Below are 225234 nucleotides of genomic sequence, written 5' to 3'. Positions count from 1 at the left end.
GTTCGCGTCCACGACCGGGCTGATCGGGTCCTCGCGGCCGGGCCGCTTGAAGGTCGTCGTGGTCAGCAGCCACTGGAGCAGGTAGATGGCGACGTAGTTGAGCATGATCGTGACGATCACCTCGTGCGCGCCGGTCCGGGCCTTGAGCAACCCGACCACGCCACCCCACAGCGCGCCACCGAGCAGGCCGGCCAGGATCGCCACGATCAGGTGGATCCCCGGCGGCAGGTGCCAGGCGAAGCCGACCCAGCCGGCCAGGATCGCGCCGATGATCAGCTGCCCTTGGGCGCCGATGTTGAAAAGTCCGGTCCGGAAGGCCAGCGAGACCGCCAGGCCGCCGCAGATGAGCGGGGTTGCCTGGGTCAACGATTCGCTGATCGGGTCGATGCCACCCAGCGCGCCGGTGGCCAGCGCCCGGTAGGAGTCTCCGACGGCGCTGAACGCCGCCGAGAAGGTGTCGCCGGGCGCAGCCCCGAAGTACGAGACCGCCGTCTTCACCCCGTCGTCGCCGATGATGATCAAGATGGCGCCGACCAGCAGCGCCAGCACGATCGCGCTCAGCGAGACCAGGCCCTGGACCGCCCAGCCCGGCAGCGGCCGGCGCTGCGAAGGCACCGGCTTGGGTGCGGTTTCCGGCACCTCGGTCGTTGTTTCGTTGCTCATCTAGATTGTTCCCAACGTGGTGGGGTTCTCGATCGCGACTTCATGCGCTTCGGTCCTGGAGGCGCCGGCCATCATCAGGCCGAGCTCGTCGCGAGGCGTGTCGGACGGGACCACGCCGACCACCTTGCCGCGGTACATCACCGCGACCCGGTCGGACAGCGCGGCGATCTCGTCGAGTTCGGTGGAGACGATCAGTACGGCGGTGCCGTGATCGCGCTCCTCGACGATCCGGGTGTGCAGGAACTCGATCGAGCCGACGTCCACACCGCGGGTGGGCTGCGAGGCGACCAGCAGCTTCAGCGGCCTGGACAGCTCGCGCGCCAGTACCACCTTCTGCTGGTTGCCGCCGGACAGCGACGAGACGGGCTGGTCGGCGCTCTGGGTGCGGATGTCGAACTCCTCGATCCGCGCGGTCGCGTTCCTCTCGATCTCGTCGGTGCGCAGCATCAGGCCCTTGCCGAACGGCGCGGACCGGAACAGGTCGAGGACCAGGTTCTCGGCGACGCTGAACGGGCCGACGAAACCGTCGTGGCCGCGGTCCTCGGGGACGTACCCGATGCCGGCGTCGAGGCGTTCGCGGGTGGAGACCCCGGTGAGGTTCTTGCCGTCCAGCGAGATGGTGCCGGCGGCGATCGGGATCAGCCCGAGCAGCGCCTCGGCGAGCTCGGTCTGGCCGTTGCCCTGGACCCCTGCCACCGCGAGGATCTCGCCGCTGCGGACCTCGAGGTCGACGTTGTCGACAGCGGTGAAGCCACGCTCGTCGATCACCGTCAGGCCCTTGATCTGCAGGACCGTGTCGCCCGGCTGGGCCGGTTCCTTGTCGACCACGAGGTCGACCGCGCGGCCGACCATCATCTCGGCCAGGCCTTCCTCGGACTCGGCCGGATCGGCCTGGCCGACCACCTTGCCGCGGCGGATCACGGTGATCTTGTCCGCGATCGCCTTGACCTCCTTGAGCTTGTGGGTGATGAAGACGATCGAGGTGCCGTTGTCCTTGAGCTGGCGCATCACCGTGATCAGCTCGTCGATCTCGGCCGGGGTGAGCACCGCGGTCGGCTCGTCCAGGATCAGCACCTTGGCGTCGTTGGTGAGCGCCTTGATGATCTCCACCCGCTGCTGGACGCCGACCGGGATGTCCTCGACCAGCGCCTCGGGGTCGACCTCGAAGCCGTACCGCTCGGACAGCTCGGTGACCAGGGCGTCGGCCTTCTTGCGGTCCAGGATGCCGCCGGGGTGGGTGTTCTCCCGGCCGAGCATGATGTTCTCCGCGACGGTGAAGACCGGGATCAGCATGAAGTGCTGGTGGACCATCCCGATGCCGTGCTGGATCGCGTCGCTCGGCGAGGTGATCCTGACCTTCTCGCCGTCGATCAGGATCTCGCCGGAGTCGGGCTGGAGCAGGCCGTACAGCATGTTCATCAGGGTGGACTTGCCCGCGCCGTTCTCGCCGAGCAGGCAGTGGATCTCACCCGGCTCGATCACCAGGTCGATGTGGTCGTTGGCGACCAGGGAACCGAAACTCTTGGTCAGACCTGAGAGCTCTAGATGCATGCGGGCATGCCCCCTTCGAAATGACTTTCAGCATTCAGACGGCGAGCCAGGAAGGGCGGCCCCGTTCGGGGCCGTCTTCCTGGCTCGCACCGTACTACGCGTTGTCGCCGGGGCTCAGGAGGCCTTCGGCTGCGCCTTGGACTCGAGGGTGATCTTGCCGCTGATGATGTCGGCCTTGATCTGGTCCAGCTCGGTCTTCAGCTCGGCCGGGACCTTGCTGTCGAAGTCGTGGAACGGCGCCAGCGCGGTGCCGCCGTTCTCCAGCGTGCCGATGAACTGCTTGTTGTCGAACTTGTTGTCGACCACTGAGGTGATCGCGTCCTGGACGGCGACGTCCATGCCCTTCTTGACGCTGGAGATCAGCACCGAGCAGTACTCCGCGGCGCTGACGCAGCCGTCGGTGTCGACCCAGATCGCGTTCACCTTGCCGTTGGTCGCCTGGGCCGCCTGCAGTCCGCCCAGACCGGACGGGCCGGCCACCGGGAAGATGATGTCGGCGCCCTGGGTGATCAGGTTCTGGCCGGTGTTCTTGCCCTTGGCCTTGTCCTCGAAGTCACCGGTGAACAGACCGGCCTGCTTGGCGTCGTCCCAGCCGAGCACCTGGACGTTCTTCGACTTCTGCTTGTTGTAGTAGCGCACGCCCTCGGCGAAACCGTCCATGAAGATGGTCACCGGCGGGATCTTGACGCCACCGAAGGTGCCGACCTTGCCGCTCTTGGACATCCCGGCGGCCAGGTAACCGGCCTGGAAGCTGGACTGGGCGGTGTTGAAGCCCAGCGGCTTGACGTTCTCGATCGGCTTGGCCGGGGCCGAGTCGACGATCGCGAACTTGATGCTCGGGTTCGCGGTGGCCGCCTTGTCGGTGGCGTCCTCCAGCTTGAAGCCGACGGCGACGATCACGTTGCACTTGGCGGCGACCATCGCGGTCATGTTGGTCGGGTAGTCGTTGTCCGACTTCGACTCGGCCTTGACCGGGGTCAGCCCCTTCGCCTTGACGGCGGCCTGGAAACCTTCGTACGACGTCTGGTTGAACGACTTGTCGTCGAACCCACCCGAGTCGGAGACCATGCAGGCCTTGAAGTCCTTGTTGGCGTCGCCGCCAGCCGTGTTCTCAGCCGGCTTGCTGCCACAAGCGGCGACGGCGAGCGTCAGCACGCCCACGATCGCCAGTCCCCGCACGTACTTCTTCACCGGATGTCTCCTTTGTCGACCAAGATCTGTCACCGGCACGCCTTCCCAGGTGCCGCATCCGCAGACTATAGGTGCGAGCCCGCCTTTCTTAGAACGGCAAAAGGGCCTCGATACCGGAAAGTGACCGGCGCGATGGGCATTGCAACGAAACTTCTGCTGACCGCCTCGGCTTCGTCACGCAGAGTGATCAAACCTGAGGGGTGAGCCATGGGTAGCGAGACGGTGATCTACAGCGGCGTCGGCGCGGATGCCGATCCGTGGCATGACTTGCCGCGGACCAGCGCGCGGCTGGCGGACGTGCTCGGTGACGCCGGGGCCTTACAGATCGTGAGCAGCGCGGATGCGTTGGCTGCGCTGCTCGACCAGGTGGGGGTGCTGGTCGTCAATGCCAGCGCGAATCGAGGTGGGCCGACGCCTGCCGATCAGCAGTTCGGGCGGCTGGTGGAGCGGTTCCTGGCCGGTGGTGGCGGGTTGCTTGCGGTGCACAGTTCGACGATCGCGTTTCCGGGGCTGCAGAGCTGGCATCAGACGGTCGGGGCGAGCTGGGAACAGGGCAGGACGTTCCATCCGCCACTCGAGCGCACGCTGGTACGGCGTACCGAAGTCAAGCACCCGATCGCCGACGGGATGGGCGACTTCTGGGTCGAGGACGAGCGGTACACGGATCTCCTGCTCGTGGATGGGATCGAGGCGCTCTACGAGCACACCCATGACGGCGTGACGCACCCGTTGCTGTGGGCGCGGGAGGTCGGCGGAGGGCGGGTCGTGTACGACGCGCTGGGTCACGACGAGCGCTCGTACGACGCCCCGGAACGGGTCGAGTTGCTGCGACGCAGTGCCGGATGGTTGCGGGGATGATGCAAGGATTGTGGGATGACGACTTCGCACAGCCTGCGGCTCGCCGACCTGAAGGCACGCGTCGACGAGGTGCGGAAAGAGGCAGTCGCGGTACGCCGTGACCTGCACGCCCACCCCGAGCTCGGCTGGCACGAAGTCCGTACGACGGAGCTGCTCACGCGGCGACTCACCGAGGCCGGGCTCTCGCCACGCGTGCTGCCGACCGGCACCGGACTGATCTGCGACATCGGCTCCGGCGACAGCTGTACCGCGCTGCGGGCCGACATCGACGCGTTGCCGGTGCCGGATGCGGTCGACGCTCCGTGGCGGTCCACGATCGACGGAGCGGCGCACGCGTGCGGGCACGACGTCCACACGGCTGCTCTGCTCGGGGCTGCCCTGGTGCTCGCCGGGATGGCCCGCGATGGAGTACTCGACCGGCGGGTCCGCCTGATCTTCCAGCCCGCTGAGGAGGTCATGCCGGGTGGTGCGCTGGGGGTGATCGCGGCGGGCGGGCTGGACGGCGTACGGCGGATCTACGGCCTGCACTGCGATCCCCGGCTCGACGTCGGGCAGGTCGGCCTGCGTACAGGCGCACTGACCGCCGCTGCCGACCGGATCCTCGTCCGGCTCACCGGTCCGGGCGGGCACACCTCCAGGCCGCATCTGACCGCAGATCTCGTGTACGCGTTGTCCACGCTCGTCACCGAGCTGCCGGCTGCGCTCTCCCGGCGGGTCGATCCCCGGGCCGGCATGTCGCTCGTGTGGGGGCGGATCACCGCGGGATCGGCAGCCAACGCGATCCCGTCCCGCGGTGAGGTGGAAGGCACGCTGCGGTGCCTGGACGTCAGTGCCTGGCGGCTCGCGGCCGAGTTGGTTCCGACGCTCGCGGAGCAGCTGGTCGCGCCGTTCGGGGTGGAGGTGGACACCGAGGTGACGCATGGCGTGCCGCCGGTGATGAACGACGCCGCCGCGATCGACGTGTTCCGTACGGCCGTCGAGCAGACGATGGGTTCCGGGGCGATCGCGCCGACGGATCAGAGCCTGGGTGGCGAGGACTTCGCCTGGTACCTCGAACACGTGCCCGGCGCGATGGCCCGCCTCGGCGTCCGGCCGGTCGGCGTCGAGACGGCCGCCGACCTGCACACACCGGGCTTCAACCCGTCGGAGGAAGCCATCGCCCTCGGCACCGGCATACTGACCGCTGCCGCCCTGCTGGACTAGCCCTCTGCTGGGCTAGCTAGAAGGTGTCGGCGGGGACGTAGACGCCCCAGACGGCGCGCAGCGCGTTGCTGACCTCGCCGACCGTGGCGCGGGCCTTGAGGGCTTCCTTCATCGGGTACAGGCAGTTGTCGTTGCCCCGGGCAGCGTTCTGGAGGTCGCTGAGGGCCTTGTCGACGGCTGCCTGGTCGCGTTCGGCGCGGAGCCGGGCGAGGCGTTCCACCTGTTGGGCCTCGATCAGCGGGTTCACCCGCAGCGGCTCGTAGGGCTCCTCCTCGGCGACGCGGTACTTGTTCAGCCCAACGACCACCCGCTCGGCGCTGTCGATCTCCTGCGCGATCCGGTACGCCGACCGCTCGATCTCCTGCTTCTGGAAGCCCTTCTCGATCGCCGCGACCGCGCCACCGAACTCCTCGACCTGGTCCATCAGCTCGCGGGCGGCTGCTTCGACCTCGTCGGTCAGCGACTCCACGACGTACGAACCGGCGAACGGATCCACCGTCGCGGTGATGTCGGTCTCGTACGCGAGCACCTGCTGGGTGCGCAGGGCGAGCCGGGCGGCCTTCTCGGTCGGCAGCGCGATCGCCTCGTCGTACGAGTTGGTGTGCAGCGACTGGGTGCCGCCGAGCACGGCCGCGAGGCCCTGGATGGCGACCCGGACCAGGTTGACCTCGGGCTGCTGCGCGGTCAGCTGGACGCCGGCCGTCTGGGTGTGGAAGCGCAGCATCAGCGACTTGGGGTTCTTCGCGCCGAACTCGTCACGCATCACCTGCGCCCAGATCCGGCGGGCCGCACGGAACTTGGCGACCTCCTCCAGCAGGGTCGTCCGGGAGACGAAGAAGAAGCTCAAGCGCGGGGCGAAGGTGTCGACGTCGAGGCCGGCCGCGACCGCCGTACGGACGTACTCGATGCCGTCGGCCAGCGTGAAGGCGATCTCCTGCGCGGGCGTCGCACCCGCCTCGGCCATGTGGTAGCCGGAGATCGAGATCGTGTTCCAGCGCGGCAGCTCGGTCTGGCAGTACGCGAAGATGTCGCTGATCAGCCGCAGCGACTCCTTCGGCGGATAGATGTAGGTGCCGCGGGCGATGTACTCCTTCAGCACGTCGTTCTGGATCGTGCCGGTGAGCTTGTCACCGGAGACGCCCTGCTCCTCCGCGACGAGCTGGTAGAGCAGCAACAGCACCGAGCCGGGCGCGTTGATCGTCATCGAGGTGGAGACCTGGTCCAGCGGGATCCCGTCGAACAGCACCCGCATGTCGTCGATCGAGTCGATCGCCACGCCAACCTTGCCGACCTCGCCGTGCGCGATCTCCGCGTCGGAGTCGTAGCCCATCTGGGTCGGCAGGTCGAAGGCGACCGACAGTCCCATCGTGCCGGCGTCGATCAGCTGGTGGTACCGCTGGTTCGACTCGGCGGCGGTCCCGAATCCGGCGTACTGCCGCATGGTCCACGGCCGCTGGGTGTACATGGTCGGGTAGACGCCCCGGGTGAACGGGTACTCCCCCGGCGCGCCCAGCTTCTGCGCTGCGTCGAACCCTTCGAGCTTCTCCGGCCCGTAGACCGCCTCGAAGTCCCATCCCGACTCGGTCTGATGACTCATCCCACAACCGTAGGCCGAACCACCCGGCCACTGGTACACACCATGCTGGTGACATCCAGCACCCCTGCGTGACCGATGTCTCGGGTAGAATCCAACTCGTCGGATTCTTACTGAGAGGAGCGGGCATGCGGCTCAGATCCAAGGGACAGCTGACGGTGCCGGTCGAGGTCCGCGAGCACCTCGGCTTGCACGAGGGCGACGAAGTGGAGTTCGTCATCCAGGGCAACACCGTGCACATCGTCCGGGCGAAGAACAACACCTCCCACGGCAGCCGGGTCGCTACCCGCCTCCGCGGTCGCGGCTCCAGCGGGATGAGCACCGACGAGATCATGGACTTGCTTCGTGGCGAGGACTGACCTGTCGCTGGTCCGGCCGCAGGCGACCCTCGTGGACGCCTGCGTCATCCTCGACCTGACGACGGATGACCCGAAGTGGGCCGACTGGTCCGCCGACGCGATCGCCGAGGCCGCCGATGCGGGACCACTCGTCATCAACCCGATCATCTACGCCGAGATCTCGGTCGACTTCACCTCCATCGAGGAGCTCGACGAACTGGTCGACGAAGCCGACCTCCGCCGTGAACCCCTGCCGTTCGAGGCCGGTTTCCTGGCAGGCAAGGCCTATCTCTCCTACCGGCGGCGAGGCGGCACCCGCCGCTCGCCACTCGCCGACTTCTACATCGGCGCCCATGCGGCAATAGCCGGTCACCGCCTCCTCACCCGAGACACCGACCGCTACCGCAGCTACTTCCCCGCCCTGGAACTGATCAGCCCCAACTAGCGGGCCTTGAACGGGTCGCTAGGGTTGATGGCCGCTTGCGGGGTGGCCCCTGGTGTTTGGGTGGTGGTTGCTGGGCGGTACCAGGCGGTTGCTTGGTGGTCATTTGCTGGTCGGTGACGCTTCGGCTGGGAATCGACGCGGTGTCACGGGAGTGTCGCCCAGGGTTCATGCGGGGTCGGGACTCTCACAGTGTGCGCATAGTGATGGTCGCCGAGTCCTTCCTGCCGCAGATCAATGGGGTGGCGAACACAGCTCGCCACGTCGCCGATCGGTTGCTGGCCCACGGGCATCAGCTGCTGATCATCGCCGCCGGGCCTGGGCCCGACACGTATCAGGGCGTCCGGGTGATCCGGGCGCGGAGCTTCGGGATCCCTGGCTACAAGGAGTTCCCGGTCGGGCTGCCCGATCCGGCGATCGAGCGGGCGATGGCGGACTTCAAGCCGGATCTTGTTCACCTGGCGTCTCCCTTCATCATCGGCGCGTACGGGCTGCGCAGCGCGCGCCGGCTCGGGCTGCCGACGGTGGCGATCTTCCAGACCGACCTGGCCGCGTTCGCCCGGCAGTACCCGTGGTTCGCCAAGGCGGACCGGGGCATCACGGCCTGGATCCGGCGGGTGCACTCGCGGGCGGACCGCACCCTCGCGCCGTCGTCTGCGTCCGTGGCTCAGCTGGTGCAGGCGGGGGTACCGCGCGTGCACACCTGGGGGCGCGGGGTGAATCTGGACCTGTTCGACCCGGCCAACCGCGACGAGCGCTGGCGCCGGGAGATCTCGCCGGACGGCAAGCCCATCGTCGGGTACGTCGGCCGGCTGGCCGCGGAGAAGAAGGTCAAGCGGCTGGCCGAGCTGGCCGAGCTCGACTGCCACCTGGTGGTCGTCGGCGACGGGCCGGACCGGGCGAGCCTGGAGCACACGTTGCCGAACGCAACGTTCCTTGGGATGCGCCGCGGTACCGACCTGGCCTCGATCTTCGCCGGCCTCGACCTCTTCGTGCACACCGGTGAACACGAGACGTTCTGCCAGACGATCCAGGAGGCACAGGCCTCGGGCGTGGCGACGATCGGGCCGGCGGCGGGTGGACCGCTCGACCTGATCCGGCCCGGCGTGACGGGATTGCTCTTCGAGCCTGGTCAGCCGGGGTCGTTGCGGCAGGCTGTCGCGCAACTGCTGGATGACCCGGTACGACGGCAGGCGATGGCTGAGGCTGGACAACGACGAGTACAGACGAGGACTTGGCCTGCTGTGGTTGACGACCTGGTGAACAAGCACTACGCCGAGGTGCTCCAGGAGGCGGCAGCCCGCGCCTCCCAGGCTCGTACGTCGCGGCGGGCCGCATGAACCTGCGGATCGCCCAGCTGGCCAACTTCGTCGGGCCGACCTCCGGCGGAATGCGGACGGCGATCGAGCATCTCGGGCAGGGCTACTGCGAGGCCGGCGCCGAGCGGATCCTGATCACGCCCGGCGAGCGAGACACCGTGATCGAGACCGAGGTCGGCACGATCGTCCGGATGAAGGCGCCGAAGGTCGGCGGCGGCTACCGGCTCATCACCGACCCATGGAAGGTGATCGAGACGCTGGAACGCTTCCGGCCGACCACCGTCGAGATCTCCGACAAGTCCACTTTGTTGCCGGTGGCAAGGTGGGCGCGCCGGAACGAGATCGGCTCGGTGCTGTTCAGCCACGAGCGACTCGACGCGATGCTGTCGCTGCGAACCGGCCGCCAGCTCGGGGTCGCGGCCGGCGTCGGTGCGCTCTATCGGCTGCTCAGCCGGACGTACGACGCGGTCGTGGTCACCTCGAGATATGCCGCGGCCGAGTTCGACGAGGTCACCACGCCACTCGTCCGGATCCCGCTCGGCGTCGACCTGGAGACCTTTCACCCGTCACTGGCCACCCCGGCCGACGACGGCGTACTCAAGCTCGTCCACGCCGGCCGGCTGTCCCGCGAGAAGAGCCCGCACCTGGCAGTCGCCACCGCGGCCGAGTTGCACAAGCGAGGCGTCAAGCTGCGGATGGACGTCTACGGGTCCGGTCCGCACCTCGACGAGTTGGTCGCGATCGCCGGGCGCGCCCCGATCACCTTCCACGGGTACGTCGACGGCCGGACCACCCTCGCCACCCACCTCGCCGAGGCCGACATCGCCCTCTCCGTCTGCCCCGGCGAAACCTTCGGCCTGGCAGTCCTGGAAGCCCTGGCCGCCGGCACCCCGGTAGTCACCGCCAACACAGGCGGCGCCCGAGAACTAGTCGACGAAACCTGCGGCCGCTGGGCACCCCCAACCCCCGCAGCCCTCGCGGACGCAGTACTGGACCTGGCAAAGGTCCCCGGCCGGAGAGCCGCGGCCCGTCAACGGGCCGAGCTCTACGACTGGGACTCCTGCATCCAGCACATGCTCAACCTGCACACCCGCCTGGCCTTGAAACGCCTGGCGGCCTGATACCGGCAGGGTCCCGGACTGCACAAAGCTGCAACCCAGTTGCGGCCAGAGGCTCCCACGTTGTAATCCTGATCCCCTCTGTCCGGCCTTCGGGGGTCTGCCGGAATCATCTGCTCTGGAGACTCGATGCGCCGCGCCCGCAAGACCGTCCTGCTCCGCTCCGCCCTGGCCGCAGCTCTCGCGGCCATCACTGTTCCGTTCATCGCCCATGCGGCCTTCGGTGGCACAGTCGCCGTCCCGGTCGTCGAGATCTTCCCCACGAGCACCGGCCTCGGGCTCACCTGGAGCTCCGTCGACGCCTCCTCCTACCGGGTCGAACGCAAGCAGGACACCGAGTGGCAAGACGTCAGCGGCTCCCTCGCCACCGCGACCACCACCTGGATCGACAAGTCCGTCGCCGCCGGCGCGACCGCGGAGTACCGCGTTGTCGCCGCGTCCGGCAGTGAGTCCGTCCCAAGCCCCACGGTCACAGCGACCCGAGTCACGGAATCACCAGCGACCGGCGACATCGACGTACTGGCTCTGGACGCCAACCGTGGCGCCGGCAGCACCTGGCTGCAAGACGAGACCGCCGCTCCGGTCACCGCCTCGCTGCCGGCCGACGGCACGCGTACTCTGGCGGCCGGGCAACTCAAGCTCAGGCTGCCGGCCTTTTTCGCCGGACCGGGCTACTACAACCTTCCCTCGCAATCAGCGGTGACGCTGACCCAGGGTGACCGCAGTTGCGAGTCAGCCGCCACGGTCCGGGTCTCGGCCGTCACGTACACCGCGGACCTCGAGCTCGAGACCTTCGCCGCTTCGCTGGCGGCGGGTACGTGTGCCGGTGCCGCTCCGGTGGCGTGGTTCGAGATCCGTTACCGCAGTGCAGTCGGCTACCAGGCTCTGTCCGTCTCCCCGGACATCATCGACTTCGGCCGAGTGATGGTCGGCAGCCACAAGGATGCCGCCCTGACGCTGAAGAACACCGGTACCGATCCGGTCCGGCTCGGCAACATGACGCTCACCAGCTCAGTCTCGTGGACAATCACCAACCACTGCGACCCGGTACTCGCCCCCAACGAATCCTGTCAGGTCACCCTGAGATTCGAGCCGGCCTCGGTCAACGGGTGGCAGTCGCGGCTGACGATCGGAGACTCCACCGCGTTGTCGTCGCACCAGGTTCTGGTGTCCGGAACCGGTACCTCCCTGCCGCCGGCGCCGCAGGCCCCTGGAACCTCGCGAACGTACCAAGGCGTCACGCTCACATGGCCCACCTGGAAGAGCGCGGGCGGCACCCCGGTCCGCGGCTACTACGTTCACCGGTATCTCGACGGCGCGGAGACCACGAAGTGGGTCGACGCCGATCCGGACCAGGCCACGACGAGTTACGACGAGCTCGACCCCGCGCCCGGAACCGGGTACGCGTTGTCCATCGTCAGTGAACTCGGCGAGGGACCGACCAGTGCCCGCAGCCCGCTGACTCGGGCCACTGAACAGGTCGTCCTCACCGACACCATGTCGACGGGCCTGATGGCAGCCGGCGTCGACGGCTACGTCGTACCGCAGAACTCCGGCAGCGCGGTCGCGCCGAAGGGATCGGTCGCCGCCGCGCCGGACGGGCGGACGCTTGCCTTCGTGGAGACGACCGGCGACAAAGCGTTGTGGACCCAGCGGGTCGAGCCGGGCGGTACCGGTACGCCGGTGAAGTTGTGGACACCCCAGGCGGTGATCACGCACCTGTCGTGGTCGCCCGACGGCGCCCGGATCGCGTTCCAGGCCCCGGAGAACGGGACGCCGTGCGTGTACGTGATCCCAGCCACCGGTGGTGCCCCGGAGAAGGTCGAGTGCGACCTGAGCAGTCCGAGCTGGATGCCGGACGCCCGGACCCTCGTCGTGGTCGACCGCCGGTTCGACGGAGACGACCGGTTCGCCCGCGTCCAGGCGGCGGCGGGCGGCGCGCGGGTCGCGATCTTGCCGGTTCCGGACGCGGCCGCCGACGGGATGCCGGTCCGGGTCTCGCCCAACGGCAAGCAGGTGGCCTTCGGCGCCGGGAACGTGGTGAAGCTCGTCGATTTCAGCACTGACAAGGTGATCTCGAGCCTGCCGCTGGACGCCGCGGTCCGCTCGCTCAGCTGGAATCCGGACGGCGGGCTGCTGTTCGCCGTGACGGCCGGAGGTCAGCTGGTCCGTCTCGACAGTGAGCTCCCGAATCTCAATCCGGTAGTCCGACCGACCGGCGCAATCCGCGGCGGGCAACTCGATCTCGCCTGGCAGCGGCTCGGCCTGGCGATCGCCCCGACGCCGGCTGTCGTGGGGACCCGGACGCCGATCGTCTTCGACGCCTCCGCGCTGCTCGCCGGAACGAAGTTCACCTGTGCCGTGGGGTGGTCCGCGGCGGTCGCGTGCACCTCGCCATACACCGCGACAAACCTGTCCTCGGGCGAAAACCTCGTGGTGGTCACGGCCACCGAGCCGGACGGCCGGGTATCGACGGCCTATCGGACGATCACCGCTGACGCGACCGGGCCGGTAGCTCGTGTGACCGGCCCCGCGTACCAGTCCGCCGTGGCGGCCACGGCGAAGGTGACCGTGGCGGCCACCGACACCAGCGGCGTGGCGTGGTACGACGTGCGGTACCGGCGGGCCTCCTTCGCAGGGCCGTACAGCAGTTACATCCAGCCGTGGACGAGGACGACGGCGACCTCGATGACCCTGGCGGTCGCGGCCGGTTACGAGTACTGCGTGTCGGTCCGGGCCACGGACAAGTTCGCGAACGTCGGCGGATGGAGTGCTGAGCGGTGCTTCTCGCGACCGTTGGACGACCGGTCGTTGACCATGGCAACGAGCGGCTGGGCACGGGTTTCGTCGTCGAGGTTCTACTTGGGGACCGGCACGCAGACCAAGGCCTCCGGGGCGGCGCTGACGCGGACCGTGCAAGGCAAGCGGTTCTTCCTGATCGCCACCCGGTGCTCCACCTGTGGTTCGGTCGCGGTCTATGCCGGCAACAGGTACCTGACCACCGTCAACCTTGCCTATCCGACAACTCACTACCAGGTGGTGCTCGGGCTGCCGGTGCAGAGCACCCTCTTCAACGGCACGCTGACCCTTCGCACGGTCTCCACCGGCAAGCTTGTGCAGATCGACGGACTCGCGGTCGGCCGTACCTGACCGGGCACGCCGGACGCCCTCGCACCAGGGAGGGCGTCCGGTCGAATATCAGGTCAGGTGGTCGTAGTCGCCGCGGGCCCAGGCTGCGTGGCGGTCGGCTGAGAAGCGGACGACTGCTCGGGCACTGACTGGGATCGAGGCGCCGAAGTTGCCGTAGAGGCGGTCGTAGTCGAAGACGTCCAGGGCCTTGGCGACCCGGTCGACGACGGCGCCGGACAGCGGGATGCGGTTCGGGTAGCTGCGCATGAAGCTCACGGACGTACGGTCCGGGTTGGCGAAGAGGGTGTCGCCGGCCAGGATCACTCCCTTGCCCTCGGCCCCTTCCGCCCAGTGCACGACCGCGCTGCCCGGGAAGTGCCCGCCCGGCTGGATCAGCGTGACGCCGGGCAGCAGGTCGAGCGTGCCCGACCAGGTCTTGATCGCCTCGTCGTCGCGCGCCACCCACTGCTTGTCGGCCTCCGAGACATACACCGGTACGCCGCCGAGCCGCTTGCTCCACTCGACCTGTACGCCGTACATGTGCGGGTGACTCGCAATGATCGCCTTCACCTGGCCCAGCGCTCGTACCTGCTCGACCGCCTCGTCATCGAGGTACCCGATCGGGTCCCAGAGCAGGTTGCCCTCGGCCGTCCGGACGAGCATCGACTGCTGCCCGATCCCCGCGCTGGGCGTCGAGGTCACGCCATGCAGACCGGGCTCGACCTCCTTGACGTCCACCTTGTACCCGGCGGCGGACAGCGCCTCGAGCGTGGTCCAGTGCTGCCCGTCGGCGGGCACCCACTGCCGCTCGTCCGCGCAGATGGCGCACACCTCGACCTGCTCGGAGTGTTCTACCGCACAGGTCTCACAAATCCAGAAACTCACTGTCGTCCCCTCTCCTGTTGTCACCGATGCCCACGCTAGGCCCGGAAAGGCTCGTCAGCACGGGCCAATGTGCCTCCGGGGGCGCGGTCCACTGGATCGTCCGGCTTCAACCGCGCTTGAGGTCAACCGGTCTGAGATCGCGGTGAGTGATCGCTCACGATCCGTCATCCCGCACCGTCCCGAGAGCGATGTCACACGGGAGCGGCACTGTGGCGGGGCGGGCCGGGGATAACATCAAGAACGGCCTGGTTCCCTGCCGGGCCGAGCCGATCGCGGCCCCTTTTGCTGAACTGACGCCCCGGAGTCGCCGCGCCACCGGCTCTGGTCTGTCGTCCGATCGGAGGATCGGTTTGCCCAGCAAGCCAGTCGGCACCCTGTACCGCGGCCACGAGGGCATGTGGTCGTGGGTGGCGCACCGGATCACCGGCGTCGGGATCTTCTTCTTCCTCCTCGTGCACGTGCTCGACACCGCCCTGGTCCGGGTCTCCCCCGAGGCCTACAACGAGGTGATCGGCACCTACAAGAACCCGGTCGTCGGCCTGATGGAGGTCGGCCTGGTCGGGGCGATCCTGTTCCACGCCTTCAACGGCATCCGGCTGATCCTGATCGACTTCTGGGCCAAGGGCCCGCGGCACCAGCGCAAGCTGATGATCGGCGTCGGCGTCGTCTGGGTGCTGCTGTTCGTGCCGTTCGTGATCCGGCACCTGAGCCACGTCTTCGGCGGGGAGTGACCATGTCAGAGATCGCAGCCCCGCGCTCGTCGAGCCGGTCCCGCACGCTCAAGGGCGGCGGCCGCAACCGCTCCGGCCAGACCAACTTCGAGCTCTACAGCTGGCTGTTCATGCGGCTGTCCGGCATCGCCCTGGTCGTCTTGGTGCTCGGCCACCTGTTCACCAACCTGATGCTCGGCGGCGGCATCACCGCGCTCGACTTCGGCTTCGTGGCCGGCAAGTGGGCCAACCCGCTGTGGCAGGTCTGGGACCTGCTGATGCTCTGGCTGGCGATGCTGCACGGCACCAACGGGCTGCGCACGATCATCAACGACTACGCCGAGAAGGACCAGACCAGGTTCTGGCTCAAGGCGCTGCTGATCACCGCGGCGATCGTGATCGTCGTGCTCGGCACCCTGGTCATCTTCACCTTCGATCCCTGCCTCGACCCCAGCTCCACGCTGACGGTCTGCAAGTAAGGACAGTTCAAGATGCAGCGGCATCAGTACGACGTAGTGATCGTGGGCGCGGGTGGCGCGGGCATGCGCGCGGCGCTGGAGTCCAGCAAGCGCACCCGGACCGCGGTGCTCACCAAGCTCTACCCGACCCGGTCGCACACCGGCGCGGCCCAGGGCGGCATGTGCGCCGCGCTGGCCAACGTCGAGGAGGACAACTGGGAGTGGCACACCTTCGACACGGTCAAGGGCGGTGACTTCCTGGTCGACCAGGACGCCGCCGAGGTGATGTGCCGCGAGGCCGTCGACGCGGTCCTCGACCTGGAGAAGATGGGCCTGCCGTTCAACCGGACGGCCGAGGGCAAGATCGACCAGCGCTTCTTCGGCGGGCACACCCGCAACCACGGCGAGGCGGTCGTCCGCCGGTCCTGCTTCGCCGCGGACCGGACCGGCCACATGATCCTGCAGACGCTGTACCAGCAGTGCATCAAGCAGAACGTGGAGTTCTTCAACGAGTTCTACGTGCTCGACCTGCTGATGGTGGCCGGCAAGGCGACCGGCGTGGTCGCGTACGAGCTGGCCACCGGTGAGCTGCACATCTTCAGCGCCAAGTCGATCGTGTTCGCCTCCGGCGGCTTCGGTAAGGTCTTCCGGACCACCTCGAACGCGCACACGCTGACCGGCGACGGGATGGGCATCGTCTGGCGCAAGGGCCTGCCGCTGGAGGACATGGAGTTCTTCCAGTTCCACCCGACCGGCCTGGCCGGACTCGGTGTGCTGCTGTCGGAGGCTGCTCGCGGTGAGGGCGGAATCCTGCGCAACAGCGACAACGAACGCTTCATGGAGCGGTACGCGCCGACGGTGAAGGACCTCGCGCCGCGCGACATGGTGGCCCGCGCGATGGCGAACGAAGTACGGGAAGGCCGTGGTTGTGGGCCCGACAAGGCCTATGTGATGCTCGACCTGACCCACCTCGAGCCGGCCCACATCGACGCGAAGCTGCCGGACATCACCGAGTTCGCCCGGACGTACCTGGGCGTGGAGCCGTACACCGAGCAGATCCCGGTGTTCCCGACCGCCCACTACGCAATGGGCGGCATCCCGACCAACATCAAGGGCGAGGCGCTGGCCAACAACGAGGACGTCATCCCCGGCCTGTACGCCGCGGGCGAGGTCGCCTGCGTCTCGGTGCACGGCGCCAACCGGCTCGGCACCAACTCGCTGCTGGACATCAACGTGTTCGGCCGGCGAGCGGGGATCGCGGCCGCGGAGTACGCCGAGACCGTCGACTACGAAGAGCTGCCGGACGGCCCCGAGACCTTCGTGGTCGAGCTGATCGAAGGCATGCGGAACGCGACCGGCACCGAGCGGGTGGCGGCGATCCGGACCGACCTGCAGGCGACGATGGACATCAACGCGCAGGTGTACCGGACCGAGGGCTCGCTCAAGCAGGCTTTGACCGACATCGAGGGCCTCAAGCAACGATTTGCCCAGGTTTCCGTGCAGGACAAGGGCAAACGGTTCAACACCGACCTGCTGGAGGCCGTCGAGCTGGGCTTCCTGCTCGACCTGGCCGAGGTGCTGGTGGTGTCGGCGCTGGCCCGCAAGGAGTCCCGCGGCGGGCACTTCCGCGAGGACTACGACAAGCGTGACGACGTGAACTTCATGCGGCACACGATGGCCTACCGGCAGATCGATGCCGAAGGCAACGTCAATATCCGATTGGACTACAAGCCGGTCGTGCAGACCCGCTACAAGCCGATGGAGCGGAAGTACTGATGGACGTCAAGGTCAAGATCCTTCGGTACAACCCCGAGGTGCTCGACGAGTCCGAGTGGGTCACCTATGCGGTCACCCTTCAGCCGGGCGACCGGGTGCTCGACGCGCTGCACAAGATCAAGTGGGAGCAGGACGGCACGCTGACGTTCCGCCGGTCCTGCGCGCACGGCGTCTGCGGCTCGGACGCCATGCGGATCAACGGCCGCAACCGGCTGGCCTGCAAGACGCTGATCAAGGACCTGAACCCGGACAAGGAGATCACCGTCGAGCCCATCAAGGGCCTGCCGGTGCTCAAGGACCTGGTCGTCGACATGGAGCCGTTCTTCGACGCGTACCGCTCCATCATGCCGTTCCTGGTCACCGACGGGCACGAGCCGAGCCGCGAGCGGATCCAGTCGCAGGCCGACCGGGAGCGCTTCGACGACACCACCAAGTGCATCCTCTGCGCCGCCTGCACCACGTCCTGCCCGGTCTTCTGGTCCGACGGCCAGTACTTCGGTCCGCAGGCGATCGTCGGCGCCCACCGGTTCATCTTCGACAGCCGGGACGAGGGCACCGAGCAGCGGCTGGAGATCCTGAACGACAAGGAGGGCGTCTGGCGCTGCCGGACCACCTTCAACTGCACCGAGGCCTGCCCCCGGGGCATCGAGGTCACCAAGGCCATCCAAGAGGTCAAACGAGCCCTGATCTTCCGCCGCGTCTGATCCGGTTGCAACCGAACCCGCTCCCCAGGAGTCGTGCAGGGAAAGAGCACCCAACTGGGGAGTGGTGATGGCTGACGACGAGTCGGTGCGCGAACTGTACGAAGGGTGTTACCGGCGGCTGGTCGGGCAGCTGTTCGCGGTGTGCGGGAACCGGGCTGAGGCCGAGGAGGCCGTCCAGGAGGCGTTCGTCAAGGCGGTGGAGAAGCCTCGGCGGTTCGCCCAGCTGGACAATCCGGAGGCATGGCTTCGTACGGTCGCGCTGAACGTCGTCCGCGGCCGGTACCGCCGGGCGACCCGGTTCCACGGGTTGCTCTCGCGTCAGCCCGTACCGGCGACGACCACCGCCGGCCTCTCCGCCGACCGGGTCGCGCTGGTCGAGGCGCTGCGGCAACTCCCGTACGAGATGCGCGAAGCGATCGCCCTGCACCACATCGTCGATCTTCCGATCCGTGAGATCGCGGCCCAGCTCGGCGTCGCCGAAGGGACCGTCAAAGCGCGGCTGTCCCGCGGCAGAGCCCGGCTGGCCCCGCTGGTCCACGAGTTCGCCGACGACGCCGAGGAGGAGGTCAACCATGTCTGAACTGAAGGAACTCTCCTGGGAAGTCCAGGAATCCGTCCAGCCACTCCCCTTCGAGGAGCTGGAGCGCCGCGGTGTGCGCCGCCGCCGTCGCCGCCGGCTGGCGGTGGCCGGCGTCGGAGCGATCGGTGTCGCCACTGTTGCCGTGGTGGCCGCACTGCTGCCGTTGGGAAACCCCACTGGCTCCGAGCAGCCCCCCGTCACCGGTCCGACGACGCCGATCGTCGTCGACAAAGCGGCGGAGAGCCTGGTCCGCGGGCCGGCGCGACTGCAAGAGGTCATCTTCGCCTCGCCCACCAGTTGGGTGGCGACGTGGGACGGCTCGGCGTATCCCAAGATGCGCTACGCGGCCGTACTGAGCCGCGACGGGGTCCGGACGACCACTCCGGTCCGGGACATGTGGTTCTCGGCGCTCAAGATCGGCGACGACCCGGTCGCGGTCGTGGGGCCCAAGGGCGACGGGGACCAGAAGGACCCGAGCTGGGCGCAGGCGCTGATGGTCCGGCTGACGGCCCACGGCAAGGTCGAGAAGAAGCTGCGCTGGGCCGCCCCGACGACGACGTTCGGGCCGAACGAGGTCCTCACCTACGAGGTGATCCACGAACACGTCCCGCTGATCCTCAACCCGGACGACGGCACCCTGCGCGAGCTGGAGATCCCGGGCAAGAACTTCCTGTCGGCCCCGGTCCAGGACAGCACCGGCCGGTGGTGGTTGATGGGCGACAAGCAGAACAAACAGGGCCAGATCTTCTGGACCGACGACGGCGGCCGGAACTGGAACAGGTCGGCGGCGGATCCGGACGAGGGGATCGGAGGGATCGGGGTCAGCGACAACGGCAACACCGCGATCGCCTTCGGCATCGGCGACTCCGAGAACGTGACGCTGAAACAATCGACCGACCACGGGAAAACCTGGACGACCAGTGACCCCCGGGAGCGGACCTGGAGCAGGCCTCCGGTGGCTCTGAACGATGGCAGTGTCGTTTTGCTGGACAAGGAGAAGGTCGTTCGGCTGGACGGCAGTTTGCTGGCCACCGCGCCGAAGGACAGCGTCGAGCTGCGCGGCGGTGACAGCCTGCTCTACACCACGATCCAGAACCGCGACGGTCTGACGACCGGGATCGCCACCAGCACCGATCTCGGCAAGACCTGGAAAACGTTCATGCCTCGCTAGGGGTGCATCCTCGCGCCCTTGAGGATTTTGTCCACTGCGTTCTTCGGTCCGTACAGGGCCAGCCCGACGAGGTCGAGCTGGCCCTGCTGGACTGCTTTGACGGCGGCGCGGTTGTCGCGGTCGTTGCCGGTAGCAAACAAGTCCTGGGTGAAGACGGAGATGGTCAGGCCGCGACTGAGCGCTCTTTGGTGGGCGGTAGCCATGAACTCCTTGGCCCCCTCGAAGACCAGCACCGGCTGGCGGAACATCGGCAGGTACCGGGTCCCGTCGGCATCCTCATAGGGCTCACCCACCAGCTCGGGTTGGGTGGCCGCGATGCCGCTGACCAGGAACGCGGTGACGTTCAGCCGTTGCCAGGTGGGGAGGTCGTCCCGGAGCAGCACGGCGAGCTTGGTGTCGAAGCGAATCGGTTCGTTGTCCACAGGCCCCAATCTGCCGTCGCCGGCGGGCTGGGGTCTTGTACGTTCTTAACCGAGAGCCTTGGTCAGCAGCTTCAGGAAGGTGCTCCGCTCGGCCGGTGACAGGCGGCCGATCGACCCACCCAACACGTCGTCGAGCAGGCCGGCACCTTCGGCCCGGATCCGTTCGCCTTCGTCGGTGAGGCGATGCCGGACGGCACGACCGGGGCCCTGGACACGTTCCAGCAGGCCGCGGGCGATCATCCGGGTCGCCAGGGAGCCCATCGACTGGTCGGTCTGGAAGGTCAGCTGGGCCAGGTCGTGGAGGGAAGCGTCGGGGTGCTCGTGCAGGCGGCGGAGGACGTCCCATTGGGGAAGGGAGATGCCGAGTGGCGCGAGCAGTTTGGTGGCCTCGGTGTGGTGTTGCCATTGGAGGCGTTTCACGGCTATGCCGATCTCCTGCAGAGTCACGCGCATCAGGTTACCAGGTTGTTTATATAAGGATATTGATCTAAGGTTCCTTATATGATTTCCTACACCGCTCAGGGCACCGGCCCGAACGTTCTTCTTCTGCATGGTGGGGGTGGGCCGCAGACGGTGGCCGGCTTCGCCGAGCTGCTTTCCGCCGACCATCACGTGGTCACGCCTACTCACCCTGGGTTCGGGGGAACGGTGCGGCCGGCCGGGCTGACCACCATCGCGGGGCTGGCCGCGGTCTATGCAGAGCTATTGGATGAGCTCCAGCTGACCGAGGTGACAGTTGTCGGCAACTCGATCGGTGGGTGGATTGCGGCGGAGTTGGCCTTGCTGAGGGCTGATCGGATCAAGGCCGTCGCGCTGGTCGACGCCGTAGGGATCGAGGTTGACGGGCATCCGGTGGTGGACTTCTTCGCGCTCGACTTCCCGACGATCGCGAAGCTCAGCTACTTCGACCCGGAGAAGTTCAGGATCGATCCGGCCGCGCTGCCGCCGGCGGCGCAGGAGTTGATGGCTGGGAACCGGGCCACGCTGGCCGTGTACGCGACTTCGATGACTGACCCGACGCTGCGCGAGCGGCTGGCCGGGATCAAGGTGCCGACGCATGTGATCTGGGGTGACTGCGACCAGATCGCCGATGCCGAGTACGGGCGTGCTTTTGCTGACGCGATTCCTGGTGCGACTTTTGAAGTGCTCAAGGACACCGGGCACATGCCGCAGTTGGAGAGTCCGGAGTTGCTCGCTTCAGCAGTACGGCGGGTTGCTGGTGATCGCGGTGGCGACGCGTAGGAACAGGTTGAAGAGCCGGTAGAGATTCGGCATCGGCGCCTCGACCATGATCGTGCGGTCATCGGTGCGGGTGACGCCGGGAATGGCCGGCAGGTGCGAGGCGACCGATGCGTTCTGCCAGCGCACGGCCAGCCGGTGAGCGCTCCGGCTGACCGTCGGGGTCGTCCTCGGCGTGCGGACAGCAGTCTCGACGCCGGTCTCGATCGCGGCGCGCGCCTCGGCGACCGGTACGAGCTGAGCGGCAAAGCGATCCTTGGCGAACTTCACCGGTACGACCGCCACCGACGAGTCCCACTCGGTCATCTCAGCGCAAGCACTGTCGTCGCCGGTCAGCAGTGCCACCGGTACGCCGTAGGCCGCGGCCGTCGCATGCAGCAATCCGATCTCGCCCACCGGGCGATCGTCGAGCCAGATGTCCTCGATCTCGTGGCCCATGAAGCTGTGGCTGAGCACGCCGAGGACACCCGCGCGGGCATGAAAGCCGACGCAGACCACGGCGTCGTACTCCGGCCCGATCCCCTCGATCATCCCCATCGGCTTGGGCCGGCCCTTGATCAGCGTGACCCGGGGATCGAGCTGGTCCGGCAGCAGATTGCGCATCGGCCCGTGAGCGTCGTTCACGAGAACCGACGACGCCCCACCCGCGAAGGCCCCGCGAACGGCCGCGTTCACGTCCTCCGTCATCATCACCCGGCCGCGCTCGTAGTCCCGCCCACCGGGCTGGACATCCTCCGCGTCGACGAGCCCCGTGATGCCTTCCATGTCTGCGCTGACGTAGACCCTCATAGCCCGAGCGTATGTTGGATGGCGTGACCAATGGCGCACAGGTGAAGGCCTGGCGACCCGCGATGGACGGCGTCGTCGAGGTGCTGCACGCCTACTTCCCGTCGCACGCGTACCCGAGCCACACGCACGACGCCTGGACCGTACTGATCGTCGACGAGGGCGCTGTCCGGTATGACCTGGACCACCGCGAGCACGGGCTGGCGCAGGCGCAGGTGTCGCTACTGCCGCCCAACGTCCCGCATGACGGCCGGTCGGTGCACCCGGAGGGCTTCCGTAAGCGCGTGCTCTACCTGGACCCGGATCGCCTCGGCGGAGCAGGCCTGGTCGGCGCAGCGGTCGACACCCCGGAGTACGTCGATCCCGTACTCCGCAAGCGCATCCACCAGCTCCATGGCGTGCTGGCCGACGGCCGCGAACCCCTGGAAGCGCAAAGCCGGCTCACCCTCATCGAAGAGCGTCTGCAACAGCACCTGCGCAAACAGGTCCTCGACCCACCGGACCGGAGAGATGCCGGCGTCGCCGCCAAGCTCCGGGAGGTACTCGACGGGCATCTGCCCCAAGGGATCACCCTGGATGACGCGTCGAAGCTGGTGCACGCGCACCCGGTACACCTGGTCCGCGCGTTCAGCCGGGAGTACGGGATGCCACCGCATCGCTACCTGACCGGGCGGCGGGTCGAGCTGGCCAGGCGCTACCTGCTCGAGGGACGGCCGGCCGCGGAGGTCGCCGTACTGGCCGGGTTCTACGACCAGTCGCACCTGAACCGGCACTTCCGCAAGATGCTGGGGATCAGTCCTTCGCAGTTCGCGCGCTCTTGAGCGCCGTCACGCCCCACTTGCCGAGAACGGCCGCGATCACCAGGTTCACCACGATCAGCACGCTGTGCGCGATGTAGTACCCCTTCGGCCGGCCTTCCGTGCCGGCCAGATTCTTGATGAACGTCACGTAGGTGACGACGTTCCAGACAGCGATACCGATCAGGACCAGAGCATGCTTGCGTTCTAGCTTCACCCGACTAGTGTCCCGCAAGCGCTGTAGCTCGAACGATAGCGGTGTCCAGGTGCGTGCATCGTGGTGCTTGAGCAGTGGCCTCGATGCGGAGCATCGTGGGCGCTGGGCAAGTGCCGCGAGGTGCGTGCCTGGGCGGCGATAGCGTCGAGCTACAGCGCTTGCGGGACACTTAGTGTCCGTTGCGGTCCACGGTGCGCAGCAGTTGGGTGCGGTTGGCGACGCCGAAGCGGCGGTACAGCCTGGTCAGTTGGGACTCGACCGCCTTGACGCTCAGGTAGAGCGCCGCCGCGATCTCGCGGTTGGTGGAGCCGTCGCGGACCATCGCGACGATCTGCAGTTCGTTGTCGGTCAGCTCGGACGGCTGCCGGCTCCGGCTCGGTACGTCGAGCCGCGCCAGTTCCGTCTCGGCCACCTCACGCCAGGCCGGCGCGCCGTACGCCTCGAACTGCTCGATCGCGTCCAGGAACGCCGTCCGCGCCACCGACCGGCGGCGAGCCTGCCGGGCCACCCGGCCACGGGTCAGCTCGCAGCGCGCCAGGTCGAGCGGGTAGATGTGGTCCCCCGCCGTCGTGATCGTCTTCTCCAGCAGCTCCAGCGCCGCGGCCGGGTCGCCCTGCTTGGCGATCAGCAGCGCCTCCGACCGGGCCAGCCCGATCAGCACGACCGACCGGTCGAGCGTCTCGGCCCGCTCCCGGATCTCCGCGATCAGGGCCGCCGCGTCGTCCAGCCGCCCCGCGGCGACCAGTGCCTCGGCGTAGTCCGCGTGCCACGGGATGATGGCCGGGTCGTACGGCATCGCGCCCTCACCCGAGTCCGCGATCGCATCGAAGGCTTCGACCGCGCGCTGTGGGTCGCCCATCAGTACGCCGATGATCCCGACGCCGGTGAGCGCCGGGCCGGTCCACTCCTCGTTGCCGACCAGCTTGCAGCCCTCGAGTGCCGCGTCGGCCAGCTCGCGCGCCATCGTCGCCGTGCCGCCCGCCCACTCGGCACGGCAAGCGACGACCAGCCCGACCTCGGGCTCGTCGCCCAGATCCTGCATCAGCTGGTAGCACTCGTGACCCGCGACGAGTGCGTCGGCGCCACGGCCGCTGCGCTCGTAGATGGCCGTCGCGGAGATCAGTGTCGAGGCCAGCCAGCGAACCGCGCCCGCCGCCCGCACTTCGTCGACCAGCGCGCTGATCTGCTCGATCGCCGCACTCGTCCGGCCGCCGAACAGCTCACGCATCGCCGCCATCTGCCGGGCGTTCACCACAGCCATCGACAGGGGCAGAGCGCGCGCTAACTCGGCGGCCTGCTCCAGCAGAGCATCGGACGAGCCCTGCTCGCCGCCACGCGTCATCCGGATGTTGCTGGCCGCGCTCAGAGCCTCGATCAGGACCTCGGTGTCGCCGCACTCCCGCGCCAGCCGCTCGGCCACCTCAGCATCATCCTGGGCGTCGTCGAACCGCCGCTCGAAGTACGCACTGTTGCTGCGCAGGATCCGCACCCGTGCCTCGAGCTGCGGGTCACCCACTGCCGCTTCGAAGGCTTCGGCGAGCAGTGCGATCCGCTGCTCCCGCTCCGGCCAAGCAGCGTCAACCAGGAGCAGGAGTGCCGCCACCTTGGTCTCTGGACGACTCGCAGCCTGTACTGCGAGCCGCGCCATCTCGGCCGACTCGACCAGGTGCCCAGCCGCAGCCGCCGCATCCGCCGCACTGGTCAGTCGCATGGCCCGGTCGTCTTGCTCGTCAGCGGGTGTGCGCTCAGCAGCGAGTCGCCAGAGCGTCGCCGCGGCACCCAACGCGCCACGGCCGCCCGCGACGATTGCGGCCTCCTCGATGGTCGCAGCGAGATCGGTGTCGGACTCCTGCGTCGCCAGTGCCCGGTGGGTCGCGTTCTCGACCGGCTCGTCCACTACCAGGGCCAGTTGAGCGTGCGCTTGCCTGCGGGCAGCAGAGGTCGCCTCGGCGTACACGAACTCTCTGAGCAGCGGGTGCGAGAAGCGCAGCCGCTCGGACGAGACGTCGATCAACCCGAGCGCTTCTGCCTCGGCCAGTTCGACGTCGACCGGGCGGTTGAGCGACCGGGCCAGCTGGCTGGTGGTCGGGCGCGGCGAAGAGGCCGCGTGCAACAGCAGCTCGTAGGTCGCCGGGGTGAGGTCGGCGAGCCGGTCTCCCAGCAGGGTCTTCAGCCGGCTCGACACGGGGAGCGGATCGTTGGGCGAGACGCCCTGCGGGTGACGCAGGATGGCCCGGCCCAGCTCCAGCGCCATGAACGGGTTGCCTGCGCTAGCGGTGAAGATGCGGCGCGCAGTACGGACAGGCAGTGGGCTGGAGAGCCTGTTGCGGAGCAGGGCGAGTACGTCGGGCTCGGCGAGCGGCGGGACTTCCAGCTGCAGCACGGGCTCGGGGCAGGCGTCGGCCATCACCGGGAGGTCGCCATCGGCCACCTGCTCCGTGGCGAGCATGTGGACGCCGTCGGTCAGCCTGCGCGCGCAGAAGGTCAGTACTTCGAGACTGGACGGATCCACCCACTGGATGTCGTCGACGACCAGCAGGACCGGGCCGGAGGCCGCCAGGCGACGTAGTACGTGCAGTACTGCGAGGCGCACGGCCAGCTCGTCGCGGACGGTGTCGGGGGCACTCGACTTGAGCAGTGCCACCTCCAGCGGCTGGCGGAGGTGGTCGGGCAGTACCTGCCAGGCGAGCTCCAGCTGGTTGGAGAGCAGGTCGAGGAGAGTGACGTACGGCAGGCCGGCCTCGCTCTGGGAGGGGGCGGCGCTCAGTACGCGGCAGCCGGCCCGGGCCCGTTCAGCAACCAGCGCCCGGCCGGTGGCAGACTTGCCGATACCGGTCGGGCCGTAGAGCAGCACACTGCCACTGGTCTCGAGCTGCTTCTTCGCACGCTCGACCAGTCCGGCGCGCCCGACCAGCTCGTCGTCAGTCATCGATCCACATTCTCCCCGAAGGATTACATTCGCCGACATCACAGTCGAGTGCCAATGGACACGACGAGTGTCACATCTGGAGATCGAACGGCCACCACCTCGTCATCTGGCTGTTCATCGACGATTTCAGCACACTCTTGCGCATTTCACCGGCATGTCGGGCAACATAGTCCAAAAAGGACCCCTGGCACACCAGTGCCCCGACACGACCCGGTCACTCGCGACACGCCAGCCGCCCGGCTCCCTGCGGGAACCGGGCGGCAACCAGGCGGCGATGACGTGCGGGTCAGATGGATTCGAGGTCTCGCTCGATGGCGGCGAGTTCTTCTTCGGAGCCCTGGACCTTGGGGCCGGTGAACCACTTGCGGGCGGAGACGAGCCACCAGATGCCGGCGAAGCCGAGGACGACCAGGACGGCGATCGGGGTGTAGTTGAAGGTGCCCTTGGCGACCGGGCTGACGGTCGGGAGCATGAACAAGATCGTGATGAAGACGACCCAGACGACCGCGACGATGCCTATCGGCCGGCTCCAGCGGCCCAGGTGCCACGGGCCCGGCTCGAACCGCTTGCCCTGCAGCAACCGCAGGAAGGTCGGCATCACGTAGGCGATGTAGAGGCCGATGACCGCGATCGAGGTCACCGCGGCGTACGCCGTCGCGTTCCACAGGTACGGCAGGCCGAGCAGGAAGGCACCGCCGCCGGCCAGCCAGATCGCGTTGGTGGGCGTCCGGGTCTTCGGGTTGATCTTGTGCCAGAACTTCGAGGCCGGCAGCGCGCCGTCGCGGGAGAACGCGTAGATCATCCGCGAGTTGGCCGTCATCGACGACATCCCGCAGAACAGCTGGGCGCCGACCACGACGAGCAGCAGGATCTTGCCGAGCGAGGCGCCGACCGCGTCGATGAAGATCTGCGCGGGCGGTACGCCGGTCTTGCTGCCGAGCGCGCCGTCGTAGCTCTGGATCGCGAACGTCAGGCCGATCAGCAGGACCCAGCCGGCCACCAGCGAGACCAGGATCGACATCACGATGCCGCGCGGACCGGAGCGGGCGGCGTCGTGCGTCTCCTCGGTCATGTGCGCGGACGCGTCGTACCCGGTGAAGGTGTACTGCGCGAGCAGCAGGCCGAGCAGCGCGACGTAGAAGGTCGAGCTCCAGCCGGTGTTGTTGACGAAGTGGCCGAAGACGAAGCCGGCCGACTGGTGGTGGTCGGGGACGAAGGCCAGGATCGCGACGATGAAGACGACGCCGACGATGTGCCACCAGACACTGATGTCGTTCAGCCGGGCGACCAGCTTGACGCCGACCGAGTTCAGCAGCGCGTGCACGAACAGGATGCAGCCGAACAGCAGGATCGTGTGCCCGGGCGTCGCGCTGAAGCCGAACTGCAGGTCCAGCAACGCGTTCAGGAAGAACGCCGCCCCGAAGTCGATGCCGGCGGTGACCGCGACCTGGCCGAGGAAGTTGAACCAGCCGGTGAACCACGACCAGGCGGCTCCGTTGGACGGCGCGAGCTTGGCCGACCAGTAGTACAGACCGCCTGCGGTCGGGAAGCTCGAGCAGACCTCGGCCATCGCGAGCCCGACCAGCAGCGTCATCACGCCTACGATCGGCCAGCCCCAGACGATCATCACCGGGCCGCCGGTGTTCATCCCGAAGCCGTACAGCGTCAGGCAGCCGGACAGGATCGAGATGATCGTGAACGAGACGGCGAAGTTCGAGAATCCCGACATCGTTCTGGACAGCTCCTGGGCGTACCCCAGTTGGTGCAGGCGTTTTTCGTCGTCGGTCAGGTCGTTGCTCACGAATGCCTCCCAATGGTCTTCCAACAGACCTTTGCGGACCATTGAGACATGCGCCACACCCGGTGTCAAGGAATCAGGTGAGGAAGCCGCGCAACAGTGCCGCGGTCCCGGACAGATGCTCCTGCATCGCCTGCCGGGCGGCGGCCGGATCACCGGCCAGGATCGCCTCGACGATGGCCTCGTGCTGGTGGTTGGAGTGCTCCAGATTGACCGCCAGCAAGGGGATCGCGTCGAGCAGCTCGTTCAGCCGCATCCGCACGTCGGCCGTCGCCGAGGTCAGCGACGGCGAGCCGCTGACCTCCGCGATCGCCAGGTGCAGGCGCGAATCCATCCGCCGGTAGTCGGCCAGCTTGGCCGCTGACGTCTCGGCCAGACAGCTCCGGAGATGGGCGGTCTCCGCCTCGGTCAGCGTGCGGGAGGCTGCTGCTTCGGCTGCTCCGGTCTCCAGGGCGGAGCGGAGTACCAGGGCGTCGTCGACGTCGGCGCCCTGCTCACGGGTGAGCTGTTTGACGCTGGGACGACGCGGCTTGGGCAGCCGCTCGTTGACGAAGGTCCCGCCGTACCGGCCGCGGCGGGACTCGACGTAGCCGGCGTCGGTGAGCGCCTTGATCGCCTCCCGCAGGGTCTCCCGGCTGACGTTCAGCCGGGCCGCCAGGTCGCGCTCGGCGGGCAGCCGCTCCCCCGGGCCGACCACGCCGAGTTTGATTGCCTGCAGCAACCGTTCGACGGTCTCCTCGAACGGGTTGCCGGCCCGTACCGGCCGGAACACCGCCTCGTCCGCAGTTGCCACTCCGCCACCTTCTCCCCGTTGATCCTGCCCAAGGTTAGAGCGGAGTCACGTACGAGCCCGAGATGCCTCCGTCGACCAGGAACGTGTTGGCGGTGATGAAGGACGAGTCGTCGCTGGCCAGGAAGGCGACCGCGGCCGCGATCTCCTCCGGCTCACCGAACCGGCCCATCGGTACGTGCACCAGGCGCCGGTTGGCCCGCTCCTCGTCCTTGGCGAACAGTTCCTTCAGCAGCGGCGTGTTGACCGGGCCGGGGCACAGCGCGTTGACCCGGATGCCCTGCCGGGCGAACTCGACGCCCAGTTCGCGGCTCATCGCGAGCACGCCGCCCTTCGAGGCGGAGTACGAGATCTGCGAGGTGGCCGCGCCCATCACCGCGACGAACGAGGCGGTGTTGATGATGGAGCCCTTGCCCTGGCGCTGCATGTAGGGGATGACGTGCTTGCAGCACAGGTACACCGAGGTCAGGTTGACCTCCTGCACCTTGCGCCACGCCTCCAGACCGGTCTCCAGGATCGAGCCGTCCTCGGGCGGCGAGATGCCGGCGTTGTTGAAGGCGATGTCGACGCTGCCGAAGGTGTCGCAGGCCTGCTTGAAGAGGTTCTCCACCTGCGCGTCGTCGGTCACGTCGACCTGGACGAACAGCCCGCCGACCTCGTCCGCGGTCGCCTTGCCGGCCGCCGGGTCGATGTCGGCGACGACCACCTTGGCGCCTTCGGCCGCCAGCCGCCGTACCGACGCCAGGCCGATGCCGCTCGCGCCGCCGGTGACGACCGCGACCCGGCCCTCGAGCCTGTTTGCCTTGACGTCCATTCAGTCCTCCGTGCTGATGAAGATGTTCTTGGTCTCGGTGAACGCGTCCAGCGCGTCCGGCCCGAGCTCGCGACCGAGCCCGGATTGCTTGTAGCCGCCGAACGGCGTGGCGTAGCGCACCGACGAGTGCGAGTTGACCGACAGGTTGCCCGCCTCGACCCCGCGGCCGACCCGCAGCGCCCGGCCGACGTCCCGGGTCCAGATCGACCCGGACAGCCCGTACTCCGAGTCGTTGGCGATCCGGAGCGCGTCGGCCTCGTCCTCGAACGGGATCACCGCGACGACCGGCCCGAAGATCTCCTCCCGGGCGACCCGATCACCGGGGTTCACCGGCGAGAGCACCGTCGGCGGGAACCAGTAGCCGGGGCCGCTCGGCGCGCTGCCCCGGAAGGCCACCTGCGTGTCATCGGGGACGTAGCTCGCGACTCGTTGGAGCTGCTGCGCCGAGATGAGCGGGCCCATCTCGGTCGCGGGGTCGCTGGGATCGCCGACCTTCACGCCTTGCACGGCAGGCTCAAGGAGCTCCATGAACCGGTCGTACGCCGTCCGCTCGATCAGGATCCTCGACCGTGCACAGCAGTCCTGGCCTGCGTTGTCGAACACCCCGTACGGCGCCTGGGCGGCCGCCTTGGCCAGATCCGAGTCGGCGAAGACGATGTTCGCCGACTTGCCACCCAGCTCCAGCGTCACCCGCTTCACCTGGTCGGCGCAGCCCGCCATGATCTGCTTGCCGACTCCGGTCGAGCCGGTGAACACGACCTTGCGAACGGCCGGATGCGTCACGAACCGCTGCCCGACGACTGTTCCGGCGCCCGGGACGATCTCCAGTACTCCCGGCGGCAGCCCGGCCTCCAACGCCAGCTCACCGATGCGGATGGCCGTCAAGGGAGTCAGCTCGGCCGGCTTGAGGACGACGGTGTTGCCGGCCGCCAGCGCGGGGGCGAAACCCCAGCCGGCGATCGGCATCGGGAAGTTCCACGGCACGATGATGCCGACCACGCCGAGCGGTTCATGGAAGGTGAGGTCGATGCCTCCGGCAACGGGAATCTGCTTGCCGAACAACCGCTCGGGTGCGGCCGAGTAGTAGTTGAGCACGTCCCGCACATTGCCGGCTTCCCAGCGGGCGTTGCTGATCGTGTGGCCAGCGTTCTCCACCTCGAGCTGAGCAAGGTTCTCGAGATCGGCGTCGACCGCGTCGGCGAATCTGCGCAGCAACCGGCCACGATCGGCGGGTGTCACCGCACGCCAGGTGGTGAAGGCCTCCGCGGCCCGGGCGATCGCGGCATCAGCATCCTCGAGCGAGGCGAGCTCGATGCTGCGGACAACCTTCTCGGTCGCGGGATTGATCACGTCGTGCGTCACCGGCGGGTACTCCTCTTCTTGCCTTCAGCAACGAGTGCGGCGAACAGCCGCAGGTCTTCGGGGTTCTCCTCGGGATGCCACTGGACGCCGAGCGCGAAAGTGCTGCCGTCCACCTCCGCCGCCTCGACGGTGCCGTCGCCGGCCCTCGCGGTGACCCGGAGGCCGTCGGCGACCCGATCGAGCGCTTGGTGGTGGTAGCAGTGGACGTTCGTCGTCTCGCCGAACAGGCTTGCTGCCAGGGTGTCCGGCTCGACCTTGACCTCGGTACGGCCGAAGATCGCGGGCGACGGCCGGTGCTCGTCATGGGCCACCGCGTCGGGCAGATGCTGTTGCAGCGTGCCGCCGAGCGTCACGTTGAGCATCTGCAGTCCCCGGCAGATCGCGAGCAGCGGCAGGTCCGCATCGAGTGCCGCCCTGATCAGGATGGCTTCGTGCTCATCGCGACCTGGCCGGGTGTCGACGGTCTCGGGGTGTGGCACAGCGTCGTACGAGGCTGGATCGACGTCACAACCGCCCGCGATGATCAGGCCGTCGAGGATTTCGAGGATCGACGGGTCCGTACCGACAGGTGGCAGCAACACCGGTACGCCGCCTGCCGCGACCACCGAGTCGAGGTAGACGCGCGGCAGCAGGGCGGCATCGCGGTGCCAGACTCCCCAGATGATCGGCTCGAGGTAGGTGGTGATGCCGATGCGCGGCTTAGAGTCGTTCGAAGCCACGGATCCGCTCCCAGTCGGTCACCGCCGCGTCGTAGGCATCCAGCTCGACGCGGGCCGCGTTCAGGTAGTGGTCGACGACCTCGTCACCGAAGGCCTCGCGGGCGATCTTCGAGCCACCGAAGAGCGCGGCCGCCTCGCGCAAGGTCGAGGGTACGTGCGGCTTGTCGGAGGTGTAGGCGTTGCCTTCGAGCATCGGCTCCATCTCGAGCTCGTTCTCGATCCCGTGCAGGCCGGCGGCGATCAGGGCGGCGACGGCGAGGTACGGGTTCACATCGCCACCCGGCAGGCGGTTCTCGACGCGCAAGGACTCGCCGTGGCCGACCACCCGCAGCGAGCAGGTGCGGTTGTCGATGCCCCAGGCAACGGCCGTCGGCGCGAAGCTGCCGGCCACGAACCGCTTGTACGAGTTGATGTTCGGCGCGAGCAGGTAGGTGAACTCCTCCAGGCATGCCAGTTGGCCGGCGATGAACTGCTCCATCAGGTCGGAGAAGCCGTACTCGTTGTCGCCGGCGAGGACCGCGGCGCCGTCGTTGCTGCGGAAGCTCAGGTGGATGTGGCAGGAGTTGCCCTCGCGCTCGTCGAACTTGGCCATGAAGGTCAGGCTCTTGCCGTGTTTGGCCGCGATCTCCTTGGCGCCGCTCTTGTAGATCGAGTGGTTGTCGCAGGTCGCCAGCGCCTCGTCGTACCGGAAGGCGATCTCGTGCTGGCCGAGGTTGCACTCGCCCTTGGCGGACTCGACGTACAGGCCGGCGCCTTCCATCGAGTTGCGGATGTCGCGCAGCAGCGGCTCGATCCGGGCGGTGCCGAGCAGGGAGTAGTCGACGTTGTACTGATTGGCCGGGTCGAGGTCCTTGTAGCTCTTGGACCAGGCCTGCTCGAAGGTGTCGTTGAAGACGATGAACTCGAGCTCGGTACCGACGTATGCCTTCAGCCCGCGCTCGGCGAGCCGGTCGAGCTGCTTCTTGAGGATCTGCCGCGGCGACGCGGGCATCGGGGTCTTGTCGAGCCACTGGACGTCGCAGAGCACCAGCGCGGTGCCTTCGAGCCAGGGCAGCAGCCGCAGAGTGTCGAGATCGGGCGCCATCAGCAGGTCGCCGTACCCGCGCTCCCACGACGACATCTCGTAGCCGTCGACGGTGTTCATGTCGACGTCCACGGCCAGCAGGTAGTTGCACCCCTCGGTACCGTGCGCGAGCACCTCTTCGACGAAGTACCGGGCGCCGCAGCGCTTCCCCTGCAACCGCCCCTGCATGTCGGTGATCGCGACCAGCACGGTGTCGATCTGGCCGGCTCCGACCTGGTCCCGGAGTTCCTGCACGGTCAGCCTGCCGGTCCTAGAGCTCACGGTCACTCCCGAAAGGGTTCTATTGGTCTGCTGTCAGTCCATTGACGCAAGCCAGGCGGCCGATGTCAATGTGGGATGTCAAAAGCTGCAGCTGTGCAATCGCTGACCCCACCCCACCACCCCGGTCAGGTGGAAAACTTCCCGGGCCTGCCCTCGACATCCGGCAAGATGGCCCGGTACAGGTCACGAGCTGGGGGGATCCGGCATGAAGTTGCGGTCGACGGAGGTGGACGGAGTACCCGTCCACTGGGCGCCCGGCCAGGGCAGGCTCCGAGCCAGTCTGTGGTTCCGGGCCGGCATGGTCGACGAGACACTGCCGACCCGCGGCTGGCTGCACCTGCTCGAGCATCTCGCGCTGCACGGCCGGGACTCCATCCGGACACCGGTCAACGGGCACGTCAGCCTGCTGCACACCAGCTTCGATGTCGAGGGCGAGCCCGACGAGGTCGTGGCCTTCCTCCGCGACGTCTGCCGGTGGGTCAGCGAGCCGGACCTTTCAGGCTTGGAGCACGAACGCCGGGTGCTGCGCGCCGAGGGCTCCGGCCGCGGCTTCGGCGAGGTCAGCGGTCACCTGTTCTGGCGGTACGGCGCCCGCGGTCCCGGACTGGTCGGCGACGACGAGTTCGGCCTCTACACCGCCGACGAGGATCGGCTCCGTGAGCTCGCCGCCCGGGCCTTCGCCCAGGGCAACGCGGTCCTCGCCCTGTCCGGGCCGCCGCCCGCCGGGCTCGAGTTGCCGCTGCCGCCGGGCGCGCGGATCCCGACGCCGGTGGCCGTGCCTTGCGACGCACCGCAGCAGGCGGGCATCGCCGGCCGGCCGAACAAGTTCGCCCTGTCCGGGCGGGTGGACCGGTCGTACGCCGCGACGGCCCTGCAGCGTGCGCTGGAGCGCGACCTGCAACACGGCCTGCGGCACAACTGGGGAGTCGGCTACAGCGCCTGGTCGTCCTACGAGCTGGTCGACGCCGATCACGCGATGGTGACCGCGGGGATGGAGATCGTCCCCGAGGCGGTCCGGGTCGTGGTGGGCGAGGCCACTGCCGTGGTGCGCCGGCTTCGCGACCGCGGTCCCGACCCGACGGAGCTGCGCGACGACCTCGCTCAGCACCTCCGGCGGATGAGCGAAGAGCCGGCTGAGCGATGGCTGCCGGTCCTGGCCGCGAGCGACACGCTGCTGGGCAGGCCCGCGGCGACGAGCGTGGATGAGGTGGCAGCGGAGATCGACGCGACCACGGTCGAGGACGTCAGGCGAGCCGCCTACGCCCTCTGGACAGATCTGCTGGTCTCGGTGGACCCGGACGGCGCCGGCGACCCACAGCTGGCCTGGCTGGGCGCCTCTCCGACCCCGGCCGGCAAGCCGAGCGGGCGGCAGTTCCGCTCGATCGACAGCCCGGAGAGCACGGACCTGCTGTTCGTCAGCGAGACCGAGACCCGGCTGGAGACCGCCGGCCCGTCCGCGGCGAGGTACGACGAGCTGGCCGGAGTGCTCGCCTTCGAGGACGGCGGCCGACGGCTGATTCGCCAGGACGGTTTCCAGGTGCCGGTCGAGCCGACACTGTGGCGCAAGGGCAGCGAGGCGGTCGCACTGGTCGACGCCGCGGTGCCCGAGCAGCTGCGGATCCCGCTGCCGGCCCGCTCGCGCGAGGAGATCCCCTGGAAGCGGGTCAGGCGGATCGACAACTTCAGGAACTGGGTCCAGTCCCCCAAGGTGTGGGTCCCGGCGCTGTTCGTCTGCGTCGCTCTGCCCGTGATCGTGGCACTGAGCCTCCCGGCCTTCGTCACCAAGATCCTCATCGTCGGCGGCGCGCTCGGCGTCATCAACTTCGTCAGACAGCAGCGTGGCCGCTGATGACCGATCACGAAGGAACGCGTCAATGAGTCCACTACGCCGGGGCACCGCCGGACCGGCATTGGAGATCGACCCCTGCATGGGCGATCAGCAGGCCTGGGCACTGCGCGATGCGCTGACCCGCCAGGACTGGCCGGCAGCACGGGCCGTCCTGGTGGCGGCGGAGCACCCGGATGACAAGGCGTTCCTGCTCGAGACGTGCGGGGCGGTTCCCGGCGTACAGGACTGGATCGGGACGCTGGCGGGTGACGACGTGCTGGCCCAACTGGTTCGCGGTTGCCATGCGGTGGCCTGGGCGTGGGACGCCCGTGGCGGGTATCGGGCGAAGTACACGGCTCGTGAGCGGTTCGCGCTCTTCTTCGAACGACTCCGGCTCGCCGAAGCCAGCCTGTACGACGTCGTCATGCGCACGCCGGACGAGGCGGCCGCCTGGGCCTTCCTGGTGCGGACGGCTCGGGGACTGGAGCTTCCCCTGGAGGACGGTGAGTTCCGCTTCGCGCAGGCGATCCAGCGACACCCCACGAGTCTGAAGGCGCACGCCGAGTGGCTGCAGACGCTGTGCGCGAAGTGGTCCGGCAATCACGAGTGGATGCACCAGTTCGCCCGGGACGGCGCCGCCCGCGGCGGGGACGGCAGCATGTTGCACACGCTCGTCGCGCAGGCTCACCTCGAGGTGATGATCGACCTGAAGGGTGAGGAGCGCACGCAGTACATGACGCGGGAGGACGTGCGGGCGGATCTGCGGACCGCTGCCGGACTGTCGATCTGGCACCCTGCGGCGGAGTTCCGGCCGGGCTGGCCGCTGTATCTCAACACCTTCGCGCTCGCCTTCAGCCAGAGTGGGGACCTGGCGGCCGCGGCCACGGTGTTCGAGCGGCTCGGCGACAACCCCACCGAGATGCCGTGGGGCTATCTGGCCGGCGACGAGGCCAGGTCCTTCCTCAAGGCCCGGACGACCGCCTTCGCGGGTCAACGGTAGTTGTCGGGCGGGGTTCCGGCGCAGTACTGCCGTGGCACCTATCTGACAGGGAACGGCTTTTCAGTTGGCGGGATGACGCCCAAAATCGGCTGATCCGGCCGCCCGCCCCGCGGCCAATGATCCGAGGAGCGCTTCCATGCGATCTCTCATCACCCGCCCCCGCGTACTGGCCGTCATGCTGGCCGGTACTGCCCTCGCCTTCAGCCCGCTCGGTGGCCAGGCCACCGCGAAGCTGCCGGCGGACCAGTTGACCAACCCGTGCTTCCAGCCGTCCGAAGGCCCGTCCGCGCGTGGCGGCTTCGGCGCCGACACCCGGGAGCTGTCGGTCGCCGAGCAGAAGGCGATCGACGCGAGGACCGCACAGCTGGTCGCCGCCAAGCAGGCCCGTGGACTCGCGCCGAAGGCCGGCAAACTCGCCGGCGCCAGCGTGCCGGTCTACATCCACGTGATGCGCAGCAGCACCGGCGCCGGCGACGTCACCGCCACGCAGATCAACCAGCAGATCGCCGAGCTGAACCAGGACTTCGCCGGTGGCGAGTCGTCGGCGGCCGCCAACACCGGCTTCACGTTCTACCTGGCCGGTACGGACCGGTTCAACAACAGCACCTGGCACACGGACGGCCAGAGCACGACGTACCGGGCGCAGACCCGCAAGGGCGGTAAGAACGCGCTCAACATCTGGCTGCTCGACTTCTCGTACCTGGGGATCGCGACCTTCCCCTGGGACTACGCGAGCAACCCGTCGATCGACGGCATCCGGGTGCAGTACAGCTCGCTGCCGGGCGGTTCGTCGACCAACTTCAACCTCGGCAAGACCGCTTCGCACGAGGCCGGGCACTGGTTCGGGCTGTACCACACCTTCCAGGGTGGCTGCACTAGCACGAACGACTCGGTCTCCGACACGCCGGCCCAGAGCAGCTCCAGCTCAGGCTGCCCGACCGGCCGTGACTCCTGCTCGCTGCCCGGCCTGGACCCGATCCACAACTACATGGACTACTCGTACGACTCCTGCTACAACCAGTTCACCCCGGGCCAGAGCACGCGCATCTCGAACGCGTGGACTGCCTACCGCGCGTGACTCCTGCCCCATCGGGCGTCTAGAGTGCCGCCGATGCGTGTCCTCCTGACGGCCTGCGCCACCGCGGTAGCCTCCACGGCTCTCGCGGTGGCCGGACCTCTTGCTGCGACCGCCGCCGACCAGGGTCTCAACACCCCGGTCGGCGGCGACCAGCTGACCACGGAGCCGACGGTGGTCGCCGATGGGGCGACGCCGCCGGCCGTGCAGGCGTCGGCGTACGTAATCGCCGACGTGGACACCGGCGACGTACTGGCGGCCAAGGCGCCGCATGCCAAGCTGCGGCCGGCCAGCACGCTCAAAACGCTCACTGCGCTGGTACTGCTGCCGCGGCTCAACAAGAGCGACCAGGTGATCGGCAGCGACGCGGACGCGGCGATCATCGGGAGCAAGGTCGGGGTCTACCCCGGGCTGCGCTATTCGGTCGACCTGCTGTTCCAGGGGATGTTCCTGGCGTCGGGCAACGACGCGGTCCATGCGCTGGTTTGTCATGACCAGGGCGGCGTGCCGGGGACCATTCAGAGGATGAACAAGAAGGCCGCCGAGATCGGGGCGCTCGACACTCACGTGACCGATCCGACCGGGCTGGATGCCGATGGGCAGTACTCGAGCGCGTACGATCTGGCGCTTTTCGCTCAGGCGGGGTTGAGCCGGCCGGACTTCGCGAAGTACGCGTCGACGAAGTACACGAACTTCCCGCTGGCCAAGAACGGCGGCAGCTACCAGGTCGCCAACCAGAACAAGCTGCTGTTCAACTACGACGGCGCGTTGGGCGTGAAGACCGGTTACACGACGCTGGCCCGCAACACGTTCGTCGGCGCGGCCCGGCGGGACGGGCACACGCTGGTCGTCACGATGATGAACTCACCGCACGGCATCACCCAGGACGCCTCCAACCTGCTGGACTGGGCCTTCAAGTCGTACTCCGCGCTGTCCCCGGTCGGCACCCTGGTCAAGCCGGCCGCCGCCGCGCCACCCAAGACGGCCAGCACCACCCAGGGCGAGGGCCCCAACACCTCCAAGAAGGCCTCGGCCCTCCCGCCGCTCCGCGTCCGCACTGCCCGGGTCTCAACAGCCCTGGTCCACTCGGTCGCCTACAAGATCCCCACCTGGGCCTGGGCCGCCCCGCCCTTCCTGCTGCTCCCCCTCTTCCTCCGCCGCCCCCGAGCCCTCCGCCCCAGAGCAAAAGCAGCAGCCAAAGCAAGACGGCGCTAGCGCTTGAGGCTGCGGGTGGCTCTGGCTAGTTGGACGGCTATGGCTGTGGCTGTTACGCCGAGGACTGCGCCGGCGGCTACGGCTACTGTGTCGGCCTTGCGGGCTGGGATGGGGACTACCTTGTACTTCTTGCCCGGTGGGCCCGGGAGGAGGTCGCCGGCGTCGGCTGCTGGGATCGCATCGGGGGTCAGCTCTTCGGCCTCGATGGGGTGCGGGCTGGCGTCCAGGGAGGCTTCCTTGGTCCAGGCCGCGATCAGCATGATCACCCGGGTCATCAGGTAGATCCACACCAGCAGAGCGAGCGGCAGAGCCAGCGTCCCGTACGCCGCGTTGTTGCCGATCACGTTGTTGACGTAGCCGTTGCCCAGCTTCTGCGCGAGGTAGAACAGCACGCCACCGGCGACGGCCGCGATCAGCGCGACCTTGCGGGGCAGGATGATCCGCGGCATCGCCGTCTGCAGGTACAGGAAGAGCACGGCGCCCGCCGCGATCCCGACCACGAGGCTGATCAGGTCGAGACCCCAGTTGGCGAACCAGGTGCCCTCCAGGCCGGTCCAGCCGACGATCTTGCGGGACAGCCCGGTCAGGATCGACGAGGCGCCGGTCGCGATCGCACCGATCAGGCCCAGCCCGACCAGCGCGCCCAGGTCCTCCAGCTTGAGCTTGACCATGTTGCCGGGCTGGTCGTCGAGCTCGTGCATGGACCGGATCGAGGCGCGCAACGAGTCGATCCAGCCCAGGCCGGTGAGCAGCAGCGTGACCGCCGAGATCAGCCCGATCGTGCCCGCGTTGCTGATCAGCGAGTTCAGGTCGATCTTGTCGCCGATCCCCGGCAGGTTCGTCTTCAGGCCGGTCTTCAGCCGGCTGACCGCGTCCTTGTTCAGCAGCTTCCCGGTCACCGCGGCCGCGAGCACGATCAGCGGGAACATCGACAGGAAGCCGAAGAAACTCGTTGCCCCCGCCAACCGGTTGCCGCGCCGATCGCCGTACCGCTTCCAGGCCCGCCACAACTGCGTCCGGCTGAACCGCGCCCAGACTGCCTTGGCCCGTTGCTTGATCCCCATGCGACTCCTGTACCCCTGGTAAGAAGTCCTACCCTGCCAGCGGGAATGACCGCTGCGGCCGCCACACGCCGTCGGCGCCGTGCTCGTACCGGCTGAAGGCCGACACGTCGAAGGCCACGTCGTACTCCGAGAGCGCGTCGTACGCGCGGTCCAGCGCGTCCTTGTCCAGATCGTGCGCCACCGTGACATGTGGGTGGTACGGGAACCGCAGCGCGACCTCCAGCGGGCCGGAACGCACCTGCGACTGCAGCACCTCGCAGGACGAGATCCCCTCGGCCAGCGGGACGAACACCACCGGCGAGATCGGCCGGAAGGTCGCCGTACCGCGCAGCCGGATCCGGAAGCTCGGGAACCGGGCCGCCACCGCCAGCAGGTGCTCGTCGATCACTGCCAGATCCGCGTCAGGCACCTCGGTCGGCGGCAGCAACGTCACGTGGGTCGGGATCGAGGCCGCCATCGGGTCGCCGAACTCGGCCCGGTGCTTCTGCAGCTCGGTGCCGTACGGTTCGGCGATCGGGATGGCCACGCCGATTGTCGCCATCGCGGCCTACCGGCCCAACGCAGGGCCGGGTACGAAGCCGAGCCGGTCGTAGACCCGCTGCAGCGTCGGCTCGGTGACAGCGCGAGCGCGCTCGGCGCCGGCCGCCAGGATCGCGTCCAGCTGGGCCTTGTCGTCCAGGTACTCCAGCGTCTTCGCCCGGAACGGGGTGACGAACTCGACCACCTGCTCGGCCAGGTCCTTCTTGAAGTCGCCGTAGCCGCGGCCGGCGTACTCGTCCTCGAGCTCGCTGATCTTCTTGCCGCTGAGCGCGGAGTAGATGGTCAGCAGGTTCGCGACGCCGGCCTTGTTCTCCGGGTCGAAGATCACGTCGCGGCCGGAGTCGGTGACCGCCGACCGGATCTTCTTCGCGCTCACCTTGGGGTCGTCGAGCAGCTCGATGATGCCGGCCGGCGAGGACGCCGACTTGCTCATCTTCGCGGTCGGCTCCTGCAGGTCGGAGATCTTCGCGGTCTCCTTGACGATGTACGGCTCGGGCAGCCGGAAGGTCTTGCCGAACCGGTGGTTGAAGCGCTGCGCCAGGTCGCGGGTCAGCTCCAGGTGCTGGCGCTGGTCCTCGCCGACCGGGACCCGGTCGGCCTGGTAGATCAGGATGTCCGCGGCCTGCAAGATCGGGTAGGTGAACAACCCGACGGTGGCCCGGTCCGCGCCGCCCTTGGCGGACTTGTCCTTGAACTGGGTCATCCGGCTGGCCTCGCCGAAGCCGGTGATGCAGCCGAGGACCCAGCCGAGCTGGGCGTGCTCGGGCACCTGCGACTGGACGAACAGGGTCGACCGCTCCGGGTCGATGCCGGCGGCCAGCAGCTGGGCCGCCGAGCGGCGGGTGCGCTCCCGCAGTACCTTCGGGTCGTACTCGACCGTGATCGCGTGCAGGTCGACGACGCAGTAGAACGCGTCGTGATCCTCCTGCAGCGCCACCCACTGGCGGACCGCGCCCAGGTAGTTGCCGAAGTGGAAGGAATCCGCGGTCGGCTGGATACCGGAGAGGACGCGCGGGCGTCGCTCGGATCCGGCGGCCTGCACAGGGGTGTCCCCAGGGACGGCTGCTGACATGGGCCCGATTCTGCCAGCGCCGCGGCTCTCTTCCACACCCGGGCGGCTTTCACTTGGTCATAATCCCGAAATTATGTGGTCGCCGGGTCGCCGTCGGCCGCCTTCTCGGCGAAGACCTCCAGGGCCACCTGGTAGCCCTCGAAAGCACGGGCCGCACCCGCGTAGGCCTCGAGCTGGATGAAAGCCTCGACGATCTCCTCCGGGGTGACGCCGTTGTTCAGGGCGATCCGCAACTGACCACGCAGCGGCTCGAGCGTGCCGAGGGTCGCGGCGATCGTGACCGACACCAGGGCACGGGTCCGGGTGTCGAGCACCCCCTGCCGCGGCCAGGCGTCACCGAACGCGTGCTGGGTGGCCAGCCGCTTGAAGTCCGCGCCGTTCGCGGGCTCGCCCACGCCCTGGCCGAGGAATCGTTCCAGCCGGAAGCCGAGCAACTGCTCGGCGGTGTCCAGTGCCCGGGCGTAGTCCTGCTCGGGGGTCGTCGCTGTGCTGCCGGTCATCAGAGGTCTCCTTCTCGATTAACTAACCAACCAGTTGGTGATAACTCGGGAGATCCTGAGGATATTCCGCCCGCTGGAAAACGAAACGGTGGCCGCCACCTCCGAGGAGGTTGCGGCCACCGCTGGGGTCCTGCGAGCGGCTGGCTACTTCACACTGCCCTGGGTGACGGAGACCTGGAGCTGGCGCTGGAAGACGATGTAGACGACCAGCACCGGCGCCACCGTGATCACCACGGCCGCGAACAGGGCGCCGAAGTCGACCGCGTAGCCGGCCTGTGACGCGAAGGAGGCCATGCCCTGCGAGAGCACGTAGTTCTTCGAGTCGGTGTTCAGCGCGACGGGGAGCAGGAACTGGTTCCACAACCCGAGGAAGTTGAAGATGGCCACCGAAGCCATCCCCGGCCGGGCCATCGGCAGCATCACCGAGAAGAACGTGCGCCACTCACCGGCGCCGTCGATCTGCGCCGCCTCGTAGACCTCACCCGGCAGCGCCTTGAAGAAGCTGTGCAGGAAGAAGACGGTGAACGGCAGCGCGAACGCGACGTAGGTGATGATCAACCCTGGCAGGGTGTTCAGCAACGACAGGTTCTTCAGCACGAAGAACAGCGGCACGATCGCCAGGAAGACCGGGAAGGTCAGGCCGGCCAGCATGCTGTAGTAGATCAGCCGGTTACCACGGAACGAGAACCTGGCCAGCACGTATGCGCACATGGCGCCCAGGATCATCACCAGGACCAGCGCGGAGGCCACCACGATCACCGTGTTGGTGAAGTAGCGGCCGATACCGGCGGTCGTCCAGGCGGTGGCGTAGTTGCCGAACCGCAGCTTGCCGGGCAGCGACAGCGGGTTGCCCAGCACCTCCTGCGTCGACTTGAACGAGGACAGCACCGTCCACACCAGCGGCAGGATCACCAGCAGCGACCACAGGATCAGCGCGATGTGCGCGGTGGTGGCAACGCCCCGGCCTTCCCGGGCCCGCTTCTGCGGTGCACGGGCCCCGGCCACGGCGGGCCGGTCGGCGGTGGTTGTCGTCATCGGCGTACCTTCCGTTCACGTCCGCCGGTCAGGGTGTTCACCGTGAAGACCAAGAGCGCGAACAACATCGTCACGGCGGCCAGGATCACGCCCATCGCCGTCGAGTAACCGAACTGCCCCTTGGCGAAGGCCGTGGTGAACAGTTGCTGCGGCATCACCAGGGTCGAGTTCTGCGGGCCACCACCGGGGTTCAGCGCCTGCATGTAGACGAACGCGTCGAGGGCGGCGATGCCCAGATAGATGTAGGCCGTCTGCACGTTGTCGCGGATCAGCGGCAGGGTCAGCGAGATCGCCGTCCGGAACCGGCCGGCCCCGTCGATCCGGGCCGCCTCGAACACCTCGGGGTCGATTCCCCGGATGGCGGCGATGAACAGCACCATGTAGAAGCCGACGAAGCCCCAGATCATCACGAACATCGAGGCCGGCATCGCGGTCTGGGCGTCACCGAGCCACGCGTAGTCCTCGAACCCGTGCAGCCCGATCTTCGACAACACGGCGTCCAGGATGCCGGTGGTCGGGGTGAACACCTGGGCCCAGATCAGGCCGATCACGATCGCCGGGATCACGTACGGGAAGAACGAGACGATCCGGTAGAAGCCGGAGTTCTTCAGTCCGCGCACGGTTCCGGTACCCGAGCCACCGATCGTCACCAGCGTGGCCAGCGTCAGCGCCAGCACGATCGTCACGATCGGCACCACGATCGCCAGCTCGACGTTGTTGCGGACGGCCTTCAGGAAGATGTCGTCGTGGAACAGCTTGACGTAGTTGTCGAAGCCGACGAAGTTCATCTTCGAGCTGAAGCCGGACCAGTCGGTCAGCGAGTACCACAGCGCCTGCACGAACGGCGAGACCACGAAGATCACGAAGACCGCCAGCGGCAGGCCGAGGAACACGACCATGAAGCTGACCCGGTCGAAGGTCAGCGGCCGACGGCGCCGCCGGGCGGCGGGCCGCTGGGGCCCGCCGTCCGGCACAACGTTTGGCGTCACGGTCACTTCGTGACCGGGATCTTCTTGACGGAACTGTCGTTCCGCACCTTGTCGGTGATCTGCTGCAGGCCCTTGGTCAGGCCGGCCGCGTCGGTCTGACCCGACAGGAACGAGTTCCAGACCACCAGCTGGTCGGTGTTCATGCCGTACAGGCCGAAGACCTGGTAGTCGAAGATGTTCGTACCGGCCGCGTCCAGCATCGCGGTCTGCGACTGCAGCGCGGTCGAGCCGAAGCCGTCAGCGGGCACCAGGCCCTTGACGATGGTCGGCGCGAGCCGGGTCTTGGCGAAGTTGGTCGCCGCCTCCTTGGACAGCATGGCCCGCAGCAGCTCCTTGCCGCCGGCAACGTTCTTGCCCTTGGCCGGGACGATGAACGGCTCGCCGGCCGCGCTGCGCAGCGACTCGTACGGCAGCTTCGGGCTCTCGGTGAGCGTCGGCTCCGGGACACCCTTCATCTGGAAGCCGGACTTGGTGGCCTTCTTCATCTCGTTCTCGATCCACGAGCCCGAGGGGTAGAGGAGGGCCTGCTGGTCGTTGCTCCACTTCGCCTGCGCGGCGGTGAACTGGGTGCCGGCGCCGCCGGGCACGAAGTACCCGTTCTTGACCATCGTCTCCATGGCCTTGAAGATGCCCTGGAACTGCGGCATCGACCAGCAGTTCTCCTTCAGGTTCTCCAGCGCCAGCCGGACCTCGTCGCCACCCTCCTTGATGGCGCCGTCGACGGCCATCGTGTGGTAGTAGGTAGCGGCTTCCTTGCCCCAGACGAACAGGTACTTGTTCTTGGCCTTGGCCTTGGCGCCGAGCTCGAGCAGACCGTCGTAGGTCTTCGGCGGCTCCCAGCCGTTCTCCTTGAACAGGCTCTCGGAGTACCACAGGCCGTACAGGGTGAGCACGTAGTTCATCGCGACGAACTTGCCGTCGAAGGTGCCGGGGTTCTTGGCGTTCGGGTACAGCGTGTCGGCGATCTTCTGGCCCTCGTAGTTGTTGGCCTCGAAGACGTCGTCCAGCGTCGCCAGCTGGTCCAGGATCGTGTTGAAGCCGATCTGGTTCGCGCCGGAGTTGTCGATCAGGTCCGGCGGGTTGCCACCGACGAAGCGCGGCTGCAGCTGCTGGGCGATCTGGGTCGACGGAGCGACCTTGAAGGTCGAGCCGGCGAACTTCTTCTGCGCGATGTCGGCCGCGAACGTCACGTAGTCGAAGCCGTAGCCGCCGTTGAAGATGACCGCGTCGACAGTGGCCTTGTCGGCCATACCGAACGGGTTGTCCGCGGTCTTGTCCGCGCCGCCACCGCTGGACCCGCTGTCGTCGCTACCGCTGCCGGCGCAGGCTGCCAGGAGCGTGCTGCCGCCGGTGGCCAGCAGGGTGCCGACCGCCGCGCGCTGCAGGAACAGCCGCCGCGACAGGTTGTTGGGAGTGGTCATTGGTCCCGCCTTCCGAGAGTGTTTCAAGCAGTACGACGGATCCGGCCGGCGTACTGTGCTTCAAGGGCGTGGTTGTGGTCGTCGCCGCCCGGGATGTTCGCGGACAGGTAGACCGGAGGCTTCTCGCCGGCCTCGGTCAGCCGGCGCAGAACCTCCGCGACCAGCATCTGCGCAATCAGGGCCGCGGTGATGGAAGACACGGCGCAAACCTTGCCTCCATCGGGCAGATCGAGTACGGAGTCGCCGTACGGGGCGTGGTTGTCGAGCACCACGTCGGCGAAGTCGATCAACTTCTTGCCTGACGGGTGCCGCGAGTCGACCCCACTGGTGTGCTGCAGCGAGGTGATCGCGATCAGGGGGTGGCCCTGCTCCTTCACCACTGAGGCGAGCTCGACGATCGAGCCGTTCACGCCGGAGTTGGAAGCGATCACGAACACGTCGCCCGGCCGGGCCGCGGACAGTTCGTAGAGCTTCCGGGAGTACTGCGGGTCGCGCTCCAGCTCGGCGCTGCGGAGCAGCTCCGGCGGTTCGCCACCGAGCAGGACCAGATCGCGCAGCGCGATCCGGTTGGTCGCGATCAGCCCGCCGGCGCGGCCGGCGATCTCCATCGCGAGTGCTTCGGAGTGACCCGAGCCGAAGGCCTGGATGACACCGTCGGCGCGCAGCGAGGCGGTGAACAGATCGGCCGCCTGCTGGATCGGGCCGTCGATCTGGGTGGTCACGGCGGCCATGATCGGAGTGAGCGCGTGAACAAAGGCCTGCGCGCTCAAACCGCCCTCGATACCGTTGGCAGCGTGCTTGCTGCCGTCTGCCGTGCTGGCCATCAGCGGCCCCACCCCTCGACTAAATTGATCGCCGCGACACACCTGATGCCGACAAGTGCGCAAGTTTGCGGTTTGCTGGACAGAACTTTTCTCACCTGACAGCTAAAGTCAAGGCTCATCTCACTCTTCCTCCCAGATCGGGACCGTTGCGTGACCTTGTCCATTGTTGTTCACGACTAGACTCTTTCGAGCAGTTTGGAGCATTGCTTATGTCGGTCGAACGCCCACTCGCGCAACCAAAGGAATCAGTGGTCTTGATGCCAGCATCCACACTGGTCCTGGGCGGCGACCTCGGCGGCACCTCCACCCGGATCGTGATCGCGGACCATGAGGGCAACGTAGTAGGCCGCGGGGCCGCGGCCGGCGGGAATCCGACCAGCCACCCGGCAACCGCCGCGGCCAACTTCGGCCAGGCCGTTCACGCTGCTCTGCAGGGTGTCGATCCGGCCACCGTGAAGGCCGCCGTGATCGGCACCGCCGGCGGTTCGGCGCTGGGCCGGCCGGACGTGAAGGCGCAGTTCGACGCGGCCTGGGCCGGCGCCGGGCTGACGGTGGTACCGCGGTTCATCGGCGATCTCGAGGTCGCCTTCGCCTCCGGTACGCCGGAGCCGGACGGCACCGTGCTGATCGCGGGCACCGGCAGCAACACCGGTCTGGTCCGCGACCACGAACTGGTCCGGACCGCCGGCGGCCACGGCTGGCTGCTCGGCGACGACGGCTCGGGATTCTGGCTCGGCCGGGAGGCAATGCGCAGTGTGCTGCGCGCGATCGATCTGGGCGAGCCGCTCGGCGTGCTCGGCGAGGCGGTCGTCGAGGCCGTGCTGCCGGACCGCGATCCGACCACCAGCGCGGAGCGTGAGGGCTACGATCTGCTCCGTGACGACCTGATTCGCACGGTGAACGCCCGTCCACCGGTACTGCTGGCCGAGCTGGCCCGTCCGGTCGTGGCGGCGTACGAGCAGAACGACAAGACCGCCCACGCCTTGGTGAAACGCGCAGCCGAACTGCTCATAGAAACGGTCAGCCGGCTGTGGACAACGTCGGACAACGGCCCGTTGGTGCTGGCCGGCAGTGTTGCCGGTGAATCGTCGCCGGTCGGCCGATTGCTGCGGCAAAGCATTCACGACCACTTCGACGGCGAGGTGCTGACCGCCCACGACGGCGTCGGCGGCGCGACCTGGCTGGCACTGGGCGTCCTTGACCCGGCGCTGGCGACCAACGACAACCACACACGGTTGGTCAGTTAGTCCTATCCCCCCCAGTACTACGGCCCGGTGGCTCTCCGTCACCGGGCCGTACTGCGTTTACATGGAGCCGTACCGCATTACATGGAGATCGGCCGGAGCTCGATCGCGTACTGCTGTGCCTCCGGGATCCGGGCGGCGATGTCCTCGGCGCGCTCGGGCGTGGCGACGTCGATGATGAAGACGCCGGCGAGCTGTTCCTTCGCCTCGGAGTACGGGCCGTCCGTGGTGGCGCGGACGCCCTCCCGGACCCGGACCACCTTGGTCTCGTGCGGTGCGGCCAGCGGCTCGGCCGCGATCAGCTCGCCACGCTCGCGCAACTCGTCGAGCAGGCCGTCGAGCTGTGCGGCCAGCGCATCCCGGGCCGCCTTCGGCAGCTTCCTGCCTTCTTCGGTGTGCAGGAAGGACGGATGTCCCCAGGTCACCGGGTTGCTGTGGATGAGCAACATGTACTTCATGGCTGTGTTCCCTTCCGTCGAGTGGATCCTCGCAGCACAGGTCGGAGGCTCACCGGCGTTCTCGACATTCCGGGAATGTCGAGTGATCCGGAGCCGGTACGACGTACCGGCCGACAGACCGGATCGACCCTAAGGTGAACGCCATGAACGAGACCGACCTCCAGCTGAGCGACGGCCGGACCCTGCACGTCTACGACACCGGCCGGGGCGACCTGCCGGTCTTCTGGAACCACGGCACGCCCAACCTGGGAGCCCCGCCGGAGCCGCTGTTCCCGGCCGCCGAGCGACTGGGGTTGCGGTGGATCTCGTTCGACCGGCCTGGGTACGGCGGCTCTACTCCCGCACCTGGGCGGACGACGGCGTCCGTCGCGAGGGACGTGGAGCAGGTCGCCGATGCGCTTGGGATCGACCGGTTCGCGGTCGTCGGGTACTCGGGCGGCGGGTCCTATGCCTTGGGCACCGCGGCTGTACTCCGTGAGCGGGTGCGCGCCGCCGTCACGCTGGCCGCCATCGCGCCGTACGGGGTGGATGGACTGGACTGGTTCGACGGGATGGTGCCGTCGGGGCAGGCCGCGTTGCGGGCGGCGCTTGGCGGACGCTCGGAGAAGGAGGCGTACGAGGCCTCTGGTGTCGAGTACGACCCGGAGTTCACCGCCAAGGACTTCGCATTGTTCGACGGTCCGTGGGGTTGGCTAGGCAAGGTCGCGGGCGGCGGGCTCGACGCCGGACCGTACGGGCAGATCGACGACGACATCTCCTATGTCACCCCGTGGGGCTGCGACCCGGCCACGATCGTGGCGCCGACGCTGCTCCTGCACGGAGAGAAGGACGGCATCATCCCCAACGCGCACGGCCACTGGCTCGCCGTCCACTGCCCGGCCGCCGAACTCCGCAGTTTCCCGGCCGACAGCCACTTCACCATCGTCGAGCACGCCGAATCCGGACTGGATTGGATCTATAACCTGCCGTAATCGCTTCATGACCGGTCTGGGTGGGTACGAAGCCAGGATGACGTCACCTGGAAAGCTCGGCGAGCTGGTCGCCGGGCGCTATCGGCTGGGCGATCCGGTAGGCCGCGGCGGGATGGGCGCCGTCTACCGGGCCAAGGACGAACTGCTGGGCCGCGACGTCGCCATCAAGATGTTGCTTCCGACGAGGGAAGGGCCCGAAGCCCAGGCACGGTTCCGGCGCGAGGCCCGGGCCGCGGCGATGATCTGCGATCCGTACGTGGTCGCCACGTACGACTTCGGGCCTCATCAGGACGGCTATTTCCTCGCGATGGAACTCGTCGAGGGCCACCCGCTCAGCGTGGAACTCAACTGGCGGGGTCCACTCGATCCGGACTGGGCCGTCGAGATCGTGCGGCAGGCGGCGGCCGGGCTCGCCGCCGCTCATCAGCACGGCCTGGTACATCGCGACATCAAGCCGGGCAACCTGCTGGTCACCGACGACGGCCTGGTCAAGGTGGCCGACTTCGGCGTCGTCCGGATCCTCGGCGACACGACCACCACCCTGACAGCCACCGGGCAGGTCGTCGGTACTACCCACTACCTCGCTCCCGAGCGGGCGATCGGGAAGCCGGCCGGCGCCGCGTCGGATGTGTACGCGCTCGGCTGTGTGCTCTACGAGTTGCTGACCGGCCATCCGCCGTTCCAGGCCGAGGATGCCGCGTCGATCATGTACCAGCACGTGCAGGTCACGGCGACCCCACCGAGCGAACTACGCCCTCAGTGCGCGGGTGAGCCGGAGGCGTTGCTGTTCTGGATGATGAACAAGGATCCCGCCCAGCGCCCGACGGCCGCGCAGGTGGCGGCTGGCGTGGCGGCTCCGCCCTTCGCCCCCACTGCCGTTGAGCCGCTCCTGCCGGTACGCCGCCGGCCGTACCGCAGTTTGCTCGTCGCGGCGGCGGCCGTGCTGGCGGTCGTGGCCGCTTCGACCATCGGCATCCTGATCGATACGAACACCGAGCGGCCGGCCACTGATGAGCACCAGCCGTCGGTACCGGCCCCGACCAGCTCGGTCTCCGGCGGCCCGGTCTCCCGGCCTTCGACGCGCCCGCCGACCGTGGCTTCGAAGACGACCTCCGGAGCGGGTGAACCTGTCCGGACGGCCAGTACCTCGGTCGAGGCCACCGCGGTCACGTCTTCGGTGCCGCCACCGCAGGCGACAAAACCGCAGTCGACCAAGCCGTCGTCGACCGAGCCGCAGGCGACCGAACCTCAGGCGACCAAGAAGCCGAAGCCGACCAAGCCGACGCGGACTCCCAAGCCGCGGCACACCGGCAAGCCGACCGGCTGACACTATTCCAAGCAAGGGCTTGACATCCGATTCAGGTCGGCGCATATTCCAAGCATGTCTTTGGAATCTTCGGAGGATCCTCGTCGGCGGCGGCTGCTGGACGACCCGCTGGCGATCAGAGCGATGGCTCATCCGGTGCGGCTGGACCTGTTGTCGCTGCTGGGGCGGGAGGGGCCGCTGACTGCCGCGGACGCGGCGCGGCGGCTGGGGATCAGTCAGGCCCTGGCCTCACATCACCTGCGGCAGCTGGCGAAGTACGACTTCGTGGAGCCGGCGCAGGGCAAGGACAACCGCGAGCGGCCGTGGCGAGCGGTGTCGACGTCGCAGACCTGGGCCGACGCCGACCTTTCGCCGGAGGCCGCGGCGGCTGCCGAAGTACTGGAGCAGTTGATGGCCGAGCGCGCGCTGGACGAGCTGGCGGTCTGGCAGAAGCAGCGAGCGGCCGAGGAGCCGGCCTGGCGTCAGAACGCCGGGATCGGGCGGACCGGGATCTATCTGACCCGCGACGAGTTCGTGGAGCTCGAGGAGCAGGTGCAGGCGCTGGTGATGCGGTACGTCGACGAGCGCCCGATCGACGACAAGTCCACCCGGCCGCCGGGGAGCCGGCTGGTGGAGATCACCCGGATCGTCGTCGTCCACCCGCCGGACGAGTCCGTCGCCGAGGAGGATCAATGAGGAATCTGTGGGAGGTGCTCGCGCGGCGTCGGGACTATCGGCTCGTACTGAGCGCAGGGCTGGTGTCGCTGACCGGTGACTGGATCCTGCGGATCGGGCTCGCGTTCCATGTCTATGCGTTGACCGGCTCGACGCTCGCGTCCGGCGGCCTGTTGCTGGCCTCGTTCCTGCCGTTGGTGCTGCTCGGCTCGCTGGCCGGTGTGTTCGTCGATCGGTGGGACCGGCGCCGGACGATGGTCATCACGAATCTCCTGCACGCGTTGGTGTTGCTGCCGCTGTTGCTGGTCCGGGACGGTGACACGCTCTGGCTGATCTACCTGGTGATCCTGGCGCAAAGTTGCCTTCAGCAATTTTTCCGGCCGGCCGAGCAGTCGCTGATCCCGGCACTGGTCGAGGCCCCGCAACTGGTCACCGCCAACTCGCTGAACAGCCAGGCCAACGACATCTCGCGGCTGGTGGGCGCCGGGGTCGGCGGGGTGCTGGCGGCGGCCGGCGGACTCCCCTTGCTCGCCTTGGTCGATGCGGCGACCTATCTGATCGCGATGACCTTCCTGCTTGGCGTGCGGCATCGCCCGGAGCGGGTGAAGGTCGAGCGGGTCGGTGGGTTGCGGGTCGCAGTACGAGGGATCAGGGGCGAGTGGGTGGAGGGGATCCGGGTTTGCCTGAGCGGGCCGGCGTTGCGGTTGGTGTTCGTCTTCGGGTTGGTGACCGGGGTCGGGGAGGGCGTGATGAGCACCTTGTTCGCGCCGTTCGTCTCGGCGGAGCTGGGCGGTGACGGTACGGCGTACGGGCTGATCACCTCGTCGCAGGCGGTCGGCGGGATCGCGGGCGGGCTGATCGCGGCGGCCGTCGGATCGCGATTCTCGGCGACGAAGCTCTGGGGGTTTGGGGCGGTTGCGTTCGGGCTGATCGACCTGGCGCTGTTCCTGTATCCCTTGTTCTGGAAGGGTTTGGCGCCGGCCTTCGTCTGTATGGTCAGCGTGGGTGTACCCGGGGCGTTCATGGTCGCCGGGTTGATGACGGTGATCCAGCGGCTCACCGACGACGCTTCGCGTGGACGTGTCTTCGGGGCGCTGTTCGCGACCGAAGGGCTCGCGGTGCTGGTGGGCATCGTCGGCGCGGGAGCGCTCGGCGACGTGGTCGGCATCATCCCGATGCTGGTGATCCAGGGACTCGGCTTCTCCGTGGGCGGCGTGGTCGTGCTGAGCCGGCTGCGGATCCTGACGCCCGCACCGGCCGAGCCCGAGCCTGCGGCCGTCGTCTAGTCGGTGATCGTCTGGTCGGTGGCCGGCTGCTCCGAGTCATCTGTCGCGACGCGGTGGACCCGGACGCGCGCCACCCGGCGGCCGTCCATCTCCTTGACGGTGAGTTTGTAGCCGTCGACCGAGCCCTCGTCGCCGACGGAGGGAACGCGGCCGAGCTGGGCGGCGATGAAGCCGGCCACGGTCTCGTACGGGCCGTCGGGCAACTCGACGCCGGTCTCGTCGGCGAAGTCGTCGAGGTTGAGCAGGCCGTCCACCTCGACGTCGCCGCTGCGCAACCGGGTCGTCTCCGTCGACTCCTCGTCGTACTCGTCCTTGATGTCGCCGATCAGCTCCTCGACGAGATCCTCGAGCGTGACGATGCCGGCGGTACCGCCGTACTCGTCGAGCACGATCGCCAGGTGCGTACTGCGCCGGCGCATCTCGGTCAGCGTCGGCAGCAGCTTGGCGGTGTCGGGCAGCATCAGCACCTCGCGGGCGAGATCGCCGACCCGGACCGAGCGGGTCGCGACCGCGGGGTCGAACAGGTCGCGGACGTGCACGAACCCGACGATGTCGTCGGCCGAGCCGTTCATCACCGGGTACCGCGAATGCGGCCGCTCCGCCGCGAACTTCACCGCCTTGTACGCCGGCATCTCCGCGTCGACGAAGTCCACCTCGGTCCGCGGCAGCATCAGCTCGCGCAACTGCCGGCCACCGGCCTCGAAGACGTCGTCGACGATCCGGCGCTCCTCCTCGCCGAGCGACTCGTGCGCGGAGACGATCTCGCGCAGCTCCTCGTCGCTCATCACCTCGCGGTTCGCGTTCGGGTCGCCGCCGAGCGCGCGGACCACCAGGTCGGTCGACCTGGACAGCAGCCAGATCACCGGCCGGGCGCCGGAGGCGATCTTGTCGACCAGCGGCGCCAGGCCGAGCGCGAACGTCTCGGCCCGCTGCAGCGCGAGCCGCTTGGCCGCCAGCTCGCCGATCACGATCGACACATACGAGATCGCGATGGTGATCAGGATCAGCGCGACGGTGCTCGCGACCGACTCCGGCAGGCCGAGCTGCTCCAGTCGCGGCGACAGGCTGTCGGCCAGCGTCGCGCCACCGAAGGCGGCCGACAGGAAGCCCATCAGGGTCACGCCGATCTGGACGGCGGACAGGAAGCGGTTGGGGTTCGCGGCCACCCGGGCGACCGTCTCACCGCGTTTGCCGCGCTGGGAGATCGACTTCAGCTGACTGTCCCGCAGGGAGACCAGCGCCATCTCGGCGGCGGCGAACACCCCGCCGATCAGCACGAAGACGAAGATCAGGACGATGTTGAGCAGGGTCTCGTTCATGAGCTGGGGATTCCTAGCGCCCTCTCCGAGTCGGCAGGAGAGGACGCGATGGTAGGGCGACGTCCATCGATCAAGAGTAGCGGTGGCGGGTCTCACGATGCATGTTCGAATATGTTGATATATGATGGTTCGCTATGAACACCACTCCTCGCGGCGCTCGCCGGACGGACACCACGCTGTCCGACGGCCGTCAGTTGATCTACTACGACCCGGCCGACGCGCCGGTCCGGGTGCCGCTCGAGGACAGCCGCGGACTGCCCGCGCCGAAGCCGCTGGCCGAGTTCCGGATCGATCCGCTGACCGGTGACACGATCACCTTCGCCACCCACCGCAACACCCGGACGTACCTGCCGCCGGCCGACCAGTGCCCGCTGGACGCCAGCCGGCCCGGCAACGCGACCGAGATCCCGGACCACGACTACAACGTCGCCGTCTTCGAGAACCGGTTCCCGTCGTTCTCCGGACCCGGCCGGTGCGAGGTGGTCTGCTTCACCAGCGACCACAACAAGTCCTTCACCGAGCTGTCCCAGGGCCAGGCCCGGCTGGTCGTCGAGGCCTGGGCCGACCGGACGGCCGAGCTCAGCGCGCGGCCCGACGTCGAGTACGTCTTCCCGTTCGAGAACCGCGGCCGCGAGATCGGCGTCACGCTGAGCCACCCGCACGGCCAGATCTACGCCTACCCGTTCCTGCCGCCGCGGATCAAGACGCTGATGGCGCGCGCCCGCGAGCACCAGGAAGTTGCCGGGAGCAACCTCTTCGCCGATGTCCTGGCGGCCGAGCGCAAGGACGGCCGCCGGGTGGTGGCGCAGAACGGGAACTGGACCGCCTTCGTCCCGCAGGCGGCTCGGTGGCCGGTCGAAGTACACCTGTATCCGCATCGTCAGGTCGCCGACATCTCCGACCTGACGACCGAGGAGCAGGACGACTTCACGATGCTGTACCTCGACGTGCTGCGACGGTTCGACGGACAGTACGACGACGACCTGCCGTACATCGCGGCCTGGCATCCGGCGCCGGTGCGGGTGGATCGCGAGCTGGGTTATCTGCACCTGGAGTTGTTGTCGATCCGGCGGGCGCAGGACAAGATCAAGTACCTCGCGGGATCGGAGTCGGGGATGGGCGCGTTCATCTCGGACACGCTGCCCGAGGATGTCGCCGAGACGCTGCGGAAGGTGGGCTCGTGAGCAGGTTCGTGGAGGTCTTCGGCGTCGAGGCCGACGGCGTGTGGCGCGCGCCCGGGCGGGTCAACCTGATCGGCGAGCACACCGACTACAACGACGGCCTGGTGCTGCCGATCGCGTTGCCGAACCAGATCACGATCACGGCCTCGGCCCGTACGGACGGCGTCGTCGCGGTGGCGTCGTCCGGGCAGCAGGACGTGGTCGAGTTCTCGCTGGACTCGTTGGCTCCTGGCTCGGTGAAGGACTGGGCGGCCTATCCGGCCGGGGCTGCTTGGGTGCTGCTGCAGGACAAGTACGAGATCGGTGGCGCCAACCTGCTGGTCGAGTCGGACCTGCCGACCGGTGCCGGCCTGTCGTCGTCGGCTGCTCTGCTGTGCGCGACCGCCGTTGCCCTGTTGGGATTGCATTCCGTCTCCGTTGAACCGGCCGAGGTTGCGCGGCTGGCTCAGCGGGCCGAGAACCAGTACGTCGGTGCGCCGGTCGGCCTGATGGACCAGATGGCCTCGATGTGCTGCACGGCCGGCCACGCCCTGTACTTCGACATCCGCGCGATGTCGACGGCTCAGATCCCCTTCGACCCGCCCGCCGACGGCCTCGCCCTGCTGGTCGTCGACGTGAAGGCGCCACATCGGCACGTCGACGGTGAGTACGCGGCCCGCCGCAAGTCCTGCGAACAGGCCGCGGCCGAACTCGGCGTACCGGCGCTGCGCTCGATCGCCTACGAAGACCTCGACGACGCGCTGTCCCGCCTGACCGACGAGGTCACCCGCCGCCGCGTCCGCCACGTGGTCACCGAGATCCGCCGGGTCGAAGACGCCGTGGCCCTCATGCACGCCGGCCGCCTCCGAGACGTGGGCCCCCTCTTCACCGCCTCCCACGCCTCCCTCCGCGACGACTTCGAAATCACCGTCCCCGAGCTGGACGTAGCAGTAGACACCGCCCTGGCCGCCGGAGCCCTAGGCGCCCGAATGACCGGCGGCGGCTTCGGCGGCTGCATCATCGCCCTGACCGAGGCGTCCGCCACCGGCGAAGTACTGGCTGCCATCAACAAGGCCTTCGCCGACCACGGCTTCAACCCGCCGACCTCCCTCGACGCCACCCCCTCCCCCGGCGCCTCCCGCCTCGCCCGACCCCACCTGTAACGAGCCCACATCTTGTGGGCTTGAACAGGAAGCGGTGGGTGCGAACAAGGCACACCTTGTTCAAGGTCACCGGATGGTGTTCAAGCCCACAAGATGTGGGCTCGTCACCGGCCCTGTGGGGTTAGGTGGCTATTAGTAGGTCGCAGCCGGTTTCTCGCATGGATTTTCTGGCGGATGGGGGGAGGCCGGAGTCGGTGACTACCAGGTCTAGGTCGGACCAGGTGGCGAAGGTGCTGAGGCCTATGGTGCCCCACTTGGTGTGGTCGGCTACCAGGACCACCTCGCGGCTGGCGGCGATGAAGGAGCGGTTGGTTTCGGCTTCCATCAGGTTGGGGGTGCTGAGGCCGTGTTCGGCGTCTACGCCGTGGGCTCCCAGGAACAGGAGGTCCAGGTGGAGGGACTGGAGGGCTGCGGTGGCGATGGGGCCGACCAACGCGTCTGAAGGGGTGCGGATGCCGCCGATGAGGACGACTGTGCGGTCGGAGCGGGCGTTGCCGTGGAAGACGTCGGCGATGCGAGCCGAGTTGGTGACGACGGTGAGGTTCTCGACCCGGAGCAGCTGACGGGCCAGCGCATACGTCGTCGTACCGGCGCCGATGCCGATCGCGCTGTCGGGCTGGACCCGGGCGGCGGCCTCGATCGCGATCGCCTGTTTGGCGGCGGACTCCTGGGTGAGCTTGGCGTCGAAGCCCGGCTCGTGGGCGCTGCGCAGGCCGACCGACGTCGCGCCGCCGTGCACCTTGTGCAGCAGGCCGCTGGAGTCGAGGGCGTCCAGGTCGCGCCGGATCGTCATGTCGGACACGCCGAAGCGGTCGACCAGCTCGGCGACCGTGATCGCGCCCCGGCTGTTGACCTCGGCAACGATCGTGGCCTGCCGCTGAGCGGCGAGCTGACCGCCCCGGCCGCGGGACGGTTCGGTGGGACCGGAGACGTTCACAGCAGACAGCCTAAGGTCTGGGCTGCCCGATCGCAGTCGGAAAGTGTTGATTTGCGTCGCACTCCGTGAAATACCGTTGCCGCCCGGCGCGCGGCTTGTCAGGCTGAGCCATGCGATTCCCCGAGGACGTCCCCACCCTGGCCGACGATGCCGTGACGCTGCGTGCGCACACCGTGGCGGACATCCAGCCCGCGTACGCGGTGTGCCAGGACCCGGAGATGCAGCGCTGGACGACGATCCCGGTGCCGTACGAGCTGAGCAACGCCGAGCACTACCTGACCGAGTTCGTCCCGGCCAACTGGCGCGCGGGCACCAGCTGGGCCTGGGCGATCGAGTACGACGGCCGCTACGCGGGCACCATCGACCTGCGCCCCGCGGAGGGCAACGTCGGCGACGTCGGGTTCGCGATCGCGCCGTGGGCCCGGGGCAACGGCGTGATGACCCGGGCGTTGCGGCTGGCCGTGGCCTACGCGTTCGACCAGGGCTGGGAGCGGGTGAACTGGCGGGCGTACGTCGGCAACTGGGGCTCCCGGCGGGTCGCGTGGAAGGCCGGCTTCCGGAATCTGGTGACGATTCCAGCCGGCGGGGTCCAGCGCGGCGTACGCCGGGACGAGTGGGTCGCGTCGATCGCACGCGACGACGTACCGGAGCCGCAGGGCAACTGGTGGCGCGTACCGGTCATCGAGCTGGATGGGGTGCGGCTGCGGGCGTTTGAGAGTACCGACGCCAAACGCCTGATTGAGGCCTGCAACGACGCGCGAACCCAGGAGTGGCTGGTCGGCCTCCCGAAGCCTTACCAGCTCGAGGATGCGGAGGGATTCATCGAGAGCCGGCTGGAGAATCTCGCCAATGGGGAGGGCGTCTCCTGGGCGATCGCCGACCCGGACACCGATGAACTGCTCGGCAACGTGAGCGTGTTCGACCTGAGGAACCGGATCGACAAGACGATGGGTGAGGTCGGCTACTGGGCGCACCCCGACGCGCGCGGCCGCGGCGTGATGAGCACCGCGGTCCGGGGCGCGATCGGGCACGCCTTCACCCCGGTCGAGGACGGCGGGCTCGGACGGCGCCGGCTGGTGCTGTTCGCTGCCGAGGGCAACACGGCGTCCCAGCGCGTTGCCGAGGTCAACGGGTTCGCCCGGACCGGGCGCGAGCGCGCCGCCAGCCCGGATCGTGACGGCGGGTTCCGCGATCTGCACGCCTTCGATCTGCTGAGCACCGACCAGCGGCCCGGAACGGCGTGAAAAATCGTTCACAGAGGTAACGAATCCGCCGTTCAGCGACCAGATGGTGACAGCCGACACCACTTCCCCTCGCCGTGGAACGTTTCGACTGCTTGAATCGTCGAGTGAGAGATCGTGAGGAACTCGTCCGCCGTTGGCAGGCCGGGTGGTCTGTATCGCGGGGCTGGACCACAGTCGAGGATGACAACGACGGGATCCTGACCGTCCGCGCGGGCGAGGAGAACCGCGCGATGGAGTACGTCGTACTGGACGCCGACGACAAACCCGAGCGGGTCGAGCGCGCCGCCGAGCTGGCCAGAGCCGCGGGCAGCGGCCGGGGCGCCGGCTGGGTGACGCTGGCCACCGACGACCGGGAGGCGCGGATCGAGCAGCTCGAGGATCTCGGGCTGGAGGTGCAGCCGGACCAGGACTGGCTGATGACGATCCAGCTGTCCGAGCAGCCCGCGCTCAAGCTGAACGAGCGGTACACGCTGCACACCGAGCTCGAGGACGACCTGATCATCACCCGGGCGACGCTGCACGGTGGCGTCGTCTCGAGTGGCCGGATGGCGGTGGTCGGCCAGGACGCGGTCGCCGACCGGATCGAGACCGACCCGGCGCACCGGCGGCGCGGCCTGGGCAGCGCCGTGATGGCGTCGCTCGTGGAGACCGCGGCCGCCCAGGGCGCCAAACGCGGCATCCTGATCGCCTCGATCGACGGCCTCCGGCTCTACCGCAGCCTCGGCTGGAAGGTCGTCGCCGACATCGTCATCGCCCGCTCCTAGCCGGCGTCGGCCACCCCCGCAGTCGTAAAAGGTTCGTCAATCCGGGTGGTGGCCGGCGGTAGGGGCTCGTCGTGTTACATCAAGATCCGATAACGTCCGTGCCGCACGGCCTGGGGACGACGGGGATCGACGACGAGAGGCTCGCTGGCTGCAATGAACGAAGTACCGAACGATCCCTTCTACGAGAGCAACCCCGAACCGCCCCGATCGCACGGCCGCCGCAAGCAGCGCCGTGGCGTCGCGGGGCCGATCCTGGGAGCGATGGCGGTACTCGCCCTGCTGGCCGGCGCCGGCTGGTACGTGACCCGCGACACCACCGAACCGACCAGCCAGGACCAGCCGCTGACGGTGCAGAGCAGTTCGCCGATCGAGGACGACAGCGTCCCGGTGGCCACCCCGACGCCCAAGGCCTCCGCGACGCCCGCCAGGACGCCGTCGAAGACGCCCAGCGCGACGCCGACCCCGACCCCGACGCCGACCCGCTCGTCCACCGCGCCGAGTCGGCAGGGCACCCGCTCCCCCAAGCCGACGAAGACGACGCCGCGGCCGACCCACACCGCGACGCCGAAGCCGTCGACCAAGCCGCCGATCACCAAGCCGCCGGCGCCGAGTGGTGGCGCCGAGGCGCAGGTGCTGCAGTTGACGAACCAGGAACGCGCCAAGAACGGCTGCGGTCCGCTGCGGACGAACAGCGCGCTGACCAAGGCCGCCGACCTGCACGCGACCGACATGGTCGTGCACCACTACTTCGACCACAACAGCCAGGACGGCCGGTCGCCGTTCGACCGGATGAAGGCGGCCGGATTCAAGGGCGGCGCGATGGCCGAGAACATTGCCGTCGGCTACAAAAGTGCGGCCGCCGTGGTGGACGGCTGGATGCACAGCGAGGGCCACCGCAAGAACATCCTCAACTGCGACTACACGATGATCGGCATCGGCTACGACGCCGGCCAGGTCAAGTCCGACTGGGGCAACGGTTCCTGGGTCCAGGACTTCGGTGGCTGACCTCGTAACGCCCTGAATCTAAGGGGTTCGTTAAGACCGAGCGCGGACCCGTAACAGTGACCTTGCGGGTCGGTTAAGGTCACTGTTCGGTAACCAGGGGGGCCTGGCAACGAACACGCACGGGGAACGACGGAACTTCCGGTAGTACGACGAACTGAAGAGGACTCGCCCACCCATGACGGACTCGCCTACCCCTGGGCGGCACCGCAGCAGAAGGAAAGCACCCCGACGCAGAGGCCTGATCGGCCCGATCGTCAGTGCCCTGTCCGTGCTACTCGCCATCGGACCCGTGGTCTATCTGATGTCGGCCCGCGACGGTTCGGCTGTCGCCGACGACGATGCCACCAAGGTTCTCAACGTCTCCGAGGACAACTCCGGCCCCGCCGCCGTCGAGGGTGAGAGCGCCGCCGCCGGCAAGCCGAAGGTCACCGTGACCAAGACGCTGCCGAACGGCAAGACCGTCATCTCGACCGGTACGCCGGCCCTGGGATCGGCCGAGTCGACCTCGAGCTCCGGTACGTCGGCCACGCCAGCCGCACCCACCACCGTCATCACCACCGGCCCGGCCGGCGGGATCGAGACGGTCACCGTCACGCCGACCGGACCGGTCGCGACCAAGGACGGTCAAGGCAAGCCGACCCAGAAGCCGAAGCCGTCGCGGCCGACCAAATCGGCCACCCAGCCGACGAAGACGCCGACCAAGACGGTCACCACCACCGAGCCGACCCCGGACGACCCGCCGCCACCGCCGCCGGGTGGTGGCGGCACCAGCTCGATCGAGCGCGAGGTCCTCGACCTCACCAACCAGGCCCGGCGCAGTCAGGGCTGCCGTCCGCTGCAACTGAACGACGCGCTGGTCGAGGCCGCCGGTTCGCACGCGTCCGACATGGTTCGCCGGCACTACATGGACCACACCAACCCCGACGGCCAGGACCCGGGCGACCGGATGGCCAAGGCCGGGTACCACGGCTCGGGCTGGGGCGAGAACATCGCGGCCGGCTACAGCACCGCCCAGAAGGTCTTCAACGCCTGGATGAACAGCGACGGGCACCGGGCGAACATCCTCAACTGCCGGTTCACCGTGATCGGCATCGGGTACGACCCGGGGCAGGTCAAGCCGGAATGGGGCAAGGGCAGCTGGGTGCAGGACTTCGGTCGCAACTGACCGCAGTACCGACCGTCGTCAGCATTGTCCGCTGGGCACCGTGTTTGTCACAACCACTGTGGCGAACCGACAACGGATGCCCGGTTGTCCCGCGATCAGCGCGGGTAGATCCGTCCTTGCTACACCATCGGGCGCTCCTCACAGCGCCGCGGTGAGACGAATGAGGCACGTCTTGGGGGCGCGACCGTGAAGGGAACACCTATCTAAATGTCACAGCGATCAGCCGCCGGGCGGCGACGACGCAGCAAGCCGGCGACCGCTCGGCCGGAGTCCCGCCTGAAGCGGATCACGGTAGCGATGGGGACCGTGATCCTGGTGATCACGCCGATCTCCTGGATCCTGCTCCACCAGCCACAGTCCAACGAGGCCGACGCGTCGGTGCCGTATGTCACGCGCGACGACGACACGTACGTGACCGCGTCGACCAAGCCGGTCGTGGCGCGACCATCGGCCAGCACGCCGAGCAGCACACCATCCGGTACGCCGTCCGCCGGTACGCCGTCCCCGAGCGACACCCCGTCGACCCCGGGCCAGAAGCCCACCGACGGGCCGAGCACGACGCCGACGGACGGCCCGACCAACGGCCCGACTGATGGACCGACCGACGGTCCGACGAACGGTCCGACGACGGGCGCGACCGACGGGCCGACCAGCAGCACCACCACGAAGGCGCCGGACAACCCGAACGCGACGCCGACCCACTCACCGAGCACCACCCCGTCCCCGAGCACCAGCACCCCACCACCACCCGCGGACGGCGGCAGCATGAAGCCTGAGGAGCAGGAGCTGTTCTCGCTGGTCGACAACGAACGAGTCGAGCGCGGCTGTGCACCACTGCGGCCGAACAGCAATCTCACCGGCGGCGCACGGACGGATGCGGAAACCCGGGCCGACAACGGCGACGTCTCCGACAGCTCCTCTTCGATGGTGGCCGCGGGTGGCGACGGTGTCACGGCGAAGGCGGCCTTCGACAAGCTGAAGAGCCAGAGCTCCAGCATCGTGTTCAACTGTGGTCTGCGTGAACTCGGCGTCGGCCAGGGAACCGCCGATCACAAGGTCGGCGCGCTCTGCCCGCTGGTCTGCAGCACCAGGACGCGAGTCGCTTGGGTGGTTGACTTCAAGTAGTCGGGTGGTAACCCAGGACGGCGGCTCGCGGGGTGCGGGCCGCCGTTTGGGGTCTCTGGGTGGGACGATGGGGCGAGGTGCTTGAGTCGGCCTCCCGAGCGGGGTTAGCTTGAGCCTCCACCGATGCTGCGGGGAGGCCGGATGTACGGCGAGCGCGATGATCTCGATCCGCCCCGGCCCGCGTTGTACGGCATCCCGCCGGACGCGATCGCGGACGAGCGCCCGGACCGCCGGCCGGAGGACGCCAAGCGGGTCGGGCTGAGCCGGCATACCGAGGAAGGCGCGGTCGTGCACTTCGTCGCCAACCTGGACCGGGCCAAGCCGGGCCACAAGATGATGGCCTGGATCCTGCTGGTCACCTTCGCCACGCCGGCCCTCTACACCCTGTTCTTACTGCTCTAGCCGAACTCCTGCCGGTGGCGCTGCGGCGTCGTCCCGAGCACGGAGTGGAAGTGGTGGCGCAGCGCCGCGCTGCTGCCGAAGCCGCTCGCCGTCGCGACCCGCTCGATTGACTGGTCGGTTGTCTCCAGCAACAGCCTGGCGCGATCCAGCCGCTGCTGGAGCAACCAGGCCTGCCCGCTGCTTCCCGTGCGCGCCCGGAACTGCCTGGTGAAGGTACGCCGGGACAGCGCGACCGCGGCCGCCCATTCGTCCAGCGATACCGGCTGGTCGAGGCGCGTTCGGGCCCAGACCATCGCCCGCTCGATCACGTCGTCCGTTGGGTCCGGCGGGACAGGTACCGGGATGTACTGCGCCTGCGACCCACTTCGGTGCGGCGCGACCACGATCACCCGGGCCAGTTGCTCGGCCCGCTCGACCCCGTGGTGGGTCCGGACGAGGTGGAGACAGCAGTCGAGGGAGGCCGCAGTGCCGGCCGAGGTGACCAGGTCGCCGAGGTCTGACCAGAGGACGTCGGCCCGCACATCGACCTTCGGGTACTGCGCCGCGAGGCGCTCGGCCCACCGCCAATGCGTGACCACGTCCCGTCCGTCCGCGATGCCACTGGCCGCCACCAGGAACGCGCCGATGCAGAGCCCGACCACTGTCGCCCCGCGGGCATGCGCCGCGCGAATCGCCTCCACCAGCAGGCCGGACGGCTCTCTGTCGGGATCCCAGCTCGGCAGGATGACCAGGTCGGCGTGCTCCATCACGTCGAGCCCGCGATCGACGTACAGGTCGAAGCCTGCGTTGGTGCCGAGTCGGCCAGGGTGCTCGGCACAGACCTGTACGTCGTACTCGACCTCGCCGCCGAGTCGATCGCCGAGCACGAGGCAGGGCACGGAGAGGTGGAACGGGCTCATCCCGTCGTACGCGAGAACCGCAACGGAGCGCATGGCCCGATCTTAAGGAACTATGTCCCCCGGGCCAATGGTCTAGCGCTGCTGCGGGCTGAAGGATGGGGCCATGAAGATCACACATGTGGGCGGGCCGACGGCCCTGATCAGCCTTGGCGGGCTCTCATTGCTGACCGATCCGGCGTTCGACCAGCCGCGCGAGTACCAGCTGCCCGGCCGGGTGATGACCAAGCTGACCGGTCCTGCGCTGGGTGTCGCCGAGCTGGGCCCGATCGACGCTGTGCTGCTGTCCCACGACCAGCACAAGGACAACCTCGACGAGAGCGGCCGCGAACTGCTGCCGTCCATCCCGGTGGTGCTGTCGACGCCAGATGCCGCTGAGCGAATCGAAGGCGTTCGGGGGCTGGAGAACTGGGAGTCGGTCGAGTTGCAGCGGCCGGACGGCGGCGTACTCGTCGTCACCGGACTGCCTGCCCGGCATGGACCTGAGGGCTGCGAGTCGGTCACCGGCATCGTCACCGGCTTCTTGCTGAGCGGCGACGGCATACCGACGGTCTATGTGTCGGGCGACAACGCTTCGGTAGACCTGGTTGCGGAGATCACCCAACGACTCAAGGCCGGCACGATCCCCGGCGTCACGGCTCGGACGGTCGACGTCGCCATACTGTTCGCAGGCGCGGCCCGTACCGCCCTACTGGACGGCGCGCCCCTCACCCTCACCTCGGAAGCCGCAGTCGAAGCCGCCCGCCGCCTGGCCCCAGCCGTCATCGTCCCCATCCACACCGAAGGCTGGGCCCACTTCTCCGAAGGTCCCGACATCCTGGCCAAGACGTTCGCCGACGCCGGTCTGCCGCTGCAACTCCCGCCGACGGGCGAGCCATTGTCACTCTGAGTGCTCTCACCTCTTGACGACCACGGAGGGTGACCTCTAGGTTCGACCCGCCGGGGGGAACCGGCAGTCAGCAGTTCATCGGGCCGGGGGGAATCGGCCCACAGCCGGAGGGGAAATCCGTGTTCGTACGACGCTTCAGCCTGCCCATCGCCGCCGCCGTCATCACCGCGGTGGTCGGCTTCGCCGTACCGCTGCCTGCGATGGCGGCCAGTTCGGTGGTACTGACCGGGATCCAGTACGACCCGCCTGGTACGGACTACCGGACCAACGCGCAGCTCAACCAGGAGTACTTCAGCATCCGCAACGTCAGCACGAAGGCGATCAACCTGAGCGGGTACCGGGTGAAGGACGTCGCCAACCACACCTACGTCTTCCCGCGCGGCTATGTGCTCAAGGGCCGGACGACGGCGGTCGTCCACACCGGCAAGAACCGCAACACCGCGGTCCACCTGTACTGGAACCAGGGCAACTACATCTGGAACAACACCGGCGACACCGCCCGCTTCCAGACGCCCGCCGGCAAGACCTTCGACACGTGCGCCTACAAGGCCGTCAAGGGACGCGCCCGCGTCGCCTGCTAGCTCGTCGCCAGCTGCTCGTCGGGCATCGTGAGGTGCCCGCGCGCGGCGGCGATTGCTATCCAGGGCACGGCGGACAAGGTGCCGATGCCAAGGAGGACCAGGGCCGGGCGTAGGCCGAGGGTGGCGCCGAGCAGGCCTCCGAAGAGACCGCCGAGGGGGCCGGCGCCCCACTCGACCAGGCGGATCACCGAGCCGGCTCGGCCGAGCAGTTCGGGGGCTACTGATCGTTGGAGCATGGTGGCGCGGACGATGATCAGGAAGACGACGCCGAGGCCGAGGAGCAGTTGTCCCAAACCGATGGTGGCGATCACCAGCAGGTCGGGGCCGCTCGCCAGGGGCGTGAGCAGGTTGCCACCCAGGAGGACGGCGGCGATGACCGACGTCCAGGTCGTACCGAAGCGGCGGCTCACTGGGGTGGTGATGACGCCGGCCAGCAAGGGGCCGAGAGAGCCCAGTACTGCGATGGCGCCGATCGCGGCGGCCGGCAGATGCAGTTCGCGGACGGCGTACAGGACGTAGAGGGCGATCACACCCCATTGGAAGAAGTCGAAGCTGCCCTTGCCGGCGGTGATGGCGACGATGCCTGGCTGTCCGCGGAACGCTGCGAAGCCGGCTCGGACGGACGGCAGGAATCGGGTCCTCTCCGCCATCGGCAATGGGTCGGGGCCTCGTCCGCTTGCTTGGAGCAAGGCGGCGATGAGGAAGGAGGCGCTGTCGACGGCGATGGCTACGGGAGCAGTCAATAGCTGGACGAGTAGAGCGCCGAGGCCTGGGCCGGCTACTGCGGTGACTGAATCGGTCAGCGCGATGCTGCTGTTCGCGGCAGTCAGTTGCCTGCGATCGGGTACCAGCGCTGGGATGTAGGCGGTGTGAGCCAGTCCGTAGGCCAGCGCGAGTCCACCCACCGCGAAGGTCACCACGCAGAGCTGCGCCATCGTGAGCACGTCGAAGGCGGCGGCCAAGGGCACTGTGCCGATCAGAACGCCTTGGCCGATGTTGCACCAGAACAGCAGCCGACCACGCCGGAACCGATCCACGAACACACCGAGGAACACGGCCAGAACCAAGCTGGGCAGGGCTTCCAAGGCCGTCAGGACACCCATGGCTGCCGGTCCGGCTGACAGGGTCAGCACCGCGATGAACGGGATGGCGAGTTCGCTGACCTGCGTACCGGCGTTGGACAACAGTTGCGCGACCCAGAAGAACGCGAACGGCCTGTTCCGCCGTAACGACACCCTCAGGCTCTCAGCGAGAGGATGGCGCCGGATCGGCGCCTTCCGGCAGCCATTCGTGGACCGAGATCTCGTTGCCTACAGCAACAACTCCGGGAGCCAGTACCGCGCCCTTGATGCCGAAGCTCACGCCGCCGCCGTAGTCGGGCTGCCGCCGGTACGTCGCCAGCGTGCGAGTCGGCTCCGGGCCGCGCTTCTCCCCCGTCGCCTGGTCAACGGTCGGCACCGCACACCGGATCCCCCGGGCCGAGTAGCCGAACTCGAGCGAGCCCGCCGACGCCCGCAGCAAGCGATCCTCGGTATGCGCCTCAGGCCAGCCCGTGATGACGAGGTTCGGCCGGAAGCGGTCCATCGGAATCGCGTCCCCGCCGGCCTCCATGATCCGCGCGTTGAGCCCGTCGAGCGAGGAGTACGACGTGATCATCAGCGCATGCGCGTCGCCGAACCCGGTGAGTCCCTTGTGCACACCCCACCCGGGCCGCTCGTGCTCCGGTGTGACCCGGACGAACCCGACCGGCCGCCCCAACCGCTCGGAGAACCACTCCTCGGCGGCCGCGTCCTGCACCACGCCGGCCCCGAACCACTTGCCGAACAAGCTCACGTCACGCCGCTTCCCGTCGTACGCGACCTGTACTACGAGATCCTCGGCGCCATCAGCCGACAACCGGAGCGAGTCCCCGTCGGCCAGTACCTCGACGCGCAGCGGCGCCATCGAAGGCAACACGCGCTGGCTGAGGAAGCTGCCGTCCGCCGGGTCGACCAGCATGAAGTTCCGATCGTGCCGCAGTCCGGTCGCAAGGACGTCGGCTCGCTCGACGGACACCCCGGCGAGACCCTTCACGGGGTAGTACCTCAGCTCGGCAACCCTGGCAGCAGACACCCGCCAAAGCTACCTGCCACCCGGCTCTTCCCTGCCATGGTTTTCGGCAAGGCTGACAGCGCTTTGTCCAGTTCAGCGGCCGAAGGTGCCAGCTGGAGCCGCTGGAGACGCGAACCCCTCGGCGTCCGTCAGCGGCGCCGCCTTGCCCGCGAGTTCGGCCAGTGGCAGCACCTCGTACGGCGGTTGCGCCCGCCGGCCCAGCGGCGTCAGATCCGGCAAAGGCTGGGGTGAGCCGACCAGTACGACGTTGCCGAAGCCCTTGCCCCGCAGGACCTTGCGCTCGGCCAGCACCACACCGTCGCCGAGCCCGGCCAGCAAGGTCGCGGCCACCCGGCGAACGAAGCCCAGCCCGGCGGTGCCGTCGATCAGGTTGAACACGAGCACGCCACCCGGACGGAGGGTCCGGGCACACAAAGCGATGAACTCGGCGGTGACCAGATTCGCCGGGACGGCCTCGCGGACGAAGGCATCCACGATCACCACGTCGGTCGAGTCCTCGTACAGCTCGGTGATGCCGGCCCGGCCGGTGACGCCGCGGACCTTGATCCCGGACCGCTTCGGCAGCGGGAGCGTCTCGCGGACGAACTCGGTGAGGTCCTCGTCGGGCTCCAGCACGATCTGCCGGGACCGCGGCCGGGTGACGGCGACGTACCGGGCGAGCGTCAGCCCGGCGCCGCCGATGTGCACGACCGAGATCGGCTGCTTGCGGGCGGCGACCAGGTCGAGCACGTCGCCGATCCGCCGGACGTACTCGAACGCTAGGTTCGACGGATCGGCCAGGTCGACCTGGGACTGCAACGACCCGTCGACGCGGAGCAGGAAAGTACCGTCCGGCTCCGCCTCGACCGTCGCGGTCCCGGTGCCTACCTTTCGTTCCACCCAGTCATCTAACCAGCCGCTACTACCTGGACTCCGCCTCGGCCGCGACCGCGATGTCGGCATTGTCGGAGAAGAGGCCGTCGATGCCGGCCTTGCGGTACGCCGCGATCTCACCGAACAGGTTGCCCGAGTCGGACTGCACGGCGTCGCTGTCGAAGTCGGCCGGCAGGAAGTTGTTCTCCACCCGGAAGGTGTACGGGTGGACGACCAGGCCGGCCCGGTGCGCGTCGCGAACCAGGTCGGTCGGCTTGCCGAGCTTGCCGGCGGCGTCGAGCGGGATGATCTGGTCCTTCGAGGGCCCGACCCCGTCGGCGTATGTGGCGACCTCGCGCAGCCCCGTGGCGGACACGATGTCGGCGTACGTCCGCTTGTCACCGCTGGCCACGAAGTCGTACGGCGCGCCGGCCGAGCTGGTCAGCTGGACCAGCGGCACCCGGAGCTCCTTGTCGAGCGCCTTCAGGTTGCCGACCTCGAAGGACTGGACGAAGACCTTGGCATCCGGGCGGTTCAGGTTGTTGCGGTTCAGCGTCTTGATCAGCTCCGGCTCCAGCGGGAGACAATGCTGACGGAAGTACGTCGGGTGCTTGGTCTCGGGGTAGATGCCGATCGGCCGGCCGAGCTCGCGGGACAGCCGCTTGGTCAGCTCGATCACCTCTTGGAAGGTCGGGATCTGGTACCGCCCGTCGAAGACCGTGTTGTGCTGCCGGATCGCCGGGATCCGCTCCTTCGCGCGCAGCGTCTTCAGCTCCTTGAGGGTGAAGTCCTCGGTGAACCAGCCGGTCGTCGCGACGCCGTCGAGGTTCTTGGTCTTCTTCCGGCCGGCGAACTCCGGGTGCGCGGCGACATCCGTCGTGCCGCCGATCTCCGGCTCGTGCCGGGTGACCAGGACGTGGTCCCTGGTGGTCACCAGGTCGGGCTCGATGTAGTCGGCGCCCATCCGGGCGGCCAGCTCGTACGACGCCAGCGTGTGCTCGGGCCGGTAGCCGGAGGCGCCCCGGTGGCCGACGATGACGAAGTCGTCGTGCTTGTTCGCCTCCGCGAGCCGGGCGGCCGGAGGCTGTGCGTTCGAAGCCTGGGCGGCCTGCTCCTGGACGGCGGAGCGTGGGGACGAGCTGGACAGCTGGGGAACGAACACCGAGGCACCGACGGCAACGGCCGAGGCGGCGACGGTGACGAACCGGCGGGGCACCGAGATCATCGAGCTTCTCCTTACAAGTCAGGGACTGAGCACACCCTCGGTCCATCACAAGGCGGTACGGAGTCGTGCGGATGTACGGGTGGTGTGGATCACCTGACCCACCGTCGCCTGCCGGCGCCGGACTTGCTAGCGTCCGAAGGGAGTCCGTCGTTGAATCCTTTGAGGAGCGTGTCGTGAGCAGAACCCCAGTGAAGGTCGCCATCACCGGCGGCGCCGGCCAGATCGGATACAGCCTGCTGTTCCGGATCGCGAGCGGGGCCCTGCTCGGGCCGGACACGCCGGTCGAGCTGCGGCTGCTGGAGGTGACCCCGGCGCTGAAGGCGCTCGAAGGGGTGGTGATGGAGCTCGACGACAGCGCCTTCCCGACGCTGGCCGGGGTCGAGATCGGCGACGACGCCAACAAGATCTTCGACGGCGCGAACCTGGCCCTGCTGGTCGGCGCCCGCCCCCGCACCAAGGGGATGGAGCGCGGCGACCTGCTGGAGGCCAACGGCGCGATCTTCACCGTCCAGGGCAAGGCCCTGAACGAGCACGCCGCCGACGACATCCGGATCACCGTCACCGGCAACCCGGCCAACACCAACGCGCTGATCGCCCGCAGCAACGCCCCGGACATCCCGGCCGAGCGCTTCTCCGCGCTGACCCGGCTGGACCACAACCGGGCGCTGGCCCAGCTCGCCAAGAAGACCGGCACGCACGTCACCGACCTCAAGAAGCTGACCATCTGGGGCAACCACAGCGCCACCCAGTACCCGGACATCTTCCATGCCGAGGTGGCCGGCAAGAACGCCGCCGAGATGGTCAACGACCAGGACTGGCTGGAGAACGACTTCATCCCGACCGTGCAGAAGCGCGGCGCGGCGATCATCGAGGCCCGTGGCGCGTCCTCGGCCGCATCGGCCGCAGCAGCCACCATCGACCACGTGCGGGACTGGGTCCAGGGTTCGGCCGACGGCGACTGGCTGTCGATGGCGGTCGTCTCCGACGGCTCGTACGACGTCCCGGAGGGCCTGATCTCCTCGTTCCCGGTGACCACCAAGGACGGCAACTACGAGATCGTCCAGGGGCTGGAGATCAACGAGTTCTCCCGCGCCCGGATCGACGCCAGCACCAAGGAGCTCGGCGAGGAGCGCGACGCGGTCAAGGCCCTCGGCCTGATCGGCTGACCACCCCGCAACGCAGAAGCCCCCGGACGCTCGGCGTCCGGGGGCTTCCAGGTTTTCAGGCTTTGCCGAGGAAGCTCGCCAGTGCCTCGGCCGACCGGCGGCCGTCGTGCACCTCGCTGATGTAGATCGGCCCGGCAGAGGCCGTCTTCTGGGCCTCTTCACGCTCCCCGATCAGCCGCTCGATCACGGTGCGCAGCTCGCCCGGATCCGCCTGCACGATCGGTACGTCCATCGGCAGCCGGTCCCGCACGCGCTGCGAGATCCGCCCGACCACCACGCGCCCGGCAGCCATCGCCTCGGCCGCCAGTACGCCGTACGAGCCGAACCTCAGGTCCTCGACCACGATGTCGGCGGCGCGGGCCAGCGCGAGCAGCTCGGCGCGCGAGCGGCTCTCGATCGTCTGGTACTCGATCAGCCCGAGGTCGTGCAGGTCGGTGAGCACCGGATCGACCATCCCAAGGTGCAGGACGACCGGGACCTCCCGCTCCAGCACGGGCGTGCTCGAGGCCGGGTCGGCAGAGTCGATGACGACCGGCAGCCAGACGCTGTACTCGACCGAATCCACCAGGTCGGGCGAGGTCACGAACCGCGGCCCCTCGTACTCCGCCAGCCGCTCCGCCGTGACCTGCCACCGGCGATCGCGGACATCCGCCGAGTGGAAGACGACGCCATGCGCGATCCCGGCGGACTCGAGGAACTCCAGATCCTTCGTGAACCACTGCAAAGCGGTCTGCCCGAGCAGCGCATGACCGGACTCGAACAGGACGTGACTGACCCCGTTCTCCAGCATCTGGTCGGCATGCTCGATCCGCCAGCCAACGCTCTTCTTGTACTCCGCCGAGCCCGCGACCCGGTCGACGCCGAACTCGTCGGCCACGCCACCCACCTGCAGCGACTCACCCTCGATGCCCGGCAGATGACGCTCGACGGCGCGTGCCCAGGCCCAGGCCTGACCGTCGGTGTTGGTCGGGCCGATCAGGACGCGCGACCGGTCCAGCGCGGGCGGCGGCTCAACGGTCAGCTCGCGGCCGAGCAACTCGCCGTACAGGACCCTCAGCTTGTCGGCCTGCCCACTCCACGCGGCTTCCTGCTTGAACGTCGGCGAGGCCAGCCGCTCGCGGTACTTGTTGGTGCGGCTGAGCAGCAGTTGCGCCTTCTCCGCCAGGTCTTCGGGGTTACCGGCCTCGAAGGACTCGCCGATCCCGAACTGGCCGACGAACCCCTTCATGCTGGACATGTCGCTGACCAGCACCGGCAGGCCGCCCAGGCTGTACTCGAACAGCTTGTTCGGCATCGCCATCTCGTGGTTCGGCGCCCGCAGCATCGGGATGATGCCGGCGTCCGCGGTCGAGAGGAACGCGGTCACCTCGTGCGGCGCGACCGGGTGCAGGTAGTGCATCCGGTCCTCGACGCCGAGCCGGATGGCGAGCTTGCGCAGTACTGCGACCGCGGGCTGGTCCGGCGTCGGCACAGCAACCACGGCCAGGTGCACGTCCGGCATGTTCGGCATCGCCCTGACCGCGGTCTCGACCCCGCGTACCGCCGTGATGCCACCGCTGTAGACCAGCAGCGGAGTGTCGTCGGACAGGCCAGTGACGGACCGGATGTCCTCGGCGAGCTCGATCTCCTTCGGGATGTCCGGGGTGTTGAGGATGACCTGCGGCAGGTGATCGAGGTTGTTCTCCTCCTTCAGCCGCTCCGCGATCGCCGAGCTGACCGTGATCACCCGGTCGGCCGCGCCGAGGTACTTCTTCTCGTGATCGGCCCACGCCGCGATCCACCGCGGCGTGCGGTGCCCGTACTGCGCGAGGCCGGGCACGTACTCGTGCGCGTCGTACACGACCTTGAGGTTCCGGCCACGCAGCTTCGCCCGGGCCTTGGCCCGAGCGGCCACGCCGACCAGGTGCATGTCGTGGGCGTGCAGGACGTCAGGGGCCAGTTCGTCGAGGACCTGCCCGAAGATCTGCTCGTAGTCCCAGGCCTCGGGCACGACCTCGCGCCAGGAGACCGGCCGTTCCATCCGCGCCACCCGGCCGTCGTACCAGGCCCAGCTCTTCGCGAACATCTTGTTCTGGCTCAGCATGAAGTCCCGCCGGAGCCGGACCCCGACCGAAGCGGCGCCCAGCCAGCGCTGCCGGACCACGCGGGACAGGACGCCCAGCCGGAAGCCGACCGGATTCGCGGAACCGGCCCGCTTGGCGCCGACCGCGTCGCCCGACTCGGCCTTCAGGTCGGCCAGCCGTGCGGCGATCCGGGCTTCCCGGGCAGCCGCGTCGACGGCCGATTTGTAGCCCAGCAAGGGCAACCGGCGGGCCCGGCGACGGGCGCGCCGGCGCCGGCGGTCGTCGCGGAGCGGGAAGGCGCTCGGCAGCCGGGCCATCACGGTGTTGCCGTCCAGGCACTTCATCGACAAGACACCGTCCGGAGAGACCCCGAGCAGCGTGACCCGCACCCCGGTGCGGGAGATCGCCATCGCTTCCTTCAGGACCCTGCTGTCGTTGTCGATGCCGTTCGCCACCATCATCACGACGTGTTCTGCCGTTGCCACTGAGCCTCAGTTCCAGTCGTTTTCGTCGCCTGCGCCGCGCCAACCCTATGCGGTCTTACGGGTCCAGACCGGTTGGTCATTCTGCCTTGTAGACGGGGCACCGCCGACCGGAAGTTGAGGCCCCGGACTGCAGGAACCTGCAAATTTCACCCGGAAATAACCAAGAGACCCCCGGCGGCCGCCAGGGGTCTCTCGCAGTGATCAGCTCAGTTCACTGGGTAGTGGAATTCAGCGGAACTGGTACGCCCCGATGGTGGTCTGGTCCGTCGTGTTGCCGGCGGCGTCGACCAGGTGGGCCTGCAGCGAAACCGCCCCGCCCTTGGGCGTGACGAAGATCGCTCGATACCCGGAGCCGGTCCGCACGACGGTGGCCGGCTTCCAGGTCGAGCCGCCGTCGCCGGAGACCTTCAGCTCCAGCTTCTTCACGGCCGGCAGCTTGGTACTTCCCGGCTGTGCCGTCAGCTGGATCGGCAGCACAGTCACCGGCGACCGCCTCACCGTGTTCTTGCTGTCGACCGCAGGCTGGTAGCCCACGGTCCGCAGCGGGATCGCCTGCACCTTGTCCGACTCCGCCGAGCTGAAGGTGAAGCTCAGCTCGGTCTTGCTCGACTGCTTCAGGAACGACGACCGGTCCAGCGAGGTGACGTACTTGTACGACGCCTTGCCCGCCGGCAGATCGCCGACCACGAGATCGCCGAACCACTCGGACTCACCGGCCAGTTGCCCGTTCCGGTAGAGCTTGCTGCCCTGACTGTCCGCGGCGGTCACCCCGGCGTTGCCGTCGGCGTCCGTGCTCGAGAAGATCCCGAACTCCAGCTCGTTGCCCGTCCGCGTCGTGTAGAACGGCGTCGGCGCGAAGACCGCCGCGTTGAGGCGCTGCCGGTACGACCTGCCCGCTTTGTAGGTGTTGATCGGCGAGGTCAGCCGGGTCACCGTGATCGGGAACGGATCCTGCGGGTCGGTGCTCGGCATGATCTCCGACACCTCGGTCTCCCAGCCGGCCGGCGCGGGATCGACGTAAAGCTTCGTCTTGGCCGGCAGGTCATAGGGCACGATCGGCGTCCATGCTCCACCCAGGCCGGGCGCGTGGACGTAGACCGCCCGCTCGGCCTGGCGATCGGCGGTGGCGTTGATCGACTGCGTCACCGTCGCCAGGTCCTTGGCGCGGACCGTGCGCTTGAACCCGTCGAAGAAGACGTCCGGCTTCGTGTTCACCAGCCCGTACAGGTACGGCGTGTTGGCGAACCCGCCGTCGGCGGTCAGCCGACCCCAGTCGGAGACGACGTGCGAGGCCATCTGACCGGCAGGAGCCGGCCCGCCCAGGTTGGCGGTGCGCAGTCCGTCGAAGTCGAAGGCCAGGATGCTCGAGCTCAGGCCGCCCGTCTCCTCCGTGCCTTCCCGTTCGTAGCCGATGTCGGCCAGGAACACCTTGGCGTCCTTGTTCGGAACCGTGGTGACCACGGGCTTGGTGGTCCGGGCGTCGAACACGACCGTCTTGTCGCCGGTCAACTGCAGCAGCGGCTGGACGACCGTGTAGGAGTCGTAGCCGTCCGAGTCCGGCCGCTCGACCGTCTGGTCGCCCTGCAGCAGGTAGTCGCCCTTGGGCAGCCTGACCTTCGACGTACCGCTGGGGTCGCCGTAGAAGTCGAACCAGGGCGACGTGACGCCGAAGACCAGGGCGCCGCCGTCAGCGGACGGCTTGCCGTCGAGACCGACCTGGTTGAGCGTCAGCGTGTAGCTCTCGACCTCCTTGTTCACCCCGACCGGGGAGACCACGGAAGTACCGGCCGAGGTCGCGGTGACCCGGCCCGAGTACAGGCCGTCCGGCCCGCTGTGGTTGGTTTTCGAGGTCGCCTCGACGGTCGCGGTACCACCGGCCGGCACGGTCACCGAGGACGCGCTCAACTTGAGCGCATCGGCGGGAGCCGGGGCGCCGGTCGAGTCGGCCAGCGAAGCGGACAGCGCCAGGGTCACGGCCTGGTCGCCGAGGTTGCGATAGGTGATCGTCTTGGTCACCGGAGTGTCGTCGGTGTGCGGCCACTGCGCGGTACCGAACGAGACGCTGCCCGGCTCGGCGATGACGGACTGCTTGATCGCCTTCGCCACGTCGATCCGCCCGGCGCCCTGCTCGAACGCGGACTGGCCGGCAGCAACCTTGGCCGATGCCATCAGCGCGCCCTTGAGCTCGGTCGCCTTCCAGGTCGGGTGTTGCTGCGCCAGGATCGCGGCTGCCCCGACGGTGTGCGGGGTCGCCATCGACGTACCGGACAGCCGCAGGTACTTGTCGCCGACCGGCTCGCCGATCACGCCGTCCTTGGCCCGAGCCGCGACGATGTCGACGCCAGGCGCGGTCACGTCCGGCTTGAGCCCGCCGTCACCGGTCCGCGGTCCGCGGCTGGAGAAGAAGGCCAGTTGATCCTGCTTGTCGACCGCGCCGACGGTGAGCGCGGCGTCCGCGCTGCCCGGCGACTCGATCGACCCGGCGTCCGGGCCGCTGTTGCCGGCCGCGACCACGAACAGCGTGCCGGTCTGCGCGGTCAGCCGGTTGACGGCCTCCTCGATCGGGTCGAGCTCCGGGGTGTCCCGGCCACCGAGGCTGATGTTGACGACCTTCGCCTTCACCTCGGTCGCGGCCCACTCCATCCCGGCCAGGATCGCGGAGTCGGGGCAGCCGTCCAGCCGGCACACCTTGCCGTCGTACAGCTTCGCGTCCGGCGCGACGCCCTTGTACTTGCCGGCCGACGCGGCCGCGGTACCGGCGATCGTCGAGGCGACGTGGGTGCCGTGGCCGACATCGTCACCGGCCGGGCCGTCGGTGAAGTTCTTCGCGCCCGCGACCTGGGTGGCCAGGTCCGGGTGGGTCGCGTCGATCCCGGTGTCGAGCACCGCGACCGAGACGCCCTTGCCGGTGTAGCCCGCCTTCCAGGCTTCGGGGGCGCCGATCTGCGGGACGGACTGGTCCAGTGAGATGTGCCGTTTGCCATCGAGCCAGATCTTGTCGATCCCGCCGGCCGACCGCGCCTGGGCGCCGTTTAGGAAGGTGGCGGCCTTCTTCTTGTCCACCTTGAGCGCGGCGCCGTTGATCACCGGCAGGTTCCGGCTGACGGTCGCACCGGCGGGAGCGGACCGTTTCGCCGTGCCCTGATAGGTGACGACGAGCGGGATCACCTTGCTCGACTTGTCGTCGTACCCGGCCTTGATCAGCCCGTTGACGTCGAACAGCCGGCTGTCGAGCCGGCCCGACGTCACCGCCGCACTGACGTCGGACGGAATCACCAGCAACCGGTCCTTCTGCCGGGTGGCCCGGAACGTCACGCCACGCCGCCCAGGTCCCGGCTGGATCGACGCCTTCGCGGGGTCGCCGCCTTGCAGGGTGACCTTGTCACCCGTGAGCAGGGTGACGACCCGGTCGGGCGCGGCCACCTTGCCTGTTGCCTTGGCTGCTGGCTTGGCATCTGGTGCGGTACTGCTCGCTTGTGCTTGCCCGATGGCGCTGACGCCCAGGCTCAGCACGGCCAGCGAGGCGACGGCTGTCAGCCCTAATCGCCGCGATCTGGTTCTCACCATGAGTCCCTCCCGATTCGGTTGTCCTCAACAGGTGCCGCCCGGTGACCTCACGGTGCGGATGCAGGACGACACATTGGGTGAGACGCGCAGTCGTCGTGGACCGTTGCTCGGTGACCCGGCATTGACCCGATCGGGTCAGTGCCGGGCAGACCAATGACTCAGATCGTCAGCGGCGGGACGCCGCAGGCGCGGAGTACGGGCTAGTTGGGGACGATCAGGCCGAGGATGGCGATCGCGGCGCCGACGCCGGCCAGCAGGAAGATGTCGAACATCCGGCCGCGGACCCGGAGCAGGCCGGCCGCGCTGTCGCTCAGGCTGAGCCGGAGCAGCGCGGCGAACAGGACGCCGCCGGCGAAGATCAGCACGCCGTTGCGCCAGTTGTAGAAGGTCAGGACGACCAGACCGGTCATGGCGACCAGCCCGGACATCACCAGCGGCCACTCGGAGCGCCGCTCGGCCGGGGCTGCCATCACCCGGCGCTGGCTGCCTGGGCGGCCTCCGCCGCCTCGACGACGTTGGTGAGCAGCATCGCCCGGGTCATCGGGCCGATCCCGCCCGGCATCGGCGCGATCCAGCTGGCCACCTCGCGGGCGGCGTTGTCGATGTCGCCGACGATCTTGCCCTCGGCGTTGCGGCTGGTGCCGACGTCGAGCAGGACCGCGCCCGGCTTGACCATGTCGGCGGTGATCAGCCCGGCCGAGCCGGCGGCGGCGATCACGATGTCAGCCGTCCGGACGACGGCGGCCAGGTCCTTCGTACCGGTGTGGCACTGGGTCACGGTCGCGTTCTCCGACCGCCGGGTAAAGAGCAGGCCCATCGGCCGGCCCGCCGTGACGCCGCGGCCGACGACGACCACGTGGGCGCCGGCGATCGGTACGTCGTACCGGCGGAGGATCTCCACACAGCCCTTGGGGGTGCACGGCAGCGGGCCGTCCTGGCCGAGCACGAGCTTGCCGAGGCTCATCGGGTGCAGGCCGTCGGCGTCCTTGGCCGGGTCGATCAGGCCGAGGATCTCGTTGGTGTCGACGTGCTTGGGCAGCGGGAGCTGGACGATGAAACCGGTGCAGTCCGGGTTCTCGTTGAGCTCGACCACCTTGGCCGCGATCTCGTCCTGGGTCGCCGTGTCCGGCAGCTCGACCTGGATCGAGGAGATCCCGACCGCCGCGCAGTCGCGGTGCTTGCCGGCCACGTACGCCCGGCTGCCCGGGTCGTCGCCGACCAGGATCGTGCCGAGCCCGGGCACGATGCCCTGCTCGGCGAGTTTGGCCACCCGGACCGCCAGCTCGCTCTTGATCGCCGCCGCAGTCGCTTTTCCGTCCAGAATCTCCGCCGTCACAACACCGGAGTCTGCCAGGCCCGGCCTGGCGGACGTGAACTGGAGCACAATCCTGACCGATCGGTTGAAAACTGGCCGAGCGGTCAGGATGATGGATGGCATGGCAGCTACCAGCAGCGTGCGGGACCGGACCCGGCTCGAGATCGTCCAGCAGGCGATGAGCCTGTTCCAGGAGAAGGGCTACAACGCCACCTCCCTGCAGGACATCGCGACGGCGGCCGGCTGCTCGAAGGCGACCGTGCTCTACCACTTCAGCGACAAGACGGGCGTCCTCGTCGCTGTCCTCGAGCCGTCTCACGTGGCGCTGAGCAAGCTGGTCGCGGAGGCGTCGGCACTGCCGGCCGCCGAGGCGCAGGAGCTGGCCATCGCCCGGTTCGTGGAGCTGGCGGTCGAGTTCCGCGGGCTGATCAGCGTGCTGCAGGACCTGTTCGGGTCGCTCGGCGAGATGCCCGAATTCAGTGGACTGGTCGCCGAGGGGCTCCGGCTGACCGGCCTGCTGGCCGGCGGCACCGGCAACCAGCTCGAGTTGGACGTCGCGGCGTTCGCCATCAACGGGCTGCTGGGCGAGTGCCGCCATCCCGGCGAACGGACCGACGCCGAACTGCACGAACTCTGCAACACCGCGTTGCGCCGGCTCCTCCGGCCACCGGCCTGACCACCACGCTCCGGGGCCCGCGTGACGCCCGTCCCGGTTCCATCCCCTGCCCTCCCCGCTCCAGCGAAACGGAAGCATCCTGATGGCCAATCTCCTGTACCGGCTCGGCCGGTTCTCCTACCAGCGGCGGCGGCTCGTCGCGGCGATCTGGACCTTCGTCCTGGTCCTGCTCGGCGTCGGCGCGCTGACCCTGGGCGGCGGTACCACGAACGCCTTCTCGATCCCCGGGACCGAGTCGCAGCGGGCGCTGGACGCGTTGCAGAAGGACCTGCCGGCCGCCAGCGGCGCTTCGTCGTCGGTGGTCGTCAAGGCGCCCGAGGGCAAGACGCTGATGGACCCGGCGGTGAAGGCCGCGGTCGGCGCGACGGTGGCGAAGGTCGCCAAGGTGCCCGAGGTGATCGCGGCGATCGACCCGTTCACCAGCAAGGCGATCAGCCCGGACGGTACGACGGCGTTGATCAGCGTGCAGTTCGACAAGGCCGCTGATCAGCTGTCCAAGGACAGTACGGAGGCCTACGACAACCTGGCGTCGCTCAGCTCGGGTGATCTGCAGGTCGTACCGGGTGGGCAGATCGTCGGCGGGCCGCCGGCGATCGGCTCGACGGAGGCGATCGGGGTCGCGGTCGCGGCACTGGTGCTGGTCATCACGTTCGGCTCGCTGGTCGCGGCCGGGATGACGCTGCTGACGGCGCTGCTCGGCGTACTGGCCGGGATGGCCGGGCTGTTCGTCGTCACGTCGTTCGTGGACGTCTCGTCGACGGCGCCGATCCTCGCGTTGATGCTCGGGCTGGCGGTCGGGATCGACTACGCGTTGTTCATCAGCTCGCGGCACCGGTCTCAGTTGGCGGCCGGGATGGAGATCGAGGAATCCGTTGGCAGGGCGACTGCGACGGCTGGGTCGGCGGTGATGTTCGCCGGCGCGACGGTGGTGATCGCCCTTGCTGGGTTGAGTGTTGTGGGGGTTCCGTTCCTGACGGCGATGGGGTTGGCGGCTGCTGCGACGGTGCTTACCGCAGTACTGGTTGCTCTGACTCTTGGGCCGGCCCTGCTCGGTTTCATGGGTCGTCGGGTGCTGCCACGGAAGACTCGCAAGGTCGCCGTCGCTCCGGTGGTCGAGGGCTTCGGGTTCAAGTGGGCGCGGCTGGTGACCCGGTTCCGGATCCCGATTGTTGCCGTGGGCATCATTGGGCTCGGGGTGCTGGCGATTCCGACGCAGGACATGCGGTTGGCGCTGCCGGATGGGGCGTCGGCGGCGGCCGGCACGAACCAGCGGGTCGCGTACGACCTGGCGGCGGCCGCCTTCGGGCCGGGGTCGAACGGGCCGCTTGTCGTTGTGGTGAAGAGCGACAGTGCGGCGACGTCTGCCGCGGCGGTCGATCAGGTGATGGGTAAGGCCAAGGGGTTGGCCGACGTGATCGCAGTACAGCCTGGGCCGGGGAGCAAGGACGGCTCGACACGGCTGGTGACGGTGATCCCGAAGAGCGGACCCGCGTCGGAGCAGACGGCCGACCTGGTGAAGGACCTGCGGAATGCCATCCATCCGCTGGAGGCTGGTGGCACGACGGTGTCGGTCACCGGTAACACGGCGGTCGGGGTGGATGTGTCCAACAAGCTGACGAACGCGTTGCCGGTCTATCTGCTCGTCGTGATCGGGCTGTCGTTCCTGCTGTTGCTGCTGGCGTTCCGGTCGATCCTGGTGCCGCTGAAGGCGACGCTCGGGTTCCTGCTGACGATAGGCGCGACCTTCGGCCTCACCGTCGGGGTGTTCCAGAAGGGCTGGGGCGCGTCGCTGCTCGGTGTCGACTCACCGGGACCGCTGGTCAGCTTCCTGCCGATCATCATGATGGGCATCCTGTTCGGGCTGGCCATGGACTACGAGGTGTTCATCGTGTCCCGGGTCCGGGAGGAGTTCGTCCACGGCAAGCACGCCACCGAGGCGACCATCCAGGGCGTCGGCCACGGCGCCCGCGTCGTCACCGCGGCCGCGCTCATCATGGCCGCCGTCTTCGCCGGCTTCATCCTGGTCGAGGACCCGATCATCAAAACCATCGGCTTCGGCCTCACCATCGGCGTCCTGATCGACGCCTTCGTCGTCCGGATGTCGATCGTCCCCGCCGTCCTGTCCCTCCTAGGCGACCGAGCCTGGTCCTTCCCCCGCTGGCTAGACCGAATCACCCCCAAGGTCGACATCGAAGGCGACTCCCTCAAATCCGCCAAGCCAGACGAAAAGCAGTTGGTCACCGTCGACTGACCAACCGGCTGCCCGACAGCCCCAACCTCGCCGGCACCTCCTGGCCAACTACGCCGCGCCCCTCCGGGGCGCGGCGCGGCGGGTTCAAGGCGAGGTCCCGCGAGGCTCCTCCGCACTTGATCTTCCGCACCCGCGCCCGCGCCCCGCAGGGGCGCGGGCGCGGTGCTCTGAGCCCGACGGGGCGGGTGGTTTGGGCTTGGAATGTGCTGGGGGTTGCTGGGGTTGAGTTGGATAGTTTATTCTTTAACTACCTCGACCTAGGAGACTGACATGCCCGCCGTCACCGTCAGCGACATCACTGTTCTGCCGCGCGTTCACCAGCCGGATCCGGCGGTGGCTGCTGAGCGGAAGGTTCGGTCGGTCACGTCCGCGCCCAGTGGGTACGAGGGTGAGGGGTTTCCGGTGCGGCGGGCCTTCGCGGGTGTGGACATGAAGGATCTGGATCCGTTCATCCACATGGACCAGATGGGCGAGGTGGAGTACGCGCCGGGTGAGCCCAAGGGGACGCCGTGGCACCCGCACCGTGGGTTCGAGACCGTGACCTACATGCTCGACGGGATCATGGAGCACCAGGACTCGCAGGGTGGCGGGGGTGTGATCTCCAACGGTGACACCCAGTGGATGACGGCCGGCAGCGGGCTGCTGCACATCGAGACGCCGCCGGAGCACCTGGTGCTGAGCGGTGGGCTCTTCCACGGGATCCAGCTCTGGGTAAACCTGCCGAGGGCGCAGAAGTGGGCGGCACCGAAGTACCAGGACATCCGTGGTGGCGACTCGGCGCTGCTGTCGACGGCCGACGGTGGCGCGCTGATCCGGGTGATCGCGGGCTCGGTCGACGGGCACGAGGGCCCCGGCTCGACCAACACTCCGATCACACTGGTGCACGCGACGGTCAGCCCAGGCGCCGAGCTGGTACTGCCGTGGCAGCCGGACTACAACGCGCTCGTCTACGTGCTGGCCGGCCAGGGCACCGTCGGCGCCGAGCACCGCCCGATCCGCAAGGGCCAGCTCGCGCTCTTCGGCGCCGGCGACACGATCCGTACCGCGGCCGCTCTCTCACAGCCGTCCGCGGAGCCCAACCTCGACGTCCTGATCCTGGGCGGCCGCCCGATCCGCGAGCCGATCGCGATGGCCGGCCCGTTCGTGATGAACACCCGCGAAGAGGTCATCCAGGCCTTCGAGGACTTCCAGGCCGGCAAGCTCGGCTCCATCCCGGCCGTCCACGGCCTCGGCACCGACCTGCACGAATCCAACTGACCTCGGCAAACTGACATCGGACCGGCCCGGCGCTCACAAAGCGCCGGACCGGTCCGTTTTCTTTTAGTACAGGTCGGTCAGTGCAGGTTGCGGTGCAGGGCGGTGATCAGTTCGCCGGTCGAGGTGTCGCCGTCGAGGGACCAGATCATCGCGCCGCCGAGGTTGCGGTCGGAGATGTAGCGCGCCTTGCGCTTCATCTCGATCGGGTCGTCCCAGGTCCAGAACGTCGTACCGTCGAACAGCCAGGCGAAGCCGGCCTTGGTGTCACGGTGGACCGTGAACGCGCCCGCCTTGGCCTTCAGGAGGCGGTAGTCCTCGTAGCCCGCCTCGTACGTCGCCGGCGCCGGGCCGGTGGCGGGCTGGAAGAGGCCGTCGTTCTGGTTGGTCACGCCGGTCCAGCCGCGGCTGTAGAACGGCACGCCCATCACCAGTTTGTTCCGGGACGCGCCGCGCTGCAGGTACGCGTCGATCGTCACCTGCGAGCTGAACTCCGCCGTGGACGGATCGCCCTTCGGGCCGTCGATCGCGGACTGCTGGTTCGTCACCGGGTCCCACGCGCCGTGGTAGTCGTAGCCCTGCGTCGTACCGAAGGTCAGGTCCTTGAAGATCTGCTTGACCTGGAAGCCGCGGTCGATCTGCACCGGGTCGGCGGGCAGGAACGCGGTCAGGTTGTACCGCCCCTTGAACGGCCACGAGGCGCGGTCGAGCTGCTTGCGGTACTCGTGCACGAACCCGGTGAAGTTCTCCCGGTCTTCGGGCCGGACGATGTTGCCCGGGTTGCCCTCGCTGGCCGGCCACTCCCAGTCCAGGTCGATGCCGTCGAAGATGCCCTTGGCGGCGCCGGCCGGAGCACCCGGCAGGTTGCCCTTGATCCACATGTCCAGGCAGGACTTCACGCTCGCGGCCCGGTTGGCCGGCAGCGCGGCGTCCGAGAAGTACTTCGACCCGGTCCAGCCGCCCAGCGAGATGCTGATCCGCAGCTTCGGGAACTTCTGCTTGAGCTGCTTGAGCTGGTTCAGGTTGCCGGACAGCGGCTGGCCGGCGACGTCCGCCGTGCCGTTGACACTCTGCTCGGCGGTGAACGGCCGCTGGTAGTCGGCCCACGGGTCACTGCTCACGCAGTTGCCGGCGGCGTCCAGAAAGCCGAACGCGTAGTTCAGGTGGGTGAGTTTGGCGGCCGTACCGTTCTTGACCAGGTCACTGACCAGGAAGTTGCGGTCGTAACCGCTCCACTGGGTGTAGTAACCGACAACACGCTTCTGACTGTGGGCCTCGGCAGGCACCGCGGTCAGGGCCACAGGGACCACGACCGCGGCTGCCACGAGCAGCGCGAGACTCCGACGTTTCACCGACATGCTTCTCCCCAACGGGCGGGTGGAGGGACAGTTGCCTCACCCTAGGTCGGGTCGAGTTATTTAGGCAATGTCTCTACGAAAGCAATTTCGGCTCAGTGGAAGAAGTGCCGGGTGCCGGTGAAGTACATGGTGATGCCGGCCTTGGTGGCGGCTTCGATGGCGAGGTCGTCGCGGATGGAGCCGCCGGGCTGGACTACTGCCTTCACGCCGGCTTCGAGGAGGACCTCGAGGCCGTCGGGGAAGGGGAAGAAGGCGTCGGAGGCGGCGACTGATCCGGCCGCGCGCTCGCCGGCGCGGGAGACGGCCAGCTTGCAGGAGTCGACCCGGTTGACCTGGCCCATCCCGACGCCGACCGAGGCGCCGTCGGCGGCGAGCAGGATCGCGTTGGACTTGACCGCGCGGCAGGCCTTCCAGGCGAAGGCGAGGTCGGCGAGCACCTCGTCGGAGACAGCCTCACCAGCCGCCAGCGTCCACTTCGCCGGGTTGTCGCCCTCGGCCTGGAACGTGTCCTTCGCCTGCATCAGCAGGCCGCCGCTGACCGCGCGGATCTCGACCGGCTCCGCCGAACCCTCCGGCGGGCAGACCAGCAGCCGGATGTTCTTCTTGGCCTGCAGGACCTCGACAGCGCCGTCCTCGTACGCCGGTGCGACCAGCACCTCGGTGAAGATCTCCGCGACCTGCTTGGCCAGCTCGACCGTGACCGGGCGGTTGGTGGCGATCACGCCGCCGTACGCCGAGACCGGGTCGCACTCATGGGCGCGCCGGTGCGCCTCGGCGATGTCCTTGCCGACCGCGATGCCACACGGGTTCGCGTGCTTGATGATCGCGACGGCCGGCTCGCTGAAGTCGTACGCCGTCCGCCGGGCCGCGTCCGCGTCGACGTAGTTGTTGTACGACATCTCCTTGCCGTGCAGCTGCTCGGCCGACGCCAGACCCGTGCGGCCGTTGGTGTAGAGCGCGGCCGGCTGGTGCGGGTTCTCGCCGTAACGCAGGACGGCCTTCTTGTCCCAGGCAGCGCCGATCCAGGCCGGGAAGCCCGAGCCCTCGCTGCTGTCGGTGAGCACGTTGCCCATCCAGGAGGCGACGGCCACGTCATACTCCGCCGTGTGCACGAACGCCGCGGCGGCGAGCTTCTTGCGCTCCTCCAGCGAGAAGCCGCCCTCGTCCAGCACGGTGTAGACGTCGGCGTACTGCTCCGGCGAGGTCACGACGGCGACGTTCGCGTGGTTCTTGGCCGCGCCGCGGACCATCGACGGCCCGCCGATGTCGATCTGCTCGACGCACTCGTCGACCGAGGCGCCGGACGCGACCGTCTCGCTGAACGGGTACAGGTTGCTGACCAGCAGGTCGAACGGCTCGACCCGCATCTCGGCCAGCTGCTCGACGTGGTCGGGCTTGCGGACATCGGCGAGCAGCCCGGCGTGCACCTTCGGGTGCAGCGTCTTGACCCGCCCGTCGAGGCACTCGGGGAAGCCGGTCAGGTCCTCGACCTTGGTGACCGGTACGCCGGCCGCCGCGATCCGGGAAGCGGTGGACCCTGTCGACACGATCTGGACCCCGGCGTCGGACAAGGCCTTCGCGAGCTCCTCCAGACCGGTCTTGTCGTAGACGCTGATCAGCGCCCGGCGGATCGGCCTGCGGTCGGTGCTCACTTCAGTCGAACCTTTCGTCCGGTGATGGTCCAGCCCTGACGGACCAGCCGGCCGACCCACTCCACCAACTGGCGGCGCTCGACCTCCTTGATCCGCTCGGTCAGGGTGTCTTCGGTGTCGTCGTCGGTGACCGGCACGACGACCTGGCTGATGATCGGCCCGGTGTCGACGCCGCCGTCGACGAAGAACAGGGTCGCGCCGGCCACCTTGACGCCGTACTCGAGGGCGTCCCGGGGTCCGTGGATGCCGGGGAAGGCGGGCAGCAGCGCGTTGTGGGTGTTGATGTAGCGATCCCCGAAGGCGGCCAGGAAGTCGTCGCCGACCAGCTTGAGGAACCCGGCCGAGACGACCAGGTCAGGCTTGTACTCGGCGACGGAAGCCGTCAGCGCGCGATCCCAGTCGGCCCGCTCGGCGTGGTCCTTGACCTTGTGCACGAAGGTCGGCACCCCGGCCGCCTCGGCCCGGTCGAGCCCGGCGATGCCGTCCCGGTCGGCGCCGACCGCGACCACCCTGGCGCCGTACGCCGGATCCGCGGATGCGTCCAGCAGGGCCTGCAGGTTCGAGCCGGAGCCCGAGATGAGCACGACGAGGCGTGCGGGCTCAGGCGATGGCGCAACCGGATCTGTCACTCGGCAAACCATATCGTCAGCCACCGCGCAGACCCGAATCCGGTTCAGATCAGCCCATCCGGGCGGCCGGAGCGGGGGCCAGGGGCCGGAGCAGCCGGGGTGGGGGTTACTCGGTGGGTTGCGGGCGGCGGGCTGTTACGACTGCTGCGGTGATCGCGGCGCCGATTGCCATTCCGGCGGCGAGGACGCCGGCTGCGGGGATGGCACCTGAAACGCCGACCTGGGCCATCCGGCCTGGCCCGGCAGCGCCACCGGACAGCAGCATCAGGAACATCAGCGCGATCCCGGCCAGCAGGGCAGCGATCGCGCCGCGCAGAGCGAACGCATCCCAGCCCAGCACGTCCGAGTCCTCCGCAGCCATCCCACGACGAGCAACCACGAACCCGGCCATCACTCCAGCCAGTAGCGGCACCAGAGCCGTCAGTACGAGCAGGTATGTCGGGGTGGCGCCGTCAGCCGGTACTGCGGCCAGCAACGGCAGCGCGGGCAGGTTGCCGACGTCCACCCCGGTCGGGGCGATCGTCGTACCGACTCCGAGCTGGAAGCCGGGACCTGCGAGGAACGCCACGACGTACAGGATCACGTTGGGCAGCAGCATCAAGCAGATGGCGAACAGCACCACGGAGCCGACCACACCGGCGTCGAGCAGCTCCAGCATCGAGGTGACCCGGGAGAAGTGGATCGCCAGCAGTACGGCGTACAGGAGGCTGGCGACGGCCACGATGGTCAGTACTGCGGCCGCAGCGGCAGGGATCACGTCGCGCAGGCCCTGTGGCGTGGCGTCCGCTATGTCGCTAGCAGCTCCGGACTCGACCAGTATCCCCGCAGTGCCCGCGATGATCGCCAGCGTGGCGGCACCGAGGAAGGCGGTCGCCGGGGAGACCTTCACCGTGCCGTCGGAGGTCAGGAGCGCGATGATGAGCGCACCAAGCCCGTAGGTGACGGCGAGCACTCCCGATGCGAGCGCGAGGTCCTTGGTCTCATCTGCCCCGCTGACTCGGGCAGTGAAGCGCCCACCGCGGTACAGACACCAGGCGAGGAACAGTGTCAGCCCGAGCGGGGCAACGCTGAGTCGTGCGTCACCGAAAGTCGCACCGGCCTTGTGAGCGACCAACCACACAGTGGCACCGGCCCTGACCGCACCAGCTGCTCCACCGAAGGACGCGGCCAGCCAGCCGACCACTGCGACGGCCGCGCAGGCCAGTAGTCCGGTGAGCAGGCAAGCACCTGCTCCAATCACCGCCGAGACGATCACTGGCTTGGTCGGTGCGGTGGCGTCGGGCTGGGCGGGCCCGAGCGCCTGGTGAGATCCGCCGTCACGGGCGCCCGGACGGCTCAGCATGTCGGTCATCTACCACCATCGTCACTCGCTGCCCGGACGCCGCTCGTTCTGACACGCCGGATATGGAAGACTTCGGCACTGCTCGCTCTCTGTTATTTGCTTGGACTCGGGGTGGATGACGACGGACCACCGGGTACCGTCGGGTGGAATCAGTCTGGAGGTCAAGAACTAGTGACCGGTTCCCACCGCGCCTCGCGGGGCGGCAGTCGTGCCGCCGCCCGGGAGGCACGCCGTCAGCAGACGCGCCGACGGAACCAATTGATCGGCGCCGGAGCAGCCGCGCTGCTGGTCATCGGCGGCGGCGGCATCGCGGCGGTGAACGCCTTCGGTGGCAGCGACTCCCCCGGTGACGCCAAGTCGGGCAGATCCGGCGACAACCAGGGCGGCGACGACTCGGGTCTGCTGAGTGACGCCACCAAGGCGCTGCTCGACGGGACCGCGGTCAAGCAGCTCGCGCCCGCCTCGGGCGCCTGGGCCGTCGCGAGTACCGACGACGGCAGCAACGCACCGGACAAGGCCTTCGTCTGCCAGTCGCAACGGTTCGCCGACCCGGCCGGGATCCGGACCTGGATCCGCAACTTCCAGAACCCGTCGACCAAACAGACCGCGGTCCAGTACGTCGAGGTCTCCAACGACGAGGCGGCGGCCGGCAAGGCGTACAGCACGATCACCGGCTGGCTCAGCGCCTGCAACACCCCGCAGATCCGGCTGGTCGCCAGCTACACGACCACCGGCCTCGGCAGCAAGGGCGTGGTGGCCGTCTTCGGCCAGCCCGGCGAGAAGTCGAGCAAGTACCGCACGATCAGCGTGAGCACCGCGGGCCAGGCGACGATGGTGGTCGAGTTCGACACCACCGCCAAGACCCCGCCGAAGCCGGACACCGTGATCGCGACCGCCGGCGCCGGGCTGCAGCGGATCTGCGCCGAGGCCAAGTGCACGACCGGTACGCCGACGGCCAAGCCGGGCCTGCTGCCGACCACCGAGCCGCCCGGTTTCATGGCCCCGATCGACCTGCCGGTGCTGCCGAGCATCGACAAGCCCTGGGTCAGCACCTCCGGTACGACGCCGAAGGGCACCGGCTGCGAGACCGACAAGCTCGACCTGAAGAAGGCCAAGCCCAAGTCGTCCAAGTCGCAGACGTACGTCGTACCGGAGGCCAAGGTGCCGGCCGAGTTCGGGCTGGACACGATGGTGGTCTCGTTCGCCAGCCCGGCCGCGGCGAGCAACTACGTCGCCGCGATCCGCAAGGCGGTCGACAACTGCAAGAAGACCCAGTCGAACGCGACCGTGAAGCAGACCGGCGACGTCTCGCTCGGCCAGAGCATCTCGGGTGAGAGCTGGCGCGCGTCGTACGAGACCGGCAACAACAAGACCTTCACCTACCGGATCGGGATCGCGGCGTCCGGCTCGCGCGCCGTCTACGTGCTCTACCCGGTGCTGGAGGACCTGGACATCACCAACGCCGGCTTCAACGAGGTGCTGATCCGGGCCGCCGAGCGGTCGGTCGCCTACAAGTAGAAGAGCCCCCGAGGTGATCCTCGGGGGCCCTTCTGACGTCGTGTTACTTGGTGAGCTCCTGCATGATGCCGCGCATCAGGTTGGCGGTCTCGGTCGGCGTCTTGCCGACCTTCACGCCGACGGCCTCGAGGGCCTCCTTCTTCGCGGCGGCCGTGCCCGAGGAGCCGGAGACGATGGCGCCGGCGTGGCCCATCGTCTTGCCCTCCGGGGCGGTGAAGCCGGCCACGTAGCCGACCACCGGCTTGGTGACGTTGTCCTTGATGAACGCCGCCGCCCGCTCCTCGGCGTCGCCGCCGATCTCGCCGATCATCACGATCGCGTCGGTGTCCGGGTCGTCCTGGAACGCCTGCAGGGCGTCGATGTGGGTGGTCCCGACGATCGGGTCGCCGCCGATGCCGATCGCGGTGGAGAAGCCGAAGTCGCTCAGCTCGTACATCATCTGGTACGTCAGGGTGCCCGACTTCGACACCAGACCGATCCGGCCGGCACCGGCGATGGTGGCCGGGATGATGCCGGCGTTGGACTCGCCCGGCGTGATGATGCCGGGGCAGTTCGGGCCGATGATCCGGGTGGTCCCGGCCGCCTGCGCGGCGGCGAAGAACGCGGCGGTGTCGTGCACCGGCACGCCCTCGGTGATCACCACGACCAGCGGCATACCGGCCTCGATCGCCTCCATCACCGCGTCCTTGGTGAACTTCGGCGGGACGAAGATGACCGAGACGTCGGCGCCGGTCTCCTTGATCGCGTCGGCGACGGAGCCGAAGACGGCGACCGCCTTGCCGTCGAAGTCGACCGACTGGCCCGCCTTGCGCGGGTTCACGCCGCCGACGATGTTGGTGCCGGAGGCAAGCATCCGGGTGGTGTGCTTGGTGCCTTCCGAGCCGGTCATGCCCTGGACGATGACCTTGCTGTCCTTGGTCAGGAAGATAGACATCTGCTCTTATCCCTTACTTCGCTGCCAGCTCGGCGGCCCGCTTGGCGGCGCCGTCCATCGTGTCGACCCGCTCGAGTCCGGCCAGGCCGGCCTCGTCGAGGATCCGGCGCCCCTCGTCGGCGTTGTTCCCGTCCAGCCGGACGACCAGCGGCTTGGCCACGTGCTCGCCGCGGCTCGCCAGCAACTCGAACGCCTGCACGATGCCGTTCGCGACCGCGTCACAGGCGGTGATGCCGCCGAAGACGTTGACGAAGACGCTCTCCACCTGCGGGTCGGAGATGATGATCTCCAGGCCGTTGGCCATCACCTCGGCGGACGCGCCGCCGCCGATGTCGAGGAAGTTCGCGGGCTTGACGCCACCGAACTCCTCACCGGCGTAGGCCACGACGTCGAGGGTGCTCATCACGAGCCCGGCGCCGTTGCCGATGATGCCGACCGAGCCGTCGAGCTTCACGTAGTTCAGGCCCTTGGCCTTCGCCTTGGCCTCCAGCGGGTCCTCGGCCGACGAGTCGGCGTAGTCGGCGAACTCCGGGTGCCGGAAGTCGGCGTTCTCGTCCAGCGAGACCTTGCCGTCGAGCGCCTCGACCCGGCCGTCCTTGAGCTTGACCAGCGGGTTGACCTCGACCAGCGTCGCGTCCTCGCTCAGGAAGACCTCGTACAGCTTGACGATCTCCGGCGCGACCGCGTCGATGATGTCGGCCGGGTAGCCGGCCTGGGTCGCGATCTCGCGGGCCTTGGCCTCGTCAACGCCCTGGGCCGGGTCGATCGAGATCTTGGCGACCGCGTCCGGGTTCGTGTGCGCGACCTCCTCGATCTCCATGCCGCCGGCGGCCGAGGCGATGCAGAGGTAGTTGCGGTTGGCCCGGTCGATCAGGAAGGAGAAGTAGTACTCCTCCGCGATCGCCGCGGCCGGCACAATGTTCAGCGTCTTGACGATGTGACCCTTGATGTCCAGACCAAGGATCTCGCGGGCGCGCGCCTCGGCCTCGTCCGGGTTGGCGGCGAGCTTGACGCCGCCGGCCTTGCCCCGGCCGCCGGTCAGCACCTGGGCCTTGACGACCACTGTGCCGCCGCCGAGCTTCTCGGCCGCGGCGCGGGCTTCCTCGGGCGTGTGGACGACTTCACCCACCGTCGTCCCTACACCGTGCTTGGCGAAGACAGTCTTCGCCTGGTACTCCATCAGATCCACGAGTGTGGTCCCTCTCTCGCCTGTTCGAGTTAGGCCGCGGCAGGCTGCGGTGCTAGAGAGGCACGGTCGCCGGCGCGTTCCGTCGGCCTGAGACTAGCCACCTCTTGCCCTGCCGCGACAGTCGGGGTAGGCGCTGAGACGACCGTCACAGGTTGGTTGCGCGGCCGTGAAAGGCTGGTTGCCATGACAGAACAAGCGACCAGACCAGCTGACGACTGGTGGCGTAGCGCCGTCGTCTACCAGGTTTACCCTCGGTCGTTCGCCGATGCGGACGGTGACGGAACGGGCGACGTGAACGGCATCCGGGCCCGGCTGCCGTACCTGGCCGACCTCGGCATCGACGCGATCTGGATCAGTCCGTGGTACCCGTCCCCGCTGCTCGACGGCGGGTACGACGTGTCCGACTACCGCGACATCAACCCGGAGTTCGGCACCCTCGCCGACGCCGACGCGCTGATCGCCGAGGCGCACGCGCTGGGGATGCGGATCCTGATCGACCTGGTCCCGAACCACTGTTCCTGGGAGCACCCTTGGTTCAAGGCGGCGCTGGCCGCGGGCAAGGGGTCGCCCGAGCGCGACCTGTTCTGGTTCCGCGACGGTAAGGAGGGTGGGCTGCCGCCGACGAACTGGCCGGCCGCCTTCGGTGGCGGCGCCTGGCAGCAGATCGAGGACGGCCAGTGGTACCTGCACATGTTCGACATCTCCCAGCCGGACTGGAACTGGGACCACCCCAAGGTGCTCGAGGAGTTCGACTCGATCCTGCGGTTCTGGTTCGACCGGGGCATCGACGGCTTCCGGATCGACGTGGCCGACTCGATGGCGAAGGACGCGTCGCTGCCGGACGTGTCGCTCGACGCCGACGGTCAGCCGACCCGGGAGAAGTACGTCGGCAATCCGTTCTACGACCAGCCCGGAGTGCACGCCATCCACCAGCGCTGGCGAGCGATCGCGGACGAGTATGCCGACAGTCCGCAGGGGCCGCGGGTGTTCGTCGCCGAGGCATGGCTGTCGCCGGCCGAGCGGCTCGCGCAGTACGTCCGGCCGAACGAGTTGCATTCCGCGTTCAACTTCGACGTGCTGCGGGCCGCGTGGGATGCGAAGGAGTTGCGGCAGGTCATCGACTACACGACTGAGAGCCTGTGGGCCGTCGGGGCTCCGGCCACGTGGGTGCTGAGCAATCACGACACCGTGCGGCACCGCACCCGCTATGGGAGAGACCAGCGCGATGCGTTGGAGGGTGCGGGCGTAGTACCGGTTGATCTGGCGCTGGGCTTGAGGCGAGCAAGGGCGGCTGCGCTGTTGGAGCTGGCGTTGCCTGGTGGCGCGTACATCTATCAGGGCGACGAGTTGGGGCTGCCTGAGGTGGAGGACCTGCCGGTGGAGGTGCTGGACGACCCCACCTGGGAACGCTCGGGCCACACCGTCCGTGGCCGCGACGGCTGCCGGGTCCCGATCCCGTGGAGCGGCAGCGAACCGCCGTACGGCTTCGGTACCGGCGAAGGCCAGCCCTGGCTTCCCCAACCGGCCGACTGGGCTTCCCTGACCGCAGAGGCCGAGGCAGCCGACCCGAACAGCCACCTGGCGCTCTACAAGGCAGCACTCCGCATCCGTCGCTCCGAAGAAGCCCTGGGCGAAGGCCGTCTCACCTGGGACCTGGACGCTCCCGACGGCGTCCTGTCCTTCACCCGAGACCCCGGCTTCCACTGCCTGGTCAACCTGACCGAGGCCCCGATCGATCTCCCCACAGGGGAAGTACTACTGGCCAGCGAGCCGCTCACCGACGGCCAGCTGCCGGTGGACGCCACCGTCTGGCTCAAGGTCTGAGACAAGCCGAGGGGCTGGATCCTGATCGGATCCAGCCCCTCGGTCATCGGTTGCGTTCAGCGCTTCTCGTCGCGATCCCGCCGGTCCTGCTCATCACGGGCGCGACGCTCCTGCTCTTCGCGGTCCCTGCGTTCCCGGTCCTCTTGGTCGCGCTTGTTCCGGTTGTCTCCGTAGCTCATCTGCCACCTCCAGCGGCTAGGCCTTCGACCATACGCTGGTTGGCGGTGCTTACTTCACGCCGCCGGCGGTGAGGCCTGCGACGATGCGGCGCTGGAAGATCAGGACTGCGATCACCAACGGGATGGTGACGACCACACCGGCCGCCATCTGACTGCCGAACGGCTGGTCCCGGCCGGTGGTGCCGACGAACTGCGAGATGATCACGTTCGCCGTCTGGATCGACTTCTTGTTCGTCATGCTCAGCGCGATCAGGAATTCGTTCCAGGCGGCGATGAAGGTGATGATCGCCGTGGTGAACACACCAGGGGCCGCCAGCGGGATGATCACCTTGCGGAACGCCTGGGCCGGAGTACAGCCGTCGACCATCGCCGCCTGCTCGAGCTCTCGCGGCATCTGCCGGAAGAACGCGGTCAGGTTCCACACCGCCAACGGCAGCGCGAAGGACAGGCTGGGCACGATCATCGCCTGGTAGGTGTTGATCCACTTGATGTCGATGAACAACTTCAGCAGCGGCACCACCAGCGAGATGCCGGGGAACATCGAGGTGGCGATGATGATCGCCAGCACGGCGTTCTTCCCCCGGAAGTCGAGCCGGGCCAGGGTGTAGGCCGCGACCATCCCGATGACGAGGGTCAGGATCGTCACCGTGCCGGCCACGATCAGGCTGTTCAGCAGCCCCCGGCCGAACCCGTTGCCGGCTCCGAAGACGTCCTTGAAGTTCTGGAACGAGAACGGCGCCGGGATGAGCTTGTTGGAGAACTGATCGCTGGGCCGCCGGAAGGCCGAGACCACCATCCAGTAGAACGGCGCCAGACAGTAGATGACGATCAGGGCGACGCCGAACAGTGGCGCCCACCGCCGCCACGGGCTCGCCTCGGCCGCCTTGATCGCTTCGGGCGGCAGTATCTGCTTCGACTGCACCTCGGTGGCCATCAGACCCCACCTCCTACGCCGGACATCGCGGCCTCGGGCCTGCCGGCAGCCTGCTTACGCCGCCAACGGCCCCCACCACCACCACCAGGTTTCTTCACCCGGGCCTCGCCGATCACGTCCGCGCCGAGGAGCTTCACGAACGCATAGGCCACCGCTGACACGTACAGGAACAGCACGAACGCGTACGCCGCGGCCGGCCCGTATCTGGTACTGAACGCCTCGTCGTAGCCGAGCATCGACAACGTCTCGACCGAGGACTTGTGCGGCCCGACCAGCACGAACGGCAGGTCGAAGATCCGCAGCGTGTCCAGGATCCGGAACAGCACCGCGACCAGCAGGGCCGGCTTCACCAGCGGCAGGGTGATCCGGCGGAAGGTCTGCAGCACGCTCGCGCCGTCGACCTTGGCGGCTTCGTAGACCTCCGCCGGGATCGTCTGCAGCCCGGCGAGCACCAGCAAGCCGATGAACGGCGCTGTCTTCCAGGTGTCTGCCACGATCACGGACAGCTTGGCCTGCCAGCCGTCGGTGGACCACAGGATCTCGGCCCCGAGCAGGGTGTTCGCGATGCCGTCGGCCTGGAAGATCCACTTCCACAGCAGGGCCGACACCACCGTCGGGATGGCCCACGGGACCAGGATGCTGGCCCGCACGACCGCGCGGCCCTTGAACGCCTTGTGCATGATCAGGGCCATCGCGACGCCCAGCACCGTCTCCAGCACCACGCAGACGACGGTGAAGAACGTCGTGTTGTAGAAGGCGGTCCAGAACCGGTGACCGGTGTCGCCGGAGAAGATCGCGGTGTAGTTGTCGAGTCCGACGAAGGTCGAACCCTTGACGACGAAGCCGTCCGCGTCGAGCTTGGTGCCGCTGGTGTAGAACGACTCACGCAACGCGGAGACGATCGGGTACAGCACGACCAGCGCCAGCACGATCAGCGTCGGCGACAACAGGATCGCGGCCAGCCGGCCGGTGCCCTGGTTGAACCTGCTGTGGCCCCGCTCCCGTTTGGGTACGACCACAGAGCTTTCACTCATCTCTGCCTCCTTCTGATGTCCGGGCAGTCCGGGATAGGACAGATCGGGGCCGGCGCGCAGCGGGATCGCTACACACCGGCCCCGTCCTGATCAGGTCACTGAGTGATGAGCGAACTCAGCTTGGTCTGCAGGTCGGTGAGGGCCTGCTTCGGTGGCGTCTTGTTGCTCAGGGCGCTGTACGCCGCTTCCTGGATCGCCGTCGTGACGTCGTTGTACTTGACCACCCGCGGCCGCGGCTGCGCGCCGAGGATCGAGGCCTTCAACGGAGCCAGGTACGGGAACTGGCTGGTCAGCGCCGGGTCGTCGTACAGCGACGCCCAGGTCGGTGCCTGCGAGGTGGCCTGGATGTTGGCCTTCTGCCGGGCCTCGCTGGCCATGAAGTTGATGAAGTCGACCGCGGTCGCCTTGTTCTTGGCGAAGGCGCTGATCGCGTAGTCGTGACCGCCCAGCGACGAGACACCGGGACCGGTCTTGCCGGGCAGCGCCGCGACGCCGAACTTGCCGACGATCTTCGACGAGCCGTCCGTCGCGGACGCCTTCGCGTACACGTACGGCCAGTTGCGGTGGAAGAGCAGCTTGCCTTCCTGGAAGGCGCGCCGGCCCTCCTCCTCCTTGTACGTGATCGCGGCCTTCGGGATGGCGCCCGACTGGAAGCCCTTGGTCAGCTCCTCGAGGCCGGCCAGTGCCTCCGGGGTGTCCACGTTCGGCTTGCCGTCCTTGTCGACGATGACTCCGCCGGCGGAGTTGACGGCCTCGGAGAAGTTCACCGTGAGGCCTTCGTACTTCTCGAACTGACCGGCGTAGCAGCCCATCCCCTTGGCGGCGGGGACCTTCGACTGCACGGCCAGGCAGGCCGCGAGCATCTCGTCCCAGGTCGTCGGCACCTTCGCGCCGGCCTGGTCGAGCAGGTCCTTGCGGTAGTAGAGCAGACCACCGTCGGAGGTGATCGGGACCGCGTACAGCTTGTCGCGGTACTTCGCCGTCTCAACCGTCGCGGGGACCAGCTTGTCCAGGTCCGGGAACTTGTCTTCCGGAAGCTGGAGGATCCACTTGTTCGCCGCGAACTCCGAGGTCCAGACGACGTCCATGTTCAGCACGCTGAACGCGTCGGACTGGTTCTGGGCGTTCTGCACCATCTGCTGGCGCTGGTCGTTGGCGTTCTCCGGCAGCTCCTTGACCTCGACCTTCTCGGTCGGATGGTCCGCGTTCCATGCCGCGACCTGCTTCGGCAGGAATCCCGAGGTGTCCTTGCCGGTGGCAAACGTGATCGGCCCGCGGCCTTCCAGTGCCCCCGCCGCCGCGCCGCCCGTGTCGCCCTTGCTTCCGTCGTCACCGCCACACGCGGAGGCGAGCAGCACCAGGCTGCCGGCCACGGCCAAAGCGACCGCCTTGCGCGTATGTGATCGTTCAAACCTCATCGTGTACCTGCCCTCTCCCGATGGGATGTCGTGGTCCTGCGCCGGCCGCCCGCAGACCCCCACCACGCTGCGAGCCGCCCTATCCGGACAGTAACCGAGATCGGGGGCGATGTGTCCTGAGCCACACATGTCGTCGATCCCAGCGCCATGAACGAACAAACGCATGGCTGTATGCGACCGCGATTCCACACCGTGCACAACCAGGTGTTTCTTAACGATTAGGTATTACCGATCAGTAACAAGCCGATCGGCAGCGCAGCGCTCCGGACTCGGAGCGCTCAGTGCTCAGGCGGTCGCGGAGGCGTCGCCGACGTGCGCGCGGACCCACTCGACGATCTCGGTGGTGGTGGCGCCCGGGGTGAAGATCTTGTGCACGCCCAGCTCGGCCAGCGGCGCCATGTCCGCTTCCGGGATGATCCCGCCGCCGAACACCACGATGTCGTCGGCGTCCCGCTCGGTGAGCAGCTCGCGGACCTTCTTGAACAGGGTCATGTGCGCGCCGGACAGCACCGACAGGCCGATCGCGTCGGCGTCCTCGGCGATCGCCGTCTCGACGATCTGCTCCGGTGTCTGGTGCAGGCCGGTGTAGATGACCTCCATACCGGCGTCCCGCAACGCGCGGGCGACCACCTTGGCGCCGCGGTCGTGGCCGTCCAGTCCTGGCTTGGCAACAACAACTCGCAGGGGGCTCGTGGCAGACATATGCAGAAGCTACCTCACGGATCAGACACGGAGCCGTGTGTTCCCGGCCACGCGAACTGGGAACCGGTTACCGTTGAAAGTGATCGGACCAGTTGTGCGGGGGGTCTGATTGGGAGTGAGGAGACGCGATGAGCGCCGAAGACATCCGGGGAGCTCTCGAAGGACTCAAGTACGGCGCCCGCTCGGTGCTGTCGCCCCGCGTGCTGCAGGGTGCCGCGGTCGAGCTCGGCTGGATCACCACCCACCTCGCGATGTACCCGCTCGGCCTGGTCGGCGCCTCCGGCAACCGCGCCGAGCGCCTCACGCTGAACGGCCTGACCCCGGCCCAGCGCAGCCTCCTGGTCGGAGACGTCCAGGCAGCCGGTACGCCGATCCTGCTGGCGCACGGCATCATCGACAACCACACCGTGTTCGCCCTGATGCGCCGCCAGCTGCTCCGCCGCGGCTTCACCCGGATCGAGACCTTCTCGTACTCCCCGCTGACGCTCGACGTCCGGAGTACCGCCGAGCGGATGGGCGCCGAGATCGAGCGGCTCTGCGAGGAATCCGGCTCGGACCAGATCCACATCGTCGGACACAGCCTGGGCGGCCTGATCGCCCGGTACTACGTCCAGCGGCTCGGCGGCTCCGAACGCGTCCACACCTGCGTGACGCTCGGCACCCCGCACCAGGGCACCGTCGCCGCGCGACTGCTCCCCTGGCCGCTGGTGAAGCAACTCAGGCCGGACAGCGACCTGATGACCGAGCTCGCGGAGCCGGCGCCCGACTGCCACACCCGCTTCGTCGCGTTCTACAGCGACGTCGACCAGCTGATCGTGCCGCAGCGCCGGGCCCGGATCCGGCACCCGGACCTGATCGCCCGCAACGTCCGGGTCGACGGGGTGGGGCACCTGTCCCTGCCGTTCCACGGCGACGTCGTGCACCAGATCACCGGAATGTTGTCGCATCTCGACGACGAACAGCACACAGTCGCGTGAAAGTTCTTCCTGACATAGCAGGCAACTGAGCGCTCAGGCCGATGCACGTGCAGCCGCGCATGCAAAAGTTTCGTGAAGCTCGGGCCCGAAAAGGGGTGGCAGGGTTTGTCGGCTCGTTGCGGTTCCGTTATGGTGCATGAGCCCCCGAGGGGAATAAAACCTCCCCGGGAGTGAAAGGAACGGACAGCCCCCTCCCCTGTGACCGAAAGGCCACGTTGTGTCCCAGCACCGTGCCGCGGCCAGCCGCGTCACGCCAGGCAAAGCTGCCACCGCTGCGCGCAAGACCGGCGCAGGTCGTCACAGTGGCAAGCACCGAGTCGCCAGGCGTAACACCCCGAGCAGTACGCAGGTAGTAGGACTGACCGCGGCCCTCGCGGCCGCAGCCGGAGCCGTCGGCTTCAGCCACAGCGCGCTGGCCAACCCGACCTCGGCGAACTCCGCCGTCAACATCGCCGCCCTCAGCATCGGCGACGGCCAGATGAACGCGCTGACCACCGCGCGGATCGAGCGCCGCCAGCTGGCCACCCGGGACTCCTCCCGGGTCGAGCTCGCCGGCGCCGACCTGACCAAGAAGCAGGCCGCGGCCGACCGGATCTCGAAGGCCCGCGCCGCCAAGCTCGACGCCACCCGCGCGCTGACCGCCAAGCGCGCCACCGCGCTGGCCAACGCGAAGGCCAAGGCTGAGCTGGCCGAGAAGACCGCCCGCGAGTCGGCCACCCGCTGCGAGATGATGATCTCCGGCTACCACATCACCGCCGGGTTCGGTCAGGCCGGCGGCCGCTGGGCCCGCAACCACACCGGCACCGACTTCGCCGCCCCGATCGGCACCCCGATCCGCAGCGTGATGAAGGGCGTCGTGGTCAGCGCCGAGTTCGCCGGCCCGTACGGTCGCCAGGTCCGCGTCCGGCACGAGGACGGTACCGAGACCTGGTACAACCACATGTCGAAGTTCAGCGTCTCCGTCGGCGAGACCGTGTACGCCGGTGACCAGGTCGGCGCCGTCGGCGTCACCGGCAACACCACCGGCCCGCACCTGCACTTCGAGGTCCGCCCGAACGGCGGCGACCCGATCGACCCGATGCCGTGGCTGCGCAATCACTGCGGTCTCAACCCCTGATCCAAAGGTTTGGCTCATCGCCGATCGGCGGTACTAGGCTGCCGCGCATGCGCCCGCGGCCTGGTGAGGTACTCCATTTCTCCGAGGACCCCTCGATCCGGACCTTCCGCCCGCACGTCGCCGTGACGTCGTCCAAGACCGGCGAGTACGTCTGGGCCGTCGGCCACGATCGTGCGCCCGACTACTGGTTCCCCCGGCAGTGCCCCCGCGCGATGGCGTGGGTGGGCCCCGCGACCTCGCCGGCAGACCGTGCCCGGATCATCGGCGACGGCTGCGGCACGCGGGTGCACGCGATCGAGTACGGCTGGCTGGAGGCGATCCGCACGGTCGAGCTGTACGCGTACCGGCTGCCTGCCGAGCCCTTCGTACCGGCCGAGGCGGCCTTCGTGGCGACGACCGAGGTGACGCCGCTCGGGCCGCCTGAGCGGGTGGGCGACCTCTTCGAGTTGCATGCGGAGGCTGGGATCCAGCTGCGCGTACTGCCCCGGCTGCACGAGTTCTGGGACGCAGTGGTCGCCAGCACGCTCGAGTTCAGCGGGATCCGGCTGCGCAACGCGATCGCCCGCTGATGGCCTGGTCCGCTGACTCCTATCGTGAGGTGGCCGAGGCCGCCTGGCGGTGGGTGCTCGACCAGGTGCGATGGGACGACGGGGCCTGGATCCCCGAGTCGGTGGGTGGGCCGGAGCCGGTGGAGGTACCGGAGTACCGGGACTACGGGATGCACAGTGGGCTTGGGGGGCTGGCGCATGTGCTGGCCGAGATCAAGCTCAGCCGGCCTTGGACACCCGAGGAGCAGACGCTCGCTGACGCGATGGCCGAGCAGATTCGCGCGGCGATCGCCGAGGACGACAACTGCACCTTCTTCGACGGGCTGGTCAGCCACATCGGCGTACTGACCTCGCTGGGCCTTCCGGGCTCGGATGCTGCTGTCGATCGCCTGCTGGAGCTCGCTGAGCCCGACGGGTGGCCGTCGAGCTTCGTGGACCCGGACAAGTACCTACCGGGCGCGCGGATCAACGACATGACGCTCGGTACCGCCGGGGTGCTCTTGGGTGCTCTGTGGGCCCGCCGGAGCGGCGTAGAGGGCTCTACCCGGCTCGCAGAGCAAGCAGTGGCAGTACTGCGCACTGAAGCCGTCTCGCGGCCCACTGGGCTGGACTGGCCGTTCATCCCCGAGCGCTTCCTGATCGAGCCGAGGGCCTCGATGCCGAACCTCTCGCACGGCCTCGCGGGGATCGCTGCGACGCTGGCGATCGCCGGTGTCGAGCTCGACCAGCCGGACCTGCTCGCTGCTGCCCAGAGCGGGGCAGAGCATCTGGTGACTCTTACCGTCAGCGACAAGCAAGGCCTGCTCGTCCCGCGGCTGGTACCGATCCGAGAGGACTCGGACCTCGACCCGGTCACCTACAACTGGTGCCACGGCCCGGCCGGTACGTCGCTGCTCTTCGCCGCCCTGCAGCATGCCGGTGTCAACGATGTAACCGGTGAGTCGCCGGTGACCTGGCGGCGGCGCTGCAGCCACAGTGTTCGGACGTCTGGGCTGCCGGAGCGGCTCTATCCGGGCTTCTGGGACAACGACGGGCGCTGCTGCGGTACCACCGGAGTCGCCGACGTACTGCTCGACTCGTGGCAGTCCACCGGCGACCAGGTCGACTTGGACTTCGCCCTGTCACTGGCCGACACGTTGGTCGAGCGCGCGGTCCGCGACGGGCAGTACGCCTACTGGCAGTTCATCGAGCACCGGGCCGAGGTCCCGCTACTGCCCCCTGGGGTCGGCTGGATGCAGGGGGCCGCTGGGATTGCGGCGTACCTCTTCCGGGCGGCCCGGGTGGTCGACCAGGGCCGCGCCGCTGTCCCCACGCTCCGCATGGAGAACTGGTGGGCTAGCGCCGCCACACCTCAGCAGTCGTAAGGAAGGCCGAGGAGCCGGGGCGGTCGGCTGAGCCGTCGACCTGGACGAAGCCCGGTACGGATGCGCCGCCGATCGAGACGGTGGCGGAGCGGACCGGGGCGATCACCAGGCTGAGGCTGTGAGCGCCCTCGGCCAGCTGGAAGTTGTCGGTGGCGAACAGGCGCCGGTCGAGCACGCCGCCCATCTCGATCTGGATGTCGGCCGCCTTGGCGCTCAGCCCGTCGGCGAGATTCATCGAGACCTGGACCAGGTCGCGTTCGACGGCCGGCTCGTGCCACGGCAGCCCCTGGACCTCGAGGAACGAGCGGACGAAGTACCGCTCCAGCCACGACGCCAGGTCGACGTCCTCGGAGACCACCCGGACGATCCCGTCGAACCAGAGCACGACCGCCGTACCGGACCCGCAGATCGACCAGTCGACCATCCAGATCGAGGCGAACGCGGTGACCTTGCCGTCCTTGTCGAACAGCCGCAGCCCAGGGTTGGCTCCCGCCAGGATGATCCGGCGGTTGCTCGCGTCTGCTGCCTTGGGCATGGGCTGGACCTTCGTCCGGGAGGGGCCGAACTCTGATTGTCGCAGCCAGGCCGCTTTTCGGCACGTTGTGGTCTGTTAAATCTTCTCCACCGGGGCATAGCGGAGCAGGAGGCGCTTGACTCCCTCGGAGCCGAAGTCGATGTCGGCCTGGGCCTGCTGGCCCTCGCCGCGGACCACCACGACGGTGCCCATGCCGAAGCTGTCGTGTACCACCCGGTCGCCCGGATTGAGGCTGACGATGGGCTTGTCCGAGGCCGTCCGCCGGGCCGGCTCCCACCGCGACTGCACCCCACTCGACCCGCCGGACGAAGTACCGGTACCGGACCAGCGGGTGATCGCGGACTCGTCCCGGCGCCAGTCGAGCAGCTCGGCCGGGATCTCCTCGAGGAACCGGGACGGCGGGTTGTGCTGAGGTGCGCCGTACGCACTGCGGACAGCGGCCCGGGAGATCGCCAGCCGTTGCCGTGCGCGGGTGATGCCGACGTACGCCAGCCGGCGCTCCTCCTCCAGCTCCTTCATGTCGTTCAGCGAGCGGGAGTGCGGGAAGACGCCGTCCTCCATCCCGGTCAGGAACACCACCGGGAACTCCAGGCCCTTCGCGGTGTGCAGCGTCATCAGCGTGACCACGCCGCCGTCGTTGGCCGGGTCGGGGATCTGGTCCGCGTCGGCGACCAGCGCGACCCGCTCCAGGAACGCCTGCAGGTCGGACGGTTCGGCGGCCGCAGTGCGCTCCTCGACGAACTCGCGGGCGACCGAGATGAACTCGTCCAGGTTCTCCAGCCGGGTCTCGTCCTGCGGGTCCGGCGACTTCTGCAGCTCCTCGTAGTACCCGGAGCGGTGCAGGGCGACGTCCAGGATGTCGTCCGGCGGGGCGCCGGAGTCGACCATCGCGGTCAACTCGTCGAGGATGTCGATGAAGCCCTGTACTGCGTTGGCGCTACGACTAGCCATCGCCGGCGCATCGTGGGCCCGCCGCAGGGCCGCCGAGAAGGTGATCCGGTCGCGCAGAGCCAGCGCCTCGATGGCTGCCTCGGCGCGCTCGCCGATGCCGCGCTTGGGCACGTTGAGGATCCGCCGCAGCGAGACGGTGTCCTCGGGGTTGGTCAGCACCCGCAGGTACGCGAGCGCGTCGCGGACCTCCTTGCGCTCGTAGAACCGGACCCCGCCGACGACCTTGTACGGATGGCCGGTCCGGATGAAGACCTCCTCGAACACCCGCGACTGCGCGTTGGTTCGGTAGAAGACCGCCACGTCGGACGGTTTGACCCCGTCGGCGTCGGTCAGCCGGTCGATCTCGTCGGCGACGAACTGCGCCTCGTCGTGCTCGTTGTCCGCCACGTAGACGGCGATCTGCTCGCCCTGGCCCTGGTCGGACCAGAGGTTCTTCGCCATCCGGCCCTCGTTGCGGCTGATCACCGAGTTGGCCGCGGTCAGGATGGTCTGGGTGGAGCGGTAGTTCTGCTCCAGCAGGATCGTCTCGGCACCGGCGAAGTCCTCCTCGAAAGCGAGGATGTTGCGGATCGTCGCGCCCCGGAAGGCATAGATCGACTGGTCGGAGTCGCCGACCACCATCAGCTCGGCCGGCGGGCTGACCGGGCCGTCGTTCGGGCCTGGCTCCAGCTGCGCGCAGAGCTCGCGGATCAGCGTGTACTGCGCGTGGTTGGTGTCCTGGTACTCGTCGACCAGCACGTGGCGGAACCTGCGCCGGTAGTACTCGCGAACCTCGGGGAAGGCCTGCAGCAGGTTGACCGTGGTCATCAGCAGGTCGTCGAAGTCCAGCGCGTTGGCCTGGGCCAGCCGCTCCTGGTAGATCCGGTAGCACTCGGCGTACGTCTCCTCCAGGTGGTTGGAGGTCTTCGACGCGGCCGTCTCGTGGTCGATCAGCTCGTTCTTCTGGGTGCTGATCCAGTTCAGGATCGCGCGCGGGTTGTACCGCTTGACGTCCAGGTCGAGCTCGCGGCAGACCAGCGTCATCAGCCGGCGCGAGTCGGTGTCGTCGTAGATCGAGAAGGTCGAGCTGATCCCGAACCGCTTGATGTCGCGGCGCAGGATCCGCACGCAGGAGGAGTGGAAGGTGGAGACCCACATCAGCTTGGCCCGCGGCCCGACCAGCTCGACGACCCGCTCGCGCATCTCGGCCGCGGCCTTGTTGGTGAAGGTGATCGCCAGGATCGACCCCGGGTGCGCGTCCCGGGCCGCCAGCAGGTAAGCGATCCGCCGGGTCAGCACCCGGGTCTTGCCCGACCCCGCGCCGGCCACCACCAGCAACGGCTTGCCCGCATGCACGACGGCAGCGCGCTGCTGCGGGTTCAGTCCCTCGAGCAGCGCGGCCGGATCCGCCCGGTGCTTCTTGGGCGCCTCGAGCGGTACCGGCAGTTCATCTGGAGAAAAGAGCGTCGTCATCGCCCACCACCTTAGACACCCCTCCCGACAAACCTGTACGCCAGTGAGTCGGGCTACTTGGGTGAGGTGCCCGGGCGTCGGCCGAGGAAGCCGCGGATGCGGCCGAGGAGCCCTTCCGAGGGGGCCGGCAGGCCGTGCCAGTCGCTCGGATCGTGCCGCGCCCAGCTCAGTCCCAGATCCCAGCCGGGTATCTCGAAAGCCCATCCGACCACCATGCGATGAGCATCGTGGCTGTCCTGGGCGACGGTCTCGTAGTGCCGGTGGATCGACCCCTCCTGCCGCTCCACGAGCCAGTCGCCGTGCTCGCCCAGTTTGGTCTGCACGTAGGTCAAGCCGTTCGGATCCGTCGTCCGCTCGACGATGAGGAACTCCAGTTCCCCGTCGCCGACCTGCCCGACGAGGTCGAACAGCAGGTCCTCCGACGGGTCGTCATAGCTCGATCCGTCCTCGCCGAGCGCGCGCAGTACCGGTTCCGGCATAGCGGAATTCTGGCATGTCGGCTGTCAGCAGAGCTGCTGGCAGCAGAAAGGGTGGGGTGCGGGGCGGGCGGGTGGTCATGGTGGGGGCATGGCGGATGACCAGAAGCAACCCATGTTCAACGAGCAGACCCGGCTGACGTTGTACCGGCAGCGGATCGTCGTCCTCGACGGCCAGCTGACCGACGACAACGGGACCCTGCTCGCCACCCAGCTCCTCACCCTGGCGGCAGAGGACCCGTCGACCGACATCTCGCTGTGGATCCACTCGGTCGGCGGGTCCGTGCCGTCGATGCTCGCGATCCGGGACGTGATGCGGCTCGTACCGTGTGACGTGTCGACGGTGGCGCTCGGCCTCGCCTGCAGCGCCGGCCAGTTCCTGCTGTCGGCCGGTACGCCGGGCAAGCGCTTCGCGCTCCGGCATGCGCGGGTGCTCATGCACCAGGGGTCGGCCGGGATCGGTGGCTCGGCGGTGGAGATCGAGATCCAGGCGAACGACCTGCGGCACATCCGCGACACCGTGCTCGGGCTGGTCGCGGCCGACACCGGGCAGCCGATCGAGACGGTCTTCGACGACTCTCTGCACGACCGGTGGTACACGGCCGAGGAGGCCCGGACGTACGGGTTCATCGACCACATCGTCGAGACCTTCGACCAGGTGATGCCCAGGCAGACCGTTCAGACGGGAGCGAACCGATGAGCTACATGATCCCCAACGTGATCAGCCCGCACCCGCGCGGCGAGCGGATCATGGACGTCTACTCGCACCTGCTGACCGAGCGCATCATCTACCTCGGTACTGCGATCGATGCCGGTGTCGCGAACGCGCTGATCGCCCAGCTGCTGCATCTGGAGGCGGACAAGCCGGAGAGCCCGATCAACCTCTACATCAATTGCGAGGGCGGTGACATGACGGCCATGCTCGCGATCTACGACACCATGCAGGTCATCAGCGCACCCGTCGCGACGTTCTGCGTCGGCCAGGCGATCGCAGCAGGCGCAGTACTGCTCGCCGCCGGAGCACCTGGCGAGCGGGCGATCCTGCCGCATGCGCGCGTAGTACTGCATCAGCCCGGTGCCAGCGGGCGAGGCACCATCCCCGACCTGATTCTTCAGGCTGACGAGTTGGTCCGCGTCCGGAGCCAGCAAGAGGCGATCCTGGCGGCCCATACCGGGCAGTCGATCGAACGCCTTCGTCACGACACCGATCGTGACCACGTCCTGACCGCCCAGGAGGCCTGCGACTACGGCATCGCCGACGAGGTGATCCAGCACCGAAACCTCAAGCGCACCCCGGCTCTGACCGCGTAAGGTCACCGCGTGACCGTGCCTGTTGCGAATCCCCGTCCTGACAGTGAGATCGAGCGCGTGCTGGTGGTGTCGGCGCATCCCGACGACGTCGACTTCGGCGTCGCCGGGACGGTCGCGCTGTGGACCAAGGCGGGGATCGAGGTCAGCTACTGCATGGTGACCGACGGCCAGGCCGGTGGGTTCGAGACCGACCGCGATCGCGCCGAGATCCCCCTGGTACGCAGGGCCGAGCAGACCGCGGCGGCCGCCCAGGTGGGAGTCCACGACCTGCACTTCCTCGGCTACCAGGACGGCTACCTCGAGCCCACCCAGGACGTGATCCGCGACATCACCCGGGTGATCCGCCAGGTCCGCCCGCAGCGGCTGGTCTGCCAGTCGCCCGAGCGGAACTGGTCCCGGCTGCCGGCCTCGCATCCCGACCACCTCGCCGCCGGCGAGGCCACCGTCCGCGCGTTCTTCCCGGCCACCGGCAACCCGTTCGCCTACCCCGAGCTGACCGAGGAGGCGTGGACGGTCGGCGAGCTCTGGCTGGTCGCGCACCCGGAGTTCAACCACTACGTCGACATCACCGGCACCGTCGAGCAGAAGCTCGCCGCCGTCATGGCCCACACCAGCCAGCACGCCGACCCTGACACCCTGATCCCCCGCGTCCGCACCATGCTCAACCACAACGCCGCCCGAGCCGGCTTCCCCGAATCCCACTACGCCGAGGCCTTCACCGTCATCCGCCTCGGCTGACAAGCAGCGCGCTCACGCGAGGGCTGCTGCGGTCGCGGGACGCTGAGGTAGTGGCTGTGGGCGGCATGCCGAGGTCGTGGCTGTGGTTGCGGCATGCTGCGGTAGTGGCTGTGGTTGCGGGGTAGATGCGGCAAGGGCCGTGGCTGCGGGACGCCGACGGCAGGTCGGCCGCTTCCGCGGGGTGGTGTCTGGCGCGGCGCGCGGATTTGGTTGCTGACGGCAACGGGTGGCCGCGGGCGCATACACAACTCGGCGGGTAAACGGTCAGCTCGGCACATCGGGGCGGTTCCCGGGAATCGTGCATGCATGGCGGTCCGGGCGGGGTGGCCCGGGGAGCCATATCCTTTGTGGATAAGGGACTCGGGGAGGTTTGTACCCCCGAATCGGTGCAACTTCCTCCCCGGCCCCCAACAAAATCCTCCCCAACCCCGGCCAGCCCGGCAGGACAGGCGCCTCGGCCGGGATGGTGCTGTCGCACCGCGACGAAGCACCCAAATCCGGCCGAAATGCGCCCGTTTCGAGGTCGGCTGGCGGGTTTTTGTACCGCTGGCGTGATGCTTGACGCCAGCGGCCCCAAAACCTGCCATTGGCCGACCCGACCGGCCCCGAACCGGTGGTGGCCGAGCATTCAGCGGACAACTGTGCCGTTCCGGGCCGCAAGACGAGTCCGGCGGCCCCCCGCGATACGAGAGCGCCGGGCATTGGCGGTGCCCCCGTCGATCGTTGCCGCACTTCCGAGCGGCTCCGGGACAGCTGCGTCCTTCCCTGGTCGTGGCGGTGAGTGTCAAGGGTCGAACTTGTTCGATCCCGAAGGGACGCGAAGCGCCCTTGACACCCACCACCACGACTAGGACACTCAAGCAGCCCGGCGACGCAATCCACAGTCCCCTTGTACTGGGTGAGGCGAGTGCGGGGGCCCGGCGACGCAATCCACAGCCCCTTGTACTGGATGGGGCGAGTGCGGGTGTGCCCGGCGAAGCGATCCACAGCACCCCCACGCTGGGTAGTGCGGCTGGCAGGTCCCCGCGACGCGATTCACAATCCCTCATCGCCCGGTGGACAAACCATTTGGCTGGCGACGTGCGGGGCGCGAGGATTCGGGGGTGATTTCTTGTCGGGTGGTTGGTGACGGGCCGGCGGTGCTGTTGGTGCACGCCGGGGTTTGTGATGCGCGGATGTGGGAGCGGCAGGTCGAGGATCTGCGGGTCGACCACCGGGTGATCACGGTGGATCTGCGGGGGTACGGCGAGACGCCGCTCGAGGCTGGGGCGAAGTACGCCGATGCCGCGGATGTGCTCGAGGTGCTCGATGAGCTGGGGGTGTCCAGCACCAAGGCGGTCGGGTCGTCCTATGGGGCGTACGTCGTGTTGCAGGCGGCCAGCCGGGCGCCGGAGCGGTTCGAGCGGCTGGTGCTGATGTCGCCGCCGGCCGACAACGTGGTGCCGACGGATGACTTCCGGGCATTCGCGGCGGAGGAGAACGCGCTGCTGGAGGCCGGGGATGTCGACGGCGCCACGGAGCTCAACGTGCGGACGTCGGTGGGACCGGACGCGGATGACGCGGCGCGTGAGTTGGTGCGGGTGATGCAGCGGCATGCGTTCGAGGTGCAGCTGGCGGCGGGCGATGTGGACGCCGACGAATGGGAGGTCGGTGGGATCACGGCGCCGATCAGGCTTTTCACCGGTGCGCATGAGCTGAAGTTCTTCGGCGCCTGCGCGGAGTACCTGGGGAAGCTGCTGCCTGATGTCGAGCACACCGAGCTGGCCTGGGCGGGGCATCTGCCGTCGCTGGAGCGGCCGGACGAGATGACGGCGCTGATCCGCGCATCGCTCGACGGGTGAAACGGCGAACGGCCGGCGCGTCGAGGCGCCGGCCGTTCGGAGGTACCGGAAGTACAGGTGGTGCTGGAAGTACAGGTGGTACCGGAGGTCAGTCGGCGAGGGCGCCCATCGGGTCCCAGGCCGGGAGCACGATCGGGGCCTCGTCGAAGCGCGCCTGCAGCTCGGCCGGAAGGGCCGACTTGCGGACGGCGATCTCGAAGACGTGCTCGGCGTACCAGGAGTCGTTCATCGTCCAGAAGCCGTTGTCGGCCTTCTCGTCGCCCCAGCTGTTCTCGACCCGCCAGCGGCGCGGCTTGCCGTCGACCAGGTCGACGCCGGTGAACAGCATCGCGTGCGTCATCAGCGTCTCGTGGTGCAGCAGCCGCTCGGCCTTGTCGAGGGTGAACTCGGTGTCGTAGACGGCGCCGAAGTCGTACAGCGCGGCGTCCCAGTAGCCGAGGTCGGCCGACATCTGCTTGCCGACGTCGCAGCCGAACCAGACCGGCTCGCCGGCCACGATCGCGTCCTGGGTGAGCTGCTTCATCAGGTCGATCTCGACGTTCAGGTAGACCACCGGCGGGGCGTCGATGACGTTGCCGAGGTAGTCGACGGTGAAGGTCTTGCCGGTCGGGCTGGACTCGCGCGGGTCGTGCACGATGCAGACGTACTCGTCGACCGGCAGCGTCACGTACGCCGCGGCGAACTCGGCCGGCGTCGTCCAGCCGTCGCGGTGGAAGCCCTTGTCGCTGTCCTTCCACTGCCACAGGAACTTCTGCGGCGGCGTGCCGAGGTGGATGCTCAGCACCCGGTGGATCGCCGTTAGCAACTCCTGCTTGTGCGCGCGCTGCGCCTCGGCGCCCTCGATCTTGCGCAGGTCGCGGGCGCCCTGGCGGAGCAGCTTGCGCAGCGAGTCGTTCAGCTGCGCGGTCGCCGACGAGCTCTCGGTCTCCGGCATCGCGGTCTTCGGCACCAGGCCGTGCTTGCGGACCAGTGCGACGAACATGTTCCACTGGCCGCCGTCGCCGATCGGGTCGGACAGCAGGTGCGCGACGGTCCGGTCGTCGACGTCGCGGCCGGCCGTCTCGATCATCGCCTCGAGGAAGAAGTTGGCGCGCTCGAACTTGTCCCAGAACAGCAGGTAGTTCTGGGAGAACTCGAAGTCCTTCACGCCGAGCTTGGCGGCGGTACCGACCCGGAGCAGGTTCAGGCCGGCGAACAGCCAGCACCGGCCACTCTTCTTCTGGTTCGTCACCTTCCAGTCGTCCAGCAGGTTCGACACGGAATGGTCGATCGAGGTGACGATCTGGCGATCCAGGGCGATCTTGGCGATCGGTGTCTCCGTGACGGCGTTCTGCATCACCCGGTACTGCGGGTTCGACGCGAACTCCTTCTCGAAGAGCGCGAGCTGTTCGGCTGTGAGATTCCGCTCCATGAGAGTCGACGGTATAACAGTCCCAAAGCCCGCTGCGCCCCTGTCGGGGTGGCGAATCTGTGCCCTGGCCACAACCCGCCAAGCTAGTTGAAAACGATTGTCAATAGTATGTAAGGTGTGACGATGGCACAACGTGGCAAGCCCGCCGGTCCCCGCAAACCCAAGCAGAACCCGCTGCACAAGGTCGAGTTCGTCGACTACAAGGACACCGCCCTGCTCCGCAAGTTCATCTCCGACCGCGGCAAGATCCGCTCCCGCCGCGTCACCGGCCTCACCGTCCAGCAACAGAAGCAGGTGGCCAGAGCCATCAAGAACGCCCGCGAGATGGCCCTGCTCCCCTACACCTCCATCGGCGGCCGCTGACACCAAGAACCAAAACAACTCAAAGAACAAACAAGAAGGTGCGCCACCCTGCCTGCGACCAGCAGGTTGCCGCGCCGCCACTTCGCACTGCTCAGCCAGGCGGCAGCGTGCATTGAGAGAACTCGCCTTCAGCGAGCGGGGTGCCCTGGCCAGGCCAACAGCCGACCGGGCGTTCTTGTTCTTGTTCTTGTTCCCCGGTCAGACCAGCCGGCGGTCCGTTGCCCAGCGGGTCAGTTCGTGGCGGTTGGAGAGCTGGAGTTTGCGGAGGACCGAGGAGACGTGGGTCTCGACGGTCTTGACCGAGATGAAGAGTTCGCGGGCCACTTCCTTGTAGGCGTAGCCGCGGGCGATCAGGCGGAGGACCTCGCGTTCGCGCTGGGACAGGCGGTCGAGGTCCTCGTCGACCGAGGCGATGTCGATGGCGCCGGAGAAGGCGTCCAGGACGAAGCCTGCCAGCCGCGGAGAGAAGACCGCGTCGCCGTCGGCGACCCGGCCGATCGCGTCGACCAGCTCGGTGCCGCTGATGTTCTTGGTGACGTAGCCGCGGGCGCCGGCCCGGATCACGCCGATCACGTCCTCGGCCGCGTCGGAGACCGACAGCGCCAGGAACTTGATCTCCGGGTGCCGCTGGTGCACCTGCTTCATCACCTCGATCCCACCGCCGCCGGGCAGGTGCACGTCGAGCAGCACCACGTCCGGCTCGGTCCCGGCGATCGCCTTCACCGCGGACTCCACGTCGGCGCCCTCGCCGACGATCTCCACCGAGGCGCCGATCTCGCTGCGCACGCCGGCCCGGAACATGTCGTGGTCGTCGATGACCACCACTCGCCTCTGTGTCATCTGTCCATCTCCAGTCGCACTTCGGTGCCTGTCTCCGGGTTCGACCGCACCGTTGCGCGGCCGCCGTGCCGTTCCATCCTGCCCATCACGCTGTGCCGCAGCCCGAGCCGGTCCTCCGGCACCCCTTCGGTGTCGAAGCCCTTGCCGCGGTCCCGGACGAACATCTCGGCCCGGTCCCCGTCCACCTCGACGAACACGTCGATCTTGTCAGCTCCCGAGTGCTTGGCGGCGTTCACCATCGACTCGCGCGCGGCCCGGACCATCGCCGACAGCCCTTCGGTCAGCTCGCAGTCGCCAACGGTCACCACCTCGACCGGTACGCCGTGGGAGTCCTCCACCTCGGCGGCAGCCCGCTTCGCCGCACCGGAAAGTGTCTGGTCGGTGTTGTCGTCCTCGTCGTACAGCCAGGACCGCAGGTCGCGCTCCTGCGACCGAGCAAGCCGTACTACGGCCCGCGGGTCGTTCGCCTGCTTCTGGATCAGAGCCAGCGTCTGCAGCACCGAGTCATGCAGATGCGCGGCCATGTCGGCCCGCTCCTGCGACCGCACGCGCTCAGCACGCTCGTTGTTGAGGTCACGGCTGAGCCGGTGCACCCACGGCCCCGCGATGACACCGATACCGACCACTGCGAGCAGCAGCGCGACCAGTACGTCGCCCACCATCGACAGCCGGCCGTTCTGCACCAGGAACACGGTGACCGCGGTACCGATCAGGATCAGCCCGACAGCAACCCGGATGACCGACTTCCAGCCGCCCTTGCCGAACAGCGTGTTGAGCGTCGGAGCCTTGCCGACCCACGCGTTGCGCTGCCCCTCGTCGGCCTGCCGCCAGATCAGGGCCAGACCAGTACCGGCGAACACGAGCGGCCAGAACATCTTGCCGGCCACGCCGAACCCGGCCACATTGAGCAGCAGCAGCACGCCGATGCCGACCACGACGAGCGCGGTCAGCTGGCCGCGACTCTTCTCCTTGCGACGCTCCTTGCCAGGCGACGCGAGCGGCGGCACCGGCGTCTCGGGGCGCATCCCCTTCCGTGTCGCCGCAGCCAGGCCAGGCGCGTTGGGACCGGTCGACACCTCCAGCGGCATCAAGAACCAGAGCGCTGCGTAGATCAGTACGCCGAACCCGCCGAACACGGTCGCCCCGATGAACACCAGTCGCACGACGGTGTCGGACACGTTGAGGTGGTCAGCGATGCCTCCGGCCACGCCACTCAAGACGCGGCCTTCGGCTCGCCGGTAGGCGCGGCGTACCGGTGGGGGCTCGGTGCCGGGCGGCTGCTGCGCTCCAGGACCGCCGTACTGCGGTGCCGGGGTATACGGCAACGGCGCATACGGACCACCGGCCGGACCCGAGGGCCCGCCCGTTGGCGCGGTAGGAGCTGGTTGTGTCATCCCCACGATCGTCACACGCCAGCAGGCCGCGCACCAGCAGGCTTCCCCCCGGCTGACTCCTCAACGGTCATCCGCTGCGCTCAGGGTCGGCCCGGGGAGAACCCCTAGCCGAGCGTGGCCGAGCGGCGAGCCGGGGTCGGCAAAGGGGGATCCCCGATGTTGCCGCGGCCCGGGAGGGGACACTATCGGTGCCATGGAGCAGAACTCGAGCGGGGGATTCGACCGCGACCAGCTGAAGGACGTGCAGAGCTGGCGCCGCAGTCGGTCGGACCGGATGCTCGCCGGCGTCTGCGGCGGCATGGGCCGCGCACTGAACGTCGACCCCGTGCTGATCCGGGTAGTGATGGCCGTACTGATCCTCAGCGGCCCAGGCATCATCTTCTACATCGCCGCCTGGATGCTGATGCCCGACGAGGGCAGCGACCGCTCCGCCGCGCAGGGGGTGCTCGGTGACCGGGTGCGGCCCGACCACCCGTGGCTGTGGCCGGTGGTGATCGGCGTCTGCGTGTTCTCCGCTATCGCACTGATGTCGTCCTTCAACTTCGGCAAGCTGGTCCCCGGGCCACTGGTGGTGCTCGGGCTGCTCTGGCTGTTCGTGTTCCGCCGCAAGGGCCGCAGCAACTGGGGGCATCGCAATGCTGCCTGGGGCGAGCGCACCGCGGAGCGGGCCCAGCGCACCGTCGAGCGGGCCCAGCGCCATGCCGAGCGGCACATCCACCGTGCAGGGCACCACGGCCAGTGGGCCCAGCAGGCAGCTCAGTGGAGCGCAGCCAACCGGCCTCCGACTCCGCAGGCCGGACAGACCGACCAGACCGGACAGACCGCGTCGCAGGCTCCCGCCGCGGGCCAGCCATCCGCGGCCACGCAGCGACCGCAGGACCGGGTGACCGAGCCGGTCCAGCCTGTCTGGACCGAGGACGACCCCCTCGGCCTGTACGTCGATGAGCCCCCCGCCGGCGCCACTGCGGCCACCTGGACGCCCGCTACTCCTCCGGTGAAGGGCTACCGCGGAGTGAAGCCTGTCGTGGTCCTGCTGTCCGCCGCTGCGATCGCGATCGCCTGGATGGCCGGCGTACCGACGACCACGATGCTGGTGATCGGCCTGGCCACGCTCGGTCTGGGCATGCTGGTCGGCGGATTCCTGGGCAAGACCATCGGCCTCCTGCCGCTCGGCATCCTGCTCGCGCTCGGCATCACGGCCAGCACGGTCTTCCCGACCGTCCCCCGCGACATCGCCAGCGTGAACTTCGTCGCCACGCCCAAGGACTCGATCGACGCCGTCAGTACGACGTACCGGTTCGACGCCGGCTCGGTGAAGCTGGACCTGACCAAGGCGGTCTTCAAGCCCGGCGCGAAGGTGTTCGTCGAGGGCGGGGTCGGCGAGGTCGTGGTCAAGCTCCCGCCGAACGTCGACGTGACCGGCACCGTGAAGGCCGACACCGGCCAGGTCGATGCCTTCGGCAAGGTCAAGGGCGGGCACACTGCTGACATGGCGGTGAGCGACCTGGGCGTCGACGGCAAGGTGAGCCCGCAGAGCGTGGTGCTGGACCTGCACCTCAAGCTGGGCAGCATCAAGGTGGAGCGCTGATGAGGAAGATCAAGCCGGACGTCCCGGGCATCATCGCCGGTACCGTGCTGACCGGCGGCGCCTCGATCTGGATCCTCAACGACAACGGGGTGGTCCAGACCGACGACGTCGGCCTCACCGCCGCCCTGCTCCTGGTCGCGGCCGGCATCATCGGCCTGGCCGCCTCCCACCGCGGCTGATCAGTCCACCGCGGCTGATCCACCCGCGGCGCGGACGACTCCTGGGTTAGTCTTGTTGACCGTTCGATCAACCAACAGGAGTTGTGATGGTGCGCGGCACCGTGAAGTGGTTCAACGCCGACAAGGGCTACGGCTTTCTCGCCGTGGACGGCCAGGACGACGTGTTCGTCCACTGGAGCAAGATCGTCACCGACGGGTACAAGACGCTCGAGGACGGCCAGCAGGTCGAGTTCGAGGTGGTGGACGGCCCCAAGGGCCGCGAGGCCGACGCGGTACAGACCCTCTGAGCCAGGCGCTGTGAACCGGGCGGCGCGACAGCGCTTTTCCACACCTGCGCGGAGCGTGGGCAACCGGTAACCTGACCTCTCACTGTGGGAGGGGTAGCGAAGTGACCGACGAGCCGGTGCACGTGATCCGGAAGCTCGAGCAGGCGTTGCGCGACGACGACTTCAACTGGTCGTTGATGCTGGTCGGCGAGGACCAGACCGACAAGCTCGCGACGCTGACCGGCGACCTGCGCGGACCGCACTCGGAGACCGGCGACGGCAAGCAGATCACCTCCGGCTTCTCCTACTGGGGGATCGGCCCGACGATCGCCTGGGCGAACGCGACCAACGACCCGTTCTACCTGGTGATGAAGGCGGGCGCCGAGTCGTTCCTGCGGCACTGGCGCAAGGTCCGGCCGCACACCGACAAGACCGGCTTCCATTTCGTCAGCCTCGGCGTCGGTACCGGGGTGAAGGACCGGACCATCCTGGCCGACATGTACCGGAAGAACCGGGACATGTTCTACATCCCGGTCGACATGAGCTCGGAGATGCTCCGGATGGGCACCCTGGAGCCGGTCCGCGGGCTCGGTTTCCCGATGGCGCAGGTGCTGCCGGTCCAGCTCGACTTCTCGATCGCCGACAACATGAGCGAGCTCGGCCAGATGCTCGCCCGGCTGGTCGGCGACGAGCCGATCCTGTTCACGCTGACCGGCAACACGCTGGCCAACTTCGAGAGCGATCTGGAGCTGCTCGGCACGATCACCCGGATCCTCCGTCCGCAGGACCGGCTGCTGCTCGAGGTCGCCAGCACGAGCAGTCTCGACCAGACGGCTGCGGACGCGGCGGCCGACGAGTATCAGCAGACCCGTGCTTTTGCCGAGTTCGTCACCAGCGCACTGCGCTACAACACCGACCTGCGGATCGAGGACGGGCTGATCGACTACCGCGGCGAGGTGGAGACCGACGACGCGCTGCTGGTCAAGATCGTCTGGCAGAACAACACCTCGGAGTCGATGACGATGGGGTTGCCCGACCACACCGAGGTCACCCTCAAGCCCAATGACACGATCCTGCTCTACACCACTCGCAAGTTCTCCACCGAACGCCTGAAGAAGCTGACCGCCGAGTGCGGCCTGACCGCCATCGAACACGCCCACTCCGGCTTCCGCTACACCCGCCGCCCCAGCCCCTTCGGCCTCGACCTCCTGCTCCTGGCCCCCGAAGGCGCCGAAGTCCCCAACCTCCTAGCCGAAGACATCTGGTCCCAATGACAACTGCCCCCGGTACTCCGGACCGCGCCGCTGGCGAGGTTGGCGGAGCAAACGACGGGGATGGGGTCAGCGGCAGTACTCCGAACCGCACCGGCGCGGTTCGGGGAGGGACTGCTGGCGACGGGGCTGGCCGTGGAGGTGGCGAGGGCGAGGCAGGCGGCGGAGCCGACGCCGGCCGTGGGACCGGCGGAGCCAACGCGGAGCGTGGGACTGGCGGAGCTGGCGCGGTTGGTGGAGGGACTGCTGGGGACAGGGCTGGCCGTCGAGGTGGTGACGGCGAGGTGAGCACCGGAGCCGACGCCGAGCGTGGGACCGGTGGAGGTGGCGCCGGGCGTGGGACTGGTGGAGCCGACGCCGGGCGTGGGACTGGTGGAGGTGGCGCGGATGGTGCCGAGGCGGCTGGTGATGTTCGGGAGGTGAGGCGGGCTCGGTGGGGGGTGTTGGCTCGGTTACGGGTGTTGGGTGGGGTGTTGCGGGGGGTCAGGGGGGATGCGCGGTGGGCGGGGTATCGGCGGGTGATCGTCACCTGGGTCAGTTATGGGTTGCTGGCGGTCGCGTTCGTGCTGGGGGTGATCTGGTTCTTCTGGCCGGAGAACAGCCGGTGGGAGCCGGCGGTCAACTCGTTGACGCTGGTCGCCGGGCTGACCGGCATCTTCGTCGAGCGGCTCAGCGCCGAGGCGGAGCGGCGTACCGGCGTACTTCGGGCCGTCGCCGACGAACTGCAGGAGAACACCCGTCTCCTGTCCGACGAGCGCTTCTCCCCGAAGACCCCCACCCAACGCCAGGTCTACCCCCGGCTCGTCGTCTCCGCCGTCGACCTGGCACTCGTCTCCGGCGCCCTCGGCCGGCACCGCGACGCCGAACTCGTCACCCTCCTGCACCGCTGGCGCGACACCGTCCACCTGTTCAACCGCCGCCTCGACCTGACCGAGATCAGCACCTTCTCGAACACCATCTCCGCCGCCGAGCTGGCCGCCTTCCACCGCGCCCTGACCCGCGAGAACAGCTACTTCGCCGCCACCCGCCAGATGCTCGAAACGCTGCTGGCCCGCCTCCCGACCCCGTAAGCACCTACGCTTTCGGACAGGACCGTTATTGCCCCCGCCCCACGGGAGGTCACCCCCGATGCGATCACCGCGCGCGCTCCTGATCGTCGCCGCCCTGCTCCTCGCGCCCCTCGCGACCGCCCGAGCAAGCGAGCCACCCCCACCGACCCCCGTCTCCCTGGGCATCCCGCTCTCCGACGTACTCCTGATCGGCGGCACCGTCGCCCCCGGCCCGGTCGCCGGCAAGGCAGCCATCTGGAACGTCTCCACCGGCAAACCCGGCTACCTGAACGCCATGGACCCGGCCACCGGCGCCAGCCTCGTCTCAGCCCCACTCGAAGGCGCCGACTCCGGCTACGCCGTCACCGCGACCCCCGACGGCTCGATCTACGTCGGCACCTACAGCAACGGCCACCTCTACCGCTGGCGCCCCGGCATGGGCGACACCGTCGAGGACCTCGGCCGCCCAGTCGCCAGCGAGAACTACATCTGGAGCCTGACCTCCGACGAGCAAGGCAACGTCTACGGCGGCACCTTCCCCGGCGGCAAACTCTTCCGGTACGACGCCACCACCGGCGCCGTCCGCGACTACGGCCAGGCCGTCCACGGCCAGCCCTACATCCGCAGCATTGCCTACGCCGATGGCAAGGTCTACGCCGGCACGAACCCCGACGCCCACCTCGCCGAACTCGATCCGGCCACCGGCGCAGTGACCGAAATCCCTTCCCCACCAGGGATTCCGGACATCAGGAACCTCGCCATCTACGACCTCGCCGCGCGCGCCGGCAAGCTCTACGCGCGCTTCAGTACGGCGTACCCGGCCCCGCTCTGCGTCTTCGACCTCGCCACCCGCACCTGGACCGACCAGATCCCCGCTGCTCACGGCCTCGACATCTCACCGGTCGGCGACAACGGCGAGCTGTACCTGATCCAGCAAGGCGAGCTGAAGCGCTACGACCCGGCAACGAAGGCCCTGACCGGGACCGGCCTGACCTTCACCGGCCGGATCCAGAACGCCCGCGCGATCGGCTGGGCCGAGCTCGGCCTGCCCGACTATCCGGGCAAGAGCATCGTCGGCACACTGTGGCGGGGAGAGCTCTTCCGCTACAACCCGCAGACCGGCAAGTCGAGCATCATCCAGTCCGCCGTACGCCGGGAGCCGATCGAAATCCTCTCGGTTGCCGGTGGCAAGCAGTCGGCCTACGCCGGTGGCTTCCTCAACGGCGGTGTCTCGGTCGTCAACCCGCAAACGGGCACGGCCACCTTCAACCGCTTCTCCCAGACCGAGGCCTTGCTGGAAGCCTCCGACGGCCGCGTCTGGATCGGCAACTACCCCGAGGCGCGCGTCTACTCCTACGACCCACGCCAGCCGTGGAGCAGCCCGGAGTACTCCCCCGGACCACCCGGCACGCCCGACAACCCGAGACTCGCCGTGAACCTGAAGGCCGACCAGCAGATGCGCGCCCGGGCTCTGGTCGAGGTGGACGGCAAGATCGCGATCGGTACCGTCCCCGAGGGCGACCGGCTCGGCGGCGCCCTCGCCATCCACGACCCGAAGACCGGTACCACCCACACCTTCCGCAATGTCGTCCAGGACGAGAGCATCTTCGGCCTCGCCGCCGACCACGGCATCGTGTACGGCGGCACGTCGATCACCGGCGGTCTCTCCACGACGCCGCCGACCCGGGCCGAGGGCACCGTCTTCGCCTGGGACGTCCGGCACTCCCGCAAGCTCTGGGAGACCCCGATCGCCGGCGCCGGCACGGTCAGCTCGGTCGCGATCGGCCCCGACGGACTGCTGTGGGGCGTGGCCGGCAAGACGATCTTCGCCGTCGACACCCTGCGCGGCCGGCTCAAGCGCCGCTTCGACGTGGGCAGCACCACGGCCGGCGGTGACATCGTCGCGACCCGGGACGCCCTGTACGCCGGGATCGACGGCACCAAGCTCTACAAGCTCACCCCCTGGCAACGCACTCCACCGGCCGTCTGGCTGACCGAGGCCAACCGGCGGATCGCAGTACAGGGTGACCACCAGTTACTGGTCACAACAGGAGCACAGCTGTTCAGGATCGACCTGAATCGTTGACAGCCGAAATTCACAACCAGTAGTTTCGGCCTGGACCGTTATTAGAGGGGGTCCGATGAGAACCAGCGTCAGAAGCATCCTGGCACCGCTCGCCGTGCTGGCGGTGGCGGCCTCGATCACGTCCTGCGGCGGCTCCGGCGAGCCGTCGTCGTCAGCAAGCACCGTCACCGTCTGGATGTATCCCGTGATCGGTGACCAGCAGGCCGGCGACGCCTACTGGGCGCAGGTCGAGAAGGACTTCGAGGCGGCCAACTCCGGTACGGACCTGAAGATCGAGCAGCAGCCCTGGGCCGAGCGCGACCAGAAACTCGCCACTGCCTTCTCCGGCGGCAAGGGTCCGGACGTCGTGGTGCTGAACCCGGACCAGATCCCGCAGTACGTGAAGAACGGGTCGCTGGCGCCGGTCGACAAGGTGATCGAGCCGGCGAGGAGCAACTTCCTGCCGGGCGCGCTGAACGCGCTGACCGTCGACGGCAAGATCTATGCCGCGCCGATCTACCACACGGTCACGACGACCATCTACAACAAGAAGCTGCTCGACAAGGCCGGTATCACCACTCCGCCGCAGACCTGGGACGAGATCAAGGCGGCCGCACCGAAGCTCAAGGCGGCCGGCGTCGCGACGCTGGACTACTCGGCCTCGCCGAGCGCGACGATGAACCTGAACTTCTACCCGTTGCTGTGGCAGGCCGGCGGTTCGGTCTTCTCCGAGGACGGCAAGAAGGCGACCTTCAACGAGGCGCCCGGCGTCGAGGCGCTGACCTTCCTGACCGGCCTGTACAACGACGGCGCGATCCCGAAGGGCGCGCTGACGAATGCCAACCTGGTCGCCGACGCGCCGCTCGGCAAGCAGCAGGTCGCGATGGGCTTCGCCAACACGCTCGCCGACGCCAAGACGGTGGAAACCACCTGGGGCGCGGGCAACGTGATCGTCGGCCTGCCGCTGAAGGACAAGAAGCAGGTCGGCTTCGGGCTGCCCGGCGGGCTGGGCGTCAACGCGGCGTCGAAGAACGTCGCCGGCGCGGAGAAGTTCCTGTCGTTCATGATCGACCCCAAGCAGGTGGTCAGCCTCGGCACGGCGTCCGGCTACCTGTCGCCGCGGACCGACGCGAAGGTACCGGCCAAGGACGCCGAGGCGGGCAAGTTCGCCGAAGCGCTGCAGTACGCCTTCCCAGGCCAGCCGAATCCGGCTGCCAGGCAGGTGAACGCCCTGCTCGCGGTCGAACTCCAGGCCGCGCTGACCGGTAAGAAGACTCCTCAACAGGCCTTGGACGACGCAGCGAAGCAGGCGAACGACCTGCTGTCGCGACAACGGTGAGCCCGCGGGGAGGTCGCGCGGCAATGACGGAGGGAGGCCGCGCGACCTCCCCGCAGAACCAGGCGACAGGCCCGGCCGCAGGGGCGGTGCGCCGGCGCCTGTCGCCGCGTTCGCTGGCCGGTTTGTTGTTCGTGGCACCGATGCTGGTGCTGTTCGTGGTCTTCCGGTTCGTACCGGTGGTCGGCGCGTTCCTGCTGTCGCTGACCGACTACCGGCTCAACGGCCGATGGTCGTTCATTGCCTTTGACAACTACTCGCGGCTGTTCGGCGACCAGCTCTTCCGCGACAGCCTGCTCGTCACCCTCACGTACGCGCTGATCTTCGTTCCACTCACCGTCCTGCTCTCCCTCGGTACCGCGCTGCTGCTGCACCAGGTCGTCTGGAGCCGCGGCTTCTTCCGGGGCGTCTTCTTCCTCCCGTACGTGACCAGCATCGTGCTCGCTGCCGTGCTCTGGAAGTGGATCTACAACGCCGAGGACGGCCTGCTCAACGGCGTCCTCGGGCTGGCCTCCCTCGGCCCGTACGACTTCCTCGGCAACTCCGCGTCGGTGCTGCCGTCGATCGCGGTCACGTCGGCCTGGAAGGGCTTCGGGTACTCGATGTTGATCCTGCTGGCCGGGCTACAGGCGGTCCCACAGTCCTACCTGGAGGCGGCGACGATCGACGGCGCCGGCCGCTGGCAGCGGTTCCGCTACATCACGCTGCCGCAGTTGCGGCCGATCCTGTTCTTCGTGCTGGTGATCGAGACGATCGGCGCCTTCCAGGTCTTCGACGCGATGTACGTGATGACGGCCGGCGGTCCGGTCCGGTCGAGCTACTCCCTCGTGTACTTCCTGTACGACTCGGGCTTCAAGTTCTTCGACTTCGGCTATGCGAGCGCGATCGGGCTGGTGCTGTTCTTGATCGTGCTGGTCGTCTCGCTGATCCAGCGCCGCTTCGTCGGACGGGAGGACTGATGCTGGTGCGCCCGGCTCGGCTGACCCTGCCGACTTTGCTCGCGCTGACCGCCATCGTGACGATCCTGCCGTTCGCCGCGATGGTGCTGGTCGCCTTCGCGCCGCCGAGCGGGCAGACCTTCCCGGGTGCGCTCGATCCATCCCGCTGGACCTGGCAGAACTTCTCCGACGTACTGTCCAGCTCGGACATCCCGCGCTGGACGATCAACTCGCTGGTCTACTCGCTCGTCTCGGTGCTCTTCATCCTGCTGTTCGCGGCGATGGCCGGCTATGCCTTTGCGAAGAAGCGGTTCCCGGGTCGCGAGCTGATGTTCTGGGCCTTTCTGGCGACGCTGATGGTGCCTTTCCAGGCGACCCTGATCCCGTCGTACATCCTGGTCGCGAAGCTCGGCTGGGTGGACGGGTACTGGGGCCTGATCGTGCCGACACTGGCCAACTCGCAGGCCGTGTTCCTGATGCGCCAGTTCATCAGCCAGCTGCCGGACGAGTTGTTCGAGGCGGCCGAGCTCGACGGCGCGTCGGAGTGGCGGACGTTCACCACGATCGTGCTGCCGCTGGTCCGGCCGGCCCTGGCGACGCTCGGCATCTTCGTCTTCCTCTGGCACTGGAACGACTTCCTCTGGCCGCTGGTGATCGGTCAGTCGGCGTCCATGCAGACGCTGACGGTCGGCCTGGCCAGCCTGCAGACCGAGGCCGTCCCGATCAACCAGGTGATGGCCGGCGCGACCATCACCGTCGTCCCGAGCCTGCTCGTCTTCGGCCTGCTGCAGCGGTACCTGACCGACAGCATCGCGATGTCGGGATTGAAGGCCTAGAGGTTTCCGAAGGCCTCGATCGCCTTTAGCGCATCGGCTTGCGGCATGCCGGGCGGCTGGATCCGGAGGATGATGCCGTCGGCGCCCATTTCCTCGTAGTGCTGGATTCGCTCGGCGCATTCGACCGGTGAGCCGATGATGCCGCGGGCAACGATGTCGTCCCAACCCTGGGTGTAGCGCGAGGCATCGGCCGACGTGCGCTTCCAGCCGGTGTAGGCGTCATACAGATCGCGCAACGGCTCCTCCAGGCTCTGCCGTGCTTCCTGCGAGGTCTGGGCCGCGAAGCCTTCCCGGCAGATGATCACCTCGGCGCCGAGCGTGCCTTCGCCTCTTGCGTACGACCGGTACTCCGCGATCTTGCCGGGCAGGTCCGCGTCGAGTTCGTTGAACGAGGTGGTCCAGCCGTCGCACATCCGGGCGGTGCGTTCGAGCATCGCGGAGACGCGGCCGCCGTTCCAGATCCGCGGGCGCGGGCTCTGCACCGGCCGTGGCGACAGGAACGCCTCGTGGAGGCTGGTGAACTTGCCGTCGTACGTGACCTCGTCCTCGGTCCACAGCCGGGTGATGAGGTCGAGGCACTCCTCGAACCGCGCGACCCGCTCGGCCTGCGTGACGCCGTACAGGGCGAACTCCTCCGGCCGGTAGCCGAGCACGAACCCCGCGGTCAGCCGCCCGCCCGACAGCACGTCGAGATGCGCGAGCGCCTCGGCCAGTACGACGGGCTGGTACAGCGGCGCGACGATGCCGGCGGTCGCGATGCCGATCCGCTCGGTCTTCGCCGCCAGCCAAGTCGCGGAGGTGAGGATCTCGTGATAGCCAGGACGGTGCAGGTGCCGTTCGCCGAGCACGACCCACTCGAAGCCCGCCTGCTCGGCAAGGCGAGCCTGCTCGACGCCGTCCAGCAAGGAGGGTCGATCCGCCTCGGTGCCGTACAAGTTCAGATAGAGGCCCAGCCGCATAGGTACGCCTTTCCGTCCATTGACATCAACCGTGTCAGATACTTACGGTCTTGACCGTAAGTGCTTTTCCTACGTGGCGCGACTCCAGGGGGCAGACTAGTGAGTGTTGCATCGCAGCCCATCGGTCTGCCGGCCGCCGCGGCCGCCGGTTCGATCGCGCAGATCCGTACCCGAGTGGTGCGGGCTGCCTACCGGCGGCCGTTCCGGATCAGCAGCGGGGTCAGCAACGAGCTGGTCAGCCTGGTGGTGGAGGTCGAGACGACCGACGGTGTCATCGGCATCGGCGAGACGTCACCGATGACCGCGTACACCGGCGAGACGCTCGCAGGGGTTCGTACGGCGATCGAGGAGCACCTCGCGCCGGCCCTGGTCGGCCACGACCCGCTCGACCGGGCTGGTGCTCATCTGCTGATGGACGCCGCATTGCGCGGCCAGCATGTGGCCAAGTCGGGGCTGGACATCGCCCTGCACGACTTGGCTGGTGTGCTGAGCGGCTGGCCGGTGCATGCGCTGCTTGGCGGCAGCATCCGCTCCCGGGTGGAGACTGCCTGGGTCGTGGGGCTCGGCACGCTGGACGAGATGGCGGCGGAGGCTGCGCAGTACGCAGAGCGGGGGTTCCGGCATCTGAAGGTGAAGGGTGGGGAGGACCCCGCACGGGACCTCGAATTGGTACGGGCAGTCCTTGCTGTACTTCCACCGGGTGCGGAGCTGTGCCTGGATGCCAATGAGGGGTATGACGCGGCCACTGCGCTGCCGGTGCTTTCCAAGATGGCCGCTGCGGGGCTGGCGCTGGTGGAGCAGCCGCTGCCGCGGTGGGACCTGGCTGGGCTCGTGCGGCTCAGGGAGCGGCTTGACCTGCGGCTGATGGTCGACGAGAGCATGCAGTCGCTGCAAGACGCTCTGGAGATCGTCCGGCGGGGTGCTGCCGACGTACTGAACATCAAGATCCTCAAGGTGGGTGGGCTGCACCGTGCGTTGCAGATAGCTCATCTGGCCGAGGCGGCCGGGTTGGCTGTCAAGGTGGGGTCGATGCCGGAGCTGGGGGTGGCGACACTGGCCGCAGTACACCTGGCTGCGGCTGTGCCGGGTGCTACCGTCCCGGCTGACCTGGTCGGACCGCTGCTCGTGCGGGAGGAGCCGCTGGCCCCCAAGACCTTCAGGGACGTCAATGGTTGGGTGGAAGTGCCTACTCGGCCGGGACTGGGACATGACCTCTGATGCATGCACTGGTTGATCAACTCCGCGGCACGCTGCTGCCCGCTGTCGTCACACCGATGGGTTCCGACGGGGTGGTCGCGTACGACGCGCTGGCGGCCTATGCGTCGGCCATAGCGGCCGGGCCGATCGGTGGGGTGGCGGTGTGGGCTCATACCGGGCGAGGGCTCTACCTGAGTGAGGCGGACCGGGGGAAAGTCCTGGCGACTTGGCGGGCCGCTACTACGGCGCCGCTGGTCGCGGGGGTCGGTGTCCCCCGGAGTACCGGGGTTGTGGGAGTGCGGGAGGCGGAGGACGCCACGGTGGCGATGGCCATCACCGCAGCGGGCTTCGGGGCCGATGCGGTGATGGTCTATCCGCTTGCTGCGTATGGGGAGCTGGCTGATGGAGAGGCAGCGGCGGTACGGCTGCATCAGCGGGTTGCCGCCGAGAGTGGGCTGCCGCTGGTCGGCTTCTACCTGCATGGGGAGGCTGGTGGGTATCCGTACTCGCCTTCGCTGATCAAGGAGTTGCTGTCGCTTCCCGAGATGCTCGGGGTGAAGACGGCGACGCTCGACCGGGCCGTGGAGTGTCAGGACGCGATCTGGGCGGGGCGTAGTACCGGGAAGTTGTTGATCACGGGCGAGGACCGGATGTACGGGCCGTCGATGATGTGGGGCGCCGATACCGCGTTGGTGGGCATCGCTGCGGCACAGATGGAGCTTTCGGCCGCAGTACTGCGTGCGTGGACGGCCGGGGACTCGTCAGGCTTCTTGCTTGCGTCGGAGCGGCTTGACCGCTTCGCCGCTGCCACCTTCTACGCTCCCATCGAGGGCTATGTCCAGCGCATGCTGTGGGCCGCGGTCTGGGAAGGGCTCATCCCGGAGGAAGCCGCGCACGACCCCTACGGACCCGTGCTGCCGCGGTCGGAGCGCGACCTCGTCATCCATTGTCTGCAAGGCCTTTGAACAGTCGCAGCGCATTACCCGACAGCACCTGCGTCAACTCCTGCTCGGTGAAGCCCGCGTCCCGGATCACGCCGAGCGAGATGCACGGATCGATCAACGTCGAGTCCGTCCCGAAGAGGAACTGCTCCATCGGTACGCCGGCAGCGCGCGCGAACGCGATCCGGCCGGCGTCCGTCACCGTCCGGCAGTGTTCGAGATAGATCCGATCGCACTCGACCGCCGCCTTCGCCGCCTCCCGCCACGCGTCGCCGCCCGCATGCCCTGCGATCACCTTGAGATTCGGCCTGGTCTCCAGCATTCCCGGCAACAACGCGACATCCGCGCCCCAGGTGTGCAACAACAACGGCACCCCGACCTCATCCAGCATGTCGAACGCATCCGCCATCAACGGCGACCCGATCGGTACCCCTGGATAGGTCGTATGGATCTTCGCCCCTATGAAGCGCCCGGTGCTGAGGCAGTCCTTGAGATCCTGCGCACTGCGCTCCAGCCGGTTGGCGTTGACCACCGCATACCCGAACAGCCGCGGCTGCTCCTGGAGCACCTCAGCCAACTTCGCGTTGCCCGCCACCGCGTCGTACACAACAGCCTCTGCCGCCGACACGATCTGCAGCTCGATCCCGTACCGATCCATCAACTCGAGATTGAGCGCGACGTCCCCCACGTCCAGGTGAAACGGCCACGGCCCCCAGTGCCCATGCACATCGATGATCCGCATCTACTTCACCAACTCCCGAACGTTGCCCCCAGCAATCAACGCCCGATCCTGGCTGCTGATCCGCGCATACCTCAACCGCAACGTCTGCGGCGAAACATCCATGAACGGCGTCCGCGACCCGAACACCAGATGCCGCGCCCCCACGCTGCCCACCACCCGCTCGATCCCATCCGGACTCGACAACATCCGGGTAGTCGCCCTGAACCCCGCCTCCTCCTTGGCCATCAGAATGAAGTCGGCCAGCAGATACACATGAAGATCCAGGAAGATCACGTCCGCCCCACGCCCCGCCAGCACCGCCCCGAACTTCCGCGGATCCCCATCCTGCAAAATCACCATCCCCCGCGCGATCGCCTCCCCCACCACATACCGATACGCCGGAGTCTCCCCCTGCACCCCCTGCACCCCGGTAAACAACCGCAAAAACCGAACCCCACTCCCCACCAACAAATCCAACTGCTCCGCAGCCCCCACCGCGTCCCTCAGATCCACCGTCCCCACAGGAACCAACCGCACCCCCGACCCACCGGTTTCCCCGGCCGCCAACCCAGCCGCCCCATCCGACTGACCACTTGCATCGCCCGCCAGCCCACCAGCCCCACCCAGCTGGCGATCTTCATCAGCCGGCGAGGTCGCCGAAGGCGACGAGCCCGGCAAACCACCCACCTGCCCACTGCCTCCGAGCCCCACCCGCACCTCCCCCGACTGCGAGGTCGCCGAAGGCGACGAGCCCGAGGCAGCCGCCAGCCCAGCAGCAGCACCACCCAACCGTCCACCTTGCCCACCAGCGTTCGCCGACTGTCCACCTTGCCCACTGGCGTTGGCCGACTGTCCATCTCGTCCACCAGCCCCACCCGGCTGGCGATCTTCATCAGCCGGCGAGGTCGCCGAAGGCGACGAGCCCGGCAAACCACCCACCTGCCCACTGCCTCCGAGCCCCACCCGCACTTCCCCCGACTGCGAGGTCGCCGAAGGCGACGAGCCCGAGGCAGCCGCCAGCCCAGCAGCAGCACCACCCAACCGTCCGCCTTGCCCACCAGCGTTCGCCGACTGTCCACCTTGCCCACCGGCATTGGCCGACCGTCCACCTCGTCCACCGGCCCCATCCGCCTGGCCATCGTCATCAGCCGGCGAGGTCGCCGAAGGCGACGAGCTCGGCGGGTCGCCTGGTCGACGGCTGATCTCGATGGCCTCACGCACTTGATCCAGGTGCGAGGTCGCCGGAGGCGGCGAGCTCGGTGTCTGGCGGGTGGCGGCGAGGGTTTCGAGGTTGCCTGCTCGGTCGTCGAAGAGGGCGCCTCGGGTGGAGAGGGTCAGGGCGGTTTGGATGTGGTGGTGGGCCAGGTGCTTCTTGAGCCCGGCCAGGTCCATGTCGGTGGGGTGGCTGGGCCAGCGGCCGAAGAGGACGTCGACGTCGTACTGGATGTGTTCCTCGGGTGACCGGGTCAGCCAGTCAGCCATCGGGGTTCGCCTTCCGGATCGCGCGGGCGATGTCGTCCACGTCTGTCTCGGTATACGCCTCGTTCCACGGCAGGACAACCAGCGTCTGGTCGATCAGCCGTTCGGCATTCGGGCACAGGCCGGGCGGATACTCCCTGCCCTCCAACGGATAGCGAGAGGTTCCGTAGACCGGCCCGCTGAAGACCGGGTTCGCATAGAGGGTGCGGTCGAGGTAGCCGGCTGAGGCAGGTACGCCTTCAGCAATCAGCCCGTCCGCCCACACGTGGTTATCGCCCGCAACGATCAGCGGGAACAGCCAGAAGGCATGTCCTGCCAGCGAGGGCAACGCAACCCCAGCCAACGCGCCTCCGGCCGAGCCGCCTCCGCCCGGACGAGCAGCCCCGCCGAGCGCCGGCACCACAGACCCTCCAAGCGCCGACACCAATTGCTCGGCCGATTCCCGGCGGCGCTTCACCACGTCGGCGACTTTCGCCAGTTGAGCCCGCGCGACGGCGGCGACCAGCTCGGTCATTCGGTAGTTGAGACCGAGCATCAAGTGCACCCGCCCACCGGACCGATCCCACCCCTTGTCCATGAAGAGCCGCATTCGCGTCGCCACCTCCGAGGAAGCGGTGATCGCCAGCCCGCCATCGCCGGCGGTGATGTGCTTGTACTGCTGCAGGCTGAAACAAGCGATGTCCCCGAAGGTCCCCAGCAACTCACCACCGGCAGTCGTCCCCAGCCAGGCTTGCGCGCAGTCCTCGATCAGCATCAACCCATGACGGTCAGCGATCGACCGCAGCGCCACCACATCCGCGGCCGCACCGAACAGATGCACCACGATGATCGCCCGGGTCCGCGGCGTGATGGCCGCCTCCACCGCAGCCGGGTCCAGATTCCCCGTCACCGGGTCCACGTCCGCGAACACCGGTACGCCGTTCTGCGCGAGGATCGGCGCGACTGTCCCGAAGTCGGAGATCGGCGTCGTGATCACCTCGTCCCCCGGGTCGAACCCGACGGCCGCGACGGCGAGGTGCAACGCCGCAGTACCGGAGCTGCAGGCGACCGCTTCCCGCCCGTACAGCTCCGCCATCTCCGCTTCGAGCGCCCGCGCCTCGCCGCCGAAGGTGCTGCACAGCACAGCCGAGTCGAGCACCCTCAGCACCGCCGCACGCTCCTCCGCGCCGATCGTCCGGCCGGCCGGTTCGAGCACTCCGGGCAGCGGCGTACGGCGTACTGGGTCGTCGGTCATGAGTACCTCTCCCCAGTCGGCGATAATTTAGGCCCTGACCGAAAGGTAGGAGACGGTGTCAGACGGCGTCAAGTTGCCTCACATCGCGCAAGCAGTGCGCTATTGTGCCGATTTGAGGGCCGGACCTGAATCGAAATCGGCCTCCTGAGGAGCGCAGCGCAGTGATCAGCGTCGGGATCATCGGCCCGGAGGACCTGGTCCAGCGTGTCCTCGCCGTCGGTACCGCGAACCATCCGGCGACCCTGGTCCCGCTGCCGTACCGGCACGAAACCGAGGCCGTCCAGCTGGTCGAACAGGTCCACGAGCAGGTCGACGCGATCCTTTTCACCGGCGTCGTGCCGTTCACGATCGCCACCGAGGCCGGCGTCATCGACCGGCCCGCGATGTACGTCTCGTACGACGGCGCCACCCTGCTCCGTGCGCTCGTCGAGCTGCTGCGGCTCGGCCACGACGTCACCCGGCTGTCGATCGACACGCTGCGGCGCAGCGAAGTGTTCGAGACGCTGATCGAGGCGAAGCTGCCGACGGACGACATCCAGGTACTGCCGTACCGGGCCGGCCTCACCTCCAACGACATCGTCGCGTTCCACCGCAGCGCCCGCGACCAGCACGACACCAAGATCGCGATCAGCTGCCTCGGCTCGGCCTTCCACCTGCTGGAGAACGAGATGCCGTCCGTGCGGCTCGCGCCCTCGCGGTACTCGATCCAGTCGACCCTGCAGGCGCTCGTCCTCACCACCACGGGCCAGCACGTCGGCGACGCCCAGGTCGCGCTCGGCATCATCGAACTCGCCGAGCCCGACGAGGCGCTCGCGCGCGACCTCATCACCCTCGGCGGCAGCCTCGCGATCCTCCCCGACGGCCGGAACCTGGTAGTCACCACCCGCGGCCTCCTGGAGCAGGCAACCGAGCAATTCAGCCGTATGCCCCTACTGGACGCCCTGGCCGCCCGTCACGCCACCGCCCGAGTCGGCTTCGGCGTAGGCCGTACCGCCGCCGAAGCCGAAGCCCTGGCCCGCCGGGCAGTCAGCCGAGCCGCCTCCATGGGCCCCGTCGCCGGTGTCGTCTCCATGTCCGACGACGTGGAAATAGTCATCGAACCCTCCAGCGACCAGGACCAACCGGCCCCCGACCGCGCCCCAGAGTCCCTCCCGCTGTTAGCCCGCCGGGTAGGCCTCAACACCCAAACCCTCTCCCGCATGCGCGAACTAGTCGCCACCCTCCCCGACGGCCTCACCACCCAAGACGTAGCCGAACACCTGGCAGTCCAACTCCGCACCGCCCGCCGAGTCCTCAAACGCCTGGAACGAGCAGGCCTGGCCGACCCCATAGGCAGCCAACAACACGGCCGAACCGGCCGCCCACCCACCGTCTACCTAATCCGCCTCTAACTCGCTAGATCAGGCTTGATGACTGTTACGCCGGCTGGGGTGCCGTTGCTGAGGGCAGCTAGGGCGGCTGGTGTTTCGTCGAGGGTGATTGTTCGGGTGATGAGCTTGGCGGGCGTGAGGTTGCCGGTGGCGACTAGGGCGAGCATTTCGGGGTAGGCGTGGGCGGGCATGCCGTGGCTGCCCAGCCACTCGAGCTCCTGGCCGATCAACCGGCCAACATCGAGCTGTACGCCGCCCGGTAGCAGACCTACCTGGATGTGCCGCCCTCGCGGACGCAAGGCGGTCAATGCTGATTGGACGATGGCAGCGGACCCTAGGGCGTCCATCGTGACCTGCGCTCCGCCAGAGGTCAGCTCCAGTAGCTCCGGTACTACGTCATCCGACGACAGCACCACATCGGCCGCACCGTAGGAGCGGGCCAGCTCCAGAGCCGCAGGGTTGGTGTCGACGGCGATGACCCGAGCACCAAGGGCCGCCGCGATCATCACCGCGGACAGCCCCACCCCACCGCAGCCGAAGATCACCACGTCCTCCCCAGCTCCCACCCGCCCGACCTGCCGCACAGCCCGGAACGACGTAGCGAAGCGGCACCCCAACCCAGCGGCGGTACCGAAGTCCAGCGAATCCGGCAGCCGCACCAGATTGACCGCAGCAAATGGCAAAGCGACATACTCCGCAAACGAACCCCAGTAGTTGAAGCCCGGCTGCAGCTGCCGAAGACAGACCTGCTGATTGCCTGCCAGACACTGCTCGCACGACCCACAGGCGCAGATGAACGGCGACGTCACCCGATCCCCCACCGCCCAGCCGGAAACCCCGGAACCGACAGCGGCGATCGTCCCGGCCAGCTCATGCCCGGGCACATGCGGCAGCACGATGTCCGGGTCGTGCCCCTGCCACCCGTGCCAGTCACTCCGGCACAGCCCGGTCGCCTCGACCTTCAGCACCACCCCACCCGGCTCAGCGACAGGCGGCGCGACTTCCTCGACCACGGGCAGTACGCCGTACTGGCGGATCACAACAGCGCGCATGCCGGCCATCCTATCCACCCGGTTTGCATGATCATGCAGACCAATGCATACTTATTCTCATGTCCAAGGTCATCACGTCTCTGCCCGTCGGCGAACGGGTCGGCATCGCCTTCTCCGGAGGGCTCGACACCTCGGTCGCGGTCGCGTGGATGCGCGACAAGGGCGCGGTCCCCTGCACGTACACCGCCGACATCGGGCAGTACGACGAGCCCGACATCGACTCGGTCCCCGGTCGCGCCGGCGAGTACGGCGCCGAGATCGCCCGGCTGGTCGACTGCCGCGCCGCGCTCGTCGAGGAGGGGCTGGCCGCGCTGACCTGCGGCGCGTTCCACATCCGCACCGGCGGCCGGGCGTACTTCAACACCACCCCGCTCGGCCGGGCCGTGACCGGCACGCTGCTGGTCCGGGCGATGCTCGAGGACGACGTGCAGATCTGGGGCGACGGCTCGACGTACAAGGGCAACGACATCGAGCGGTTCTACCGGTACGGCCTGCTGACCAACCCGAAGCTGCGGATCTACAAGCCGTGGCTGGACGCCGCCTTCGTCACCGAGCTCGGCGGCCGCAAGGAGATGAGCGAGTGGCTGGTCGCCCACGACCTGCCGTACCGGGACAGCACCGAGAAGGCGTACTCGACCGACGCGAACATCTGGGGCGCGACCCACGAGGCGAAGACGCTCGAGCACCTGGACACCGGGATCGAGACGGTCGAGCCGATCATGGGCGTGAAGTTCTGGGACCCCGAGGTGGAGATCGCCACCGAGGACGTCACGATCGGCTTCGTCCAGGGCCGGCCGGTGACGATCAACGGCAAGGAGTTCGGCTCGGCGGTCGACCTGGTGCTGGAGGCCAACGCGATCGGCGGCCGGCACGGGCTCGGGATGTCCGACCAGATCGAGAACCGGATCATCGAGGCCAAGAGCCGGGGCATCTACGAGGCGCCCGGGATGGCCTTGCTGCACGCGGCGTACGAGCGGCTGGTGAACGCGATCCACAACGAGGACACGGTCGCGTCGTACCACAACGAGGGCCGCAAGCTCGGCCGGCTGATGTACGAGGGCCGCTGGCTCGACCCGCAGGCGCTGATGATCCGCGAGTCGCTGCAGCGCTGGGTCGGCTCGGCGATCACCGGTGAGGTCACGCTGCGGCTGCGGCGGGGCGAGGACTACTCGATCATCGACACCACCGGCCCGGCGTTCAGCTACCACCCGGACAAGCTGTCGATGGAGCGGACCGAGGACTCCGCCTTCGGCCCGGTCGACCGGATCGGCCAGCTGACCATGCGGAACCTGGACATCGCCGACTCCCGCGCCAAGCTCGAGCAGTACGCCGGCCTGGGCCTGATCGGCACCGCCCACGCCCAGCTGCTCGGCGCGGAGACCAACCAGCTCGGCGAGACCACCCTGATCGGCGAGATGACCACCGGCGGCGCCGACGCGATCGCCTCCCGCGGCGAGCCCAACCCCGACGACGCCCTGCTCGACAGCGCCGCGATGGAGTCCGGTACCGACTGACCGGCCCGACCTCCCTGTTTGGCATGCTGGCCGTCCCGTCTCCGCCCCGAGGGAGGGCCGCATGCCCGACAGCACCGTTGCCGGCAGCACCGTTGCCGACAGCAAGCACCGGCCGGCGAGCCGACGGACCGTCGCGGCGGTCGTCGTACTCGCGGCAGCCGCTGTTCTCGGCGTCCTGACGATCGTCTTCGACTGGGGCTGGCCGGTGTGGATCGCCACGCTGGCAGTCGGCGCGATCGCGCTGGTGGTCGCGTTCCTGCGGACCCGCCCGGTACTACGCAGCGCCGCGGTACTCACCGCCGTGGCCCTGGTCGTCACCGGGATACTCGTGGTCCGTATCCCGCCGATGACCCCGTCCGGCTGGAAGGTCGAGCCGGACGTCCGCCTGATCGCGGCCGACGAGAAGCTCGCCGTCACGCTGGACCAGCAGACCGGCGAGGTGCAAGGCCGCGCGATCGACGACGGCAACCAGCTGTGGAAGAACGGTTTCGGCGGCTCGGGCAGCACCGACTGGAAACAGCTCGGCACCGATGCCGTGCTGCTGTTCGACGACAGCGGCAGCTCTCAGCGCGACAACCGGGCGGCGGTCATCTCGATCGCCGACGGCAAGACCCGGTGGAGCCAGGACGTCGGCCGGCAGGAACCGTTCACAGCGAACGACACCGTGGTGGTGTTCACCGGCGACAAGACGACGACAGGAATCGACCTCGCGACCGGCAAGAAGCTGTGGACGCACGCCGGTGAAGCAACCGCGGGGTCAGGCGGGCAAGGCTCCTACCGCCCCAACCGCTGGGTGGCTCGGTCCGACTGGATCGCCGTGCGCAACGCCTCGGGGTCGGCGCCGACCGCGGTACTCGACGTGCGTACAGGTCAGGTAGCAACCGCGGTACGGGCGACCCGAAGCGACTTCGTCATCGCGGGCCAGACGTTCGTCGAGTTCACCTACGCCAAGGATGGCCACCGGCTCGCCAAGGGCACTCCCCTCGCGGGCGGTCAACCCTGGTCGACTCCGTTCGGACGGCTCAACGGGCTGGAGACACTGGATGTGGTCGACGGACGAGCGCGGGCGGTGTACGGCACCAAAACCGTCTTCCTCGACCCTGGGACCGGCACCCTGCGTGAGGTACCCCTCGATGGCCGATGGTCGGTGGCGCTTCAAAGCCGCGTCGACGGCCGGTACGTCGCGGTCGAGCAGCGCGACCGGGACCACCACGTCGTGGCTACTGCCATCGCCGACACGACCACCGGCAAGCTGGTGGACGTGCCCGGGCGCGGCGACCAGGTCGAAGCGTCGATCGAACAGTCCTCCGACGGTACGGCGATCGCGCACACCACCGTCGTCGACGCGGTGGGAGGCAAGAGCCAGCGCTACACCCTGATCAGCGACGGCGCCGAGCACGGCCAGGTCTCCACGACGCAGGGCCGGTTCGCGTCCGCCGGGGACGTCATCAAGGTGGGCGGGCGGATCACGACCTTCCCGCGCACCGGCTGACGTCACCCGGCGGTTCGTTCAGTTGAGGAAGCTCAGCCGCCGGCGACGGCCGGGATGATCGAGACCTGGCCGCCGTCCTTGATCGTGGTCTGCAGGCCCTCGGAGAAGCGGACGTCGTCGTTGTCGACGTAGATGTTGACGAAGCGGCGGAGTTCGCCGGACTCGTCGAGCACCCGGCCCTTGATCCCCGGGTACGACGTGTCGAGGGACTCGAGCACCTCGCTCAGAGTCGCCCCCTCGACGGAGACCTCGGAGGCACCCTTGGTGTAGGGGCGCAGGATGGTCGGGACACGGACGCTGACACTCACTGCAGACCCGCCTTCACGAAGGCGTCGTACGACGCGGGGATGGTGACCTTCGGGCCGACCCGGTCGGCCACGGCGTCGAGCGTCTTGAGCCCGTCGCCGGAGTTGATGATCACCGTCTCGGCGTCGGGATCGATCTGCCCGGTCTCGATCAGCTTCTTCAGCGTCGCGACCGTCACCCCGCCCGCGGTCTCGGTGAAGATGCCCTCGGTCCGGGCGAGCAGCTGGATGCCCTCGATGACCTCTTCGTCGCTGACGTCCTCGATCACCCCACCGGTCCGCCGGGCCACGTCGAGCACGTACGGTCCGTCGGCCGGGTTGCCGATCGCCAGCGACTTGGCGATGGTGTCCGGCTTGACCGGCTTCACCACGTCATGTCCGTCGCGGAACGCCTGCGCGACCGGCGAGCACCCGGTCGCCTGGGCGCCGTAGATCTTGTAGTCGGTCGCGTCGACCAGGCCCAGCTTGCCGAGCTCGGTGAAGCCCTTGTCGATCTTGGTCAGCTGCGAACCGGACGCGACCGGGATCACCACCTGCTGCGGGATCCGCCAGCCGAGCTGCTCGGCGATCTCGAAGGCCAGCGTCTTGGAGCCCTCGGAGTAGTACGGGCGGACGTTGACGTTCACGAACGCCCAGCCCTCCTCCTCACCGGCGATCTCGGAGGCCAGCTTGTTGACGTCGTCGTAGTTGCCCTCGACGGCCACCAGCGTGCCGCCGTACACGGCCGTGGTGATGATCTTGGGACGCTCGAGGTCCTGCGGGATGAACACGACCGAGCGGATCCCGGCCCGGGCGGCGGCCGCGGCGACGGCGTTGGCCAGGTTGCCGGTGGAGGGGCAGGCGAAGACCTTCATGCCCAGCTCGCGGGTGGCGCTCAGAGCGGAGGCGACGACCCGGTCCTTGAACGAGTGCGTCGGGTTGCCCGAGTCGTCCTTCACCCACAGCTTGCGCAGGCCGAGCTCGCGGGCCAGGTTGCCGGCGTCGATCAGCCGGGTGTAGCCGGGCTCGGTGTTCGGGAAGCTGGCCACGTCGACGGGGACGGGCAGCAGCGGCTGGTACCGCCAGATGTTCTTGGGTCCGGCTTCGATCTGCTCACGCGTGATGGTCGGGAACTCGTACCCGACCTCGAGCGGGCCGAAGCACTCCATACAGGCGTAGAACGGGCCGAGCTCGGATTTGGCGCCGCAGGCGCGGCAGCTCAGATGGGTTCCGTTGCCGAAGGCACCTTCACGGATGGTGTGGGTGGTGGCGGCGGTACTCAGGCTCATGACGGAGTTTTCCCTCCTCATCTTCCCCGCACCGGATCTCGGCACAGGACGGATTTGGCACCGTTCCGCCGCCGGAGTCTCGGATCGAGCCGCCGCACGGGGAGGGTTGCCGGGACTTCAACGGGCCGTTTCCCTCAGTCCCTCTGGATGAGCCCTGCCGAGATTACCCAATCGGGTCCATATTGTGTCTTCCGTTCCCACCATGCGAGACAGTCGATCTCATCGGCCACGGCGGCGGTCGAGCATCCGCATGAGTGGGGTGGCGGCGACCCCGTGGACGGCGACGCTCAGGACGACGGTGAAGCCGACGGTGGCCCACAGCCAGGGCAGGTCGGTGCCGAAGTCGGCGCCCGCGTAGGCCAGGTAGAACACCGACCCCACCCCTCGTACTCCGAACGCCGCCGTGACCCAGCGTTCGGACCGGCGCATCGGCGTACCGGCCAGAGCGAGCCAGGCGGTGAGCGGACGTAGTACCAGCACGAGGAGCAGGCCGATCGCTGCTCCTGCCAAGGTCAGGGGTTTGAGCAGGCCACCGGTGATCGCTACGCCGAGCAGCAGCAGGATCCCCCAGGTGAGGATGTGCTCCAGCTGCTCCATGAATCCGTGCAGTTCCTCATGGAAATCGTGGCTGCGCTCGGAGGCCCTGAGCGACAGGGCAGCGACGAAGACGGCGACGAATCCGTAGCCATGCAGTACTTGGGTGAGGCCGTAGACGCCGAGCGTCGTCGCCAGTGCCAGCACGGGTTCGCGCGAATCGGCCAGCCGGAAAGTGCGCGACGGCGCGGAGAAGGCCATCTTGCCGAGCAACCAGCCGGCGCCGGCTCCGATCGCGACACCGATCACGGTCTTGCCGATCAGGTCCCAGGCGAACCACTCCAGCGCCCAGTCGCCGACCGCTCCCTTCGTCGCCGCGAACACCGCGGCGTAGATGAACGGAAACGCCAGCCCGTCGTTGAGCCCAGCCTCCGAGGTGAGCGCGAACCGCACCTCGTCATCCTCCTCGGGCTCGGCCCCCTCCCCGGTCGTCGGCCCTTGCACCTGTACGTCCGACGCGAGCACCGGGTCGGTCGGAGCCAGTACCGCGCCCAGCAGCAAAGCCGTCGCCGGCGCCAACCCGACCAGCCATCCGACTCCGGCGACAGCCGCGATACAAGCAGGCATCGCCACCAGCAGCAGCCGCCACGTCACCGCCCACCGCTTCCACCCGATCGGCCGATCGATCGCCAGCCCCACACCCATCAGCGCGATCAGGATGGTCAATTCGGCCAGATGCTCGGTCAGCCCCGACTCACTGATCGGACTGACCCGCCCTCGCTCCACGAACAGCCCCAGCAACAACCCAGCCGCCACAAACGCCATCGGCGCCGAAATCGCATACCGCCGCAACAACCGAGGCAGCACAGCCCCCACCAGCAAAGCCACGCCCGCCACCAGGTACAACCCGTCCCCGTCAATCTCCATATCCCACCCCCAGTGCCCAACCCCAGCCGGTGGAACCGCCGCTCGGTGGGTGCTGGTGCTGGGCGGGTTCTAGCGGAGGCGGTGGGTGGCGCCGGGGGTGTGGGTGGGGAGGGATTTGCGGGGGCCGTAGCGGGGGTGGTGGTGGCCGGCCAGGCTGAGGAGGGCTTGGACTCGGTAGCGGTGGCCTCGGTAGGGCTCGATCAGTTCGGCGCAGCCGTCGTCGTCGAGTTCCTCGCCGGTGAGGGCGTAGGAGACGTCGCGCGAGACGTGGTAGTCGGCGAAGGAGAAGGCGTCGGCGTCTCCGTGGGCGCGTTGCCGCACCTCGGCGGCGGTCCAGACTCCCACCCCGGGCAACGACCTGAGCCGTCGCTCGACCTCAGCCCCGTCGGTCAACTCCAGCGTCCGCTCCAACGCGGCTGCCCGCGTCGCCGCCGTGATCACCACCCGGGACCGGCGCCCCTCCACTCCGGCACGCAACCACTGCCAGGACGGAATCATCCGCCACTCCTCCGGCGACGGCGGCACCATCATCTTCCGCCCGTCCGGCGACCCCGGCCCCGGCGCCGGCTCCCCGTACTCCCGCAGCAACATCCGCCATCCGGCGAACGCCTCCTTGCCCGTCACCACCTGCTCGATCCCAGCCGCCGCCATCGCCTCGAACACAGCCCGCGTCCGCGGCACCCGAAAGTCCGCAAACCGCCGCGCCGCCTCCACCAGCGCCGGATGCTCCGCCAACGGCTCGAACCCTTCCCAGCTATCGGCCTCCCCCAACAGCTCAGGCACCCCATCCAACGCCCACGAGGCCCCCGCCCCCCACGCCTCAGCCTCGACCTCGCCCACCCCGGAGTACGGCGTAAGCCTGATCAACACCGCCCCCTCCGGCGTCCGGGTGGCCCGCCAAACGGTCCGCCGCCCAGCCTCGAACACATAAGCAGGATCCCCCGGCCCCTTCCGCAACCCCCCAATCACCACATGCGGATCCACCACCCGCCCAGCCCGCCACCGCCGCACCACCGAAGTCACCCGCCAAGTCTTACTCACCCCACCGACAACACCCGATCCGACCGGATGTCCTAAGAATTAGGACATCGGGACATCCGGGTGGGGTGAGCTGATACTGAGGGTGGAGGTGGGGCGATGTCTGGGTGGCAGGTGTTGAAGTTGGTGTGGAACACGGTGAACTTGTCGTCGATCGCCGGGGTGGTCGTGGGGGTGATCGGGCGGGCGCAGTTCAGTCGGGGGCCTCGGGGATTGTTCTATGCGACCGGGTACAAGCTGCGGTTTCCGGTGGCCGGTGCGTTCACGATCGGCAATGTGATTCTGACCAAGCATGATCGGGCGTACTTCGATGCGCGGCCGGTCCTGGTCAGGCATGAGGAGCGGCACTCGTGGCAGTACTTCTGCCTGTTCGGGCTGCCGATGCTGCCGCTGTACCTGCTAGGCGTCGCCTGGTCCTTCCTGCGAACCGGCTGCCCAGCCTCCCGCAACCCCTTCGAACGCCTGGCCAGCCTCAAAGACGGCAACTACGACGAGAAGCCACTCAAACCCCTCAGCCAAATTCTGAGCCAGACCTTCCGGCGGAGCTAGCGGTTGGTGATGGCGTCCGATAGGGCTGTCAGGACTGTTACTACGCCGTAGGGGTCGTCTACGACTATGTCGGCGGCGTCGGTGAGGGCGGTGGCGCCGGAGGAGCGGGCGGCTACGAGGACGCAGTGGAGGCCGGTGGCTCGGAGGGTGTTGAGGGCTTCGAAGGCTGCCAGGTCGCCGAGGTCGTCGCCGGCGTAGAGGACTGAGCGGGCGGCGGTGGACTCGATCAAGCGGCGGAGGGCTACGCCCTTGTCGATGCCGGGGGGTCGGAGTTCCAGGACCAGGTTGCCGGGCTCGAGGCGGAGGTCTACTGACTCGGCTAGGTCGGTCAGGGGCTGGCGTAGGGCTTCCAGGGCAGGCAAGGGCTCCGCTAGGCGGCGGGTGTGGACAGCTAGTGAGCTCCCCTTGTCTTCCACGAAGGCATCCGGGTAGCCGACGCTGGCCAGGAGCGCAGGGAGCTTCCCCCGGGCTATCTCGACACCAGGCGGCACCGGGTCGCTGGTGACGGCACCAGTGGACGCCTCCCACCGCTCAAGCCCGTAGTGACCCAGTACTACGAGACGCCCCAACCCCGGATGCCCAGTAACCCCAGACAGCTCCGTGGCAACCAACGCCGGCCGCCCGGTCACGATGGCCACCTGCCCGACCGACCGAGCCAGCCGGGCCAGCGCGTCGAGCGCGCCATCAGCTGCCCGCGACATCGACGGGTCCTCCACCAACGGCGACAGCGTGCCGTCGAAGTCCGAGGCGATGACCGCCCCGGCCGGATCCGCGACGATCGCCTCCCAGCCCTCCCGCCCGGCTGCAGTCGCCAGTACGGGAGTACTCATCCCGCGTAGTCCGTGGTGAGGATGACGGTGAGCCGGTCCTTCTTCATGTTGTCCAGGGCGTCCTTGGTCCGGCCGATGCCGAGATCCCGGGCCAGCTGGTTCGCCTCGGCCTGCATACCGGCCGGGAAGTACACCGTGCTGGCGACGATCTTGCCGTGCCAGTTGTCCTTGCCGGTGACGATCCAGCCGGCCTGCCGGGCCCGGACCGAGACGTCCTCGGCCAGGCCCTTGCGCGGGGTGTTGTTGTAGATCTCGACGGCCGGCCGCTCGGTCACTGGGATCGATGCCGGAGCGCTCGGCGGTACCGAGACCGGCTGCGAAACAGGAGCCGAGGGCGGCTCCGAGGGGGGCGCCGAGGACGGTGGTACCGAAGGCGGCTCGGACGAGACCGGCGCAGACGGCGGCTTGGACGACGAGGGCGAAGACGGCTTGGGGGTGGTCTTCGGCGCGGTCTTGTCCGCGGCGGGTTTGCCGGAGTCGGCCACCGAGTTGTTGCCCCGGGTGCCGAACAGCACCAGCAGTCCGCCGACGATCGCGACGACGGCGAGCACGGCGACCAGAGACGAGAGGACCTGGCCCTTTTCGTCCTGCGAGCGGCGGTTCAAGCTCAGACCTCGATACCCAGCCGCCGGGCTGATCGGGCCCGTTGGCGAGCGGCCCGCAGCCGGCGCAGGCGCTTGACCAGCAGCGGGTCGTGCGCGAGGGCCTCGGGCCGGTCGATCAGGGCGTTGAGCACCTGGTAGTACCGGGTCGCCGACATCTGGAACTGGTCGCGGATCGCCTGCTCCTTGGCACCGGCGTACTTCCACCAGTGCCGCTCGAAGCCGAGGATGGCACCGTCCCGGTCGGACAACCCAGCGACGGCCGGCAGGCCCGCCTCGGCGGGGCCGGAGGTGCTGGCGTTGGCGCTGTCCATCTGCTGGTGACTCCCGTGCGGTCGGTGATCGTCCGTCCGCGCTCCACCCTACGCGGAGAACGACAGGCATGTCATTCACCGCGTCACACACGGAGTGTGTGTCGCGGCAGCTTGTCGAGTGTGGGGCGGGCAGGTTGTCCAGGGCGCACCCAGGCGGACGGCCGGGCGGGTTCAACTCTGGCAGGATCGACGGTGTGAGCTCAACTCGACAGGCCCCCGGCGACGTGTCGCCCGGTCCGCGAACCGCCGTCGCGACGGTCGAGGAGCTGCAGAACCGGTACTCCGAGCTGAACCCCCTCGTGAACGCCGTCTGCACCCCCAACCCAGCCGCTCTGACCGAAGCCGTCCGACTGGACACCGAGCGTGACGACGGCCGGATCCGTGGACCGCTCCACGGCCTCCCCGTGCTGGTCAAGGACAACATCGACACCGCCGACCTCCCCACCACAGCGGGCTCACTGGCGCTGGCCGACCAGCCACCTCCCCCGCACGACGCCCCGCTGGTCCGCCGTCTGCGGGAGGCCGGCTGCATCATCCTGGGCAAGACCAACCTCAGCGAGTGGGCCAACTTCCGGGGGGCAGCCTCCTCATCCGGCTGGAGCGCGTACGGCGGTCTGACCCGCAACCCGTATGCCCTCAACCGCTCGGCCGGCGGCTCGTCGAGCGGCTCCGGCGCGGCAGTGGCCGCCGGACTGGCCGACCTTGCGATCGGTACCGAGACCAACGGCTCGATCGTCTGCCCGGCCGCCCTCAACGGGATCGTCGGGCTCAAGCCGACCGTCGGGCTGATCCCGCAGCAGGGCATCGTCCCGCTCAGCCACTCGCAGGACACGGCCGGCCCGATGACCAGGACGGTCCGTCAGGCCGCCGCGCTGCTGACCGTGATGACCGGCGGCGGCATCGACTACGAGGCGAGCTGCGCATCGGACGACCTCACCGGCGTTCGCATCGGAGTACCGCGTGGGCCTTTGTGGGGGTACTCGAACAGCCTCGACCAGATCACCGAACAGGCGCTGACCCTGCTGTCAGCAGCCGGCGCGACGATCATCGACCGGCTGTCGCTGCCGTCGCCGGGCAGTGAGGAGGACCAGCTCGCGATCCTCTCGTACGAGATGAAAGTCGACCTCGCCGCGTACCTCGCCACTCGTCACCCGGGCGGCCCACGCACCCTCGCCGACATCATCGCCTTCAACAAGGAGAACGCCGGCACCGAGCTCCGGTACTTCGGCCAAGAACTGTTCGAGCGCTCCGAGCAGACCGACGGCCTCGACTCGGCCATCTACGTGGCCGCCCGGTTGTCCGGGCTGCGGGCCGGTCGCGACAGCATCGACAACCTGCTGCGCGACAACCAGCTCGACGCGATGGTCACCCCGTCGTACTCACCGGCCTGGGCGATCGACCTGATCAACGGCGATCACGTGCTCGGCAGCTCGTCGTCCCATGCGGCGCTGGCGGGATACCCGCTGCTCGCGGTGCCGTCCGGCGTGGTCGAAGGCCTGCCGGTCGGGATCACCTTCCACGGCACCGGCCGCAGTGACGCCACCCTCATTCGCTTGGCGCACGCGTTCGAAACCGCGAGAATCAAGGCTCACGGCCCGTTCCCGACCCCGGAGTTCAGACAATGGGTGTAGCAGATCGAGTCCGCTGGGGAATTGTTGCTACTGGCAATATCTCCACGTCGTTCACCAAGGACCTCGCCGTTCTGCGCGACGAGGCGGTGGTGACCGCCGTGTCCTCCCGGTCGCTGGAGAACGCGAACAAGTTCGCCGACGAGTTCGGCATCGAGCACCGGTACGACGACTGGCGCCGGCTGATCGACGACGGCCGCGTGGAGGTCCTCTACATCGGTACTCCGCACCCGCAGCACTACGCGATCGCCCGGGCCGCCCTGCAGGCCAAGATCGCCGTACTGTGCGAGAAGCCGGTCACGCTGACCGCGAAGCAGGCCCGCGACCTGATCGCCGTCGCGGCCGAGCACAACACCCTCTTCGCCGAAGCGATGTGGATGCGCACCAACCCTGTCGTCCAGGCCTTCTTCGAGGACCTGGCGAAGGGCACCATCGGCGAACCGATGGAGGCGCTCGCGGATTTCGGCTTCCACAAGCCACAGCTGCCGGCCCGGCTACTCGACCCGGAGCAGGGTGGCGGCTCGTTGATGGACGGCGGCATCTACCCGATGACCTTCGTCTACATGGCGCTGGGCAGGCCCGCCGAGGTCAAGGCCGTCGGCTCGCTCAACGAAGACGGCATCGACCTCAACGTCGCCATGGCCTGGCGCTACGACTCAGGCGCCGTCGCTGCCCTGACCTGCGGACTCCGTTCACAGAACCCGTGGACAGCCTCGGTCAGCGGCCCCGAAGGCAGCCTGCTGCTGCCGAGCCGCTTCCATCACCCGCCGTACTACGTCCGCAGCACCGCGGCGGGCGAGGAGCGGATCGAAGTACCGGCGCATGGCCTTGGGTACCACTACGAAGCAGCCGAAGTGATGCGTGCGTTGCGTGCCGGGCAGATCGAGTGCCCGGCCCTTCCGCATGCCGCGACGATCGAGATGCTCGAGCTGCTGGACGAGACACGTAGACAGATCGGGGTCAGCTACCCCGGCGACGACGAATACCTGGGTGGATAACAACACATGCCGAGCGGACGCAGTTCCTTCGTAGTGGTGGCCAACCGGCTCCCTGTCGACCGGACCGAGATGCCCGACGGTACGACGGCCTGGCGGCGCAGCCCCGGCGGACTGGTGACCGCGCTGGCCCCGGTGATGCAGCGCCACCACGGCGCCTGGATCGGCTGGACCGGTGGCGCCGACGAGAAGCTGGACCCGTTCGACGAGGGCGGCATGCATCTGGTCCCGGTGACCCTGTCGGCCGAGGACATCCAGCTGTACTACGAAGGCTTCTCCAACGCGACGCTCTGGCCGCTCTACCACGACGTGATCGTGGCGCCCGAGTTCCATCGGGAGTGGTGGGAGTCGTACGTCGCGGTCAACCGCCGGTTCGCCGAGGCGGCCGCGGAGGCAGCCGACGACAACGCGGTGGTCTGGGTGCACGACTACCAACTGCAGCTGGTACCGGCGATGCTGCGCCGGTTGCGTCCCGACGTACGGATCGGCTTCTTCCTGCACATCCCGTTCCCGCCGACCGAGCTGTTCGCGCAGATGCCGTGGCGGCGGCAGATCCTCGACGGGCTGATGGGTGCCGACCTGGTCGGTTTCCAGCGGCCGGGGGCGGCCTCGAACTTCGCCCGGCTCGCGCGCAACCGGATGGGGCTGCGCACGCGTGGCGACCGGATTCACCTGCCGGACGATCGCGTCGTCCGGGCCAAGGCGTTCCCCATCTCGATCGACGTCGGTGAGCTGGAGCAGCTCGCCCGGCAGCCGGAGACCATCGCGCGCGCCGCGGAGATGCGCCAGGAGGTCGGCAACCCGGCGCACATCCTGCTCGGCGTCGACCGGCTCGACTACACGAAGGGCATCCGGCAGCGGCTGCGGGCGTTCGGCGAGCTGCTCGACGAGGGCCGGGTCTCGGTCGACGACGCGGTCTTCATCCAGGTGGCGACGCCGTCACGCGAGCGGGTCGAGCAGTACCGCGTACTACGGGACGAGATCGAACTGCTCGTCGGCCGGATCAACGGCGAGCACGGCCGGATCGGGACGCCCGCGATCAACTACCTGCACACGTCGTACTCGCGCACCGAGATGGCAGCCCTCTTCCGCGCCGCCGACGTCGCCGTCGTCACGCCGTTGCGGGACGGGATGAACCTGGTCGCGAAGGAGTACGTCGCCTGCCGGTACGACGACACGGGCGCGCTCGTGCTGAGCGAGTTCGCCGGTGCCGCTGACGAGTTCCGCCAGGCGTTCCTGGTCAACCCGCACGACATCAACGGCATGAAGGACACCATCGTCGACGCCATGAACACCGACGACCGCCAACTCGGCCGCCGAATGAAGGCGATGCGCAAACACCTGGCCGCCCACGACGTCAACGTCTGGGCCGCGTCCTTCCTCAAGGCCCTGCATGCAGAGGACTGACGGCCGGATCCTCGCCCTCGATCTGGGTACTTCGTCCGCGCGCGCGTTGGTGCTGTCGGCTGACGCGGTGCCGGTGCCTGGAGCGTTGGCCCGGCACAAGATCGGCGCGCTCTATGGGCCTCTTGGCGAGGCGACTCTCGAGCTGCACGACTACATCGAGGGGCTGCTCGGGTGTCTTGACGAGTTGCAGCAGAACGGGCATCTGGTCGGCATCACCGACATCGTGCTGTCTTCGCAGTGGCACTCGATCGTTGCCCTGGACAACAACGGCGTGGCACTCACACCGGTGATCCCGTGGGTCGACACCCGCTCCGTCGACCTCGCACTGGACCCGGCCTTCGACGAGCGCGCCTTCCACGCTCGCACCGGCGCGTGGCTGCACCGGCTCTACTGGACCCGCCGCATCCCGTGGCTCCGGTCGATCACCTCATCGGCCGGTTACGCCGGCCTCCCCGACCTGGTCCTCGAGCGCCTCACCGGCGAGCGCGTCACCTCGGTATCGGTGGCCTCGGGCACCGGCACGCTCAACCTCTCCACCGGCAGCTATGACGACGAAGCACTGGCCATCGCGGGCGTGAAGGCCGACCAGCTCCCGCCGATCGTGCCTACGGGGTGGACCGGCGCGCTCTCCGGTGTGTACGCCAGACGGTGGCCGGGGCTGGTCGGAGTACCGATTCACCCGCCGACCGGCGACGGCGCGGCCTCCAACGTCGGCACCGGCGCGTTCGACGCCACGACAGCAGCAGTGACGGTCGGTACGTCGGCAGCGGTGCGCGTCGTGCACCCGATCGAGGACGCACCCGAGCTGCCGTGGGAACTGTGGCGGTACCGCGTCGACGATCAGCGCGCGGTGACCGGGATGGCCTTTTCAGCCGCGGGGAATCTGCATGCCTGGCTCACCGGCGTACTGAATCTCGAAGCCCCCGAGCCCACCGGCGTGGAGATCGGCTCGTCCCGCGTGATCGCGATCCCGTTCCACGCCGGCACCCGGCCGCCCGACACCGTCCCCAGTGGTTCCGGCGTGTACTTCGGTCTGTCGTTCGACGACTCCGCCGCCGACCTGCTCGCCGCCTCCCTCCAGGGCGCCTCGCTCGAGATCGACCGCGGCCTGCGGATGCTCGACCAGCTTTTCGGCCGGCCGCTCGAGGTCGTCCTCGGTGGTGGCGGCATCGACGCGTCCGCGTGGTGGCGGCGCTGCCTGACCGCGACCTTCGACCGCCCCACCGACGTCTGCGCCGAACCCGAGGTCGGCGCCCGCGGCGCGGCCGCGGTCGCCCTCGGCCTGTCCCCAGCACCTGGCGGTGAACACCTGGAGCCGGACGCAGCCGAGGTCGAGCGGGTGAAAACCCTGCGCCCCCGGTACGAATCTCTCCGGGCTCTCGCCGTTCAGGCCACCACCGGCTGGGAGGCCGGCGCTCGATGACCGATGTCGACCGACTGCTCGGGATGGACGCCGTCGAGCTGGCCGGCGTGACATTCATGGTGATCTTCGACGGCGCCCGGCTCGGCCAGGAAGTGCCGTTCGGCAAACTGCGCAAATGCCTCACCGTGGAGTTCGGCAAGGCGACCTTCGCCGACGGTGGCAGTTTCGCCCTCGATGCGGTCGAACTGGAGATCGCGCTGATCTACGGCCAGGCCAGGGTCGCGGCCCGTCGCTCCAGCGGCCCGCTGGTACTCCTCCCTCGCGGCCTCCAGCTACTAGCCGCCCCCGACCCGGTCGCCGCTCTGCGCGAGTACCTCTGACCATTGCAGCTTGCTGCAGTCGCGTGACCCCCCCAGGGCGACCTTCCTGCGAGGTACGTTGCGGACGCACCCGTCCACTCCTCCTGGAGGTAGTTCGCCGATGCGTCTCCGTGTGGCCCTCGTCGCCACCGCCACCCTGGCTCTTGTCGCTCCCGCCGTGCCCTCCGTCGCCGCCGCCCCAGTGGTTGCTGAGGGCAAGCATTCCCAGTCGCTGGTGTTCGGCGCCTGCCCGGCCGAGATCTCGACGCGGTACCCGGCCCTCAGCTGCGCCACCCTCACCGTGCCGCTGGACTACGCCCGTCCGCACGGCGGCACGCTTTCGGTACTGGTCACCAAGCGCGCGGCCGGCAACCCGTCGAAGCGGATCGGCTCGCTGGTGGTGAACCCCGGCGGCCCGGGCGGCAGCGGCGCGGCCCTCGCCGGATCGCTGTCCAAGCCGGATGCCACCGGTTTCACCCGGCTCGACGCCGCGGTTCTGGACGCCTACGACATCATCGGGTTCGATCCGCGCGGAGTCTGGCAGAGCTCGCCCGTCAGTTGCGCAGCTCCCGATCACTTCAGCGCACCCCAGCCGGACCCGGACGCCAAGGCGAGCCGGCCCGAGTTGTGGCGGCTGTGGAGCAGCTACGCGCAGCAGTGCTACGCCAAGAACAAGGCGGTCCTCCCGCATCTCGGCACGGTCGACGTCGCCCGGGACATGGACGCGATCCGCGCGGCGCTCGGCGAGCCGAAACTCAACTACCTCGGCTATTCGTACGGCACCTACCTCGGCGCCGTCTACGGGCAGATGTTCCCGCAGCGGGTCGGCCGGATGATCCTCGACGGCAACATCGACCCCGCCCCCAAGGACATGTGGTACCAGGCCGGGCTGACCCAGTCCGCGGCGCTGCAGAAGCGGTTCGACGAGTTCTACCTGCCCTGGGTGGCGAAGTACGACAACGTCTTCCACCTGGGCAAGGACGTCGCGACCGTCCGGGCTGCCTGGACCAGGACCCTCACCGACTTCCGCACCAAGCCCCGCGGCACCGTCGGCGGCAGCGAGCTGATCGGCACGGCGTACGGCGTGATGTTCTCCGAGTCGGGCTGGATCCCGTTCACCCAGGCGATCAGCGCGTACGCCGTCGGCGGTGACGACAGCATGCTGGCCGACTTCGCCGCCCCCGATCTGAGCGCCGACAGCGAGCAGGCCAACGCGATCTTCAACTCGGTCATCTGCGTCGACTCCCAGTGGTCGCGACGCCGGTCGACCTACGAGCACGACGCGGCCAGGCTGGCCCGGACCAGCCAGTTCGCCTGGTACAACATCTGGACCAGCGGCAGCGCCTGCCAGAGCTGGGGCGTCGACAGCCCCGGCCGGGTCAAGCTCACCGGCAAGGGCCTGCCAGGCGTGCTGCTCTTCAACACCATCGGCGACCCGGCGACGCCGTACGCGGGTGCGCTCAAGATGCACAAGGCGCTGCCGACCTCGGTCCTGGTGACCGAGCAGGACTCGGGCAAGCACTGTGTCTTCAGCAACTCCCGCGCAGCGGTCAACCCGGCGGCGAACGCGATCGGTACGAAGTACCTGCTGACCGGTGAGCTGCCCACCGACGACGTCTCCGTCGCTGGTCACCCGCTCCCCGTGCCGACCCCGGCCGCCGTGGCTGCCGGCAAGACCTTCAAGCTCAGCCTCCGCGCGCCGGTCGAGTAGTAGTCCCCAGGGCGTATCCCGCGACTACTGCGCTCGCAGTAGTCGCGGGATACGGCCGTTGGAGGACGTGTTCGGTCCCTGCGGACACGTAGTGTGAGGGAATGGGTCCGGCCGCGCGGTGGTTCGCCAGATGCCAACGGCATCCCGTGCTGTGCGACGTCGCCATCGCGCTGTTCGTGCTGATCGTCAATCTGTTCCGGCCGGGCGGCGAACACGGCCAGCGGCAGATCCCGCTCACCGTCACCGGCGCGATCATCATCGTGGTGGCCTCGGCCTCGCTGGTCTGCCGCCGCCGCGCGCCACTCACCGTCCTGGTGATCACCACCCTGGCCGGGGTCGCCTACGCGATCCAGGCGCAGGTGAAGAGCCCGATCGTGCTGGCGCTGGCCTGCGCGGTCTACACCGTGGCCTTGCAGCTGGACCAGCGGACCCGGCTGATCGCGGCCGGCACAGTGACCGTCGTGACCGTCGCCGCCGTCACCGTCTTCACCGACGAGGGCTTTCTCGCGAACCTCTCGGTCGCGGTCATGGTGCTGTTCGCCTTCGCGATCGGCGAGGCGGTCCGCTACCGCCGGGCGTACCGGGCCGAGATGGAGGAGCGGGTCCGGCGGGCCGAGCACGCCCGCGAGGAGGAGATGGAACGGCGGGTGATCGAGGAGCGGCTGCGGATCGCGCACGAGCTGCACGACGTGATCGCGCATCACATCGCCTTGATGAACGTGCAGTCCGGCGTCGCTTCCCATCTGCTGCGCGATCAGCCCGCGGAGGCCGAGAAGGCGCTGGCGCTGGTCCGCGAAGGCGGCCGAACCGTACTGTCCGAGCTGACCGTGCTGCTCGGAGTGCTCCGCCGGTCCGGCGTGGGCTCGATGCCGACCGCCCCCGCGCCGTCCCTGCAGGAGCTGGGCGTCCTGATCGACTCCTTCACCGCTGCCGGGCTGGTCGTCGACTGGCGGCCGCCGGTCCCCGGACCGCTTCCCGATGTGCTCGAGCTGACCACGTACCGGATCCTGCAGGAGTCCCTCACCAACGTGGTCAAACACGCACCGGGCGCCGCCGTCCGGATCTGCTTCGAGGAGCAGCGCGGTGCGCTCACGATCGAGATCACCGACGACGGCGGCCGGCCCGGTACGCCGTACCGGAGCGCGGCGGCCACGGTCGCCCCACTCGGCTCGGGGCACGGCCTGCTGGGCATGCGTGAACGCGTCACCGCGGTCGGCGGAGAACTCGCCGCCGGGCCGCTGCCGGACGGCGGATTCCGCGTCCGGGCCGTACTTCCTCTGGAGACTGGAGCTCGATGTGCCGATCCGGGTACTGCTGGCCGACGATCAGAAGCTGATCCGGAGCGGGTTCCGGGTGCTGGTCAACTCAGCACCCGGGCTGGAAGTGGTTGCTGAGGCGGCCAACGGGCAGGAGGCGCTCGACCTGGCCCGGAGCGAACGCGCCGACGTGATCCTGATGGACATCCGGATGCCCGGCCTGGACGGTCTGGCCGCCACCCGGCTGCTCACCGCCGACGAGTCGCTGGCCGGGGTCAAGGTGCTGATCCTGACCACGTTCGAGGTGGACGAGTACGTCTTCGAAGCGATCCGGGCCGGCGCCAGCGGCTTCCTCGGCAAAGGCGCCGAGCCGGAGGAGCTGATCAGCGCGATCCACACGGTCGCCCGGGGCGACGCGCTGCTGTCCCCGAAGGCGCTGCGCGGGCTGATGAACCGCTTCCTCGCCCAGCCCGAGGTGGGTGCGGGCGCCGGCCCGGCCGACCTCGACGTGCTGACCGACCGGGAGCGCGAAGTGGTCGGCCTGGTGGCGCTCGGGCTGTCCAACGAGGAGATCGCCGATCAGCTGGTGCTCTCGCCGCTGACCGCCAAGACGCACGTGAACCGCGCGATGATGAAGCTCGACGCGCGCGACCGGGCACAGCTCGTGGTGATCGCCTATCGCTCCGGGCTGGTCCGTTCAGGAGCGGTCGAGCAGTCCGGAGTACAGCCGCTGCAGTAGGGAGTACGGCGGGCGCAGTACGGCCGAGTGACCGCAGCCATCGGACGCGGACTACACGGTCCGGACGCAACGATCGTCAGCATGGCTACCTACCTCTATCGCCTCGGCCGGTTCGCGTTCCGGCGCCGCCGACTCGTCGTGTTCATCTGGCTGGGGCTGCTTGCCGCCGGCATCACCGGTGCGGTCACGCTGTCCGGGCCGACCGCCAACGGCTTCTCCATCCCCGGCACCGAGTCGCAGCGGGCGATCGACCTGCTCGACGAGCGGTTCCCGCAAGCGGGGGCAGACGGAGGTACGGCGCGGATCGTCTTCCAGGCGCCGCCGGGCGGGAAGCTCGCCGATCCGGCCAACGCCGCGCTGGTGAAGCAGACCCTCGCACAGATCGGCACCGGTCCCCAGGTGGCCGGGGTGGTGGATCCCTTCGCTGCCAAGGCGATCTCGGCCGACGGGCGGATCGGCTACGCCCAGGTTGCCTACAAAGTGCCCGCGCAGGAGGTGACCCCGGAGGCTCAGGACGCGGTGGCCGACGCTGTCGGCCCGGCCAGGGCGGGCGGCCTCACCGTCGAGTACGGCGGCGAGGCGATGCAGGTCCAGGAGGCGCAGAGCGCAGCCGAGGTGATCGGCATCGGGGTGGCCGCGGTCGTGCTGCTGATCACCTTCGGCTCGCTGGTGGCCGCCGGGCTTCCGTTGCTCTCGGCAATCATCGGGATCGGGATCGGCGCCACCGCGATCACCGCGGCGACGGGTTTCATCGACATCGGCTCCGGTACCCCGATCCTGGCCGTGATGATCGGGCTGGCCGTCTCGATCGACTACGCGTTGTTCATCATGTCCCGGTACCGGCACGAGCTCGGCGCCGGCCTGGAGCCCGGGGAAGCGGTCGGCCGGGCAGTCGGCACCGCGGGCTCGGCCGTCGTCTTCGCCGGCCTGACGGTCGTCATCGCGCTGGGCGGCCTGTTCGTGGTGGACATCCCGTTCCTGACCCAGATGGGCCTTGCGGCCGCCTTCACGGTCGTCATCGCCGTAGCCATCGCCCTTACCTTGCTGCCTGCCGTGCTCGGCATGGCCGGCCGCCGCGTACTCGGCGGCAAAATCCCCTGGCTCCGCGGCGGCGACCCGGAGACAACAGCCGGCAAGCCTTCAGCTGGACGGCGGTGGGCCGGGTTCGTCACTCGCCGGCCGGTGGCTGTGTTGCTGGTGAGCGTGATCGGCCTTGGAGCGCTGGCGATCCCGGCGACCCAACTCGAGCTCGGGCTGCCCGACGACAGCACCGCCGCACCTGCCTCCACCCAACGCAAGGCCTACGAGTTGTTGTCGGAAGGCTTCGGCCCCGGCTTCAACGGACCGCTGATGATCGTCGTCGACGCAGGCGCTTCCGCCGATCCGAAGGCCGCGGCGGCGGGTACAGCGGACGCGGTACGCAGGCTTGCGGACGTCGCGGTGGTGACGCCGCCGACTCTCAACCCGCAGGGCGATACCGCGTTGATGACGGTGATCCCGGTGAGCGGCCCGGCGACGGCCGAGACCAAAGCGCTGGTCGAGGCGATCAGGAAGCTCCCGTCGGTCGGCGGTTCCGAGGCCTCGGTGACCGGTGCGACCGCCTTCAACATCGACATCTCCACCAAGCTGAGCGGCGCGCTGCTGCCGTACCTGTCGCTGATCGTCGGGCTGGCCTTCATCTTGCTGATGCTGGTGTTCCGTTCGGTGCTGGTGCCGTTGAAGGCGACGCTCGGCTTCCTGCTCACGGTCGCGGCGACCTTCGGCGCCGTGGTCGCGGTCTTCCAGTGGGGCTGGTTCGCCGGCCTGCTCGGGATCGAGGGTCAGACCGGGCCGATCATCAGCATGCTGCCGGTGTTCCTGGTCGGGATCGTGTTCGGTCTCGCGATGGACTACCAGGTCTTCCTGGTCACCCGGATGCGCGAGGAACACGTGCACGGAGCGGCGCCCCGGACGGCAGTGGTCGACGGCTTCAGCCACAGCGCCCGCGTCGTCACCGCGGCCGCGGTCATCATGATCGCCGTCTTCTCCGGCTTCATCCTCTCCAGCGAAACGCTGGTCCGGGAGATCGGCTTCGGCCTGGCCGTGGCGGTGGCGATCGACGCCTTCGTCGTCCGGATGACCATCGTCCCCGCCGTCATGGCTCTGCTGGGCCGCTCAGCCTGGTGGCTCCCCCGCTGGCTCGACCGCCTGCTCCCCGATGTGGACGTCGAGGGCGAGAAACTCCGCGGAACCTTAGAACCCGAAGCCCCAGCCCGTCAGCCAGAACTCGCCTCCCACTAGCCCACCCAGACAGCCCCCACCCAGCCCTCTCCCCCCACCAAAGCGCGCACCCCACCGCCTCCGTTTCTTGTCCAAGCCCACCACTTGTGGGCTCGGACAAGAAGCGGAGGCCTTGAACACGTCCTGCCTTGTCCAAGGCCGCCGGATGGTGTTCAAGCCCACAAGTGGTGGGCTCGGCACCGGGGGGGTGACGGTGGCCACTGACAGTAGTGAGCGCGGGCTGGATGATGAGCGGCATGTTGCGCTCGATGATGAAGTCCAAGGTCCACCGGGCCACCGTCACCCAGGCCGATCTCGACTATGTCGGGTCGTGCACGCTGGACGCGACGCTGATGGACGCGGCGGATCTGCTGCCCGGTGAGCAGGTCGACATCGTCGACATCACCAACGGCAACCGGCTGACCACGTACCTGATCGAGGGCCCGCGCGACACCGGCATCGTCGGCATCAACGGGGCCGCCGCGCACCTCATCCACCCCGGCGATCTGGTCATCCTGATCGCGTACGGAATGTTCGACACCACGGAGGCGAAGACCTTCCAGCCGAGCGTAGTCTTCGTGGACGAGCACAATGCGATCACCCGCATCGGCTCGGACCCCGCCGAGGTACTGCCGGACAGCAGCACGCTCCGCGGCGACCGACTGCACACCGCGCGCTGAGATGAGGATGGCTCGACGATGAGCGACAGCACGGACAAGGCCCCCAAGACCGCTAGCCACGACACCCCCTCCGGCGAGAAGCTGCGCGAGTTCATGAACTCGGGCTGGGGCTCGATCGAGCGTGACGACGTCACTCTCAGCGACGTCGGTACCTGGGCAGCGAAGCGGCGCGACGCCCTGTCACAGGCGTTCCCCGGTGAACGGCTGGTGATCCCGGCCGGCACCTACAAGGTCCGCTCCAACGACACCGACTACGCGTTCCGCCCGCACACCGACTACGTCTGGCTGGTCGGCGACCAGACCTCGGACGCCGTCCTGGTGCTGGAGCCGAACGGGACCAGCGGCCACGACTCGGTGCTGTACTTCCGGCCCCGCGCGGACCGCAGCGAGGGCGAGGAGTTCTGGCGCGACCGGATGTACGGCGAGCTGTGGGCCGGCCGGCGTCCGTCGCTGACCGAGACGTCGAAGGAGTTCGGGATCGAGACCCGGCATGTCGACGCGCTCGCCGACGTGCTGAAGAGCGACGTGCCGACCCGCGTCCGGCGCGGCGAGGAGAGCTCGATCAGCTCGCTGCTCAGCGGTGCGAAGACCGACGAGGACCGCGACGGCGAGCTCGCCTTCGTGCTGTCCGAGCTGCGGCTGGTCAAGGACGCGTTCGAGATCGAGCAGTTGCGGGAGGCGTGCGCGATCACCCACCGCGGCTTCTCCGACGTGCTGTCCGACATGGCGTCGGTACGGAAGTACGGCGAGCGCTGGATCGAGGGCACCTTCTGGCGCCGGGCCCGCGCGGAGGGCAACGACGTCGGCTACACCTCGATCGCGGCTGCCGGGCCGCACGCGACCACGCTGCACTGGATCGAGAACGACGGCCCGGTCACCGACGGCACGTTGATGCTGCTCGACATGGGCGTGGAGAACCGCAACCTCTACACCGCGGACATCACCCGCACGCTGCCGGTCAACGGCGAGTTCACCCCGCGCCAGCGCGAGCTCTATCAGCTGGTCCTGGACTCTCAGAACGCCGGCATCGCGGCGCTGAAGCCCGGTGTGCCGTTCCGCTCCGGCCACAACGCCGCGATGGAGGTCATCGTGCGCGGTCTGGAGGCGATGGAGCTCCTGCCGGTCAGCGCCGACGAGGCACTCGACCCGAGCAGCGGCATCTACCAGCGGTACACGTTGCACGGTGTCAGCCACATGCTCGGCATCGACGTGCACGACTGCGCCGCCGCCCGCAACGAGAAGTACAACAAGGGCAACGTCGAAGCCGGCTACGTCCTCACCGTCGAGCCCGGCCTCTACTTCCAGGCCGAAGACCTCACCGTCCCCGAGGACCTCCGCGGCATCGGCATCCGGATCGAGGACGACATCCTGATCACCGCCGACGGCACCGAGAACCTCTCCGACGCCATGCCCCGCGAGATCGACGCCATCCAGGCCTGGATGGCCGGCTGACCCCGCGAGCAACCACCAGCAGTTGACGGAGGCCACCTCAGGTTGTGATGACCTGGGGTGGCCTTTCGTCGTGTGTGGCTACCAGATGCGGACGCGGTCCTCGGGGGACAGCCACATGGCGTCGTCCGGGGTGGTGGCGAAGGCTTCATGGAAGGCGTCGATGTTGCGGACGACCGCGTTGCAGCGGAACTCCGGCGGCGAGTGCGGGTCGATCGCCAGCCGGCGGATGGCTTCGGCCTCGCGGGCTTTGCTGGACCAGCCGAGGGCCCAGGCGAGGAAGAAGCGTTGCGAGCCGGTGAGGCCGTCGATCGGAGCCGGCTCGTCGCCGCCACCCAGCGACAGCGTGTACGCGACGTAGGCGATCGAGAGGCCGCCCAGGTCGCCGATGTTCTCACCCAGGGTGAGTTCGCCGTTGACCTTGTGGCCCGGTGCGTCGGTCGGCTCGAGCGCGTTGTACTGCGCGACCAGCTTCGCCGTGCGTTGCTCGAAGGCGGCCCGGTCGGCGTCGGTCCACCAGTCGACCAGGTTGCCGGCGCCGTCGTACTTCGAGCCCTGGTCGTCGAAGCCGTGACCGATCTCGTGCCCGATCACCGCGCCGATCGAGCCGTAGTTCACCGCGTCGTCGGCGTCGATGTCGAAGAACGGCGGGTGCAGGATCGCGGCCGGGAAGACGATCTCGTTCATCCGCGGGTTGTAGTACGCGTTCACCGTCTGCGGCGTCATCAGCCACTCGGTCCGGTCGATCGGCTGGCCGAGCTTGGCCAGGTCCCGCGCGGTCTCCACCGCGACCGAGCGGCGGACGTTGCCAACCAGGTCGTCGGCCTGGATCTCCAGGCCGCTGTAGTCCTTCCACTTGTCCGGGTAGCCGATCTTCGGCGTGAAGGCCGCCAGCTTGTCCAGCGCCCGCTGCCGCGTCTCCGGGCTCATCCAGTCGAGCGCCTCGATCCGCTGCCGGTAGGCCTCGACCAGGTGACCGACCAGCTCGACCATCCGTGCCTTGGCGGCCGGTGGGAAGTGCTCGGCGACATACAGCTGGCCGACGGCCTCGCCAAGTGCTGAGTCGACCACGCCCAGTCCGCGCTTCCACCGCTCGCGCAGCTCCGGCGCACCGGTCAGCGTCTTGCCGTAGAACTCGAAGTTCTCGTCGACGAAGGCCTTGCTCAGCAGCGGCGCGGCAGCGTGCACGATGCGCCAGCTCAGCCACTCCTTCCACTGCTCGAGGTCGATCTCCTGCAGCGCCGAGGCGGCCGCGGTCAGGTAGTCCGGCTGCCGCACGACGAGCTGCGCGAACGCTTCCTCGGGCACACCGGCGTTGGACAGCCAGCCCGCCCAGTCGAACCCAGGGGTGAGCTCCTCGAGCCCGGCCCGGTCGACCTTGTTGTACGTCGCGGTCACATCGCGGTTGCGGACGTTGTCCCAATGCCCAGCGGCCAGCCGGGTCTCGAGCGCCATGATCCGCTCGGCGGCTCCCGCGGGATCGGGCAATCCGGCGAGCTCGAGCATCCGGCCGACGTGCGCCACGTACGCCGTCCTGATGGCCGCGAAGTTGTCCTCGCGGTAGTAAGACTCGTCCGGCAGGCTGATGCCGCCCTGGCTGGCGTAGATGATGTACTCGTCGGACTTCTTCGCGTTGATGTCCGCGCCGTAGTAGAAGACTCCGGGCACGCCCTGCAACTCGAGCCGGCCGAGCGCGGCGACGAGGCCGTCGACGTCCTTGACCGAGGCCACCAGGTCGAGCTGGTCGGCGATCGGCTCGGCGCCGAGCCGCTCGATCGTCTCGGTGTCCATGAAGCTGGTGAACAGGTCACCGATCTTGCGCGCCTCGCTGCCGGCCGGGTGCTCCGCGGCCGCGGTCTGCTCGACGATCGCCCGGACGTCCCGCTCGGCGTCGTCCAGCAGCGCGTGGAAAGCGCCGTAGATCGCCTTGTCCGCGGGGATCTCGGTGCGGTCCAGCCACGGTCCGTTCGCGTACCGGTACAGGTCGTCCTGCGGCCGGACCGTCGTGGACAGATCCGAGCTGTCGATCCCTGCTGTCATCCTTGCCCCGCTCCTTCGCTGCCGTCCGGCCTGAGCCACTCACAGTGACATTACCGTTCGGCCGCAAGCCCCGGGCAAGTCGGCGCAGCGCCGGGCGACAGCTGTCGAGCGGTGGTCAGGAGACGGTGCGGAGGTCGCCCCGGGCGGCAGCCTTGAGGCGGCTTCCGCAGGACAGGCGGACGGAGTACGCGGCCGGGATCGAGAGCGGCTCGCCGGTCTGCGGATTGCGGCCGGTGCGGGGCGCGCGCATCACCCGCTCGATGCTCAGCAGGCCGGTCAGCGAGACCTTGTCCCCCTTGTGCACGGCCTCGGTGACGACGTCGCCCAGCGCGTCGAGCACCTTCTCGGCCTGGTTGCGCGGGATGCCCGCCTTCGTCGCCACGCCGGCGACCAGCTCGTTGCGGTTCACGGTTCTCCTCAGACTCGGTCGGTCCTGAAAACCTTAACCGAAATGAATGTCGTTAGCGAGAGCGATCTCAGATTCTGGGGAAATCCCGCGGGAACGGTGGCCTAGAGGCCGTCCCGGTCGTGCCAGTCGGACTGCCAGCGGGCGTCGACGGGAGCGGCCGCCAGTTGGCAGCGGATGTCGGTCGAGAGCCGCATCGTCGACGACACGTTGTCCAGCGCGGCGTGGACCGTGTGGGCCGTATGGATGACCACATCGCCGGCTTCGTAGTCGGCGACCAGCCAGCGAGAGTCGTACGACTCGGCCAGGCCGGGCAGGTCGGCAGTGATCGACGCTGCGGGCCGCTTGAGCGTCCCGGCGGCCTCCTCCTGTAGTACCCGGTGGTGGCTGCCCTCCAGGTAGGTGAGGCCGCCCAGAGAGACAGGGCAGTCGCCTAGCGGGATCCACGCGGACAGCACCTGGTCAGTGCCCTCACGCAGGTAGACGAGGTCATAGTGCGCCTGCGTCGCCGTACTAACGCCTGCCTCGCCAGGTGCGATGTGCCGGATGATCTTGCGCCGGTGCAGGAACGTCTCCCCACCCAGGAACCACTCGTACCAGCCCCGCAACGCCGGCTGCGCACAGAAGGCCCCGTACTCCGCCCCCGGCACCACCTCACCGAACAGCACTCTCCGGAACTCAGCACGATCCACCATCCGCGGTACGCCGTGAGGGTCGGCAACTCCAGTCCGCTCGAAGTAGTACCGGCGGAAGTCGAGCACCTCAGCCGGATCGAGCATGCCGCGCAGGAACAGATACCCGCCCCGCTCCAGCCGATCCCGCAAGGCCTCCCGATCCCCGCGCTCCCGCCGCGGCACCTCAGCCAGCATTCCCAGTCGCTCAGGCGACAACACATATCCGTTCGAAGTCAGCACCCCACCATTCCAACCGCACGCCGCTGTCTTCCTCCACCAAGGCGAGGGGCAGCTCTTGCACGGCCCTGACCGAGTTCTGCATGCCATCGAAGCTCCCGCCCTGTTCTGGCTCTTCCCCGGGGTACTGCACGGCTACCGCCCGTCTACGACTTGGCGCGGGTCATGGGTGCTCTTCGGCGGTTCTGCGACCACAGCACTAACCCACCTCGGCTACTTGACTCCAGAGAGCCCCGTACGCCGGTACGCCGACCCCCGCCCGATCCAACGGGCCTTCGCCAAGCTGCTCCGAGTCGCCCAGACGAGCGAAGTACAAGCAACTGCGGCCCTCTATGACCTCATAGCGACTGCAACCCCAGACGAACCAGGCGCTGAGTTGGTCGCCCGGCTGCGAGCCATCGCCTGCCGGCCACTGACGATCCCGCAGTACGCGGAAGCACTCGGAGTGACTGTCGATGAGTTGAGGGCCGCAACCCGGAGTGCGTCCGGTAGTACGCCACAGGAGGTGATCTTGACCACCCGGATGAACCAGGCGAAGGCACTGCTGGCCGAATCCGACCTCCCCGTCGCAGTGGTCGCCCGGGAGATCGGGTACGACGACCCGGCGTACTTCAGCCGGCTGTTCAGCGCCCGCGTCGGTCAGGCGCCGCGCACGTTCCGGCGGATTGGTTCGATCTCCGGCCCAAGATCATCCTTTTGATCGACGCGACCGCCGCCCCCGGTCTGAAAGTATTCGTGAAGACCGTTCTACCGGCTGACGCACGACAGCCCCGGATCCCGATAGCGTCGTGCCATGAGCCAATCGCAGTCCATCGACCCGCGGTATGTCAGCAGGCCGCCGGTGCGACCGAAGAAGCGGCGCAACTGGATCGCCCGGATCATCGGACTGATCGTCCTGCTGTTCGTGCTGAGCCTGATCTGCATCCCGCTGTTCGCCTGGGGCAAGATCAACAAGGTCGACGCGATGCCGACCGGCGAGCGCCCGGCCGACACCCCCGGTACGACGTACCTGCTGGTCGGATCCGACAGCCGGGCCGGCCTGTCCCGGGCGGAGCGGGCCAAGCTGCACACCGGCAAGGCGGCCGGTCAGCGGACCGACTCGATCATGCTGCTGCACGTGCCGGAGTCCGGCCCGACCGCGCTGATCAGCCTGCCGCGGGACAGCTACGTGCCGATCCCGGGCCACGGCAAGAACAAGATCAACGCGGCGTTCGCGTTCGGCGGCCCGCAGTTGCTGATCCGGACCGTCGAGGGCGTCTCCGGCCTGCGCGTCGACCACTACGTCGAGATCGGCTTCGGCGGCTTCGCCTCGATCGTGGACGCGGTCGGCGGCATCAACCTGTGCTTGCCCAAGGCAGTCAAGGACGAGTACGCGCACATCAACCTGCCGGCCGGCTGCCAGGACCTGAACGGCCCGAACGCGCTCGGCTACGTCCGGGCCCGGCACTTCGACCCGAAGGGCGACCTGGGCCGGGTCGAGCGGCAGCGCCAGATGATCGGCGCGATCGCCGGCAAGGCCGTCGGGCCGGCCACCTTCATCAACCCGTTCCGGTTCTACAAGCTCAGCACGGCAGGCGCCGAGGCGCTCTCGATCGACCAGGACATGGGCCCGCTCACCCTGTTCAAGTTCGCCCGCGGGATGAAGGCGGTCTCGGCCGGCGGCAGCGGCGTCACCCTCACCGTGCCGGTCTCCGACACCAACCTCAGCACCCCGAACGGCTCGGCCGTGAAGTGGGACAACAAAAAGGCGACCGCCCTCTTCAACGCCCTGAAGGAAGACAAGACCAGCGGTCTCAAGAGCACGTAGTGCTGACACTGGTCCATCTCGTGGTGAGCCTGGGCATGCTCGTGATCGTGCCGCTCGGGCTCAGCCTGGTGAAAGTGCCAGGCGGTACTACGGTCCGTCGCTGGTGGCCAGTCGCGGCCGTGCCGGGGGTCATCTCCCTCTGGCTCGGCCGCGGTCCGCTGTCCATCACCCTGGCGAGCATCTACCTCGCCGGCACCCTGGTACTCGTAGTGCTGGCCGCTAACGACCTAATCAGCCGGAAGCGCCTGCGGGCCAGGGAGATCGCGCTCTACACCGCATTGGCCACACCGGCGATCGCTGCGCTCGCACTGGTCGCTGAGCGCTCGTCGTACAAGCTGTTCGGCTTCAGCCTCACGGTGCTCTCGCTGACGGTCGCCCACTTCCACTTCGCCGGCTTCGCTGCCGCCCTGGTCGCCTGCCTCGTGGTGGAGTCGACCACTGCCAAGACGGCGACCGCTGCGGCCATCAGCGTGCCCCTGGGGACCGGCATCGTGTTGCTGGGCTTCTTCCTGGGTGACGCGGTCGAGCTGGCCGGTGCCGTAGTACTGACGGCAGGGATGTGGCTGGTCGGGTGGACGATGTGGCGGAGATCGCGGGCGGCGGAGCGGGGTACCAAGGTGCTGCTGGTCCTGTCGGCTGGGACGCTGATGGTGACGATGCTGCTGGCGCTCAGCTGGGCGCTGGGACATGTGGTGGCGACGCCGTACCTGCCACTGCGCTGGATGGTTGCTACACATGGGGTGGCGAACGCGCTGGGCTTCGCCCTGTGCGGACTGCTGGCCCGGCGCCGGCTGAAGGAGTGGGATGAAGCTCGACGACCTGCGTGACAAGCGGTTCAGCTACGACGTGGTCGGGTCCACCCAGTACGCCGAAACGCCACCCGGCTACCACCGCCTCGAGTACCGGCACCGCATCGGCACCGGCGACGAGGTGTTCCGTCGTGCGGGTGAAGCCGTGATGACCTGGAAGGCCCACGCAGCGGCCGGCATCCACGTCGTCGCCACGGACACTCCCCTGGTGATCGGTACGAACTCACTGGGCCGTCTAGGCGTCGGGTCCGTGGGCCTGCCGGTCCCCTGCCGAGTGGTGTGGGTGGTAGACGAGCCCGACCGCATCGGCTTCGCCTACGGGACCCTCGAAGGGCATCCGCAAGCAGGCGAGGAGTCCCTGGTCGTCAGCCGCGAGCCGGACGGCATCTACTACACGATCCTCGCCTACAGCCGTCCCGGCACCTGGTACACCCGGCTGAGCGGGCCCATCGGCCGCGCCGCCCAGCTACAGGTGGCCAAGCAGTACGCCAAGGCCGTGGAGCGCCTGGCCAACAAGGCCTGAGCCTGCCGACCGCCTGAAAAGCAAAGGCCCCGCAAGAGCTCATACCTTCTGCGGGGCCGGGGATATTTTTACCGGGGCAGCTCGGCCAACGGCCTGACCGACACGCGAACAACAAGTGACATCATGTCCGGGTGAGTCCCAAGGCATTGAATGATCTGGTGGCGGCCGACTGGGCCGAGGCGTTGGCTCCGGTCGAGGAGACCGTGTCGCGGATGGGCGAGTTCCTGCGCGGGGAGATCGCGGCCGGGCGGCCGTACCTGCCGGCCGGTGAGAACGTACTGCGCGCCTTCAACCAGCCGCTGAACGACGTAAAGGTCCTGATTGTCGGCCAGGACCCCTACCCGACACCGGGGCACCCGGTCGGGCTGAGCTTCTCGGTGGCGCCGGACGTGCGCCCCATCCCGCGCAGCCTGCAGAACATCTACCGCGAGCTGATGGCCGACGTCGGCGTACCGGCTCCCAGCAACGGCGATCTGACACCGTGGGCCGAGCAGGGCGTGCTGATGCTCAACAGAGTGCTCACCGTGCAGCCGGGCAAGTCCGCGTCGCACAAGGGCAAGGGCTGGGAGGCCGTGACCGAGCAGGCCATCCACGCGCTCGTGAAGCGTGGCGGCCCGCTCGTGGCGATCCTGTGGGGCCGGGACGCGCAGACGCTCAAGCCGATGCTCGGCAGTACGCCGTACATCGAGAGCGCCCACCCGAGCCCGATGTCCGCCGACCGCGGCTTCTTCGGCTCCAGGCCGTTCAGCCGGGTCAACGAGTTGCTGGTCGAGCAGGGCGGCACTCCGATCGACTGGCGCCTTCCGTAGCCAAGTAAGGCTGCCCTGTTCCACGCCGGAAGTACGCCGATCGCCACGATCGATTGACACCTGCCCGGCTGCGCCGTACGGTCTCGCCTTAATAGGAAACTTTCCTAACAGTTGCCCGGGAGAACCACTCAACAGCGTGGTTGGGCGACGCGAGGCCGATCGGAGGGCAGGGTTAGCACATGGCCAGCACACCCGGTACTCCCCGCCTGCTCCGCGCGATGAACGACCGCGCCGCCCTCGACCTGCTGCTCGCGCAGGGCCCGTTGTCGCGCACCACTCTCGGCAACCTCACCGGCCTGTCCAAGCCGACCGCCTCCCAGCTGCTCGCGCGGCTGGAGAGTGCCGGCCTGGTCCGGGCCAGTGGCACGAGCGCCGGCCGCCCAGGCCCGAACGCCCAGCTGTACGAGATCAACGGCGGCATCGCCTACGTGGCCGGTCTGGACGTCACTCCGACCAGGATCCGCTCCGCCGTCGCCGACCTGACCGGCAAGGTGGTCGGCCGCTTCGAGCTGCCCACCCCTGGCCGCAGCGCCAAGGGCACGGTCGAGCGGGTGGTCAAGGCTATCGACGGCGCGCTCGGCGAGGCCGGGCTGACCCGTGACCGCCTGCACCGCGTCTCGATCGGAACTCCCGGTGGGTTCGACCCGACCACTGGTCGGCTCCGCTACGCGACCCACCTCCCCGGCTGGCACGCGCCGCACCTGCTCGACGAGCTGGCCGCTGCGATCGCAGTACCGCTCGAGGTGGAGAACGACGTCAACCTGGCCGCGGTCGCCGAGCAGCAGGTCGGGCACGCGAACAGCAGCGACAACTTCGTCATGCTCTGGGGCGAAGAGGGCATCGGCGCCGCGATAGTGATCGGGGGCCACCTCGTCCGCGGCGCGACCGGCGGTGCCGGTGAGGTCGCCTTCATGCCGCTGCCCGGTACTCCGCTGGTCCGCAATGTCGGCCGCAACAACGCCGGCGGCTTCCAGGAGCTCGCTGGTGGCGAACCGGTCCTCGAGCTGGCCCGCTCCAACGGCATCAAGGCCCGTACTCCGGAAGCCGCGATCACCGCCGCCCTGCAGACACCCGGCGCCGGCGACATCGTGCTCGACGAGTTCGCGCATCGGCTGGCCGTCGGCCTGGCCGCGATCGTCTCCGTAGTCGATCCCGAGCTGATCGTGCTCGCGGGTGGCGTCATCACCGCTGGCGGCGAGCGGCTGCGCGGCCTGATCCAGGACGAGCTGGCCGAGCTCGCCGTACCGCGGCCGCGGCTGCTGATGACCGCCATCAACACCGACCCGGTGCTGTCCGGCGCCCTCCAGTCCGCCCTGAGCTACACCCGTGACGCTGTCTTCGACACTGCCGGCACGACGACCGGAGGCAGTGCCGACTAGCGCCCACACCACCGCCACACACATCCCCGGACCGGGAACACCCACCTGGCCCGGTGGATCCGTACACCCAAAAGCAGGCTGGCTCCACCCAGGATCAGGAGAAACGGAAAATGCGTCGAGTCCACAAAGCAGTGATCGCCGCGGCGGCGATCGCGCTGCTCGGTACCGCGTGCACCGGTACGTCGAGCGCCCCCAAGGCGAGCGACGACGCCACCAAGGACACCACGATCACCTTCTGGCACGGCTGGAGCGCGCCCAGCGAGGTGGCCGCGATCGCCGCCAACGTGAAGGCGTTCGAGACCGCCCACCCGAACATCCACGTGAAGGTCGTCGGCAACATCAACGACGACAAGATCAAGCAGGCGCTGCGCGCGGGCGGCCCGAACTCGCCGGACGTGGTCTCCTCGTTCACCACCGACAACGTCGGCACCTTCTGCGCCTCGAACGTGTTCGCGGACCTGAAGCCGTTCCTGGACAAGTCGGGCGTCGACCTGGACAAGACCTTCCCGAAGCCGCTGCAGGACTACACCCAGTTCGAGGGCAAGCGCTGCACGCTGCCGCTGCTCAACGACGCATACGGCCTGTACTACAACAAGGACGCGTTCAAGGCGGCCGGGATCGCCGGCCCGCCGAAGACGCTGTCGGAGTTCGACGCGGACGCCAAGAAGCTGACCAAGGCCAAGGGCGACAGCTACTCCCAGCTCGGCTTCATGCCGAACTTCCACGGCTACGAGTCGACCACCACGCACTTCGCCGCGCAGTGGAACCCGACCTACTTCACCGCCGAGGGCAAGTCGAACCTGGCCGCCGACCCGGCCTTCGGCAAGATGCTGACCTGGCAGGCAGGCCTGGTCAAGGAGCTCGGCGGGTTCGCCAAGCTGGAGAAGTACCGGGCGACCTTCGGTGACGAGTGGGGCGCCAAGAACCCCTTCCACACCGGCCAGACAGCGATGGCGATCGACGGTGAGTGGCGGCTCGGGATGGCCAAGGAGGCCGGGGTGAAGTTCGACATCGGGGTCGCGCCGTTCCCGGTCCCGGACGACCAGGCCGATACCTACGGCAAGGGCTACCTGTCCGGCACGATCATCGGGATCGCGAACACCAGCGAGAAGCAGAACGCCGCCTGGGAGCTGGTCAAGTACATGACCACTGACACCAAGGCCGTGGTCGACTTCGCCAACGCGATCCACAACGTGCCCTCGACGCTGGAGGCGCTGAAGTCGCCGGACCTGAAGGCCGACGAGAACTTCAAGGTCTTCCTCGAGATCTCCCAGCACCCGAAGAGCAGCACCACGCCGGCCAGCCCGAACGGCGGCGCGTACCAGCTCACCCTGCAGGACTTCGGCTACGCCTTCGAGGCCGGCAAGCAGACCGATCTGGCCGCCGGTCTGGCGAAGACCGACGCGCAGATCGACAAGGACATCGCGCAGGCCAAGTGATGGCGACCATCTCGGTAGGACTCAGACACAAGCGGCGCAGGGAACGACTGCGCAACCTGGCCTTCCTCTCCCCGTGGCTGATCGGGGTCAGCGTCTTCTTCCTGTACCCGCTGGCCTCCACGGTCTACTTCAGCTTCATGAAGTACGACGGCTTCACCCCGCCGGTGTGGACCGGCCTGAAGAACTGGAACTACGTCTTCACCGACTACCCGTTCTTCTGGCCGGCCCTGCGCAACACGCTCTGGCTGGTGATCGTGATGGTCACCCTGCGGGTGATCTTCGGGCTCGGCATCGGCCTGCTGATCACCAAGGTGAAGACCGGCGCCGGGATCTTCCGGACCCTGTTCTACCTGCCGTACCTGGCGCCGCCGGTAGCCGCGACGATGGCGTTCGCGTTCCTGCTCAACCCCGGCACCGGGCCGGTGAACAACATCCTCGGCAAGATCGGGCTGCCGCAGCCGGGCTGGTTCAACGACCCGGCGTGGTCGAAGCCGGCCCTGACCCTGCTGGCGATCTGGGGCATCGGGGACCTGATGGTGATCTTCATGGCCTCGCTGCTCGACGTGCCGATGGAGCAGTACGAGGCGGCCTCGCTGGACGGCGCCGGGGCGTGGAAGCGGTTCGTCCACGTCACCCTGCCGAACATCCAGCCGATCGTGTTGTTCGCGGTCATCACCGGCGTGATCCAGACCATGCAGTACTACACCCAGCCACTGATCGCCGGAAAGGTCGCGAGCGGGGTGATCGGTGGCTCAGGGCAACAGTTCGAGCCGGGCTATCCGGAGAAGTCGACGCTGACCCTGCCGCAACTGGTCTACAACCTGGGCTTCCAGCGGTTCGACACCGGTGGCGCCTCGGTGATCGCGCTGGTGCTGTTCGCGCTGGCGATGGTGTTCACGGCGTTCCTGATGCGCCGCGGCAGTGGCTTCCTGGCCACGGACGACTAGGAGGCCTGCATGAGTACCTTGACGACATCACGGGTTGACTCCCCGGCTTCCACTCCTGGGCTGACGACGGCCGGCCGCGAGGCCCGGCGTACCAGGTTCCTGAACTGGGTCGCCGTGCACACGCTGGCGATCGCGGCGGCGTTGTTCTTCGTACTGCCGTTCGTTTTCGTCTTCCTGACCGCGCTGATGAGCGACCAGCAGGCGCTGACCCGCGACCTGTGGCCGGACAGCTGGCACTGGGAGAACCTGCGCACGGTGTGGGAGACCCCGGGCTTCCTGACCTGGTGGAAGAACACCCTCGTGTACGCCGTACTCGGCACGGTGCTCACCTTGGTGTCGAGCATCCCGGTCGCGTACGCCCTGGCCCGCTTCAAGTTCCGCGGCCGCAACCTGGCGATGATGCTGGTCATCTCGACGATGATGCTGCCGCCGCAGGTCGTGATCGTGCCGATGTACCTGTTCTGGGCCAAGCAACTGCACCTGTCCGGGACGCTGTGGCCGCTGATCATCCCGCTGGCCTTCACCGACGCGTTCTCGATCTTTTTGCTGCGGCAGTTCCTGCTGACGATTCCCAAGGAGTACGTCGACGCGGCCAAGGTGGACGGCTGTGGTGACTTCCGGGCGCTGGTCCGGGTCATCCTGCCGATGGCCAAGCCGGCCATCGCGGCGGTCGCGCTGTTCCAGTTCTTCTACTGCTGGAACGACTACTTCGGCCCGCAGATCTACGCTAGCGAGAACCCGGCCGCCTGGACGCTCAGCTACGGCCTGGAGTCCTTCAAGGGCGCCCACCACACCAACTGGAACCTCACCATGGCAGCGACCCTGCTGGTGATGGCGCCGGTGATCATCCTGTTCTTCTTCGCCCAAAAGGCCTTCATCGAAGGCGTCACACTCACAGGGGTCAAAGGTTGAAACTCACAGTCGTCGGTGGCGGATCCACCTACACGCCTGAACTCATCGACGGATTCGCCCGGCTGCGCGACTCGCTGCCGGTCTCCGAGCTGGTCCTCGTCGACCCGGCGGCCGACCGGCTCGCGCTGGTCGGCGGGCTGGCCGAGCGGATCTTCGCAAAGCAAGGGCATCCGGGCAAGATCGTCACCACGTCGAACCTGGACGAAGGGATCGACGGGGCGGACGCCGTCCTGCTGCAGTTGCGGGTCGGCGGGCAGGCTGCCCGTGGTCAGGACGAGAGCTGGCCGCTCGAATGCGGCTGCGTCGGCCAGGAGACCACCGGTGCGGGAGGCCTCGCGAAGGCGCTGCGCACGGTTCCCGTCGTCCTGGACATCGCTGAGCGGGTACGGCGGACGAACCCCGATGCCTGGATCATCGACTTCACCAACCCGGTCGGGATCGTCACCCGGGCGCTGCTGTCGCAGGGCCACAAGGCGGTCGGGCTGTGCAACGTGGCGATCGGGTTCCAGCGGAAGTTCGCTCGCATGCTCGGCGTGAAGCCCGAAGAGGTCTCTTTGGACCACGTCGGGCTGAACCACCTCACCTGGGAGCGCGGCGTCCGGGTCAACGGCGCCAATGTGCTGCCTCAGTTGCTCGCCTCGCATTCGGCGGAGCTGGCGGATGAGCTGCATTTGCCGGCCGAGTTGCTGTTGCAGCTGGGCGTCGTACCGTCGTACTACCTGCGCTACTTCTACGCGCATGACGAGGTCGTCCGCGAGATGCTGGACAAGCCGTCCCGGGCGTCCGAGGTCGCGGCGATCGAGAAGCAACTGCTCGACCTGTACGCCGATCCCACGCTGGACGAGAAGCCCGCTCTGCTGGAGCAACGTGGTGGCGCCTACTACTCGGAAGCCGCTGTCGCCTTGGCCTCCTCGCTGTTGAACGACACCGGTGACGTGCAGGTGGTCAACACCTTGAACAACGGGGCCTTGCCGTTCCTCCCCGACGACGCGGTGATCGAGGTGCCAGCGACGGTCGGGGCAACCGGTACTACGCCGTTGCCGATCTCGCCCCTCGAGCCGTTGTACGCGGGGCTGGTCGCAGGAGTCACGGCGTACGAGAATCTTGCTCTCGAAGCGGCTCTGAAGGGTGGTGCGGACCGGGTGTTCAACGCACTGCTGGCGCACCCGCTGATCGGGCAGATCGAGTACGCAAACCAGCTCACCGACAAGTTGCTCGCGCACAACCGCGAGTACCTGCCGTGGGCGTGACCATGACTGACGGGGTTCGCCTGATGAGACCGCTGGTGCCTGGCGGCGTACTGGCCTTCGATGCGGGCAATAGCAAGACCGACGTCGCACTGGTGTCCGCGGACGGCACAGTCCTCGGTACTGCGCGCGGCGGCGGCTTCGAGCCGCACATAGTCGGGGCCTACGCCGCCGTGGAGGGCCTGGCCCCGCTGGTCGCCACCGCGGCTGCGGAGGCCGGGCTGGCGGTTGGTGCAGTACCGCTGGTCCAGCAGATCTCCGCGTGCCTGGCGAACGCGGACCTGCCGATCGAGGAGGAGCGCCTGGCCGAGGCGTTCGAGTCGTTCGGCTGGGCGACGTCGGTGCATGTCGCCAACGACACCTTCGCCCTCTTGCGGGCCGGCGTGGACGAGCCGCGCGGCGTCGCGGTGGTCTGCGGCGCGGGCATCAACTGCGCGGGACTGCTGCCTGACGGCCGTACGGCGCGCTTTCCCGCCGTCGGCAAGATCTCCGGCGACTGGGGCGGTGGCCAGCAACTGGCCGACGAGGCCTTCTGGGTAGCCGCCCGGGCCGACGACGGCCGCGGCCCGGCCACAGCACTCGCCACCGCCCTCCCCGCCCACTACGGCGTCGCCTCGATGCCTGCGCTCATCGAGGCCCTCCACCTGGGCGACATCCCGGTCTCCCGCCGCCTGGAAGCGACTCCTCTCCTCTTCCAGGTGGCGGCGTCCGGCGACGCCATCGCCCGCTCCATCGTCCAGCACCAAGCCGAAGAGGTCGTCTCGATGGCAGTAGTCGCCATGAGCCGGCTGGACCTCCTGGACGAGCCCACCGACGTAGTACTGGGCGGCGGCGTTCTCACTGCGGGCCACCCGTTGCTCATGGAGACGGTAGTCCGCCTACTCGCAACCGCGGCGCCCAAGGCAGTAGCCCGGGTAGTAGACGTCCCCCCGGTTGTAGGCGCAGCGCTGCTGGGCCTGGACCACACAGGCGCGGCTCCCTCGGCCCACCTCACCCTCAGATCCGCCTACGAGACGTCCCCTGCCGCGTAGGTCGCCCCCAACCACCTTTGCTTCGCTTGGGTGGTTGGGGGTTGTTTGTGCGATGTGTAATCATGATTACATGAGTACACAGTCAGAAGGTGAGCGTGTTCGGGGCTGGCTTACGGGTCGGCTTCCGGCGGGGTGGTTCGAGGGTGAGCCCGAGGTGAGTATCGATCGCGACGAGATTCTCGTGGTCGGGAGGATCGCGGCACCCGAGCAGGGTGACGGGGTCAGCGCGGCGGAGCGGTCGGCCGCGGAGGAAGGCCGGATCAAGCAGTTCCGGGAGGACACCCGGGAGAAGCGGATCGAGATCGCGCGGGAGCTGGAGCACGCGACCCGGCGGAAGGTTGCGTGGGGTGTGCGGGCCGGGGAGACGCGGACCGTCTTCACGTCCCTGTCCGCGCCGGTGATGACGCGCCTGCGCCAGCCGGAGCGGCAGGTGCTCGACACACTGGTCGACGCCGGGGTCGCGCGGTCTCGCAGCGATGCGCTCGGCTGGTGCGTGAAGCTCGTCGCCCAGCACAGCGAGAGCTGGCTGGGTGACCTCCGTGAGGCCATGGCAAAGGTCGAGGATGTCCGGCGCGCAGGACCCGACGCGACCAGCTCGGAGGCTTCCGAGGACCAGTCAGTCAGCTGACCTTGGATGCGGGCGCGGCCCACGTGTTGCAGGAAGCCGGGCTCTTGCTGGCGAAGGCCGCGCTCGACCAGGCTCCGTTGTTCAGCTCAGATCCGTGGTCGGGCGGCCCTGATTGATCGCCCGCGCCTTCCTCGAGAATCATCTCGGCCAGCCGCGCGCCGTACAGGCCCAGCGTCTTCTGGTTGGCTCCGACAAAGGCAGCGGCGAGGCAGTTCGCCTGGATCTCCAACCGTCGGCTCCGATCAAGTTGCGCTGGGCCGGACTTCCGGTCGTAGAGCTCGTCGTAGGCGTCGCCAATGCCGGTCATCCACTGCAGATGATGCCCGTACTCGTGCGCCATCGTGTCGATCATGGCGTTCTGAACGTAGGCCCGGTTGTCACCCGCCTTCTCGGCATGCTCCATCCAGTTGAAGTAGATCGTGCTGTCCGCCGGGCAGTAGAAGGCAAGGTAGGTGCCGCCGGCAACCGGCCCGCAGTTGGTCGAGTCGCCGACCTCGACGGACCGCAGCCCCGGTGACCAGAACCGGGCCGAAGAACGAGCAACGAGCGGCCGCCAGGCTCGATCGAGGCACGCCAGCGTTTTCTGGGCGTACGCCTGCAATGCCGCCCTGGTCGCCAGCCGGCCCGCCGGAAGTGGGCAACTCACGGCTGGCACCACCCCGGCCCGGTACAGCGCGTTCCTCTGCAACGCCGGGCCGCCTTCAGGGCTCGCGGCCGCATCGGGGCGCATCCGGTGGGCCGCGGTGAAGCCGTTCGGCGAGCTGGCGGCCGGCGCCTGCGACGCCGCAGCCGACGCCGACGGCGGGTGCGGCTGTGGCTGCGCCTTTGTGGTGGGAGCGGTGTAGGTGTTGCAGGAGGCGGGGTTGGGTGCCGCGAAGCCCCGGCTCATCCACAGCTCGATGCGCTGAGGTGAGCCATGGGTGCGGGCTTCGAGTGGGTTGGTCTGGTCGATGTTGTGCTTGGTGCGCCACTTCCACCAGGTCAGCCGATCACCCGTCAGCGGGAAGCTCGCTTTGTTCGCGCCCAGGAAGGCGGCTGACAGGCAGTTGGCCTGCAAGGCGGCCTGGCGCGACTGTTCCAGTCTCTGCTCCACGTCGGCCGTCTCCGCCTTGCGGTGCAGCGACGCGTCGAAGATGCCGGTCAGTCGCTGGACATGGACGGCGTAGACGATGCCGAGCACGTCGACCATGTCCATGCTGGCCAGCGCCTGGTTCTCGCGGTACTCCTCGTTCAGGCGTTTCCAGGGCAGCGCGACGATGCCGCCGCCGGCATCGCAGTACGCGGCGGCGTCGACCTGCAGGCCGCACGCGGTCTGGTCGCCGTTCTGGAAGAGGATCAGCTTCGGCGGGTGGAACACGTGGCCGGACTTGCGGACGGCGGGCTGCCAGAACTTGTTCATGCAGACGAGGAGCGCCTGGTAGTACGACTTGATGGCGGCCTTGGAGGTCGGCCGGAAGACCGGTTCCCTGCACTTGACCGAGGCGAGCGGGCCGGTGGTGTACAGCGCGTTCTTCCGCAGGACGGCGAGGTCGTCCACCGGCTTGACGATCGGCCGGACCGACGGGGTGTGCGGCGGAGGGACGAGCGGGTTGCCGACGGCGCCGTCAGACAGCTTGAGAACCTCGGGCACGACGCCGACGAGGATCGCTCCACCGATGAGGAGCGCGGCGACCAGCAGCTTCGAGCGCTTCTTCAGCACGAGTGATGCTACGACGTGGGCGGTTGTTCGGCGTACCGGATTGCAGCTAATGACATCGACTCGAGAACAGGTGGGTGTGGTCCGGGCGGATCACACCCACCTGTTCTTGTACTTCGGTCAGCTGTGGCGCGGGGGTTCCGTGCTCCAGCCGTTGTCGCTGCCCGGCCAGTTGCCGTTGGACTGCGGAGCGCCGTGGTGAGCAGGCTCCTGGGTCGGATAGGAGGTCTGGCCGCCGGCCATTCCGTTGCCCGCGGTTGTTCCGTTGCCCGCGGTCGTTCCGTTGCCGGTCATGCCGTTCGAGCCGGCGGTGCTGTCCGGGGTGGTGGGACGGTTCATCGTGCTGCGGTCGAACAGGGTGCGCAGCGCTTCGCCGGCCATCTCGCGGCCGCCGAGGCCGAAAGCGAGGCCGAGGGCCAGCGCGGCGCCACCGAGCACGATGAGCAGCGTGTTGCCGGTCAGCTGGACGGCAATGCCCAGCTGGGTCAGCGCGGCGAAGGCTGCGTACACCAGTACGGCGTACCGGCCGACCTTGGCGAGTGTCTCGTTGCCGGTCGCGCCGCGGATCACCGCCGCGAGGAAGTTCGCGAACAGCGCCGCCAGGCAGACGATCACGATCGCGGCGAATATCCGCGGGATGTAGCCGAGCATGTCGGACATGAAGTTCGAAATCTCCGGTACGCCGAGCGCGGAGGCGAACATCGTGAAGCTGATCAGGAACACGAACCAGAACACGACCTTGCCGAGCATCGTCGACGCGGTCAGCCCCGTGCCCGACCGCTGCAGGACGCCGGACACCCCGGCTCGTTCCATCCATTGGTCGAAGCCGACCTTGCCGAGCAGGGTCCCGACCAGCTTGCCGAGCACCTTGGCGACGAAGTAGCCGATCACCAGGATGACGATGCCGCCCAGCAGGTTCGGGATGAACCCGAGAAGCTTGCTGAAGGCATCTTCAAAAGGTTGGGTGAAGTCGATGGCCAGTGCTGACATCGGCGTTCCTTCCGGACTGGCCCGTCCCACCGCCACGCACCCGACCGCGCGACGCCGGCTACGGGCGGGTTGCAGTTGGTGTCCAAGCACCCGTGCCCGGCGCGACCGGGAGTAAACGGTGCTCACCTAAAGTAATGTGATTGCATAAGGCAATGACCGATGTCGTGATCCGCCGTGCCACCGCCTCCGACGTCCCCGGCATCGTCGCGATGCTCGTCGACGACGAGATCGGCGCCGGCCGCGAGAGCGCCGACGACCTGACGCCGTACCAGGCCGCCTTCACCGCGATCGACGCCGACCCGAACCAGCTCCTGGTCGTTGCCGACCGCAACGGCGAGCTCATCGGCACGCTCCAGCTGACGATCATCCCCGGCCTGTCCCGCCAGGGCGCCACCCGCGGTCAGGTCGAAGGCGTCCGGGTAGCCTCCTCAGCCCGCGGCACCGGCCTCGGCACCACCCTCATGCAGTGGTCCATCGAAGAGGCCCGCACCCAAGGCTGCACCATCCTCCAGCTGACCTCAGACAAGGCCCGCACAGACGCCCACCGCTTCTACCAAAACCTAGGCTTCACCCAAACCCACGAAGGCTTCAAACTCCAGCTCAACTGACCTTCTTCGCAGCTGCCGCCCATGTATTACAGGCATCCGGACTCCGGGCCGAGAACGCTGCTCCCGACCACGCTTGGTTGTTCTTCGCTGAGCCATGGTCGCGCCGGTCATCCGGTTCGTCCCCGCCGTCCTCGTGCCATCGCAGTTCGGACAGGCGGTCGCCGTGCAGATCCAACGTCGTCCGGTTGGCGCCGAAGAAGGCGGCGGCGAAGCAACTCGCCTGAAGCTCCAGCCGACGGACCTGCTCGAGCTCTGCGCTACCAGACGCCCGCCTCGATCGCAGCGACGGCAGGCGGTCGGGTATCTGGCTGGATCGGCGCGACCAACGGATTGTCCACCAGCCACTTCTCGTTCTCGCCGCTCGGCGACGCGCTGGGCGTCACCAACCGCGGCGTACTGGACGCCTTGGGAGCCTTGGACGGCTGCGATGCCGGCGTCCGCTCAGGAGACTTTGGCGGGTGGGGCGGTGTAGGTGTTGCAGGAGGCGGGGTTGGTTGACTTGAAGGCGGGGCCGGCCCACAGCCACTGGTTCTTCTTCGAGCCGTGGTCGCGGACTTTCTTGGGGTCGAACTCGTCGCCGCTGTTCTTCGTCTGCGACTCCCAGGACTTCAGGTCCTGACCGGTCAGGCCCAAGGTGTTCTTGTTCGCGCCGAGGAAGTTCGCGCCGAGGCAGTTCGCCTGAAGCTCCTGACGACGGCTCCACTCCAGCTTCTCCGCCTTGGTCTTGGCATAACCCTCGCGGGACTGGGAGGCCGTCGACATCTCGGTCAGGTTCTGGACGTGATGGCCGTACTCATGGGCCAGGGTGTCCATCATGTGCACGACGACCTGGTCGCCGTAGGTCTTGTAGTCCTTGAGGTCCTGCGCCCACTGCATGGTGATCAGCTCGTCGGCCGGGCAGTAGTTCGAGCTGTCGGACTCGCCGGTGCACGTGGTCGTGTTGGTCTTTCCGGCCAGTACGAGCTTCGGCTGCCGGAACGGGTAGTCCGCCTTCAGCACCAGCGGCTCCCAGGTCTCGTGCAAGCAGGGCAACATCGCCTGGTAGAAGCGCAGGATGTTCGCCTTGCTGGTCGGCTTGACCTTGGGCCGGGCGCACTTGACGCCGGCCAGCTTGCCGACCGTGTAGAGCTTGTTCTTCTGGAGGCGGACCAGGTCGGGTACCGGCTGGATGGTGACGGTTTTGGTGGGGTTGGGGGCTACTGACTGGGGGCCCTCGGAGGGCTTGATGGAGGGGTCGGCCAGGGGGTTGGTGACCTCGTTGCCGAAGCTGTCGATCTTCGCGTACGCCGCGATGGTGCCGCCGGCCACGATGACCAGGGCCAGGGCGGAGATCAGGCCGACGAAGCGCTGGGAGAACTGGCGGGCCGGCTTGCGGTACGGCGACTGGGTCGCGAACTGCCGCAGGCCCGTCCGGGGAGACGTCGTCTTCCACCCGTCGTACCGAACCCGCCCGAACTGCCGGCTCCCCTGCAGCGACCCTGTCGGCGCACCCGGCAAAGGCGCGGCCGGCGGACCACTGTAGAACCCCTGGTACTCCGGGTCGTCCGGCAACGGAGCCGCCTTCTTCCGAGCAGGCTCCTGCGAAATACTGACCGGCCGAGCCTCCCCGAGCCCGAGCCCGGATCCGCGACTGGACTTGGACGTCGGAGCGACCGGGGAATCCCCGCCTGTAGGCACGTCGCTACCGGGCAGGAAGTGACCCGGCTCGGGCACCCGCTCGTCCGCCATCCATCTACCCCAGTCCGTCGGTGATCAGCCGGCTCCACCCGGCGCTGCTACGAAAGTGTTGCAGGGCCCGCAACCCGCCACGCAAACCCCCTCCATGAGCAGACCCATCAGGACAGCACCATGGTCGCGGCGAAGGCGGCGCCGGCGAGAAGGATAAGGGCGCCGGCGATGACGGCGGCGATCAGGCCTTTGGAGCGGTTCTTCGGTTCGAAGGCGATCGGGTCGGGGTTGTACCGGGCCTTGAAGGCGGCTGCGGCGCGATCATCGGGCGGTGGCGGGCCGAGGCGGGAACCGGTCAGCAGCGGGCGGGTCGGCGGGGCCAGCGGCTCGGACGGGTCGCCGTACGCCGGTACAGGCGGTCGCTGGTACGTCGACGTGCTCGCCGGCTGGTCGTCCTGCGGCAGGAAATGTCCGGGCTTGGGCCCCGGCTCCTCGGCCATGCTTCCCCGCTTCTCCCCGGTCATCGGACCCAGTGTCTCAGTGGCGGTCCGAGACCCACCCCTGGCTCGAATCGCGGCACGATGCTACTTGGCGGACGGTCCTTCGCTGTACCGGATTGCAGCTATTGACATCGCTTCGCGACCTGAGATCACTCTGCGTACTGACAGGAGTACCGAATGAGCGTGCTGGAGAGCTTCGCGCTGAACGGCAAGCGGGCCCTGGTCACCGGCGGCAATCGCGGGCTCGGCCGGGCCTTCGCGCTGGCCCTGGCCGAGGCGGGTGCCGACGTGGCGATCGCCGCCCGCGACGCCGAGCGGAACGCGGCGGTGGTGGCTGAGCTCGAGGCGGTCGGGCGGCGCGGGTTCGCAGTACAGGCCGATATCACCGTACGGGCCGACGTGACGCGAATGGTCGCTGAGGTGACGGAGGCGCTCGGCGGGATCGACGTACTGGTGAACAACGCCGGCATCGCGATCCACCGACCGGCCCTGGAGGTCCCCGACGACGAGTGGCACCAGGTGCTCGACCTCAACGTGACAGCGCTGTGGAACACCAGTACTGCGGTCGCGCGCGGCATGATCGCCGCCGGTGGCGGGGTGATCGTCAACGTGGGCAGCATGTCCGGGCAGATCGTCAACCGGCCACAGCACCAGGCGTCGTACAACGCGTCGAAAGCCGCCGTCCACCACCTCACCCGCACCCTCGCCGCCGAGTGGGCCCCGCACAACATCCGCGTCAACGCCATCGCCCCCGGCTACGTCAAAACCGACATGGCACCCGTCGACCGCCCCGAGTTCCAGCAGAACTGGATCCTCGACGCCCCACTCCAGCGCTACGCCACCCCCACCGAAATCGCCCCCTCAGTCGTCTACCTGGCCTCCCCCGCCTCCGCCTTCATGACCGGCTCAGTATTACTGATAGACGGCGGCTACTCCGTCTACTAGGCGCGGCCGAAGGCCAGGAAGTGGAAGCTGGTGGACATGACGTTGGGGTCGTTCTCGACGAGGCGGGCCAGCAGGATTGCTGACGGGAGGAGGGTCGGTACGTCGGCGGCCGGAGCGTGCTCGAGAGTCGCGGCGGCCGGTCCTTCGACGCCCAGTACTTCGACGTCGCCGAAGCCGGCGGCGTCGAATTCAGCGCGGAGCTCGTCTGCGTGGTGGAAGTACGCGTTGGTGAAGCCTTCCGGGTCGTCGTAGTTGCGCCCAGTGCTGAGCGCGACGGTGAACTCGGACAGGTTGTCCTCACTCAACATCCCCTTGGTCCCGTACTCGAGCAGGCCGGCGTACCGACTGATGCCTGCAGCAACTACTAGCCCGCCGACGCGGGTCACCCGTCGCGCCTCCGCCAGCGCCTGCGCCCGATCCGCCGCGTCGACCAGGTGATACAGCGGCCCGAACAGCAACGTGACGTCGACGCTGTCATCCGCCTGCTCCAGCTTGCGCGCGTCACCGACCATCGCCTCGAACGTCCCGACCTCCAGCGCGGTCGCGACATGCTCCGCCACCGGATCCACCAGCGTCACCGCATACCCATCGGCCGCCAGCCAGCGCGCATGCACACCGGTAGCGCCGCCCACATCGAGAACCGTTGCCCCCGGCCCCGGCAGGTACCGGCGTACCAGCTCCTGTGTCCGCAAGAACTCCAGCTGGCCGTGCCCCGACCGCGCCAGCCTGTCGTCCTCGACGTACCGCTCCGCGTAGAACGCCCTGATCAACGGATCCAGTTCAACCATCGCCCCATCATCGACCCCACAAATCCCCAGCACACCTCATTTCCCGGGCCGTATCCTGCCCCGATGACCCGCATCGTCTTCCTGAACGGCGCGCCCTCCACCGGCAAGACGACCCTCGCGCGAGCCCTCCACGAGGCGCTGCCCGGCCCGGTCTTCTACCAGTCGCTGGACGAGTTCCGCGGCTCGATCCGTCCGGAGTTCTGGATCCAAGGTCGCGTCCCCGGCCTCTTCGAGCGCGTCGTCGAGACGTACGTCGCCTGCCTGCGCGAGGTCGCGGCGCACGGCCTCGATGTCGTCGCCGAATCGATGATCTTGCCCGCGGATCTGCCGCGGTACGCCGAACTGTTCGGCTCCTTCGACGTGAGGATGGTCGGCATCACCTGCCCGCTGCCGGAGATCCGGCGGCGCGAGGGGCAGCGCACCGACCGGTACAACGGATTTCTCGAGCCGGACGTACCGACATACGAGGCCGTCAACCGCAATACCTACGAACTGCTGATCGACACCTCGACCGAGTCGACCAGTACTTCGCTGCGGCGGATCCTGGAGCACCTCGAAAAGCCTTCTGCCGATGATGTCGGATCGGTGAGCTGGGGTTCGTAGTAGGAATGAGAGGCCGCCCGGAGGGGGCGCCCCCGCAGCGAGGAGAGCAGCATGACCGCCACCTACACCTTCGACGTCTTCTCCACCCTCGACGGATACGGCAACCACACCGGCGACTGGGGCGGGTACTGGGGTAAGCAGGGGCCCGAGTTTCTCGAGCACCGCTTCGCCCAGTACTCCGGGGAGCAGCGGCTCGTGTTCGGGGCCGCGACCTTCCGGGACAACCTGGGGATGGCCGCCGCGTTCCCCGGCGCGTTCGAGGAAGCCGGGTCCTGGATCACCCAGCTCAGGAACCTGCCGGCCATCGTCGTGTCGAACACGCTCGAAGGCCCCGTCGACTGGCCGGACGCGACCATCGCGAGCGGCGATGCCGTCGAGGTCGTCAGCCGCCTCAAGCAGGAATCCGACGTCCCCCTGCGCTCCCACGGCAGCCTGGCCCTGAACCGCGCCCTGCTGGCCGCCGGCCTGGTCGACCGCATCCAGGTGACCGTCATCCCGGTGATCACCGGCAAGACCGGGGCGTCCCGGATCTTCGACGGCGTCCCCGACTTCGACCTCACTCTGCTCGAGAGCCGCACCCTGGACGGCAACCTGCAGGAACTCGTCTACCGGCCCACTCTGCACAACTGACTCACAGCGCCGAGCTCCTGATCTCGTAGGTCCGATCCAGCAGGGCGACCGCGTCGTCGTCGTAGGTGAAGGTCCAGCGAGTGGGCGCGGCCCCTCCGAGATGGGCCGCGACCGGTTGGCTGAGCGGTGGATAGGGGATGGCGCCGACCAACGGGATCGCCTCCGCCGGCAGGAACCAGCGTGCTTCCTGCACGGAGTTGTCGGGATCGTCGATCGCGAAGTCGCCGTCCGGCACCTCGGCCCAGTAGTTGTACGCCGTACTACGAGACGCCCCGTCCCTGCTCTCCACCACCACCTCGGCCACCAGATTCAACTGGTCGGCCCGGACCCGCAGCCCAGTCTCCTCAAGCAACTCCCGCGCCGCCGCCTCAGCCGGCGTCTCACCCGCCTCGACAGCCCCGCTCGGCAAAGACCACTGCTCGTCCTCCCACGCCTCATACCGCTCCCGGACGAGCACCACCCGCCCACCCCGAAAAGCAAGCACTCCCGCGTAGTCGGTCACCCGCCGACCCTACTTGGGCCGGGAAGGTCGAGGGTGAATTCGGCTTCGTCGAACTCGTTGGTGCGTTGGTCGGTGAAGGCGGCGGAGCGGAGCGTCGCGAGAGCCGCCTCGTTCTCCGGATCCACCGAGGCGTGGACCTGACGAGCGCCCACCGATGTCGCCAACTGGACCACCTGATCGACCGTTGCATGCCCGAGCCCGCGGCCACGGTGTGCTGGGCTCACGTAGTACGTGATCTCTGCTTCGTCGTCGAGGACCTCCAGGTCGATGAAACCGATCGGGCCGGTCTCATCGAAGGTGATCCAGCCGTGCCGGCTCGGTGCCTGCAGCAACGGCGTGCAGCGCTCCACGGCGTGACCGTAGAAGCCGCCGAAGATCGCGCCGCCGACCGGATCCGCCGCCAGCCACTGCTCGACCTGCCGCAGCCCGTCCTCGTCGATCGCCCGCACCTGCATCCAGCCACCTCCTCCGCGTGCCAGCACTCTGCCCGCCGCCACCGACAATTCGCAATCCTGCCGGACCCGGGTTTCGTGTTCGACCGGTACTGAGCAATGCTGTTGGTATGAGCTGGGCTATCTACGCGATGCGAGGACCAGGCGGCGTCCGCCGTCTCGACGACATTCCGGACGGCTACGCACCGCCTTCGGTCGGTACCACGGAGTCGGTACTCGACCAGGTCCGCGAACTGGCGCCCGGCGTCGACGCGAGCAACCGCTCCTGGCTGGTGCTGAAGAGCGACGACTACGACGTCGAGATGTCGATCGGCAAGAGCGTCGAGGTCCGCGACATCACCTTCTACCTCAACGACGGACCCCGCTCCATCCCGCTGGTGATGGCGATCAGCAGCAAGCTCGGCGTCACGGCGTACGACACCGAATCCGGCAACTTCCTCACCGAGGAATCCCGCCCACCGGTCCCGCCACCCCTCACCGAAGAAGAAATCAAAGCCAACAAACCCAAATGGTGGAAATTCGGCCGCAGCTAGCCCCCACCCAACTCCCCACACCGGCGCCTCCGCTCGCTCCTCCGTCGCTCACCCGGCGCTGAGCTCCCACCCACCCAGTGCGCGGGCGCCTTCGTCGCCCGCTTGGTGAAAGCAGCTGGTTGTCGCGGACACACGATGGCAAACGCCTCTGTCTGCACGCAATGACGGCTGCCCACCAAGATAGGCAGACTGTTTGCGCAGCCCACCTGAACGCACTGACCAGGGGTGGTTGTGGATGACCGCGGTGGTTGCTGATGGGTGGGCCGTGGTTGCCGGGTGGTCGGGTGGGCCTTCGAGGTTGTCGCGCGGGGTGAGGTGGGGCGGCGGGGGGTGGCCGTTGTCTGGCAGCGGCTGGGGGGTGGGGCGGGTCAGGCTGGGTGGGTGGTGGTGAGGGTGGCTATTTTGTTGATTCGGTGTTCTGGGTTGTTGAGGGCGTCGTGCCAGTAGTTGCCGGCGGCATGGTCTTCTGGGGTGGCGCAGGTGGAGATGGTGAGCATCGGGTGGGTTGGGGTGGCACCGGGGCGGCCTGGGACGGGGGCGTTCTGTTGGGCTTTTTCGGCTGGTTTGCGGAAGGAGATCGTCATCGTCCGGGTGACGACGTAGTCGTAGACGGTGCCGTCGGCGGTGACGAGGATGTGGGCGCCGGTCTTGAGTTCTGGCAGGCGGGCCAGGGGTTTGCCGTGGGCGGTTCGGTGGCCGGTGATGATGAAGTTGCCGATCTCGCCGGGGCCCACTCCGCCTGCCGGGCCGCTTGGTGAGGCGAACAGGCCGCGGTCCTGGATGAGGGTGCCGGGCTTGTCGTCGGCGGTGCCGGGGTAGCTGACCACCCGCAAGGCCCGGACCCCGATCGATGGGATCGCGAGGGTCACGTTCACGGCCGGCTTCACAGGAGGGGATGCGTTAGCAGAGGGCGAGGGCGTCGACGGCTTGGCGGAAGGCGGGGTCGGCTTGGCGGAAGGCGTGGTCGGGCCCTCCGGTATGGAGCTCGACGGCTCCGACGGAGTAGCTGTCGGCGGCGGTTCCGTAGTACGGGGTGGGGTGTCGGCGCATCCCACCAGGGCGGCCGCGAGCAACACCGCAACCGCCCATCGCCCGACCATCGTCGGACCGTAACCCGCAGTACCGAAAGTCAGCCGAAAACCGGAAGGCCGGAACCCCTAGACCGGCGCCTTCTCCTTCAGCACGGCCATGAACGCCCGCATCCACGCCGGATGATCCGGCCACGCGCGCCCACTCACCACATTGCCGTCCACGACCGCGTCACCATCGACCCACTCGCCACCACCAGCCCGTACATCCGGCGCCAACGCTGGATACGCCGAGGTCTTGCGCCCCTTCAGCACCCCGGCCGCCGCCGCGACCAGCGGCCCATGACACAACTGCGCGACCGGCTTGGCCTCGCCGTAGAAATGCTGCACGATCCGCAAGCAGTCCTCGTTGTTGCGGATGTACTCCGGCGCCCGCCCGCCAGGAATCACCAACGCCACATAGTCCTCAGGATTCACGTCCGCGAACGCCACGTCAGCCTGCCACGTATGCCCCAACTTCTCGGTATAGGTGTCGAACCCGTCCACGAAGTCATGCACCACGAACTGCAGCTTCTTCACTTCCGGCGCCGCCAGGTCGACCTCGTACCCTTCCTCCTGCAACCGCTGATAGGGGTAGAAAACCTCCAGCGTCTCCGCCGCGTCCCCAGTGATGATCAGTACTTTGGCCATCGCCACACCACCTCCCCAGCCAGCCTCCGCCGGTCCAACTCGGTGGTCAAGAGCAGATGCCTGTCGCACCACACTGGCAGGACCGTCATCGTCCCGCGCCGATCAGATCGCCTGAACCCGTTCGGGGAGGTATTTGTCCAGGCCCGGGGAGCGCTTTACCCCCGGTCCGGTTCATTTCCCTCCCCAACCGCCTTGTCTTGAAGGGTTTCGGCCGCTGGCAACCTGCAGAGCATCAGTGGCCGAACGAACGGCGCTCGCCGGACTCGGAGCTAGCCAACGGTCAGCGTGGCCGGTCCCAGCCGGAGTGTTCCCGAGCCCAACGGCTCGCACCGTACGCCGCCATGCCCGCGCAACCCCTTGAAGGCGCCCGGCGCGACCATCACGTCCATCCACGCACACGGATTGGCCGGCCGATGCGCCTGAAACCGCACCGCCCCCAACCCGCTGTCCAAGCTGAAGGCCCGCCCCGGAATCCGCTCCCCGTCCCCGGTACGCCGAACCGCCAACTGGTCGATCGGGTACCCCCGGATGATGATGTTCCGCCGCGTCAACGCCGGATCCGGCACCTCGTCCAGCCCCAGCTCGACCGCCAACTCATCCATCGCCGATGCATCGAAGACCGTCACCGCCGCGCGCCGATGCGCCGACTGGTTGAAGTACCGATCCCCCACGATCCCCAGCCCGGCCCGCACCTCGATCTCACCCCGCGAAGCCATCTCAGGATCCACCCGCGCCCCATCCTCCGGCCGCCCCACATAGGCATGTACCGAAGACACCACCAACCCGACGATCTCGACCTGAACCTCGCTGCCCACAAACTCAAGATAGCCGCACAACGGATCCGGCTCCGGAGGCGTTTAACAGGTATGACCTTCGATCAATGGGTGCGGGACGGGCGCGGGCGGCTGCTCGCCTTCGCGACCGTGCTCTGCGGCGGGCGGCACCTGGCCGAGGACGTCGTCCAGGAGGTGCTGGTCCGGGTTCACCGCAAGTGGGACTCGATCAGCGCCCTGGACCACCCGGACAGCTACGTCCGCAAGATGGTCGTCAACGAGTTCCTGTCCTGGCGCCGCAAATGGGCTCGGATCGAGCCGAGCGGACTACTCGACGTGGTTGGTTCGGTCCCTGATCCGGCCGGCCTGATCGCCGAGCGGATGGAGCTGCTGACCGAGCTCTGTGCCCTGCCCAAGCGCCAGCGCGCGGTCGTCGTACTGCGTTATCTGGTCGGCCAGAGCGACGCCCAGATCGCCGAAATCCTCGGCTGTACCGAAGGCACCGTGCGCGGCTACTCGTCCCGCGCGCTGGCGACCCTCAAGATCCAGCTCACCGCGGAGGTGGCCGACCATGCGCACTGAGGAATCCCTTCGCGAAGCCCTCGAATTCGCCGAACAAGCCGCCCGGCTCCAGCCGGAAACCCCCCGTACGCCGGTACGCCGGACCCGCCGCATCGTCGTCCTCGCCGCCGTGGCGGCAACTGTCGCCGCAGCGGTCGTCGTACCGGTCGCGCTCCATCGCAACGCCGCGCCGCCGCCGGTGACGAAGACGGCCCCGCCGCTCAAGTGGACCCATCAGCAGCTGATCGTGTACCCGCACGAGACCATCCGCACGTTCTCCGGGTCGGACCAGTCGACCTGTTCGGTGGTCGAGCAGACCGGCCGTTACGACCTGGCCAAGCTCGGCAAACTCCGGAAGAAGACGACGGTCAACGGTCACCCGGCCGACCTGATCCAGGTCCCCGAGACACAACCCCGGATGCCGATCATGATCGTGCCCGGGACCACTCCCAAGCCCACGCCCACCCCCGCCCCGAAGACGCACCTCAGGATCGCGTGGAGCTACCAGGCCGGCCGTTGGGCGCTGGCCAGCTGTTCGCCGGATCTCGTTGATCTAGGTACGGCCGAACGACGGGTCCAGAGCTTCGCCGACAGCGTCGATTTCGGGCCGCAACAGCTCCGGGCGCCGATCGAGTTCGGGTATCTGCCGCCCGGCGCCCGGGTCCAGTCGATCGACGCCACGACCGAGTCCGTCTCCTTCGGGATCACGATGGGCCACACCGCGTCGATCCTGGTCTCACTCAGCTGGCCGCCGCGGACACACGTCTTCACCGGCGAGCGGCCGGTCCAGGTCAACGGACGCGCCGGCCGGGTGCGCGTCGACGGCGAGCTGCGGATCCCGTACGAGACCTTCGATCTCGTGGTGAACGCGTCGAACTCGACGGGCGCCGACCGATCCGCCCTGGTACTGGCGGTCGCCAAGGGAATCCGGGTCGCCGATCCCTTGGATCGGTCGCACTGGTTCCCGGCCGAGATCGGGCTCAGCCCCAGGTGAGCGGATCGAGCAGGAGGTAGAAGTCCAGCCGCGCGCGATCAGGCTCAGGCAGCCCGTACTGCGCGAAGAAGCCGGCCGCGTCCACCGACCAGACGTCGTTGAGCTGTGCGGGGACCAGCGCCAGGTCGGTGTAGCGGTCGGCGACTCCGAGGCGGCCGACGTCGATCACCCCGGTCAGCTCCAAGGTCTCCGGGTCGAAGAGGAAGTTCGGGAGGCAGCCGTCGCCGTGGCAGACGACCAGGTCGCCGGCTGCCTTTGCGGCAACTTCAGGAGCTTCGGCCTGGATGCGCGCGAGCAACTCAGCGGGCGGGACCGCTTGGACGTCTTCGCGCAAGAAGTCCGGGTTTACCGCGCCGCGGCGTACGACGTCCTCCGCCTGCGCAATCACGTCATGAAGCGGCCGCCGGAAAGGACAGTCCTCCACCGCCAGCGAGTGCACGGCCCGCAGCGCACCCGCGAAGCTCGCCACCAACTTCTCCGACCACGGCAGCTCGACGGCCGCAACCCCAGACACGGCCGAGGTCAGCAAGGCACCACCCTCAGCGCGCTCGATCCAATCGAGCACCCGCGCCGCCGGCACCGAAGTACCGGCGAGCCATTCCGCCCGGTCCCGCTCGGCGGCCAACTCGCCCACTCCGGAAACGCCGCTGCACTTGGCGAAGACGTCACCCCGCCGGAACACCTCGGTCGCCGATTCCCCACCGGTGACCGGCTCCCACCCGTCGCCGGGCAACCAGGCCGCAAAACTCATTCAGCCATCCTCACAGGCTCCGCAAGTGGTTTCTGGTACTCCTGAACCCATGAGCTTCGAGGAGCTGTTCGCCGACGTCGCCCGGGTGATCGAGGGCACCGGGGTCGTGATCATGACCGCCGGCCTGGCCATCGTCCTGCTCCGCTTCGCCTACTCCGTCGTGTCCGCCCCAACCCGCACCGGCAGCTACGAACGTCTCCGGGTCAGCATGGGCCGGGTGATCCTGCTCGGTCTGGAGATCCTGATCGTCGGCGACATCGTCCGGACGATCATCGTCGAGGCCTCGGTGCAGAGCGTGCTCGTGCTCGGCCTGATCGTGGTGATCCGGACCGTGCTGAGCTTCGCCCTCGAGGTCGAGATCAGCGGCCGCTGGCCGTGGCAGCAGGCTCCTCACACAAGTCCTCCGCCGGCCGTTCAATCAGCGGAGACCTTGGAGGAGAAATGAACAACCGGCACGCCATCGTCAGCACCCAGCTCGGCGACCTGACCCTCGTAGCCTCGGACGACGCCCTGATCGGCATCTACTTCCCGCACCACTGGGTGAAGCCCGAGCACGCCACGCTCGGCGACCAGGTCGATGCTGCGACAGATCCCGTGCTCAATGAAGCCACAAACCAATTGACCCAATACCTGGCCGGCGACCGCGACGACTTCGACCTCAAGACCGAGCTCCGAGGCGGCGACGCGTTCCAGCAGAAGGTCTGGGCCCTGCTCGACGACATCCCACGCGGCAAGACCACGACGTACGGCGAACTAGCCGAGCAGCTCGGCGACAAACAACTCGCCCAACTCGTCGGCAAGGCCGTCGGCAGCAACCCGCTCTCGATCGTCGTCCCGTGCCACCGCGTCGTCGGAAAGGACGGCAAGCTGACCGGGTACGCCGGCGGTCTCAAGCGCAAGCAGTTCCTGCTCGACCTCGAGGAACCGGCCCTCGTCAAGGAGACCCGGCTGTTCTAGTGCGCCGTGTCGGAAGTTCCGTTAGCGATAGCGGTGGTCAGGTGCGTGCCTCGCGGTGGCGGAGGGAAGGCCTCGATGCTTTTCCATCGTGGCCTTTCCTCCGCTGCCGCGAGGTGCGTGCCTGGGCGCCGGTAGCGCAACGGAACTTCCGACACGGCGCACTAGGCAGTCGATTCCCGGGGGATCAACTGCCACGGGAAGTCGTACACCTTGCCGTCCGCGCCCTCGCGGTCGGTGAGGCGGGCGACCATGATCCGGCACAGCGCGGCGTTGAACCCGACCGGCCCGACCGTCGACAGCGAGGGATCGAGATGCTCGCCCTCAGGCGTGTTCCCGACCCCGATCACGGCCAGATCCCCCGGTACGTCGATACGCAACCGATGCGCCGCCCGGATCGCGGCGATCGCGGCGAAGTCCGTCGTACAGTAAAGCGCCGTCGGCCGGTCGGGCCGGTTCAGCACCGACATCGCCGCCCGGTAAGCCCCCTCCGGATGCGGCTCGTACGTCGCCACCAACTCGTCCAGCACCGGCACTCCGGCCGCCGCCATCGTCCGCAGATAGGCGTCGTACCGCGGCCAGCCGGCCAACTTCGACGTCAGCGCACCGATCCGCGTATGCCGCTCCAGCAGATGCTCGACGGCCAGATGACAACGCGGCTCGGCACCCGACCGGATGACGTCGAAGCCCTTCGGCTCGAGCACCTCGCTGAAGACGACCATCTGCACGCCCTGCGCCGCGAACGCTTCCAGATCCTCGACCAGCGACGGATCGTCACGGACATGATCGATGAAGATGACATCCGGCGTCCGATTCGCGAGTACCGTCCTCCAGTCGCCGTCGGCCACGATCAGCGCGGTCTTGCCCAACGGCTGCACGGCGGCGCTGACATCGGCCGCGACCGCCTGGGCCCACGGATCGGCGAGCACGCTCAACGAGAGCAGCACGAGATCCGACTTCCCCGTCCGGATCGCCCGGGCCGCGTCGTTGCGGCGATAGCCCAGACGCGCCGCGGCCTCCCGTACCCGGTCCGCGGTGTTCTCCGAGATCGTCTGACTGCGCGGGTGTCCGGACAGCACGTAGGACACCGTGGCGATCGAGACTCCCGCCGCGGCGGCGACGGTGCGCAGCGTCGGTTTGTCGGTCATCCCCGTGGCCATGAGAGCGATTCTCTCAGCCTTTGACCGCTCCGGTGATGACGCCCTTGTTGAAGTGCCGCTGCAGGAACGGGTAGACCATCGCGATCGGCACCAGCGCGACCACGACGACCGCCATCTGCAAGGACTGCGGCTGCGGCAACGGCGTCACCCCGAGCTGGTCGGCCGACAGCGACTTGCCCTGCAGCACGTACGTCCGCAGGATCACCTGGACCGGCCACTTGGAGGTGTCGTTGATGTAGAGCAGCGCGTTGAAGAAGGCGTTCCAGAAACCGACCGCGTAGAACAGCCCGACCACGGCGATCACCGCCTTCGACAGCGGCATCACGATCCGGCGCAGGATGGTGAAGTCGCTCGCGCCGTCGATCCGGGCGCTCTCCAGGATCTCGGCCGGCACGTTCATGAAGAACGTCCGCATCACGACGAAGTTGAACGCCCCGAGCGCGCCCGGCAGGATCAGCGACCAGAGGCTGTCGATCAGCCCGAGCTGCTTGACGATCAGGAACATCGGGATGATGCCCGGCGCGAACAGCAGCGTGAACAGCACCAGCAGCAAGACCGGGCGGCCGAACAGTACCGGCCGTGAGGTCGCGTAGGCGAGCGCGATCGTGGTCAACAGCGCGATCGCCGTACCGATCACCGTGACGAACACGCTGACCCCGATCGCCCGCGCCATCAGCCCACCGCTGAACAACGTGTCGTACGCCTTGAAGGTCGGATGCGACGGCCACAACACGTAGCCGCCCGCCTCGATGATGTCCTGGTCGCTGGCCAGCGAGGTCGAGATCACCACCATGATCGGAACGATGATCGCCAGCGCGAATCCACCGAGCACGACCGCCTTGATGGTCTGGTACGCCGGACTCGGGCGCTCCTTCCAGATCGGCCGTCTCATGATTCGCCCCGCTTCTGGAAGATGCCCGGTTCGCCGAGCCGGTGCGCGATCGTGTTCGCGCCCCACAGCAGCAGCGCGCCGATCACTCCCTTGGCCAGCCCGGCCGCGGCCCCGCTGCTCCAGTCACCGCCGACCACGCCGGCGTAGTACGTGAAGGTGTCCAGTACTTCGGCAGCGCCCGGCCCGACCGAGTCGCGTTGCAGGATGAACTGCTCGAACCCGACGCTGAGGATGTCGCCGATGCGCAGGATCAGCAGCAAGACGATGACGGTACGCATCGACGGCAGGGTGATGTGCCAGAGCCGCCGCCAGCGACCCGCTCCATCCGCCGCAGCAGCCTCGTACAGGGAAACATCCACCGCGGAGAGTGCCGCCAGGAAGATGATCATCGCCCAGCCGGCGTCCTTCCAGATCAGCTGCCCGACGACGAGTAGGGGGAAGGTGTCCGGATTCGTCATGAACGGGATCGGGTCGAACCCGGCCTGCCTCAGCAGGTTGTTGACGAACCCGGCACCGCCGAGCGATTGCTGGAACAGCGTGATGACGAGGACCCAGGACAGGAAGTGTGGCAGGTACGCGATCGTCTGGAACGCGCGCCGGATCCTGTTGCTGACCAGGGAATCCACGATCAAGGCCATCGCCAGCGGCACCGGGAAGAACAGCACCAGCTGTACCGCCGCCAGGATGAGCGTGTTGCGCAGCGCATCCCAGAAGTCGGGGTTGTCGTACAGGTTGATGAAGTTCTGGATGCCGTTCCACTCGCTGTGCATGATGCCGAGGTAGGGCTGGAAGTCCTGGAACGCGACCACGTTGCCGAGCACCGGCAGGTAGAAGAACACCAGCAGGAACAGCACGCCCGGCACCATCAGCACCAGCATCTGCCAGTCCCGCCTGAGCCGGACCCCGAACGGTAGTTCCGGCTGTTTGCGCCGATGCTGTTTGGGCCGGCTCAAGACTCTGTCACCGGTACGCCGGCGGGCAGCACGGCTTCGAACTCACCACGCATCTTGTCGCCGCCGCCGCTCTTCCAGCGCTTCAGCGCCGCGTCGTACGCATCCATCTTCTGCCGGCCGGTGACGATGTCGACGATGGTGTCGCGGAACGCCGCGGTCAGCTTGGTACCGACCTTGCTGCTGGTGTCGGAGTAGGTGCCGGCCGTCGGGTTGCGCATCGCGTACTTGAGCAGCTCCTGCTCGGTGGCGTGGATCTTCTTGGTGTCCTCGGGGAACGCGGGGTTGAAGATGACCGACTCCGGCGCGGTCATGATCTGCAGCGCGCTGACCAGACCGGGCGCCTGCTGGTTGCCTGCGGCGTTGAGTACCGGGTTCTTGCTGGCGTCGAGGGTGTACTGCTGGCCGGCGGTACCGAAGTTCTTCTGCAGGTATTCCTTGGTACCGAACGGCGCCGAGAGGTAGTTGACCAAGGCAAGGAGTTCGCGGATGCGGCCCTCGTCGGTCTTCTTGAACGGGGTGAAGCCGACGGTTCCGTAGCCCATGTCGTAGACCGGCTTGGCCTTGCCGTCATGGCCGAACGGGATCATCGTGTCGACGAACAGCGTGGGGTCGGCGGCGCGGAAGTCGGCGGTCGCGCGCGGTCCGACGACGACCTGGGCGGCGATCTGGCCGTTGACGGTCTTCGGCGTCGCGTCGGCGAGGTTGAGGTCGGGGTAGAAGACCTTGGCTGCCCACAGCTTCGCGGCGTACTCGACGGCGGCCTTGTAGTTGTCGGTCTCGTAGAGGTGGGTCAGCGAACGGTCGCTGTTGACCCGCCAGCTGTTCGGGGCGCCGAACCACTCGCCGAACATGTGCAGCATGTTGATGATCGCCGGCTCGAGCGCGTAGTTCGTACCCTTGGTGAGCTCCTTGCACTTGGCGAAGAACTCGTCCGCCGTCTTGCACTGCAGGCCGCCGACCTTCGCCCAGGTCTTCGGGTTGCCCATCATCACCTGGCCGAACGGGGTGGACGGGATCGGCGCGCCCCAGATCTTGCCGTTCACGACGGCGGTCCGCCAGGAGGCCGGCTTGAGCGCGGCGAGGTTCGGATACTCGAGTACGGCGTCTCCGGCGAGGTACTTCGTGAGGTCCTGGAACTTCGCCTCGAGCATCGGGCCGACGTTGGGGATGCCCTGGTTGGGCGGCAGCCACATGAGGTCGGGCAGGTCGTCGCCTGCGAGCAGGGTGGCGAACTTCTCCGGGTAGCCGGGGTCGGTACCGATCGTCAGCTTGAGCTCGCCGCCGAGCGCCTGGTTGAGGGCCTGCCACATGGGGTTGCTGCCCATCGGAGGCGGAGGCGTCGCGAACGTCTCGGTCAGCGCGGTCACCGCCGACTTGAGCGGCGGGCTCTGGACGCTGGCGATCGCGTTCTCGGGGAACCGCAGGAACCCCGGCTCGAGCCCCGACTCCGCCCCCGGCAGCTCCGGCGTGAGCCCGTCGAACGCCTTGTACGTCGGCAGCTTCACGTCCCCGGACGCCTTCGCCCCGCCACCCGTCGACCCACCATCACCACACCCGGCAAGCGTCGGCCCGAGCACCACGACACCGACCGCCGCACTACCCAGCCCAAGAAACCGCCGCCGCCCGAAGTTGCTCTCCATGTCGCCGCCTCACCTTTGCCCGTTTATGATCTGTCTCTGCACAAACCACTCACTAACGCTCACTTAAACGTTAACCGGGACCGTAAACCCGACCCGCACTCCGCCGCAACCCCAACCCGCGAGAAAGATCCCCAACCGCCCGACCTCCGTGGCGCAATGCCCCCCTCCCCATCGTCGACCGCCCACACCCCCACCCCACCGGCCATACGCGACCTTGAGCACGCCGCAGCCACATGAATGGCCAAAACGTCGCTACCCGGTGCCCAAAGTGACCACAGCCGGCCCCACACGCACGACCTTGAGCACGCCGCAGTCACATAGACAGCGAAAACGTGGCTGGCCGGTGCCCAAAGTCGACCAGCTGACCAACCGACGCGCCGAAGCCGGCGAGGCGGCGGGCGCCGAGCGAGCGAGGTGGCGGGCCCGGGGCGAGCGAGGTGGCGGGCCCGGGTGAGCGAGGTGGCGGCCCGGGGCGAGCGAGGTGGTGAGCGCAACTTTGGGCATGGGGCGGCCGCCTGGGTGGCGAGAACGTGGCTGGTGGGTGCTCAAAGTCGACCAGCTGACCAACCGACGAGCCGAAGCCGGCGAGGCGGCGGGCGCCGAGCGAGCGAGGTGGCGGGCCCGGGTGAGCGAGGTGGCGGGCCCGGGTGAGCGAGGTGGCGGGCCCGGGTGAGCGAGGTGGCGGCCCGGGGCGAGCGAGGTGGTGGGCGCGACTTTGGGCATGGGGCGGTCGCCTGGATGGCGAGAACGTGGCTGGTGGGTGCTCAAAGTCGGGCGTCGGGGTGCAGCGCAGTGGGCGCTTCGAGTGGGGGGTTGGGTGCAGCGCGGTGGGTGCCTGGAGTGGGGATTGGGTGCAGGGAGGTGGGGTTTTACGAGGTGGCAATGGGATGGCAATGGGGGGTGTGGGTGTGGGCGGGAGAGTTGGGGGATGGAGCAGCTTCGGGTGACTGTTAGTGCTGGTACTGCTTGTGAGGTTTGTGGGCGGATGCCTCATCCGGCTCGGGTGCGGTTGACGGTGGCCAAGTTGGCGGCGATCTTTCCGGTGGAGCTTGCGTTGCATGCGGGGATTGTGGCGATTCATCCGCCGTATCTGGTCGCGGTCAGTCTGTTGGCGGTCACGACGACGGCGCTGGCTATCTGGGTGATCGAGCCGTCGACGATGCGGCTGTTGCGGACGTGGTTGCATGCGCCTGGGCATCGGGTTCGGCGGCGGGCGGAGGCTGGGTTGGCGCAGGCGGGTTCGCTGTGGCGGATCAGGGTGACGCTCGAGGATCGGGCTGGGGCGCTGGAGCAGCTGACCTTTGGGCTGGCTGAGTTGGAGGCCAACATTCTTGGGCTGCACGTTCATCCGGTGCTGGACGGCGTACGGGACGAGCTGGTCGTTTCCACGCCTGATGGAATCGGGCCGGACGATCTCCTGCAGGTCGTCACCACGGCGGGTGGGCGTGAGGTGCATGTCTGGCCGACTACGACGCTCGCGTTGGTTGATGGGCAGACGACGGCGTTGAGTCTGTCCGCGCAGGTGGTGGCGGATCCGGCCGAGTTGCCGCATGCGGTGGCCGAGCTGCTCGGCGCCCAGCTGATCACCGACCCGGAATCGTTCCAAGGCAAAGCCCTGCCGACCGACGGGACGATCCTGAAGGTTCCGTCGCCCTGGAGCGGGCTCTATGTGTTCACCCGCCCGGGCGAACCGTTCACCCCAGCCGAGTCGGCAAGAGCGCACCGCCTCGCCGAGGTCGCCGAAACCGCGCGCGCCCTCAGCGCGGACCGATGATCAGTCGCGGTTGGTGACCTCGAAGGCGACTACTGCTGCGGCGACCGCGACGTTCAGGGACTCGACCCCGGCGTGCAGCGGGATCTGCAGGTCCTCGTCGGTGGTGACCGTGATGCCGTTGGTTTCGCCGCCCAGGACGAAGACGGCTCGGTCGGCCAGCTCCGCCTTGAAGAGGGACTGCTTCGAGCGGGCCGAGAGCCCGTAGACGCGGTACCCGGCCTCGGTCAGCAGATTGACCGCGGCCTTGGCCGTCGCCACATTGACGATCGGCGCCTGGAAGGCGATGCCGGCCGAGGCTTTGATGACGAGCGGCCCGACATGCGGCGTACCAGCCCGAGGCAGGATCACCCCGTCAAAACCCGCGCCGGTCGCGGTCCGCAGGATCATCCCCACGTTGCCCGGGTTCGTGACGCCGTCCAGCAGGAACACCTTCGTCGGCCGCTTGCCCCGGGCCCGGACGAAGTCGGCCAGCGGCGTCATCCGAGGCGCGTCGACATCGGCCACCACGCCCTGATCGTGCTTGCCGTTCCCCGCCAGCCACTTCACCCGGGAAGCAGTCGCCCGCTCCACCGGCGTACCGGTTCGGGACGCGGCGCGCAGGATCTCGTCCAGCGATCCGCCGCCGGCGTTGTCCGCGACCACCACCTTCGCCACCGACAACGCGGGATCGTTCAGCGCCTCGAGCACCGGCTTACGCCCGAAGATGGTGATCCACTTGTCCCGGGGAGAGAGCTTCTCCCGCGCCTCCTGATCCACCGTCGTACCGTACCGCCGCGTCAGTAGGGGTCCGTAAGCGAGGTAGCTTGAACGATAGCGGTGTCCAGGTGCGTGCATCGTGGTGCTTGAGCAGTGGCCTCGATGCGGAGCATCGTGGGCGCTGGGCAAGTGCCGCGAGGTGCGTGCCTGGGCGCCGATAGCGTCAAGCTACCTCGCTTACGGACCCCTAGGCGTGCGGCGGCCGGTCACCACGGAGCAGCGCCAGCCCGGTCACGCTGACGATCAGGAACCAGCCGCCGACCACCCAGGTCAGCCCGGTCAGCCACCCCGGGATGTCGTCGCCACCCCCGGCGATGAACCCGAGCAGCACGATCGAGGTCAGCAGTCCCAGCGCCGGCCCCGCATCCCGCCGGGCCCGGCTGAACCCGTACGCCGCCAGGCTCAGCCCGGTCAGTACGACGCCGACCCCGATGTAGAAGATCGTCGCGTACCCGTTCGGGTCGCAGACCCCGGCGCCGCAGTACGCCGCACCCGAACGGTCGGCGACGATCGGCATCAGCACCGAAAACACAGCGACCACCACCGAACTGATCCAGCTCAACCGCCAGACGAAGGTCCGCATGGCCGTCAGCCGAGGACCGGACGCATGAAGCTGCGGTCGTACCGGATCACGCACCCCGTCTCGTCGCGGAACTTGTCGGCCGCGATGAAGTCCGGATGGACACCGAACAGCGTCCGGTACTGCTCGTAGTCGGCCAGACTCGGAAAGCTGAACAGCGCCAGCGCCTTGTCACTCGCCCCCTCCGAGGGCAGGAAATACCCGTGATGTGTGCCGCCGTGCTCGTTCACCAGCGCGATCCAGCGCCGGCCGAACTCCTCGAACGCGTCGAGCTTGGCCGGGTCGACGACGTACTCCACGACACACGTGATCATGATGAGCAGCCTGCCATGGCTGGGGTCAGGCGTGTTTGGGCGCGCGCCAGATCAGCGTGTTGCGCAGGTCGGTGGACGGGCGCTCGACGCTGTTGTTGTGCTTCGGCCGGTCGGCCCGGCCCCACGCGTCGTCGCCCAGCCACGGCGGTACGCCGAACGGCAGGTCGCGCGCCGGGATGCTCGCGTAGTCAGCCTCCAGGAACTTCGGCCCGTAGTTCGGTACCCCGGGATCGCCGTCCGGGTCAGGCGTGACGATCCCGCGCAACTCGGTGACGGCCGCCCGCCAACTGTCCAGCAGCACCTTCGGGCTGCGGCTGGACGGATGCGGCAGCTCGAAGACCGGTACGTCGGGCTTGTTCTCCCACAGCCGCACCGCCGTCTTCGCCTGTACTCCGAACGCCACGATCGCCTCGAGCTTCGGCCCGGTGATCAGCTCGAACAGCTTGTTGCGCCACTGCAACTGGTCGGGCTCGGACAGCAACGGGACCGCGTCCTGCGCATGCGACGGCAGCAGCGCGAACGCATACGCGTTGACCAGCGTGTAGCTCGACGTCAGCCCGACCTTGCCGAGGAAGCCCTGCACCCGCTGGCCCGCGTCGCCGACCAGCGTCCGGCCCGCGATCCGTTCGGTCGGCCCGGGATCGGATGCAATACCGAGCAGCCGCCCGGACCGATTCAACCGGCCGCGATAGAAGACCGGCCCCCAGTCGTGCCAGAAATACCGCCGGTACTCCGCGTAGCTCGGTAACTGCGCGAAATGCCGGGCCACCGCCATCGGCGGACCACCATCGAATTCGACCATCATCGCCACCCCCATGGACGCTCAATAGCCTACGCTCCTGAATAGCACCTGAAAGGGTGACGACCGGGGGAGGTCAAGCTGATGTTTGTCCTAAAGGGCAGGGTCGCGACGTTGCGGGCTGATGGCGCAGTGTTCAACCGGGGCGCGGTCTACGTCGGCGACGACGGGTTGATTGCCGCGGTGACGCCGGGTGACGCGATTCCGGCCGGGTTCGAGAATGCGCCGCGGATCACCGCCGGCGGGGTGATTTATCCCGGGCTGATCGATTTGCACAATCACTTGATGTACAACAGCCTGCCGCTGTGGACCGAGCCGAAGCGCAAAGTCCCGTGGACCTCGCACAACCAGTGGGGCGGCGCGGCGTCGTACAGCGGGACCATCAGCCAACCGGCGCGACTGCTCGGTGCGGCGGCCGGCCGGGCGCTTCTCCGGTACGCCGAAACGCGGGCGATCGTCGGTGGTACGACCTCCATCCAGGGCAATCCGCGCGGCGCCGTGCCGCCGGACAACGACCTGATCCGCAACATCGACTCCGAGCGACTCGGGACGCACGAGGACTACATCCGGGTCAGCACACTCGTTGCCGACAGCCCCGAAGCGCTCGAGTCCTACGTGGCGGCGGTCAAGCTCGGGCGCGGCTTCATCGCGCATACCGCCGAGGGGACGGATCCCAAGCTGCGCAAGGAGTTCCAGCTGCTCGACCAGGTCGGCGTGGTCAAGCGGCAACTGGTCGCGATTCACGGCGCCGCGCTGACGGGCGATGATCTCGCGCAGCTGCAGGCGGGGGACTCGAGCCTGGTCTGGTCGCCGTTCTCCAACTTCTGGCTGTACGGCGCCACCGCCGACGTCAAGACGGCCAAGGCCAAGGGCGTCCGGCTCTGCCTGGGCTCGGACTGGGGACCGTCCGGCACCCGCAACATCCTCTGGGAACTCAAGGTCGCCGACCTCTGGAACAAGTCGCAGCCCACTCCCGTCTTCACCGACGAGGACCTGGTCCGCCTGGCGACCTCCAACCCCGGCGAGGCTCTCTCCGGCATTTGGCCCCATCCCCTGGGCCGGATCGAAAAAGGTGCCCTGGCCGACCTGATCGTCACCACCCCCGGTACCGACGTCTACCGCAACCTCATCGACGCCACCGAGTCCGACATCCGCCTGGTCGTCATCGGCGGCCGAGCCCGGTACGGCGTACGCCCCCTGATGTCAGCCCTCGCTCCAACCGCAACCCCCATCACCGTCGGCCGCCTGGCCCGCTCCATTGACTACGGCGACCCCGCCACCACCTGGAAGACAGTCCTCGCCGCCCTCGACAAGGTCCGCAAAAACCCAGCCTTAGCAGCCCAACGCGCCGCCGACGCCTTCCACGCCCTAGCCACCGCCGGCATCTTCGCCACCGGCACAACAGGCGCGTACACCCCAGGCGCAGGTCTGGCGGCGGGCGCCGCGGGAGCGGAGGCCGGCGGTGTCGACGCGTTCGGGGTCGATGCGTTCGCGGGTGTGGGTAGTGCTGGTGGTGCGTTTGTGTTGTTGCCTGATATGCCGGCGCCGGAGCTTGATGTGGCGGATCGGATGCGGCGTGGTCCCGCGGCCGAGACGCCGCAAGCGGTGGTGGTTCCACCGCCTGAGCCGTTGACCACCGGACCCAGCTGGTTCGACGCCGTCGACGCCAACCCCTTCCACGGAGGCCTGCTGTCCGGCCTCCGCGACTACGCCTGAACGCCAGACCTCAGCGAGCAGGCTTGCTCGCCTTCCCGTCCAGCCACAAAGTGTTCGACTCATCCCGGTGCACCCCGGTCGACCCGACATGCTTGTCGCCGATCGTCGCTCCGTTCTTGATCACGTACACCAGCGCCATCGCATGCCCCCGCCCCAACCCGTAGTCCTCCTTCAACCAGTCGCACACCGGCCCAGCCTTGGTCGACGGCCCCTCGAACCCCCGCCCCCGCGCCAGCTCCACCAACTCCCGAGGCGTCAGCCCGGTCTTCTCCTCGATGTTGTCCAAGTACGCCTGAAACGACATCCCACTCACCTCTCTCACCAGGGCGGCCCGGTTGCCCGCCACACCCCAGCGTCGAACTGCCTCCCCACAAATCGACACCGGCGCGCACAATAAGCAAGCCAGTTAGCAATCGACGCCGTGGGCATAAGGACGAGATCTCGGATGAGTCAGGACACCAAGGCGGGCGGACGGCTGGGCGACTCGTCCTTGCTGCGCAGACTCAACCACTCCGCGGCCCTGAGTGCCTTCGTGAACGCGCCCAGCCTGACGCTGCGCGAGCTCCGCGTGGTGGTCGGCGTCTCCCGCCCGACCGCCGAGGATCTGCTGGCCGAGTTGCTGACCGAGGGCCGTGTCGAGGAGACAGCGCCACCCCGCACAGCGACCGGCCGCAGCGCCGGCCGACCGGCCCGGCACTTCAGGTTCCGGGCAGAGTCCGGCTATGTCAGCGGTATCGACATCGGGGCCCACAAGACGATGGCTGTCGTCACCGATCTGCGCGGCAACACATTGGCCACCCGACGGCTCGAGCTGGATCCCGACCTGCCCGCGACCGAGCGACTCCAGGCAGCGATCGACACCACCAAGGCCTGCTGGGCGGACGCCGAGCTGGAGCCCACCACGATCACCGGTATCGCCTGCGGGATCACCGGAACGCTGCGGGCCGCCGAGGGCGTGTCCGACGTGCGGGTCGGCCCGGTCGGCTCGGGCCTGACGCCGTACTCGCTGCCTGGATTCACCGAGGTCGACGTCGCGAAGGCCTTGTCCGATGGGCTTGGCAAGCAGGTCGCCGTGGCCAATGACGTGAAGCTCGCCGCGCTGGCCGAGCACTGGAAGGGCGCGGTACAGGAGCACCGGGACATCGTCTACATGTTCGCCGGGCATCGCGCGGGCGCCGGCGTACTGATCGATGGGCAGGTCCATCAGGGCCGGCATGGCGCCGCCGGGGAAATCGGAGCTCTGCCGATGCTCGGCTGGGAGGCGGCTGTCGATCGACTGCGTGCCCGCGGAGCCGCGCTTGCTGCCGAGGCCGGAGCTCCACCCGGCCGGGAAGGTGAGTTCGTGATCACCTCGGCCGCCCTGCAGGATCCCGAGAGTCTGACCGTACTGATCGAGTTCGCCGAGGTACTCGCGCGCGGCGCGGCCGTCCTGGCGCTGGCCGTCGACCCCGAGGTCGTCGTCCTGGGCGGTGGCATGTCCCGCGGCGGCGCGATCGTCGCCGAGCCGTTCCGGCGCGAGCTGGCCAAGCTGACCCTGGTCCCGCTCAAGGTGGTCACCTCGACGATGGGCGCCGACTCGGTCGCCCTCGGCGCGGCCCGGCTGGCGCTCGACTCGGTCTTCGCCGACCTGCTCACCGTCCCCGGCAGCTGACCCGGATTTTCGGTGGTTGTGCCAGGCTTGGTCCTGCGAGTCACCGACGGAAGGATGTTCAGGATGACGAACGACGCCGGGATCCGGCCCGAGGTCGCGCCCTCGGGGCCGGGCTGTGTCGAGTGCACCGACGGCGGCGGCTGGTGGTTCCACCTGCGCCGCTGCGCCGAGTGCGGGCACATCGGCTGCTGCGACAGCTCGCCCGCACAGCACGCCAGCGCGCACGCCGCGGAGACGGGCCACCCGATCATCCAGTCCTTCGAGCCGGGCGAGGACTGGTTCTGGGACTACACCACCGAGCAGATCGTCGAAGGCCCCGACCTCGCGCCCCCGGCGAACCACCCGGTCGACCAGCCGGCCCCCGGCCCGCAGGGCGCAGTACCGGCCGACTGGGTCGAGCACATCCACCAGTAGGGAATGTTCACCCCCTGATCCCTGTTGCGCCTCCTGCAACCCGCAACAGGGAGGACATCATGAAGGTCCGCAGGTCTCTACGTTCGCTCAAGTCAAAACCCGGCGCCCAGGTGGTCAAGCGCGGTAAGAGGGTCTACGTCCTCAACCGGAAGACCCCTCGCCTCCAGGCTCGCCAAGGCTGATCCACCGCTTGATCCCCGGCATCTGCCGGGGATCAATGGTGTGGCCACCCTCGAATCCCAGCAGCTCGACGTCGGCGGCACGCCGGCGCAGGTTGGCGGCAAGAGTCCGGGTCTGCTCGGCAGTCGCCATCGGGTCCCGGTCGCCATTGACGATCAGCACCCGCTTGCCTTTCAAACTGTCATCTGACGGCCCGGCGTCCGCGAAGGGCACCATCGCGCCCAGCAGTACCGCACCGGCGAGCGACTCCGGATGGCGCAGCAGCAGCGCGGAGGCCATGTTGGCCCCGTTGGAGAAGCCGACGGCGAGCCAGGAGCCGGCCGGTACGCCGTACTTCCGCTCCGCCTCCGTCAGAAACTCAGCCAGCTCATCCGCCCGCGCCCGCAGATCGTCCTCATCGAAGACCCCCTCCTGGAAGCGCCGGAAGAACCGCGGCATCCCGTCCTCCAGTACGGTCCCCCGCGGCGACAACACCGGCGACGACGGCGACAGGTGATCCCGCAACGGCAGCAGTTGCTCCTCGTTGCCTCCGGTCGAATGCAGGAGCAGCAACGGCGGCGTACCGGTCCCGGGCAGCCAGACGTGCGGCCGGTCACTCATCGATCGGAGCAGCCGGAAGCCGGAGCGCCGGCAGTGAGTTCTGGATCTGTTCGCGATTCGGCTCGAGCCACGGCGGCAACTTGAGATGCTGCCCCAGCTCCAGCAGCGGCTCATCCACGGTGAACCCTGGCTGATCAGTCGCGATCTCCAGCAACACCCCACCCGGCTCGCGGAAGTAGATCGACGTGAAGTACTGGCGATCGAGGATCTCCGTCACGTGGATCCCGGCCTCCAGCAACTGCAGCCGCCACTGCGCCTGGGTTTCCTGATCCGGTGCCCGGAACGCGATGTGGTGCACGGTCCCAGCCGCCTGGAAGCCGCGAGACTCCTTGCTGGGCAGGACATCCACCGCTGTCCCCTGCTGGCCGCCACCCATCACCAGCCGGGTGCGATCCGACGTGTTGTGCCCGTACTCCATCCCGAGCATCCCGGCCAGCATCTGCTCGGTCGGCTCCAGCTCCGCCTCGGTCATCGTCACCGAGTACAGCCCCCGAACAGCACTGTCAGCCGGTACTGCGGCAGCCCCGTCCCACCCCGACCGCGTGTCCCCGTCCGACGCGACCAGCTCGATCACCAGCCCGTCGGGGTCGCGGAACCGGAGTACCTCCTCATCGGACCGCGCGACCGGATCATCCGCGTCGACGCCGAGCTCCTTGAGCCGCTTCTGCCACCAGCCGAGCGCCTCCGGCGGAATGCTGAACGCCGTCGCCGTGGTCATCCCGGTGCCCTGCTGACCGGCTTCGGCACCGGGCCAGGCGAAGAACGTGAGCAGCGTCGAGGGGTTGCCGGACTCGTCCCCGTAGTACAGGTGGTACCGGTCGGGCGCATCGAAGTTGACGGTCTGCTTCACCAGCCGCAGGCCGAGCACCGAGGTGTAGAAGTCGACATTGCGTTGCGGATCCTCCGCGATGGCCGTGACATGGTGCAGACCGTGCGGCGCGAGTGCGACAGACATCAGCCCATTCCTCTCTCCGGGATAACTTGAACATATGCCTGACTATCCCGCGTCGATCGCTCAGACGGACCACCTCGAGCCGGTACCACGGCGGATCCGGGCAATGCTCGGCTCCCAGGTCGTGCTGGACACCACTCGGGCGGTCTACCTCTGGGAATGGCCCAACTACCCGCAGTACTACATCCCGCTCGCCGACGTCACTCCCGGCGTCCTCGTCGACGAGGACCATCCACAGAAACTGAAGCGCGGTACTGCGAGACGCCACGCCCTCCAAGTCGGCGCCATCCACCGCCCGGCCGCCGCACGTGTCTACGGCGATGACGCGATCAGCGGGCTGCCCGGCATGGTCCGCTTCGAGTGGGCGGCCCTGGACGCGTGGTTCGAGGAGGACGAGCAGGTCTTCGTCCATCCCCGCAACCCGTACACCCGGGTCGACTCCCTGCGCTCGACCCGCCACATACAGGTCTCGCTGGACGGTCTCGTGCTGGCCGCTTCCTCGTCGACCGTGATGGTCTTCGAGACCGGCCTCCCGACCCGGTACTACTTCAACCGCACCGAGGTCGACTTCACCCACCTGGAACCGTCCGGCACCGAAACCGCCTGCCCCTACAAAGGCAGAACGACCGGCTACTGGTCCGTCCGCTCCGGCACCACCCTGCACGAGGACCTCGCCTGGGTCTACGACTTCCCCACCCTCGCCCTGCAACCCATCGCCGGCCTGATCGCCTTCTACAACGAGAAGGTCGACATCGCGATCGACGGTACCCCGATCGACCGCGTCGTCACGCACTTCTCCTAGCTGACGCCTGCGAAGAAGTCCGCCGCCGGGATGGTGAAGTTGAGGAGGGCTCCTTCGCGCTCGGCGGTCGCGGTGGGCCAGCGGCGGCGGACCATTCGGAGGACCCGGTCGTTCATGGCGCTCACCATCACGACGAACTGAGCCGCGCCCGAGGCGATGGCGTCGTGCGCGGCCGCGGTCAGCATCCGTACGCCGAGGCCGCGACGCTGCTCCGGTTCCGCGACGATCAAGGCCAGCTCGGCCGTCGGAACGGCAGCGCCGTTGACCCACGCCCACATCGCATGGCCGACCACCTCACGGTCGCGCTCGGCGACCCAGGCGGCGCCGTTCGGGCAGACCAGTTGCTGCACCAGCGCCGGTCGCGGTGGCTTGCCGATCGCCGTCTGGAATCGCATGTACAGGCTGAAATCGGGCATCCCGTCGAGCATCCCCGACAGCGACTCCACATCGGCGTCGCCGGCTCGCCGGAGTACGAGCTGATCCGCCTCGACCACCTGAGTCTGATTCACGGATTCAGCTTCCATCGGCTTGGCTGAGTCTGTCAAGTAGACGTAGCCTGGGAGTCATGAGCACTCAGGCGGCGGTACCGGAGGCCATGCACTGGTCGACCGAGAACTGCACGATCTCCCGGACGATGGAGATCCTCGGCGAGAAGTGGACCTTCCACGTCCTGCGGGAGGTTTTTGTCGGGGTCCGCCGGTTCGAGGACATCCGCGCCCGCGCGAACATCCCCCGCCAGGTCCTCACCGACCGGCTGACCGCCCTGATCGACCGCGGCCTGCTCCGCCGCGAGGCCTACCGGATCCCCGGCCAGCGCGAACGCTACGAATACCGCCTCACCCAGGCAGGCCTCGACCTCTACCCGGTCATGGTCGCCCTGGTCCAGTGGGGCGACCAGTACCTACCGCTGGACGGCGGCCCACCCTTGCTCCCCGAGCACCGAGGCTGCGGCGGCCGAGTAGAAGTCACCCTCCACTGCGAAGCCGGCCACACGCCCACACCGCGCGAGGTAGCCTTCCGCCCCGGCCCCGGCGCCACCCCCCGCGAGGTCAGCTGACGGAAACGCGCGACAACTCGGCGGTCGAGTCGCGCACGATCAGCCTGGTAGCCAACTCCACGTGATGCGAGTCGACCTTCTCGCCGGCCGCCAATTGCAGGGCAGTACGAAGCGCGACCGCGCCCATCTCCCGCAGCGGCTGCCGGACCGTCGTCAACTGCGGCGAAGCGAGCCGCGCCACCTGGGTGTCATCGAACCCGATCACACTGAGATCCTCAGGAACCCGAAGCCCACGCGCCCGCGCCGCCTCCATCACCCCCAGCGCGGTCTCGTCACTGCCCGCGAAGATCGCCGTCGGCGGCTCCGGCAGATCGAGCAGATCAGCCCCACCCGCGAGCCCGTCCTCGTAGAGAAACTCGCGAAGCCACACATACTCCCTCGGCACCGAGACCCCCGCCGCCTCCATCGCACCGCGGAAGCCGTTCAACCGCGCCTGGTTGCAGCCCGAACTCGGCGGCCCACCCAGATAAGCGATCCGCCGATGCCCGAGTGACAACAGATGCTCGGTCGCCGCCATCCCGCCCGCGAAGTTCGTCGAGCCCACGCTCGTCACATCCGGCTGCGCGATGCTGATCGGATCGACCACCACCAGCGGCAACCGAGCCCGCGACAACGCCGCCAGATCGGCGTCAGTCAACTCGCAGGTGATCCCGATCGCCGCCCGGCGCCCGGTCGCGGTCAACTCCCGGATCCAGGCAGCCGCCCGGCCGGTACTACGAGACGCAGTCGGATGCGGTCGCGAACTGAGCACCACATCCACGTCGGCCGCCTGCCCCGCCTCGACCACCCCCTGGATCACCTCGACCGAGTAGCTGTTGAGGAATCCCTGGTAGAACAACTCGACCGTGAGCCGCTCGACCTGCTCCGGCCGGCGCCCGACGTACTCGTGCGCGCGGAGGATCTCCTGCACCCGGGCACGCGTCGACTCGGACACATCGCTGCGTCCGTTGAGCACCTTGGAGACCGTCGCGACCGACACTCCCGCCGTGGCGGCAACGGTCGCCAGCGTGACCCGCCCAGTCAAGCGCTCCTCCTCACGACGCTCTCCGAATCTCACAGGGGGTGACCATCGTACGATCGTGCCCCACCACGCGCGTCGCACCGACCAGCCGGACAACCGCACGGCACGGCAGGTCCGCCGACGAAGTCCCCACCAGCACCTCGAGCTCGCCCGCCTCGACGATGCGGCGCAGATCCGCCCCACTGTAAGCCGTCCGGTCCGCGTCCACCTCGAACGCCACCTCGACCGCCTCGCCCGGATCCAGCGACACCCGGGCGAACCCGGTCAGCAACTTCAACGGCCGAGCCACCTGCGCCACCACGTCGTGCAGGTAGAGCTGCACCACCTCGTCACCCCGCCGAGCGCCCGTGTTCCGCACCCGCACCGTGGCGACGAAGGAGCCATCGGTCGCGATCTCCTCAGCACTCAACGTCAAGCCGTCAAGCTCGAAAGTCGTGTAGGACGAGCCGTAGCCGAACGGATACAGCGGCACCGCCTCCAGCCCGCTGATGCCCGCGCTCTCCACACTCCCGAGCGCCGGCTGCAGGTACGTTCCCGGCTGTCCACCCACGTTCCGCGGAATCTGCACCGGCAACTTCCCGCCAGGCACCACCCGCCCGCTCAACACGCCGGCGATCGCGGCCCCGCCCTCCTGCCCAGGAAAGAACGCCTGCACCAATCCGGCAGCCCGTCCAGCGATCTCACCCAACGCGTAAGGCCGTCCGGACACGACCACCACCACTACCGGCGTACCGGTCTCGAGCAAGGCATCGACCAGCTCAGCCTGTACTCCGGGCAGCCGCAGATCTTCCGCATCGCATCCCTCACCAGAGGATCCCTGACCGAAGAGCCCGGACAGATCCCCCACACACGCGATCACCACATCCGCGTCGCGCGCGGCCTCGACGGCAGCGGCGAACCCGGACCGGTCATCTCCGAGCACGGCGCTCCCCTGCTCGTAGACGCACCCTGGAATCTCGTTGCTCAGGGCATCGAACAGCGTCGGCACCGAGATCCCCATGCCCCGCTCCGGATAGCGCGGCAACACGTGGTTGGGAAAGGCGTAACACCCCATGAACGTCCTCGGGTCTCCCGCACACGGCCCGACCACCGCGACCCGCTGTGGCGACAGGCGTTCCAACGGCAGCGCGGTACCGGCGTCGAGCAACACCACTGAACGCTCGGCGATCTCCAGCGCCAGCGCACGGTTCTCGGCAGAGTCGAAATCGCACTGCCCGAGCGACCCTTCCGGCGTCCACGAAGGATCGAGCAGCCCCAATCGCACCTTCTGCAGCAGGACTCTGCGAGCAGCGCGGTCGATCAGATCCTCGGACAGTTCGCCCGACTCGACCCGCTCGACCAGCCCCGCACCGAACCCGATGGTGTCCGGCAACTCGACATCGGTGCCTGCGGCAAGCGCCAGCGCACCGGCGTCTTCAGCCGTGGCGGCCACCCGGTGCATGCTGGCCAGGAACGGCACCGCCCAGTAGTCCGACACCACCGTCCCGGTGAATCCCCACTCGTCCCGCAACACCTGCGTGAACAGCCACGAGTCCGCTCCAGCGGGAAGGCCGTCGACATCGGCGTACGAGGTCATCACCGACCCCGCATCCGCGATGGCCATCTCGAAGGTCGGCAAGATGACATCCAGCAACTCCCGCCGCCCGATCGACACCGGCCCGTGGTTGCGTCCCGCGCGCGAGGCGGAGTACCCGGCGAAGTGTTTCAGCGTCGCGATCACCCCGGAGCTCTGCAACCCGCGCACGTACGCCGACCCCAGCATCCCAACCAGATAAGGGTCTTCGCCCAGCGTCTCCTCGACCCGGCCCCACCGGTAGTCACGCACGACATCGAGCACCGGCGACAGCCCCTGGTGAACCCCGGCCGCGGCCATGTCCCGTCCGATCGCCGCCGCCATCCGCTCCACCAGCGCCGGATCGAATGTCGCGCCCCAAGCCAGCGCCGTCGGATAGACCGTCGCCCCGTAGGTCGTGAACCCGGTCAGACACTCCTCGTGCACCAACGCCGGTACGCCGAGCCGCGACCGGTCGAGCACCACGCGATGCTGACGAAGCAGTTCCGCCTTGCCCTCGTAGACCGAGAGCGGAACGCTGCCCCAGACCCTGGTGAGCTGACCGAGACCGTGCCGGCTCGCCTCCGCCAGCGGGACGGAGCCACCCGCGGCGAAGACGTCCTGCATCGGCGCCACGTTGAGCGGCTCTTCGGCGGGCTTCTCCGACCCGGCGAGGTCACCGCCGGCCATGTCGTTGCCGACCCAGCGACTGCCGAGCTGCGCCACCTTCTCGGCCGGCGTCATCGCCTGCAACAACAAGTCGGCCCGCTTCTCGGCCGGAAGTGCAGTGTCGCGCCAAGGCTGGTTTTCGAAATGTTTCGCTGGTGACGGCTGGCTCATAACGCTTAATCTCACCCACAAACGCGAGCTATTCAAGCTCTTGACAGCAATACTCCCGAAATCTACGTTACGAAACATGACGACTTCTCGGCGCAACTTCCTTCGCCTGACCGCCGGCAGCGCCGCGATAGCGGCCGGGCTTTCGGCCTGCGGCACCTCCGGCCCCAAGAGCTCTGGCAGCTCCTCCGGCGCCGCTGCCACCGGCAGCGGCGCGACCTACTGGTTCCTCACCGGTCAGCCTCAGCAGACGATCCGGGAAGGCCAGGTCAAGCGGTTCAACGACGCGAACCCGGACACCAAGATCAAGACCACCGAGTTCCAGAACGACGCGTTCAAGCAGAAGATCAAGACCGCCATCGGCGCCGGCCAGGGCCCGACCCTGATCTGGGGCTGGGGCGGCGGCGGCCTGAAGGCGTACGTCGAAGCGGGCCAGGTCGAGGACCTGACCGACTGGCTGAACAAGGACCAGGCCGCGCTGAAGAGCTCGATCTTCCCGTCCGCGTTCACGGCGGCGACCGTCAACGGCAAGATCTACGCGGTGCCGGGCGAGACCGTGACGCCGATCGTGCTGTTCTACGACAAGCGCGCGTTCGAGAAGATCGGCGCCGAGCCGCCGAAGTCCTGGCAGGACATCATGTCGCTGGTGCCCAGGTTCAACGAGAACGGCATCGCGCCGTTCTCGCTCGGCGGCCAGTCGCGCTGGACCAACATGATGTGGCTGGAGTTCCTGTTCGACCGGATCGGCGGCGCCGAGGTCTTCCAGAACATCTTCGACGGCAAGAAGGACGGCTGGTCCGACCCGTCCGCGCTGAAGGCGCTCGAGGAGATGCAGAACCTGATCAAGGCGAACGGCTTCATCAAGGGCTTCTCCTCGATCACCGCCGACTCCAACGCCGACCAGGCCCTGCTCTACACCGGCAAGGCCGCGATGATGCTGCACGGCGCCTGGACCTACGGCGGCATGAAGGCCTCGGGCAAGGACTTCGTCACCGGCGGCCACCTCGGCTACATGAACTTCCCGCCCTACGAGGGCGGCAAGGGCGACCCGAGCGACACCGTCGGCAACCCGGGTCAGTACATGTCGATCTCCTCCAAGGCGAGCCAGGCCGACAAGGACATCGCGAAGAAGTTCATCGCCAACAACACCCTCGACGACGCCACGGTGGACGCCTGGGTGAAGTCCGGCAGCATCCCGGTGGTGAAGAGCGCGAAGGACAAGCTCTCGTCGATCACCGACCCGAACGACGCCGCGTGGCTGAAGTTCGTCTACGACACCGCGGCGAACGCGAAGAACTTCGCCCAGTCCTGGGACCAGGCGCTCAGCCCGGCCGCGGCCGAGACGCTGCTCGACAACATCGCCAAACTCTTCCAGCTGTCGATCTCGCCGCAGCAGTTCGCGGACAGCATGAACGGGGTGATCGGCAAGTGACGGCGGCCGCTCCGTCCGTCGTCCGGGCTGCCGGGCGGACCAGCTCGCACGCCGGGCGGAGCGGATCGGTCGCGTGGATGGCCCTCCCCGCCCTCGCGATCTTCACGGTGTTCGGGGTCGTCCCGCTGGCCGGAGTACTGCTGCTCAGCTTCGCCCAGTGGGACGGCCTCGGCGCCATTCACACCGCCGGAATCTCCAACTGGCGTTCGGTTCTGAGCGATCCGGCGCTGCCGCACTCGCTGTTCGTGACGTTCGAGATCATGATCTTGTCGTGGGCGGTGCAGACGCCGATGAGCCTGCTGCTCGGCGTCTTCCTGGCCGGCCGGCAGCGCTACCGCGCGTTCCTCGCCGTCCTGTACTTCGTCCCGCTGCTGCTCAGCTCGGCCGCGATCGCCATCACGTACAAGGCTCTGCTCGACCCGAACTTCGGCCTCGGCGCCGGCCTGCATCTCGACTTCCTCGCCCAGGACTGGCTGGGCAAGTCCAACCTCGCGATCGGCGTGGTGATCTTCGTCGTGTCCTGGCAGTTCATCCCGTTCCACTCGCTGATCTACCAAGGCGGCGTCCGGCAGATCCCGACCACCATGTACGAGGCGGCCTCGATCGACGGCGCGGGCCGGGTCCGGCAGTTCTTCTCGATCACGCTGCCCCAGCTCAAGTACACGATCATCACCTCGTCGACGCTGATGGTGGTCGGCTCGCTGACCTTCTTCGACCTGATCTTCGTACTCACCGCGGGCGGCCCAGGGGATGCCACCCGGGTGCTCGCGCTGGACATGTACAAACGCGGCTTCCAGGCGAACCTGATGGGTCCGGCGAGCGTGATCGCGGTGCTGCTCGTGCTGATCGGCCTCGCGCTCGCCCTGCTGCTGCGACGACTCGGCGGCAGCACGACTGCCAGCCAGCAGGAAGGTGCGTGAGATGCGGCTGATCCGGCGGAACTGGCTCGGCGGCGCGGCGGGCTGGCTGTGGTTGCTGATCGTGATGATCCCGCTGTACTGGATCGTCATCACCAGCTTCAAGGACCAGGCCGGCTTCTTTTCCCAGAACCCGTTCGCGCTGCCGGCCGACCCGACCACCGAGAACTACAAACTGGTGATCGAGTCCGACTTCCCGCGGTACTTCGTGAACAGCGTGATCGTCACGGCCGGCACCATCCTGCCCGCCGTCGCGATCGCCTTCATGGCGGCGTACGCGATCGTCCGGGGCGCCGGCAGCCGATTCCTGGCCGGCGTGAACGGGCTGTTCCTGATGGGCCTGGCGATCCCACTGCAGGCGACGATCATCCCCGTCTACCTGCTGATCATCAAGATGCACCTGTACGACAGCCTGCTGGCGATCATCCTGCCGTCGATCGCGTTCTCGATCCCGCTGTCGGTGCTGGTGCTGACGAACTTCATCCGCGACGTGCCCAAGGAGCTGTTCGAGTCGATGCGCGTCGACGGCGCCACCGAGTGGGGCATGTTGCGCACCCTCGCCCTGCCGCTGACCCGGCCGGCGCTCGTCACGGTCAGCATCTACAACGGCCTCGGCGTCTGGAACGGCTTCCTGCTCCCGCTGATCCTGACCCAGAGCCCGGAGAAGCGGACCCTGCCACTGGCCCTGTGGACCTTCCAGGGCCAGTTCTCCGTGAACGTCCCGGCGGTCCTCGCCTCCGTCGTCCTCACCACCCTGCCGATCGTCATCCTCTACGCCCTCGGCCGCCGCCAGCTGCTCAGTGGCCTGACCGCCGGCTTCAGCAGGTAATTGCATCAGGCACCGATCCACCTGAACCGCCGCCCGGACCGGGCGGCGGTTCTTTTTTGTTTCGTGACCGATCGGACCCAACATTTCGGCCCCTCCCGGACATCTATAGGGGTAGAGCCGCACGCCTTCGGCTCGCAAACCACAGCAGACCTTTTCCGGGGCAACGCCCGCCCTCAATACCGGTCTAGACCTGAATAGTCAAGACCCGAGAGCGAAGTGAGGACGGCAATGACGCCCCGACGGCACAGACTTCAGCACGCCCTGCGGCAGGTCCGGCGGCAGCGGCTGCCGCTCCTGACCGCGGCGGTCGTCGTCGTGGTGATCGCCCTGGTCACGGTGACGATCTCACCCCAGCGTTCCTTCCACCCCGGCGAGCCGAAGACGGTGGTGCGGGCGATTCCGAGCTCCACCAACCTCAGCACTCCACCGAAGCCCGGCAAGCCGGCATCGGCTCCCGCCGACAAGTACACCTGCCCCGGCTTCAGCGGGGTCGAGACTCCCAACCCGTTGTCCGGGCTCTACCAGGACAAGTTCAAGTGGAGCGTCTATCCGGCGTACCAGGTGGGCAACGGAAAGGGCGACATCAACTGGCGTTCGAACCCGTACAACCAGCCCAGCTGGTACATGTGGCTGCACTCGCTGCGCTGGCTCGGCCAGGGCATCAAGGCCGCCGGCAAGGGCGACAAGGCGGCGATGGCGCGGGTGACGACGATCGTCCACGACTGGGTGAACGACAACCCGTACGACTGGCAGGTCGACGTCGGCGCGCACGAGGCGACGATGCACCGCACCAACGTGCTGATCTGCACCCGGCAGGCGATCCTGTCCGGATTGAAGGTGAAGACCCTTCCGGCGAGCTACGCGTGGCTGGACAAGGCGCTGCTGGACCACGCCCGGTTCATGGAGATCAACTTCGGCGGACCCGGCAACCACGGCACCGACGAGAGCATCGCGATGTTCGGGATCGGCTGCACGCTCGGCCGCGAACCGTTGAAGGAGCTCGCCCAGCGCCGGCTGGCCCGGGCGATCACCGAGGCGATCGACGAGCAGGGCTCGACCAACGAGCAGTCGACCGGGTACGCGCAGTTCAACTACTCGCTCTGGGGGCGGGCGGCGAAGGCTCTGAAGGAGTGCGGCGCCGACCCGGGGTCCAACATCGACACCCGTCGCGCGGCGCTCGCGAAGTGGCTGGTGATGGCCACCGACTCGCTCGGCAAGCTCCACCAGCTCGGCGATTCCGAGGTGATCGACGCGCTGAAGGTTCCCGGTCACCACCCGAAGGAGCGGGTCGGGATCTACGACGCCGGCTACATCTTCGGGCACACCGGGTGGGGCGAGAAGCGGCCGCTCGCGCTCGAATCGACGTACAGCCTCAGGTTCGGGCCGGCGCCCACCCTGCACGGGCACGACGACCACATGTCGCTCACCTACACCTCGCATGGGCGGCAGATCCTGATCGACGGCGGGCACTCCGGATACCAGCGGGACAAGTGGCGTGACTGGGTGCACAGCCAGGCCGCGCACAACGTGCTGACCAGCCCCGAGATGGAAGGCCATCGGGTCGAGACGAAGCTGGTCCGCTCGGCGATCCAGCCGACGTCGGAGTTCTACGAACTCTCCGACGAGCCCGCGCCGGGGATGACGCGCAACCGCTCGGTTCTCGTACTGAAGGACCCGGACCTGATCGTCACGCTGGACCGGGCGACCGCGGACAACGACCAGACCTTCAAGACCCTGTGGCACCTGGCCGAGGGCCAGCAGGTGACGGTCACCTCACCGACTCAAGCGGTCGCGCAGAAGCCGGGCGACAAGGTCAAGACCGTCCTGCTGCAGATCCCTTATTCCATTGACCTTCCGAGCAACGCGATCACCGTCGAGCAGGGCCAGGACGACCCGGTTCAAGGCTGGCACTTCCCGAAAGCGACGCAGAAGCTGCCCGCTCCGACGGTCGCCTTCCACCGCAACGGCAGGTCCGCGACGATCCTGTCCCTCATCGTTCCGGCCGATTCGAAGGCTCTCGTCAGCTACCAGACCCGCACGACCGGTTCGACCTACCTGATCGACCTCACCGTCGGCACCCTGCACACAACCATCGCAGTACAGGCCGACGGCACCCTGACCCGGCTGAAGTGAACTTCCGGTCCGCGAGCGGCTTCTAATGTGGCGAGGGCCACATTGGAGCTCTCGTGGAACCTGGGAGGGGATCCATCATGCGCACCAAAACCATCAGCCTGGCGGGGGCCGCGGCACTGACCTTCGCACTCTGCTCCACCGTCGTGCCGGCGCAAGCCGCCACCACCTGCTCGCTCAACCTCGGCTCCGTCACCGCGGCAGGAGCTCAGACCGCCCGCACGATCACCGCGACGGCGCCGGTCACCGTAGGGGCGGTGACCACGACGGCTGGCGTGTACCAGCCGGGTTCGATCCAGCACATCAGCACCTTCCGGAACATCCCGAGCGGGACCGGCGCCGCGAGATCCGGCCTGACCGTTCACGGAAACGCCTTGTACTCAACGGCATACTCCACTCTCGCCAACGGTCAGGTCGACCCGGCGCACCCGGTCACCGAGAGCCGGATCGGTGGCGGCTGGTCGGCGTTCCGCTGGATCGACGAGTCGATCCACAACCCGGTCGACCCGCTCGAGCCCAGGCGGACCACGCTCTACGCCCAGGACACCAGCGGTTTTCTGAGGCGCTGGACGCTGGATGAGACCGGCTGGCACGGTACCGGTGGCATCGGCGGTCTCAGCGCGGCCAAGTCGATGACACTGATCGCCCGTGAGTTCAGTTACGACATCTACCTGCTCAACAACCGCGCCGGCCGGTTGATGACCGTGATGGTCTTCGGCACCTATCCGATGTCGACGTACGGCACCACGTTGCGCACCTCCACCTGGCAGGTCTTCGAGCAACTGATCGCCGCCCCCTGCGGAGCCGGCTCCCTCATCCTCGGCATCGACCGCGACACCCAGTCGGCCACCCTGTACTCGATGGCCCACGTCAACGGCACCGCCACGGTCATCAAGAACCTCGGCAAGGTCCCCGGCACCTTCACCGACCCGCACTACTTCCGCTACACCCCGCGGAACGACACCCTACGAGGCCAGTAGCACCTTCACTCCTGCGACGGTTGCTCGTCCGGATCCTCAGCTGGTGTCGGCGCCGGAATCGACAGCGGACTGTCGTCGCCAGGCGGAAGCCCGATGTCCGGGTTCTCCGTTCCGGGGTCGATCAGGTCGGGGTTCTCGTCCGGATCGCTGCCCGGACCCGTCGGCGAGATCGGCGGGATGGTGTCGTTGCTCATCGCACTACCTCCTGATTGCCGTTGTGGCCCTGGTACCCGCGGTTACCAACGGCAATCAGGAGGTACGGTCGGACCATGCCACGGGTACCAGCACTGGAGGAGTTGCAGCGGCGGCGCAGTGAGAAGTGGTTCGGGCATGGCGACGGGGTGATCTCCGCGACGGTGGCGGAGATGGACTTCGAGCTGGCCGAGCCGATCGCGGCGGTACTTCGGGACGCGATCGGCCGCAGCGACCTCGGCTACACCTCAGGAGTGCCGTCTTCGCTCGGTACCGCGTTCGCCGGATTCGCCCAGCGGCGACTGGACTGGAAGGTCGACCCCGATCGGCTGACGCTCGTACCGGACGTGATGGTCGGGCTGATCGAGCTGTGCCGGCTGATCGCACCTGGCGGATCGATCGGATTCGCCACCGCGACCTATCCACCCTTCCTCCAGCAACTCCCGGCGGCCGGCTTCTCGCTGGTACCGATCCCGCTCAGCAGCGACGGCTCGTTCGACCTCGATGCCCTGGCCGTCCGGCTCCAGCAGGGCCTCGACATCCTGATCCTGCCCAACCCGCACAACCCCACCGGCCGGGTGCTCCCGCCCTCGGAGCTCACCCAGATCGCCGAGCTCTGCGCGCAGTACGGCGCCTGGGTGCTCGCCGACGAGATCCACGCACCGCTGGTACTGCCCGGCGCGCAACACACGCCCTGGCTCGACGTCTCCGACGCCGCCCGGTCCTGCGGCATCTCACTGACCTCAGCCTCGAAGGCCTTCAACCTGGCCGGTCTCAAGGCGGCGCTCGTGGTGACCGCGTCGGACCGTGCGCAGGACCTGGTGAAGCGGCTGCCGTTCACCAACGACCAGGTCGGCATCCTCGGAGTACTCGCCGCCGAAGCCGCCTTCACCGACGGCGACGAGTGGCTCGACGACGTACTGCGCCAGCTCGACCACAACCGCACGCTGCTCGGCGACCACCTCCCCAACGGCATCACCTGGGCGCGTCCCCAGGCCACCTTCGTCGCCTGGCTCGACTGCGCCGGAGCCGGCCTCGGCGACGACCCAGCCGGCTTCTTCCTGGAGCAGGCCAAGGTCGCCCTCAGTCCGGGCCACAGCTACGACCCGGCCGCGACCAGCTTCGTCCGGCTGAACTTCGGCACCGGCGACGAACTGCTCACCGAGATGCTCACCCGCATGTCCGGCGCGATCTCCTGACCTTGTTGGCATACTTTCGGCATGGATCAGTCTCAGAACGATGGCAGGGGTGGTGCGGACGAGTCGGCCGCCGACACCTTCGCGCGCCTCGCCATCGAGCTGCACGACGCTCCGGGTGTCGAAGAGACCATCGACGCCGTGGTGCAGTTCGCCCTGCAGGCGCTGAGGCTGACCCACGCCGGGGTCGTGCTCCACGGCCGCCGGAAGCTGGAGGTCGCCGCCGTCACCGATTCCACGGTCGCGGAGGTCTACAGCCTTCAGATCGAGAGCGAGTCCGGCCCGTTGATCACCACGTTGCAGAGCGGCGCGACGGTCCTGATCCGCGACACCCACGCCGACGACCGCTGGCCGAAATGGGCCGACAAGGTCGCCGCGCTCGGTGTCCGCAGCGTCCTCGACGTCCCCCTCGCCACCGGCAACGGCACCCGCGCGGCGATCGGCGTACTCGGCCTGTACTCCCCTGAGCCGGACGCCTTCGGCGCGGACGACGAGGCCATCGCGCACATCCTCGCCCGGCATGCCTCCGTCGCCGTGGCCGTCGCCCGGCACGAAGAGACGATGGCCCAGGCGGTCGACGCCCGCAAACTCGTCGGCCAGGCGATGGGCATCCTGATGGAACGCTTCGACGTGGACGGCGACCGCGCCTTCGCCATCCTCAAGCGCTACTCCCAGGACACCAACACCAAACTCCGCGACGTCGCCCAGCAACTCATCGACACCCGCAAACTCCCCCGCTGACGTTTCAGTCGTGGACCCGGCCGTTGTAGGCCTCGTCGATGACCTGGACGGCCACCTCGCCCAGCGGCCGGCCCCGTTCGGCCGCCAGGGCCAGCAGGATGTCGAAGGCCTCGTCGACCGGGACGTCCTCGGTGTAGGCCAGCACGCCCTTGGCACGCTCGATCACGATCCGTTCGTCCAGCGCCACCCGCGACCGTTCGATCACGTCCTGGGCGCTCAGCCGGCCGGAGTGGACGACCGCGATCGTCGCCAGGTCGGCGAACATCTGAGCGATCTCCCCGATCTCGTCGTCCGGCAGGCCGCCGGCGAAGAAAAGGTTGATCGCACCCAGCGCCGCACCCTGCCAGATCAGCGGAGCCGCGTGGACAGCATCGAACCCCGCCCGCTGGCACGCCGGCGACAGGGCCGGCCAGCGCGCGGCGAGCTGCTCCGTGCCGTCGACCGCGACGGGCTCGGCCTGCTTCACCGAGTCGACGCACGGCCCCTCGTCGACCTGCAGCTGGTACAACTCGAGCTCCTCGGCGCGATGGCTCGTCGACGCGAGCAGCTCCAGCCGCCGGTCGACCGGTCGCTCCATCACCAGACCTGCCGCGGCTGCTCCGGTCGCCCGGACACAGCCGACCAGCAGTGACGTCGTCGCGCCGATCACGTCATGATCGCCGGTCAGCGTGGACGCGGCGAGGGCGAGCTCGTGCAGGGCGGTGGCCGCCCGGCCTTCCCGGGCCGGGTCATCGGGAGTCGTCATCAGTCTCCTCGGGAGAAGTCGAGCCGCCGGTGGACGACCAGCTGGGCGATCTCGGCCAGCGTGGCGTCATCGGCGTAGGCGTGCGCGCGCAGGATCGCCAGCGCGTCGTCCGGGCTGATCCCCAGCTGTGCGACCACCATCCCGGTCGCCTGATGGATCCCCGCTCGCGACGACCAGGCCCCGCTGTCGGTGATGCCGTCGCCCGCGCTCGGGTCCCGGAGCAACGCGGCCCCGACCGCGTCGGCGATGAACTGCGCCGTCTCGTCGGACTCAGCGATCTCCGGCGCCCGTTCGAGGTACAGGCTCAGCGTGCCGAACACCTGCGCGGCCGGTCGCATGGCGAAACAATAGATGGAGACCACCCCCACTGAGCTGCGTGCCGCCCGGGTGAACTCCGGCCAGCGCTGAGCCGCCTCGCCGTCCAGGGACACGCGGACCGCGGTACCGGTCCGGTAGGCGTCGCGACAGGGTCCTTCGCCCAGTACGTCCTGAAGATCCTCCAGCCGCGCGGCGACCTCGTTGGTCGCGGCCAGCGTGATCCGGTTCGAGCTGTCGTTGCTGACCGTGATGGAGGCCGCGTCGACGTTCAGCAGCAGCCGGCTCGCCTCGCACAATCGTTCGGCCAGATGCCGCTCCCGCGCCCTGTCCGCGACCAGCCGCGCCAACCGGGCGAGGATCGCCGCACGGTCTGTCATGGTTTCAACCTACGCTCTCCGGCTAGTACGGTCACGGCGACGCTCAATACCGGGCCATCTCCTCCAACGGCCGGAGTTCCGCCCGGCCGGCCGACAGCTCGACCGCCTGGTCGGTGATCCGCTCAATGTCTCCCCAGGGCAGGTACCAGACCTCGCCCAGCCTGCTGTGAACCAGCGCCCGCAGCAGCGCCGGCCCGACATGCCGCTCGTAGCCGAACAGCTGGGTCGCGCGCCGCTCGACGACGATCAGCCCGTCCACCCTCAGCGCCGCCTGACCGCCACCCGCGGGAAGCGGCCCGTCCTGGACCAGCCGGACGTCCGCCACCCCGCCGATCCGCTCTCCATGGCGATCGACAACGCTTCTGCCGAGCAACTCATTCAGGCGCATGGCCGGCTCCGGGGATCTTGTCGATGATGTGCCGCTCGACCCAGTCGTCGCCCCGGGTCAGGTTCACCTCGCCAGGTACGATCTTGACGGCCGTGTCGATCTCCATCACCTGGAGCGCGGGAATCCGCTCCCGCCCGGAGATCAGCGCCGAGACCACCGGCGGGTCGGCCTGCAGATCCAGCTCGATGTCGTCGACCTTGCCCAGCAACGCTCCTGTCGCCTGGTCGATCAGCTGCCGATTCAGCAGATGCAACTGCGCATGCAGCACCTTGCCGGCCACGGTCATCGCCCCGCCTTCGTGATGATCATCAGTGGAATCGCCGCGATCGATGCCACCAGCAACAACCCCAGGTAGATCAGGCCGAGCACGTTCCGCACCCGGCCGTTCACCTGGTCGCGCAGGTAGTCGGGATCGTTGGCGATGATCAGGATCGGCAGATAGGTCAGCGGCAGTGCCATCGCCGCGAACACCACGGAGTACTCGGTGACCAGAACCGGATCGACCATCGTCATCAGGGTCAGGATCGCCAGCAGCAGGCAGATGATCATCACCAGGTGGAACCGCGACGCCTGCCGCGGCCGGACGAACTTGCCCCACTGCCAGCCGAAGTACTGCGCGATCGTGTACCCGCACGACAGCGACGTCTCGAGTGCCGCCCCGAAGGTGGCCGCGAACACACCGATCAGCACGATCGCCAGCCCGAGCTTGCCCAGGGCAACGGCGACCGGCAGGGTCACCTGGCCGAGCGTCTCCACCTGGATGCCCACCGGCAGATACAGCACCGCGGCGCAGCCGGCGATCGCGAGCGACAGCAGCCCGCCGAGCGGGAAGCCGATGAACACGTTCGACCGCTCGGTGACCAGGTCGCGCCTGGTCCACTTCTCCTCCACGCCGCCGGAGGAGAAGAAGAACACCTCGTACGGTGTCATCGCGGCCCCGAACAGCGCGATCGCGTAGTACGCGTAGGTGGCCCAGGTCTCGTGACCGGTCGGGTGCGGATTGGTTGCCTGGTGCACCAGCTGACCCCAGTCCGGGCCGAGCTTCCACAGCGCGACGGCGAAGACGATCAGCAGCAGCCCCATCAGCCCGAAGACCGTCTCCAGCTTGGAGAACTTGACCCGCCAGACGACCAGCCAGACCGCCAGCGCGGCCAGCGGCGCCCACAGCAGGTAGTTCACTCCGCTGGCCAGCTCAAACGCGAGCGCGACACCGCCGATCTCCGCGATCAGGGTCAGCAGCGTGACCAGGAACGACGCGATCAGCGCGACCAGCCCGGTACGCCGGCCGAGCCGCTCCCGGATCAGGTCGAACACCGGCCGGCCGGACACCGCGACGATCCGGCCGGACATGTCGGCGTACAGGCAGATCCCGATCACGCCGAGCACCACGACCCAGCTGAGCCGCATCCCGAACCGGGCGCCGACCAGGGCGTTGGTGACCAGGTCGCCGATGTCGACGAAGCCGCCGATCGCGGTCAGGATGCCGAGCGTGACGGCGAAGACCTTCTTCATTTCGCCGTCTCCCCGAGCCGGCGCAGCCCCTCGGTGGTGTCGGCCAACTCCTTCACCAGCTCGGCCACCCCGCCTTCGTCCCCGTTCGTCAGCGCGATCCGCAGATCGGTGATGTTGCCCGAGGCATCGTCCAGCGTCTGGGAGATCTGGTCGTAGGTCTTGCGGGCGGCCCGGGTCTTGGGTTGCTGCTGGTCGAAGGTGCTGCTGACCTTGCCGATGGCCTTCTCGGACTCGCTGACCAGCTGGGTGGCCGGCTGGGACCAGAGTTTGTGGTCGAGGAACGATCGACCGGCCAGTTCCGCGGTGGCGGCCGCCGACGCCGCCTCGCGGGCCGACCGCGCGCCCTCCGAGCGCAACTGCTGATCCGGATCGCCGCATCCGGCCGTGACCGCGATGACCAGGCAACCAATCCCGCACCACCCGATGACCCTTCGCACCCCTGGCTCCCGTCCGTTAGTCGTACTACCGGGCTGGTACCCGGGCGTATGCGTAGCGATCGCGACGGTGGGAACCGGGGGCCTATCGACGAACTCTTGGAGGCGAACGTGAAGATCGGCTACTTCCTGTCCAGCGAGGAGTACACCCCGGCGCAGCTGATCGAACAGGCCCGGCTGGCCGAGGAGTCCGGCTTCGACGGCCTGTGGATCAGCGACCACTTCCACCCCTGGAACGACGAGCAGGGGCAGAGCGCGTTCGTGTGGTCGACGATCGGGGCGATCTCGCAGGTGTGCGAGCTGCCCGTGACGACCGCCGTCACCTGTCCGACGGTACGGATCCATCCCGCGGTGATCGCCCAGGCAGCGGCGACCAGCGCGGTACTGCTGAACGGACGCTTCACGTTGGGGATCGGTACCGGCGAGGCGCTCAACGAGCACATCTTCGGCGACGCCTGGCCGACCGTCGACGTCCGGCTGGAGATGCTCGAGGAAGCCGTCGAGATCATCCGCCGGCTGTGGACCGAGGACGGCTTCGTCAACCATCGCGGCAAGCACTACACCGTCGACACCGCGCGGATCTACACCCGGCCGGACTCGCCGCTGCCGATCTACATGTCCGGCTTCGGCCCTGAGGCGACCGACGTCGCGGCCCGGATCGCCGACGGCTACATCACCACCTCGCCGGATCAGGAGCTGCTGGAGCGGTTCCGGAAGAACGGTGGTGGGGACAAGCCCACCCAGGCCGGTTTCAAGGTCAGCTACGCGCCGACCGCCGAGGAAGGCGTCGAGCAGGCGCACCGGATCTGGCGCAACGCCGGCGTACCGGGTGAGCTTTCCCAGGTACTGCCATCACCGCGGCATTTCGAGCAGGCCAGCGAGCTGGTGACCAAGGAGCAGACGGCCGGGTCCGTGGCCGCCGGACCGAAGGCGGACGACCACCTCGAGGCGTTCAAGCCGTACGTCGAGGCCGGCTTCGACGAGATCTACGTGGCGAACATGGGACCGCACTCGATCGACATGATGAAGATGTACCGCGACGAGGTCCTGCCCGAGCTGCGCCGCTCAGGCAAGTAGCGCGCCCGCCGCCCGGAGATCGTCGACGAAGAGCCCGAAGTCACGGCGGTACTCCTCGGAACGGACGACAGACGACGGATGGACCGTCGCCACGGCGGCGGTCCCGTCCGGCAGCTCGACCGGCTCGCCTCGATGCTCGGTCACCTTGAAGCCGGTACCGAGCAACGCCCGAGCGGCGACCGCGCCGAGGACCACCACCAGCTCCGGCTTGACGATCTCCCGCTCGCGGGCGAGCCAGGGGCCGCAGGCAACGATGTGCCCGACGGCGGGCGTCTTGTGGATCCGCCGCTTGCCCCTGCGCTCGAACCGGAAATGCTTCACCGCGTTGGTGATGTAGACGCTGTCCCGCGTGATCCCGGCCGCTTCCAGCGCCTTGTCGAGCAAGCGCCCGGCCGGCCCGACGAACACTTGGCCTTCCTTGTCCTCGACATCGCCGGGTTGCTCACCGACCAGCATCATCCGGGCCTTCGCCGGCCCGTCGCCGGGCACGACCTGCTCCGCGTCCTCCCACAGATCGCAGCCCCGGCAGTCCTTCAGGCGCTCCGCCACCTTCGGCAGCCCGCCTCGCGCGGGCACCCACTCCTCCGCTCCGGGGAACTTCTCCATCAGTCTGCTCCTAACGCCGCTTCCTGATCAGCGTATGCGTGCCGTCGCACAGCGGCTTCAGCGCGGACTTGCCGCACCGGCACAGCGCGATGGTGCCGCGGCCGGGGTCGATCAGCTCGCCGTTCTCGTCGCGGAGCTCGAAGTTGCCCCGGACAATCAACGGCCCGTCCTCATACGCCTGGATCTCGGCGATATCGAAGTTATGCACGGGGTACCGGTACCCAGCGCTACCCGGTACGAAGCCGTCAAGGAGACCCTCCATGCACCTTCCCCCGGCCCGTGGGCCGTTGAGCGGTTGGCTGATCAGCCACTTGCGTGATGAGCCGAACACACCCTGCCCGCCGGTCACTTCGGACGCGCCGTGGGCGGACGAGGATCTCCAACTGGCGCTCTGGTGCTGCTACGAACTCCACTACCGGGGCTTCGACGACGTCGCCCCCGAAGCGGAGTGGGATCTCGACGTGCTCGGCTTCCGCGCGTCGCTGGAGCGCCCTTGGTCCGATTGGCTGCGGATGACGTACTGGCGTGCCGTCGACGGCAAGCCTTCGCAACTGCTGCGAGAGCTGATCGACAGCGACGACGGCCCGCCCCTGGCGGCGTACCTGCAGCGCCGGGCCGGGCTGGACGAGTTCAGGGAGTTCGTCCTCAACAGGTCGGTCTACCAGCTCAAGGAGGCCGACCCGCACAGCTTCGGCATCCCCCGCCTCGACGGCGCCACGAAAGCTGCCCTGGTGGAGATCCAGGCCGACGAGTACGGCGGCGGCCGCCCCCAACGGATGCACGCGGAACTCTTCCGTACGACGATGCGCTGGCTGGACCTCGACGACAGCTACGGCCGCTACGTCCCCGACGTACCAGCCGTCACCCTCGCGCTCTCGAACGTGATGTCGTACTTCGGCCTCCACCGCCGCTGGACCGGTGCCCTCGTCGGCCACCTGGCCGCGCTGGAGATGACCTCAACCCTCCCCAACCGCCGGTACGCCGCCGGCGCGACCCGCCTCGGCGCCGACCCGGCTGCCACCCATTACTTCACCGAGCATGTCGAAGCCGATGCGGTCCACGAGCAGATTGCCGCCCACGACCTCTGCGACAGCTACGCCGCGGACCACCCCGACTCGGTTCCCGACATCCTCTTCGGAGCCGCCTGCTGCCTGGGCCTGGACAACCTGTTCGCCCAGCAACTCCTGTCCCGCTGGGACTCTCCCCGACGAAAGGTAGCCAGCTGACATGTTCGACGGTTTCCAACTCGACCGGATCAACGTCGGTGAGGTCAGCCTCCGAGTCCGCCACGGCGGGTCGGGGCCAGCCGTCGTGTTGCTCCACGGCCATCCCCGCACGCACACCACGTGGTACCAGGTCGCTCCTGCCCTGGCTTCCGAGTTCACGGTCGTCTGCCCCGACCTGCGCGGTTACGGCCAGTCGGACAAGCCGGCCGCGGACGAGGCGCATACGCAGTACTCGAAGCGAGCGATGGCCGGCGATGTCGCACGGCTGATGACGGAGCTCGGCCATGAGCAGTTCGCCGTCGTCGGGCACGACCGCGGTTCGTACGTCGCATACCGGACCGCGCTCGACCACCCCGAGCGGGTCAGCAAGCTGGTGGTGATGGACGGCGTACCGGCGGTCGAGGCGCTGGAGCGGTGCACCGACAAGTTCGCCGCGATGTGGTGGCACTGGTGGTTCTTCGCCCAGACCGAGAAGCCGGCCGAGCGGGTGATCTGCGCCGATCCCGAGACCTGGTACAACGCCTGGACCTCGAACGGCCCCGACGTACTCGGCCCCGAGAACCACGCCGACTTCCTGGCCGCCATCCGCAATCCGGCGACGGTCCACGCGATGGTCGAGGACTACCGCGCCGGCCTCGGCATCGACCGTCAGGCCGACGAGAAGGACCGCGCGGACGGCCGCCGGATCACCTGCCCGACGATGATGCTGTGGTCGGAGCGTGACGACATGGAGGAGATCTACGGCAATCCGCTCGAGGTCTGGCACCCGTGGTGCCCGCAGATCGTCGGCCACGGCATCGACTCGACCCATCACGTCGCGGAGAACGCCCCGGAAGACCTCGTCCGAAGCCTCCGGGCCTTCCTGCTGCAGTAGAGCCTGTTGCGGTCGAGCCTGCTGCGCTAGCGGCCGACGGCCTTCTCGAGCTGGGCCTTCGTCATCTTGGAGCGGCCCTTGATGTTCTTGTGCTTGGCCTCGTTGTAGAGCTGGTCCCTGGTCCGCCCCTGGGACCCGCTGTGCGACCGCAGCCCACCGCGCCGGCTCGACGAGATGTCATCCGTCGACGTCCTGCTCTTCTGCTTCGCCTCGCCGGAGCGGGCACGCTCCTTGTTGACCGTGCGCGCCGCGATCTCCTCGGCGACGTCCTCGCTGCGGCCACGCTCCTTCAGCCCGGCCTTGATGTGCTCGTACTGCCGCTCACGCTTCTTGCTCGATCCTGCGGGCATGGTGGTTCTCCTCTCATCCTGCGGGCCCCGGTACCCGAGCTTGCGAGAGGCAATCAGCGACGCTGGTACCGGCCTATTCCAGCTCCGCCGCGACATTGGCGCCGGCCAGCAACTTCGCCACCGCCGGATTGGGCGTCGCGACCACCAACTTGCGCCCCTTGGCCCGGAACTTCGCCTGCGCGTCCCGCAGGATCTGCGCCAGCAACTCGGCTCCGTTGACCGGAATGTCCAGCCGGAGCCGAAGCGCCCCCGCCCGCAGCTCCGCCGCCTCCAGCAGCACCCGGCGCAGGGCCATGGCAACCGGAATGTCCATCATCCCGGCCACAGCCACCACCGCTCCACCGCCATCGACCACAGACAGGTCGATCCGGGCTCCACCACCCATGCGCATCCCCCATGGCCTCATCATCAACTCCCCACCCTCCCCGTTGCCTTCCCCCACCGTCAACCGAAGGCGCGGCGCTACGCGCTCGGCGTACTCAAATCGCGCCGCTGGAGCTACTGTTCGGTAATCATTTGGGGAGGGAAGGCTGATGGTAGAGCTCAAACTGCGCAGTCGCTGGGGAGCGATCGTCGCATTCGCACTGGTCGGCGCGGCCACCCAACTCGTCTGGCTCAACTTCGCCGGCGTGACCACGGTCGCCGCTGATCGCTACGGCGTCTCCGAAAGCGCGATCGGCTGGCTGGCCCAGGTCTTCCCGCTGCTGTACGTGGTACTGGCGATCCCCGCCGGCCTGATCCTGGACAAATGGTTCCGCAGCGGCCTCATCCTCGGCGCCGTCCTGACCGCCGCCGGCGCCCTGCTGAGACTCGGCGACACCTACAACTGGCTCCTGGCCGGCCAACTACTGGCCGCAATCGCCCAGCCCCTGGTCCTGAACGCGGTCACCGGCATAACCGGCCGCTACCTGGCCGAAAAAGACCGCCCCACCGGCATAGCCACCGGCACCGCCAGCATCTTCGCCGGCATGGTCATCGCCTTCGCCCTCTCAGCGATCCTCCCCGACAGCAACGACCTCCCCACCATGCTGTGGCTGACAGCGACCTTCTCCGTAGCAGCCGCGGTCTGGCTGATCTTCGCCCTACGCACCCCCGGCGAACACAAACCCGCCCACCACCGCCCCGACCGCAACGCCCTGAAAATCGCCTGGTCAGACCCCCTGATCCGCCGCCTCTGCCTGCTGGCGATCTTCCCCTTCGGCGTCTTCGTAGCCATGACCACCTTCTCCCAGGCACTGCTGGAGCCCGCCGGCGTCTCCGCCGGAACCGCCTCCACCATCCTCCTGCTGAACGTAGTAGCCGGCGTAATCGGCAGCGCCACACTCCCGGTCCTGGTAGCCCGCCACCACGCCGAGGCAGCCCTCCTAGTAGCCAGCCTCTCCTTCACCGCCCTAGCCTGCGCCGCCCTAGCCCTCTGGCCCAGCGCCCCCATGGCCTTCACCGCCATCACCCTCATCGGCTTCCTGCTACTCCCCGCCCTGCCCATCGTCCTAGAACTAGTAGAACGCCGAACCGGCGAAGCCGAAGGCACAGCCGCCGGCCTGATCTGGATGTCCGGCAACCTAGGCGGCCTAGTAGTAGCAACCCTAGTAGGCCTCCTCGTAAACCACCCCCGCCCCGCCTTCCTACTAATGACCGCCGTAGCCCTGATCGCCATCCCCGGCGCCCAAGCCCTACGCCGCCCCATCTCCAACCTCAACACCCCGACCTAACCCCCAGCCCCCATCCACTACGATGGACCCGCACCCGCCGACGTGGCGCAACTGGCAGCGCACCGCTCTTGTAAAGCGGTGGTTAGGGGTTCGAGTCCCCTCGTCGGCTCAAATACTTCATCCCACGCGTGCTACGCAGGCGCTCCTCCGTCGCACCAGCTACGCCCGCTCCCGCCCACCCGACCTTCTGCGGGCTACGCCCGCACCAAGCGCGCTCCGCGCGCCATCCACCGCCGCAGGCCAGCCCGGTTGCGAAAGCTACCGGCCGTCTCGGCGAATCCAGCGGCCAAGGCACTCCTAGGGCGCAAGATCTCCCGACGCCGCCCGCCTCTTCGGGCAGCTGCTCACCACTGCCTGACCGGGCTACGGCAACCGCCGGTCGATGCGCCGCAACCAGCCACCGATCGCTGGAAGCTCGTGCCAGCGGTGGCCGATCACCCACTCCCGCACCGAGCGCACCATTCCCCGCAGCTGCGTCCCGCGCGACGAACGCAGCTGATCTTCCCGCTCCTCGGCACTGCGCTGCAGGAAACGGGCGCACCCCAAACACACACCGACCTCGGGGTGGGCACCCAACCGCAACAGGTTCCGGTCATCGAACTCACGGGCACAACACCAGCACACCGGTGCCGAATGCTGAACACTCTCCGGCGTAACAGTCATACGCCCATCCTCCGCGCCGCCACCGCCAACAGCCATCAACCGGAACGAGACCGGCTTACTCGAGTTCAGCTGAGTGCTGCGAAGAGGGGTTGGATCAGGACTGCGTTGGGGTGGCCCATGGGAACGGCGAGGACTGGCTGGTCGGAGTCGGTCGCATAGATGTAGATCATGCCGGCGTGTGGCACGGGTGGGTGGATTGAGTTCCAGTCCAGGGACAGCTTCGGACGCTTGCAGCTGATGCCGTCCTGGTTCACCTTGATGCTGCCGCCGATCGTCACGGTCTCGCCCTGCCTGACCCTGTTGACCAAGTCGGTGAGCAAGCGTGGTTCGACGACCTGCGCCGACAGGTTCACCAAGAACGTCCACCACTCCGGCAGCTCGTCTCGGCGGCCCGACCGCGAATCGGTCACCGTGACCGCCGGCGCCGCCTTGTGCGGGTACTTGCCGACCTCGAAGTGCCAGTAGGTCGTGTACGTGGTCGGGAACATGAAGCGCTTCTCGGTGACCTGCTCGACCCAGTAGCCGACCCACTCGATCTCGTCGAGCGGCATCGACCGCCGGCCGTAACTGATCTGCTGCCCGTCGGCCTGGAGCGAACTCCAGCCGACCTTGGTGTCGAGAACCGGGATCTGTCCGGGCTGCGGTTGCCGGTCGTGCTCGCTCACGTCATGCGCCTTTCAGGTCGGTAGGGCTGAACGCGCGTGAGACGCGCACCAAGTACGTCTGGTTCCGCTGTACGTGTGGGTGTACTCGCGTCGAGACGGCCCACGGATGGTCTCACCGCCGAGTCCGCCCGCGCCAGCGAACCCCGCTTGGCGGCTTGTGCCGCGGTGAGCGGCTGGCGCCAAATTCCTACCGATCGGTGACGAGCACAGCTCGGAGCCATCGACACCGGCGGCGCTTTCCGCCTACTGATTCGGGAGACGACGTCGAGACCGCAGCCTACGAGTCCTGGAGAAGCGACATCCGAGATGGCCGCACAGCCTCCTGATCGCTAGCGACAACACCACCGTGATCCGCCTCAACACCCACGCCCGCCTCGACCGAATCGAAGCCGGCGAAGTCGAAGCCGACGGCGTAGTCCTCCACGATGGAACCCACGCCGGCGTCGGCGACAAAATCGTCACCCGCCTAACACCAGGCAACTAGCCCTCAGCAAACACAACTTCGTCCGCAACGGCACCATCTGGTCCGTCATCCGCCGCTGGCCCGATGGCTCCCTCACCGTCCAGAACGACAACTTCCAGACGATCGCCCTGCCATCCGATTACGTCAGGGGAAGCGTAGAACTCGCCTACGCCACAACAGCCCACCGAGCCCAGGGCCTTGGCACAGGCAACCGAAGCCCTCGTCGCCGGGGACCTCGCCTCCGCGGCGACGGGCCTCAGCTTCGAGCGCATCGGCGTACTCGTTGCCCGCAGCAAGAACTAATCCGAACCCCGACCGCCCAACCAGTCGTCACTGATTGCACAAAGGAAATCGCCATGGATCTCGACAAGCTCATGAGCAAGCACCTCACCAGGTACTTCGACCCGAGCAGGACCATCCCGGATGAGACTCTTCGGCAACTCCTGAGGTTCCTGCGGTCGACGCCCACGTCGACCAACGTCCAGCCGAACCACTTCTACGTCATCGCCACGCCGGAAGGCAAGAAGCAGCTCGCCGACGGCCGGTTCCCCGAACCGGCCAAGCAGGAGCTGTGGGAATCGATGACGCGGGACTTCCTCGACCTGCGCAACTTCGCCTACAAGGACGTGAACCACTGGATGGAGAAGCAGACCTACATGGCGGTCGGTCTGACCATGATCGCGGCCGCCGAACTCGGCGTCGAAGCCATGCCACTCGAAGGGTTCGACCCGGCCACCGTCGACAAGGCGTTCAAGATCCGGGAGACCGGGCACGCCACCACCGTGTTGCTGGCACTCGGCTACCCCGACCCCAGCAAGCAGTACAGCAACCCGATCTCGCGATTCGACACGGACGAGCTGTTCACCTTCGTCTAGAGACCAAGGTCCGCGTCTGCAAGAGTGAAGATTCGATCCAAGGAGGTGCCTGATGAGGGCGATTGTCGTACAGGACGAGGCCGCGGGAACGGCCGGTATGACGCTGGCCGAGCGTCCGGAGCCCACGGCAGCCATCAACGACGTCATCGTTGAGGTTCGTGCGTCGGGATGGGTCTCGACCGAGTTGGAGTGGCCATCGACCTGGGTTGACCGGGCCGACCGTGGCCGGGCCCCTTCCATCCCCGGGCACGAGCTGGCCGGAGTGGTCAGCGCCCTGGGCTACGGCACGACAGGACTGTCGGTGGGACAGCGCGTGTTCGGTCTCGCCGACTGGCACCGCGACGGCTCGCTGGCAGAGTATGTGGCGATCGAGGCCCGCAACGTCGCCCCGCTGCCCGGCGACCTCGACTTCACGGTCGGCGCAAGCCTTCCGATCTCGGGACTGACCGCGTGGCAAGGACTGTTCCAGCACGGCCGCCTGCAAGCAGGGCAGAGCGTCCTCGCGCACGGAGCCGCCGGCGCAGTCGGAACGATGGTCACCCAACTGGCCCGCGAGGCCGGCGCCTACGTGATCGGTACCGGACGCGCTGCCGACCGGGAGAAGGCACTCGATTTCGGCGCCCACGAGTTCGTCGACCTCGAGACCGACGCGCTGGAAGACGTCGGCACGGTCGATCTGGTCTTCGACGTCATCGGCGGCGACATCCAAAAGAGGTCCGCGGCCCTGCTCAAGCCCGGCGGATCGCTGGTGACCATCGTCGGCCCGGTCGAGGCCAGACCAACGGACGGCCTGGCCGTGGACTTCGTCGTCGAGGCCGACCGCACCCAGCTAGCCGAACTCGCGCGGCGAGTACAGGACGGAAGACTGCGCACGAACATCGGAACGACGACGACACTCGATGAGGCCGTCGCCGCCTTCAACACCAGCGAGCGCGCCAAGGGCAAGACCGTCATCATCATCAGGCCCTGAGGACTCTGGCGACAGCGGTCGGGCCTCGGGTCACGCCACCCACAGCCCGGCCGCGCAGCTGATCGCTTCGACTACATTCAGGGCAGGGAAGGTGGAGTGGCAGTCAGGCGAACAGCGCCGGTCCCCGGAATGCCGGCGCCGTGTTCAGGCCATCTACAGAGTTCCACCGCGGTAGGTGTCGCCGTAGTAGCCGCCGAGCCGGGTGCGGTAGTCGTCGTTGATGCCGGTCTCCGCGTCATAGTCCGGAGAGTCCTTGATCTGGTCCTTCGTCCGGTCGACGTACACCTTCTCCTCGACAGGATCGATCCGGTCGACGACACCGGCGGGGAGCAACACCTTGCGGCCGAAGATCCAAGGTCCGGTGTCCACCACGAGGCCAGCGGCACCGGCTTCGTAGGTCGCCTCGTCGACCTTGCCGATGTCACCATCGGTCGCGGCGATCTTGTAGCCGACCAGGTCGCTGCCTTCGGTGTAGCCAGCGGCCTCCCGGTAGGTCCACGGGTCAAACGCATCCATCGTCATTACGGATCCATCGCCTTTCTGCATGCGGTGACGAATAGGCCACATCGGCACAGGACACCCGGTACCGTAAATAGGGCA

General features: G+C 68.2%; 225 protein-coding genes, 1 tRNA gene and 1 riboswitch (1 of these 227 running past the window's edge). Of the genes, 117 read left to right on the top strand and 109 right to left on the bottom strand.

Annotated features, from left to right (window positions below; translation table 11 throughout):
* The 3 genes from ACIA12_RS37955 to ACIA12_RS37945 form a co-directional block, all read right to left on the bottom strand.
* Positions 1-663, bottom strand: the 5' portion of a protein-coding gene (locus ACIA12_RS37955; RefSeq protein WP_396372295.1) for an ABC transporter permease. 540 nt of this gene lie to the left of the window's left edge; only the first 663 of its 1203 coding nucleotides appear in the window; it begins with the start codon at positions 661-663; the stop codon falls past the left edge of the window.
* The gene (locus ACIA12_RS37950; RefSeq protein WP_396372294.1) at positions 664-2214 is read right to left on the bottom strand and encodes an ABC transporter ATP-binding protein; all 1551 of its coding nucleotides are present in this window, start codon (positions 2212-2214) and stop codon (positions 664-666) included.
* Between the two features lie 114 nt (positions 2215-2328).
* Complete coding sequence (locus ACIA12_RS37945; protein ID WP_396372293.1) at positions 2329-3405, bottom strand: BMP family protein; 1077 nt, start codon at positions 3403-3405, stop codon at positions 2329-2331.
* 207 nt (positions 3406-3612) lie between these two features.
* On the opposite strand from ACIA12_RS37945, the gene ACIA12_RS37940 reads away from it, so the two are divergent.
* Both ACIA12_RS37940 and ACIA12_RS37935 read left to right on the top strand, forming a co-directional pair.
* On the top strand, positions 3613-4263 hold the full coding sequence (locus tag ACIA12_RS37940; RefSeq protein ID WP_396372292.1) for a ThuA domain-containing protein: 651 nt from the start codon (positions 3613-3615) through the stop codon (positions 4261-4263).
* 15 nt (positions 4264-4278) lie between these two features.
* The gene (locus ACIA12_RS37935) at positions 4279-5466 is read left to right on the top strand and encodes an amidohydrolase (RefSeq protein WP_396372291.1); all 1188 of its coding nucleotides are present in this window, start codon (positions 4279-4281) and stop codon (positions 5464-5466) included.
* A 16-nt stretch (positions 5467-5482) separates the two neighbouring features.
* Here ACIA12_RS37935 and ACIA12_RS37930 read toward each other — a convergent pair whose 3' ends face one another.
* Positions 5483-7063: a methylmalonyl-CoA mutase gene (locus ACIA12_RS37930; protein WP_396372289.1), complete on the bottom strand. Its 1581-nt coding sequence runs from the start codon at positions 7061-7063 to the stop codon at positions 5483-5485.
* Between the two features lie 125 nt (positions 7064-7188).
* Here ACIA12_RS37930 and ACIA12_RS37925 point away from each other — a divergent pair, with 125 nt between their 5' ends.
* The 5 genes from ACIA12_RS37925 (at position 7189) to ACIA12_RS37905 (ending at position 13427) form a co-directional block, all read left to right on the top strand.
* Positions 7189-7419 (top strand): AbrB/MazE/SpoVT family DNA-binding domain-containing protein, encoded by a 231-nt coding sequence (locus ACIA12_RS37925; protein ID WP_396372288.1) that lies wholly within the window; start codon positions 7189-7191, stop codon positions 7417-7419.
* Positions 7406-7843 (top strand): type II toxin-antitoxin system VapC family toxin, encoded by a 438-nt coding sequence (locus ACIA12_RS37920; RefSeq protein WP_396372286.1) that lies wholly within the window; start codon positions 7406-7408, stop codon positions 7841-7843. Before ACIA12_RS37925 ends, ACIA12_RS37920 begins: the two co-directional genes overlap by 14 nt.
* 191 nt (positions 7844-8034) lie before the next feature.
* The gene (locus ACIA12_RS37915; RefSeq protein ID WP_396372284.1) at positions 8035-9180 is read left to right on the top strand and encodes a glycosyltransferase family 4 protein; all 1146 of its coding nucleotides are present in this window, start codon (positions 8035-8037) and stop codon (positions 9178-9180) included.
* On the top strand, positions 9177-10280 hold the full coding sequence (locus tag ACIA12_RS37910) for a glycosyltransferase (RefSeq protein ID WP_396372283.1): 1104 nt from the start codon (positions 9177-9179) through the stop codon (positions 10278-10280). Before ACIA12_RS37915 ends, ACIA12_RS37910 begins: the two co-directional genes overlap by 4 nt.
* A gap of 126 nt (positions 10281-10406) precedes the next feature.
* On the top strand, positions 10407-13427 hold the full coding sequence (locus tag ACIA12_RS37905; RefSeq protein WP_396372281.1) for a choice-of-anchor D domain-containing protein: 3021 nt from the start codon (positions 10407-10409) through the stop codon (positions 13425-13427).
* Between the two features lie 48 nt (positions 13428-13475).
* Here ACIA12_RS37905 and ACIA12_RS37900 read toward each other — a convergent pair whose 3' ends face one another.
* Positions 13476-14291, bottom strand: coding sequence for an MBL fold metallo-hydrolase (locus ACIA12_RS37900; RefSeq protein WP_396372280.1), 816 nt, complete (start codon positions 14289-14291; stop codon positions 13476-13478).
* 395 nt (positions 14292-14686) lie between these two features.
* Between ACIA12_RS37900 and sdhC the strand changes: the two genes are divergently transcribed.
* The 6 genes from sdhC to ACIA12_RS37870 all read left to right on the top strand — a co-directional run bounded on the left by sdhC (position 14687) and on the right by ACIA12_RS37870 (position 19690).
* On the top strand, positions 14687-15022 hold the full coding sequence (gene sdhC / locus ACIA12_RS37895) for a succinate dehydrogenase, cytochrome b556 subunit (protein ID WP_396372305.1): 336 nt from the start codon (positions 14687-14689) through the stop codon (positions 15020-15022).
* Positions 15023-15024: 2 nt separating this feature from the next.
* The gene (locus ACIA12_RS37890; RefSeq protein WP_396372279.1) at positions 15025-15480 is read left to right on the top strand and encodes a succinate dehydrogenase hydrophobic membrane anchor subunit; all 456 of its coding nucleotides are present in this window, start codon (positions 15025-15027) and stop codon (positions 15478-15480) included.
* A 12-nt stretch (positions 15481-15492) separates the two neighbouring features.
* Positions 15493-17235 carry a succinate dehydrogenase flavoprotein subunit gene (gene sdhA / locus ACIA12_RS37885; RefSeq protein WP_396372277.1) on the top strand — a complete coding sequence of 581 codons (1743 nt, stop codon included), beginning with the start codon at positions 15493-15495 and terminating at the stop codon, positions 17233-17235.
* Positions 17235-17939 carry a succinate dehydrogenase iron-sulfur subunit gene (locus ACIA12_RS37880; RefSeq protein WP_396372276.1) on the top strand — a complete coding sequence of 235 codons (705 nt, stop codon included), beginning with the start codon at positions 17235-17237 and terminating at the stop codon, positions 17937-17939. Before sdhA ends, ACIA12_RS37880 begins: the two co-directional genes overlap by 1 nt.
* Positions 17940-18006: 67 nt before the next feature.
* On the top strand, positions 18007-18519 hold the full coding sequence (locus tag ACIA12_RS37875; RefSeq protein WP_396372274.1) for an RNA polymerase sigma factor: 513 nt from the start codon (positions 18007-18009) through the stop codon (positions 18517-18519).
* Positions 18512-19690, top strand: a complete 1179-nt coding sequence (locus tag ACIA12_RS37870; protein ID WP_396372272.1) for a WD40/YVTN/BNR-like repeat-containing protein — start codon at positions 18512-18514, stop codon at positions 19688-19690. The genes ACIA12_RS37875 and ACIA12_RS37870 overlap by 8 nt, the downstream gene beginning before the upstream one ends.
* On the opposite strand, the gene ACIA12_RS37865 is transcribed toward ACIA12_RS37870, so the two are convergent.
* Together ACIA12_RS37865 and ACIA12_RS37860 are read right to left on the bottom strand one after the other, a co-directional pair.
* A complete protein-coding gene (locus ACIA12_RS37865) occupies positions 19687-20112 on the bottom strand; it encodes a DUF2000 family protein (RefSeq protein ID WP_396372270.1) in 426 nt (141 codons plus the stop codon). The two genes, ACIA12_RS37870 and ACIA12_RS37865, sit on opposite strands and share 4 nt — an antisense overlap.
* Before the next feature lie 45 nt (positions 20113-20157).
* Positions 20158-20565 (bottom strand): MarR family winged helix-turn-helix transcriptional regulator, encoded by a 408-nt coding sequence (locus ACIA12_RS37860; protein WP_396372268.1) that lies wholly within the window; start codon positions 20563-20565, stop codon positions 20158-20160.
* Between the two features lie 48 nt (positions 20566-20613).
* Between ACIA12_RS37860 and ACIA12_RS37855 the strand changes: the two genes are divergently transcribed.
* Positions 20614-21354: an alpha/beta fold hydrolase gene (locus ACIA12_RS37855; RefSeq protein ID WP_396372267.1), complete on the top strand. Its 741-nt coding sequence runs from the start codon at positions 20614-20616 to the stop codon at positions 21352-21354.
* On the opposite strand, the gene ACIA12_RS37850 is transcribed toward ACIA12_RS37855, so the two are convergent.
* A complete protein-coding gene (locus ACIA12_RS37850) occupies positions 21310-22140 on the bottom strand; it encodes a M55 family metallopeptidase (RefSeq protein ID WP_396372265.1) in 831 nt (276 codons plus the stop codon). The two genes, ACIA12_RS37855 and ACIA12_RS37850, sit on opposite strands and share 45 nt — an antisense overlap.
* Before the next feature lie 23 nt (positions 22141-22163).
* On the opposite strand from ACIA12_RS37850, the gene ACIA12_RS37845 reads away from it, so the two are divergent.
* Positions 22164-22958, top strand: a complete 795-nt coding sequence (locus tag ACIA12_RS37845; protein ID WP_396372263.1) for an AraC family transcriptional regulator — start codon at positions 22164-22166, stop codon at positions 22956-22958.
* Here the strand turns inward: ACIA12_RS37845 and ACIA12_RS37840 are convergent.
* The 8 genes from ACIA12_RS37840 to ACIA12_RS37805 all read right to left on the bottom strand — a co-directional run bounded on the left by ACIA12_RS37840 (position 22930) and on the right by ACIA12_RS37805 (position 32908).
* Positions 22930-23151, bottom strand: a complete 222-nt coding sequence (locus ACIA12_RS37840; protein ID WP_396372261.1) for an SCO4848 family membrane protein — start codon at positions 23149-23151, stop codon at positions 22930-22932. The two genes, ACIA12_RS37845 and ACIA12_RS37840, sit on opposite strands and share 29 nt — an antisense overlap.
* 169 nt (positions 23152-23320) lie before the next feature.
* Positions 23321-26080 carry an AAA family ATPase gene (locus ACIA12_RS37835; RefSeq protein ID WP_396372259.1) on the bottom strand — a complete coding sequence of 920 codons (2760 nt, stop codon included), beginning with the start codon at positions 26078-26080 and terminating at the stop codon, positions 23321-23323.
* A gap of 286 nt (positions 26081-26366) precedes the next feature.
* Positions 26367-27881: an amino acid permease gene (locus tag ACIA12_RS37830; RefSeq protein ID WP_396372258.1), complete on the bottom strand. Its 1515-nt coding sequence runs from the start codon at positions 27879-27881 to the stop codon at positions 26367-26369.
* A 73-nt stretch (positions 27882-27954) separates the two neighbouring features.
* Positions 27955-28671: a FadR/GntR family transcriptional regulator gene (locus ACIA12_RS37825; RefSeq protein WP_396372256.1), complete on the bottom strand. Its 717-nt coding sequence runs from the start codon at positions 28669-28671 to the stop codon at positions 27955-27957.
* A gap of 34 nt (positions 28672-28705) precedes the next feature.
* On the bottom strand, positions 28706-29482 hold the full coding sequence (locus ACIA12_RS37820; protein WP_396372254.1) for a 3-oxoacyl-ACP reductase: 777 nt from the start codon (positions 29480-29482) through the stop codon (positions 28706-28708).
* Positions 29483-30844, bottom strand: a complete 1362-nt coding sequence (locus tag ACIA12_RS37815) for an aldehyde dehydrogenase family protein (RefSeq protein ID WP_396372252.1) — start codon at positions 30842-30844, stop codon at positions 29483-29485.
* The gene (locus ACIA12_RS37810; RefSeq protein ID WP_396372250.1) at positions 30841-31563 is read right to left on the bottom strand and encodes a gamma-glutamyl-gamma-aminobutyrate hydrolase family protein; all 723 of its coding nucleotides are present in this window, start codon (positions 31561-31563) and stop codon (positions 30841-30843) included. Before ACIA12_RS37810 ends, ACIA12_RS37815 begins: the two co-directional genes overlap by 4 nt.
* Positions 31544-32908 carry a glutamine synthetase family protein gene (locus tag ACIA12_RS37805; protein WP_396372249.1) on the bottom strand — a complete coding sequence of 455 codons (1365 nt, stop codon included), beginning with the start codon at positions 32906-32908 and terminating at the stop codon, positions 31544-31546. The genes ACIA12_RS37810 and ACIA12_RS37805 overlap by 20 nt, the downstream gene beginning before the upstream one ends.
* A gap of 205 nt (positions 32909-33113) precedes the next feature.
* Between ACIA12_RS37805 and ACIA12_RS37800 the strand changes: the two genes are divergently transcribed.
* From ACIA12_RS37800 to ACIA12_RS37785, 4 genes are all read left to right on the top strand, one after another.
* Positions 33114-34757 carry a hypothetical protein gene (locus tag ACIA12_RS37800; RefSeq protein ID WP_396372247.1) on the top strand — a complete coding sequence of 548 codons (1644 nt, stop codon included), beginning with the start codon at positions 33114-33116 and terminating at the stop codon, positions 34755-34757.
* Between the two features lie 25 nt (positions 34758-34782).
* Positions 34783-35736, top strand: coding sequence for a hypothetical protein (locus ACIA12_RS37795; protein WP_396372245.1), 954 nt, complete (start codon positions 34783-34785; stop codon positions 35734-35736).
* Positions 35737-35872: 136 nt separating this feature from the next.
* Positions 35873-36814, top strand: a complete 942-nt coding sequence (locus tag ACIA12_RS37790) for a zinc metalloprotease (RefSeq protein ID WP_396372244.1) — start codon at positions 35873-35875, stop codon at positions 36812-36814.
* Between the two features lie 33 nt (positions 36815-36847).
* Positions 36848-38026: a D-alanyl-D-alanine carboxypeptidase family protein gene (locus tag ACIA12_RS37785; RefSeq protein ID WP_396372242.1), complete on the top strand. Its 1179-nt coding sequence runs from the start codon at positions 36848-36850 to the stop codon at positions 38024-38026.
* Here ACIA12_RS37785 and ACIA12_RS37780 read toward each other — a convergent pair.
* The 8 genes from ACIA12_RS37780 to ACIA12_RS37745 form a co-directional block, all read right to left on the bottom strand.
* Positions 38023-39090 carry a YihY/virulence factor BrkB family protein gene (locus tag ACIA12_RS37780; RefSeq protein WP_396372240.1) on the bottom strand — a complete coding sequence of 356 codons (1068 nt, stop codon included), beginning with the start codon at positions 39088-39090 and terminating at the stop codon, positions 38023-38025. The two genes, ACIA12_RS37785 and ACIA12_RS37780, sit on opposite strands and share 4 nt — an antisense overlap.
* A gap of 28 nt (positions 39091-39118) precedes the next feature.
* Positions 39119-39631: a 2'-5' RNA ligase family protein gene (locus ACIA12_RS37775; RefSeq protein WP_396372239.1), complete on the bottom strand. Its 513-nt coding sequence runs from the start codon at positions 39629-39631 to the stop codon at positions 39119-39121.
* 6 nt (positions 39632-39637) lie between these two features.
* Positions 39638-40702, bottom strand: a complete 1065-nt coding sequence (gene trpS / locus ACIA12_RS37770) for a tryptophan--tRNA ligase (RefSeq protein WP_396372237.1) — start codon at positions 40700-40702, stop codon at positions 39638-39640.
* Between the two features lie 71 nt (positions 40703-40773).
* Complete coding sequence (locus tag ACIA12_RS37765) at positions 40774-41202, bottom strand: carboxymuconolactone decarboxylase family protein (protein ID WP_396372236.1); 429 nt, start codon at positions 41200-41202, stop codon at positions 40774-40776.
* Between the two features lie 144 nt (positions 41203-41346).
* Entirely contained in the window at positions 41347-42237 is an 891-nt protein-coding gene (locus tag ACIA12_RS37760; RefSeq protein WP_396372234.1) for a carbohydrate ABC transporter permease, read from the bottom strand.
* A complete protein-coding gene (locus ACIA12_RS37755) occupies positions 42234-43226 on the bottom strand; it encodes a carbohydrate ABC transporter permease (protein ID WP_396372232.1) in 993 nt (330 codons plus the stop codon). The genes ACIA12_RS37760 and ACIA12_RS37755 overlap by 4 nt, the downstream gene beginning before the upstream one ends.
* Positions 43227-43228: 2 nt before the next feature.
* Positions 43229-44647, bottom strand: a complete 1419-nt coding sequence (ngcE, locus tag ACIA12_RS37750) for an N-acetylglucosamine/diacetylchitobiose ABC transporter substrate-binding protein (RefSeq protein ID WP_396372230.1) — start codon at positions 44645-44647, stop codon at positions 43229-43231.
* Positions 44648-44670: 23 nt separating this feature from the next.
* On the bottom strand, positions 44671-45471 hold the full coding sequence (locus ACIA12_RS37745) for a sugar isomerase domain-containing protein (protein WP_396372229.1): 801 nt from the start codon (positions 45469-45471) through the stop codon (positions 44671-44673).
* 257 nt (positions 45472-45728) lie between these two features.
* Between ACIA12_RS37745 and ACIA12_RS37740 the strand changes: the two genes are divergently transcribed.
* The gene (locus ACIA12_RS37740) at positions 45729-46718 is read left to right on the top strand and encodes an N-acetylglucosamine kinase (protein ID WP_396372227.1); all 990 of its coding nucleotides are present in this window, start codon (positions 45729-45731) and stop codon (positions 46716-46718) included.
* A gap of 77 nt (positions 46719-46795) precedes the next feature.
* Here the strand turns inward: ACIA12_RS37740 and ACIA12_RS37735 are convergent, their stop codons facing one another.
* A complete protein-coding gene (locus ACIA12_RS37735) occupies positions 46796-47173 on the bottom strand; it encodes a YciI family protein (RefSeq protein WP_396372226.1) in 378 nt (125 codons plus the stop codon).
* Between the two features lie 143 nt (positions 47174-47316).
* Here ACIA12_RS37735 and ACIA12_RS37730 point away from each other — a divergent pair, with 143 nt between their 5' ends.
* The 4 genes from ACIA12_RS37730 to ACIA12_RS37715 are packed head-to-tail and all read left to right on the top strand — an operon-like array spanning position 47317 to position 51411.
* Entirely contained in the window at positions 47317-48144 is an 828-nt protein-coding gene (locus ACIA12_RS37730; protein WP_396372224.1) for an alpha/beta fold hydrolase, read from the top strand.
* A 37-nt stretch (positions 48145-48181) separates the two neighbouring features.
* Positions 48182-49471: a protein kinase gene (locus tag ACIA12_RS37725; protein WP_396372223.1), complete on the top strand. Its 1290-nt coding sequence runs from the start codon at positions 48182-48184 to the stop codon at positions 49469-49471.
* 54 nt (positions 49472-49525) lie between these two features.
* The gene (locus ACIA12_RS37720; protein WP_396372221.1) at positions 49526-50146 is read left to right on the top strand and encodes a helix-turn-helix domain-containing protein; all 621 of its coding nucleotides are present in this window, start codon (positions 49526-49528) and stop codon (positions 50144-50146) included.
* Positions 50143-51411, top strand: a complete 1269-nt coding sequence (locus ACIA12_RS37715) for an MFS transporter (RefSeq protein ID WP_396372219.1) — start codon at positions 50143-50145, stop codon at positions 51409-51411. The genes ACIA12_RS37720 and ACIA12_RS37715 overlap by 4 nt, the downstream gene beginning before the upstream one ends.
* Here the strand turns inward: ACIA12_RS37715 and ACIA12_RS37710 are convergent.
* On the bottom strand, positions 51408-52730 hold the full coding sequence (locus ACIA12_RS37710; RefSeq protein ID WP_396372218.1) for a hemolysin family protein: 1323 nt from the start codon (positions 52728-52730) through the stop codon (positions 51408-51410). The genes ACIA12_RS37715 and ACIA12_RS37710 overlap by 4 nt on opposite strands.
* Positions 52731-52864: 134 nt before the next feature.
* Here ACIA12_RS37710 and galT point away from each other — a divergent pair, with 134 nt between their 5' ends.
* Positions 52865-53914 carry a galactose-1-phosphate uridylyltransferase gene (gene galT / locus ACIA12_RS37705; RefSeq protein WP_396372216.1) on the top strand — a complete coding sequence of 350 codons (1050 nt, stop codon included), beginning with the start codon at positions 52865-52867 and terminating at the stop codon, positions 53912-53914.
* Positions 53911-55053 (top strand): galactokinase, encoded by a 1143-nt coding sequence (gene galK / locus ACIA12_RS37700; RefSeq protein ID WP_396372215.1) that lies wholly within the window; start codon positions 53911-53913, stop codon positions 55051-55053. The genes galT and galK overlap by 4 nt, the downstream gene beginning before the upstream one ends.
* A gap of 121 nt (positions 55054-55174) precedes the next feature.
* On the opposite strand, the gene ACIA12_RS37695 is transcribed toward galK, so the two are convergent.
* Positions 55175-55990, bottom strand: a complete 816-nt coding sequence (locus tag ACIA12_RS37695) for a DeoR/GlpR family DNA-binding transcription regulator (protein WP_396372213.1) — start codon at positions 55988-55990, stop codon at positions 55175-55177.
* A gap of 110 nt (positions 55991-56100) precedes the next feature.
* Between ACIA12_RS37695 and ACIA12_RS37690 the strand changes: the two genes are divergently transcribed.
* The 4 genes from ACIA12_RS37690 (at position 56101) to ACIA12_RS37675 (ending at position 60168) form a co-directional block, all read left to right on the top strand.
* Positions 56101-57234, top strand: a complete 1134-nt coding sequence (locus ACIA12_RS37690) for a GNAT family N-acetyltransferase (RefSeq protein ID WP_396372212.1) — start codon at positions 56101-56103, stop codon at positions 57232-57234.
* A 104-nt stretch (positions 57235-57338) separates the two neighbouring features.
* Positions 57339-57998, top strand: a complete 660-nt coding sequence (locus tag ACIA12_RS37685) for a GNAT family N-acetyltransferase (protein ID WP_396372210.1) — start codon at positions 57339-57341, stop codon at positions 57996-57998.
* Between the two features lie 153 nt (positions 57999-58151).
* Positions 58152-59003 (top strand): CAP domain-containing protein, encoded by an 852-nt coding sequence (locus tag ACIA12_RS37680; RefSeq protein WP_396372208.1) that lies wholly within the window; start codon positions 58152-58154, stop codon positions 59001-59003.
* Positions 59004-59178: 175 nt separating this feature from the next.
* Positions 59179-60168: a CAP domain-containing protein gene (locus ACIA12_RS37675; protein WP_396372207.1), complete on the top strand. Its 990-nt coding sequence runs from the start codon at positions 59179-59181 to the stop codon at positions 60166-60168.
* Positions 60169-60371: 203 nt separating this feature from the next.
* On the opposite strand, the gene ACIA12_RS37670 is transcribed toward ACIA12_RS37675, so the two are convergent.
* Positions 60372-60935: a hypothetical protein gene (locus ACIA12_RS37670; RefSeq protein WP_396372205.1), complete on the bottom strand. Its 564-nt coding sequence runs from the start codon at positions 60933-60935 to the stop codon at positions 60372-60374.
* On the opposite strand from ACIA12_RS37670, the gene ACIA12_RS37665 reads away from it, so the two are divergent.
* Together ACIA12_RS37665 and ACIA12_RS37660 are read left to right on the top strand one after the other, a co-directional pair.
* Positions 60934-61293: a hypothetical protein gene (locus tag ACIA12_RS37665; protein WP_396372203.1), complete on the top strand. Its 360-nt coding sequence runs from the start codon at positions 60934-60936 to the stop codon at positions 61291-61293. The genes ACIA12_RS37670 and ACIA12_RS37665 overlap by 2 nt on opposite strands.
* Positions 61294-61416: 123 nt before the next feature.
* Entirely contained in the window at positions 61417-61695 is a 279-nt protein-coding gene (locus tag ACIA12_RS37660) for a hypothetical protein (protein ID WP_396372202.1), read from the top strand.
* Here the strand turns inward: ACIA12_RS37660 and ACIA12_RS37655 are convergent.
* Complete coding sequence (locus ACIA12_RS37655; RefSeq protein WP_396372201.1) at positions 61692-62627, bottom strand: GlxA family transcriptional regulator; 936 nt, start codon at positions 62625-62627, stop codon at positions 61692-61694. The two genes, ACIA12_RS37660 and ACIA12_RS37655, sit on opposite strands and share 4 nt — an antisense overlap.
* Positions 62628-62697: 70 nt before the next feature.
* Here ACIA12_RS37655 and ACIA12_RS37650 point away from each other — a divergent pair, with 70 nt between their 5' ends.
* Together ACIA12_RS37650 and ACIA12_RS37645 are read left to right on the top strand one after the other, a co-directional pair.
* Positions 62698-63480 (top strand): MBL fold metallo-hydrolase, encoded by a 783-nt coding sequence (locus ACIA12_RS37650; RefSeq protein ID WP_396372199.1) that lies wholly within the window; start codon positions 62698-62700, stop codon positions 63478-63480.
* A 119-nt stretch (positions 63481-63599) separates the two neighbouring features.
* Positions 63600-64061 (top strand): lamin tail domain-containing protein, encoded by a 462-nt coding sequence (locus ACIA12_RS37645; protein ID WP_396372198.1) that lies wholly within the window; start codon positions 63600-63602, stop codon positions 64059-64061.
* Here the strand turns inward: ACIA12_RS37645 and ACIA12_RS37640 are convergent.
* The 4 genes from ACIA12_RS37640 to ACIA12_RS37625 all read right to left on the bottom strand — a co-directional run bounded on the left by ACIA12_RS37640 (position 64058) and on the right by ACIA12_RS37625 (position 68250).
* A complete protein-coding gene (locus ACIA12_RS37640; RefSeq protein WP_396372196.1) occupies positions 64058-65296 on the bottom strand; it encodes an MFS transporter in 1239 nt (412 codons plus the stop codon). The genes ACIA12_RS37645 and ACIA12_RS37640 overlap by 4 nt on opposite strands.
* Before the next feature lie 10 nt (positions 65297-65306).
* Positions 65307-66173: an MOSC domain-containing protein gene (locus ACIA12_RS37635; RefSeq protein ID WP_396372194.1), complete on the bottom strand. Its 867-nt coding sequence runs from the start codon at positions 66171-66173 to the stop codon at positions 65307-65309.
* A gap of 72 nt (positions 66174-66245) precedes the next feature.
* Positions 66246-67052 (bottom strand): spermidine synthase, encoded by an 807-nt coding sequence (locus ACIA12_RS37630; RefSeq protein WP_396372193.1) that lies wholly within the window; start codon positions 67050-67052, stop codon positions 66246-66248.
* Between the two features lie 22 nt (positions 67053-67074).
* Positions 67075-68250, bottom strand: a complete 1176-nt coding sequence (locus ACIA12_RS37625; RefSeq protein ID WP_396372192.1) for a glycerophosphodiester phosphodiesterase — start codon at positions 68248-68250, stop codon at positions 67075-67077.
* Positions 68251-68423: 173 nt separating this feature from the next.
* On the opposite strand from ACIA12_RS37625, the gene ACIA12_RS37620 reads away from it, so the two are divergent.
* Complete coding sequence (locus tag ACIA12_RS37620; RefSeq protein ID WP_396372190.1) at positions 68424-69416, top strand: malate dehydrogenase; 993 nt, start codon at positions 68424-68426, stop codon at positions 69414-69416.
* A 55-nt stretch (positions 69417-69471) separates the two neighbouring features.
* Here ACIA12_RS37620 and ACIA12_RS37615 read toward each other — a convergent pair whose 3' ends face one another.
* From ACIA12_RS37615 to ACIA12_RS37600, 4 genes are all read right to left on the bottom strand, one after another.
* Positions 69472-71964 carry a glycosyltransferase gene (locus ACIA12_RS37615; protein ID WP_396372189.1) on the bottom strand — a complete coding sequence of 831 codons (2493 nt, stop codon included), beginning with the start codon at positions 71962-71964 and terminating at the stop codon, positions 69472-69474.
* A 228-nt stretch (positions 71965-72192) separates the two neighbouring features.
* Positions 72193-75531 carry a S8 family serine peptidase gene (locus ACIA12_RS37610; protein WP_396372187.1) on the bottom strand — a complete coding sequence of 1113 codons (3339 nt, stop codon included), beginning with the start codon at positions 75529-75531 and terminating at the stop codon, positions 72193-72195.
* 200 nt (positions 75532-75731) lie between these two features.
* Positions 75732-76001, bottom strand: a complete 270-nt coding sequence (locus tag ACIA12_RS37605) for a DUF3017 domain-containing protein (protein ID WP_396372186.1) — start codon at positions 75999-76001, stop codon at positions 75732-75734.
* The gene (locus ACIA12_RS37600) at positions 76001-76867 is read right to left on the bottom strand and encodes a bifunctional methylenetetrahydrofolate dehydrogenase/methenyltetrahydrofolate cyclohydrolase (RefSeq protein WP_396372185.1); all 867 of its coding nucleotides are present in this window, start codon (positions 76865-76867) and stop codon (positions 76001-76003) included. The genes ACIA12_RS37605 and ACIA12_RS37600 overlap by 1 nt, the downstream gene beginning before the upstream one ends.
* Before the next feature lie 100 nt (positions 76868-76967).
* Between ACIA12_RS37600 and ACIA12_RS37595 the strand changes: the two genes are divergently transcribed.
* The 3 genes from ACIA12_RS37595 (at position 76968) to ACIA12_RS37585 (ending at position 81030) form a co-directional block, all read left to right on the top strand.
* Positions 76968-77522, top strand: coding sequence for a TetR/AcrR family transcriptional regulator (locus ACIA12_RS37595; protein WP_396372183.1), 555 nt, complete (start codon positions 76968-76970; stop codon positions 77520-77522).
* A gap of 82 nt (positions 77523-77604) precedes the next feature.
* Entirely contained in the window at positions 77605-79773 is a 2169-nt protein-coding gene (locus ACIA12_RS37590) for an MMPL family transporter (RefSeq protein ID WP_396372181.1), read from the top strand.
* 270 nt (positions 79774-80043) lie between these two features.
* Positions 80044-81030, top strand: coding sequence for a pirin family protein (locus ACIA12_RS37585; RefSeq protein ID WP_396372180.1), 987 nt, complete (start codon positions 80044-80046; stop codon positions 81028-81030).
* A 77-nt stretch (positions 81031-81107) separates the two neighbouring features.
* Here the strand turns inward: ACIA12_RS37585 and ACIA12_RS37580 are convergent, their stop codons facing one another.
* From ACIA12_RS37580 to ACIA12_RS37565, 4 genes are all read right to left on the bottom strand, one after another.
* Entirely contained in the window at positions 81108-82385 is a 1278-nt protein-coding gene (locus ACIA12_RS37580) for a glycoside hydrolase family 18 protein (RefSeq protein ID WP_396372179.1), read from the bottom strand.
* 92 nt (positions 82386-82477) lie between these two features.
* A complete protein-coding gene (gene purH, locus ACIA12_RS37575) occupies positions 82478-84037 on the bottom strand; it encodes a bifunctional phosphoribosylaminoimidazolecarboxamide formyltransferase/IMP cyclohydrolase (RefSeq protein ID WP_396372178.1) in 1560 nt (519 codons plus the stop codon).
* Positions 84034-84678 carry a phosphoribosylglycinamide formyltransferase gene (purN, locus tag ACIA12_RS37570; RefSeq protein WP_396372304.1) on the bottom strand — a complete coding sequence of 215 codons (645 nt, stop codon included), beginning with the start codon at positions 84676-84678 and terminating at the stop codon, positions 84034-84036. Before purN ends, purH begins: the two co-directional genes overlap by 4 nt.
* 94 nt (positions 84679-84772) lie before the next feature.
* Complete coding sequence (locus ACIA12_RS37565) at positions 84773-86017, bottom strand: DUF6350 family protein (protein WP_396372177.1); 1245 nt, start codon at positions 86015-86017, stop codon at positions 84773-84775.
* Positions 86018-86179: 162 nt separating this feature from the next.
* On the opposite strand from ACIA12_RS37565, the gene ACIA12_RS37560 reads away from it, so the two are divergent.
* Complete coding sequence (locus ACIA12_RS37560) at positions 86180-87526, top strand: hypothetical protein (RefSeq protein WP_396372176.1); 1347 nt, start codon at positions 86180-86182, stop codon at positions 87524-87526.
* A 43-nt stretch (positions 87527-87569) separates the two neighbouring features.
* On the opposite strand, the gene sucD is transcribed toward ACIA12_RS37560, so the two are convergent.
* Complete coding sequence (gene sucD, locus ACIA12_RS37555; protein ID WP_396372174.1) at positions 87570-88460, bottom strand: succinate--CoA ligase subunit alpha; 891 nt, start codon at positions 88458-88460, stop codon at positions 87570-87572.
* Positions 88461-88473: 13 nt separating this feature from the next.
* Positions 88474-89649 carry an ADP-forming succinate--CoA ligase subunit beta gene (gene sucC, locus ACIA12_RS37550; RefSeq protein WP_396372172.1) on the bottom strand — a complete coding sequence of 392 codons (1176 nt, stop codon included), beginning with the start codon at positions 89647-89649 and terminating at the stop codon, positions 88474-88476.
* Positions 89650-89832: 183 nt separating this feature from the next.
* On the opposite strand from sucC, the gene ACIA12_RS37545 reads away from it, so the two are divergent.
* On the top strand, positions 89833-91473 hold the full coding sequence (locus ACIA12_RS37545; RefSeq protein ID WP_396372170.1) for a glycoside hydrolase family 13 protein: 1641 nt from the start codon (positions 89833-89835) through the stop codon (positions 91471-91473).
* A 56-nt stretch (positions 91474-91529) separates the two neighbouring features.
* On the opposite strand, the gene ACIA12_RS37540 is transcribed toward ACIA12_RS37545, so the two are convergent.
* The 5 genes from ACIA12_RS37540 to ACIA12_RS37520 all read right to left on the bottom strand — a co-directional run bounded on the left by ACIA12_RS37540 (position 91530) and on the right by ACIA12_RS37520 (position 95740).
* Positions 91530-91652, bottom strand: a complete 123-nt coding sequence (locus tag ACIA12_RS37540) for a hypothetical protein (RefSeq protein ID WP_396372168.1) — start codon at positions 91650-91652, stop codon at positions 91530-91532.
* Between the two features lie 49 nt (positions 91653-91701).
* The gene (locus ACIA12_RS37535) at positions 91702-92586 is read right to left on the bottom strand and encodes a carbohydrate ABC transporter permease (protein ID WP_396372166.1); all 885 of its coding nucleotides are present in this window, start codon (positions 92584-92586) and stop codon (positions 91702-91704) included.
* Positions 92586-93620: a carbohydrate ABC transporter permease gene (locus ACIA12_RS37530; RefSeq protein ID WP_396372164.1), complete on the bottom strand. Its 1035-nt coding sequence runs from the start codon at positions 93618-93620 to the stop codon at positions 92586-92588. Before ACIA12_RS37530 ends, ACIA12_RS37535 begins: the two co-directional genes overlap by 1 nt.
* Before the next feature lie 95 nt (positions 93621-93715).
* Positions 93716-95038 (bottom strand): ABC transporter substrate-binding protein, encoded by a 1323-nt coding sequence (locus ACIA12_RS37525; RefSeq protein ID WP_396372163.1) that lies wholly within the window; start codon positions 95036-95038, stop codon positions 93716-93718.
* Between the two features lie 285 nt (positions 95039-95323).
* Positions 95324-95740: a cobalamin B12-binding domain-containing protein gene (locus ACIA12_RS37520; protein ID WP_396372161.1), complete on the bottom strand. Its 417-nt coding sequence runs from the start codon at positions 95738-95740 to the stop codon at positions 95324-95326.
* A 128-nt stretch (positions 95741-95868) separates the two neighbouring features.
* Here ACIA12_RS37520 and ACIA12_RS37515 point away from each other — a divergent pair, with 128 nt between their 5' ends.
* The 4 genes from ACIA12_RS37515 (at position 95869) to ACIA12_RS37500 (ending at position 99746) form a co-directional block, all read left to right on the top strand.
* On the top strand, positions 95869-96717 hold the full coding sequence (locus ACIA12_RS37515) for an esterase/lipase family protein (RefSeq protein ID WP_396372160.1): 849 nt from the start codon (positions 95869-95871) through the stop codon (positions 96715-96717).
* A gap of 217 nt (positions 96718-96934) precedes the next feature.
* Positions 96935-97834: a M23 family metallopeptidase gene (locus ACIA12_RS37510; protein WP_396372158.1), complete on the top strand. Its 900-nt coding sequence runs from the start codon at positions 96935-96937 to the stop codon at positions 97832-97834.
* Positions 97835-97881: 47 nt separating this feature from the next.
* Positions 97882-98403: a DUF6886 family protein gene (locus ACIA12_RS37505; protein WP_396372156.1), complete on the top strand. Its 522-nt coding sequence runs from the start codon at positions 97882-97884 to the stop codon at positions 98401-98403.
* Positions 98403-99746 (top strand): lanthionine synthetase LanC family protein, encoded by a 1344-nt coding sequence (locus ACIA12_RS37500; RefSeq protein WP_396372154.1) that lies wholly within the window; start codon positions 98403-98405, stop codon positions 99744-99746. The genes ACIA12_RS37505 and ACIA12_RS37500 overlap by 1 nt, the downstream gene beginning before the upstream one ends.
* Here ACIA12_RS37500 and ACIA12_RS37495 read toward each other — a convergent pair.
* The 3 genes from ACIA12_RS37495 to ACIA12_RS37485 form a co-directional block, all read right to left on the bottom strand.
* Positions 99718-100281 carry a hypothetical protein gene (locus ACIA12_RS37495; RefSeq protein ID WP_396372152.1) on the bottom strand — a complete coding sequence of 188 codons (564 nt, stop codon included), beginning with the start codon at positions 100279-100281 and terminating at the stop codon, positions 99718-99720. The two genes, ACIA12_RS37500 and ACIA12_RS37495, sit on opposite strands and share 29 nt — an antisense overlap.
* A gap of 75 nt (positions 100282-100356) precedes the next feature.
* The gene (gene pcrA, locus ACIA12_RS37490) at positions 100357-102684 is read right to left on the bottom strand and encodes a DNA helicase PcrA (protein WP_396372150.1); all 2328 of its coding nucleotides are present in this window, start codon (positions 102682-102684) and stop codon (positions 100357-100359) included.
* 53 nt (positions 102685-102737) lie between these two features.
* Positions 102738-103163 (bottom strand): hypothetical protein, encoded by a 426-nt coding sequence (locus ACIA12_RS37485; RefSeq protein ID WP_396372148.1) that lies wholly within the window; start codon positions 103161-103163, stop codon positions 102738-102740.
* Between the two features lie 88 nt (positions 103164-103251).
* On the opposite strand from ACIA12_RS37485, the gene ACIA12_RS37480 reads away from it, so the two are divergent.
* The 4 genes from ACIA12_RS37480 to ACIA12_RS37465 all read left to right on the top strand — a co-directional run bounded on the left by ACIA12_RS37480 (position 103252) and on the right by ACIA12_RS37465 (position 107050).
* Positions 103252-103860 carry a ClpP family protease gene (locus ACIA12_RS37480; RefSeq protein ID WP_396372146.1) on the top strand — a complete coding sequence of 203 codons (609 nt, stop codon included), beginning with the start codon at positions 103252-103254 and terminating at the stop codon, positions 103858-103860.
* Positions 103857-104471, top strand: coding sequence for a ClpP family protease (locus ACIA12_RS37475; RefSeq protein ID WP_396372144.1), 615 nt, complete (start codon positions 103857-103859; stop codon positions 104469-104471). Before ACIA12_RS37480 ends, ACIA12_RS37475 begins: the two co-directional genes overlap by 4 nt.
* A 9-nt stretch (positions 104472-104480) precedes the next feature.
* Positions 104481-105209, top strand: coding sequence for a PIG-L deacetylase family protein (locus ACIA12_RS37470; RefSeq protein ID WP_396372142.1), 729 nt, complete (start codon positions 104481-104483; stop codon positions 105207-105209).
* Between the two features lie 1103 nt (positions 105210-106312).
* Entirely contained in the window at positions 106313-107050 is a 738-nt protein-coding gene (locus ACIA12_RS37465) for an alpha/beta fold hydrolase (protein WP_396372140.1), read from the top strand.
* An 88-nt stretch (positions 107051-107138) separates the two neighbouring features.
* Here the strand turns inward: ACIA12_RS37465 and ACIA12_RS37460 are convergent, their stop codons facing one another.
* A complete protein-coding gene (locus ACIA12_RS37460; RefSeq protein ID WP_396372138.1) occupies positions 107139-108461 on the bottom strand; it encodes an aminopeptidase C in 1323 nt (440 codons plus the stop codon).
* Between the two features lie 123 nt (positions 108462-108584).
* Between ACIA12_RS37460 and rpsR the strand changes: the two genes are divergently transcribed.
* Entirely contained in the window at positions 108585-108824 is a 240-nt protein-coding gene (rpsR, locus tag ACIA12_RS37455; protein ID WP_396372303.1) for a 30S ribosomal protein S18, read from the top strand.
* Between the two features lie 198 nt (positions 108825-109022).
* Here the strand turns inward: rpsR and ACIA12_RS37450 are convergent, their stop codons facing one another.
* The gene (locus ACIA12_RS37450; RefSeq protein WP_396372137.1) at positions 109023-109664 is read right to left on the bottom strand and encodes a response regulator; all 642 of its coding nucleotides are present in this window, start codon (positions 109662-109664) and stop codon (positions 109023-109025) included.
* Positions 109661-111058, bottom strand: a complete 1398-nt coding sequence (locus ACIA12_RS37445) for a PspC domain-containing protein (protein WP_396372135.1) — start codon at positions 111056-111058, stop codon at positions 109661-109663. Before ACIA12_RS37445 ends, ACIA12_RS37450 begins: the two co-directional genes overlap by 4 nt.
* Before the next feature lie 193 nt (positions 111059-111251).
* Between ACIA12_RS37445 and ACIA12_RS37440 the strand changes: the two genes are divergently transcribed.
* The 9 genes from ACIA12_RS37440 (at position 111252) to ACIA12_RS37400 (ending at position 120586) form a co-directional block, all read left to right on the top strand.
* Complete coding sequence (locus ACIA12_RS37440) at positions 111252-112646, top strand: PspC domain-containing protein (protein ID WP_396372133.1); 1395 nt, start codon at positions 111252-111254, stop codon at positions 112644-112646.
* Positions 112646-112825, top strand: coding sequence for a hypothetical protein (locus ACIA12_RS37435; protein WP_343969177.1), 180 nt, complete (start codon positions 112646-112648; stop codon positions 112823-112825). Before ACIA12_RS37440 ends, ACIA12_RS37435 begins: the two co-directional genes overlap by 1 nt.
* An 86-nt stretch (positions 112826-112911) precedes the next feature.
* Positions 112912-113112 carry a cold shock domain-containing protein gene (locus tag ACIA12_RS37430; RefSeq protein WP_343969179.1) on the top strand — a complete coding sequence of 67 codons (201 nt, stop codon included), beginning with the start codon at positions 112912-112914 and terminating at the stop codon, positions 113110-113112.
* A 101-nt stretch (positions 113113-113213) separates the two neighbouring features.
* On the top strand, positions 113214-114365 hold the full coding sequence (locus ACIA12_RS37425; RefSeq protein WP_396372131.1) for an L-histidine N(alpha)-methyltransferase: 1152 nt from the start codon (positions 113214-113216) through the stop codon (positions 114363-114365).
* Between the two features lie 515 nt (positions 114366-114880).
* Positions 114881-115432: a hypothetical protein gene (locus ACIA12_RS37420; protein ID WP_396372129.1), complete on the top strand. Its 552-nt coding sequence runs from the start codon at positions 114881-114883 to the stop codon at positions 115430-115432.
* A gap of 58 nt (positions 115433-115490) precedes the next feature.
* Complete coding sequence (locus ACIA12_RS37415; RefSeq protein ID WP_396372127.1) at positions 115491-117497, top strand: hypothetical protein; 2007 nt, start codon at positions 115491-115493, stop codon at positions 117495-117497.
* Positions 117498-117552: 55 nt separating this feature from the next.
* Complete coding sequence (locus tag ACIA12_RS37410) at positions 117553-118815, top strand: ABC transporter substrate-binding protein (RefSeq protein ID WP_396372125.1); 1263 nt, start codon at positions 117553-117555, stop codon at positions 118813-118815.
* A 23-nt stretch (positions 118816-118838) separates the two neighbouring features.
* Positions 118839-119771: a carbohydrate ABC transporter permease gene (locus ACIA12_RS37405; protein WP_396372123.1), complete on the top strand. Its 933-nt coding sequence runs from the start codon at positions 118839-118841 to the stop codon at positions 119769-119771.
* A complete protein-coding gene (locus ACIA12_RS37400) occupies positions 119771-120586 on the top strand; it encodes a carbohydrate ABC transporter permease (RefSeq protein WP_396372121.1) in 816 nt (271 codons plus the stop codon). Before ACIA12_RS37405 ends, ACIA12_RS37400 begins: the two co-directional genes overlap by 1 nt.
* Here ACIA12_RS37400 and ACIA12_RS37395 read toward each other — a convergent pair.
* The gene (locus ACIA12_RS37395) at positions 120583-121545 is read right to left on the bottom strand and encodes an LLM class flavin-dependent oxidoreductase (protein ID WP_396372120.1); all 963 of its coding nucleotides are present in this window, start codon (positions 121543-121545) and stop codon (positions 120583-120585) included. The two genes, ACIA12_RS37400 and ACIA12_RS37395, sit on opposite strands and share 4 nt — an antisense overlap.
* Positions 121546-121644: 99 nt before the next feature.
* On the opposite strand from ACIA12_RS37395, the gene ACIA12_RS37390 reads away from it, so the two are divergent.
* Together ACIA12_RS37390 and ACIA12_RS37385 are read left to right on the top strand one after the other, a co-directional pair.
* Complete coding sequence (locus ACIA12_RS37390) at positions 121645-122763, top strand: mandelate racemase/muconate lactonizing enzyme family protein (protein WP_396372119.1); 1119 nt, start codon at positions 121645-121647, stop codon at positions 122761-122763.
* On the top strand, positions 122763-123707 hold the full coding sequence (locus tag ACIA12_RS37385; protein ID WP_396372117.1) for a dihydrodipicolinate synthase family protein: 945 nt from the start codon (positions 122763-122765) through the stop codon (positions 123705-123707). Before ACIA12_RS37390 ends, ACIA12_RS37385 begins: the two co-directional genes overlap by 1 nt.
* On the opposite strand, the gene ACIA12_RS37380 is transcribed toward ACIA12_RS37385, so the two are convergent.
* From ACIA12_RS37380 to ACIA12_RS37370, 3 genes are read right to left on the bottom strand one after another with little or no spacing between them, the layout of a single operon-like run.
* Entirely contained in the window at positions 123682-124425 is a 744-nt protein-coding gene (locus ACIA12_RS37380; protein WP_396372116.1) for an amidohydrolase family protein, read from the bottom strand. The genes ACIA12_RS37385 and ACIA12_RS37380 overlap by 26 nt on opposite strands.
* Entirely contained in the window at positions 124426-125886 is a 1461-nt protein-coding gene (locus tag ACIA12_RS37375; RefSeq protein WP_396372115.1) for a hypothetical protein, read from the bottom strand. It lies immediately after the preceding gene.
* Positions 125879-127117: a DegT/DnrJ/EryC1/StrS family aminotransferase gene (locus ACIA12_RS37370; RefSeq protein ID WP_396372113.1), complete on the bottom strand. Its 1239-nt coding sequence runs from the start codon at positions 127115-127117 to the stop codon at positions 125879-125881. The genes ACIA12_RS37375 and ACIA12_RS37370 overlap by 8 nt, the downstream gene beginning before the upstream one ends.
* Positions 127118-127278: 161 nt before the next feature.
* Here ACIA12_RS37370 and ACIA12_RS37365 point away from each other — a divergent pair, with 161 nt between their 5' ends.
* Entirely contained in the window at positions 127279-128508 is a 1230-nt protein-coding gene (locus tag ACIA12_RS37365) for a helix-turn-helix domain-containing protein (protein WP_396372112.1), read from the top strand.
* Here ACIA12_RS37365 and ACIA12_RS37360 read toward each other — a convergent pair.
* Positions 128505-129539 carry a zinc-dependent alcohol dehydrogenase family protein gene (locus ACIA12_RS37360; RefSeq protein ID WP_396372110.1) on the bottom strand — a complete coding sequence of 345 codons (1035 nt, stop codon included), beginning with the start codon at positions 129537-129539 and terminating at the stop codon, positions 128505-128507. The two genes, ACIA12_RS37365 and ACIA12_RS37360, sit on opposite strands and share 4 nt — an antisense overlap.
* Before the next feature lie 59 nt (positions 129540-129598).
* On the opposite strand from ACIA12_RS37360, the gene argG reads away from it, so the two are divergent.
* Positions 129599-131053, top strand: a complete 1455-nt coding sequence (argG, locus tag ACIA12_RS37355) for an argininosuccinate synthase (protein WP_396372109.1) — start codon at positions 129599-129601, stop codon at positions 131051-131053.
* Positions 131054-131114: 61 nt separating this feature from the next.
* Positions 131115-132545: a PQQ-binding-like beta-propeller repeat protein gene (locus tag ACIA12_RS37350; RefSeq protein ID WP_396372108.1), complete on the top strand. Its 1431-nt coding sequence runs from the start codon at positions 131115-131117 to the stop codon at positions 132543-132545.
* A gap of 32 nt (positions 132546-132577) precedes the next feature.
* Here the strand turns inward: ACIA12_RS37350 and ACIA12_RS37345 are convergent, their stop codons facing one another.
* The 4 genes from ACIA12_RS37345 to ACIA12_RS37330 form a co-directional block, all read right to left on the bottom strand.
* Positions 132578-132853: a ubiquitin-like small modifier protein 1 gene (locus tag ACIA12_RS37345; protein WP_396372106.1), complete on the bottom strand. Its 276-nt coding sequence runs from the start codon at positions 132851-132853 to the stop codon at positions 132578-132580.
* Positions 132850-134118 (bottom strand): threonine synthase, encoded by a 1269-nt coding sequence (thrC, locus tag ACIA12_RS37340; RefSeq protein WP_396372105.1) that lies wholly within the window; start codon positions 134116-134118, stop codon positions 132850-132852. Before thrC ends, ACIA12_RS37345 begins: the two co-directional genes overlap by 4 nt.
* Positions 134119-134132: 14 nt before the next feature.
* Positions 134133-134272: riboswitch (SAM riboswitch) on the bottom strand.
* 65 nt (positions 134273-134337) lie between these two features.
* The gene (locus tag ACIA12_RS37335) at positions 134338-135579 is read right to left on the bottom strand and encodes a cation:proton antiporter (protein WP_396372103.1); all 1242 of its coding nucleotides are present in this window, start codon (positions 135577-135579) and stop codon (positions 134338-134340) included.
* A 69-nt stretch (positions 135580-135648) separates the two neighbouring features.
* Positions 135649-136602, bottom strand: a complete 954-nt coding sequence (locus ACIA12_RS37330; RefSeq protein WP_396372101.1) for a DNA-3-methyladenine glycosylase family protein — start codon at positions 136600-136602, stop codon at positions 135649-135651.
* A gap of 114 nt (positions 136603-136716) precedes the next feature.
* On the opposite strand from ACIA12_RS37330, the gene ACIA12_RS37325 reads away from it, so the two are divergent.
* Positions 136717-137166, top strand: a complete 450-nt coding sequence (locus ACIA12_RS37325; protein WP_396372100.1) for a hypothetical protein — start codon at positions 136717-136719, stop codon at positions 137164-137166.
* Here ACIA12_RS37325 and otsB read toward each other — a convergent pair.
* Genes otsB through ACIA12_RS37310 form a run of 3 tightly spaced genes read right to left on the bottom strand, consistent with a single transcriptional unit; the run spans position 137163 to position 138912 of the window.
* Entirely contained in the window at positions 137163-137996 is an 834-nt protein-coding gene (gene otsB / locus ACIA12_RS37320; protein WP_396372098.1) for a trehalose-phosphatase, read from the bottom strand. The two genes, ACIA12_RS37325 and otsB, sit on opposite strands and share 4 nt — an antisense overlap.
* Positions 137993-138601: a LytR C-terminal domain-containing protein gene (locus tag ACIA12_RS37315; RefSeq protein ID WP_396372097.1), complete on the bottom strand. Its 609-nt coding sequence runs from the start codon at positions 138599-138601 to the stop codon at positions 137993-137995. Before ACIA12_RS37315 ends, otsB begins: the two co-directional genes overlap by 4 nt.
* A gap of 2 nt (positions 138602-138603) precedes the next feature.
* Entirely contained in the window at positions 138604-138912 is a 309-nt protein-coding gene (locus ACIA12_RS37310; RefSeq protein WP_328334142.1) for a DUF3263 domain-containing protein, read from the bottom strand.
* A 194-nt stretch (positions 138913-139106) separates the two neighbouring features.
* Between ACIA12_RS37310 and ACIA12_RS37305 the strand changes: the two genes are divergently transcribed.
* The 11 genes from ACIA12_RS37305 to ACIA12_RS37255 all read left to right on the top strand — a co-directional run bounded on the left by ACIA12_RS37305 (position 139107) and on the right by ACIA12_RS37255 (position 152761).
* Positions 139107-140543, top strand: a complete 1437-nt coding sequence (locus ACIA12_RS37305; RefSeq protein ID WP_396372095.1) for an amidase — start codon at positions 139107-139109, stop codon at positions 140541-140543.
* Positions 140534-141538 (top strand): Gfo/Idh/MocA family protein, encoded by a 1005-nt coding sequence (locus ACIA12_RS37300; protein ID WP_396372094.1) that lies wholly within the window; start codon positions 140534-140536, stop codon positions 141536-141538. The genes ACIA12_RS37305 and ACIA12_RS37300 overlap by 10 nt, the downstream gene beginning before the upstream one ends.
* A gap of 6 nt (positions 141539-141544) precedes the next feature.
* A complete protein-coding gene (locus ACIA12_RS37295; protein WP_396372092.1) occupies positions 141545-142942 on the top strand; it encodes a trehalose-6-phosphate synthase in 1398 nt (465 codons plus the stop codon).
* Positions 142929-144365 (top strand): FGGY family carbohydrate kinase, encoded by a 1437-nt coding sequence (locus ACIA12_RS37290; RefSeq protein WP_396372090.1) that lies wholly within the window; start codon positions 142929-142931, stop codon positions 144363-144365. Before ACIA12_RS37295 ends, ACIA12_RS37290 begins: the two co-directional genes overlap by 14 nt.
* The gene (locus tag ACIA12_RS37285; protein ID WP_396372088.1) at positions 144362-144685 is read left to right on the top strand and encodes a hypothetical protein; all 324 of its coding nucleotides are present in this window, start codon (positions 144362-144364) and stop codon (positions 144683-144685) included. Before ACIA12_RS37290 ends, ACIA12_RS37285 begins: the two co-directional genes overlap by 4 nt.
* Before the next feature lie 100 nt (positions 144686-144785).
* Positions 144786-146375 (top strand): alpha/beta hydrolase, encoded by a 1590-nt coding sequence (locus ACIA12_RS37280; RefSeq protein WP_396372086.1) that lies wholly within the window; start codon positions 144786-144788, stop codon positions 146373-146375.
* 101 nt (positions 146376-146476) lie between these two features.
* Complete coding sequence (locus ACIA12_RS37275) at positions 146477-147769, top strand: sensor histidine kinase (RefSeq protein ID WP_396372085.1); 1293 nt, start codon at positions 146477-146479, stop codon at positions 147767-147769.
* On the top strand, positions 147672-148370 hold the full coding sequence (locus ACIA12_RS37270; RefSeq protein WP_396372083.1) for a response regulator: 699 nt from the start codon (positions 147672-147674) through the stop codon (positions 148368-148370). Before ACIA12_RS37275 ends, ACIA12_RS37270 begins: the two co-directional genes overlap by 98 nt.
* Positions 148371-148451: 81 nt before the next feature.
* Complete coding sequence (locus tag ACIA12_RS37265) at positions 148452-150650, top strand: MMPL family transporter (protein WP_396372081.1); 2199 nt, start codon at positions 148452-148454, stop codon at positions 150648-150650.
* Positions 150651-150886: 236 nt separating this feature from the next.
* The gene (gene panD / locus ACIA12_RS37260; protein WP_396372080.1) at positions 150887-151309 is read left to right on the top strand and encodes an aspartate 1-decarboxylase; all 423 of its coding nucleotides are present in this window, start codon (positions 150887-150889) and stop codon (positions 151307-151309) included.
* An 18-nt stretch (positions 151310-151327) separates the two neighbouring features.
* Positions 151328-152761 carry an aminopeptidase P family protein gene (locus tag ACIA12_RS37255; RefSeq protein WP_396372078.1) on the top strand — a complete coding sequence of 478 codons (1434 nt, stop codon included), beginning with the start codon at positions 151328-151330 and terminating at the stop codon, positions 152759-152761.
* A 78-nt stretch (positions 152762-152839) separates the two neighbouring features.
* Here ACIA12_RS37255 and ACIA12_RS37250 read toward each other — a convergent pair whose 3' ends face one another.
* The 3 genes from ACIA12_RS37250 to ACIA12_RS37240 all read right to left on the bottom strand — a co-directional run bounded on the left by ACIA12_RS37250 (position 152840) and on the right by ACIA12_RS37240 (position 156073).
* The gene (locus tag ACIA12_RS37250) at positions 152840-154798 is read right to left on the bottom strand and encodes a M13 family metallopeptidase (protein WP_396372077.1); all 1959 of its coding nucleotides are present in this window, start codon (positions 154796-154798) and stop codon (positions 152840-152842) included.
* Between the two features lie 115 nt (positions 154799-154913).
* The gene (locus ACIA12_RS37245) at positions 154914-155207 is read right to left on the bottom strand and encodes an HU family DNA-binding protein (RefSeq protein WP_343969282.1); all 294 of its coding nucleotides are present in this window, start codon (positions 155205-155207) and stop codon (positions 154914-154916) included.
* A 101-nt stretch (positions 155208-155308) separates the two neighbouring features.
* Entirely contained in the window at positions 155309-156073 is a 765-nt protein-coding gene (locus ACIA12_RS37240; RefSeq protein WP_396372075.1) for a phytanoyl-CoA dioxygenase family protein, read from the bottom strand.
* Between ACIA12_RS37240 and ACIA12_RS37235 the strand changes: the two genes are divergently transcribed.
* The 12 genes from ACIA12_RS37235 (at position 155982) to ACIA12_RS37180 (ending at position 167646) form a co-directional block, all read left to right on the top strand.
* Positions 155982-156815 (top strand): AraC family transcriptional regulator, encoded by an 834-nt coding sequence (locus tag ACIA12_RS37235; RefSeq protein WP_396372074.1) that lies wholly within the window; start codon positions 155982-155984, stop codon positions 156813-156815. The two genes, ACIA12_RS37240 and ACIA12_RS37235, sit on opposite strands and share 92 nt — an antisense overlap.
* A gap of 93 nt (positions 156816-156908) precedes the next feature.
* Positions 156909-157922 (top strand): LCP family protein, encoded by a 1014-nt coding sequence (locus ACIA12_RS37230; RefSeq protein WP_396372073.1) that lies wholly within the window; start codon positions 156909-156911, stop codon positions 157920-157922.
* A complete protein-coding gene (locus ACIA12_RS37225) occupies positions 157922-158749 on the top strand; it encodes a YndJ family protein (protein ID WP_396372072.1) in 828 nt (275 codons plus the stop codon). The genes ACIA12_RS37230 and ACIA12_RS37225 overlap by 1 nt, the downstream gene beginning before the upstream one ends.
* Complete coding sequence (locus ACIA12_RS37220; RefSeq protein WP_396372071.1) at positions 158727-159254, top strand: DUF1990 family protein; 528 nt, start codon at positions 158727-158729, stop codon at positions 159252-159254. Before ACIA12_RS37225 ends, ACIA12_RS37220 begins: the two co-directional genes overlap by 23 nt.
* 131 nt (positions 159255-159385) lie before the next feature.
* Complete coding sequence (locus ACIA12_RS37215; RefSeq protein WP_396372069.1) at positions 159386-160063, top strand: uracil-DNA glycosylase; 678 nt, start codon at positions 159386-159388, stop codon at positions 160061-160063.
* Between the two features lie 179 nt (positions 160064-160242).
* Positions 160243-161442, top strand: a complete 1200-nt coding sequence (locus ACIA12_RS37210) for an ROK family protein (RefSeq protein WP_396372068.1) — start codon at positions 160243-160245, stop codon at positions 161440-161442.
* Between the two features lie 110 nt (positions 161443-161552).
* Positions 161553-162881, top strand: a complete 1329-nt coding sequence (locus ACIA12_RS37205) for an ABC transporter substrate-binding protein (protein WP_396372067.1) — start codon at positions 161553-161555, stop codon at positions 162879-162881.
* Positions 162881-163828, top strand: coding sequence for a carbohydrate ABC transporter permease (locus ACIA12_RS37200; RefSeq protein WP_396372065.1), 948 nt, complete (start codon positions 162881-162883; stop codon positions 163826-163828). The genes ACIA12_RS37205 and ACIA12_RS37200 overlap by 1 nt, the downstream gene beginning before the upstream one ends.
* 9 nt (positions 163829-163837) lie before the next feature.
* A complete protein-coding gene (locus ACIA12_RS37195; RefSeq protein ID WP_343969316.1) occupies positions 163838-164740 on the top strand; it encodes a carbohydrate ABC transporter permease in 903 nt (300 codons plus the stop codon).
* Positions 164737-165990, top strand: coding sequence for a 6-phospho-beta-glucosidase (locus tag ACIA12_RS37190; RefSeq protein ID WP_396372063.1), 1254 nt, complete (start codon positions 164737-164739; stop codon positions 165988-165990). Before ACIA12_RS37195 ends, ACIA12_RS37190 begins: the two co-directional genes overlap by 4 nt.
* A 23-nt stretch (positions 165991-166013) precedes the next feature.
* Entirely contained in the window at positions 166014-167018 is a 1005-nt protein-coding gene (locus tag ACIA12_RS37185; RefSeq protein WP_396372061.1) for an N-acetylglucosamine kinase, read from the top strand.
* 154 nt (positions 167019-167172) lie between these two features.
* A complete protein-coding gene (locus tag ACIA12_RS37180) occupies positions 167173-167646 on the top strand; it encodes a hypothetical protein (protein WP_396372060.1) in 474 nt (157 codons plus the stop codon).
* Here ACIA12_RS37180 and ACIA12_RS37175 read toward each other — a convergent pair.
* Positions 167639-169345, bottom strand: coding sequence for a neutral zinc metallopeptidase (locus ACIA12_RS37175; protein ID WP_396372058.1), 1707 nt, complete (start codon positions 169343-169345; stop codon positions 167639-167641). The genes ACIA12_RS37180 and ACIA12_RS37175 overlap by 8 nt on opposite strands.
* Positions 169346-169462: 117 nt before the next feature.
* Entirely contained in the window at positions 169463-170332 is an 870-nt protein-coding gene (locus tag ACIA12_RS37170; protein ID WP_396372057.1) for a hypothetical protein, read from the bottom strand.
* Between the two features lie 152 nt (positions 170333-170484).
* On the opposite strand from ACIA12_RS37170, the gene ACIA12_RS37165 reads away from it, so the two are divergent.
* Complete coding sequence (locus ACIA12_RS37165; protein ID WP_396372055.1) at positions 170485-170940, top strand: GNAT family N-acetyltransferase; 456 nt, start codon at positions 170485-170487, stop codon at positions 170938-170940.
* Between the two features lie 257 nt (positions 170941-171197).
* Here the strand turns inward: ACIA12_RS37165 and ACIA12_RS37160 are convergent, their stop codons facing one another.
* From ACIA12_RS37160 to ACIA12_RS37150, 3 genes are all read right to left on the bottom strand, one after another.
* Complete coding sequence (locus ACIA12_RS37160) at positions 171198-171323, bottom strand: hypothetical protein (protein ID WP_396372054.1); 126 nt, start codon at positions 171321-171323, stop codon at positions 171198-171200.
* A 58-nt stretch (positions 171324-171381) separates the two neighbouring features.
* Positions 171382-172668 (bottom strand): neutral zinc metallopeptidase, encoded by a 1287-nt coding sequence (locus tag ACIA12_RS37155; RefSeq protein WP_396372053.1) that lies wholly within the window; start codon positions 172666-172668, stop codon positions 171382-171384.
* 107 nt (positions 172669-172775) lie between these two features.
* Positions 172776-173132 carry a hypothetical protein gene (locus ACIA12_RS37150; RefSeq protein ID WP_396372052.1) on the bottom strand — a complete coding sequence of 119 codons (357 nt, stop codon included), beginning with the start codon at positions 173130-173132 and terminating at the stop codon, positions 172776-172778.
* 153 nt (positions 173133-173285) lie between these two features.
* On the opposite strand from ACIA12_RS37150, the gene ACIA12_RS37145 reads away from it, so the two are divergent.
* Complete coding sequence (locus ACIA12_RS37145) at positions 173286-174053, top strand: SDR family NAD(P)-dependent oxidoreductase (protein ID WP_396372051.1); 768 nt, start codon at positions 173286-173288, stop codon at positions 174051-174053.
* On the opposite strand, the gene ACIA12_RS37140 is transcribed toward ACIA12_RS37145, so the two are convergent.
* Positions 174050-174841: a class I SAM-dependent methyltransferase gene (locus ACIA12_RS37140; RefSeq protein WP_396372050.1), complete on the bottom strand. Its 792-nt coding sequence runs from the start codon at positions 174839-174841 to the stop codon at positions 174050-174052. The genes ACIA12_RS37145 and ACIA12_RS37140 overlap by 4 nt on opposite strands.
* A gap of 63 nt (positions 174842-174904) precedes the next feature.
* On the opposite strand from ACIA12_RS37140, the gene ACIA12_RS37135 reads away from it, so the two are divergent.
* Both ACIA12_RS37135 and ACIA12_RS37130 read left to right on the top strand, forming a co-directional pair.
* Positions 174905-175444, top strand: a complete 540-nt coding sequence (locus ACIA12_RS37135) for an AAA family ATPase (protein WP_396372049.1) — start codon at positions 174905-174907, stop codon at positions 175442-175444.
* A gap of 51 nt (positions 175445-175495) precedes the next feature.
* Positions 175496-176074: a dihydrofolate reductase family protein gene (locus tag ACIA12_RS37130; RefSeq protein ID WP_396372047.1), complete on the top strand. Its 579-nt coding sequence runs from the start codon at positions 175496-175498 to the stop codon at positions 176072-176074.
* Position 176075: 1 nt separating this feature from the next.
* Here ACIA12_RS37130 and ACIA12_RS37125 read toward each other — a convergent pair whose 3' ends face one another.
* A complete protein-coding gene (locus ACIA12_RS37125; protein WP_396372045.1) occupies positions 176076-176576 on the bottom strand; it encodes an NUDIX hydrolase in 501 nt (166 codons plus the stop codon).
* Entirely contained in the window at positions 176573-177031 is a 459-nt protein-coding gene (locus tag ACIA12_RS37120) for a GNAT family N-acetyltransferase (protein WP_396372043.1), read from the bottom strand. Before ACIA12_RS37120 ends, ACIA12_RS37125 begins: the two co-directional genes overlap by 4 nt.
* A 107-nt stretch (positions 177032-177138) precedes the next feature.
* Between ACIA12_RS37120 and ACIA12_RS37115 the strand changes: the two genes are divergently transcribed.
* Positions 177139-177561, top strand: coding sequence for a hypothetical protein (locus ACIA12_RS37115; protein ID WP_396372041.1), 423 nt, complete (start codon positions 177139-177141; stop codon positions 177559-177561).
* 368 nt (positions 177562-177929) lie between these two features.
* Here ACIA12_RS37115 and ACIA12_RS37110 read toward each other — a convergent pair whose 3' ends face one another.
* The 4 genes from ACIA12_RS37110 to ACIA12_RS37095 all read right to left on the bottom strand — a co-directional run bounded on the left by ACIA12_RS37110 (position 177930) and on the right by ACIA12_RS37095 (position 180094).
* Positions 177930-178436: a class E sortase gene (locus ACIA12_RS37110; protein ID WP_396372040.1), complete on the bottom strand. Its 507-nt coding sequence runs from the start codon at positions 178434-178436 to the stop codon at positions 177930-177932.
* 25 nt (positions 178437-178461) lie between these two features.
* On the bottom strand, positions 178462-178611 hold the full coding sequence (locus tag ACIA12_RS37105; protein ID WP_396372038.1) for a hypothetical protein: 150 nt from the start codon (positions 178609-178611) through the stop codon (positions 178462-178464).
* A 107-nt stretch (positions 178612-178718) separates the two neighbouring features.
* Positions 178719-179279 (bottom strand): DJ-1/PfpI family protein, encoded by a 561-nt coding sequence (locus tag ACIA12_RS37100; RefSeq protein ID WP_396372037.1) that lies wholly within the window; start codon positions 179277-179279, stop codon positions 178719-178721.
* Positions 179280-179548: 269 nt separating this feature from the next.
* Positions 179549-180094 (bottom strand): molybdenum cofactor biosysynthesis protein, encoded by a 546-nt coding sequence (locus ACIA12_RS37095; RefSeq protein ID WP_396372035.1) that lies wholly within the window; start codon positions 180092-180094, stop codon positions 179549-179551.
* A 51-nt stretch (positions 180095-180145) separates the two neighbouring features.
* Here ACIA12_RS37095 and ACIA12_RS37090 point away from each other — a divergent pair, with 51 nt between their 5' ends.
* Together ACIA12_RS37090 and ACIA12_RS37085 are read left to right on the top strand one after the other, a co-directional pair.
* On the top strand, positions 180146-180634 hold the full coding sequence (locus ACIA12_RS37090; protein WP_396372033.1) for a SigE family RNA polymerase sigma factor: 489 nt from the start codon (positions 180146-180148) through the stop codon (positions 180632-180634).
* The gene (locus ACIA12_RS37085) at positions 180624-181607 is read left to right on the top strand and encodes a hypothetical protein (protein WP_396372032.1); all 984 of its coding nucleotides are present in this window, start codon (positions 180624-180626) and stop codon (positions 181605-181607) included. The genes ACIA12_RS37090 and ACIA12_RS37085 overlap by 11 nt, the downstream gene beginning before the upstream one ends.
* On the opposite strand, the gene ACIA12_RS37080 is transcribed toward ACIA12_RS37085, so the two are convergent.
* Entirely contained in the window at positions 181594-182358 is a 765-nt protein-coding gene (locus ACIA12_RS37080; RefSeq protein ID WP_396372030.1) for a phosphotransferase, read from the bottom strand. The genes ACIA12_RS37085 and ACIA12_RS37080 overlap by 14 nt on opposite strands.
* A 49-nt stretch (positions 182359-182407) precedes the next feature.
* On the opposite strand from ACIA12_RS37080, the gene ACIA12_RS37075 reads away from it, so the two are divergent.
* Together ACIA12_RS37075 and ACIA12_RS37070 are read left to right on the top strand one after the other, a co-directional pair.
* Positions 182408-182803 carry a DUF1622 domain-containing protein gene (locus ACIA12_RS37075; RefSeq protein WP_396372029.1) on the top strand — a complete coding sequence of 132 codons (396 nt, stop codon included), beginning with the start codon at positions 182408-182410 and terminating at the stop codon, positions 182801-182803.
* Positions 182800-183315, top strand: coding sequence for a methylated-DNA--[protein]-cysteine S-methyltransferase (locus ACIA12_RS37070; protein ID WP_396372028.1), 516 nt, complete (start codon positions 182800-182802; stop codon positions 183313-183315). The genes ACIA12_RS37075 and ACIA12_RS37070 overlap by 4 nt, the downstream gene beginning before the upstream one ends.
* Positions 183316-183476: 161 nt before the next feature.
* On the opposite strand, the gene ACIA12_RS37065 is transcribed toward ACIA12_RS37070, so the two are convergent.
* From ACIA12_RS37065 to ACIA12_RS37050, 4 genes are all read right to left on the bottom strand, one after another.
* Complete coding sequence (locus ACIA12_RS37065; protein WP_396372027.1) at positions 183477-184472, bottom strand: LacI family DNA-binding transcriptional regulator; 996 nt, start codon at positions 184470-184472, stop codon at positions 183477-183479.
* A gap of 13 nt (positions 184473-184485) precedes the next feature.
* Entirely contained in the window at positions 184486-185364 is an 879-nt protein-coding gene (locus tag ACIA12_RS37060; RefSeq protein ID WP_396372025.1) for a carbohydrate ABC transporter permease, read from the bottom strand.
* Entirely contained in the window at positions 185361-186242 is an 882-nt protein-coding gene (locus ACIA12_RS37055) for an ABC transporter permease (protein ID WP_396372024.1), read from the bottom strand. The genes ACIA12_RS37060 and ACIA12_RS37055 overlap by 4 nt, the downstream gene beginning before the upstream one ends.
* A 71-nt stretch (positions 186243-186313) precedes the next feature.
* A complete protein-coding gene (locus ACIA12_RS37050) occupies positions 186314-187957 on the bottom strand; it encodes a sugar ABC transporter substrate-binding protein (protein ID WP_396372023.1) in 1644 nt (547 codons plus the stop codon).
* A 928-nt stretch (positions 187958-188885) separates the two neighbouring features.
* Between ACIA12_RS37050 and ACIA12_RS37045 the strand changes: the two genes are divergently transcribed.
* A complete protein-coding gene (locus tag ACIA12_RS37045) occupies positions 188886-189731 on the top strand; it encodes an amino acid-binding protein (protein WP_396372022.1) in 846 nt (281 codons plus the stop codon).
* On the opposite strand, the gene ACIA12_RS37040 is transcribed toward ACIA12_RS37045, so the two are convergent.
* From ACIA12_RS37040 to ACIA12_RS37025, 4 genes are all read right to left on the bottom strand, one after another.
* Complete coding sequence (locus tag ACIA12_RS37040) at positions 189732-190487, bottom strand: TrmH family RNA methyltransferase (RefSeq protein WP_396372021.1); 756 nt, start codon at positions 190485-190487, stop codon at positions 189732-189734.
* Between the two features lie 187 nt (positions 190488-190674).
* On the bottom strand, positions 190675-191070 hold the full coding sequence (locus ACIA12_RS37035; RefSeq protein ID WP_396372020.1) for a hypothetical protein: 396 nt from the start codon (positions 191068-191070) through the stop codon (positions 190675-190677).
* 5 nt (positions 191071-191075) lie between these two features.
* Complete coding sequence (locus ACIA12_RS37030; RefSeq protein WP_396372019.1) at positions 191076-191381, bottom strand: NIPSNAP family protein; 306 nt, start codon at positions 191379-191381, stop codon at positions 191076-191078.
* A gap of 25 nt (positions 191382-191406) precedes the next feature.
* A complete protein-coding gene (locus ACIA12_RS37025; protein WP_396372018.1) occupies positions 191407-192183 on the bottom strand; it encodes a hypothetical protein in 777 nt (258 codons plus the stop codon).
* Between the two features lie 81 nt (positions 192184-192264).
* Between ACIA12_RS37025 and ACIA12_RS37020 the strand changes: the two genes are divergently transcribed.
* Complete coding sequence (locus ACIA12_RS37020) at positions 192265-193896, top strand: amidohydrolase family protein (RefSeq protein WP_396372017.1); 1632 nt, start codon at positions 192265-192267, stop codon at positions 193894-193896.
* A 10-nt stretch (positions 193897-193906) separates the two neighbouring features.
* On the opposite strand, the gene ACIA12_RS37015 is transcribed toward ACIA12_RS37020, so the two are convergent.
* Positions 193907-194200 (bottom strand): DUF4287 domain-containing protein, encoded by a 294-nt coding sequence (locus tag ACIA12_RS37015; RefSeq protein WP_396372016.1) that lies wholly within the window; start codon positions 194198-194200, stop codon positions 193907-193909.
* A 141-nt stretch (positions 194201-194341) separates the two neighbouring features.
* Between ACIA12_RS37015 and ACIA12_RS37010 the strand changes: the two genes are divergently transcribed.
* The 3 genes from ACIA12_RS37010 (at position 194342) to ACIA12_RS37000 (ending at position 196143) form a co-directional block, all read left to right on the top strand.
* Positions 194342-195547 (top strand): ROK family protein, encoded by a 1206-nt coding sequence (locus tag ACIA12_RS37010; protein ID WP_396372015.1) that lies wholly within the window; start codon positions 194342-194344, stop codon positions 195545-195547.
* Between the two features lie 63 nt (positions 195548-195610).
* On the top strand, positions 195611-195961 hold the full coding sequence (locus ACIA12_RS37005) for a UBP-type zinc finger domain-containing protein (protein WP_396372014.1): 351 nt from the start codon (positions 195611-195613) through the stop codon (positions 195959-195961).
* Between the two features lie 59 nt (positions 195962-196020).
* Positions 196021-196143, top strand: coding sequence for a ribosomal protein bL36 (locus ACIA12_RS37000; RefSeq protein WP_396372013.1), 123 nt, complete (start codon positions 196021-196023; stop codon positions 196141-196143).
* Here the strand turns inward: ACIA12_RS37000 and ACIA12_RS36995 are convergent.
* The gene (locus tag ACIA12_RS36995; RefSeq protein WP_396372012.1) at positions 196103-196741 is read right to left on the bottom strand and encodes an alpha/beta hydrolase; all 639 of its coding nucleotides are present in this window, start codon (positions 196739-196741) and stop codon (positions 196103-196105) included. The two genes, ACIA12_RS37000 and ACIA12_RS36995, sit on opposite strands and share 41 nt — an antisense overlap.
* Positions 196734-197696 carry a ring-cleaving dioxygenase gene (locus ACIA12_RS36990; RefSeq protein WP_396372011.1) on the bottom strand — a complete coding sequence of 321 codons (963 nt, stop codon included), beginning with the start codon at positions 197694-197696 and terminating at the stop codon, positions 196734-196736. Before ACIA12_RS36990 ends, ACIA12_RS36995 begins: the two co-directional genes overlap by 8 nt.
* 34 nt (positions 197697-197730) lie before the next feature.
* Here ACIA12_RS36990 and ACIA12_RS36985 point away from each other — a divergent pair, with 34 nt between their 5' ends.
* Positions 197731-198495 carry a DUF427 domain-containing protein gene (locus ACIA12_RS36985; protein WP_396372010.1) on the top strand — a complete coding sequence of 255 codons (765 nt, stop codon included), beginning with the start codon at positions 197731-197733 and terminating at the stop codon, positions 198493-198495.
* On the opposite strand, the gene ACIA12_RS36980 is transcribed toward ACIA12_RS36985, so the two are convergent.
* Entirely contained in the window at positions 198492-199004 is a 513-nt protein-coding gene (locus ACIA12_RS36980; protein WP_396372009.1) for a GNAT family N-acetyltransferase, read from the bottom strand. The genes ACIA12_RS36985 and ACIA12_RS36980 overlap by 4 nt on opposite strands.
* Before the next feature lie 56 nt (positions 199005-199060).
* Between ACIA12_RS36980 and ACIA12_RS36975 the strand changes: the two genes are divergently transcribed.
* Positions 199061-199552 carry a winged helix-turn-helix transcriptional regulator gene (locus ACIA12_RS36975; protein ID WP_396372008.1) on the top strand — a complete coding sequence of 164 codons (492 nt, stop codon included), beginning with the start codon at positions 199061-199063 and terminating at the stop codon, positions 199550-199552.
* Here the strand turns inward: ACIA12_RS36975 and ACIA12_RS36970 are convergent.
* Together ACIA12_RS36970 and ACIA12_RS36965 are read right to left on the bottom strand one after the other, a co-directional pair.
* Positions 199545-200576: a LacI family DNA-binding transcriptional regulator gene (locus tag ACIA12_RS36970; protein WP_396372007.1), complete on the bottom strand. Its 1032-nt coding sequence runs from the start codon at positions 200574-200576 to the stop codon at positions 199545-199547. The two genes, ACIA12_RS36975 and ACIA12_RS36970, sit on opposite strands and share 8 nt — an antisense overlap.
* Before the next feature lie 10 nt (positions 200577-200586).
* Entirely contained in the window at positions 200587-202965 is a 2379-nt protein-coding gene (locus tag ACIA12_RS36965; protein WP_396372006.1) for a glycoside hydrolase family 3 N-terminal domain-containing protein, read from the bottom strand.
* Between the two features lie 76 nt (positions 202966-203041).
* Between ACIA12_RS36965 and ACIA12_RS36960 the strand changes: the two genes are divergently transcribed.
* From ACIA12_RS36960 to ACIA12_RS36940, 5 genes are all read left to right on the top strand, one after another.
* Positions 203042-204394, top strand: a complete 1353-nt coding sequence (locus tag ACIA12_RS36960; protein WP_396372005.1) for an extracellular solute-binding protein — start codon at positions 203042-203044, stop codon at positions 204392-204394.
* A complete protein-coding gene (locus ACIA12_RS36955; RefSeq protein ID WP_396372004.1) occupies positions 204391-205314 on the top strand; it encodes a carbohydrate ABC transporter permease in 924 nt (307 codons plus the stop codon). The genes ACIA12_RS36960 and ACIA12_RS36955 overlap by 4 nt, the downstream gene beginning before the upstream one ends.
* A 1-nt stretch (position 205315) precedes the next feature.
* Positions 205316-206140, top strand: coding sequence for a carbohydrate ABC transporter permease (locus tag ACIA12_RS36950; RefSeq protein WP_396372003.1), 825 nt, complete (start codon positions 205316-205318; stop codon positions 206138-206140).
* 228 nt (positions 206141-206368) lie between these two features.
* Positions 206369-208273: a heparinase II/III family protein gene (locus ACIA12_RS36945; protein ID WP_396372002.1), complete on the top strand. Its 1905-nt coding sequence runs from the start codon at positions 206369-206371 to the stop codon at positions 208271-208273.
* Between the two features lie 77 nt (positions 208274-208350).
* Positions 208351-209250 (top strand): hypothetical protein, encoded by a 900-nt coding sequence (locus tag ACIA12_RS36940; protein ID WP_396372001.1) that lies wholly within the window; start codon positions 208351-208353, stop codon positions 209248-209250.
* A 5-nt stretch (positions 209251-209255) separates the two neighbouring features.
* Here the strand turns inward: ACIA12_RS36940 and ACIA12_RS36935 are convergent, their stop codons facing one another.
* On the bottom strand, positions 209256-209444 hold the full coding sequence (locus ACIA12_RS36935) for a hypothetical protein (protein WP_396372000.1): 189 nt from the start codon (positions 209442-209444) through the stop codon (positions 209256-209258).
* Positions 209445-209519: 75 nt separating this feature from the next.
* Here ACIA12_RS36935 and ACIA12_RS36930 point away from each other — a divergent pair, with 75 nt between their 5' ends.
* Positions 209520-210641, top strand: a complete 1122-nt coding sequence (locus tag ACIA12_RS36930; protein ID WP_396371999.1) for a MalY/PatB family protein — start codon at positions 209520-209522, stop codon at positions 210639-210641.
* 21 nt (positions 210642-210662) lie between these two features.
* Positions 210663-211379 (top strand): GAF and ANTAR domain-containing protein, encoded by a 717-nt coding sequence (locus tag ACIA12_RS36925; protein ID WP_396371998.1) that lies wholly within the window; start codon positions 210663-210665, stop codon positions 211377-211379.
* Between the two features lie 4 nt (positions 211380-211383).
* Here ACIA12_RS36925 and ACIA12_RS36920 read toward each other — a convergent pair whose 3' ends face one another.
* The 6 genes from ACIA12_RS36920 to ACIA12_RS36895 are packed head-to-tail and all read right to left on the bottom strand — an operon-like array spanning position 211384 to position 215156.
* The gene (locus tag ACIA12_RS36920; RefSeq protein ID WP_396371997.1) at positions 211384-212124 is read right to left on the bottom strand and encodes a GAF and ANTAR domain-containing protein; all 741 of its coding nucleotides are present in this window, start codon (positions 212122-212124) and stop codon (positions 211384-211386) included.
* Positions 212124-212819, bottom strand: a complete 696-nt coding sequence (locus ACIA12_RS36915; protein WP_396371996.1) for an ANTAR domain-containing protein — start codon at positions 212817-212819, stop codon at positions 212124-212126. Before ACIA12_RS36915 ends, ACIA12_RS36920 begins: the two co-directional genes overlap by 1 nt.
* A gap of 43 nt (positions 212820-212862) precedes the next feature.
* Complete coding sequence (locus ACIA12_RS36910; RefSeq protein ID WP_396371995.1) at positions 212863-213207, bottom strand: hypothetical protein; 345 nt, start codon at positions 213205-213207, stop codon at positions 212863-212865.
* Positions 213194-213493, bottom strand: coding sequence for a hypothetical protein (locus ACIA12_RS36905; RefSeq protein ID WP_396371994.1), 300 nt, complete (start codon positions 213491-213493; stop codon positions 213194-213196). Before ACIA12_RS36905 ends, ACIA12_RS36910 begins: the two co-directional genes overlap by 14 nt.
* Complete coding sequence (locus ACIA12_RS36900; protein ID WP_396371993.1) at positions 213490-214719, bottom strand: NRAMP family divalent metal transporter; 1230 nt, start codon at positions 214717-214719, stop codon at positions 213490-213492. The genes ACIA12_RS36905 and ACIA12_RS36900 overlap by 4 nt, the downstream gene beginning before the upstream one ends.
* The gene (locus tag ACIA12_RS36895; RefSeq protein ID WP_396371992.1) at positions 214716-215156 is read right to left on the bottom strand and encodes a hypothetical protein; all 441 of its coding nucleotides are present in this window, start codon (positions 215154-215156) and stop codon (positions 214716-214718) included. Before ACIA12_RS36895 ends, ACIA12_RS36900 begins: the two co-directional genes overlap by 4 nt.
* A 108-nt stretch (positions 215157-215264) precedes the next feature.
* Here ACIA12_RS36895 and ACIA12_RS36890 point away from each other — a divergent pair, with 108 nt between their 5' ends.
* On the top strand, positions 215265-216230 hold the full coding sequence (locus ACIA12_RS36890) for a TIGR03557 family F420-dependent LLM class oxidoreductase (RefSeq protein ID WP_396371991.1): 966 nt from the start codon (positions 215265-215267) through the stop codon (positions 216228-216230).
* Here the strand turns inward: ACIA12_RS36890 and ACIA12_RS36885 are convergent.
* Both ACIA12_RS36885 and ACIA12_RS36880 read right to left on the bottom strand, forming a co-directional pair.
* A complete protein-coding gene (locus ACIA12_RS36885; RefSeq protein WP_396371990.1) occupies positions 216219-216836 on the bottom strand; it encodes a UdgX family uracil-DNA binding protein in 618 nt (205 codons plus the stop codon). The genes ACIA12_RS36890 and ACIA12_RS36885 overlap by 12 nt on opposite strands.
* Positions 216837-216846: 10 nt before the next feature.
* Positions 216847-217098: a CDGSH iron-sulfur domain-containing protein gene (locus tag ACIA12_RS36880; protein ID WP_396371989.1), complete on the bottom strand. Its 252-nt coding sequence runs from the start codon at positions 217096-217098 to the stop codon at positions 216847-216849.
* Between ACIA12_RS36880 and ACIA12_RS36875 the strand changes: the two genes are divergently transcribed.
* On the top strand, positions 217097-218062 hold the full coding sequence (locus tag ACIA12_RS36875; RefSeq protein WP_396371988.1) for an iron-containing redox enzyme family protein: 966 nt from the start codon (positions 217097-217099) through the stop codon (positions 218060-218062). The genes ACIA12_RS36880 and ACIA12_RS36875 overlap by 2 nt on opposite strands.
* Position 218063: 1 nt before the next feature.
* Positions 218064-218936: an alpha/beta fold hydrolase gene (locus ACIA12_RS36870; protein WP_396371987.1), complete on the top strand. Its 873-nt coding sequence runs from the start codon at positions 218064-218066 to the stop codon at positions 218934-218936.
* Positions 218937-218962: 26 nt separating this feature from the next.
* On the opposite strand, the gene ACIA12_RS36865 is transcribed toward ACIA12_RS36870, so the two are convergent.
* Together ACIA12_RS36865 and ACIA12_RS36860 are read right to left on the bottom strand one after the other, a co-directional pair.
* Positions 218963-219286: a plasmid stabilization protein gene (locus ACIA12_RS36865; protein WP_396371986.1), complete on the bottom strand. Its 324-nt coding sequence runs from the start codon at positions 219284-219286 to the stop codon at positions 218963-218965.
* A 73-nt stretch (positions 219287-219359) separates the two neighbouring features.
* Entirely contained in the window at positions 219360-219695 is a 336-nt protein-coding gene (locus ACIA12_RS36860; protein WP_396371985.1) for a hypothetical protein, read from the bottom strand.
* A gap of 124 nt (positions 219696-219819) precedes the next feature.
* On the opposite strand from ACIA12_RS36860, the gene ACIA12_RS36855 reads away from it, so the two are divergent.
* A complete protein-coding gene (locus ACIA12_RS36855; RefSeq protein ID WP_396371984.1) occupies positions 219820-220998 on the top strand; it encodes an MFS transporter in 1179 nt (392 codons plus the stop codon).
* Positions 220999-221034: 36 nt separating this feature from the next.
* Positions 221035-221107 (top strand) — tRNA-Thr (locus ACIA12_RS36850).
* Positions 221108-221726: 619 nt separating this feature from the next.
* Here the strand turns inward: ACIA12_RS36850 and ACIA12_RS36845 are convergent.
* Positions 221727-222326, bottom strand: coding sequence for a hypothetical protein (locus ACIA12_RS36845; protein WP_396371983.1), 600 nt, complete (start codon positions 222324-222326; stop codon positions 221727-221729).
* Positions 222327-223145: 819 nt separating this feature from the next.
* Between ACIA12_RS36845 and ACIA12_RS36840 the strand changes: the two genes are divergently transcribed.
* A complete protein-coding gene (locus tag ACIA12_RS36840) occupies positions 223146-223664 on the top strand; it encodes a nitroreductase family protein (RefSeq protein WP_396371982.1) in 519 nt (172 codons plus the stop codon).
* A gap of 52 nt (positions 223665-223716) precedes the next feature.
* The gene (locus tag ACIA12_RS36835) at positions 223717-224634 is read left to right on the top strand and encodes an NADP-dependent oxidoreductase (RefSeq protein WP_396371981.1); all 918 of its coding nucleotides are present in this window, start codon (positions 223717-223719) and stop codon (positions 224632-224634) included.
* 153 nt (positions 224635-224787) lie between these two features.
* Here ACIA12_RS36835 and ACIA12_RS36830 read toward each other — a convergent pair whose 3' ends face one another.
* Positions 224788-225150 carry a PRC-barrel domain-containing protein gene (locus tag ACIA12_RS36830; protein ID WP_396371980.1) on the bottom strand — a complete coding sequence of 121 codons (363 nt, stop codon included), beginning with the start codon at positions 225148-225150 and terminating at the stop codon, positions 224788-224790.
* Positions 225151-225234 lie beyond the last annotated feature (84 nt).

The organism is Kribbella sp. NPDC051620 (assembly GCF_044453825.1).
GTDB lineage: Bacteria > Actinomycetota > Actinomycetes > Propionibacteriales > Kribbellaceae > Kribbella.
Note: the sequence above shows the minus strand (reverse complement) of the source record. Positions and strands in the feature narration are given on the sequence as shown.

Coding starts and splice junctions, on each gene's coding strand:
- ACIA12_RS36830 (WP_396371980.1), bottom strand. CDS start 225,150: ATGGATGCGTTTGACCCGTGGACCTACCGGGAGGCCGCTGGCTACACC.
- ACIA12_RS37935 (WP_396372291.1), top strand. CDS start 4,279: ATGACGACTTCGCACAGCCTGCGGCTCGCCGACCTGAAGGCACGCGTC.
- ACIA12_RS37025 (WP_396372018.1), bottom strand. CDS start 192,183: ATGGTCGAATTCGATGGTGGTCCGCCGATGGCGGTGGCCCGGCATTTC.
- ACIA12_RS37785 (WP_396372242.1), top strand. CDS start 36,848: ATGCGTGTCCTCCTGACGGCCTGCGCCACCGCGGTAGCCTCCACGGCT.
- ACIA12_RS37380 (WP_396372116.1), bottom strand. CDS start 124,425: ATGCGGATCATCGATGTGCATGGGCACTGGGGGCCGTGGCCGTTTCAC.
- ACIA12_RS37855 (WP_396372267.1), top strand. CDS start 20,614: ATGATTTCCTACACCGCTCAGGGCACCGGCCCGAACGTTCTTCTTCTG.
- otsB (WP_396372098.1), bottom strand. CDS start 137,996: ATGAGTACTCCCGTACTGGCGACTGCAGCCGGGCGGGAGGGCTGGGAG.
- ACIA12_RS37475 (WP_396372144.1), top strand. CDS start 103,857: ATGAGCTACATGATCCCCAACGTGATCAGCCCGCACCCGCGCGGCGAG.
- ACIA12_RS37610 (WP_396372187.1), bottom strand. CDS start 75,531: ATGGTGAGAACCAGATCGCGGCGATTAGGGCTGACAGCCGTCGCCTCG.
- purN (WP_396372304.1), bottom strand. CDS start 84,678: ATGGTTTGCCGAGTGACAGATCCGGTTGCGCCATCGCCTGAGCCCGCA.
- ACIA12_RS37835 (WP_396372259.1), bottom strand. CDS start 26,080: ATGACTGACGACGAGCTGGTCGGGCGCGCCGGACTGGTCGAGCGTGCG.
- ACIA12_RS36885 (WP_396371990.1), bottom strand. CDS start 216,836: ATGGAGAAGTTCCCCGGAGCGGAGGAGTGGGTGCCCGCGCGAGGCGGG.
- ngcE (WP_396372230.1), bottom strand. CDS start 44,647: ATGACCACTCCCAACAACCTGTCGCGGCGGCTGTTCCTGCAGCGCGCG.
- ACIA12_RS37055 (WP_396372024.1), bottom strand. CDS start 186,242: ATGCTGGTGCTGATGGTGCCGGGCGTGCTGTTCCTGCTGGTGTTCTTC.
- ACIA12_RS37010 (WP_396372015.1), top strand. CDS start 194,342: ATGAGTCAGGACACCAAGGCGGGCGGACGGCTGGGCGACTCGTCCTTG.
- ACIA12_RS37565 (WP_396372177.1), bottom strand. CDS start 86,017: ATGACCGACATGCTGAGCCGTCCGGGCGCCCGTGACGGCGGATCTCAC.
- ACIA12_RS37760 (WP_396372234.1), bottom strand. CDS start 42,237: ATGACGACAACCACCGCCGACCGGCCCGCCGTGGCCGGGGCCCGTGCA.
- ACIA12_RS36920 (WP_396371997.1), bottom strand. CDS start 212,124: ATGACGACTCCCGATGACCCGGCCCGGGAAGGCCGGGCGGCCACCGCC.
- ACIA12_RS36975 (WP_396372008.1), top strand. CDS start 199,061: ATGAGCACTCAGGCGGCGGTACCGGAGGCCATGCACTGGTCGACCGAG.
- ACIA12_RS37690 (WP_396372212.1), top strand. CDS start 56,101: ATGCGATTCCCCGAGGACGTCCCCACCCTGGCCGACGATGCCGTGACG.
- ACIA12_RS36865 (WP_396371986.1), bottom strand. CDS start 219,286: ATGCCCGCAGGATCGAGCAAGAAGCGTGAGCGGCAGTACGAGCACATC.
- ACIA12_RS37910 (WP_396372283.1), top strand. CDS start 9,177: ATGAACCTGCGGATCGCCCAGCTGGCCAACTTCGTCGGGCCGACCTCC.
- ACIA12_RS37460 (WP_396372138.1), bottom strand. CDS start 108,461: ATGGAGCGGAATCTCACAGCCGAACAGCTCGCGCTCTTCGAGAAGGAG.
- ACIA12_RS37670 (WP_396372205.1), bottom strand. CDS start 60,935: ATGCTGCCGCCGTCCGCGGGTGGTGGTGGGGTGCTGGTGCTCGGGGAC.
- ACIA12_RS36855 (WP_396371984.1), top strand. CDS start 219,820: ATGGTAGAGCTCAAACTGCGCAGTCGCTGGGGAGCGATCGTCGCATTC.
- ACIA12_RS37230 (WP_396372073.1), top strand. CDS start 156,909: ATGAGCCAATCGCAGTCCATCGACCCGCGGTATGTCAGCAGGCCGCCG.
- ACIA12_RS37720 (WP_396372221.1), top strand. CDS start 49,526: ATGTCTTTGGAATCTTCGGAGGATCCTCGTCGGCGGCGGCTGCTGGAC.
- ACIA12_RS37135 (WP_396372049.1), top strand. CDS start 174,905: ATGACCCGCATCGTCTTCCTGAACGGCGCGCCCTCCACCGGCAAGACG.
- ACIA12_RS37205 (WP_396372067.1), top strand. CDS start 161,553: ATGCGTCGAGTCCACAAAGCAGTGATCGCCGCGGCGGCGATCGCGCTG.
- ACIA12_RS37210 (WP_396372068.1), top strand. CDS start 160,243: ATGGCCAGCACACCCGGTACTCCCCGCCTGCTCCGCGCGATGAACGAC.
- ACIA12_RS37020 (WP_396372017.1), top strand. CDS start 192,265: ATGTTTGTCCTAAAGGGCAGGGTCGCGACGTTGCGGGCTGATGGCGCA.
- ACIA12_RS37450 (WP_396372137.1), bottom strand. CDS start 109,664: ATGACACAGAGGCGAGTGGTGGTCATCGACGACCACGACATGTTCCGG.
- ACIA12_RS37115 (WP_396372041.1), top strand. CDS start 177,139: ATGAGCTGGGCTATCTACGCGATGCGAGGACCAGGCGGCGTCCGCCGT.
- ACIA12_RS36945 (WP_396372002.1), top strand. CDS start 206,369: ATGACGCCCCGACGGCACAGACTTCAGCACGCCCTGCGGCAGGTCCGG.
- ACIA12_RS37285 (WP_396372088.1), top strand. CDS start 144,362: ATGACCGATGTCGACCGACTGCTCGGGATGGACGCCGTCGAGCTGGCC.
- ACIA12_RS36870 (WP_396371987.1), top strand. CDS start 218,064: ATGTTCGACGGTTTCCAACTCGACCGGATCAACGTCGGTGAGGTCAGC.
- ACIA12_RS37590 (WP_396372181.1), top strand. CDS start 77,605: ATGGCCAATCTCCTGTACCGGCTCGGCCGGTTCTCCTACCAGCGGCGG.
- ACIA12_RS36930 (WP_396371999.1), top strand. CDS start 209,520: ATGCCACGGGTACCAGCACTGGAGGAGTTGCAGCGGCGGCGCAGTGAG.
- ACIA12_RS37400 (WP_396372121.1), top strand. CDS start 119,771: ATGCTGGTGCGCCCGGCTCGGCTGACCCTGCCGACTTTGCTCGCGCTG.
- trpS (WP_396372237.1), bottom strand. CDS start 40,702: ATGTCAGCAGCCGTCCCTGGGGACACCCCTGTGCAGGCCGCCGGATCC.
- ACIA12_RS36940 (WP_396372001.1), top strand. CDS start 208,351: ATGCGCACCAAAACCATCAGCCTGGCGGGGGCCGCGGCACTGACCTTC.
- ACIA12_RS37375 (WP_396372115.1), bottom strand. CDS start 125,886: ATGGCTGACTGGCTGACCCGGTCACCCGAGGAACACATCCAGTACGAC.
- sucD (WP_396372174.1), bottom strand. CDS start 88,460: ATGTCTATCTTCCTGACCAAGGACAGCAAGGTCATCGTCCAGGGCATG.
- ACIA12_RS37415 (WP_396372127.1), top strand. CDS start 115,491: ATGCGATCACCGCGCGCGCTCCTGATCGTCGCCGCCCTGCTCCTCGCG.
- ACIA12_RS37300 (WP_396372094.1), top strand. CDS start 140,534: ATGGGTGTAGCAGATCGAGTCCGCTGGGGAATTGTTGCTACTGGCAAT.
- ACIA12_RS37070 (WP_396372028.1), top strand. CDS start 182,800: ATGAACAACCGGCACGCCATCGTCAGCACCCAGCTCGGCGACCTGACC.
- ACIA12_RS37745 (WP_396372229.1), bottom strand. CDS start 45,471: ATGGCCAGCACGGCAGACGGCAGCAAGCACGCTGCCAACGGTATCGAG.
- ACIA12_RS36965 (WP_396372006.1), bottom strand. CDS start 202,965: ATGAGCCAGCCGTCACCAGCGAAACATTTCGAAAACCAGCCTTGGCGC.
- ACIA12_RS37435 (WP_343969177.1), top strand. CDS start 112,646: ATGAGGAAGATCAAGCCGGACGTCCCGGGCATCATCGCCGGTACCGTG.
- ACIA12_RS37195 (WP_343969316.1), top strand. CDS start 163,838: ATGAGTACCTTGACGACATCACGGGTTGACTCCCCGGCTTCCACTCCT.
- ACIA12_RS37775 (WP_396372239.1), bottom strand. CDS start 39,631: ATGGCGACAATCGGCGTGGCCATCCCGATCGCCGAACCGTACGGCACC.
- ACIA12_RS37535 (WP_396372166.1), bottom strand. CDS start 92,586: ATGGCCACCGAGGTGCAGTCGAAGCAGATACTGCCGCCCGAAGCGATC.
- ACIA12_RS37275 (WP_396372085.1), top strand. CDS start 146,477: ATGGGTCCGGCCGCGCGGTGGTTCGCCAGATGCCAACGGCATCCCGTG.
- ACIA12_RS37065 (WP_396372027.1), bottom strand. CDS start 184,472: ATGGCCACGGGGATGACCGACAAACCGACGCTGCGCACCGTCGCCGCC.
- ACIA12_RS37520 (WP_396372161.1), bottom strand. CDS start 95,740: ATGTCTGCCACGAGCCCCCTGCGAGTTGTTGTTGCCAAGCCAGGACTG.
- rpsR (WP_396372303.1), top strand. CDS start 108,585: ATGGCACAACGTGGCAAGCCCGCCGGTCCCCGCAAACCCAAGCAGAAC.
- ACIA12_RS37800 (WP_396372247.1), top strand. CDS start 33,114: ATGAAGTTGCGGTCGACGGAGGTGGACGGAGTACCCGTCCACTGGGCG.
- ACIA12_RS37665 (WP_396372203.1), top strand. CDS start 60,934: ATGAAGCCTGAGGAGCAGGAGCTGTTCTCGCTGGTCGACAACGAACGA.
- ACIA12_RS37930 (WP_396372289.1), bottom strand. CDS start 7,063: ATGAGTCATCAGACCGAGTCGGGATGGGACTTCGAGGCGGTCTACGGG.
- ACIA12_RS37445 (WP_396372135.1), bottom strand. CDS start 111,058: ATGACACAACCAGCTCCTACCGCGCCAACGGGCGGGCCCTCGGGTCCG.
- ACIA12_RS37730 (WP_396372224.1), top strand. CDS start 47,317: ATGAACGAGACCGACCTCCAGCTGAGCGACGGCCGGACCCTGCACGTC.
- ACIA12_RS37480 (WP_396372146.1), top strand. CDS start 103,252: ATGGCGGATGACCAGAAGCAACCCATGTTCAACGAGCAGACCCGGCTG.
- ACIA12_RS37870 (WP_396372272.1), top strand. CDS start 18,512: ATGTCTGAACTGAAGGAACTCTCCTGGGAAGTCCAGGAATCCGTCCAG.
- ACIA12_RS37140 (WP_396372050.1), bottom strand. CDS start 174,841: ATGGTTGAACTGGATCCGTTGATCAGGGCGTTCTACGCGGAGCGGTAC.
- ACIA12_RS37790 (WP_396372244.1), top strand. CDS start 35,873: ATGCGATCTCTCATCACCCGCCCCCGCGTACTGGCCGTCATGCTGGCC.
- ACIA12_RS37925 (WP_396372288.1), top strand. CDS start 7,189: ATGCGGCTCAGATCCAAGGGACAGCTGACGGTGCCGGTCGAGGTCCGC.
- ACIA12_RS37740 (WP_396372227.1), top strand. CDS start 45,729: ATGCCAGCATCCACACTGGTCCTGGGCGGCGACCTCGGCGGCACCTCC.
- ACIA12_RS36900 (WP_396371993.1), bottom strand. CDS start 214,719: ATGAAGAAGGTCTTCGCCGTCACGCTCGGCATCCTGACCGCGATCGGC.
- ACIA12_RS37325 (WP_396372100.1), top strand. CDS start 136,717: ATGTCTGGGTGGCAGGTGTTGAAGTTGGTGTGGAACACGGTGAACTTG.
- ACIA12_RS37950 (WP_396372294.1), bottom strand. CDS start 2,214: ATGCATCTAGAGCTCTCAGGTCTGACCAAGAGTTTCGGTTCCCTGGTC.
- ACIA12_RS36915 (WP_396371996.1), bottom strand. CDS start 212,819: ATGACAGACCGTGCGGCGATCCTCGCCCGGTTGGCGCGGCTGGTCGCG.
- ACIA12_RS37295 (WP_396372092.1), top strand. CDS start 141,545: ATGCCGAGCGGACGCAGTTCCTTCGTAGTGGTGGCCAACCGGCTCCCT.
- ACIA12_RS37100 (WP_396372037.1), bottom strand. CDS start 179,279: ATGGCCAAAGTACTGATCATCACTGGGGACGCGGCGGAGACGCTGGAG.
- ACIA12_RS37105 (WP_396372038.1), bottom strand. CDS start 178,611: ATGCGCCGACACCCCACCCCGTACTACGGAACCGCCGCCGACAGCTAC.
- ACIA12_RS37170 (WP_396372057.1), bottom strand. CDS start 170,332: ATGTCAGCACTGGCCATCGACTTCACCCAACCTTTTGAAGATGCCTTC.
- ACIA12_RS37905 (WP_396372281.1), top strand. CDS start 10,407: ATGCGCCGCGCCCGCAAGACCGTCCTGCTCCGCTCCGCCCTGGCCGCA.
- ACIA12_RS37045 (WP_396372022.1), top strand. CDS start 188,886: ATGGAGCAGCTTCGGGTGACTGTTAGTGCTGGTACTGCTTGTGAGGTT.
- ACIA12_RS36835 (WP_396371981.1), top strand. CDS start 223,717: ATGAGGGCGATTGTCGTACAGGACGAGGCCGCGGGAACGGCCGGTATG.
- ACIA12_RS36990 (WP_396372011.1), bottom strand. CDS start 197,696: ATGTCTGTCGCACTCGCGCCGCACGGTCTGCACCATGTCACGGCCATC.
- sdhA (WP_396372277.1), top strand. CDS start 15,493: ATGCAGCGGCATCAGTACGACGTAGTGATCGTGGGCGCGGGTGGCGCG.
- ACIA12_RS37335 (WP_396372103.1), bottom strand. CDS start 135,579: ATGGAGATTGACGGGGACGGGTTGTACCTGGTGGCGGGCGTGGCTTTG.
- ACIA12_RS37250 (WP_396372077.1), bottom strand. CDS start 154,798: ATGACAGCAGGGATCGACAGCTCGGATCTGTCCACGACGGTCCGGCCG.
- ACIA12_RS36875 (WP_396371988.1), top strand. CDS start 217,097: ATGCACCTTCCCCCGGCCCGTGGGCCGTTGAGCGGTTGGCTGATCAGC.
- ACIA12_RS36960 (WP_396372005.1), top strand. CDS start 203,042: ATGACGACTTCTCGGCGCAACTTCCTTCGCCTGACCGCCGGCAGCGCC.
- ACIA12_RS37075 (WP_396372029.1), top strand. CDS start 182,408: ATGAGCTTCGAGGAGCTGTTCGCCGACGTCGCCCGGGTGATCGAGGGC.
- ACIA12_RS37780 (WP_396372240.1), bottom strand. CDS start 39,090: ATGGGGATCAAGCAACGGGCCAAGGCAGTCTGGGCGCGGTTCAGCCGG.
- ACIA12_RS37005 (WP_396372014.1), top strand. CDS start 195,611: ATGACGAACGACGCCGGGATCCGGCCCGAGGTCGCGCCCTCGGGGCCG.
- ACIA12_RS37585 (WP_396372180.1), top strand. CDS start 80,044: ATGCCCGCCGTCACCGTCAGCGACATCACTGTTCTGCCGCGCGTTCAC.
- ACIA12_RS37200 (WP_396372065.1), top strand. CDS start 162,881: ATGGCGACCATCTCGGTAGGACTCAGACACAAGCGGCGCAGGGAACGA.
- ACIA12_RS37235 (WP_396372074.1), top strand. CDS start 155,982: ATGCCGCGCAGGAACAGATACCCGCCCCGCTCCAGCCGATCCCGCAAG.
- ACIA12_RS37875 (WP_396372274.1), top strand. CDS start 18,007: ATGGCTGACGACGAGTCGGTGCGCGAACTGTACGAAGGGTGTTACCGG.
- ACIA12_RS37120 (WP_396372043.1), bottom strand. CDS start 177,031: ATGCAGGTGCGGGCGATCGACGAGGACGGGCTGCGGCAGGTCGAGCAG.
- ACIA12_RS37440 (WP_396372133.1), top strand. CDS start 111,252: ATGGAGCAGAACTCGAGCGGGGGATTCGACCGCGACCAGCTGAAGGAC.
- ACIA12_RS37765 (WP_396372236.1), bottom strand. CDS start 41,202: ATGACCGGCAGCACAGCGACGACCCCCGAGCAGGACTACGCCCGGGCA.
- ACIA12_RS37820 (WP_396372254.1), bottom strand. CDS start 29,482: ATGGACGTCAAGGCAAACAGGCTCGAGGGCCGGGTCGCGGTCGTCACC.
- ACIA12_RS37860 (WP_396372268.1), bottom strand. CDS start 20,565: ATGCGCGTGACTCTGCAGGAGATCGGCATAGCCGTGAAACGCCTCCAA.
- ACIA12_RS37530 (WP_396372164.1), bottom strand. CDS start 93,620: ATGAGTGAAAGCTCTGTGGTCGTACCCAAACGGGAGCGGGGCCACAGC.
- ACIA12_RS37185 (WP_396372061.1), top strand. CDS start 166,014: ATGAGACCGCTGGTGCCTGGCGGCGTACTGGCCTTCGATGCGGGCAAT.
- ACIA12_RS36950 (WP_396372003.1), top strand. CDS start 205,316: ATGCGGCTGATCCGGCGGAACTGGCTCGGCGGCGCGGCGGGCTGGCTG.
- ACIA12_RS37430 (WP_343969179.1), top strand. CDS start 112,912: ATGGTGCGCGGCACCGTGAAGTGGTTCAACGCCGACAAGGGCTACGGC.
- ACIA12_RS37890 (WP_396372279.1), top strand. CDS start 15,025: ATGTCAGAGATCGCAGCCCCGCGCTCGTCGAGCCGGTCCCGCACGCTC.
- ACIA12_RS37360 (WP_396372110.1), bottom strand. CDS start 129,539: ATGCGCGCTGTTGTGATCCGCCAGTACGGCGTACTGCCCGTGGTCGAG.
- ACIA12_RS37675 (WP_396372207.1), top strand. CDS start 59,179: ATGACGGACTCGCCTACCCCTGGGCGGCACCGCAGCAGAAGGAAAGCA.
- ACIA12_RS36910 (WP_396371995.1), bottom strand. CDS start 213,207: ATGCGCCTGAATGAGTTGCTCGGCAGAAGCGTTGTCGATCGCCATGGA.
- ACIA12_RS37940 (WP_396372292.1), top strand. CDS start 3,613: ATGGGTAGCGAGACGGTGATCTACAGCGGCGTCGGCGCGGATGCCGAT.
- ACIA12_RS37710 (WP_396372218.1), bottom strand. CDS start 52,730: ATGAACGAGACCCTGCTCAACATCGTCCTGATCTTCGTCTTCGTGCTG.
- ACIA12_RS37625 (WP_396372192.1), bottom strand. CDS start 68,250: ATGATCTCGGTGCCCCGCCGGTTCGTCACCGTCGCCGCCTCGGCCGTT.
- ACIA12_RS37580 (WP_396372179.1), bottom strand. CDS start 82,385: ATGTCGGTGAAACGTCGGAGTCTCGCGCTGCTCGTGGCAGCCGCGGTC.
- ACIA12_RS37485 (WP_396372148.1), bottom strand. CDS start 103,163: ATGCCGGAACCGGTACTGCGCGCGCTCGGCGAGGACGGATCGAGCTAT.
- ACIA12_RS37350 (WP_396372108.1), top strand. CDS start 131,115: ATGCCCGACAGCACCGTTGCCGGCAGCACCGTTGCCGACAGCAAGCAC.
- ACIA12_RS37050 (WP_396372023.1), bottom strand. CDS start 187,957: ATGGAGAGCAACTTCGGGCGGCGGCGGTTTCTTGGGCTGGGTAGTGCG.
- ACIA12_RS37255 (WP_396372078.1), top strand. CDS start 151,328: ATGAGCGACAGCACGGACAAGGCCCCCAAGACCGCTAGCCACGACACC.
- sdhC (WP_396372305.1), top strand. CDS start 14,687: ATGTGGTCGTGGGTGGCGCACCGGATCACCGGCGTCGGGATCTTCTTC.
- ACIA12_RS37150 (WP_396372052.1), bottom strand. CDS start 173,132: ATGACCGGGGAGAAGCGGGGAAGCATGGCCGAGGAGCCGGGGCCCAAG.
- ACIA12_RS37035 (WP_396372020.1), bottom strand. CDS start 191,070: ATGCGGACCTTCGTCTGGCGGTTGAGCTGGATCAGTTCGGTGGTGGTC.
- ACIA12_RS37290 (WP_396372090.1), top strand. CDS start 142,929: ATGCAGAGGACTGACGGCCGGATCCTCGCCCTCGATCTGGGTACTTCG.
- panD (WP_396372080.1), top strand. CDS start 150,887: ATGTTGCGCTCGATGATGAAGTCCAAGGTCCACCGGGCCACCGTCACC.
- ACIA12_RS36880 (WP_396371989.1), bottom strand. CDS start 217,098: ATGGAGGGTCTCCTTGACGGCTTCGTACCGGGTAGCGCTGGGTACCGG.
- ACIA12_RS36935 (WP_396372000.1), bottom strand. CDS start 209,444: ATGAGCAACGACACCATCCCGCCGATCTCGCCGACGGGTCCGGGCAGC.
- ACIA12_RS36925 (WP_396371998.1), top strand. CDS start 210,663: ATGGATCAGTCTCAGAACGATGGCAGGGGTGGTGCGGACGAGTCGGCC.
- ACIA12_RS37030 (WP_396372019.1), bottom strand. CDS start 191,381: ATGATCACGTGTGTCGTGGAGTACGTCGTCGACCCGGCCAAGCTCGAC.
- ACIA12_RS37000 (WP_396372013.1), top strand. CDS start 196,021: ATGAAGGTCCGCAGGTCTCTACGTTCGCTCAAGTCAAAACCCGGCGCC.
- ACIA12_RS36905 (WP_396371994.1), bottom strand. CDS start 213,493: ATGACCGTGGCCGGCAAGGTGCTGCATGCGCAGTTGCATCTGCTGAAT.
- ACIA12_RS37060 (WP_396372025.1), bottom strand. CDS start 185,364: ATGAGACGGCCGATCTGGAAGGAGCGCCCGAGTCCGGCGTACCAGACC.
- ACIA12_RS37725 (WP_396372223.1), top strand. CDS start 48,182: ATGACGTCACCTGGAAAGCTCGGCGAGCTGGTCGCCGGGCGCTATCGG.
- ACIA12_RS37735 (WP_396372226.1), bottom strand. CDS start 47,173: ATGAAGTACATGTTGCTCATCCACAGCAACCCGGTGACCTGGGGACAT.
- ACIA12_RS37265 (WP_396372081.1), top strand. CDS start 148,452: ATGGCTACCTACCTCTATCGCCTCGGCCGGTTCGCGTTCCGGCGCCGC.
- ACIA12_RS37310 (WP_328334142.1), bottom strand. CDS start 138,912: ATGGACAGCGCCAACGCCAGCACCTCCGGCCCCGCCGAGGCGGGCCTG.
- ACIA12_RS37515 (WP_396372160.1), top strand. CDS start 95,869: ATGAGCGCCGAAGACATCCGGGGAGCTCTCGAAGGACTCAAGTACGGC.
- ACIA12_RS37500 (WP_396372154.1), top strand. CDS start 98,403: ATGGCCTGGTCCGCTGACTCCTATCGTGAGGTGGCCGAGGCCGCCTGG.
- ACIA12_RS37220 (WP_396372071.1), top strand. CDS start 158,727: ATGAAGCTCGACGACCTGCGTGACAAGCGGTTCAGCTACGACGTGGTC.
- ACIA12_RS37660 (WP_396372202.1), top strand. CDS start 61,417: ATGCTGCGGGGAGGCCGGATGTACGGCGAGCGCGATGATCTCGATCCG.
- ACIA12_RS37090 (WP_396372033.1), top strand. CDS start 180,146: ATGACCTTCGATCAATGGGTGCGGGACGGGCGCGGGCGGCTGCTCGCC.
- ACIA12_RS37130 (WP_396372047.1), top strand. CDS start 175,496: ATGACCGCCACCTACACCTTCGACGTCTTCTCCACCCTCGACGGATAC.
- ACIA12_RS37715 (WP_396372219.1), top strand. CDS start 50,143: ATGAGGAATCTGTGGGAGGTGCTCGCGCGGCGTCGGGACTATCGGCTC.
- ACIA12_RS37240 (WP_396372075.1), bottom strand. CDS start 156,073: ATGCTGGCTGAGGTGCCGCGGCGGGAGCGCGGGGATCGGGAGGCCTTG.
- argG (WP_396372109.1), top strand. CDS start 129,599: ATGTCCAAGGTCATCACGTCTCTGCCCGTCGGCGAACGGGTCGGCATC.
- ACIA12_RS36840 (WP_396371982.1), top strand. CDS start 223,146: ATGGATCTCGACAAGCTCATGAGCAAGCACCTCACCAGGTACTTCGAC.
- ACIA12_RS37650 (WP_396372199.1), top strand. CDS start 62,698: ATGAAGATCACACATGTGGGCGGGCCGACGGCCCTGATCAGCCTTGGC.
- ACIA12_RS37015 (WP_396372016.1), bottom strand. CDS start 194,200: ATGTCGTTTCAGGCGTACTTGGACAACATCGAGGAGAAGACCGGGCTG.
- ACIA12_RS37880 (WP_396372276.1), top strand. CDS start 17,235: ATGGACGTCAAGGTCAAGATCCTTCGGTACAACCCCGAGGTGCTCGAC.
- ACIA12_RS37850 (WP_396372265.1), bottom strand. CDS start 22,140: ATGAGGGTCTACGTCAGCGCAGACATGGAAGGCATCACGGGGCTCGTC.
- ACIA12_RS37605 (WP_396372186.1), bottom strand. CDS start 76,001: ATGGCAGCCCCGGCCGAGCGGCGCTCCGAGTGGCCGCTGGTGATGTCC.
- thrC (WP_396372105.1), bottom strand. CDS start 134,118: ATGAGCCTGAGTACCGCCGCCACCACCCACACCATCCGTGAAGGTGCC.
- ACIA12_RS37370 (WP_396372113.1), bottom strand. CDS start 127,117: ATGACCGACGACCCAGTACGCCGTACGCCGCTGCCCGGAGTGCTCGAA.
- ACIA12_RS37410 (WP_396372125.1), top strand. CDS start 117,553: ATGAGAACCAGCGTCAGAAGCATCCTGGCACCGCTCGCCGTGCTGGCG.
- ACIA12_RS37680 (WP_396372208.1), top strand. CDS start 58,152: ATGAACGAAGTACCGAACGATCCCTTCTACGAGAGCAACCCCGAACCG.
- ACIA12_RS36995 (WP_396372012.1), bottom strand. CDS start 196,741: ATGAGTGACCGGCCGCACGTCTGGCTGCCCGGGACCGGTACGCCGCCG.
- pcrA (WP_396372150.1), bottom strand. CDS start 102,684: ATGACGACGCTCTTTTCTCCAGATGAACTGCCGGTACCGCTCGAGGCG.
- galT (WP_396372216.1), top strand. CDS start 52,865: ATGAACACCACTCCTCGCGGCGCTCGCCGGACGGACACCACGCTGTCC.
- ACIA12_RS37405 (WP_396372123.1), top strand. CDS start 118,839: ATGACGGAGGGAGGCCGCGCGACCTCCCCGCAGAACCAGGCGACAGGC.
- ACIA12_RS36860 (WP_396371985.1), bottom strand. CDS start 219,695: ATGATGAGGCCATGGGGGATGCGCATGGGTGGTGGAGCCCGGATCGAC.
- ACIA12_RS37540 (WP_396372168.1), bottom strand. CDS start 91,652: ATGAGCTACGGAGACAACCGGAACAAGCGCGACCAAGAGGACCGGGAA.
- ACIA12_RS37495 (WP_396372152.1), bottom strand. CDS start 100,281: ATGCCCAAGGCAGCAGACGCGAGCAACCGCCGGATCATCCTGGCGGGA.
- ACIA12_RS37080 (WP_396372030.1), bottom strand. CDS start 182,358: ATGAGTTTTGCGGCCTGGTTGCCCGGCGACGGGTGGGAGCCGGTCACC.
- ACIA12_RS37525 (WP_396372163.1), bottom strand. CDS start 95,038: ATGAGGTTTGAACGATCACATACGCGCAAGGCGGTCGCTTTGGCCGTG.
- ACIA12_RS37545 (WP_396372170.1), top strand. CDS start 89,833: ATGACAGAACAAGCGACCAGACCAGCTGACGACTGGTGGCGTAGCGCC.
- ACIA12_RS37655 (WP_396372201.1), bottom strand. CDS start 62,627: ATGCGCTCCGTTGCGGTTCTCGCGTACGACGGGATGAGCCCGTTCCAC.
- ACIA12_RS37385 (WP_396372117.1), top strand. CDS start 122,763: ATGCATGCACTGGTTGATCAACTCCGCGGCACGCTGCTGCCCGCTGTC.
- ACIA12_RS36985 (WP_396372010.1), top strand. CDS start 197,731: ATGCCTGACTATCCCGCGTCGATCGCTCAGACGGACCACCTCGAGCCG.
- ACIA12_RS37505 (WP_396372156.1), top strand. CDS start 97,882: ATGCGCCCGCGGCCTGGTGAGGTACTCCATTTCTCCGAGGACCCCTCG.
- ACIA12_RS37145 (WP_396372051.1), top strand. CDS start 173,286: ATGAGCGTGCTGGAGAGCTTCGCGCTGAACGGCAAGCGGGCCCTGGTC.
- ACIA12_RS37280 (WP_396372086.1), top strand. CDS start 144,786: ATGCGTCTCCGTGTGGCCCTCGTCGCCACCGCCACCCTGGCTCTTGTC.
- ACIA12_RS37595 (WP_396372183.1), top strand. CDS start 76,968: ATGGCAGCTACCAGCAGCGTGCGGGACCGGACCCGGCTCGAGATCGTC.
- ACIA12_RS37395 (WP_396372120.1), bottom strand. CDS start 121,545: ATGCGGCTGGGCCTCTATCTGAACTTGTACGGCACCGAGGCGGATCGA.
- ACIA12_RS37795 (WP_396372245.1), top strand. CDS start 34,783: ATGAGTCCACTACGCCGGGGCACCGCCGGACCGGCATTGGAGATCGAC.
- ACIA12_RS37155 (WP_396372053.1), bottom strand. CDS start 172,668: ATGGCGGACGAGCGGGTGCCCGAGCCGGGTCACTTCCTGCCCGGTAGC.
- ACIA12_RS37085 (WP_396372032.1), top strand. CDS start 180,624: ATGCGCACTGAGGAATCCCTTCGCGAAGCCCTCGAATTCGCCGAACAA.
- ACIA12_RS37165 (WP_396372055.1), top strand. CDS start 170,485: ATGACCGATGTCGTGATCCGCCGTGCCACCGCCTCCGACGTCCCCGGC.